The sequence below is a fragment of the Pantoea sp. sgz302252 genome, from assembly GCF_042610525.1.
Taxonomy (GTDB): Bacteria; Pseudomonadota; Gammaproteobacteria; order Enterobacterales; family Enterobacteriaceae; genus Erwinia.
Window position 1 is genome coordinate 58,461 of sequence record NZ_JBHDVM010000007.1, and the last position, 230,686, is coordinate 289,146.

The 230,686-nt window shown below is 54.6% G+C and carries 189 protein-coding genes (2 of these 189 only partly in view); 88 read left to right on the forward strand and 101 right to left on the reverse strand.

Translation table 11 applies throughout. From position 1 onward, the window contains the following. The 3 genes from ACETPC_RS14280 to ACETPC_RS14290 form a co-directional block, all read left to right on the forward strand. Positions 1-152 carry the final stretch of an SgcJ/EcaC family oxidoreductase gene (locus ACETPC_RS14280; RefSeq protein WP_380182334.1) on the forward strand. Its footprint begins 304 nt before the window's first position, so only the last 152 of its 456 coding nucleotides appear in the window; the start codon falls outside the window, past its left edge; its stop codon occupies positions 150-152. Positions 153-452: 300 nt separating this feature from the next. Further along, a complete protein-coding gene (locus ACETPC_RS14285; protein ID WP_380182336.1) occupies positions 453-1,304 on the forward strand; it encodes an alpha/beta hydrolase in 852 nt (283 codons plus the stop codon). Positions 1,305-1,431: 127 nt separating this feature from the next. After that, entirely contained in the window at positions 1,432-1,773 is a 342-nt protein-coding gene (locus tag ACETPC_RS14290) for a hypothetical protein (protein ID WP_380182338.1), read from the forward strand. Positions 1,774-2,032: 259 nt separating this feature from the next. Here ACETPC_RS14290 and azuC read toward each other — a convergent pair whose 3' ends face one another. After that, entirely contained in the window at positions 2,033-2,110 is a 78-nt protein-coding gene (azuC, locus tag ACETPC_RS14295; RefSeq protein ID WP_380182686.1) for a stress response protein AzuC, read from the reverse strand. A 163-nt stretch (positions 2,111-2,273) separates the two neighbouring features. Further along, positions 2,274-2,840 (reverse strand): manganese efflux pump MntP, encoded by a 567-nt coding sequence (gene mntP, locus ACETPC_RS14300; RefSeq protein ID WP_380182340.1) that lies wholly within the window; start codon positions 2,838-2,840, stop codon positions 2,274-2,276. A gap of 431 nt (positions 2,841-3,271) precedes the next feature. Between mntP and ACETPC_RS14305 the strand changes: the two genes are divergently transcribed. Continuing rightward, positions 3,272-3,514: a DUF1158 family protein gene (locus ACETPC_RS14305; RefSeq protein WP_380182342.1), complete on the forward strand. Its 243-nt coding sequence runs from the start codon at positions 3,272-3,274 to the stop codon at positions 3,512-3,514. Between the two features lie 155 nt (positions 3,515-3,669). Here the strand turns inward: ACETPC_RS14305 and mgtA are convergent, their stop codons facing one another. Then, on the reverse strand, positions 3,670-6,342 hold the full coding sequence (gene mgtA / locus ACETPC_RS14310; protein WP_380182344.1) for a magnesium-translocating P-type ATPase: 2,673 nt from the start codon (positions 6,340-6,342) through the stop codon (positions 3,670-3,672). Between the two features lie 574 nt (positions 6,343-6,916). Here mgtA and ACETPC_RS14315 point away from each other — a divergent pair. Then, on the forward strand, positions 6,917-8,365 hold the full coding sequence (locus ACETPC_RS14315) for an alpha/beta hydrolase (RefSeq protein ID WP_380182346.1): 1,449 nt from the start codon (positions 6,917-6,919) through the stop codon (positions 8,363-8,365). Here the strand turns inward: ACETPC_RS14315 and ACETPC_RS14320 are convergent. Both ACETPC_RS14320 and ACETPC_RS14325 read right to left on the reverse strand, forming a co-directional pair. After that, entirely contained in the window at positions 8,346-8,987 is a 642-nt protein-coding gene (locus ACETPC_RS14320; protein ID WP_380182348.1) for an efflux RND transporter permease subunit, read from the reverse strand. The genes ACETPC_RS14315 and ACETPC_RS14320 overlap by 20 nt on opposite strands. Further along, positions 8,981-9,151, reverse strand: a complete 171-nt coding sequence (locus ACETPC_RS14325; RefSeq protein ID WP_380182350.1) for a hypothetical protein — start codon at positions 9,149-9,151, stop codon at positions 8,981-8,983. Before ACETPC_RS14325 ends, ACETPC_RS14320 begins: the two co-directional genes overlap by 7 nt. A gap of 517 nt (positions 9,152-9,668) precedes the next feature. Between ACETPC_RS14325 and ACETPC_RS14330 the strand changes: the two genes are divergently transcribed. Continuing rightward, positions 9,669-10,997 carry an MFS transporter gene (locus ACETPC_RS14330; protein WP_380182352.1) on the forward strand — a complete coding sequence of 443 codons (1,329 nt, stop codon included), beginning with the start codon at positions 9,669-9,671 and terminating at the stop codon, positions 10,995-10,997. A gap of 117 nt (positions 10,998-11,114) precedes the next feature. On the opposite strand, the gene ACETPC_RS14335 is transcribed toward ACETPC_RS14330, so the two are convergent. Beyond that, complete coding sequence (locus tag ACETPC_RS14335) at positions 11,115-13,178, reverse strand: AsmA family protein (RefSeq protein ID WP_380182354.1); 2,064 nt, start codon at positions 13,176-13,178, stop codon at positions 11,115-11,117. 60 nt (positions 13,179-13,238) lie between these two features. Next, positions 13,239-14,012, reverse strand: a complete 774-nt coding sequence (gene pdeH, locus ACETPC_RS14340) for a cyclic-guanylate-specific phosphodiesterase (protein WP_380182356.1) — start codon at positions 14,010-14,012, stop codon at positions 13,239-13,241. 193 nt (positions 14,013-14,205) lie between these two features. Between pdeH and ACETPC_RS14345 the strand changes: the two genes are divergently transcribed. After that, positions 14,206-15,132 (forward strand): sugar kinase, encoded by a 927-nt coding sequence (locus ACETPC_RS14345; protein ID WP_380182358.1) that lies wholly within the window; start codon positions 14,206-14,208, stop codon positions 15,130-15,132. A gap of 76 nt (positions 15,133-15,208) precedes the next feature. Here ACETPC_RS14345 and ACETPC_RS14350 read toward each other — a convergent pair whose 3' ends face one another. Together ACETPC_RS14350 and ACETPC_RS14355 are read right to left on the reverse strand one after the other, a co-directional pair. After that, on the reverse strand, positions 15,209-15,418 hold the full coding sequence (locus tag ACETPC_RS14350; protein ID WP_380182360.1) for a hypothetical protein: 210 nt from the start codon (positions 15,416-15,418) through the stop codon (positions 15,209-15,211). 44 nt (positions 15,419-15,462) lie between these two features. After that, positions 15,463-16,431, reverse strand: coding sequence for an Rpn family recombination-promoting nuclease/putative transposase (locus ACETPC_RS14355; RefSeq protein WP_380182362.1), 969 nt, complete (start codon positions 16,429-16,431; stop codon positions 15,463-15,465). A 575-nt stretch (positions 16,432-17,006) separates the two neighbouring features. Here ACETPC_RS14355 and ACETPC_RS14360 point away from each other — a divergent pair. Continuing rightward, on the forward strand, positions 17,007-17,882 hold the full coding sequence (locus ACETPC_RS14360; RefSeq protein ID WP_380182364.1) for an alpha/beta hydrolase: 876 nt from the start codon (positions 17,007-17,009) through the stop codon (positions 17,880-17,882). A 45-nt stretch (positions 17,883-17,927) separates the two neighbouring features. Here ACETPC_RS14360 and ACETPC_RS14365 read toward each other — a convergent pair whose 3' ends face one another. From ACETPC_RS14365 to bcsR, 10 genes are all read right to left on the reverse strand, one after another. Continuing rightward, positions 17,928-19,421, reverse strand: coding sequence for a M16 family metallopeptidase (locus ACETPC_RS14365; protein ID WP_380182366.1), 1,494 nt, complete (start codon positions 19,419-19,421; stop codon positions 17,928-17,930). A 227-nt stretch (positions 19,422-19,648) separates the two neighbouring features. Next, a complete protein-coding gene (locus ACETPC_RS14370; RefSeq protein WP_380182368.1) occupies positions 19,649-20,935 on the reverse strand; it encodes a dicarboxylate/amino acid:cation symporter in 1,287 nt (428 codons plus the stop codon). A 205-nt stretch (positions 20,936-21,140) separates the two neighbouring features. Beyond that, a complete protein-coding gene (locus ACETPC_RS14375) occupies positions 21,141-21,569 on the reverse strand; it encodes a type II toxin-antitoxin system VapC family toxin (RefSeq protein ID WP_380182370.1) in 429 nt (142 codons plus the stop codon). Then, positions 21,566-21,820 carry a type II toxin-antitoxin system Phd/YefM family antitoxin gene (locus ACETPC_RS14380; protein WP_380182372.1) on the reverse strand — a complete coding sequence of 85 codons (255 nt, stop codon included), beginning with the start codon at positions 21,818-21,820 and terminating at the stop codon, positions 21,566-21,568. The genes ACETPC_RS14375 and ACETPC_RS14380 overlap by 4 nt, the downstream gene beginning before the upstream one ends. A gap of 115 nt (positions 21,821-21,935) precedes the next feature. Beyond that, positions 21,936-23,921 carry a biofilm formation regulator HmsP gene (hmsP, locus tag ACETPC_RS14385; RefSeq protein ID WP_380182374.1) on the reverse strand — a complete coding sequence of 662 codons (1,986 nt, stop codon included), beginning with the start codon at positions 23,919-23,921 and terminating at the stop codon, positions 21,936-21,938. Between the two features lie 137 nt (positions 23,922-24,058). Next, the gene (gene bcsC / locus ACETPC_RS14390; RefSeq protein ID WP_380182688.1) at positions 24,059-27,511 is read right to left on the reverse strand and encodes a cellulose synthase complex outer membrane protein BcsC; all 3,453 of its coding nucleotides are present in this window, start codon (positions 27,509-27,511) and stop codon (positions 24,059-24,061) included. Positions 27,512-27,525: 14 nt separating this feature from the next. Beyond that, on the reverse strand, positions 27,526-29,820 hold the full coding sequence (gene bcsB, locus ACETPC_RS14395) for a cellulose biosynthesis cyclic di-GMP-binding regulatory protein BcsB (protein WP_380182376.1): 2,295 nt from the start codon (positions 29,818-29,820) through the stop codon (positions 27,526-27,528). A 21-nt stretch (positions 29,821-29,841) separates the two neighbouring features. Continuing rightward, complete coding sequence (gene bcsA / locus ACETPC_RS14400) at positions 29,842-32,436, reverse strand: UDP-forming cellulose synthase catalytic subunit (protein WP_380182378.1); 2,595 nt, start codon at positions 32,434-32,436, stop codon at positions 29,842-29,844. Further along, positions 32,433-33,161, reverse strand: coding sequence for a cellulose biosynthesis protein BcsQ (bcsQ, locus tag ACETPC_RS14405; protein WP_380182380.1), 729 nt, complete (start codon positions 33,159-33,161; stop codon positions 32,433-32,435). The genes bcsA (ACETPC_RS14400) and bcsQ (ACETPC_RS14405) overlap by 4 nt, the downstream gene beginning before the upstream one ends. Next, entirely contained in the window at positions 33,162-33,356 is a 195-nt protein-coding gene (gene bcsR, locus ACETPC_RS14410) for a cellulose biosynthesis protein BcsR (RefSeq protein WP_380182382.1), read from the reverse strand. 176 nt (positions 33,357-33,532) lie between these two features. Between bcsR and bcsE the strand changes: the two genes are divergently transcribed. From bcsE to bcsG, 3 genes are read left to right on the forward strand one after another with little or no spacing between them, the layout of a single operon-like run. Then, the gene (gene bcsE, locus ACETPC_RS14415; RefSeq protein WP_380182384.1) at positions 33,533-35,074 is read left to right on the forward strand and encodes a cellulose biosynthesis protein BcsE; all 1,542 of its coding nucleotides are present in this window, start codon (positions 33,533-33,535) and stop codon (positions 35,072-35,074) included. Then, positions 35,071-35,256, forward strand: coding sequence for a cellulose biosynthesis protein BcsF (gene bcsF / locus ACETPC_RS14420; RefSeq protein ID WP_380182386.1), 186 nt, complete (start codon positions 35,071-35,073; stop codon positions 35,254-35,256). The genes bcsE and bcsF overlap by 4 nt, the downstream gene beginning before the upstream one ends. Next, a complete protein-coding gene (gene bcsG, locus ACETPC_RS14425; protein WP_380182387.1) occupies positions 35,253-36,896 on the forward strand; it encodes a cellulose biosynthesis protein BcsG in 1,644 nt (547 codons plus the stop codon). The genes bcsF and bcsG overlap by 4 nt, the downstream gene beginning before the upstream one ends. A 61-nt stretch (positions 36,897-36,957) precedes the next feature. Here the strand turns inward: bcsG and ACETPC_RS14430 are convergent, their stop codons facing one another. From ACETPC_RS14430 to ACETPC_RS14520, 19 genes are all read right to left on the reverse strand, one after another. Further along, positions 36,958-38,448: a T6SS phospholipase effector Tle1-like catalytic domain-containing protein gene (locus tag ACETPC_RS14430; RefSeq protein ID WP_380182389.1), complete on the reverse strand. Its 1,491-nt coding sequence runs from the start codon at positions 38,446-38,448 to the stop codon at positions 36,958-36,960. Positions 38,449-38,762: 314 nt separating this feature from the next. Further along, entirely contained in the window at positions 38,763-39,761 is a 999-nt protein-coding gene (locus tag ACETPC_RS14435; RefSeq protein ID WP_380182391.1) for a glycosyl hydrolase family 8, read from the reverse strand. Between the two features lie 11 nt (positions 39,762-39,772). Continuing rightward, the gene (gene bcsD, locus ACETPC_RS14440; RefSeq protein ID WP_380182393.1) at positions 39,773-40,240 is read right to left on the reverse strand and encodes a cellulose biosynthesis protein BcsD; all 468 of its coding nucleotides are present in this window, start codon (positions 40,238-40,240) and stop codon (positions 39,773-39,775) included. Next, the gene (locus ACETPC_RS14445) at positions 40,240-44,007 is read right to left on the reverse strand and encodes a cellulose synthase subunit BcsC-related outer membrane protein (RefSeq protein WP_380182690.1); all 3,768 of its coding nucleotides are present in this window, start codon (positions 44,005-44,007) and stop codon (positions 40,240-40,242) included. Before ACETPC_RS14445 ends, bcsD begins: the two co-directional genes overlap by 1 nt. A 2-nt stretch (positions 44,008-44,009) precedes the next feature. Next, a complete protein-coding gene (gene bcsB / locus ACETPC_RS14450) occupies positions 44,010-46,346 on the reverse strand; it encodes a cellulose biosynthesis cyclic di-GMP-binding regulatory protein BcsB (protein WP_380182395.1) in 2,337 nt (778 codons plus the stop codon). Next, positions 46,343-48,439: a UDP-forming cellulose synthase catalytic subunit gene (gene bcsA / locus ACETPC_RS14455; RefSeq protein ID WP_380182397.1), complete on the reverse strand. Its 2,097-nt coding sequence runs from the start codon at positions 48,437-48,439 to the stop codon at positions 46,343-46,345. The genes bcsB (ACETPC_RS14450) and bcsA (ACETPC_RS14455) overlap by 4 nt, the downstream gene beginning before the upstream one ends. A gap of 85 nt (positions 48,440-48,524) precedes the next feature. Continuing rightward, positions 48,525-49,322 carry a cellulose biosynthesis protein BcsQ gene (gene bcsQ / locus ACETPC_RS14460; protein WP_380182399.1) on the reverse strand — a complete coding sequence of 266 codons (798 nt, stop codon included), beginning with the start codon at positions 49,320-49,322 and terminating at the stop codon, positions 48,525-48,527. After that, a complete protein-coding gene (bcsO, locus tag ACETPC_RS14465) occupies positions 49,313-50,005 on the reverse strand; it encodes a cellulose biosynthesis protein BcsO (protein WP_380182401.1) in 693 nt (230 codons plus the stop codon). The genes bcsQ (ACETPC_RS14460) and bcsO overlap by 10 nt, the downstream gene beginning before the upstream one ends. A gap of 543 nt (positions 50,006-50,548) precedes the next feature. Beyond that, complete coding sequence (locus tag ACETPC_RS14470; RefSeq protein WP_380182403.1) at positions 50,549-50,758, reverse strand: type II toxin-antitoxin system MqsA family antitoxin; 210 nt, start codon at positions 50,756-50,758, stop codon at positions 50,549-50,551. Positions 50,759-50,760: 2 nt separating this feature from the next. Continuing rightward, on the reverse strand, positions 50,761-51,057 hold the full coding sequence (locus ACETPC_RS14475) for a type II toxin-antitoxin system MqsR family toxin (protein ID WP_380182405.1): 297 nt from the start codon (positions 51,055-51,057) through the stop codon (positions 50,761-50,763). Between the two features lie 258 nt (positions 51,058-51,315). Beyond that, entirely contained in the window at positions 51,316-52,341 is a 1,026-nt protein-coding gene (gene dppF / locus ACETPC_RS14480; protein ID WP_380182407.1) for a dipeptide ABC transporter ATP-binding subunit DppF, read from the reverse strand. Then, positions 52,328-53,317: a dipeptide ABC transporter ATP-binding protein gene (gene dppD / locus ACETPC_RS14485; protein WP_380182409.1), complete on the reverse strand. Its 990-nt coding sequence runs from the start codon at positions 53,315-53,317 to the stop codon at positions 52,328-52,330. Before dppD ends, dppF begins: the two co-directional genes overlap by 14 nt. A gap of 9 nt (positions 53,318-53,326) precedes the next feature. After that, positions 53,327-54,229 carry a dipeptide ABC transporter permease DppC gene (gene dppC / locus ACETPC_RS14490; RefSeq protein ID WP_380182411.1) on the reverse strand — a complete coding sequence of 301 codons (903 nt, stop codon included), beginning with the start codon at positions 54,227-54,229 and terminating at the stop codon, positions 53,327-53,329. Positions 54,230-54,237: 8 nt separating this feature from the next. Further along, the gene (dppB, locus tag ACETPC_RS14495; RefSeq protein WP_380182413.1) at positions 54,238-55,257 is read right to left on the reverse strand and encodes a dipeptide ABC transporter permease DppB; all 1,020 of its coding nucleotides are present in this window, start codon (positions 55,255-55,257) and stop codon (positions 54,238-54,240) included. Positions 55,258-55,444: 187 nt separating this feature from the next. Further along, a complete protein-coding gene (gene dppA / locus ACETPC_RS14500) occupies positions 55,445-57,055 on the reverse strand; it encodes a dipeptide ABC transporter periplasmic-binding protein DppA (RefSeq protein WP_380182415.1) in 1,611 nt (536 codons plus the stop codon). 601 nt (positions 57,056-57,656) lie between these two features. Next, positions 57,657-57,989 carry an SMR family transporter gene (locus tag ACETPC_RS14505; protein ID WP_380182417.1) on the reverse strand — a complete coding sequence of 111 codons (333 nt, stop codon included), beginning with the start codon at positions 57,987-57,989 and terminating at the stop codon, positions 57,657-57,659. Between the two features lie 236 nt (positions 57,990-58,225). After that, on the reverse strand, positions 58,226-59,917 hold the full coding sequence (gene eptB / locus ACETPC_RS14510; protein ID WP_380182419.1) for a kdo(2)-lipid A phosphoethanolamine 7''-transferase: 1,692 nt from the start codon (positions 59,915-59,917) through the stop codon (positions 58,226-58,228). Between the two features lie 303 nt (positions 59,918-60,220). Continuing rightward, a complete protein-coding gene (locus ACETPC_RS14515; RefSeq protein WP_380182421.1) occupies positions 60,221-60,649 on the reverse strand; it encodes an organic hydroperoxide resistance protein in 429 nt (142 codons plus the stop codon). A 107-nt stretch (positions 60,650-60,756) separates the two neighbouring features. Next, positions 60,757-61,215 carry a MarR family winged helix-turn-helix transcriptional regulator gene (locus tag ACETPC_RS14520; protein ID WP_380182692.1) on the reverse strand — a complete coding sequence of 153 codons (459 nt, stop codon included), beginning with the start codon at positions 61,213-61,215 and terminating at the stop codon, positions 60,757-60,759. 64 nt (positions 61,216-61,279) lie between these two features. Here ACETPC_RS14520 and ACETPC_RS14525 point away from each other — a divergent pair, with 64 nt between their 5' ends. Together ACETPC_RS14525 and ACETPC_RS14530 are read left to right on the forward strand one after the other, a co-directional pair. Next, positions 61,280-61,870 carry an HD domain-containing protein gene (locus ACETPC_RS14525; RefSeq protein WP_380182423.1) on the forward strand — a complete coding sequence of 197 codons (591 nt, stop codon included), beginning with the start codon at positions 61,280-61,282 and terminating at the stop codon, positions 61,868-61,870. Between the two features lie 154 nt (positions 61,871-62,024). Then, positions 62,025-62,645, forward strand: coding sequence for a hypothetical protein (locus tag ACETPC_RS14530; RefSeq protein ID WP_380182425.1), 621 nt, complete (start codon positions 62,025-62,027; stop codon positions 62,643-62,645). A gap of 63 nt (positions 62,646-62,708) precedes the next feature. Here ACETPC_RS14530 and ACETPC_RS14535 read toward each other — a convergent pair whose 3' ends face one another. Both ACETPC_RS14535 and ACETPC_RS14540 read right to left on the reverse strand, forming a co-directional pair. Further along, a complete protein-coding gene (locus tag ACETPC_RS14535) occupies positions 62,709-63,176 on the reverse strand; it encodes an RcnB family protein (protein WP_380182426.1) in 468 nt (155 codons plus the stop codon). A gap of 198 nt (positions 63,177-63,374) precedes the next feature. Next, positions 63,375-63,854, reverse strand: a complete 480-nt coding sequence (locus ACETPC_RS14540) for an Lrp/AsnC family transcriptional regulator (RefSeq protein WP_380182428.1) — start codon at positions 63,852-63,854, stop codon at positions 63,375-63,377. A gap of 163 nt (positions 63,855-64,017) precedes the next feature. On the opposite strand from ACETPC_RS14540, the gene ACETPC_RS14545 reads away from it, so the two are divergent. From ACETPC_RS14545 to ACETPC_RS14595, 11 genes are all read left to right on the forward strand, one after another. After that, the gene (locus tag ACETPC_RS14545) at positions 64,018-64,377 is read left to right on the forward strand and encodes a Dabb family protein (protein WP_380182429.1); all 360 of its coding nucleotides are present in this window, start codon (positions 64,018-64,020) and stop codon (positions 64,375-64,377) included. Positions 64,378-64,395: 18 nt separating this feature from the next. Next, positions 64,396-64,815: a DUF2000 domain-containing protein gene (locus ACETPC_RS14550; RefSeq protein WP_380182431.1), complete on the forward strand. Its 420-nt coding sequence runs from the start codon at positions 64,396-64,398 to the stop codon at positions 64,813-64,815. A 103-nt stretch (positions 64,816-64,918) separates the two neighbouring features. Further along, complete coding sequence (locus tag ACETPC_RS14555; protein ID WP_380182433.1) at positions 64,919-66,328, forward strand: phenylacetate--CoA ligase family protein; 1,410 nt, start codon at positions 64,919-64,921, stop codon at positions 66,326-66,328. Next, the gene (locus ACETPC_RS14560; protein WP_380182435.1) at positions 66,328-67,278 is read left to right on the forward strand and encodes a branched-chain amino acid transaminase; all 951 of its coding nucleotides are present in this window, start codon (positions 66,328-66,330) and stop codon (positions 67,276-67,278) included. The genes ACETPC_RS14555 and ACETPC_RS14560 overlap by 1 nt, the downstream gene beginning before the upstream one ends. Before the next feature lie 23 nt (positions 67,279-67,301). Next, a complete protein-coding gene (locus ACETPC_RS14565) occupies positions 67,302-67,883 on the forward strand; it encodes a bacilysin biosynthesis protein BacA (RefSeq protein ID WP_380182437.1) in 582 nt (193 codons plus the stop codon). A 10-nt stretch (positions 67,884-67,893) separates the two neighbouring features. After that, positions 67,894-68,445 (forward strand): carboxymuconolactone decarboxylase family protein, encoded by a 552-nt coding sequence (locus ACETPC_RS14570; RefSeq protein ID WP_380182439.1) that lies wholly within the window; start codon positions 67,894-67,896, stop codon positions 68,443-68,445. Continuing rightward, a complete protein-coding gene (locus ACETPC_RS14575; RefSeq protein WP_380182441.1) occupies positions 68,445-69,383 on the forward strand; it encodes an ornithine cyclodeaminase family protein in 939 nt (312 codons plus the stop codon). The genes ACETPC_RS14570 and ACETPC_RS14575 overlap by 1 nt, the downstream gene beginning before the upstream one ends. A 42-nt stretch (positions 69,384-69,425) precedes the next feature. Beyond that, a complete protein-coding gene (locus ACETPC_RS14580; RefSeq protein ID WP_380182443.1) occupies positions 69,426-70,052 on the forward strand; it encodes a LysE family translocator in 627 nt (208 codons plus the stop codon). A gap of 160 nt (positions 70,053-70,212) precedes the next feature. Continuing rightward, on the forward strand, positions 70,213-71,202 hold the full coding sequence (locus ACETPC_RS14585; RefSeq protein WP_380182445.1) for an aldo/keto reductase: 990 nt from the start codon (positions 70,213-70,215) through the stop codon (positions 71,200-71,202). 135 nt (positions 71,203-71,337) lie between these two features. Next, positions 71,338-71,880, forward strand: a complete 543-nt coding sequence (locus ACETPC_RS14590; RefSeq protein WP_380182447.1) for a cysteine hydrolase family protein — start codon at positions 71,338-71,340, stop codon at positions 71,878-71,880. Between the two features lie 40 nt (positions 71,881-71,920). Beyond that, positions 71,921-72,841, forward strand: a complete 921-nt coding sequence (locus tag ACETPC_RS14595; protein ID WP_380182449.1) for a GlxA family transcriptional regulator — start codon at positions 71,921-71,923, stop codon at positions 72,839-72,841. A 5-nt stretch (positions 72,842-72,846) separates the two neighbouring features. Here the strand turns inward: ACETPC_RS14595 and ACETPC_RS14600 are convergent, their stop codons facing one another. The 3 genes from ACETPC_RS14600 to ACETPC_RS14610 form a co-directional block, all read right to left on the reverse strand. Next, complete coding sequence (locus ACETPC_RS14600) at positions 72,847-73,842, reverse strand: acyltransferase (protein WP_380182451.1); 996 nt, start codon at positions 73,840-73,842, stop codon at positions 72,847-72,849. Between the two features lie 247 nt (positions 73,843-74,089). Next, positions 74,090-74,539 (reverse strand): CaiF/GrlA family transcriptional regulator, encoded by a 450-nt coding sequence (locus tag ACETPC_RS14605; RefSeq protein ID WP_380182453.1) that lies wholly within the window; start codon positions 74,537-74,539, stop codon positions 74,090-74,092. A 71-nt stretch (positions 74,540-74,610) separates the two neighbouring features. Next, positions 74,611-77,787, reverse strand: coding sequence for an autotransporter outer membrane beta-barrel domain-containing protein (locus ACETPC_RS14610; protein ID WP_380182454.1), 3,177 nt, complete (start codon positions 77,785-77,787; stop codon positions 74,611-74,613). 966 nt (positions 77,788-78,753) lie between these two features. On the opposite strand from ACETPC_RS14610, the gene glyQ reads away from it, so the two are divergent. Then, the gene (gene glyQ, locus ACETPC_RS14615) at positions 78,754-79,662 is read left to right on the forward strand and encodes a glycine--tRNA ligase subunit alpha (RefSeq protein WP_380182456.1); all 909 of its coding nucleotides are present in this window, start codon (positions 78,754-78,756) and stop codon (positions 79,660-79,662) included. A 9-nt stretch (positions 79,663-79,671) separates the two neighbouring features. Further along, the gene (glyS, locus tag ACETPC_RS14620) at positions 79,672-81,741 is read left to right on the forward strand and encodes a glycine--tRNA ligase subunit beta (protein WP_380182457.1); all 2,070 of its coding nucleotides are present in this window, start codon (positions 79,672-79,674) and stop codon (positions 81,739-81,741) included. Between the two features lie 72 nt (positions 81,742-81,813). Here the strand turns inward: glyS and ACETPC_RS14625 are convergent, their stop codons facing one another. Both ACETPC_RS14625 and ACETPC_RS14630 read right to left on the reverse strand, forming a co-directional pair. Beyond that, a complete protein-coding gene (locus tag ACETPC_RS14625; RefSeq protein ID WP_380182458.1) occupies positions 81,814-82,857 on the reverse strand; it encodes an NAD(P)-dependent alcohol dehydrogenase in 1,044 nt (347 codons plus the stop codon). Between the two features lie 154 nt (positions 82,858-83,011). Continuing rightward, positions 83,012-83,305 (reverse strand): HTH-type transcriptional regulator, encoded by a 294-nt coding sequence (locus ACETPC_RS14630; protein WP_380182459.1) that lies wholly within the window; start codon positions 83,303-83,305, stop codon positions 83,012-83,014. Between the two features lie 132 nt (positions 83,306-83,437). On the opposite strand from ACETPC_RS14630, the gene ACETPC_RS14635 reads away from it, so the two are divergent. The 8 genes from ACETPC_RS14635 (at position 83,438) to ACETPC_RS14670 (ending at position 91,686) form a co-directional block, all read left to right on the forward strand. Continuing rightward, positions 83,438-83,680, forward strand: coding sequence for a hypothetical protein (locus tag ACETPC_RS14635; protein WP_380182461.1), 243 nt, complete (start codon positions 83,438-83,440; stop codon positions 83,678-83,680). Between the two features lie 249 nt (positions 83,681-83,929). Then, complete coding sequence (locus tag ACETPC_RS14640) at positions 83,930-84,640, forward strand: FadR/GntR family transcriptional regulator (RefSeq protein ID WP_380182463.1); 711 nt, start codon at positions 83,930-83,932, stop codon at positions 84,638-84,640. After that, positions 84,637-85,635: an ABC transporter ATP-binding protein gene (locus tag ACETPC_RS14645; RefSeq protein WP_380182465.1), complete on the forward strand. Its 999-nt coding sequence runs from the start codon at positions 84,637-84,639 to the stop codon at positions 85,633-85,635. Before ACETPC_RS14640 ends, ACETPC_RS14645 begins: the two co-directional genes overlap by 4 nt. Continuing rightward, the gene (locus ACETPC_RS14650; protein WP_380182467.1) at positions 85,632-86,723 is read left to right on the forward strand and encodes an ABC transporter ATP-binding protein; all 1,092 of its coding nucleotides are present in this window, start codon (positions 85,632-85,634) and stop codon (positions 86,721-86,723) included. The genes ACETPC_RS14645 and ACETPC_RS14650 overlap by 4 nt, the downstream gene beginning before the upstream one ends. Next, a complete protein-coding gene (locus ACETPC_RS14655; RefSeq protein WP_380182469.1) occupies positions 86,720-88,234 on the forward strand; it encodes an ABC transporter substrate-binding protein in 1,515 nt (504 codons plus the stop codon). Before ACETPC_RS14650 ends, ACETPC_RS14655 begins: the two co-directional genes overlap by 4 nt. A gap of 15 nt (positions 88,235-88,249) precedes the next feature. Continuing rightward, complete coding sequence (locus tag ACETPC_RS14660) at positions 88,250-89,191, forward strand: ABC transporter permease (RefSeq protein WP_380182471.1); 942 nt, start codon at positions 88,250-88,252, stop codon at positions 89,189-89,191. 2 nt (positions 89,192-89,193) lie between these two features. Beyond that, complete coding sequence (locus tag ACETPC_RS14665) at positions 89,194-90,069, forward strand: ABC transporter permease (RefSeq protein WP_380182473.1); 876 nt, start codon at positions 89,194-89,196, stop codon at positions 90,067-90,069. 15 nt (positions 90,070-90,084) lie between these two features. After that, a complete protein-coding gene (locus ACETPC_RS14670) occupies positions 90,085-91,686 on the forward strand; it encodes a gamma-glutamyltransferase family protein (RefSeq protein ID WP_380182475.1) in 1,602 nt (533 codons plus the stop codon). 69 nt (positions 91,687-91,755) lie between these two features. On the opposite strand, the gene ACETPC_RS14675 is transcribed toward ACETPC_RS14670, so the two are convergent. Then, on the reverse strand, positions 91,756-93,699 hold the full coding sequence (locus tag ACETPC_RS14675; RefSeq protein WP_380182477.1) for a hypothetical protein: 1,944 nt from the start codon (positions 93,697-93,699) through the stop codon (positions 91,756-91,758). Positions 93,700-94,100: 401 nt separating this feature from the next. On the opposite strand from ACETPC_RS14675, the gene ACETPC_RS14680 reads away from it, so the two are divergent. The 6 genes from ACETPC_RS14680 to ACETPC_RS14705 all read left to right on the forward strand — a co-directional run bounded on the left by ACETPC_RS14680 (position 94,101) and on the right by ACETPC_RS14705 (position 101,398). After that, positions 94,101-94,811 carry a DUF3053 domain-containing protein gene (locus tag ACETPC_RS14680; protein WP_380182479.1) on the forward strand — a complete coding sequence of 237 codons (711 nt, stop codon included), beginning with the start codon at positions 94,101-94,103 and terminating at the stop codon, positions 94,809-94,811. 312 nt (positions 94,812-95,123) lie between these two features. Then, positions 95,124-96,785, forward strand: coding sequence for an S-type pyocin domain-containing protein (locus ACETPC_RS14685; protein WP_380182481.1), 1,662 nt, complete (start codon positions 95,124-95,126; stop codon positions 96,783-96,785). Then, positions 96,782-97,249 carry a DUF6392 family protein gene (locus tag ACETPC_RS14690; protein ID WP_380182482.1) on the forward strand — a complete coding sequence of 156 codons (468 nt, stop codon included), beginning with the start codon at positions 96,782-96,784 and terminating at the stop codon, positions 97,247-97,249. The genes ACETPC_RS14685 and ACETPC_RS14690 overlap by 4 nt, the downstream gene beginning before the upstream one ends. A gap of 372 nt (positions 97,250-97,621) precedes the next feature. Next, complete coding sequence (locus ACETPC_RS14695; RefSeq protein WP_380182484.1) at positions 97,622-99,553, forward strand: PTS mannitol transporter subunit IICBA; 1,932 nt, start codon at positions 97,622-97,624, stop codon at positions 99,551-99,553. 92 nt (positions 99,554-99,645) lie between these two features. Beyond that, entirely contained in the window at positions 99,646-100,794 is a 1,149-nt protein-coding gene (gene mtlD, locus ACETPC_RS14700) for a mannitol-1-phosphate 5-dehydrogenase (RefSeq protein ID WP_380182486.1), read from the forward strand. A gap of 64 nt (positions 100,795-100,858) precedes the next feature. Continuing rightward, on the forward strand, positions 100,859-101,398 hold the full coding sequence (locus tag ACETPC_RS14705) for an MltR family transcriptional regulator (protein ID WP_380182488.1): 540 nt from the start codon (positions 100,859-100,861) through the stop codon (positions 101,396-101,398). A gap of 51 nt (positions 101,399-101,449) precedes the next feature. Here the strand turns inward: ACETPC_RS14705 and ACETPC_RS14710 are convergent, their stop codons facing one another. Then, on the reverse strand, positions 101,450-107,506 hold the full coding sequence (locus ACETPC_RS14710) for an amino acid adenylation domain-containing protein (protein WP_380182490.1): 6,057 nt from the start codon (positions 107,504-107,506) through the stop codon (positions 101,450-101,452). Between the two features lie 153 nt (positions 107,507-107,659). Beyond that, a complete protein-coding gene (locus ACETPC_RS14715) occupies positions 107,660-108,919 on the reverse strand; it encodes an MFS transporter (protein WP_380182492.1) in 1,260 nt (419 codons plus the stop codon). Between the two features lie 483 nt (positions 108,920-109,402). Between ACETPC_RS14715 and ACETPC_RS14720 the strand changes: the two genes are divergently transcribed. Continuing rightward, on the forward strand, positions 109,403-109,765 hold the full coding sequence (locus ACETPC_RS14720; RefSeq protein ID WP_380182494.1) for a YibL family ribosome-associated protein: 363 nt from the start codon (positions 109,403-109,405) through the stop codon (positions 109,763-109,765). 31 nt (positions 109,766-109,796) lie between these two features. On the opposite strand, the gene ACETPC_RS14725 is transcribed toward ACETPC_RS14720, so the two are convergent. From ACETPC_RS14725 to sodA, 5 genes are all read right to left on the reverse strand, one after another. Then, complete coding sequence (locus tag ACETPC_RS14725; RefSeq protein ID WP_380182496.1) at positions 109,797-112,223, reverse strand: autotransporter outer membrane beta-barrel domain-containing protein; 2,427 nt, start codon at positions 112,221-112,223, stop codon at positions 109,797-109,799. Positions 112,224-112,732: 509 nt separating this feature from the next. Then, positions 112,733-113,794, reverse strand: coding sequence for a sugar ABC transporter substrate-binding protein (locus ACETPC_RS14730; protein ID WP_380182498.1), 1,062 nt, complete (start codon positions 113,792-113,794; stop codon positions 112,733-112,735). An 8-nt stretch (positions 113,795-113,802) separates the two neighbouring features. After that, entirely contained in the window at positions 113,803-114,807 is a 1,005-nt protein-coding gene (locus ACETPC_RS14735) for an ABC transporter permease (protein ID WP_380182500.1), read from the reverse strand. Beyond that, positions 114,804-116,285: a sugar ABC transporter ATP-binding protein gene (locus ACETPC_RS14740; protein WP_380182694.1), complete on the reverse strand. Its 1,482-nt coding sequence runs from the start codon at positions 116,283-116,285 to the stop codon at positions 114,804-114,806. The genes ACETPC_RS14735 and ACETPC_RS14740 overlap by 4 nt, the downstream gene beginning before the upstream one ends. Positions 116,286-117,561: 1,276 nt before the next feature. Continuing rightward, on the reverse strand, positions 117,562-118,176 hold the full coding sequence (sodA, locus tag ACETPC_RS14745) for a superoxide dismutase [Mn] (RefSeq protein ID WP_380182502.1): 615 nt from the start codon (positions 118,174-118,176) through the stop codon (positions 117,562-117,564). A gap of 269 nt (positions 118,177-118,445) precedes the next feature. Here sodA and ACETPC_RS14750 point away from each other — a divergent pair, with 269 nt between their 5' ends. Beyond that, complete coding sequence (locus tag ACETPC_RS14750) at positions 118,446-118,868, forward strand: hypothetical protein (RefSeq protein ID WP_380182504.1); 423 nt, start codon at positions 118,446-118,448, stop codon at positions 118,866-118,868. Between the two features lie 36 nt (positions 118,869-118,904). On the opposite strand, the gene ACETPC_RS14755 is transcribed toward ACETPC_RS14750, so the two are convergent. Then, the gene (locus ACETPC_RS14755; protein ID WP_380182506.1) at positions 118,905-119,930 is read right to left on the reverse strand and encodes a LacI family DNA-binding transcriptional regulator; all 1,026 of its coding nucleotides are present in this window, start codon (positions 119,928-119,930) and stop codon (positions 118,905-118,907) included. Between the two features lie 315 nt (positions 119,931-120,245). On the opposite strand from ACETPC_RS14755, the gene ACETPC_RS14760 reads away from it, so the two are divergent. The 4 genes from ACETPC_RS14760 to alsE are packed head-to-tail and all read left to right on the forward strand — an operon-like array spanning position 120,246 to position 122,967. Beyond that, positions 120,246-120,707, forward strand: coding sequence for a PTS sugar transporter subunit IIA (locus tag ACETPC_RS14760; protein WP_380182508.1), 462 nt, complete (start codon positions 120,246-120,248; stop codon positions 120,705-120,707). Continuing rightward, entirely contained in the window at positions 120,704-120,970 is a 267-nt protein-coding gene (locus tag ACETPC_RS14765; RefSeq protein ID WP_380182510.1) for a PTS sugar transporter subunit IIB, read from the forward strand. The genes ACETPC_RS14760 and ACETPC_RS14765 overlap by 4 nt, the downstream gene beginning before the upstream one ends. Before the next feature lie 31 nt (positions 120,971-121,001). Continuing rightward, the gene (locus tag ACETPC_RS14770) at positions 121,002-122,264 is read left to right on the forward strand and encodes a PTS ascorbate transporter subunit IIC (protein ID WP_380182512.1); all 1,263 of its coding nucleotides are present in this window, start codon (positions 121,002-121,004) and stop codon (positions 122,262-122,264) included. 22 nt (positions 122,265-122,286) lie between these two features. Then, positions 122,287-122,967 (forward strand): D-allulose 6-phosphate 3-epimerase, encoded by a 681-nt coding sequence (gene alsE, locus ACETPC_RS14775; protein ID WP_380182514.1) that lies wholly within the window; start codon positions 122,287-122,289, stop codon positions 122,965-122,967. Positions 122,968-122,996: 29 nt separating this feature from the next. On the opposite strand, the gene ACETPC_RS14780 is transcribed toward alsE, so the two are convergent. Then, complete coding sequence (locus ACETPC_RS14780) at positions 122,997-124,337, reverse strand: aspartate aminotransferase family protein (RefSeq protein WP_380182516.1); 1,341 nt, start codon at positions 124,335-124,337, stop codon at positions 122,997-122,999. A gap of 164 nt (positions 124,338-124,501) precedes the next feature. Between ACETPC_RS14780 and ACETPC_RS14785 the strand changes: the two genes are divergently transcribed. After that, a complete protein-coding gene (locus ACETPC_RS14785; RefSeq protein WP_380182517.1) occupies positions 124,502-125,278 on the forward strand; it encodes a DeoR/GlpR family DNA-binding transcription regulator in 777 nt (258 codons plus the stop codon). Here the strand turns inward: ACETPC_RS14785 and fdhD are convergent. After that, complete coding sequence (fdhD, locus tag ACETPC_RS14790; RefSeq protein WP_380182518.1) at positions 125,275-126,084, reverse strand: formate dehydrogenase accessory sulfurtransferase FdhD; 810 nt, start codon at positions 126,082-126,084, stop codon at positions 125,275-125,277. The genes ACETPC_RS14785 and fdhD overlap by 4 nt on opposite strands. 217 nt (positions 126,085-126,301) lie before the next feature. Between fdhD and fdnG the strand changes: the two genes are divergently transcribed. The 8 genes from fdnG (at position 126,302) to torA (ending at position 138,077) form a co-directional block, all read left to right on the forward strand. Continuing rightward, positions 126,302-129,352 carry a formate dehydrogenase-N subunit alpha gene (gene fdnG / locus ACETPC_RS14795; RefSeq protein ID WP_380182519.1) on the forward strand — a complete coding sequence of 1,017 codons (3,051 nt, stop codon included), beginning with the start codon at positions 126,302-126,304 and terminating at the stop codon, positions 129,350-129,352. 9 nt (positions 129,353-129,361) lie between these two features. Next, on the forward strand, positions 129,362-130,249 hold the full coding sequence (gene fdxH, locus ACETPC_RS14800; RefSeq protein ID WP_380182521.1) for a formate dehydrogenase subunit beta: 888 nt from the start codon (positions 129,362-129,364) through the stop codon (positions 130,247-130,249). Further along, on the forward strand, positions 130,246-130,875 hold the full coding sequence (gene fdoI, locus ACETPC_RS14805) for a formate dehydrogenase cytochrome b556 subunit (protein ID WP_380182523.1): 630 nt from the start codon (positions 130,246-130,248) through the stop codon (positions 130,873-130,875). Before fdxH ends, fdoI begins: the two co-directional genes overlap by 4 nt. A 12-nt stretch (positions 130,876-130,887) precedes the next feature. After that, entirely contained in the window at positions 130,888-131,814 is a 927-nt protein-coding gene (gene fdhE, locus ACETPC_RS14810; RefSeq protein WP_380182525.1) for a formate dehydrogenase accessory protein FdhE, read from the forward strand. A 31-nt stretch (positions 131,815-131,845) separates the two neighbouring features. Next, positions 131,846-132,457, forward strand: a complete 612-nt coding sequence (locus ACETPC_RS14815) for a glutathione S-transferase (RefSeq protein WP_380182527.1) — start codon at positions 131,846-131,848, stop codon at positions 132,455-132,457. A 57-nt stretch (positions 132,458-132,514) separates the two neighbouring features. Beyond that, positions 132,515-134,344: a selenocysteine-specific translation elongation factor gene (selB, locus tag ACETPC_RS14820; protein ID WP_380182529.1), complete on the forward strand. Its 1,830-nt coding sequence runs from the start codon at positions 132,515-132,517 to the stop codon at positions 134,342-134,344. A gap of 114 nt (positions 134,345-134,458) precedes the next feature. Beyond that, positions 134,459-135,613 carry a NapC/NirT family cytochrome c gene (locus ACETPC_RS14825; protein ID WP_380182531.1) on the forward strand — a complete coding sequence of 385 codons (1,155 nt, stop codon included), beginning with the start codon at positions 134,459-134,461 and terminating at the stop codon, positions 135,611-135,613. Next, positions 135,603-138,077, forward strand: a complete 2,475-nt coding sequence (gene torA / locus ACETPC_RS14830) for a trimethylamine-N-oxide reductase TorA (RefSeq protein ID WP_380182533.1) — start codon at positions 135,603-135,605, stop codon at positions 138,075-138,077. The genes ACETPC_RS14825 and torA overlap by 11 nt, the downstream gene beginning before the upstream one ends. Before the next feature lie 3 nt (positions 138,078-138,080). On the opposite strand, the gene ACETPC_RS14835 is transcribed toward torA, so the two are convergent. Continuing rightward, positions 138,081-140,066, reverse strand: coding sequence for an autotransporter outer membrane beta-barrel domain-containing protein (locus ACETPC_RS14835; protein WP_380182535.1), 1,986 nt, complete (start codon positions 140,064-140,066; stop codon positions 138,081-138,083). 153 nt (positions 140,067-140,219) lie between these two features. Here ACETPC_RS14835 and ACETPC_RS14840 point away from each other — a divergent pair, with 153 nt between their 5' ends. The 3 genes from ACETPC_RS14840 (at position 140,220) to ACETPC_RS14850 (ending at position 142,752) form a co-directional block, all read left to right on the forward strand. Next, entirely contained in the window at positions 140,220-140,783 is a 564-nt protein-coding gene (locus tag ACETPC_RS14840; protein ID WP_380182537.1) for a DNA-3-methyladenine glycosylase I, read from the forward strand. Between the two features lie 108 nt (positions 140,784-140,891). Beyond that, positions 140,892-141,554 carry an OmpA family lipoprotein gene (locus ACETPC_RS14845; protein WP_380182539.1) on the forward strand — a complete coding sequence of 221 codons (663 nt, stop codon included), beginning with the start codon at positions 140,892-140,894 and terminating at the stop codon, positions 141,552-141,554. Between the two features lie 175 nt (positions 141,555-141,729). Then, positions 141,730-142,752, forward strand: a complete 1,023-nt coding sequence (locus ACETPC_RS14850) for a LacI family DNA-binding transcriptional regulator (RefSeq protein WP_380182541.1) — start codon at positions 141,730-141,732, stop codon at positions 142,750-142,752. A 45-nt stretch (positions 142,753-142,797) separates the two neighbouring features. Here the strand turns inward: ACETPC_RS14850 and ACETPC_RS14855 are convergent, their stop codons facing one another. Further along, the gene (locus tag ACETPC_RS14855; protein ID WP_380182543.1) at positions 142,798-143,751 is read right to left on the reverse strand and encodes a hypothetical protein; all 954 of its coding nucleotides are present in this window, start codon (positions 143,749-143,751) and stop codon (positions 142,798-142,800) included. Positions 143,752-144,182: 431 nt separating this feature from the next. On the opposite strand from ACETPC_RS14855, the gene ACETPC_RS14860 reads away from it, so the two are divergent. The 7 genes from ACETPC_RS14860 to ACETPC_RS14890 all read left to right on the forward strand — a co-directional run bounded on the left by ACETPC_RS14860 (position 144,183) and on the right by ACETPC_RS14890 (position 156,357). Beyond that, positions 144,183-144,935: a sugar phosphate isomerase/epimerase family protein gene (locus ACETPC_RS14860; RefSeq protein WP_380182545.1), complete on the forward strand. Its 753-nt coding sequence runs from the start codon at positions 144,183-144,185 to the stop codon at positions 144,933-144,935. Then, positions 144,922-145,875 (forward strand): sugar kinase, encoded by a 954-nt coding sequence (locus ACETPC_RS14865; RefSeq protein ID WP_380182547.1) that lies wholly within the window; start codon positions 144,922-144,924, stop codon positions 145,873-145,875. Before ACETPC_RS14860 ends, ACETPC_RS14865 begins: the two co-directional genes overlap by 14 nt. 68 nt (positions 145,876-145,943) lie before the next feature. Continuing rightward, positions 145,944-147,227, forward strand: coding sequence for an MFS transporter (locus tag ACETPC_RS14870; protein WP_380182549.1), 1,284 nt, complete (start codon positions 145,944-145,946; stop codon positions 147,225-147,227). A 47-nt stretch (positions 147,228-147,274) separates the two neighbouring features. Beyond that, positions 147,275-148,249 (forward strand): glyoxylate/hydroxypyruvate reductase GhrB, encoded by a 975-nt coding sequence (gene ghrB / locus ACETPC_RS14875; RefSeq protein ID WP_380182551.1) that lies wholly within the window; start codon positions 147,275-147,277, stop codon positions 148,247-148,249. 592 nt (positions 148,250-148,841) lie between these two features. After that, on the forward strand, positions 148,842-151,394 hold the full coding sequence (locus ACETPC_RS14880; protein WP_380182553.1) for an inverse autotransporter beta domain-containing protein: 2,553 nt from the start codon (positions 148,842-148,844) through the stop codon (positions 151,392-151,394). Between the two features lie 632 nt (positions 151,395-152,026). Beyond that, the gene (locus ACETPC_RS14885; protein ID WP_380182555.1) at positions 152,027-155,215 is read left to right on the forward strand and encodes an inverse autotransporter beta domain-containing protein; all 3,189 of its coding nucleotides are present in this window, start codon (positions 152,027-152,029) and stop codon (positions 155,213-155,215) included. An 83-nt stretch (positions 155,216-155,298) separates the two neighbouring features. Then, positions 155,299-156,357 carry a hypothetical protein gene (locus ACETPC_RS14890; protein WP_380182557.1) on the forward strand — a complete coding sequence of 353 codons (1,059 nt, stop codon included), beginning with the start codon at positions 155,299-155,301 and terminating at the stop codon, positions 156,355-156,357. Between the two features lie 79 nt (positions 156,358-156,436). Here ACETPC_RS14890 and kduD read toward each other — a convergent pair whose 3' ends face one another. Then, positions 156,437-157,198 (reverse strand): 2-dehydro-3-deoxy-D-gluconate 5-dehydrogenase KduD, encoded by a 762-nt coding sequence (gene kduD, locus ACETPC_RS14895; RefSeq protein WP_380182559.1) that lies wholly within the window; start codon positions 157,196-157,198, stop codon positions 156,437-156,439. 299 nt (positions 157,199-157,497) lie between these two features. Then, entirely contained in the window at positions 157,498-158,703 is a 1,206-nt protein-coding gene (locus ACETPC_RS14900) for an aldose 1-epimerase family protein (RefSeq protein WP_380182560.1), read from the reverse strand. A gap of 315 nt (positions 158,704-159,018) precedes the next feature. Here ACETPC_RS14900 and ACETPC_RS14905 point away from each other — a divergent pair, with 315 nt between their 5' ends. Continuing rightward, positions 159,019-160,287: a valine--pyruvate transaminase gene (locus tag ACETPC_RS14905; RefSeq protein ID WP_380182561.1), complete on the forward strand. Its 1,269-nt coding sequence runs from the start codon at positions 159,019-159,021 to the stop codon at positions 160,285-160,287. A 53-nt stretch (positions 160,288-160,340) separates the two neighbouring features. Here ACETPC_RS14905 and ibpA read toward each other — a convergent pair whose 3' ends face one another. Beyond that, positions 160,341-160,757, reverse strand: coding sequence for a small heat shock chaperone IbpA (gene ibpA / locus ACETPC_RS14910; RefSeq protein ID WP_336143636.1), 417 nt, complete (start codon positions 160,755-160,757; stop codon positions 160,341-160,343). Between the two features lie 297 nt (positions 160,758-161,054). Here ibpA and ACETPC_RS14915 point away from each other — a divergent pair, with 297 nt between their 5' ends. After that, on the forward strand, positions 161,055-161,432 hold the full coding sequence (locus tag ACETPC_RS14915) for a YceK/YidQ family lipoprotein (protein ID WP_380182696.1): 378 nt from the start codon (positions 161,055-161,057) through the stop codon (positions 161,430-161,432). On the opposite strand, the gene ACETPC_RS14920 is transcribed toward ACETPC_RS14915, so the two are convergent. Together ACETPC_RS14920 and yidA are read right to left on the reverse strand one after the other, a co-directional pair. Beyond that, positions 161,404-162,678 carry a DUF3748 domain-containing protein gene (locus tag ACETPC_RS14920; RefSeq protein ID WP_380182697.1) on the reverse strand — a complete coding sequence of 425 codons (1,275 nt, stop codon included), beginning with the start codon at positions 162,676-162,678 and terminating at the stop codon, positions 161,404-161,406. The two genes, ACETPC_RS14915 and ACETPC_RS14920, sit on opposite strands and share 29 nt — an antisense overlap. A 68-nt stretch (positions 162,679-162,746) precedes the next feature. Next, positions 162,747-163,556 (reverse strand): sugar-phosphatase, encoded by an 810-nt coding sequence (gene yidA / locus ACETPC_RS14925; protein WP_380182563.1) that lies wholly within the window; start codon positions 163,554-163,556, stop codon positions 162,747-162,749. 266 nt (positions 163,557-163,822) lie between these two features. Between yidA and ACETPC_RS14930 the strand changes: the two genes are divergently transcribed. Continuing rightward, positions 163,823-164,428: a LuxR C-terminal-related transcriptional regulator gene (locus ACETPC_RS14930; RefSeq protein WP_380182565.1), complete on the forward strand. Its 606-nt coding sequence runs from the start codon at positions 163,823-163,825 to the stop codon at positions 164,426-164,428. 149 nt (positions 164,429-164,577) lie between these two features. Here ACETPC_RS14930 and gyrB read toward each other — a convergent pair whose 3' ends face one another. The 4 genes from gyrB to dnaA all read right to left on the reverse strand — a co-directional run bounded on the left by gyrB (position 164,578) and on the right by dnaA (position 170,666). Next, the gene (gene gyrB, locus ACETPC_RS14935) at positions 164,578-166,986 is read right to left on the reverse strand and encodes a DNA topoisomerase (ATP-hydrolyzing) subunit B (RefSeq protein ID WP_380182567.1); all 2,409 of its coding nucleotides are present in this window, start codon (positions 166,984-166,986) and stop codon (positions 164,578-164,580) included. A gap of 17 nt (positions 166,987-167,003) precedes the next feature. Beyond that, complete coding sequence (gene recF, locus ACETPC_RS14940) at positions 167,004-168,089, reverse strand: DNA replication/repair protein RecF (protein ID WP_380182569.1); 1,086 nt, start codon at positions 168,087-168,089, stop codon at positions 167,004-167,006. 86 nt (positions 168,090-168,175) lie between these two features. Beyond that, positions 168,176-169,276: a DNA polymerase III subunit beta gene (dnaN, locus tag ACETPC_RS14945; protein ID WP_380182571.1), complete on the reverse strand. Its 1,101-nt coding sequence runs from the start codon at positions 169,274-169,276 to the stop codon at positions 168,176-168,178. Positions 169,277-169,280: 4 nt separating this feature from the next. After that, positions 169,281-170,666, reverse strand: coding sequence for a chromosomal replication initiator protein DnaA (dnaA, locus tag ACETPC_RS14950; RefSeq protein WP_380182573.1), 1,386 nt, complete (start codon positions 170,664-170,666; stop codon positions 169,281-169,283). A 603-nt stretch (positions 170,667-171,269) separates the two neighbouring features. Here dnaA and rpmH point away from each other — a divergent pair. The 10 genes from rpmH (at position 171,270) to ACETPC_RS15000 (ending at position 181,228) form a co-directional block, all read left to right on the forward strand. Next, positions 171,270-171,410, forward strand: a complete 141-nt coding sequence (gene rpmH / locus ACETPC_RS14955; protein WP_003849659.1) for a 50S ribosomal protein L34 — start codon at positions 171,270-171,272, stop codon at positions 171,408-171,410. Between the two features lie 17 nt (positions 171,411-171,427). Further along, complete coding sequence (gene rnpA, locus ACETPC_RS14960; RefSeq protein ID WP_380182575.1) at positions 171,428-171,787, forward strand: ribonuclease P protein component; 360 nt, start codon at positions 171,428-171,430, stop codon at positions 171,785-171,787. Next, positions 171,751-171,999 (forward strand): membrane protein insertion efficiency factor YidD, encoded by a 249-nt coding sequence (gene yidD, locus ACETPC_RS14965; protein ID WP_380182577.1) that lies wholly within the window; start codon positions 171,751-171,753, stop codon positions 171,997-171,999. The genes rnpA and yidD overlap by 37 nt, the downstream gene beginning before the upstream one ends. 11 nt (positions 172,000-172,010) lie before the next feature. After that, entirely contained in the window at positions 172,011-173,654 is a 1,644-nt protein-coding gene (gene yidC, locus ACETPC_RS14970; RefSeq protein WP_380182579.1) for a membrane protein insertase YidC, read from the forward strand. 91 nt (positions 173,655-173,745) lie between these two features. Beyond that, a complete protein-coding gene (mnmE, locus tag ACETPC_RS14975) occupies positions 173,746-175,110 on the forward strand; it encodes a tRNA uridine-5-carboxymethylaminomethyl(34) synthesis GTPase MnmE (protein ID WP_380182581.1) in 1,365 nt (454 codons plus the stop codon). 482 nt (positions 175,111-175,592) lie between these two features. Then, positions 175,593-176,123 carry a fimbrial protein gene (locus ACETPC_RS14980; RefSeq protein WP_380182583.1) on the forward strand — a complete coding sequence of 177 codons (531 nt, stop codon included), beginning with the start codon at positions 175,593-175,595 and terminating at the stop codon, positions 176,121-176,123. A 118-nt stretch (positions 176,124-176,241) separates the two neighbouring features. Next, positions 176,242-176,916, forward strand: a complete 675-nt coding sequence (locus ACETPC_RS14985) for a molecular chaperone (RefSeq protein ID WP_380182585.1) — start codon at positions 176,242-176,244, stop codon at positions 176,914-176,916. Positions 176,917-176,945: 29 nt separating this feature from the next. Continuing rightward, positions 176,946-179,435, forward strand: coding sequence for a fimbria/pilus outer membrane usher protein (locus ACETPC_RS14990; RefSeq protein ID WP_380182587.1), 2,490 nt, complete (start codon positions 176,946-176,948; stop codon positions 179,433-179,435). Between the two features lie 57 nt (positions 179,436-179,492). Further along, positions 179,493-180,497 (forward strand): fimbrial protein, encoded by a 1,005-nt coding sequence (locus tag ACETPC_RS14995; protein ID WP_380182589.1) that lies wholly within the window; start codon positions 179,493-179,495, stop codon positions 180,495-180,497. Between the two features lie 86 nt (positions 180,498-180,583). After that, positions 180,584-181,228 carry a LuxR C-terminal-related transcriptional regulator gene (locus ACETPC_RS15000; protein ID WP_380182591.1) on the forward strand — a complete coding sequence of 215 codons (645 nt, stop codon included), beginning with the start codon at positions 180,584-180,586 and terminating at the stop codon, positions 181,226-181,228. Between the two features lie 158 nt (positions 181,229-181,386). Here ACETPC_RS15000 and ACETPC_RS15005 read toward each other — a convergent pair whose 3' ends face one another. Together ACETPC_RS15005 and ACETPC_RS15010 are read right to left on the reverse strand one after the other, a co-directional pair. Next, a complete protein-coding gene (locus ACETPC_RS15005) occupies positions 181,387-183,495 on the reverse strand; it encodes a peptidase domain-containing ABC transporter (RefSeq protein WP_380182593.1) in 2,109 nt (702 codons plus the stop codon). Continuing rightward, positions 183,488-184,774 (reverse strand): HlyD family secretion protein, encoded by a 1,287-nt coding sequence (locus ACETPC_RS15010; protein WP_380182595.1) that lies wholly within the window; start codon positions 184,772-184,774, stop codon positions 183,488-183,490. The genes ACETPC_RS15005 and ACETPC_RS15010 overlap by 8 nt, the downstream gene beginning before the upstream one ends. A gap of 393 nt (positions 184,775-185,167) precedes the next feature. Between ACETPC_RS15010 and ACETPC_RS15015 the strand changes: the two genes are divergently transcribed. Beyond that, positions 185,168-185,899: a 4'-phosphopantetheinyl transferase family protein gene (locus ACETPC_RS15015; RefSeq protein ID WP_380182597.1), complete on the forward strand. Its 732-nt coding sequence runs from the start codon at positions 185,168-185,170 to the stop codon at positions 185,897-185,899. A gap of 20 nt (positions 185,900-185,919) precedes the next feature. Here the strand turns inward: ACETPC_RS15015 and ACETPC_RS15020 are convergent, their stop codons facing one another. Continuing rightward, a complete protein-coding gene (locus ACETPC_RS15020; protein WP_380182599.1) occupies positions 185,920-187,233 on the reverse strand; it encodes an NCS2 family permease in 1,314 nt (437 codons plus the stop codon). Between the two features lie 205 nt (positions 187,234-187,438). On the opposite strand from ACETPC_RS15020, the gene yieH reads away from it, so the two are divergent. Then, on the forward strand, positions 187,439-188,101 hold the full coding sequence (gene yieH, locus ACETPC_RS15025; RefSeq protein ID WP_380182601.1) for a 6-phosphogluconate phosphatase: 663 nt from the start codon (positions 187,439-187,441) through the stop codon (positions 188,099-188,101). 276 nt (positions 188,102-188,377) lie between these two features. On the opposite strand, the gene ACETPC_RS15030 is transcribed toward yieH, so the two are convergent. From ACETPC_RS15030 to pstS, 7 genes are all read right to left on the reverse strand, one after another. Continuing rightward, a complete protein-coding gene (locus ACETPC_RS15030) occupies positions 188,378-189,568 on the reverse strand; it encodes an MFS transporter (protein WP_380182699.1) in 1,191 nt (396 codons plus the stop codon). A gap of 218 nt (positions 189,569-189,786) precedes the next feature. Beyond that, positions 189,787-190,170, reverse strand: coding sequence for a hypothetical protein (locus ACETPC_RS15035; protein ID WP_380182603.1), 384 nt, complete (start codon positions 190,168-190,170; stop codon positions 189,787-189,789). 206 nt (positions 190,171-190,376) lie between these two features. Next, complete coding sequence (gene phoU, locus ACETPC_RS15040) at positions 190,377-191,108, reverse strand: phosphate signaling complex protein PhoU (protein WP_380182604.1); 732 nt, start codon at positions 191,106-191,108, stop codon at positions 190,377-190,379. A 15-nt stretch (positions 191,109-191,123) separates the two neighbouring features. Next, the gene (gene pstB / locus ACETPC_RS15045; protein WP_380182606.1) at positions 191,124-191,894 is read right to left on the reverse strand and encodes a phosphate ABC transporter ATP-binding protein PstB; all 771 of its coding nucleotides are present in this window, start codon (positions 191,892-191,894) and stop codon (positions 191,124-191,126) included. A gap of 42 nt (positions 191,895-191,936) precedes the next feature. Further along, entirely contained in the window at positions 191,937-192,824 is an 888-nt protein-coding gene (gene pstA, locus ACETPC_RS15050) for a phosphate ABC transporter permease PstA (RefSeq protein ID WP_380182607.1), read from the reverse strand. After that, entirely contained in the window at positions 192,821-193,783 is a 963-nt protein-coding gene (gene pstC / locus ACETPC_RS15055) for a phosphate ABC transporter permease PstC (protein WP_380182609.1), read from the reverse strand. Before pstC ends, pstA begins: the two co-directional genes overlap by 4 nt. Before the next feature lie 68 nt (positions 193,784-193,851). Continuing rightward, positions 193,852-194,892 carry a phosphate ABC transporter substrate-binding protein PstS gene (gene pstS / locus ACETPC_RS15060; protein ID WP_380182611.1) on the reverse strand — a complete coding sequence of 347 codons (1,041 nt, stop codon included), beginning with the start codon at positions 194,890-194,892 and terminating at the stop codon, positions 193,852-193,854. 715 nt (positions 194,893-195,607) lie between these two features. Here pstS and ACETPC_RS15065 point away from each other — a divergent pair. Then, positions 195,608-196,111, forward strand: coding sequence for a hypothetical protein (locus tag ACETPC_RS15065; protein WP_380182613.1), 504 nt, complete (start codon positions 195,608-195,610; stop codon positions 196,109-196,111). Then, positions 196,112-196,633, forward strand: coding sequence for a type VI secretion system tube protein TssD (gene tssD / locus ACETPC_RS15070; RefSeq protein WP_380182615.1), 522 nt, complete (start codon positions 196,112-196,114; stop codon positions 196,631-196,633). 99 nt (positions 196,634-196,732) lie between these two features. Here the strand turns inward: tssD and glmS are convergent, their stop codons facing one another. The 5 genes from glmS to ACETPC_RS15095 all read right to left on the reverse strand — a co-directional run bounded on the left by glmS (position 196,733) and on the right by ACETPC_RS15095 (position 203,297). After that, the gene (glmS, locus tag ACETPC_RS15075) at positions 196,733-198,565 is read right to left on the reverse strand and encodes a glutamine--fructose-6-phosphate transaminase (isomerizing) (protein WP_380182617.1); all 1,833 of its coding nucleotides are present in this window, start codon (positions 198,563-198,565) and stop codon (positions 196,733-196,735) included. A 162-nt stretch (positions 198,566-198,727) separates the two neighbouring features. Beyond that, positions 198,728-200,098, reverse strand: coding sequence for a bifunctional UDP-N-acetylglucosamine diphosphorylase/glucosamine-1-phosphate N-acetyltransferase GlmU (glmU, locus tag ACETPC_RS15080; RefSeq protein WP_380182619.1), 1,371 nt, complete (start codon positions 200,096-200,098; stop codon positions 198,728-198,730). A 206-nt stretch (positions 200,099-200,304) separates the two neighbouring features. Beyond that, entirely contained in the window at positions 200,305-200,637 is a 333-nt protein-coding gene (locus ACETPC_RS15085) for a phage holin family protein (protein WP_380182621.1), read from the reverse strand. Positions 200,638-200,682: 45 nt separating this feature from the next. Next, entirely contained in the window at positions 200,683-201,150 is a 468-nt protein-coding gene (locus tag ACETPC_RS15090; protein WP_380182623.1) for a lysozyme, read from the reverse strand. Positions 201,151-201,209: 59 nt separating this feature from the next. Then, complete coding sequence (locus ACETPC_RS15095; RefSeq protein ID WP_380182625.1) at positions 201,210-203,297, reverse strand: glycosyl hydrolase family 18 protein; 2,088 nt, start codon at positions 203,295-203,297, stop codon at positions 201,210-201,212. A gap of 571 nt (positions 203,298-203,868) precedes the next feature. Between ACETPC_RS15095 and ACETPC_RS15100 the strand changes: the two genes are divergently transcribed. After that, positions 203,869-204,309 (forward strand): transcriptional regulator, encoded by a 441-nt coding sequence (locus ACETPC_RS15100; RefSeq protein WP_380182627.1) that lies wholly within the window; start codon positions 203,869-203,871, stop codon positions 204,307-204,309. A gap of 127 nt (positions 204,310-204,436) precedes the next feature. On the opposite strand, the gene ACETPC_RS15105 is transcribed toward ACETPC_RS15100, so the two are convergent. The 16 genes from ACETPC_RS15105 to ravA all read right to left on the reverse strand — a co-directional run bounded on the left by ACETPC_RS15105 (position 204,437) and on the right by ravA (position 221,706). Further along, on the reverse strand, positions 204,437-204,856 hold the full coding sequence (locus ACETPC_RS15105; RefSeq protein WP_380182629.1) for a F0F1 ATP synthase subunit epsilon: 420 nt from the start codon (positions 204,854-204,856) through the stop codon (positions 204,437-204,439). A 21-nt stretch (positions 204,857-204,877) separates the two neighbouring features. Next, positions 204,878-206,260, reverse strand: a complete 1,383-nt coding sequence (gene atpD, locus ACETPC_RS15110; RefSeq protein ID WP_125289176.1) for a F0F1 ATP synthase subunit beta — start codon at positions 206,258-206,260, stop codon at positions 204,878-204,880. Positions 206,261-206,291: 31 nt separating this feature from the next. Beyond that, entirely contained in the window at positions 206,292-207,161 is an 870-nt protein-coding gene (gene atpG / locus ACETPC_RS15115; RefSeq protein WP_380182631.1) for a F0F1 ATP synthase subunit gamma, read from the reverse strand. A 54-nt stretch (positions 207,162-207,215) separates the two neighbouring features. Further along, entirely contained in the window at positions 207,216-208,757 is a 1,542-nt protein-coding gene (gene atpA / locus ACETPC_RS15120; protein ID WP_380182633.1) for a F0F1 ATP synthase subunit alpha, read from the reverse strand. Between the two features lie 14 nt (positions 208,758-208,771). Next, positions 208,772-209,305, reverse strand: a complete 534-nt coding sequence (gene atpH / locus ACETPC_RS15125; RefSeq protein WP_380182635.1) for a F0F1 ATP synthase subunit delta — start codon at positions 209,303-209,305, stop codon at positions 208,772-208,774. A 14-nt stretch (positions 209,306-209,319) separates the two neighbouring features. Then, positions 209,320-209,790 carry a F0F1 ATP synthase subunit B gene (gene atpF / locus ACETPC_RS15130; RefSeq protein WP_147200441.1) on the reverse strand — a complete coding sequence of 157 codons (471 nt, stop codon included), beginning with the start codon at positions 209,788-209,790 and terminating at the stop codon, positions 209,320-209,322. A gap of 97 nt (positions 209,791-209,887) precedes the next feature. Beyond that, on the reverse strand, positions 209,888-210,127 hold the full coding sequence (gene atpE / locus ACETPC_RS15135) for a F0F1 ATP synthase subunit C (RefSeq protein WP_003849523.1): 240 nt from the start codon (positions 210,125-210,127) through the stop codon (positions 209,888-209,890). A gap of 50 nt (positions 210,128-210,177) precedes the next feature. Then, entirely contained in the window at positions 210,178-210,993 is an 816-nt protein-coding gene (atpB, locus tag ACETPC_RS15140; RefSeq protein WP_380182638.1) for a F0F1 ATP synthase subunit A, read from the reverse strand. An 8-nt stretch (positions 210,994-211,001) separates the two neighbouring features. Further along, the gene (atpI, locus tag ACETPC_RS15145) at positions 211,002-211,382 is read right to left on the reverse strand and encodes a F0F1 ATP synthase subunit I (RefSeq protein WP_380182640.1); all 381 of its coding nucleotides are present in this window, start codon (positions 211,380-211,382) and stop codon (positions 211,002-211,004) included. Positions 211,383-212,224: 842 nt separating this feature from the next. Beyond that, entirely contained in the window at positions 212,225-212,854 is a 630-nt protein-coding gene (gene rsmG / locus ACETPC_RS15150) for a 16S rRNA (guanine(527)-N(7))-methyltransferase RsmG (protein ID WP_380182642.1), read from the reverse strand. A gap of 48 nt (positions 212,855-212,902) precedes the next feature. Continuing rightward, positions 212,903-214,792: a tRNA uridine-5-carboxymethylaminomethyl(34) synthesis enzyme MnmG gene (mnmG, locus tag ACETPC_RS15155; RefSeq protein ID WP_380182644.1), complete on the reverse strand. Its 1,890-nt coding sequence runs from the start codon at positions 214,790-214,792 to the stop codon at positions 212,903-212,905. 460 nt (positions 214,793-215,252) lie between these two features. Beyond that, entirely contained in the window at positions 215,253-215,696 is a 444-nt protein-coding gene (gene mioC / locus ACETPC_RS15160; RefSeq protein WP_380182646.1) for an FMN-binding protein MioC, read from the reverse strand. Positions 215,697-215,954: 258 nt separating this feature from the next. Continuing rightward, the gene (asnC, locus tag ACETPC_RS15165) at positions 215,955-216,416 is read right to left on the reverse strand and encodes a transcriptional regulator AsnC (RefSeq protein ID WP_336143698.1); all 462 of its coding nucleotides are present in this window, start codon (positions 216,414-216,416) and stop codon (positions 215,955-215,957) included. A gap of 120 nt (positions 216,417-216,536) precedes the next feature. Next, positions 216,537-218,669 carry a 5-histidylcysteine sulfoxide synthase gene (gene ovoA / locus ACETPC_RS15170; protein WP_380182648.1) on the reverse strand — a complete coding sequence of 711 codons (2,133 nt, stop codon included), beginning with the start codon at positions 218,667-218,669 and terminating at the stop codon, positions 216,537-216,539. Positions 218,670-218,752: 83 nt separating this feature from the next. Further along, positions 218,753-220,213 carry an ATPase RavA stimulator ViaA gene (viaA, locus tag ACETPC_RS15175; RefSeq protein WP_380182650.1) on the reverse strand — a complete coding sequence of 487 codons (1,461 nt, stop codon included), beginning with the start codon at positions 220,211-220,213 and terminating at the stop codon, positions 218,753-218,755. After that, entirely contained in the window at positions 220,210-221,706 is a 1,497-nt protein-coding gene (ravA, locus tag ACETPC_RS15180; protein ID WP_380182701.1) for an ATPase RavA, read from the reverse strand. Before ravA ends, viaA begins: the two co-directional genes overlap by 4 nt. A gap of 254 nt (positions 221,707-221,960) precedes the next feature. Between ravA and kup the strand changes: the two genes are divergently transcribed. From kup to ACETPC_RS15195, 3 genes are all read left to right on the forward strand, one after another. Beyond that, positions 221,961-223,829 (forward strand): low affinity potassium transporter Kup, encoded by a 1,869-nt coding sequence (gene kup, locus ACETPC_RS15185; RefSeq protein WP_380182652.1) that lies wholly within the window; start codon positions 221,961-221,963, stop codon positions 223,827-223,829. 413 nt (positions 223,830-224,242) lie between these two features. Beyond that, positions 224,243-224,650 carry an SRPBCC domain-containing protein gene (locus ACETPC_RS15190; RefSeq protein ID WP_380182654.1) on the forward strand — a complete coding sequence of 136 codons (408 nt, stop codon included), beginning with the start codon at positions 224,243-224,245 and terminating at the stop codon, positions 224,648-224,650. A gap of 62 nt (positions 224,651-224,712) precedes the next feature. Beyond that, positions 224,713-226,200, forward strand: coding sequence for a UbiD family decarboxylase (locus tag ACETPC_RS15195; RefSeq protein ID WP_380182702.1), 1,488 nt, complete (start codon positions 224,713-224,715; stop codon positions 226,198-226,200). Positions 226,201-226,428: 228 nt separating this feature from the next. Here ACETPC_RS15195 and qseC read toward each other — a convergent pair whose 3' ends face one another. Then, positions 226,429-227,775 (reverse strand): quorum sensing histidine kinase QseC, encoded by a 1,347-nt coding sequence (qseC, locus tag ACETPC_RS15200; protein ID WP_380182656.1) that lies wholly within the window; start codon positions 227,773-227,775, stop codon positions 226,429-226,431. Beyond that, on the reverse strand, positions 227,775-228,434 hold the full coding sequence (gene qseB, locus ACETPC_RS15205; RefSeq protein ID WP_380182658.1) for a quorum sensing response regulator transcription factor QseB: 660 nt from the start codon (positions 228,432-228,434) through the stop codon (positions 227,775-227,777). Before qseB ends, qseC begins: the two co-directional genes overlap by 1 nt. Before the next feature lie 217 nt (positions 228,435-228,651). Here qseB and ACETPC_RS15210 point away from each other — a divergent pair, with 217 nt between their 5' ends. Then, positions 228,652-229,044 (forward strand): YgiW/YdeI family stress tolerance OB fold protein, encoded by a 393-nt coding sequence (locus ACETPC_RS15210; RefSeq protein ID WP_380182704.1) that lies wholly within the window; start codon positions 228,652-228,654, stop codon positions 229,042-229,044. 135 nt (positions 229,045-229,179) lie between these two features. On the opposite strand, the gene ACETPC_RS15215 is transcribed toward ACETPC_RS15210, so the two are convergent. Then, positions 229,180-230,055 (reverse strand): LysR family transcriptional regulator, encoded by an 876-nt coding sequence (locus tag ACETPC_RS15215; protein WP_380182660.1) that lies wholly within the window; start codon positions 230,053-230,055, stop codon positions 229,180-229,182. Between the two features lie 105 nt (positions 230,056-230,160). Between ACETPC_RS15215 and budA the strand changes: the two genes are divergently transcribed. Beyond that, a protein-coding gene (gene budA, locus ACETPC_RS15220; protein ID WP_380182662.1) for an acetolactate decarboxylase crosses the window boundary here: on the forward strand, positions 230,161-230,686 show its 5' portion. The gene runs 257 nt beyond the window's last position; the window shows 526 of its 783 coding nt (coding positions 1-526); its start codon is at positions 230,161-230,163; the stop codon falls past the right edge of the window.

A 230,686-nucleotide genomic window follows, 5' to 3' on the forward strand; every position in this document is an offset into this window, starting at 1 on the left:
TCGGCTGCAATAAAGCTATCGATACCGGCAACTACACTTTTACCTTTGGCGACGGTTCTAAAGCTGCCGCACGCTACACCTTTACCTATGCCTGGGACGGCCATAAATGGCTGATTTCAAGCCATCACTCTTCCGCCATGCCTGAAGGTTAATAACAGGCCCGGTTGAAAACTTATAAAGACTTAACAAGATCAAGCTGAAGGATAACAGCTGCCCTGGCGGCACCTCCTTTTATTTACAATACCGGGAAAAATTAAAATTAATATAATAATTTTTAATATTAATAGAAGGAATTTTGTTAATAGAATTTTATTCTCTTATTGAGAAAGACCGGATCGAAAGGAAGTTTTCGGATCCGGTTATTTTTCTTTGATTTAATCCAGCCTGCCTACAAAAAATTTTATTTAGAATCAGCCTGAACAACTCACCTACCGTAAATACAGGAAGTTTTTATGCCGTTATCTACCGTCAGGCTGACAGGCGATATTGCCGTTACCCTTCATAAGCCCGATCTTCCAGCCGGGCCTGCCGTTATTCTCTGTCATGGTTTTTGCGGCATACAGGAAATATTACTCCCTGCCTTTGTCGAAGCTTTTACAACAGCGGGTTTCATCGCCATTACTTTCGATTATCGCGGCTTTGGCGCCAGCGGCGGCGAAAGGGGGCGTCTGGTGCCAGCCATGCAGATCGACGATATTGTTACCGTTATCGACTGGGCCAGCGCGCAGCCTGCTATCACCAACATTGGGCTCTGGGGCACTTCTTTCGGTGGCTGTCATGTGTTTGGCGCCGCTGCCCTGCGACCCGCCGTTAGCTGCGTGGTCAGCCAGCTCGCCTTTGCCGACGGCGAAGCGGTAGTCACCGGCAATCTTTCAGCAGAAGAAAAAGCGGGTTTTATCGCCACGCTGGATAAAATGGCCGCGAAGCAGGCAGCCACCGGCAAGGAAACTTTTGTCGCCATAACCCGCGTGCTTAATGATGATGAATCGAAAACCTTTTTCAACAGCCATAAAGCGCAGTTTCCGGCGATGGATATAAAAATTCCCTTCCTCACCGTACGCGAGACGCTGCGCTACAAACCGGCGGCCAATGCCAGCCAGGTAACCTGTCCGACAATGGTGATGATAGCAGGCAAGGATCGGGTCAATCCTCCTGAACAGGGTATCGCGCTGTTTGAAGCCGTAGCGGCAAAAGAGAAAAAGCTACACATCGAAGCGGATGCCAGGCACTACGATATGTACAGCGGCCCGAACTTCAACAATATCGTCGGCCAGCAAATCGGCTGGTACAAAAAATGGCTCTGAATTAAAGTATTCTCTTTTAGCCCGTTGTCCCACGCCGGTACAGAGAAGCTATCCTTACCGGGCAGGACAGAAAACATTACCGCGCGGCGGTACGAACGGCTGAAATTTAATCCTTTAAGGAGCAGGTATGAAAAAAGTTATGCTGCTGTTTGCCGCTCTGGCGGCGACCAGCGCGGCTCAGGCTGCAGACTCAGACGATCCGGCCGAGGGCTATATCGCCAACCTTTGTACGCTGGTGACTCAGGAGAAGACCGCTGAGTCAGCAGACAACTACATTGCTAAGCTGAAAGCGCTAAACGTGCGCGGCCAGTCGCCTTCCGCGCAGGAAAAACCAGAGTTTGACGAGGACGAAGCCAGAACCGTAGTTGCCGCCTGGATGAACCTGAGCGAAGATCAGAAAAAGCAGGCTCGCCAGAGCACGGAAGCCTGCCAAAGCGCCACGCTGGATGAGTATCAAAGCCAGGATTAACCTGTTTTAACCGCCCTGCTAAGCCACTCGATCAGCAGCGGCGGTTCTCTTGCCCACATTCCCCACCACGGATTGACCATAGCGCGCGCAGGCGAAGCGTGCTCAAACTATTTTGTGATGGCTTAACGCAGAAATTGGGTTGGTATTGCCAATGGCGAGTCTGAAAAATTTGCCGGGGTGAAGCGCAGAGATACAGCGGAAGGTGATAACCACTGGTCTTTCCCTGACCGCGGTTATCGAGGGTTTCTGGCCGTGGCCATTAGTACATGGCGCCTGGCGGTACGTGTTTAAAAGTTTCAACATAGCTGCGGAACACGTAGTTAAAAATCTTCTTCATTTCTTGCACCTTTTTCAACTTTTATTGATATAACGCAAAAAAAGTATACAAGAAGGTCGCTTTTCAGGCAAATAAATTTGAAGTAGATCACAAATTAGGCCTGAGTATGCAAAGGGAAACCTAAACGAAAGCTAAACAAACGGGCCTTAACCCGTTGCAAAGGCTACAGCAGGCCCAGGTGCTCGACCAGAATGCTGGTGCCGATACCGATTAATACCACGCCGCCGAATATTTCAGCCCATTTGCCCATTACCGGGCCAAGAAAGCGCCCCAGCAAAATCCCTGCCGAAGCCATTATCATCGTGGAAGCGCCAATTGCCAGCGCGGTAGTCACGATATTGACCTGTAAGAAAGCCAGCCCAACGCCGACAGCCATTGCATCCAGGCTGGTCGCTACGGCAGTCATTGCCAGCAGCCAGAATCCGTGCCGCTCCGGTGCTTCGCAAACTTCATCTTTCTTGCGAAAGCCTTCCACAATCATGCGCGCGCCCAACACAAACAGCAGCGTAAAGGCAACCCAGTGATCCCAGGCCATAACGTAGCGACTGGCAGCGATACCCACGGCCCAACCGATGAGCGGCGTCAGCGCTTCGATAACGCCGAAGATTAAACCGGTACGAAGCGCTTCTTTCAGGCCTGGCCGTTGCAGGCTGGCACCTTTGCCGATCGCGGCGGCGAAAGCGTCCATAGACATGCCGAAAGCCAGAATTAGGGTTGCATATAGATTCATTGTGGTTATACCGGCCTGACGGTTATTTCACCGCCCAGACATTAAAAGCACTCTTCTTGTGGAAAAAATAAGCGTCTCAGGCTCAATGTGGCATGCATCCTATCACGCGATCCTCTTAAAAAAAAGACAATAAAATCAGGTGTTTAAGTATAGCCTTGGCTATACTTTTTAACGAATGCTAATTTAAGAAGAAAAACGGCTTTGAAAAGGCTAAAAGAATTACCGGGTTAGGTTACTCAACCCTGGCAGACCTGTGGGCATTCTGGCGACAGAATTGATGTAAATTCGCGAAATTTACTTTGCTTCTTTGGCCCAGCCTGAGCGGGTTTCTGTAGAAACAGGCCTGCTGCATCAGGATTGCGGAGATGGGAAGTTGAACCCTTAAGCTATTTGCCGGAAAATGGCCTTCACTGAATGAAACGGTAAGCGTAATGAATAACCCTTTTCTGACCTTTTTAATGCCGATGAGCACCTTGATGCTGGGCTTTCTCTCCGCGCTGCTGCTGCCTGCGCCCTGGTTCGGCATCGAGCTGACGCGTCGCCTGACTACGCTGTTCCATCTGAGCGACATTAACCAACTTTACACGCTGATATTTTGCCTCTGGTTCCTGCTGCTGGGCGCGGCGGAATATTATGTGATTCGCTTTATCTGGTTGCGTTTTATTAAGGTGTAAAAAAGGCGGACTAATGTCCGCCTGAGATTATGCGGCGAATGGCCGCTATATCTGTTCGCTGAAAATCATCAGCAGGCCGCTGGAAAGAATTACGACGGCGATAAAAAACAGTACGATAGCGGTAATGACATTGTTGTGCTTCATCGTCGCCTTCCTTAAAACCACTGGCCGAAACGGCGAATATAAAAGCGCTTCATGCCCTGCGCCACCAGGCAGTAGCCGAACAGCGTCGCCGCCAGCCACGGGAAGTAAGACCAGGGCAACGGCTGTAGCCCTACAACCTGGCCGAGCGGCGAGAAGGGAATATAAATCCCTAACGCCATCACCAATCCCGTCATCAGCATTACCGGCAACGCCGCTCGGCTTTGAATAAAGGGGATCTTATGCGTGCGTAGCATGTGTACCACCAGCGTCTGTGACAACAGCCCTTCAATAAACCAGCCGGACTGAAACAGCGCCTGGTGCTCCACGCTGTTGGCGGCAAAAACATGCCACATCAGCAGGAAAGTGGTGATATCGAACAGCGAAGAAGTTGGTCCCATCCAGAGCATAAAGCGGCCAATGTTTTTCGCATCCCACTTACGCGGCTTGCGCAGAAACTCTTTGTCCATCTTATCCCAGGGCAGCGCCAGCTGGGACAGGTCATACATCAGGTTCTGGATCAGCAGATGAATAGCCAGCATCGGCAAAAAGGGAATAAAAGCGCTGGCGATCAGCACGGAAAAGACGTTACCGAAATTAGAGCTGGCGGTCATATTCAGATATTTGATGATATTGCCGAACGTCTCGCGTCCCTTGATCACGCCCTGCTCCAGCACCATCAGGTTCTTTTCCAGCAGGATAATATCGGCGGATTCTTTGGCGATATCCGTCGCGCTATCGACGGAAATGCCTATATCCGCATCCCGCAGCGCGGGCGCATCATTAATACCATCGCCCAGAAAGCCGACCGTATGTCCGTTCTGCTGCAGCGTTTGCAACACGCGGGATTTTTGTTGCGGCGTCAGGCGGCAGAAAACCGTACGTGAAGCCGCCAGCGCGGCCAGCGCTTCGTCATCAAGCCGATCGATTTCCTGTCCGCACAGCGGTTCGCCTGGCTCCAGCCCGACATCACGGCAGATTTTGCTGGTGATAGTGGCATTGTCACCAGTCAGCACTTTTACCGTTACGCCGTGTTCATGCAGCGCGGCAATGGCTGCGCCAGCGCTCTCTTTCGGCGGATCCAGAAAGGTCAGCAGGCCGCAGAGCGTCAGTTCCCGCTCGTCATCTTTATGCAGCGGCAGCGCTAGCGGCGTTTCGCCCATGTCTCGCTCGCCGACCATCAGCACGCGGAAACCCTGTCGGTTCCACTTATCCGCCTGATCTGTCCACTGCTGACGCGCCGCCGCATCCAAAGGGCGCCGTTCGCTGCCGTCCAGCCAGTGCGTAGCAATCGCCAGCATCTCTTCTACCGCGCCTTTACAGATCAGCTTCTGCTGATTGTGCTCGTCCGCCACCACAATTGACAAACGGCGACGCTCAAAATCAAACGGCAGCTCATCGATTTTACGATAGCGCTGTAGATTGCTGAGAGCCTTGCTGCCCTGGCTAAAGCTGAGGATCGCTTTATCCATCAGGTTCTTTACGCCGGTCTGGTGACGGCTGTTCAGCCAGGCCAGTTGCAAAACCCGCTCGTTATTCTGCCCGTGTACGTCCAAATGCTGCTCCAGAATAATGCGATCCTGAGTCAGCGTGCCGGTTTTGTCGGTGCAAAGAACATCCATGGCGCCAAAGTTCTGGATAGCGTTCAGCCGCTTCACTACTACTTTGCGCCGGGACATAGCGATAGCGCCCTTTGCCAGGTTGGAGCTGACGATCATTGGCAGCATTTCCGGCGTCAGCCCCACCGCTACGGCCAGCGCGAACAGCGTTGCATCCGCCCAGTCTCCTTTAGTAAAGCCGTTGATAAACAGCACCACGGGCACCATTACCAGCATAAAGCGGATCAGCAGCCAGCTAACGCTGTTCACGCCGCGATCGAAAGCCGTCTGCGGGCGGCTGCCGACGATGGATTTCGCCAGCGAACCAAACCAGGTACGGCTGCCGGTAGCGACCACAACCGCCGTAGCAGTACCGCTGGCTACGTTTGTGCCCATCAGGCAGATACCTGGCATAGTCAATAAATCGTTTTCATTTTGCTGCGCCGCTCTCTGCTCTGCCTGATGCGACAGCACGTCATATTTTTCAATCGGCACCGCCTCACCGCTTAGCGAAGCCTGGCTGACAAACAAATCACGGGAAGAGAGCAGGCGAACGTCTGCCGGGATCATGTCGCCAGCGGAAAGGAAAATGATATCGCCCGGCACCACATCCTGCAGCGCTATCTCCATTCTTACTGGCTGAGCGTTTTCGCTGCTACGGCGAATCACTGTTGCGGTAGTGCGCACCAGCGATTTTAGCGCTTCCGCCGCTTTATTGGTGCGATATTCCTGCCAGAAACGCAGCAGGCCGCTGAGCATTACCATCATCAGCATAATGACGACGCCCGTGAGATCGGTTTCCTGACCCTGACGCAATGGCAGCAGATAGTCCGTAAAGAAGCTGATGCCAGCCAGCGCCATTAGCACCCAGATAAAAGGGTTATTGAAAGCCTGTATCAGCTGAATCAAGGCATGCGGCGCCTTTTCCGTGGCAACCTGATTTTTGCCGTATTCCAGCAGTCGTTCGCTGGCGTCGCTAGTGGTCAGTCCGCTACGTTGCGTATTCAGTCGGGCCAACGTGCTGTCCAGGCTCAGTTTAGCCTCGCGGGCAATAGCCAGATCGCGAGCATATTTAACGTTATGGTTCATTTGCCTAATCCTTTATTTTTTTCAGGCGCAGAGAAGCGATCCTGCGCGTGAGGATTTCATTTTTTGGTTTCAGGATTGGGCGAGGCGAGGAGGAAGAAGAAGGGAGGAAGATTACGGGAAGCTACTCCCCGGTCTGCCTGTTTGCCATCGCCCGTCGCTGGTCGGAGGTTCTTTCATCATCAATCCTTGCCCGGCGGCTGCGCGGGAGAAAAAGTTATAACGGGGATGTTATGTTTAAAACATTGCCCACCGGTTTTCGGCAGGCAAACGAGCCTGCCCTGTCAGGTAAAACGTAAAGGGTAACTGCGCAATTTTTAACTCCAGGGAAGAAATCGCCGCCACTATAATCTTGCCTGGTGAGGAAGTAAACCTGTACGGCGGCATGGATTTTTAGAGGAAAAAATATAAATTTAATAGACAAAATCAATAAGTTATAAAGAAAATTTCAGTAACCATTAGCTTTTGGCGCCTAAACCCTTTATCAACGATCGCTATTTATATCCACGGCAAAGTCAAACGCTACGCAACCGATATCCTCTATACTTCCTGCGAAAAATCGCCGAAGGGAAGAACTATGCTACAACGCACACGTTTCTGGATCAGACGCATCGCAGCCCTGCTGGCGCTGATGATTATTGCGTTGCTTGCGCTGCGTATCGCTATGACGGAGCAAGGGCCGGCGCTACAGCTCTGGCATACCTGGCTGCCTGCCGAACTCAGCGACAGCCAGATGGATCGCGCCGACTGGGCAGGCTATCTGGATAACGAGCGGCGAATTTTTGCGGAGATGAAGCGTAACGTCAGCGATAAACTGCCGGACAGCGAAGCGGAAACCTACAATCGCTACGCGGAAAAAAGTCCGGTTTATCCGGGGCATTTTGCTACTGACTGGAATCATTCTTACCAGCTACTGCCCGCCGGAAAACCACGCGGCGCGGTAGTGCTTTTGCATGGCCTGACTGATTCGCCCTACAGCCTGCGCCATTTTGCCGCTGACTATCAGCAGCAGGGCTATGTTGTGGTCGCTATTCGTTTGCCGGGCCACGGCACCGTGCCTGCGGCGCTCACGCAAACGGAATGGGAAGACTGGCTGGCGGCGACCCGGCTGGCGGTACGCGAGGCCCATCGACGCATTCCTGCCGGCGCGCCATTGCAGATTATGGGCTTTTCCAACGGCGGCGCGCTGGCCATGAAGTATGCACTGGATGCGCTGGAAGATCCCAACCTGCCTGCGCCGACCCGGCTGATTTTGATTTCGCCTATGATTGGCGTCAGCAGCTACGCGCGCTACGCAGGCCTGGCCGGTTTACCTTCGCTGCTGCCCGCTTTCGCCCGCTCGGCATGGCTTAGCATCCTGCCGGAATTTAATCCTTTTAAATATAATTCCTTTCCTGTTAAAGCGGCGCGGCAGTCATGGCTGTTGACCAGCGCCTTGCAAAGCCAGCTGCATCGCGATCGGGATAATCATTTGCTAAACAAGCTGCCACCGGTACTGACTTTTCAGTCGGTCGCCGACGCCACGGTCAGCACGCCTGCCGTTGTTCGCGGGCTATATAATCTGCTCCCCGCCAACGGCAGCGAATTGGTGTTGTTCGATGTAAACCGCTCGGTACGTCTTGCGCCCTTGATGCGCCCTGCGGCGCTGCATGCCGCAGATACTCTGTTGCCGCCGCCGCCGCGCAGCTATGCCGCCACGCTGATAACTAACGCGACACCCACCAGCAATGATGCCGTAGCCCTTATGACGCCCGCTGGCTCAACTGTCGTTAAGCGAATACCGCTGGGTACCAGTTATCCGCCGGATGTCTATTCGCTCTCGCACGTCGCGCTGCCTTTCCCGCTCAGCGATTCGCTCTATGGCCGTCAGCCAGATGTGCCGAACGAGTTTGGCGTTAGTTTTGGGGTACTGACACCGCGTGGCGAACGCGCCGTATTGATGGTCAGTCTTGATATGCTGATGCGCCAGGCCTCTAATCCTTTCTGGCCCTGGATGCAGCAACGCGTTAATCAGACCCTGCAATAACCTTGCCGCCGCCAGGCAACAGCGCCAGCCTGTTTCCGCCTGGCGTTTGCTCCAGCGCGATCTTCGCTCCCAGAGTTAGCGGCGCGAAGACCATGATATTGGCGGAAGGGATCGTAGCCAGCTGCTGCTGAATTTGCGGTAAAATTTGTGTTACGGGCACGCGGGCGCGCCACCCTTTTAACAACACGATGGCGAATCCACTATTAGGCGCGTTGCCGCCGCCTTCCAGGCTAAAACCGGTGATATTGATGACGTCCTCTACTGCCGGATTTTTTTTCACTACCCGGAACATCTGCCTCATCACCTGCTGCGTTTTCGGCAGCGCCGCTCCCTCCGGCAACTGAACGTTAATGAACAGATAACCGTCGTCCTCCTGCGGCATAAAACCATCGGGCAGCTGTTGGTAACTTAGCCAGGTAATAGCGACTGCTGCCAGGATTACCAGCAAGGTAGTCGCGGCATAGCGATTAATTTTTTGACCAGGCGCAGCATGGCCGCCGCGTATTCCTTCAAGAAAACGATTGAAAAGCGCCAGCGGCCCTTTCACCGGCATAACGCGCCGCCGCAGAAGAGCGCAAAATGCCACGGCAAATTCAGGCCAGCGGATAAAAAATTTCAGCATTGATTCGATTCCCTGTCGCGCTTTGCAATCACGCCCTGGGTGCGCGCCACCATGCCGACCTGTTTCAGCGTTTCAATGCTTCCGGGATAGTTGCAAGAGTCAGCAGATCGCGCGCTGGCCAGCGTAGTAACGGTAGCGGAGGCGGAAATGGGGGGCGTTACCACAGGGCCAACCAGCAACAAGGGCGGAGGTAGAGCGCGTTTTAGCACACGGGATTCAGTCAATTGCATCCGGGAAAAAACCTTGCAGATAGCGATAGGGGAAAAGTAAAAGCAGTCTATTTACCTTTCCTGACAAAGAACTGTTTTCGATCAGGAAAAGGCGGAATGGGAAAAGGAAAACCGGGGTGATTTACACTCTGTTTAGCTGGCGCCAACATAGTTTGTAACAGTGTCAGATAAAGGTTTAGCCGCATCGCTGTCAGCTTAAAATTTTGCAGGTTGAACAAATAACGTTCTGAAACAAGCATATTTAGCTGAGAGGATACTTTTTATCGCTTCTTTACTGGTGGATCTTGCCATAAAAAGGGCATTTCGCCCGGCTATCACCCAGTCACGGCGCTATCTCGCGCAGGATCCTCTTTTCCAGCGGCGGCGCGGCTTTTCAGCAACCTTTCGCCATTGAATGAACAGGATCCAGTGCGTAAGATTCCTTTTCACGTATTACAAATAAGAAACAATTATGCAAGCCTCCATTGCTCCATCGCACGACGCCGAACAGGACGCCACGCCCGTAAATTCACGCGGCAAAGTGGTGGTCGCTTCACTGGTCGGCACCGCTATCGAATTTTTTGATTTCTATATCTACGCCACTGCGGCAGTTATCGTTTTCCCGCATATTTTCTTTCCGCAGGGAGATGCTACCGTCGCTACGCTCCAGTCGCTGGCGACCTTCGCTATCGCTTTTGTTGCACGGCCTATCGGTTCCGCCTTATTCGGCCACTTCGGTGACCGTGCGGGCCGTAAAGTGACGCTGGTGGCTTCGCTACTGACCATGGGCATCTCTACCGTGCTAATCGGTCTGCTGCCGGGTTACGACACTATCGGCGTCTTTGCGCCGCTGCTGCTGGCGCTGGCACGCTTCGGCCAGGGGTTAGGTCTTGGCGGCGAATGGGGCGGCGCAGCACTGTTAGCCACGGAAAACGCGCCTGCCAAAAAGCGCGCGCTCTACGGTTCTTTTCCGCAGTTAGGTGCACCAATCGGCTTCTTTTTCGCTAACGGCACCTTTCTGCTGCTCTCCTGGCTATTGAGCGATGAGCAATTTATGCAGTGGGGCTGGCGCGTGCCTTTTATTCTTTCGGCGGTGCTGGTGCTGATTGGTCTCTATGTTCGCGTATCGCTGAACGAATCGCCGGTGTTCGCTAAGGCGAAAAAAGAGAAAAAACAGGTTAAAGTCCCGATTGGCACGCTGCTGTCAAAGCATCTGAAGGCGACCGTGCTGGGTACTTTTATCATGCTGGCGACCTATACGCTGTTTTATATTATGACCGTTTATTCCATGTCCTACGGCACAACGCCAGCGCCTGGCGGCCTTGGCTTCCCGCGTAATACCATGCTGTGGATGCTGATGCTGGCGGTTATCGGTTTCGGCGTCATGGTGCCGATTGCAGGCATGCTGGCCGACCGCTTTGGTCGCCGCAAGACAATGATTGTTATCACGCTGATGATTATTGCCTTCGCGCTGATTTTCCCTTCCATGCTGGGCTCCGGCAATCAGCTGCTGGTGATGCTTTTCCTGCTGTGCGGCCTGAGCGTAATGGGGCTGACCTTCGGCCCAATGGGCGCATTGCTGCCAGAGCTGTTTCCTACAGAGGTTCGCTATACGGGTGCGTCATTCTCCTACAATCTGTCATCGATTCTCGGCGCTTCCGTTGCACCTTATATCGCCACCTGGCTGGCGCATACTTACGGCCTGTTTTACGTGGGCGTTTATCTGGCGGCAATGGCCTGCCTGACGCTTTTTGCCCTACTTGCCAGCCGGGAAACCCGTCACGAGTCGCTGTTCGATTGATCGATACAGGGCGTGCCAGATAAGCTCTGGCGCGTTTTACCACTCTTTTCTTGCTGTAAAAAAAGCCCGGCTTCCTGGCCGGGCTTTCCACAATACCGTCAGAGTATGACGAACTGGCTATTTTTTCTTCATTTGCTGCAGAATGTTCACACACTGGTTCTGCTCATTATCGCTGGGCGAGATCAGTGCCAGCAGCGCGGCAGCTGGTGCCACTACCGCGCCCAGGGCAACGGCAGCTGCGCCGCGGGCAATCAGCGGGCCTGCTTTTACCCCAGCGTCCGGATTTTTGAAGGTGCCCTTGACGTAAAGTGGCGAACGCAGCGTAACAATGCGTACGCCCTTACTCTCTGGTTCAATTGACAGATCCATACGCTCGTTAGCAAAGTTGGTGGTGCCCTTAATGTTGATTACTGCGTTCTCCGTATCGAACACGAAGAGTTTGGTCGAGGCCAGCCCGTTTTCAACATTTAAATCCGCTGCCGCGCAGTTAATGCGGACTTCGTCATCGCCGAACAGCTTACCAACCACATAGTTGCCTACGTTAAGCCCCACGATTTCCATCAGGTTGCGGCTGATTACCCCGTCGTTCATCAACAACTTCAGACTACCGTCGCTGGTCGCCAGGATATCGGCCACGGAATTGCCCGTACCATTCAGCTTAGCGTCGCCGTTAATCTGGCCCATGCTGCTCTGCATTGATTCCACGCCGGGAAAAAGCTGTTTCAACTTCAGGTTGCGCGCATGCAGATCGGCGCGCGCGCGCATTGGCGTGCGATCGCCTTCCATACGGATTGTGGAATTCAGGTTGCCGCCCGCTACGCCAAAACGCAGCGGATCCAACAGCAGATCGCCGTTTTTCAGCACCAGGTGCGTATAAAGATCGCTAATTGGCAGCGAGTCGCTGTGCTCGATGCGCTTGCCGCTGAACTTAACGTCAGCGTCCATGACGTCCCAGCTTTTGGTATCGAACTTGTCGTGCGGCAATACGCGATCCGCAGGCTGACTGGCCGCATCGCCTCTTTTGGCCTTGGCTTTCTCTGTTTTCTCGCTGCCTTTCCCGGAGTTTACGCCGATAAGCGGCCCCAAATCGGCCATGCGCAGTTGACGCGATTCCAGCGACCCTTCCAGCTTCGGCCGTGGCTTAATCTGGCTATAGGTGAGCGAACCATGAATATCGCTGTCGCCGATGTGACCATTAAAATCGTTGTAATGAAAGACCGGCCCGCCTTTTTGCTGAAAGCGGGCAATCAGATGGCCGTCGGTTTCGTAAGGAGGCGTATCAGGCAGCAGAATGCCGGTCAGGCCATAGAGATTGGCAAGCGTATCGCCGGAGAAACGCAGGCGAATATTCAACCCGCCCAGATTCATAGGATCCTGCAGGCTGCCTGCGACCTGGACGCGCGTGGTGCCGTTGCGTACATCGGCCTGAATGGGAAAAGGATTGGTTTTACTGCGTAGCGACAGCATGCCGCCGATTTTCCCCTCGCCGGTAAGTTTTTCACTATTGTAAGTACCGGCGGCTTTCCAGCCAAAAACAAAATCCGAGGCGCCCTTCTGGCCCGCTTCATCCTTACCGCCCGCTACCTGGGCATAAGGAACAGGTTTTCCCAGCGGATTGACCGTCACCTGAACGTCGGCTTTATTAATAGCGTCGCGGTAAGCGATTTTGCCCTGGTCGAACAGGATATTATCCAGGCGGAAACCCCAGGCTGACGGCTGCCGATCGGACGTGTTGTTATCACTGTCGGCCAGATCGAAAGTCCAGTTATTCTTGCCGTCGGCGGTCTGGATCAGGCGCGCGTCGGGCTGCTCTAACTTAATCCAGGGAATAAACACTTCTTTATGCAGCAGCGCCAGCGGAGCCAGCGTCGCATCAACCCGCTGCAAATGCACCATAGTCACTTCAGCAACAGAAGGCGGGTTGCCCAGTATAATATCCTGGGCATGCAGGTGCGGCCACGGCACCCAGCTGCGCCAGCCCGGCTCGTCGCGGTTGCGCTCCCAGGCCACGCCCAGATCGCCACGAATGGCGAAAGGCCGGTTCAGTTCCGTAGAGACTTTCTGGTTGATAGTTGGCTTCAGGCGGTTCCAGTCAAATGTCGCGATAACAATTACTACTACCACAACCAACAACAAAAAAATCCCGACTATCCAGCTAATTACTTTTCCCGTGCGCGACACTGTTTATCTCCTTGCTCGCTTCGTCTTCTGTAAAGATAGACGAGCGCGGAGAAAACGGCATTACCCCAGGTGCAGCGGCAGCGTCGCCAACTGATCAAAAGGCATCGGCCGGGCAAAATAGTAGCCCTGCGCGGCGCAGGCAAAAGAGTTCTGTACCTGTTGCCACTCTTCCTGAGTCTCCACGCCTTCCACGATTACGCCTTTGCAGTAGCGATTGATCAATGCCAGCAGCATATTGAATAAACTGCGCCCTTCTTCCGATTTCCTCAGCAAGATAAACAGCTCGCGTGCCAGCTTGATATAGTCGTATTTCAGTTCGGACAGCGCGGAAAAATTCGCCATGCCCGAGCCGAAATCGTCCAGCCATAGCGGCCCCAACTCTGGCATCTGCGCCACCAGCTCTTCCTGCGGCAGCACATGGTGTTCTACCAGTTCAAAACGCACCCACGGACAGCGCGCGATAAGCTGGCGAATCAGCGGGCTATGCTGTACCGCCTGCAACGTTGGACCGTCGATATTAACGGAGGCCACCATGCCGCCTTCGATAAATTTCGTTTTCCATGTCTCCAGCAACTCCAGCTGCTCGCGAATAATCAGCATCCGCTCTGTGGTATCAAGCGCGGCGAAATAAGATTCCGGCGACAACCTTTGGCCCGGCGCGGAAGGATGAAACACCGCAGTGAGCAACTCAATTGCCATCAGGCTGCCGGTTACCCGGTAGATAGGCTGAAACGTATAGGCGCGCTGGCACTGCCGCCAGTAGAGACGCTCCTGCTGCTGCTGTTTCACGACAGTTGAGGGTGGAAGCCGGTGTCTGATGTTCTTCAGCACCATATTAAGATCCTTATGAATATTGAGGCCGTGCCGGATGAGGCTTCTGCAATAAGTATCGGCATGCGGCTGTATAACTTTATTGTGTTACTGGTTCTTGCTGGCCATAGCCAGAAAATAAAACAGCGTTTTAAAAACATTGACTGCGGCAACCGCCGCGGCGAAACTGGGCAAAAAACGTAACGAGCGGAATATCATGACCAGGAAAAATATTGCCGTTATCGGCGAATGTATGATTGAACTGTCCCGGAAAGAGAACGGCCTGAATCGGGGCTTCGGCGGCGACACGCTGAATACAGCTGTTTATCTGGCCCGCCAGAATAAAGAACTGGCCGTCCATTACGTTACTGCGTTAGGCACAGATACTTTCAGCAATGAAATGCTGGCGGCGTGGCAGCAGGAAAACGTACAAACCGGGCTTATTCAGCGTATGGAAAACAAACTGCCGGGCCTCTACGTGATCGAAACCGACGCACGCGGTGAACGCACATTTTATTACTGGCGTAACGACGCGGCGGCCCGTTACTGGCTGGAAGGCGAACAGGGGGAAGAAGTTTGCCGTCAGCTGGCGGACTTTGACTATCTCTACCTGAGCGGCATCAGCCTGGCTATTTTGACACCGACGGGGCGGGAAAAGCTGCTGGCGCTGCTGGCACGCTGCCGCAGCAACGGCGCCAAAGTTATTTTTGACAATAACTACCGGCCGCGGCTCTGGGCTTCCGTTGACGAGGCGCAGGCGGCCTACCGGGCGATGCTGGCCGTAACGGATATCGCTTTTCTGACCCTGGACGACGAGCATTTACTGTGGGGCGAAGCTGACGCGACTGAGGTAATTGCCAGAACCCATGCGGCAGGCGTTACGGAAGTGGTCATTAAGCGCGGCGCGGGATCCTGCCTGGTTTCTTTGGCAGGCGAGCCGCTGGTAGAAGTGCCTGCTCAGCCGTTACCGTCCAGCCGCATAGTCGACACCACCGCCGCTGGCGATTCCTTCAGCGCCGGCTATCTGGCCATACGCCTGAACGGCGGCAGTGTGGAAGAGGCAGCCAGGCGTGGCCATCTGACAGCCAGTACGGTGATCCAACATCGTGGGGCGATTATTCCGCTCTCCGCGATGCCAGCATAGCAGCGCAGCAGGCAGCGCCGCTCAGGGTGGCGCTGCAAGTTTTGAGGCGGTACAGGCTGCCAGCACGCCTGACGAACTACTGCTGTAGCGGAGTTAACTCGTCTGTGGAAATACCGGTTGTTTCGCTGATAAGGGTTTGGCTAACTCCCTTTTGTAGTAGCAGGCGAGCTATCTGCAGCGCCTTTTCTTTGCATCCTTGTTCAATGCCTTGTTCAATACCTTGTTGAATCCCCTGCTCCATTCCTTTTTCAAAGCCTTTCTGTTCCAGCTGCTGGGCTATGGTCATCAGTTCCTCTCCATGTTGCGGCACGTTCTCTGCCAGCTAACGAACTACTGCTGTAGCGGAGTTAACTCGTCTGTAGAAATACCGGTTGTTTCGCTGATAAGGGTTTGGCTAACTCCCTTTTGTAGCAGCAGGCGAGCTATCTGCAGCGCCTTTTCTTTGCATCCTTGTTCAATGCCTTTTTCAATGCCTTTTTCAATGCCTTGTTCAATACCTTGTTGAATCCCCTGCTCCATTCCTTTTTCAAAGCCTTTCTGTTCCAGCTGCTGGGCTATGGTCATCAGTTCCTCTCCATGTTGGGGCACTTTTTCTGCCAGCTCACGAATAAGCCTCTCGGCCTCTTCCGTCTCGCCAGCCTGAACAATGTAATTGATCAATAATTTTAACTGCTCGCTGGAAAGAAAATCCGTGAGCAGCGTCGCAGCCAGCTTATCAGAAAAGGCGGCAAGCTCCCGTTGGTGAATATGTTTTTGCAGCAGCGTCAGCGCCGCCATGCTGCGATGTTGCATAATCTCCTCGTCGGGAATAGCGGTGACGTCAACTAAAATAAAGTTGCCGCCATAAATTTTCCCCGCCAGCGTTGGATTTTCAAAATCCTCCAGCCAGTTCAGAGAATAAGGATAAGGGCTACGCTTTCCTGCATAAAATAATACGGGGATCACCAGCGGCAGGCGATCGTGTCCGGTTTTAAGATGCTGCTGCATGGCGGCAATGCTGTAGCGCATTAGCCTGAAGGCCATATGCTTGTCCGGCGTGCTTTGATGTTCAATAAGGATATGGAGATAGCCTTCGCCTTCTGTTGTTTGCAGGCTATAGAGGACATCGCTGTAATAAGGCCGTAGGTTATCTTCAATAAAGCTGCCTGGCAGCAGCCGCAGCGTGTTCAGGTTACAGATAGCCTGTAGTTCCTGCGGAAGGTGCAGTTCGATAAAATCTTTGATCGTGGCCGGATCGGCCAAAAATTGTTTAAAGATAGCATCGTGCGGCGTCTGTATGGCTGTTGTCTTTTGCATCATCCTTGCCTCGAACTGGTCTGGTCAGGTTATCACAGGCTTCACCCTGAAGCGTCGACCAGACTCTACAGCGGGCGCAGCAAAGAGAAAATGGCAAAAAAATTGTTTTGCGGAGTCTCTCGTTAAAAATAAAGGCAACGTTGTTTCATTTGCAAAAAAATGCGAGATACACAGAAAAAGTAAGCCTTACCGGTGCCACCAAAATCCTTTCCAGATAAGGATATTGGCAAAAAAATTAAAAACCCTTCAGAACTCATACCACCTGTAAACCTCCACTAACTCAAATAAATAGTTAATTATCTAATTTCTAAGATTTAAGTGCATAAATAACAACAATCACTAACCGGGAAATAGATTTTCGCAACAGACAAAATCAAACCAGCAGAATTTAAGGCTACTCTGCCGTAAAGTAAATTAAGGCACCATAGCCGGGCAAATTCTGAAATAGCCAGCTTTAAACATTGTCTGCTGGACTGAACTACCCGAAATCGGTGATGCTGAATTAATTATCAAACGTAATACTTTTATGATTTACAGGTTCGCCTATACTTTTAAAATAAGGCGAAGCCGGAGCGCATATGAAAACCGAAATAATCACTATCTGGCCACATGGCGATGCGCCTGGCGCCAGCGATTCACGAGTTAGCCCACAGATTGTTGATTTAGCCAAAGAATACGAACCTTTCGATCGCGCTGCTTCCGGCGTACGCTGTCCGGAGTTGGCTTTCTGGTATCCGGAAACCTCTAACGGCGTCACGCTGCTGGTGGCACCCGGCGGCGGTTTCGAGCGCATTATGATCGATAAAGAAGGCAGCGCGCTGGCGATGTTTTTTACCGCTATGGGCTATACGCTGGCGGTAATGACCTACCGCTTCCCTCAGGATGGGCATCATGAAGCGGCGGATGCGCCTTTAGCGGATGCTCAGCGCGCCGTTCGCGTTTTGCGTCATCGTGCGGCACGCGGACTAAATGGTAAAAAAATCGTTATGATAGGATTCTCTGCTGGCGGCTATGTGGCAGCCAGCGCAGGCACCCGCTTTGACGAAAAACTTTATCCCATTCAGGATATCGCCGATTCGCTGGCTGCCAGGCCGGATGCGCTGGTACTGCTCTATCCGGTAATCAGTATGCGCGAAGGTCTGGCCCATGCCGGTTCCCGGCTACGTTTGCTGGGCGAATATCCCACGCAGCGAGAAATCGACGCTTACTCTCTGGAAACCCGCGTAACGGCGCAAACGCCGCAGACGCTGCTGATCCACGCGGTTAACGACGAATCGGTGCCGATCAACAACAGTATGGTGATGTTTAGCGCACTACGGGAGCAGGGCGTGCCCAGCGAACTGCACTTCTACGAGAAAGGCGGTCATGGCTTCGGTATCCGCAACGTGGCGGATCTGCCGTTGGCCAGCTGGCCGATGCTGGTCAACGAATGGCTGCGGGCGCGTAAATGGTAGCAATCGCCTGAAATAGCGCGGCCCGGCATTCTGCCGGGCCGGGCATTAGTTTTGTGTAGCGGGGATATCGGAGACTTCAGGCCTGGTCTCATCCACTACCGGCGGCGCAGCTTCAACAGCGGGCTGCATAATTTTTTGCCAGCTGTCGTATAGCGTTTGTACGTTGGTCTCCGCCTCGCCCTGCGGCTGCATCAGCAGCATAGTCAGCGGCTGCGACAGCTGCTGGCGCAGCTCCTGATTCATCATAGGCAGCGTCAACCCCGCCAGGAAAGTCTGCCGCAGTTTTTGGTACTGCTCGGGCGCGATATCCACCACCGCATTCTGCTGCGAGCGCAGGCGCTGGCTCATCAGCACATCCGTATTGGTGCGCGCATAGGTGGCAAACAGCTTGTTAAGCTCGGCGGTTTTCTGCGCCATTAGCGCATCGAATTCTTCCTGCGGCAGTCCGTTGTCACGGATATTGGCCATTTCATGCGCCACCAGGTTCAGGTTAGCAGCCAGCGTGCCGTTGTCCGCATCCAGATTGATAGCGCACTGTGCCCGCTGATAAAGCACCCGGCAGTCAAAACCGACCTGCACTTTCTGCGCTTTATTGTCGCTCAGCACGCGCTGAACGTGCCAGAACAGCGCCTCGCGCGCCAGATCGCTTTGCCAGTAGCGCAATAGGTTCTGTGATTCCCTGATAGGCTGCCAGGGATTATCCCAGACCAGCGACAGGCGATCCTGATTCAGAGTGCCGTTGAATAAGCTCACCGGCTGCTGCGGCAGCGGCGAAAGCGTAGGCACTGGCGCTGGCGCTTCGCGTTTCCCCTGCAGCGGCGAGAAGGTTTTACCAATCTGCTCCACCAGGCTGCGGCTTTCAACGTTGCCGACCACGAACAGCGTCATGGCGTCCGGCGTATACCACTGCTTATAAAAAGCGTTCAGCTTTTCCATATCCACCGGCGTGCTAACTGGCGAAGCGGGATCGTGGCCCAGCAGCGTCGAGCCTTTCAGGCGATAGCGCCACCAGGGATCCTGCGGGTCGGCAGGCCAGCTGGCTATCGGGTCATCCGCGTTTAGCGCAGTATTGACCGTTTGGTCGTTAACCGTCATATCGCCGACGGTCGCGGCCAGCCAGCTCATTGCTTCTTTTAATACTTCAGGGCGATTGTTAGGCAGGCTAAGCGAATAGAGCGTGAAATCGTAAGAGGTCACCGCTGGCGGCTGGGGTCGATCCGGATTCATACTTTGCTGCCACAGCGAACGCTGTTGCGCCGTATCCAGCTTCGCGTTGTGCACCAGCGCAAGACGAGGCAGCAGATGGCTATAGCCAGCCTGCTGGGTATTCTCTACCAGCGATCCGGCATCAACCATCAGGCGAATTTCCACACGGTCGCTGGGACGCTGCGGCGTCGTCAGCACCTGCCAGCGAAAACCGTTGTCCAGCTTTCCCTGCTGCCAGGCGGGATCGGGTTGAAGAGGCTCAGCCTGCACCGAACTGCTGGCGAAAGCCAGCGCTATCCCACCCACTAAAAGACGAATTGTGGTGCCCTGCATGTGAACCCCTACTCAATCACAAACCAAAAAAATCGCGGGCGGCCTGCGGCTATCGGTGGCAAGGATAACTCAGGGAAGCCGACGAACAGCTTCTTAGACCACGCGACGGCGGGGAAATCCCGCCGCAAAGTGAAAAATAGTCAAACAATGGGGGTTATTATGCAAATGCCCGCCGTGAGGGCAAGTCACGACGGGCATTTCGGCGGGATATTTACGCCATTAGCGAATTACAGGTGGGTTTCTGACAAATTCTTCGTCTTTTTTGCGGAATTAAGCGTGGTCTTAAGCTGTTTTTCATCCAGCTGGTCAACCCATTTGGCGACCACTACGGTGGCTACGCCGTTGCCTACAAGGTTAGTCAGCGCTCGCGCCTCGGACATAAAGCGGTCGATACCCAAAATAAGCGCAAGCCCCGCAACGGGCAGATGCCCAACGGCAGAGAGCGTTGCGGCCAGCACGATAAAGCCGCTACCCGTAACGCCTGCCGCGCCTTTGGAAGAAAGCAGCAGCACCACCAGCAGCGTAATCTGATGGACGATATCCATATGCGCGTTAGTTGCCTGCGCGATAAATACGGCAGCCATTGTCAGGTAAATTGAGGTGCCGTCCAGGTTAAAAGAGTAGCCGGTCGGGATCACCAGGCCTACTACCGATTTTTTGCAGCCCAATTTTTCCATCTTATCCAGCATGCGCGGTAGCGCAGATTCTGAAGAGGAAGTCCCCAGCACGATCAGCAGTTCTTCTTTGATATAGGCGATAAATTTAAAAATATTAAAGCCGGTAACGCGGGCGATCAGTCCCAGCACTACCACGACAAACAGAATGCAGGTGATATAGAAACAGATAATCAGCTGGCCGAGCTGCACCAGCGATCCCACGCCATATTTACCGATGGTAAAGGCCATCGCGCCGAAGGCACCGATCGGGGCAAGGCGCATGATCATATTGATAATGCCAAAGATAACTTTGGCAAAGCTGTCGATAAAGTTAAAGACCAGCGTGCCCTTATCGCCCAGGCGATGCAGCGCGAAGCCGAATAAAACAGCGAACAGCAGCACCTGCAGGATATTGCCGCTGGCAAATGCGCCAATCACGCTACCGGGAATAATATCCATTAAAAAGGCGACAATGCCCTGCTGTTCCGCCTGCTGTGCGTAAACGGCAACGGCTTTGGCATCCAGCGTAGAGGGATCAACATTCATGCCTGCGCCTGGCTGCAGCACGTTGACCACGATCAGGCCGATAATCAGCGCGATAGTACTGACGATTTCAAAATAGAGTAACGCTACCGCGCCCGTGCGGCCGACGGCTTTCATGCTTTCCATACCGGCGATCCCTGTCACTACGGTACAGAAAATCACCGGCGCGATGATCATCTTAATAAGTTTAACAAAAGCATCGCCCAGCGGCTTCATTTGCGCGCCCAGCTCGGGGTAAAAATGGCCCAGCAGGACGCCGATGGCGATCGCAGTTAATACCTGAAAATAAAGGCTTTTGAACAGGGAAGTTTTCATAAAAATATCCGTTAACGGCCGGAGTGGCAGGTGACATTGCTGTAGTTATTTTGACGACAGGCCAAAAATAACACTACGTTAACCGGATTGATATAACCTGACTCGTATTGCACAGGCGGGCATCTGATTTTATGAGCTGAATCACTTCAGCAGCCTTACTGGCGGGAGGTTGTTATGGTTTAAAAAGGGATCTGGATCAATCTGGCTAACTTTGCCAGCACCAGGGGTTAAGCAGCCTGACGCCGAGCGAATCGAAATCTTTGACGTTGCGCGTGACCAGAATCATATCGTGACAGTAAGCCGTAGCGGCTATCATGGCATCGTTAACAGGGCGCCGATCGGGAACATGCAGACTGGCGCAATAGAGGGCGGCTTCGCTGTTAAAAGGCAAAATACGGTTTTTAAACTCCACCATTACCGCTGATGAAAACCATTTGCGCAGCACGTTTCCCTGCCTGGCGTCTCTGCGGATTAGGCTAAGGATGCCTTTTTCAATTTCCATTACCGTGATCGCAGAAATAAACATATCACCGGCATCGACCGTTTCCGTCCAGAGCGCGACGCCGGCATCCATCTTTGGCGTCCTTGCCTTACGAAGTTCAGAAACAACGTTGGTATCCAATAAATATCTCATGAGAAATCCACGTCCCTGAAAGTGACATTTCCACGTTCTGGTTCAAACTCGATATCCGCCGCGCCAGCCATGGCAAGCGCATCCTGAATATTTCGGCATGAACCGGTTAGCCTTTTATATTCCTCGTAGCTGAGCAGGACATGAGCCGGTTTGCCGCGATCGGTGATATAAACCGGACCGGTTTCCGCAGCCCGCCTGGCGGCAGAGACGCCCTGGTTAAAGTCGCGGCTGGACATAGTAGTAATCGCCATTTTGCCTCCGTCAGCTTTAAGAGTAGATACATAGCTACATTGTACTCTCGCTGTACAAAAAAACAACTAACCCTGCTGCCGGGCTACCGATGCTAAATTTTATTAACACTCGCGTTCAAAAATAGCGGCTCTCGAATTGCCCGATCGGCAGTGCTTCGGCGTAGAGATAACCCTGGCCAATCCGAATGCCACGCGCCAGCAGCCAGTCACGCTGCTGTTGGGTTTCCACTCCTTCGGCAATTACTTCCACCTTAATAATCTCTGCGATAGCCGCCACGATACGTACCATAGCGTCGTCTTCTGGCAGCGCACTGACGAAGCTGCGATCCATCTTCAGCTTGCTGACAGGCAGTGATTTGAACTGGCTTAGCCAGTTCAGGTTGGCATAGCCCATGCCGAAATCATCCAGCGCTACGGAAACGCCGGCTTGCTGCAGGTCGTTCAGCAACCGCAGCGCCAGTTCCGGCTCGCCGACCTGCGCCGTTTCGGTAATCTCCAGCATCAGGCCGCCTGGCCTGATCTGATACTGCTGAATCAGCCCGCGCAGGTGCGCCACTCTGTCCGGCTCGCGCAGCTGCACGGCGGAAACATTAACGCTCAGCGGCAGCGTAATGCCCCGTTTTTGCCACTCCGCCAGCACGCGGCACGCTTCTTCGAATACCCAACGGCCCAGAGCGTTGATCACGCCGGACTCTTCCGCATTGACGATCAGATCTTCCGGCAGACTCCAGCTACCGTCCGGTTGGCGCATTCGCAGCAGCGCCTCTGCGCCAACCGCCTGACCGCTACGCATATCGACCTGCGGCTGTAGAAACAGCGTGAACTGGCCATCGCTTAACCCTTGCAGAATATCGTGTTCCTGAGTCAGCCGTTTATGCGCACGCTCGGTCATCGTAGGGTCAAAAAAGAGGATCTGATTTTTGCCTTCAAGGCGCGCCGACATCATCGCCGAGGCCGCCCGGTTCAGCAGTTCCGCAGCGCACAGACGGCAATCTTCCCGCACCGCCAGGCCAATACTGATACTGGGCCGGATCTGCATCTCCTGCAGCGCGACCGGCTGCGTTAGCCGCAGCTGCAGCAGTCGCGCCATACGCATTGCGCGAACGGGCGTAGCCCGCTTCATTAATAGTATGAAATCGCTGTCGGAAAGCTGGCCGATTGAGGTTTGTCCGTCGATACAATTGCGGATTTTATCCAGTAGCGTCAGGGTCAGCGCATCACGCTGCTCATCCGTCACCACGCCATTGGCTTCCTGAAGAGTTTCAATACGCAGCACCATCAGCGTAAAGCTGTCCTGGTCCGTTATCGCGCTAATATGCTGCTCAAGCAGCGCCAGAAAAAGCGCCTGATTAGGCAAATTGGTCAGCGCGAAACGCGTGGTCAGGCGGCTCATCTCATCATGTACCGTCCCGATTATCTGCTGGTTATGGTTATAACTGCGGATCAGCATGCCCAACTCATCGTCACGATGGCGATCGGGCAGCGCCAGTTGATGGCCGATCGCCTCCTGCGGCGGCAAATCGTGCAGCTCAACGGCGATCCTGCGCAGCGGCCTGACGATCAGCTTGTTAACGCACCAGCTGATAGCGATCGAGAGGATCAGCGCCAGCAGCAGATAAGTGGTCACCATGGTAGAAAGCGCGCTGAGAATAAACTGATACACGCGCCAGGAATCAGCCTGAAGCACCAATAGCGCCAGCGGCTTAGGATTTGAAGGCTCTACGGAATAGAGCGGCACCGTGATCTGCACGGGCAGCTCAAAAATGGTGGCGATAAGCTTCGGCACCGGTTTCTCAGGTTCGAAGTCCGTGTGCAGCGTTTGCAGCCCGTTTGGCAGCACAACCTCGGCCCGTGCCAGGATCCCGGCAGGCTTCAGCGAATTCAGGATATGCTCAGCCTGGCCGATATCCGCCTTCAGCACCGACTGCGACAGCGGCTGGCGCACGGTATGCGCGACGTTTTCCATCTGCTGGGCGTAGTCAATCCTGCGCTGCTGCACAAAATGGAAAAGCTGAATGACGATAAAAATCAGGATGGTGACCACGGCGACGCCGGATACCGTCGCCATCTGTTTTATCGTTAATGAACGACTAACGCGCAAGCCTGTTCTCCACAAAGCTGGTTGCCGCCAAAACGAGCGGCAAAAACAGCCCTGAGTATATCCTATGACAGACGCTTGTTAAGTTATCCCTGTGGCTAAGTAGCCGATTAAGCGTTTTCCGATGGGCTTTTCAGCCGCTATTTAAAATCGGCGTAAGGCGTCAGCGGCTGTGGCGGCATATCAAGATCGCCTTCCCAGCCCGCCATTGAGTAGCGCAGATAGAGCATACCGTGGCTTGGCGTATAGTCTTTCGCCTGCTGAATATCCATGCCCAGGCCTAAAGTCCAGTGCGCGCTGAGCCGCCGTTCTACCACCGCCTGTAGCGTATAGCCGAAACCGCTGCTGCTGCTACTGCTGCCTCGTGGATTATCACTGGTTAGCGAACCAAAACTCAGCGGATAGCGCGACTGAGCGCTGGTACGGGAATGTGACCAGGAGACAGAACCACCAAGATCGAACGACCAGTTCTCCGTACGCTGACGGTAAGTTAAAGGCACCGACAGCGAATTATAGGTTTGCGGGCTGTAATAGCCGCCCTGCCCGAGCGAATAATCGCTTAAATCACGGGCGTAGTGCCACAGCATGCCGTTCAGCCCTATAGTCGCCCGCCGATTGTTTTCGTTTAAAATCTTATAGTAATAACCCGCCATTAGCCGCTCGCGGGAGTTGTCCTTAACGTTTTCGCCAGTGATTTGATGGGCGCTGATATCGGCCCAGACGCCGTGCGCGCCGCCCTGGTCGTAACTCAGCCCAACCGATCCGCCAGTTGCGACCACGCCGCCCCAGGTTTTGCCGCTGGCAGTATTAGGATCGCGCGCGCCAGCATAGGCCAGCAGCGAGCTGGAAATAGGACGGCGGGAAGCGGTCAGCGAGACGCCGAGATCTTTTACGCTGGTATTCCACGTGAAGCCGCCGACCCAGTTGGTAACCTCGAAGCCCAGCGGCGTGGTGCCAATATCCGCCGACCATTTGTCGCTGTTATAGCCAATGCCGACGCTGGTACCGTTCTGATGCTGGCGAAAATCACGATTACAGGTGGCATCAGCGTTGGCGCAGGTGCCGTAATTTTCATCGATATTGCCGAGACTGTTGCGCGAAAAGGTGCCTGCCGAGACATCCACGTTATCCAGCCGCAGCCAGCCTTTGCCCTGGCTAAACGGCGTTTCCGCCTGCATCATGGTGGTATGGGCAGTAAAATCGGAGACGCCGCCGGTGCCTTTGTTTCTGGCGTAATCCTCTTCCAGCGTAAGCACCGTATCCTGCTGGCGCGCCAAATCAGCCGCTTCGCTGCGTATGCCGCGTTTCAGCCAGTCGTCGCGTTCGTCGTTGCGCGTCAGCCGTGTGTATTCTTCAGTGCTTTGCGGTGGCGTGGCGGCAATGCCGCTGGCGACCATTGCCTGACGATAGTCATACTGCGCTGCATCTGGTTTGTTCTGCGCCGCTTCCAGTCGGGCTGCATCGCGGAATACCAACGCGCTGCTTTGCGAAGGCATCTCCTGCGCCGCCTTTGGTTTGAGCAGGCCATACAGCGTAGCTGCACGGGCCGTATCGCCAACGCTTTGTGCCGCATTGGCCACGCGCCGTCCGGTATTTACGCTTTCTTCCGCTACGGCTGGCGGCAGAGCCTGAAGCCGCTCTTTCGCCGCAGGCAAATCTTTCAGCGCTACCAGCGCTTCGATTTCACCCAGCCGCGCATCGTTGTTTTGCGGTTCTTTGGCACTGACGTCGCGGTAACGCGCCAGCGCCTGCTCTGCGTCGCCCCGCTCCAGCGCCCAGTCCGCTTCTGTCAGCGCAATGCGGCTGGAAGGCGGCAGCTGACCCAGCAGCGCGACGGCCTGGCTTTCCTGGCCGCTGGCGCGTAGCTGCGCCGCACGGGCAATGACCCTGTCCGTTTCCAGCCGGCTGTTAAGATCTTTGATATTTTGATCCCACTTTTCCGCGGGCAGCGTCTGGAGCTGCCGCAAAGCGTCTTCGGCTCTGTCGCTGCTTGAAAGATAAAGCGCGTAAGCGTAAATCTGCGTCGGCGCACCGGGTTGGTGCTGCGCCATCGCCACCATCTGCCGATCCGCTGCCTGAGGCTGGCCCGCCTGACGCAGCGCGCCCGCCAGCCGATAATTTAGCCAAACATCGTCCGGCGCGCCCTGCTGTGCCTGGCGGTAGAGATCCGCAGCCTGTGCCCAGCGTCCTGTAGCCGCCTGTTTGTCGCCCTCCGCGCTTAACGTGCTGCTGCGCAGGCTGGCGAGCGTAGCGCCAAGCGAACGTTTCTGTGCGGCTGGCAGGTTATTGATAAAGGCCAGCGCTTTCTCCGGCGACTGCTGCTGATAAAGGTTTACCAGCCGCTGCGTTGCCGTGGTGTTGCCCGGGTCGATCTGCCGCGCCCGACGGAACAGCGATTCTGCCGCCTGCGCATTTTTCTGCGCCAGCGCCACGTCGCCCAGCCCGATTAGCGCATAGCCATCGGTATTATCCAGGCTTTGGGCCTGTTGATAACTGCGAGTCGCGCCGCGAATGTCGCCTGCTGCCAGCGCTTTATCGCCTGCGGCGATCGCCAGCCAGTAGCGGTTAGATTTGAGCAGGCTTTGCCATTTACCGATATCCGTGCCCTGCGCATCTGCAGCCACCGCCCGCTCAAAATAGCCGTCTGCCTCTTCGCGGTTGTTAGCGCGTGACAGCGCCTGGCCCATTGCGCCCAGCAAATCGGGATCGTTCGGGCTGGCCTTCAGCGCCGCTCGCAAAGCGGGAATCGCCGTCGAGCTTTCGCCTTTATCGATCAGCGCCAGTCCGCGCAGCCGCTGTTGGTAAGCGGGATCGGCCAGCATTTTCTCCTGCCGCGCCAGCTCAAGTTGACCGTCCGCCTGCGGCTTATCGCTGGTGAAGGTTTGCAAATAGGTTTTCAGCTGCGCCACAGTTTCCGGCGTGACCGGCTGCGACTTGATATCGCTCAGCCAGAGTTCGGCAGCCTGCACGCGTCCGGCTGGTTCATTGGCTACTTCCTGCAGTTGCTTAACTGCCGCCGCACGGTTGTCCTGGCTGAGCTGCATCTGCGCAATTGCCATTTTCACATTGATGCTGCCCGGCGCGTCCCTGTCCAGCGTTTCCAGCTGCGTCAGCGCTGCCGGCTGTTGGTCAGGCAGCCGCGCTACCAGTCGCCAGTACTCCAGCGCGATATCATTGGAAGGAAAAACGCCGTGGAAAAGCTTATCCCAGGCTGCGCGCGCCTCCGGCAAATGCCCGGAAGCAGCCAGTAATCTTGCCTGTTGCAGTTGCTGACGGCCTTCATCGGAAATCAGCAGCAGGCTGGCTTCGGCCTGCCGGGTAGCCGTCGCGTCCGGCGCGAGTTTTTTCAGGTTTGCCAGCTTTTCTCGCGCCCGATCCTGTTGGCCCATTCGCAGATCCTGGCGGATCTGCGCTGCCAGCACCTGGGGATTATTGGGCGCGATTTTCTCCAGGCGATACAGCGACTGGCTGACCAGATCGAACTTGTTGGTTGCTTCGCCGACGCGCACCTGTTGCAGCAGCCAGTCTATCGGCGCAACTTCCGCTGCCTGGGCCGCCATGCAGCCCATCGGCAGCAGCAGCGCCGAAACCATCCAGCGCGAGTCCACTACAGATCGTCCTCATCGCCAAGGCGACGGCGGCTGATAGCGCGCATCAATCTCCACAGCAGCAGCGCGAACAGGACTACGACTACAGCGGCAAACAGCGCCAGTAATACCGGATGAGTCGCCAGCGCGTTCCAGACGCGTTCCCACCATGGCAGGTGGCCAACATGCCAGGTTTCGCCTACTCGCAGGCTGTTAACGCCGGATTCACGGATAATCGACGCCGAGCCAAAAATCGCCGCGCGCTTACCGCTGTCGATTAGCGCGCCGTTAAGCAATTGCCAGGCGCGCGGGCTGTCCGCCAGCAGCGCTACCACGCTACGCTGGTCGAAGAACGGAGATTTGAAGCTGACGATAGCCGCCATCGGTCCGTTTGAGCTGATAGTGGTCTGGCTTTCCGCGTGCATATCATCGGCTGCCAGCGGCCGCGTGGTAAACTCATTCTGGCGATTAGGCTTGTTGACCCAGCTTTTCGCCGCGTCCACCAGCAGATTGATTTTGCTGTCGTCCTTCAGCTCCTGCGGGATTTCACCGATCATCAGCAGATCGTCATCCTGCGCTTTCGCCTTGCTCCAGTCATCGGTCATCTGCACTTTCAACGCCGGATAGCCGGTCTGCGCCGAAACGTTGCCCAGCGCGTTTAGCAGCGCGCTGACTTTGTCCGCTTCCGGCTGCTTGTTGACCAGTACCAGCGTCTGCGCCAGGTCGGCGTTACGGCTGAACGGGAAGCCCGCGTTGGCGAAAGCGCGCAGCGAAGGCATCTCCAGATAGTGACGATAGCCGGAGAAGTCGATGGTAGAGTTCTCATCGATAACAACATGGTTAGACACAGGCGTGATGGTTTCGCAGCGCCCTTCGTTAGTGGCGTTGTTATAGGTGCCGCCGATAAAAATGCTGGCATAATCAAAATCGAAGCGTAGCTGGTTAACCACGCCCAGGCGTAGCGCCGGGATCGTCAGCTGCGTGCTGCCGTCCGTCAGGCCCTGAACCAGCGGAATACGCAGCAGCTGTTTGCCATTATCTTTCTTACCCGGCAGCGGATAGTCCTGCACAAACTGGTTGTTGAGATTCACTGCCAGCCGCGAGCCATCGTCCTGAATCGGCGTGGTATAGCGATAGTTGATATTCATATCGATGCCGCGCGCGCGTACCAGGAAAAGGTCTGGCGGCAGCTTCAGCGTCAGCGCAATCGGATTTGGCTGCATGCCGTCGCTTTGTAGCTGGTTGGCATACTGCTGTAGCTCGCCGAAAGTAGTTGGCCTGTCGGTACGTACCCAGTTCGGCGCATCATACAGTTTGCGCGGAGCCAGCTCTTTTACTTCATCTACGGTCGCGCTTTGTCCGCGCAGCAGTACATCGCCCTGAGCGATACCCTGCACCGCCTGCAACAGATCGTTGTCGTCGCGGCCCATAATCAGCAGCATTTTCTCGTAAGGGTTTTGCGGCTGGTTAACGATAGCGATCGTCGGCTTAGTTACCGGCGGCATTGCCTTCAGAAAGTCGGGACGTTGGTCGTTGGTAGCGAAAACTACCGCATGCTGCTGCTCCGGAAGCTGGTTATAAAGCACCGGAAAAGACTGGCCACGCCAGTCCGCTTTGGTGCCGAACCAGGAGGCCAGCACGGCAGCCGCTTTTTGCTGGCCCAGATCGGGCGCGCCGGCAAACACCATAGGTAAAACCAGCGGACGGCTGTCGCGCGCATCGAAAAACGGTTCCGGAAAATGTGAAAGATCGTCCTGCACCGGCAGTTTTTGCAGGCTTAGCGCCAGCGAACTCTCTTTGCCGATATCCATCCAGATAGTGCTGTTGGCCGGGTTTTCGCACAAATTAGAGTAATGACCGACCAGCTCCAGCCGCACGCGGTTAAAGTCGCCGATAAAACGCGGATCGAGCGGCAGCTGTATCTGATTGGTTTTACCCAACTGCTCCTGAGTCACTGGCACCAGGCCGATCATCTCATCGTTCAGATAGACTTTGAGATGCGAAATGTTGGGCAGCAGCGCAGGCGAAGGCCGATAGCTGAGCGTCAGTAGCGCCTTAGTCACTACCTCATCGCTGCGCACGCCGAATTCTATCTGCCCCTGCGTCCGCGTGCCGGTCAGGTTGAATACGCCTGGCGGCGGCGCTATCTGCGCAAAAGTTTGCGTTACGTCGCGCACTGGCGCTGCGGGATCAACAGCAGCGGGCGCAGGCGCATCCACACCAGCCATCGGCGGCGGCGCGGTGTCGGGCGCGGCATGACCCAGCGGCATAACGCCCATTAAAACAGCAGTGAACCAGCGTAATTTTCTCGTCATCGTTTCATCATCAACTTTGAGTCAGCGAGCGGCGGGATCGGGGCGTCCCACGCTCTTCGGGAAAAATGAAGCTACCCAGCCGATCAGGCGCGTCAGCACGGCAAAAAGGCCGCGCAGCGGCTGCGGTCCGTATTCTGCCAGGCGCAGATAGCCTTTAAAGCCGAGCACCATAATGTCGGCGAAGCTTTGCATGGGTTTATCTTCTGGAAAACTGTCCTGCCATAGCGCCCAGGTATCGGCGCGGGCGAAAGTGCACTGAATAAACTCCACGTGCTGTTCGGTGGTTAGCTCATGCAGACGAATACCGGCGCGGCGGCCAAACGTTCGCTGAACAAAGCACGGGAAGCTGAACTCCTGCTGGCCGCGCCGCAGCAGCAGCCAGACCTTGTCATTCTCTTTCAACAGGTTTTCTTCCCGCAGCTCCAGCCCTACGCCGCCATCGGAGTAGTCACGCAGCGTACACGGCAGCATATGGCCATCTTCGCGGGCCAGCGCTGCAGGCATAGCAATTTCGACCCTGTGCGCTTCGCGCAGCTGGCGCGCCTCAACAGAAACCGCGACTGCGCCGCCAAGGATAATCATGTTGTAAATCACCCAAATCACGCTGACGATCACCGTCAGGATCTCATTTGATGGGCCATAGTTCAGGCGCCAGATTGCAGCGATAATCCCGGCGACGTTGATCAGCACCAGGAACATATAGGGTCGGGTGATCACCCAGTCGAGATGCTGCTCTTCCACCAGGCCGCCTTTAGCCGTTACGTTGAACTTGCCCTTGTACGGATTGAACAGCGCCACCGTGGTGGGTCGCGCGATATACCAGGCCAGCACTGTTTCGTACACTTCGCTCCAGAACGAATGGCGCCAGCGGCCCTGAATGCGTGAGTTGGTCAGGCTGGTGTGTAACATATGCGGCAGCACGAAAATCGCGATCGCCAGCGCTGGCGCGAAAATGATATAGGCGTGACAAAGCAGGAAAGCCAGCGGTGCCAGCAGGAAGATCAGCCGCGGAATACCGGAGAGGAAGTGCAGCATCGCATTGGCATAGCAGAGCCGCTGCACCAGCTTCAGCCCTTTGCCCATCAGCGGGTTATCCAGCCGGAATATTTGCACCATGCCGCGCGCCCAGCGGATACGCTGCCCTATATGGGCGGAAAGGCTTTCGGTCGCCAGCCCGGCAGCCTGTGGAATGCGGATATAGGCTGAGGTATAACCTTTACGGTGCAGGCGCAGAGAAGTATGCGCATCCTCAGTCACGGTATCTACCGCAATGCCGCCGATCTCATCCAGCGCGGTACGCCGGATCACCGCACAGGAACCGCAGAAAAACGCCGCATCCCAGACATCGTTGCCATCCTGCACCAGCCCATAGAAGAGCGTGCCTTCGTTCGGCGTACGGCGGAATCGGCCAAGGTTGCGCTCAAAAGGATCGGGTGAAAAGAAATGGTGCGGCGTTTGCAGCATTGCCAGCTTCGGATCTTTCACAAACCAGCCCAGCGTCATTTGCAAAAATGAGCGTGTCGGCACGTGGTCGCAGTCAAAAATCGACACGAACTCGCTGCGGCAGTGGGTGCGCAGCGCATGGTTGATATTGCCCGCCTTGGCATGTTCGTGAGTCGGGCGCGCAATGTAATTCACGCCAATTTTTTCCGCAAAAGCGCGGAATTCTTCACGATTGCCATCATCCAGCACGTAGATGTTGAGCTTTTCTTTCGGCCAGTCGATGCCCAGCGCAGCGTAAAGCGTTGGTTTCACCACGCTCAGTGGCTCGTTATAGGTCGGTACCAGCAGATCGACGGTCGGCCAACTGTTGATATCTTCCGGCATGGAAACCGGTGGCCGGTTCAGCGGCCACAGCGTCTGGAAATAGCCCAGGATTAGCACGACCCAGGCGTAAGTTTCCGCCCCGATTAGCAGCACGCCAAAGGTAAGGCTCAGCGGATCGTCCCAGTTCAGCGTCGAGGTGTAGCGCCACCAGAGATAGCGGCAGGAAATCGTCAGCGACAGCACGATCAGCATCATGGTCGACAGCCGGCCAGGAATACGCCGCACCACCATCGCCACGCCCCAAAGCAGCACTACAAAGATAAATTGCGTAAAAAGATCGAACGGCTGGGAGATACAAAGGATCGCCAGCGCCGTAGCCACTACTATTGCCACGCCGAACAGCGCTTTTCGCAGCCACGAAGGCAGGCGGCGCAGCTGCCTCTCGGAACGCCTTTCCATATCGCGCGCTTCCGCTCTTTCCGGGAGTTTACCCAGCCAGTTATAGAAGCGCTGGCGCGGCGTTCGCAACGTATAATGGCCCGCACGATCGCTAAGCGAAACGCCATTGAAAGGCACTACCAGCAGCAACCACAATGTTTGCAGCAGGTAGCGTAAAATATCTGCCGGACGCGGCTTCTCCGGCGAGATATGCGGATAAAGACGGCGCCGCTGCGCGTGCACGCGCTGCCAGGCTGGCGTTTCAAAGCGTAAAAAGGTCCAGCCCAGCGTTAACCAAAAACAGTGAAGCGCGGCAGTTGCCGCCGAAGCACCTTGCTGGCGATAGCCCGAATAGCGTTGGCGCAGCGCAGCGCTGGCGGAAGGCATCAATAGCCAATGTAGCGGCCTCATGCGTTCTCCCGCAGATTAATCAACGCCCAGTTGGCGAACGTCATCATGCCTTCCGCCGCCAGCGCATGCGGCCTGTATTCGCCCAGCGGCTGCTTGTTCAGCAGCGCTTCCGCTACGGCTTCGTCACGGTGGATAGTTAAGGGAATAAAGTTTTGCAGGCTGTTGACCCAGAGCTGATGCAAATCCTGCTGCGCTTTGCTGACCGGCGTGAACTGATTAAGCAAAAACAGCGTGTTATGGGGAAACGTTTGCTGATGCAGACGACTATGCGCGTTAGCATCCGGCGTCACCACGGTAAGGACGCGGTCGGCCAGCGCCAGCACCGCCCGTGTCCAGGGCGTATCGCCAGCCGGAACATCGAGCAGGATCCAGGGGTAAAGCCGTTTTAAGGCTTCCATTTGCGCAATCCAGGCGCGGCCATATTTTTCCGGCTGGCTGATAAAAGCCATGCGCTCGTCGTCATTCAGCCTGCCGGCCGGCACAAAATCCAGCCCCGGCGCGTAGCGCAGCGCGCTCTGCTGCCAGGGCAGTTCGTCAAAAGCCGCCCGCAGCCAGCCGCGTGGCTGATTGACCGCCATATTAAAATGCATGCGCAATAAATTATCAGCGGAAAAATCGATGGCGATAACCTGCTCGCCCAGCTGATTCAACGCCCAGGCGAAAGCAGCGGTTAACGAGCTTGTGCCGGCTCCTCCTCTGACGCCCTGCAGCGCAATAACCGCCATTTACGACACCTCTGGCTGTGATTCCGCGGCCCACTCGGCCAACAGCGGCCAGCGGTTCAGGATCCCGGCCAGCCTTTCCTGGCGATCGATATCCACATAGCGCCAGTTCTGTAGCGAAAAAGCGCGTTCCAGTTGCGCAATATCGTCCTGAGATTCACGCGCCACCGGCAGCGTTTTATCCGAGAGTTGACTCATAGAGATAGCCCTAAAAGGCAGCAAAAAATCCCCCCCGAGCAAGAAAATTCCTGGGTCGGGTTCAGGTCGGTTTGCTATAAGTTGTAATGTATATTAGCCAGAATACAATGATGCTACTTCATTTTTTAACTGGACTACACTCTAGCCGTAGAATAAGACGGGTTGCGAAATATCTTATGACACCTCCATTTACGTTAGGATTTGAACAGGTCAGAGATGAGTTGATGCTGATGCAGCCGTCGGGATGTTACTGGCTGACGGTCAACCGGCAAGAAGACGCCCGTATTCTGGCGCGTCAATGCATCGCTGCCCAACGTGCCGTTACGCTTGTCGCTGCTGGCCTGGCGCCGGAAACACTGCTCTCGCCTGCGCCTGCTGGCGGGCCTGCTGCGATTCCGCTTTTCTCACTGCCGGAAACCCGGCGGGCGCTGCACGCTTTTACCGATGATTTGGCGCGCGTGCTGTCGGAAAAACCTCGACTGGTCCTGTTTTTCGCTCCCGCATCCCTGTGGGAAAAACTAAGCCAGGATGAGCTGCGGCTGTGGACAAAAAAGCTACAACACTTTCTTGCTGCTAAACCCATCACGCTGCTAATCATTAGCTTTGGTTCAGTAATCAACACGCTACGCACGCAGCTGCAAACGCTCTATCGCCATGTTGATGGACTGGCGCAGCTCGACTGGCAGCAGGACAGTTGGGACTACCGCATCAACTGGTGGGCTAACGACGGCGGCATGCTGGCGGATCGCGCCATGAGACTGGCCCTGAATATGGACCACTTTACACTGTTGGAGCAGGAGCAGAGCGCGCCGCTGACGCTGAACGACGAGATGCTCTATCTGGCGGAAAAATCGGTGCTGGAAGGCGCGCCGCCGCTATCAAGCCAGTGGACGCTGTATGATGACAATGCCGGATTACATAGCCGCGCGCAGCAGGCGAATGCGGCGACGGTTATTTTCAGTTTGCAACATAACGATCAGATCCCGCTGCTGGCAGAACAGATTCACAGTCTGCGCCGTACCCGAGGCAGCGGCCTGAAAATAGTCGTGCGCGAGATGCGAGCCTCACTGCGCTATAGCGATGAAAGGCTGCTACTGGCCTGCGGCGTCAACAGCATAGTGCCGGTCAACGCCACTATGTCGCGCTTTCTGACCATGCTGGAAGGTATTCAGGGACAGTCCTATAACCGCCATGTGCCAGCCGATTTACAGGCGCTGATGAAATCCATGCAGCCTTTGCAGGAGCGCGGCTACCTGCCGCTGGCCGAGTTTTGCCAGTCGGTAACGCTGCTGGTAAACAACACACTGCTGCCGGAAAACGGCAAAGGGTTGCTGGTGGCGCTGCGCCCCGTACCGGAACTGAAGCCGGAGCAGGCGTTAACGCTGTGTAAGCCACGCCGCTATGGCGATCTGGTTACCCTGCTGGACGACAGACTCTATCTGTTTCTTTCTTCGTGCCGCTTCAGCGATCTCAACACCGCGCTAAAGTTTATTTTCCAGCTGCCGCATGACGAGATTTTTACTAATCGTCTGGTGTGGCATGAGGATTTGCAAATCCTGTCGGAAGTTCGTCAGCTGACCAGCCAGGTGCCAACCGCCTGGCGGAATGCGCCAGCTCCCCGCACGGCTGCGCAGCCTGGCGCCGCGCCCGTGGTCAAAGAGCGCCGCCAGCCGCAAAATATTACCCTTGGCCAGGATTCACCGGACAATATGAAATGAATTTAATGGATGGAGTGCAGATCCTGATCCTGCTGGTTCTGCTGCTGCTGTTACTGAAACCCATTTACGCCCGCTGGCTGCCCAGGCAGTGGCGGGGCCTGGTGCTGCGGGTCACGCCGCCTCGCGCGCTGAAGTACGAAGGCATCTGGCGGCGTAACTCTTCTGAATCGGATAAGTCATGAGTCAACCAAAGATCCGACAACCGGCCAACTGGCGCGGCCTGGGCGGCTGGAATTTTTATTTCCTGATCAAATTTGCGCTGCTGTGGTTTGGCTATCTCAATTTCCACGCCCTTACCAACTTAGTGTTCCTGGCGTGGCTGCTGCTGCCGCTGCCCAACGAGCGGCTGCACCGCTGGCGCAACTGGGTCTCAATACCGATAGGTTTCGCGCTGTTCTGGCACGACACCTGGCTGCCCGGCCCGCAAAGCATCGCCAGCGAAGGCAGCCAGCTGGTCGGCTTCTCCGGTGCTTACCTGCTGGATTTGGTTAACCGCTTCGTTAACTGGCAGATGGTCGGCGTTGGTTTTGTCATGCTGGTGCTTTATCTGTTTATTTCGCAATGGGTGCGTGTCTCGGTATTGGTTTCGTTGATGCTGCTGTGGATCAATGTGGTGAACATGGCCGGGCCTTCCTTCGCGCTGCTGCCGACAAAGGAAGTGACGCCGCCGGTTGCGCTGAATACCGCCGCACAGCCAAATAAAGCCGCCGCCAGCGCCAACGCGATGGATCAGTCCGCGCCGCCGACCAGCGCTAACCTCACCGCTTATCTGAACAAGTTTTATGAGAGCGAGAAACAGCGCGCAACGCATTTCCCTGATTCGCTGCCTGCGGATTCCGCGCCTTTTGACATTCTGGTCATTAATATCTGTTCGCTCGCCTGGTCTGATGTTGACGTGGCGCAGCTGCGCGATCATCCGCTGTGGAAGCACTTCGATATCGTATTAAACAATTATAATTCCGCGACCGGCTACAGCGGCCCGGCGGGGATCCGTTTACTGCGTGCCAGCTGCGGCCAGACCTCGCACAGCGATCTCTATAAGCCTACCGATCAGCGCTGCTATCTGTTCGATAATCTGGCGAAGCTGGGCTTTAAAGAGCAGCTGATGATGGATCACACCGGTGTATTTGGCAATTATCTACAGGAATTGCGCGACGATGGCGATTTGCAGGCGCCGCTGATGTCGCAGGCCGGTATTAACCCTTCCTGGACTTCATTTGACAGCTCGCCAGTATTTAACGACGGTGAACTGATGCAGCGCTGGTTGGATAACCGTCAGAAAAGCGCGGACGCCCGCACAGCTACCTTCTATAACCTGATCCCGCTGCACGATGGCACGCGCGAACTGGGCAGCACCAAAACCGCCGCCTGGCAGCCGCGCGCCAAACTGCTGTTCGATCAGCTCGATGCCTTCCTGACCAATCTGGATAAGTCGGGCCGCCGCGTTATGGTGATGGTGGTGCCGGAGCATGGCGCAGCGCTACAGGGCGATAAAATGCAGATGTCTGGCCTGCGCGATATCCCCAGCCCGAGCATTACCCATGTGCCGGTTGGCATCAAGTTCGTCGGTATGAAGGCGCCACATCAGGGGCAGCCGTTAAGCGTGGAAGCGCCGACCAGCCTGCTGGCGCTCTCCGATCTGGTTTCTCGCGTGGTGGACGGCCAGGTGTTTAACGCCGCCAATGTCAATATGTCGATGTTGACCGAGAACCTGCCGCAAACGCAGGTAGTGTCGGAAAACGACAATGCGGTAGTGATGATGTACCAGGGCAAGCCCTGGATCAGGCTTAACGGCGGCGACTGGGTCGCCTATCCGCAATAACGCAGTCTGCAAGACACCGGCATCGCGCCGGTGTCTTTTTTATTGCTGCACCAGCACTGATTCAGGTTATTTTTTTACCATTAAGATCGTAAATCGTGCGCTGCCAGTTGCGGTCGGGACGATTAACAAAGGAAGCCAGCTCAAGCGCTTTCACTACTCCACTGATATTGCCGTTGGCATCCCTTTTCACCGCATTCCAGTTTGCTGAACAGTGCAGATATTTTGCCGCCAGCAGGGCTATCTCTTCTTCTGTAAAGCCTGCGGCTTGCTGACCATGACGAACGGCACGGCTCAGCGCAATCGCTTTTTCCTGCAGCGGATGCAGCTCTTCCGGCAAAGCCAGCGCCTGCTGCTGGTCAATATTATTGAAAATAATGCCTGCCGCTTCGGCGGCATCAATCATTACCCGGAGTGCCACTTTCGCCCAGTCGTTACGTACAGTGCGCCGCAGTATTACCGCCGCGCCGCTGCGCTTTTGCAGCATGCCATAGCGATCGGCCGGCATGCGATCGTCAAACCAGGTACTGATTTCTGTTTCGCCGCTGTCGAGGTAAGGCGCGATTGCCGGATAGCTTTTCATTGCCGCAAACTCTTCGCTGACCGCGCGGTAGAGTCGGGTGTCGTTATCAGAGGTAGAGAGCGGCACTGTTTCAAACTGCGGACGCGTTAAAAAACAGGCCTCCTGCTCGACGGCATGATAGCCGCCGCCGATATCCGAATGTACGCCAGGCAAAGCGACTTCCGGCCAGGCAGGCCGCACGCTATTCAGGGCGAAGTTAAAGCGGCATTCATGCTGCGCGGTAAGGTGAAAAACTTTTTCGGCTACGCCGGGGCGCAGCTCAAGGTTAACGTTACCACTATGCGCGCTATTGGGATTCATGCCATTTGCTGGCGTGGCGACGGCAGCGACGGCATCAAACAGGCCCAAAAAGCGGGTTTTCCCGGCGGCCAAACCGCGATATTCCACGCCTTCCAGACCTCTTTTAATGGCCTCAACAATGGTGCTGTCCTGATAAAAAACCCGATTAGCAAAATGTCGCGCGGCTGCTGCGCCACGGCTGAAGCCGAAGACATCAAACTGTAGCTCGTTGATAATTAACTCTGGATGCCGGACAGCATAGCCGCACAACGCTTCAGCCAGGGCAGCTACAGCTTTATCGGTTTTAGCGACTATGCCTCTTTCGCCTGTACCGAACGCCATATCCAGCATTTTGTCCGCCGCGCCCGCTTCTGTACCTATACCATCAATATAAATTTTCTGCTGAACCTGCCCGGCAAGTAGTTCAGTGGCGTAAAGCTCGTTAAGCCAGTGAATATTCGTGTAATTGCCTGTATGGCTTCCGCTGTAACGTAACCCCGGCTCCAGATTTGTAGCCTGCTCCCAGGCGACGAGCGCCTCGCTATCCTCCAGCAGAATATTGTCCGCTTCCATGCTGTTGCGAACGTTCAGCGCGTTATTTCCCGTGCCGTCGAAAAAAAGGCCGAGGGTAAAGGTGACGGCTTGTTTTTGTGCGCTCTGGCCGTCCGCAGAGGCGTGCAATAACAGGCTCATCTGGGTATCCGGTAATTTATGGGACGCCCAGTAAGCCTGTGGTTCAAAGCAGAAACAATGTTCTGCCCGCCGCATATTTTGCCGGCAAAATCGCAAAAATTAGCAATTAATTCAGTTCACTAAAATAAAAATTGGTAACGCTTTCTATTGCCTGCCATCCGTTGTCGCCCGGTTTAGTTGATCTCCTGCTGGCTGGATTTCAGCAATAAGGTGCTGGAGCCTGATTAAACGGTTGAGGCATGAAGGAGAAGGGGGATTATCAAATCAAAAAAAACGCCATGGTTTCCCATAGCGTTTTCCGTTGGCCAACCACGTTAGTGGCTTTTATAAGCCAGCCAGGTAAGCAGCTGCAGACTGGCCGAGTAGTAATCCTGGTTCTCTGTTAGCTGGTCGCTAAGGTAGCCAGTTTGATTCATGGTCAGGTCGCGTACCGCCAGCAGGCCACCCGCCATATTATAGGGCGCCTTATTGCTGTTGGTGACATCGATCCAGGCGGGCGTTTTATCGCGCGAGAAGCTCATCCAGAAGTGCTGGAAAGGCACCAGCTGCAGGCTCTGCGCATCGTACCAGTAAACGTAAAGCGGCACGCGGATGGCGTCATAGCTGAAGCGCGGCGGCCAGCCAATCGCTGGCGCAACGCTGCCGTCGGCATTCAGCGCTACCCAATCCGTTGGCAGCGAGGCATCGCCAAAACGCATTTTCGGCAGCAGATCCATACCGCTGTCGATCAGGTTCGTCCACACTTTAAGATGGCTGCGCGCGGCGAAATCCCGCCATGCGGGAAACAGGAAATAAGAAGGATTCAGCACCACGTAGCTGGTTTTGTTAAAGCCTTTATCCCCTGGCAGCAGCACAGTATGGCCCGCGTAGCTAACTACTTCTTTATCGACGATAGCGCGCTGGATACGATCGGACGCCTGCAAATAAGCGTTGTTCTGCCACTTCTGGCCCGCTTTAAGCAGCGCCCAGGCAATCAGGATATCGCCATCCGAAGCGCTGTTTTTATCCGCTACCGGATCGACCGCGCCCGGCACATACTTCCAGTAAAACAGTCCGCTTTGCGGATCTTTCAGATGCTTTTGCGTCCAGTTCCACAGGCTGTCGAAGCTGGCGCGATCGTTATTAGCAACCGCCAGCAGCATGCCGTAGCCCTGGCCTTCGGTATGGCTGATATTTTTGTTGCCGGTATCCTGAATCCGCCCTTCGCTGGTCATAAAACGGCTTTTAAAGCTGTTCCAGCCGTCGGCGGCGCTGGCCTGCGCGCAGCCCAGCATCATTGCAATCATCAATACGCTCGCCCTGAGCAGAGTCATGGTTATTTTCCTTACGGCTGATAGCGGAAAGTTAACGAAGCCGCGCCGCCGGTAGCGGAGCAGCTCAGCGACACGGCCGGACTGCCGCCCTGTTCGCCCAGCCAGCGGGCGTAGAGACCGGTCAGTACCGCGCCCAGCGCCTGACGCCATTGATTCTCGGCCATGCGGCCGTCGCCCGGCGGCAGCGCCATATGGTGAATAAGAATAGCGGTTTCATACGGCTGCACGTCGACAAATCCCCAATTAAAACGCGCCAGCACCAGGTTAATCTGCTGCTCCAGCTCGCCTACGGTACGCGCCGCGCTTAACGGATAGCGACTGGCCAGGCTGTCGCCCATCTGCTGTAGAAACGCATGGCTTTCCTGCTCGCCCGCGTTGTTCAGCATACCGTTAATCATCACGCTCAGCAGATCGAACCAGCCTGGCTGATACTGCTGCTGGCGATAGTAGCTAAGGGTACGTTGCTGTAGTTCACTCATTATTTGTCTCCGAGCATATAGCGGAAATAGAGTTGAGCCGTGCTCTCGTTGTAGTCGCCAAAGGTGTCATAACCCAGCTGACCGCCAACGGTAACGTCCTTATTAACCTTATAATCCGCGCCCGCATGCAGATTATAGCCAATGCCGTTTTTGCTGCCGCCCGCATAGTAAGCTTCAGTAGCGTAACCGGCGTCATAGTAGCTTTGCAGCTGCGCCTGCTTCGCCGGGTCAGTCGGGAAGTAAGCGCTGCGATCCTGTGAGTAAGACTGATAGCCTACCGAGCCGCCTACTTTTACTTTGAGATCGTCGTAATTTTTGCTCCAGTCCACCGGGAAGGAGACGGCGACGAAATCCTGCGGGCTGAAATAGCCGCCCTGGCCATAGCTGTAGTAGCTAAGGTTTTTCGAGTAATCCATCCAGCTCATGCTGATGCCGGTTTTCAGCTCGCTGTTGTCGTCGTGATAAGGACGAACATAGGCGCCCGCCGTGCCGTTCAGGCTCTGGTTGCTGGCGACGTTTTCGCCGATATAGCTGTAGCCGCCCGCGCCGACATAGAAACCGGCGTCGCCGTTGTCATAACTTAACAGCGCACTGCCGCCGTTTTTGGTCACTGCGCCCCATCTCTTGCCGCTCAGCTTGTCTTCGGTGCCGACATAGGAAAGTAAACTGTCGGTCACTGCACGACGTTCGCCGGTCAAAACCAGCGTCAGGTAGTCGGTCAGCTTCGGCGACCACTGGATGCCGCCCACCAGCGTGCTGAGATCCTGGCCCAGCGGCGTGGAGCCGAGATCGATTTTAAAGCTGTCGTTAGTCAGGCCCAGATTCACTTCCACGCCGGAAGCGGTCTGCGCGCCTGGCGAGTTAAGCAGTACGGTTGATGGCGTAATCTTATTCGCCTGAGCGATGCGGCCTTGTTCCAGCGCCTGCGTGCCAGCTCGGGCAATTGAGGTGCCCGCCGCGCTGCCTGCGCTGAGCGTGATCGGCGTCAGCGTAAAGTTAAAGCGCGTGTCGCCGTAAGGCACGCTTGACCAGGTCAGCCGCGCTTTAGCTTCGGTCAGCTTGCTCAGGCCCGATTCACCGTCGCGTCCACGAACCTGCACGCCGCCCTGTGCCCAGGTACCAGTGCGTTCCTGCAAATCGTCCATCATGGTATCGATCTGATGCAGCGTTTGCGCCTGATGCGATACACCTTCGGTGGCTACTGCGCTATCGCCAGCCGGAGCCTGCTGCCATGGCATCACGTTGCCGTAGGCGGAAGGCGATTTTCGCGCCACCAGCGTAGTACGGTTTACGAAAGGATTATCTGCCAGCGCCATGCCGCCAATCACCGGCGTCGATCCGCTTTCCGCGCCCTCGAGGCCAATCATTTTGCCGCGCGCGGTACGCAGATAAGCCAGCGCCTGCTGATGATCGCCATCGGCTTCGGCTACGCGAGCCATCAACAGCAGCCGCTCCGGCGTCTGTTCGCCCTGCAAGCCGCCGATTAACGCCTTAGCTTTCGGCAGATCGTGCGTTGCCAGCGCTACGTCGATAGCACCAACACGCGCATCCTGAGTTGGCGTATCGCGAGTCATCAGGTAGTCATAGACGACGCCCGCTTCTTTATTCATTTTGCCGGACTGATAGAGACGGCCCATAGCAAACATCAGATCGCTGTTCTGCGGATCGTGCTGCAGAGCGCCGATCAATTTATCGTAGGCTGCCGCATATTTGCCCTGCGTGCGCAGGCGATCGGCTTCATTGATCAGATAGCCATTCTGGATGCCAGCCAGCTGGGTCGGCGTGCTGTTAGCCTGTAGCTCAGGATTACTCAGGAAGCTCTGCGCCTCGCCGCTTAATCCGGCCTGATTCAGCACCGCGACCTGAGCCGCATAGTCGCCTGCATTGCCCTGCACGCCGCGCTGCATATTGCTACGCACCACAGCCACGGCCGCGTTGAGATCGCCCGCAGCCGCCAGCCCTTTCGCCAGAATGCCTGCATCCGCCGGATTAGTCGGCGGATTAATTGCCAGCGCTTTCAACGTATTGGCCGCCGCTGCGGGGGAACCCTGTGCCAGATATTGCTGCGCAACCGCCATTTGCAGGTTGAAATTTACACGACTTGAAAGCGCGCGCATTTCGCTGTTCTGATTGTGCAGTCGGCCAAGCAGCGTCTGCGCCTGCTGCCAGGCGCCGCTTTCGCTGGCGAACAGCGCGGCGGCATAGATTTCGCTGCTGCTGGCTGAGGAACGGAAAGCGGGCTGCATCAGGCCAGCCGCCTGTGCGGTCTCACCCTGCTGTTGATAAAGACGTGCCAGATCCAGCCGCAGCCAGGCGTCATTCGGGAATCGCTGGATACCTTGTTGCAATAGCGTGATAGCGCGTTGAGGATTGCCCGCCGCCAGTGCTTGTTTTGCCTCCCGCCGCAGCGGATCGCTGGTTGCGCCTGCGCGAGGCGCGACGCTTGCCCGTACGCTTTCCGGCAGCGAAGAGAGCAAAGCATCCGCCTCGCTGCCACGGTTTTGCTGGCGCAGCACGTAAAATAGCCCTTCCTTCGCCGAGCGGTTATCCGCGTCACCTTGCAGAATTGCGCGATAAGTTTGTTCGGCTGCCTCAGGTTGATTACTGCGGCGCAGCACGTCGGCGCGGAACAGCTTCGCCGCCACGCCTTTTTCGCCTTCCGCCTGGGTCAGCGGTTCGCTCAGGCTCAGCGCCTGCGCCGTATCGCCCGCTTTCATCGCCTGCTGTGCGGTGGCCAGCTGGCCGTAGAAACGTGCGTCGGCGGCTTGTTGTTGACGCTGCTGACTGTTGTCGCCGCCCAGCTTAGCGGCGCGCTCCAGGTAATCTGCGGCTGCCGCATAATTGCCGCTGCGCTGAGCTACATAGCCCAGGCCTGCCAGCGCGTCCGCATCTTCCGGGTTCGCCTGTAGAACACTGCCAAAAGCCTTTTGCGCGCCTGAAACATCGCCGCTGTTCAGCGCGGTAAAACCTGCACCTTTTTCCGCGCCGCCCGCGTTTTTACGGAAATAGTCCATCACCGCGTTATCCTGCGGATGGCGCTGCTGGTAAGTCTGGTAGAGCGACGCATCTTCCGGCTTTACCGCCAGCCATAGCAGCGCCTGGCGCAGCGAGCGATCGGCATCGTCGTTGCCGTCCGCCATGCTGCCTAAGATTTGCATGCCTTCGCGCCGCGTCGATTCTTCGTAAGTTAGCGCCTTGCCCAGCGCCAGCTTAGCGCCGGTATCCTGTGGATGCGCGGCGGCAAACTGCCGCAGCGCGTCGACGGCCTGCGGCAGCAAAGTACGGTCGCCTGCCATCGTCAGGTAATACTCGGCGGCCACGCTGGCTGGCGGCTCGTTGCCGCTAAAGGTGTTGCGCCAGGTTTGCAGCGAGGCGGCGATGTTGCCGCTGCGGGCCTGCTGCCGCGCCAGCGCCAACTGCGCCGTTGGAATCGACTGCAGCTGACGGGCGTTATCCAGCTCGCTGAGTTTCGCATCGTTTGGCGAAGCCTGACTGAGCCGATCGCGCCACTTAGCGGCAGTCACGCTGTCGCCGCTCTGCTGCGCCCATAGCGCCATCAGGTAAAGCGCCTGCGCATTATTACCGTCCACCATCAGCACTTTGTTTAGCGCGTCGCGCGCCAGTTCATCGTGCGCTTTCTGGTGCCAATAATTAGCCTGGTCGAACAGCGCCTGCAGCGCCGGATTCTGCGCCGCCTGCACGGGAAAAGCGCCCGCTGCCAGCGTCATACCCGGCAATCCCAGCGCGATAAGCGTTTTTAGAGTCATCTTCATTTTTTCTCGCCATGCGTCTGCCGATCGTGCTGCGGATTCAGACGCTTCCAGGCATGACGTTTCAGTAAAACAAAAGTGCTTAAACCGACAAGGGTCGAAAACAGCAGCGCCATCAGCGCCAGCACCACTGCATGCTGGTTGGCGTACCACACCACCATCATGTACCAGGGCATTTCCCCGCTCGGAAACTGCGCGCCGACGCGGAAGCTGCGAATGCCGTTTTCATCAGTGATGATGGCGGTATCGCCGCGAATACCGGCGTTAATGCGCTGAAGTTTCAGGTCGTTATGCAGACGCGATAGCTGCCCGTCATCGGTGGCAACGGTCAGCACCACTACCCGAGAGCTGTTCCACGGTGAGCGATAGCTGATAAAGCCGCGCCAGTCCTCGTTAGAAGAAAGATAGCGATCCGCATCCATGACCTGACGATTCCAGTCGCCGGAAAGCCAGCCGCGCAGGTTATCCAGCAGCGTTGGCTCTTTTACGCCCAGCGTGTGGCCGTTTACGTCGAAAGGCGAATGTTGCAGCACTGCCTGGTTAAAACCGCCCTGTGCCAGGGTAGAAACCGCCAGCACATCGCTGTCGCGCAGCAGCTTCTCGCCATCTTTTGGTACGCCGAACAGCACTTTGTTGTGACTCAGCGCTACGCCGGTTGCATTACCCGCGCGTCCGGCCATATCCAGCAACGCGCCGATTTCCGCATCGCTGGGCGCTGCGGGCAGCATCAGTACGGTCTGCGAGTAGTCGGCGAAACGCGTAAACGGGAAAGAAGCGCCGACAAAATAGGAAAGATTTGGCAGCAGTGTAAAGTGACGCGTGTGGCTTAAATCGATCCAGGAGTCGTCTTCAATACGGCTCTTAATATTGTTGTTGGTCAGCACGCTGCATGGCGCGCTGGCTTTCGGTTTGATATTGAAATAGAGCTGCAGCTGGTTATCGCCGTAAATCAAATAGGGATCGAATTTCAGCGTATATTTTTCCTGGCGCGCGTCGCCGCCCAGCCGGTGCCAGATGTTCTCCAGCAGGCCGACCTTGTTTACCGTCAGGTTGCGCAGGAAAGTGCCGTTCAGGCCGACGTTAAGGAAAGATTTATCCTCGTCGATCCAGCTTTCCGCCGGGAAGCGATAATTCAATTGCACCGGCACCGTTTCGCCATCCCACAGAAAAAGATCGGGCGCGGCGCGGAAGTTAACCTTCAGCGCATCGTGCCAGATACCGATAGTAGTCAGACTCTGATCTTTGCGCAGCAGCTCGCTCAGGCGCACCGGCCGATCTGTATTAATCCAGCGCGGCGCATCGTACGCTTTGCTCTGCGGCATGGCCTGCCGGGCAACCGCCAGCGAATCGTTATCCACACTCAGCGGCTGGGTCAACCGCCAGGCGGCCTGGCGAAGTTCCTCGTCATCTTTGCCGATAACCAGCATCAGCTTGTAAACCGGATTGATTGGGTTATCGACCAGTTCCAATGTCGGCCCGCTCACCTGCGGCACATTCAGCCCGGCGATAGTCTCGCCCGGTCTGGCGAAAACTATGCCGTTTTTCTCCGGCATTTCGTTACGCAATACCGGGAAATCAATACCGCGATAGTCGGTCTGGATGCCCAGCCAGGAAGAGACGGTAGCCGCCGCGCTGACCTTGTCCGGCGTCACTGATGCGCCAAACACCATGGCTACGCTGGATGGCGTCATACGCTGCGCATCGATAAAAGGCCGTGGGAAGTTGCGCAGCTTGTTGCCGATATTTAGCTGCTGTCCCTCCAGCGCCAGCGTAGTTTGCGGCAGGATCGTCACCTGATACTGGCTGGCGCTGTCGCGCTCGCACAGGAGCTGATCGGCATCGTTGATCTTAAAGCTGAGATTATTGCTGGAAACAACCATCGCCGCTGGAATATCCAGCTGATACTCTTCGCTGGCGCTGTCAGAGGCGCTCAGCGGCAGCGTTCCCAGCGGCTGGCCGTTCAGCATCAGCTGCATAGAGGTATTACGCGCCGCCAGCGCTTTCGACACTTTTAGCGACAGGTTTAACCGTGCATTGGTAATGACTTCGTCGGCAGGCAGCGTAAAGACGATACCGGACTGTAGCTGGCCGCCAGTCAGCAGAATGCCGCCGGGCTGGCCCATCTGCGCGACGGAAAGCGTACTGGCAAGCGGCTGATTGAGCAGCGCGGCAGGCGCAGCAGCATCGCCAATCGGCGGCAGCGGAGGCAGATCGCCGGTTCCGGCAGGCGGCGGGATCTGCGACAGAGCGCTGCTATCCTGGGTAACGCTGTCTGCGGCATAAACATTGCCCAGCACGAGCGCGCTGAGACAAAGAACAGATAAAAGCTTTTTCATGCCGCGCTATCCTCTTTGGCTTTCAGCGCCTGGCGCTTCGCGCGCCGATCTTTCCAGGTTAGCCAGAACAGTTCGAAAACGGTGCGGATAATAGTCAGCAGCGAGCGTAGCGGCCGGTCTTTCGGCCCTTCCGGCTTAATCCACGCATCGGCGCGGGAAAGCACCACGCGCACCAGCTCACGGCGGCGCGACAGTGGAATTTCCGAGAATTTCAGGCGGATTACGCCGTCATCCGCGCCAATAGTGCTCACAGGAATAGAGATAGCGCCGGAGTGCAGCATCAGATCGATTGCCTCGATCACATCCGTTTCGTGGCGGTTATCCGGCGCGGTAATCTGTACGCCACCCATTGAAAGATTTACCGTGGTGGAACGCGAAGAAATCCCGCTGGCATAATGCATAATCACCGGGATTTTCACGTCGATACGGATGGTTTTACGCGTCTGTTTGGTTTCTCGCGCTACGGCGATGGCGGCCATCAGGATAATCAGGCTGAACAGCGCCCAGCCTACGTTAAGCGCGATAACATAAGGATCGACGCCGAAATAGTCGTGTGCCGTCGCGCGGATGATGCCACTAATCACACCTGCTACCAGTAGCGCAGCACAGATAACGTGTGGACGCACAATGTTAAAGTCGAAGAAGCCGGTATTAAGCAGCCCGCCCTTGTCCGTAACGTTAAACTTGCCGTGCTTCGGCGAAATCATGGTCAGCAGCGTCGGGATCACCAGATGGAAAGCCATCACCGTTTCGTAAATCTCGCCCCAGAAAGTGGCACGGAAGCGGCCATTCATTCGCGAGTTCACGTAAAGCGACATCACCAGGTGCGGCAATACGTAGGCGAAAATCAGGCTGGCGGAAGAATGAATGATATTCAGATTAAATAACAGGTAGGCCAGCGGCGCGGTCAGAAAGACCACGCGCGGCAGCCCAAACTGGAAATGCAGCATAGCGTTCAGATAGCAGAGACGTTGCTGCCACTTAAGGCCGCGTCCCAGCAATGGGTTATCAACGCGGAAAATCTGCGTCATACCGCGCGCCCAGCGAGTACGCTGAATGATATGCAAACCCAGACGCTCGGTGGCCAGACCGGCCGCCAGCGGCAGCGCCAGGAAAGCCGACTTCCAGCCGCGACGCTGCATTTTTAGCGCGGTATGCGCATCTTCGGTCACGGTTTCGGTAGCAAAGCCGCCGATCTCTTCCAGGGCGCTGCGGCGGATAACCGCACAGGAGCCGCAGAAAAAAGTAGCGTTCCAGTTGTCGTTGCCCTGCTGAACCGGGCCGTAAAACAGCGCGCCCTCGTTCGGGATTTCACGCGCCGCTTTCAGGTTGCGCTCGAAAGGATCCGGCGAATAGAAGTAGTGCGGCGTCTGTAATAGCGCCAGCTTTGGATCTTTCAGGAAAGGTGCCACGGTGGCCTGCAGGAAAGTACGGGTCGCTACGTGGTCGCAGTCAAAGACGGTGATCAGTTCGCCTTTGGTAATGGTCATCGCGTGGTTCAGGTTGCCCGCTTTAGCATGGCGGTTGTCATCGCGCGTGATATAACCCACGCCGACATCTGCGGCGAAAACGGCAAACTCACTGCGTTTGCCATCGTCCAGCAGGTAGATTTTCAGCTTGTCGCGCGGGTAGTCAATGCACTGCGCCGCCAGTACCGTATCTCTTACTACGTCCAGGCTTTCGTTATAGCTCGGCACGTAAATATCTACGGTCGGCCACAGGCTGATGTCTTCCGGCATCGGCTCAATGGTTCTTTTTAGCGGCCACGAGGTTTGCAGGTAGCCTAAAAGTAAAATAACCCAAACGTAAACTTCAGCGATAAATAAACCGATGCCCAGAATAGCTTCGATTTCGGAATTAAAAGCCAGAGTTTCCGTGGCGCGCCAGTATATATAACGCGTTGACATTAGTGCTGAAAGGAACACCATCACCATAGATATTTTATGGCTTTTACTCAGCCCCATAACAAAAAGAATGGCGATGCCGATCAAGCCAAAAATATATTGTTTCTGGCTGTCCATTGGGGTGATAACGATCACTGCAGCCAGCGGCATTAAAATCAGCAGCTGCAGGTAGTACAGGACTTTTTTCATAAGTCATCCTGAAAACAAAACGAGGACTAACGGAGCGCAGCAGCGCTCCGGCATTTCAGTATCCCTTCCGGACGGTCTGGCAGTGCTAGCGCGAGCCCAGCGGCGCCTGCATCTCGCCGTCGCCCACTTTGATATCCAGCAGCGCGGCAACCCTTTTGCCGATCAGTTCGATATCGAAAGCGGCCGCGGAAACCGGGCTAAAGTCAAATACCGACTGCTGCGAAGCATTGGCTTCCGCCACGCTTTCATCGCGGTTGACCACGCCCAGCAGCCTGTCGCCCAGCCGCTGCTGCATAAAGGCGGTAACGTCGCGACTGATATTGCGGCGGCTGTCGCTCTGGTTGAGCACGAAAAAGTGGCCTTTACGCTGGTTCAGTGCGCCGCCGATCATTTTTTCGTTTTCAATTTGCGGCAGCAGCGACAGCGAAGCCGTATCCGCCAGCATCACCACAAGATGTAAATCGGCAAGAGCGGTCATTGCCTTTAGGGCTGGACCAGGGCCAGGGGGAAAATCCGCGACAATAATCAGGCCGGGATAGGTGAGAACGGTTTGCAGACCCCGCGCGAGAAAATTAGGATCTTTAGCAAGATTGCTTTCGAATTCAACCCGTTGTTCTTCCGTGACGTCACCATAGGGCAGCACGAAAATATTGCCGCCGGTGGTCAGGATCGACTGGCTCCAGTCCGGCGATTCTGCCGACTTAGCCACAAAGCCGCGGCCGTCGGAGAGCGGCACGCCAAAATGCAGACGCAGCGCGTTTTGCACATCGAAGTCGATCGCTAACACTTTGCTGCCGCCACGCGCCAGCGTATAGGCCAGGTTGGCAGCCAGGGTTGTTTTGCCCACGCCGCCCTTTGGAGAACAAACACAAACTAACGGCATAAGGCGATTTTCTCCAACAGGGGTTGTAGCAGTGTTTCTTTCGGTAAGGCTTTTTCTTCCGCAGCGCGCGCGCCGGAGGCGCTGAACAACTGCTTAAAGCGAACCTCCTGGCCGGCGCCAGGCTCAGGCGTATGAAAAGCGGCTGGCGAATGGGCTTGCGGCACATCAGCGACGGAGAATGTCTGTTCCGGCACTGAACGAGCGGCTTCTGGCTGCGTCATAGCCAGAGACGCCAGCAAGGGCGATTCGGCAACTTTCAGCGGCGTATGCGGCACCCGATTAACGGCTTCCGGCTCTGCGGCCACTGGCGCAGGCGCCGTTGCGGCAGGCTTAAGCGAAGCTGAAATAGCATCCAGCAGGGATCCGCCCTGAGCAGCAGGTTTAGCCGCGACAAACGCCGTTACGCTGGCGGAAACCGGCGCGGAAATTTTGGCGGCGGCTTTTACTGGCGCGGCTTCAGCAACAGCTTTGCTGAAGAGATCGGCGGCTGCTGGCTGCGGCGCAGCAATATCCGTGCGCTGGCCGTTGCCCAGAGCGGCATCCGCGCCCTTGTCCATTAGCTGCCTGATAATAGCCCAGTCGGTGCTGTCAGCATTGCGTGTCTGTTCAGACAGGTCTCTGAATTCGATATGGTTTGTTTGCGTTTTTTCTTTAAAACGCTGCAGGTCGTCATAGCTTTTCATGGAAACGATCGCGGAGAGTGAGGAAACTGGCGGCAATATATCATACAATTTTTATTTGCATCGGATAATTCTTAACGGTCATAAAAAAACCTGTCAATGATTAATTATATTAACAAACGCTTGCAAAGCGATAATTACGCAGACTATCAGTCAGCCTGGTGATTATTTGACTTAATTAAATAATTACCTGCCGTTAATTAAATCTCGTGCGGCTTTAATAACAAACAGCTTTTGAGGAGATACACAAATTATTCAGGCCAGGCAATGCGTAAGCCTTATTTAATGAAGGATCTGCTAACATTAAAGGTAATTTGACATAAAACACTTTTAACTGGCCCTGATGCCAGAAATCATCCCGGCTTTCTGCCGCATTCTGCAGCGGTGATAAAACAAGCAACCTAACGCAAATCACGGGCAACGGCCTGCTTTGGCTAATCGATTGCTTCTGGCAGCATACCGCTGCTATGGCAAACAGGCTATTTCTCCGCGCGTGATACGTCACGGCGGCTGAGGTTTTACTCCCACGCCGCCAACATGGAAAAATCACCCCATATTCAACGCCAGGGTGCTTTTAAAGGTTTTAATTTTCCCTGTGTAGGCTTCCGATTCCTGACGAGTCATTACTGTTTCGCCGCACGCCGGACAGTGCTGGCCGCGCACGTTGCGCAGCAGTGTGGTCTGCCCACGGAAGGTATAGGGAACATCCTTGCTGCCAATTTCCAGTTCTGCGCTGCCGCAAACGGGACATTTCATAGTTATTTCTCCTTGAATGAAACCACTAACAGATCTTCCATTACCGTTATCTTCAGGTACAGGCGTCGGCCAGCTAATAGCGGCCTGTAGACATCCTGCCAAATACGGTGGTCTGCATAGGTGGTCATGCTTTTGTAAAAGTCTTCTGCGGTCAGATTCAGCAAGACCAGACAAATCTGCTGAAAGCTTAATCCCAATGCTTCCGCATCTTCTACTGCCGAGCGCGTGATCCTCACGCGTCCTGACCTGATGAGCTGTTTGACCCGTGCCAGCCGGGTATGAGGGACATGCTTTTCCATAGCGCTCTTTCCTGTAGTAAGCCCGGAAAGAGTGTACAAAAAGGCACCGCCTGCATGGCGAAAATATAACCTCTTCTTGTTCGTTTATCGAGAAATACCGCAAAAAAAAGCTGGCCTGCGGTGCAATATACAGTCAGCTTGTGAGACGCTTTCCAGATATTGCCGGTCTCAATCGCCATGCTAACTGCGGCAAGCCGCCTGGTCTCCCAAACGGCTGAGGCTGGCCGACAACAGAACAGCGCTTCGGCTGGCAGAGGCTTATGGCTGTGCGGTCGCCTGTTGGCTGCCTGGCACCGGCACGCCTTCATCCTGATCCACCGCGAAGCAGGCAATTTGCTGCTCGCCGTACTGCTTCAGCTTTGGCTGAATCTGCGGACAAGGCGCGAAGCGCCGACGGCAGCGCGCATTAAAGGCACAGCCCGGCGGCGGATTAAGCGGGCTGGGCAGCTCGCCGGTTAGCTTGATGCGCTCGCGGCGCTCATCCGGGTTCAGGCGTGGCGTGGCGGAAAGCAGCGCCTGCGTATACGGATGGCGCGGATTGGCAAAAATCGCCTCTTTGCTACCCCGCTCTACGCAGCGTCCCAGATACATCACCATCACTTCATCCGCGATATGCTCGACCACCGACAGATCGTGCGAGATAAAGACATAGGAAAGGCCCAGCTCCTGCTGCAAATCCATCATCAGATTCAGCACCTGCGCACGTACGGAGACGTCCAGCGCGGAAACCGGCTCGTCGGCGATCAGCACATCAGGATCCAGCATCAGCCCGCGCGCGATGGCGATACGCTGACGCTGACCACCGGAAAACATATGCGGATAGCGATCGTAATGCTCCGTTTTCAGCCCGACTTTCGCCATCATCGCCAGCGTTTTTTCCTTACGCTCCGCCTTGCTGAGATCGGTATTAATCAGCAGCGGTTCCTCCAGAATCTGGCTAACCTTTTTGCGCGGATTTAGCGAGCCGTAAGGGTTCTGAAACACGATCTGAATTTTTTGCCGACGCAGCTTCTGTGCCGCCGGATCGTGCTTTAGCAGATCCTGTCCCTGATAGAACAGTTGCCCTTCAGTTGGCGTTTCAATCATCGTCAGCAGGCGGCCCAGCGTGGATTTGCCGCAGCCCGACTCGCCCACCACCGCCAGCGTTTTGCCTCTTTCCAGGTTAAAGGAGACGCCGTCCAGCGCTTTTACCAGCCGCTCCTGGCCAAACAGGCCCTTTTTCACCGGATAGTGCTTTTTCAGGTCTATAGCCTGCATCAGCAGGGTGGAATCAGATGGCTTCATAGGTTGGTCTCCCGGCATCATCCAGAGGGTAATGACATTTGGACTGGCGTCCCGGAATATCACGCAGTTCAGGCTCTACAACCCGACAGTGGTCGGTAGCGTACGGACAACGTGGGTTCAGCAGGCAGCCGTTTGGCCGGTCATATTTGCCCGGCACCACGCCAGGCAGCGAAGCCAGCCGCGCTTTGTCGGCCGCGAACTCCGGCAGCGCGCGCAGCAGCGCCTGAGTATAGGGATGGCGCGGCGCTTTGAAGATATCGACTGCTTTGCCGGTTTCCACCACCTGACCCGCGTACATCACGATAATATGCTGCGCCGCTTCGGCCACCAGCGCCAGATCGTGGGTGATCAGGATCAGCGCCATATTCTCCTGACGCTGAAGATCGAGCAGCAGCTCGATGATCTGCGCCTGGATTGTCACATCCAGCGCCGTAGTTGGCTCGTCCGCAATCAGCAGCTTCGGCCTGCACGCGATAGCCATCGCGATCATTACGCGCTGGCTCATGCCGCCGGAAAGCTGATGCGGATAAACATCCAGCCGCGAGGCCGGATCGGGAATGCCGACCTGCGTCAGCAGATCGATAGCCCGCTGGCGGCGCGTGCTTTTATTGCCGCCCTGATGCACCTTAATAGCTTCCATAATCTGGTAGCCCACGGTGTAGCAGGGGTTCAGGCTGGTCATCGGATCCTGGAAAATCATCGCCACTTCCGATCCCACCAGCTGGCGGCGCTCTTTTTCGGAAATGCGTTTCAGGTCGCGCTGATTAAAGGTCAGATTTTCGGCCATCACTTTGCCGGGATAATCGATCAGCCCCATAATCGCCAGCGAGCTGACCGATTTGCCGGAGCCGGATTCGCCGACGATGCCTACCACCTGGCCCTGCTCGACCTGATAGCTGATACGGTCTACCGCGCGAAACGGCGCCTTCTCGTCGCCGAAATGCACCGACAGTTTGTCTACGGTTAATAACGCCATCGCTGCCTCTTACTGCTTGAGTTTCGGATCGAGAGCGTCGCGCAAGCCGTCGCCCATCAGGTTAAACGCCAGTACGGTCAGCAGGATCGCCAGACCGGGGAAGGTCACGACCCACCAGGCGCTTTGCGCATACTGCAGCACGTCGGAGAGCATGGTGCCCCACTCCGGCGTCGGCGGCTGCGCCCCCATTCCCAGAAACCCCAGCGCGGCCATATCAAGGATGGCGTTGGAGAAGCCCAGCGAAGCCTGCACGATCAGTGGCGCGAGGCAATTGGGCAGAATATTGACGAACATCTGGCGGATTGCGCCCGCGCCCGCCACATTCGAAGCGGTTACGTAGTCGCGGCTCACTTCCACCAGCACCGCCGCGCGCGTCAGGCGGATATAGTGTGGTAGCGCCACGAAGGTCAGCGCGATAGAGGCGTTAACGATCGACGGCCCGAAAATCGCTACCAGTACCAGCGCCAGCAGCAGGCTCGGCAGCGCCAGCATAATATCCACCAGGCGCATAATGACGGCATCGGTCGCACCGCCCACGTAGCCTGCAATCAGGCCGAAAACTACGCCGAGGATCAGCGACAGCACTACAACCAGACAGCCGACCAGCAGCGACAGGCGCGCGCCATACATCAGGCGCGAAAGCACATCGCGGCCCACATCGTCGGTTCCCAGGATGTAGTGCCAGCTACCGCCTTCCTGCCAGACTGGCGGATGCAGCAGCGCATCGCGGAACTGCTCGGCAGGCGAATGCGGCGCGATAAAATTAGCGAAAATAGCGATAAGAAAAACGATAACGACGTAGGCCAGGCCAACAACGGCGCCTTTATTACGCTTAAAGTAGTGCCAGAACTCCTGCAAAGGGGTCATCGGCTTAGGTGCGGCAGGTACGCTGCCTGGATCCACTAAAGACATGCAGCCCCCTATTTCTTGTGGCGGATGCGCGGATTAACCACGCCGTAAAGCACGTCAACCAGCAGGTTGACCAGAATGATCAGGATAGCCACCATCAGCACGCCGCCCTGCACCACAGGGTAGTCGCGACGCTGGAGCGCATCGATCAGCCAGCGGCCCAGGCCGGGCCAGGAGAAAATGGTTTCGGTCAGGATCGCGCCAGCCAGCATAGTGCCAACCTGTAGCCCGATTACCGTCACCACCGGCAGCATCGCATTACGCAATGCGTGCACTACTATCACCCGCATCCTTGTCAGACCTTTGGCACGCGCGGTGCGAATATAGTCTTCTCCCAACACTTCCAGCATGGCCGAACGCGTCATACGCACGATCACCGCCAGCGGGATGGTGCCAAGCACGATAGCGGGCAGGATCATATGCATCACGGCGTCTTTAAAATCGCCCGGCTCGCCCCAAAACAGCGTGTCGATCAGCATAAAGCCGGTGAGCGGCTGGCTGTCGTCCAGAAACACCGTATCGCCAATACGACCGGCAACCGGCGTCAGGTTAAGCTGCACTGAGACCAGCATGATCAGCATCATGCCCCACCAGAAAATTGGCATAGAGTAGCCGGTCAGCGAGATGCCGACGGCGGTGTGATCGAAAATGGAACCGCGCTTTACCGCAGCCAGCACGCCGACCGGAATGCCTACCGCGACGGCGAAAATCATCGCGCAGATGCCCAGCTCCAGCGTTGCTTTAAAACGCGGAACAAACTCCTGCCACACGGGAAGACGGCTTTTCAGGGAGAGACCAAGATCGCCGTGCAGTACGTTCCAGACATAGGAAACATATTGCTGCCACAGCGGCTTATCCAGCCCCATTTGCGCTAAAAGCTGGGCGTGGCGTTCGGCGGAGATGCCGCGCTCGCCCGCCATAATCAGCACCGGGTCGCCGGGGATCATATGCACAAAAGCGAAGGTTAATAAGGTGATGCCAATAAACGTCGGGATGACAAGCCCCAGACGTCGGAGTATGAACTGCAGCATAATCCGGATTCTCTGTAAGTTCCCGCAGGCCGTAGCCTGAAGGATTATAATTGCTCACATCTCGCGGTCGGGCAGCCCGTCCGCGACGCGTTATACGCGCCTTGACCATGGTTACTTAAGTTTTGCAACAGGCCGTCGGGTCGGCCTACAGGGGTGGGAAGAACGGCCGGCGAACCAGCCGCTTTCGTTATTCCTGAATATCGACGTTCTCGAAGTGATGCTTGCCTAAAGGATCGACCACGTAGCCGGAGACTTTTTTGCTGACCGGCTCATACACGGTAGAATGTGCGATAACCAGCGCTGGCGCCTGATCGTGCATGACGACCTGAGCCTGCTTGTAGTATTCGATACGCTTATTGTGATCCGCTTCGGCGCGCGCAGGCTGAATCTGATCCTCGAACGGCTTGTAGCACCAGCGCGAGTAGTTCGAACCATCCTTCGCGGCGGCGCAGCTGAACAAGGTAGCGAAGAAGTTATCCGGATCGCCATTGTCGCCCGTCCAGCCCATCATCACCGTCTGATGCTCGCCCGCTTTGGCGCGCTTCAGGTATTCGCCCCACTCATAGGTAACGATTTTGGCTTTCACGCCGATTTTCGCCCAGTCCGCCTGGATCATCTCCGCCATGCGGCGAGCATTCGGGTTATAGGGACGCTGCACCGGCATCGCCCAGAGATCGATGCTGAAGCCGTCCGCCATGCCTGCTTCTTTCAGCAGCGCTTTGGCTTTGGCCGGATCGTAAGGGTAATCCTGCACCGTATCGTTGTAGCCCCACATGGTCGGCGGAATCAGGTTTTTTGCCGCCTGACCCGCGCCCTGGTAGACCGCATCGATAATCGCTTTTTTGTTTACCGCCATAGTCAGCGCCTGGCGCACCTTGACGTTATCCAGCGGCTTTTTCTCGACGTTAAATGAGAGATAGCCGACGTTCAGGCCCGGCATCTGCATCAGGTTGATATTTTTATCTGCCTTCATGCTGGCAATGTCGGCCGGATTCGGGTACGGCATAACCTGACACTCGCCTTTCTGCAGCTTGGCGTAGCGCACGGAAGCATCTGGCGTAATCGAGAACACCAGGCGATCGATTTTTGGTTTAGTGCCCCAGAACTGGTCAAAGGCTTTGTAGAGAATGCGGGAGTCTTTCTGGTACTGCAGCAGCTGGAACGGCCCGGTGCCGACCGGATTAAGATCGACTTTCTCTGGCGTGCCCGCTTTCAGCATGTTGTCGGCATATTCAGCAGAAAGAATGGAGGCGAAATCCATGCCCAGATCGGCAAGGAACGGCGCTTCCGGACGCGTCAGTACGAAACGCACCGTGTTGTCGTCTACTTTCTCAATTTTGCTGATAAGTTTCGGCATATCCATGCCTTCGAAATACTCGTAGCTGCCGCCGGAAACGCCGTGATATTTGTTATTTTTATCCAGCTGGCGCTCAAAAGAGAACACGACGTCATCCGCGTTAAAATCTCGAGTCGGCTTGAAATCTTTAGTACTCTGCCACTTCACGCCTTTACGCAGGTGGAAAGTGTAGGTTTTGCCATCTTCGCTGACGTCCCATTTTTCCGCCAGGCCGGGCTGGATTTCCGTGGTGCCGATTTTGAACTCTACCAGACGGTTATAAATGGGCACCGAGCTGGCGTCATAAGTGGTGCCAGAGGTAAAAAGCTGTGGGTTAAAGCCCTCAGGCGATCCTTCGGAACAATAAACGAGAGTTTTGGCCTGCACGCCAGCGGCCACGGTCATGGCGATCAGGCTCAGGCCAACCTTCAGCATCCTGTTTTTAGCCAGGGAATTACGCATGCTTCTGCTCCAGTTGTGATGGTGTGTTGTGCAATTCGCCGGGCCTTTGTTTTTTTATGTTGGCCCGGTCGTGTCGCTTTGCGACGCTAACGGAGGAAAAACCACGGCCCTGAGTACTATCAGAAAAATCCGTATCCTTTCTCTGCTAAGCGATCAATTTGTCAACAGTTGCAGAAAACGTCAATACAGTTAGTGGCTATTTACACAGACTCTGCGAGGTCACTGGCAAATATAAAAAATAAGCAAAAGCGCGCATAACCAGCGCATATAATGCGCTGTTATCACGAAATAACGCTCGAAATATCGCCTTTTTCAGCATAACCAGTAGAACGCGTTGCGAAAAAACGCCTGAAAAAATTTGCTATAGCGCCGTTTTTCTAACGATACGCTTTGCTTATATCTGCCAACTCAGGCAAAAGTTCTGCAACGGCAGGATAAAAAATGGGCTAGCGCACATTTTTCCCGCAAAGCGAAGCGCGATGCGAATTAATGCCGTTTTGCAGAGTAGAAGAGGCTTTTTTAACGGTTTATCTGGGAGAAGCACGGCAGCGCGACTTTTGCGCAAAAGCATAATCTGCTGCTGGCACCAGTAGCAGGCCAGTCAATGCGAAACGGCGCGAGAAAGCGTATTGATAATAATTACGCCTGCGACAATAAACCCCATGCCCACGATCGCAGGCAGATCCAGCCGCTGGCCCTGCCACAGCCAGGCGACCAGCGAAATTAGCACTATCCCTACGCCAGACCAGATAGCGTAGGCGATGCCGGTGGGCATATGCTGTAGCGTCAGCGAAAGACAATAGAAAGCGATGCCGTAGCAGAGCACCGTGCCCAGGCTCGGCCAAAGCCGCGTAAAACCTTCGGAGGTTTTTAAAAAGGTGGTGCCAATCACTTCCGCCACTATGGCGATAAACAGCGTCAGATACATTTGCATTGCAACCCTTCTCCTGGTTCAGTTACGGCTTTGTCGGCGGGAAAGAGGCAGTACAAAGAACTTTTTTATTGCCTTATCCACACATTCAATTATCAGCGGCCTATCTTGCAAAAATTCCTGGGACGCTTTTTGATCCCGCGCATAACTCCGCATGCCAAATTTAATCCTGCCTTAACGGCAGGCAAAAAAAATCCCCGGCCAGGACGGACGGGGATAGTGATGAAGCGGAAACGGCTCTAGATTTTGCCGCGCGGCGCTTTTGCCGGATCCGCACACCAGTTATTCGCCTGCTTGATGCCGCCATTCGGAGAAGTGTAGCCCAGACAGCCCAGCACAGAGTCGAACAGCTCGACGTGGCGATGCGTATTGCCCACTCGCTGCTGTGCCTGTAAGCGTTCAAAACGGCTCTGGTTGGCCGGATCGGCCAGATATTTATCAGAGGCCCAGACGATCATCGGCACGCGGAACTGCTCCGGCGGCGCCATATGGCGCGGCGTGCCGTGCAGATGCATGTTTTCGCTAATGGATTCACCGTGGTCAGCCGCATAGAACACAATGGCCTTCTTATCGCGCAGCTGATCGAACACGCTATCCAGCACCGTATCCGTGTAGAGCACCGAGTTATCAAAAGCATTGATCAACATCGCCTTACTGCACTTATCGTCCACGCCCATACATTCAGGTTGATAGCGGGCAAACTCGCGCGGATAGCGCTGCGAGTAAAGATAGTGCGAACCTTTGGTATGCAGCACGACCAGATGCTTGCCTTCGGGATGACGTTCCAGCGACTTTTTCAGCTCCGGCACCAGCAGCATATCGTCTACCGATTTGCCCTGGTTCTGTTGTTCAGAGCCAATCTGCTCGCGGAAGGCAAAGTTGTCCGCATCGGTATTGTTATAGAACCAGACTTCACTCTGCATGGCGAAAAGTTCAGAACTGAAGCCCAGCTCTTTCAGTACCGCAAAAATGTTTTGCTCTTTCAGCGTGCGGCCTGCCCCTTCATCCGTGCCGCCTTCGCGTACGAACATACAGCGCAGCGAAAGCTTGGTAGCGGTATCGCAGGATTCGCCGCGGAACGCCACAAGGTTTTTCTCGTGAGAAAGCTTAGGCGTGGTATCGCGGTCATAGCCCAGCAGGCCCATATGATCCCAGCGCGTGGTTTCACCAATAACAAAGACAACATAGGTGTCGTCCAGCCCGGCTGGCGCGTTATAGGTGAAATTTTTTGCCGGATCGAACAGCGCTTTGCTGTCCATAGTTTCGTCATAGCTGGTATAGGCGAACAGCCCCAGCGCCGACAGCCAGTTAGAAGGCAAATAAGAGTGCGCCACCACGCCGCCATAGCTTGGCAGATCGATATTGGTCAGCTTCTCGTTGATATTTTGCTGCTTATCGAAATAGCGGATGGGTAACCAAACCAGCGCCACGGCCAGCAGCAGCACGCCCAGCGGCTTCAGGCGCTGGCCCGGCGTTTTCAACTGTTCAATCAGCGTCAGGCGCAGTGAGTTGCGCCAGATCAGCAGCAGCGGCAGCGCGCTGACCAGCACCATCCATAACAGAAAATGGTAGCCAATGACTTCTTTCGACAGATCGGTATCCGTGGTCATCACTGAAGCGACAATGCCGTAGCCGATGACCACATTAAAGAAGCTCATATAGTAGCTGGCGGCTACCGAAATCAGCACCAGCGCGGTGGCGGTAATGCGCCAGAATATTTTGCCGCCCAGCGATAACAGGCGCATCAGGAAAAAGGTTAGCAGAACGATAGCGACCACTTCCGCAACGGCGGAAAGCCATTCAGCAACGGTGAAATGGGCCAGGAAAGGATCGAAACGGCGATAAAAAACGGGGATATTCAGAAAGATACCGATGTAAAACGCCAGCAAAAACGAGAGTTTCTGCTGCGTCAGTGTTTTTATATAATTCATGCAACCTTTATCCCGGTGTAGCTTAAGAGTAAACGTTAATCAGACCATGCCGTTTCGTTAGAGTTCGGTTAACGGCTCGATTATCACGCGGAGAAACTTTTCCTGGACGATTCTGAGGAGAACGCGCGACCGCCAGGCACAGGCGGCGTAGTTAACCACATTAACGAAGATTTATCAGGTCAATTGCGGGAATAAGCCGCTATTACGGAAGGATGAACGGTAAAGCTTTGGCCAGCAGCCGGGAAAAGTAAAAAAGGAAGAAGTATAGCCGGAGCCTGATGCCAACCCCGGCTTTAGCCATTATCAGTTAATGATATTCAGCGTCACATCAATGTTATCGCGAGTCGCGTTGGAGTAAGGGCAGACGATATGCGCGGCGTCCACCAGCTTTTTCGCTTCCGCTGCATCCATGCCTTCCAGATGGATATTCAGTTTAGCTTCAATACCAAAACCGGTTGGCAGCGGCCCTATGCCCACTTCACCTTCGATAAAGGCTTCTTTCGGCATGGCGATTTTGTCACGGTTGGCCACGAACTTCATCGCGCCCAGGAAGCAGGCCGAATAACCAGCGGCAAACAGCTGCTCAGGGTTAGTGGCTTCGCCGCCTGCGCCGCCCATCTCTTTCGGCACGCCCAGTTTTACGTCCAGCACGCCGTCTGAAGAGGTGGCGCGACCGTCACGGCCGCCGGTGGCTTTTGCTTTAGCACGGTAAACGACTTTTTCTAAAGACATCAGGCAAACTCCTTTCTTTGGGTTATATGCGCTATTAAATCGCGAGCGACTTAATGTAGCGACTGTAATCAGTATAGTCTTTCTTCAACGGACGCGGCGGCCCGCTCTTAACCGTTAAGGTTATCGCGCAGCTGTTCCAGCTCCGCTTTCAGCGCCCGCATCTTTTCTTCATCGCAGGCGGCAGCACTGCTGACGGCCTGCGGCAGATCGACCGCTTTCCGGCGCAGTTCGCGGCCCTGTTCAGTTAGCGTAACCACTACCTGGCGCTCATCTTTACGCGAGCGTTGACGATTCAGCAGGCCAGCCGCCTCTAATCTTTTCAGCAGCGGCGTCAGCGTGGCCGAATCCAGGAAAAGGCGTTCGCCGATATCAGAAACCGTGACGTCATCGCGCTCCCACAGCACCAGCATTACCAGATACTGCGGATAGGTGATATCAAGCTGCGCCAGCAGTTGCCGGTAAAGCTTGTGCAACGCCAGGTTTGCGGAGTAAAGCGCAAAGCAAAGCTGTTGATCAAGCAACAGTGGCGAGGCTTCTACTTTTTTGTCATCTTTATCTCTGATCATGGTCAAAAATATAAATAGCGCGCTACATAATTGCAAGCGAATCTTAATGCTCAGGGGGGAAAGGATGTATTCACTGGAAGAGAAGGCCCGCCGCTACGCCAGCAAAGCGCATGCGGAAACGGGCCAGCGTCGCAAATATACCGATGAGCCTTATATCGTGCATCCGGCGGCGGTAGCAGAACTGGTGCGCAGTGTTACCGACAGCGAGACAATGCTGGCAGCAGCCTGGCTGCATGATACTGTGGAAGACACTTCAAGCACCCTGGCGGATATTGAAAGCCATTTCGGCGCAGAGGTCGCCTCCCTGGTGGCGATGTTGACCGACAGCAAACAGCCGCAGGCGAAAAATCGCGCGGCGCGCAAAGTGGCGCATTTTTGTCATACCGCGCAGGCATCGGGCGATGCCCAAACCATCAAACTGGCTGACATTATCGATAATACGCGCTCAATAGTTCACTACGACCCGCATTTTGCCCGCGTCTATCTGGTGGAAAAGCGTGTGCAAATCGAATTGCTTAAGGCTGGCGACAGCGGGCTGTGGCAACAGGCTTCCACTATCATCGAAAACGGCATCGGGCAACTCAAGCTGGCGCCGCATCATGTGCCGCCCGTCTGGTTCGACCGCCAGCAGCAGAAATATCAGCTGCCGGAGTAGCGCCAGCAGCGTTCCGGCCTTTTTAAGCATCTTATTAACTCAAATCAGTGTTTTTAACCCGGTAATACCGTCAATGCCGCGTGCGGGCGGCATTATTTGGTAAGCCCTTGCTGAATCGATACCTATAATCGCCCCGACTAAAATAAGGGGCGTTATGCAATCTGATTTACTTTTTATCCGCCGCAAGGCGTTGGCTTTTCTTGGCTGCGCGCTGTTTCTCGCCACAATGATGGGAATGGTTTTTATCGATGTACGCTGGATGAACAATGGCGTCCATGAAACATCGTTTACCGAAATCGCTCAGGAGTTAATGCTGCTGACCATCGCGCTACTCTTCTTTCATGCCGCCTTCCGGCAGCCTGCCGTCAGGCCGACGCTGGTACTGATCGGCGGCTTTTTTACCTGCATGCTGATCCGCGAGCTGGACTTTTTATTTGACGAGCTGTCGCATGGTAGCTGGGTCTGGTTCGCGCTGGCGGCTACGGCAGTTTGTATCGCCATCGCTGCGCCACAGCCAAAGCGCGCCGTAGCGGGACTGGCCGATCTGCTGCGCCATCCCAGCTGGGGCATGATGTGTGCGGGCTTACTGACCATCCTGGTATTCGCCCGCCTGTTCGGCATGCGCGACCTCTGGCAGCACCTGATGCTGGACGGCTATAACCATACGGTGAAAAACATGGCGGAAGAAGGCTGTGAACTGTTGGGATACAGCCTGTGCCTGCTGGCCTCGTTAAGCTATCTGTACGGCGATCGCCCTAAAGCGAAAGCAGCGTAAAACGTTGCCCGCCGCGCCGCCGGCGGTCTGCAAGCCCGGTGTAAAAACCGGGCTTTTTTATGCCTACTGCCGATAGAAAATATCGCCGGACTCCGCTTTCAGGATGCGACCGTCCGCTTTGGAAATCAGCACGTAGTTGCCGCCCATATAGGTCCAGTTGCTGCCTTCTTCAGGTGCTGGCAGGTTGCGGGTTTTCCAGTCCACAATTTCATATTTTTTAGTGCGGTAACGATCGGGCACTACGCTGCCGATAGTAAAGCGCTGAAAATCAGCAAAGAAATACTGGATTTCGTAGGGATGCGCCGGATCGCGTTGCGGCGCGGCTTCCTCACCCGACGGCGACTGCGCCTGCGCAGGCGTTTGCGCTTCCGGCGCGACAGGGGCTTGTGGAGCCTCAGGCGCAGCTGGTGCATCCGGAGCGGCTGGCGCATCCTGTGGTGCAGCGACCGGCGCCTCCTCGGCGAAAGCTGTGGAAACTAACGGCGCAGCGGCCAAAAGGACAGACAAAAGAACGAACTTCGACTTGCTCATGAGTTTCTCCGCTGAGAAAAGGAATTATCAGTGGCACTGGTCAGCGAGGAAGCGCCACTTTGTCACGCGCACATTATCCTTTCTTTTCGGGCAAGGGAAGCGGGGAAAACGCGACCCGCCTTTTTGCCACCGCTTTATCTTTTATGCTGCCCCTTGTCGTACCGATCAAAAACCACCGACGGTACGCCATAAGGGAGTCTATTTAATCGATTTAGGATTGGCGACCGGCAGCGTCGCCAGCGGCTTGATCTCTTTCAGCACAAACATGCTCTGCATCTCTTTTATGCCGGGCAGACGGCGGATAACCGACATCGCAAAATCGGCATAAGAATCCAGATCCTGCGCCACTACCTGCAGCAGAAAATCAGCATCGCCGCCAATGCTGTAACAGGAGACGACCTCTTCCAGCGCGCTAACTTCTTCCTCGAATTTGCGGGCCTCCGCCTCGCTGTGGCTGTCGATCACCACGCGGACAAAGACCATCACGCCCAGGCCGATTTTTTTCCGATCCAGCACGGCCCGGTATCCCTGAATAATGCCATCGTCCTCCAGCCTGCGCACTTTACGCCAGCAGGGCGATGCCGACATGCCTGCTTTTTCCGCCAGCACCTGATTGGTCATGCGGGCATCATCCTGCAACAGCTGCAGGATTTTTATTTCTGTCTTATCCAGGGTCATAGCAGAACATTCCTTTCTCTTAGCCACGTTATAGCGGTCATTTTTTCCTGGCAAAACCGGTTAGGCAAGCAATATAGGTAACAATTTCCTCATTTATTCCGCCATAATACTTTTGTTTTTTTAATGAATAGTTGCAATAACCGGCAAAGATAGTGAGACAACCATGTTAATGCATATTGTATCCTTTACCTTTAAAAGCCCGTGGAGCTGGGCTTCACTACAGGCCATAGAGGCTGAGCGCGAAACCAGAGACCATCCTAATCACATCGCAGAAATTAAAGGATGGACCTGCGGCAGAAATATCGCCCGTCGGAAGATCGCGGCAGATTTCGTCGTTGCCGGTCTGTTCAATAATCGGGAAGAACTGGAAGCCTATCTGGTCCATCCCAATCATCAACAGGGCGTCGCAAAATGGCAGGCCATTGCTGACTGGGTAGTGGTGGATATCGACCTGGAAAGCGATTTCACACTTAATACGGGTCTGTTAAGCGCGCTGGGTGCCGCTGGAGCCACATACAACTAATATTTTCAAGAGGTTAAAATGAAATTCGACGCCAGCCAGCATCGCTGCACCATTATTATTGATAAAGATTTACCAGCCGGACTGGCCATGAACGCCGCCAGCGTAATTGGTATTAGTTTTGGCCGCACAACGGAGAATCTGGTCGGCCCGGATATGCAGAGCGTGGATGAAGTTAACTATCCGGGCGTAATTTATAGCCCGCTGCCGGTACTGTTGGCGCCTAGTGACTATATTCGGGAACTGCAGCGAATCGCTAAAGAAGAAGACATTTACGCTATGCCCTTCAGCGCGCTGGCGCAATCCTGCAAAACTTATGACGAATATGGTGAAAGAATTTCTTCAGTCAGCAGTGAAAATATTGAGCTGGTCGCTATAGGGCTGATTGGACCGAAGAAAAGAATCACCAGACTGACCGGTAATCTTGCGCTTTATAAATAAATAATTAAATTCTTTTTATCCCGGCCTCTGCAACGCGCACCTTATGCTCGTTGCGGATAACTATGCCGTCTGGTTGTACATCCCTTAATTTAAGGAAACCCTTATGTACGCTATATTTAAAGAAGACCTTTTCCTCAAAGCCAAAGAAATATATAGTCAGCACAGTCATTTTGAAGCGGGTGGAATTAATATTGACGAACTTTCTTCGCACCAAAATAAAGCGTTAAGAGAAATATTAAAACATGTTACTACCCATTCGCCATTCTACAGAGAAAGACTTTCTGGCCTGACCTTTAATGATATAGAAAATTTAACTACCAGCGATATAAAAAGACTCCCTTTCACCACGAAAGACGATCTTCGCTCGCAGGGCGCATCGCTGGCTTCCTCTCCTTTACATAAAAGCTGGATTTATTACGAGACTACCGGTACTACCGGCTCGCCCACGCCTTGCCCGCGTAATGAAATTGATTCTATCTACAATAATACGCCGCTGATCGTTCACTATCGGGAAATTTTCAATCAGCACGGCGAAGATCATATTGTGGGCGTGATGGGGCCAAGCGAGCTTCACTCAACTGGCGATACGTTCGAGGATGTTTTCCGCAGTTTGGGCCACAGCGTGGTAAAAATGTGGCCCCGTTCGCCGGTAGTCGGCATGAAGCGGGTCATGACGCTGATTGACGAGCTGAAAATTACCGCACTGGTTTGTACGCCAGCAGTAGCAATTGCCGTAGCGCGTTTTATGAAAGAAGCGGGTCGGGATGCTGCGGAAAGCAGCGTAAGACTAATCCTCACCGTTGGCGAACTGACTACCCCCGCGCTATTAAGGAATATCGGCGAAATCTGGGGCGCTCAGGTTTACAGCTGCATGTATGCCTCGCAGGAATCCTCCATTCTGGCCGTCTGTAGCTATGACAGCTATCTCTACACCGTACCGTTAAATAACTTTTATGAAGTGATCGATCCGGTTAGCGGAGAGAGCTTTGACATTACTCAGGGGCAGGTGACAGGTGAGCTGGTTATTACCCATCTTTATCAGGGGCAGAAGCCGCTGATCCGCTATCGCACTGGCGACCTAGTGCGTTCAACCTGGATGCCTGACGGCAGCCAGAAACTGCTGCCGCTGGGCCGCGTACGCGATGTGCTGACCCTTAACGGCAGGCCGTGGTGCGCCTGGGAGTTAGAAGCGGCGCTGTTGGATAAACTGCATGGCTGTCTGGACTACGCCATTCGTATCGATCGCCAGCAGCAAACGGACGTGCTGGATATTACCGTAGAGATGTTCGATCCGAACCAGGATGTCGGCCCACAGCTGGCGGAAGTAAAAAAATGGATAGAACAAAAGATTGAAGGCGTGCAGGTGAGGCTCACCGCCGGAGAAACCGCCGCCGTGACAGGAACTTCTGCCATGGTCAGCTGGAAAGCCGCACGCCTGCACGATCTGCGTCCGGAAGGCGACAATACGGATCGTGATGCCGCGCTGGCTTTGATTAACCGTGGGTTTAAATAATGAGCGAAGCGATGGATACCAAGCCTGCACACCATCCCTGGGTTTACCTCAACGGAGAAATGGTTGCCGCACAGCTGGCGCAGCTACCCGTTACGACTCAGGCTTTTAATTATGGAACGGGCGTTTTCGAAGGAATTCGCGGCTATGCCAGCCATGACGGCGGTAACGTTAATATTTTCCGCCTGGATGCGCACATTGCAAGACTAATCAGCTCCGCCTCGCTGCTGCTAATCAATCTGCCGACACCGGCAGAAATAGCGGCTACCGTCCGCGACCTGCTGCAACGCAATGATACGCAAGGCGATTGTTATATTCGTCCGCTCGCTTTCAAGCGGCATTTGCTACCGGGCAGCGGCTTTGGCGTCCGGCTTTCCGGCGTCAGCAGCGGCTTTTCCATCAACAGTCTGCCAATGACAACTTACGTTAAACAGGATGGCCTGCGCTGCACGATCTCAGGCTGGCGCAGAGTGTCGGATAACGCTGTGCCAGCCCGCGCTAAAATCACCGGCAGCTATGTTAACTCCGCACTGGCAATGGAAGCGGCTCAACGCGGTGGCTACGATGACGCACTGATGCTCAATAGTCACGGCAACGTAGCCGAGGCGACCACCGCCAATATTTTTGTGGTAAAAAAAGGCAAACTGATTACGCCGCCGATCTCTGCCCATATTTTAGAAGGCATTACCCGCGATAGTGTTATTACACTTGCGAAGGATTTCTTTAATATGACAGTAGAAGAAAGGGATATTTTACCTTCGGAGTTATTAACGGCTGACGAATGCTTCCTTAGCGGAACCGGACTGGAAATTGCACCGGTTAAACAGTTGGACCATCACGCTTTACAAAGTATGGCAAGCGAAAGCGTGACGCAAAAAATCAGGCAAGTCTATCAACAGGCTGTGCGTGGTGAACTCAAAGATTATCAAAGCTGGCTGACCTCGGTGTATTAATAAAAATATTCAGGCGAAAAAAAATGAACAATCATTTTATGGATATGGGTTTAGACCGCGCAATCAATTTACCTGTTTATACGCTTGGCCCGAGAGGAACAAGCAGTGAATATGCTTCACAGTTTTTTTGCAGATGGATGAATGAGCGATATGAGCAAAGTCAACACGCTCTACGGCTTAATAATACTTACGAATTAGCCAGAGATAATTTACGCAGCGCTAGCGGGTTACTTATTGTCGCTAACGCCTATCCCAGAATAAATGACTTTTATATGGATACCAGCCTGAAGCTGCTGGCGACATTTTTATTCGATACGCCGCTCTATGGTCTGGTGGCCTCTAAAGCGCTGCCCGATCGCCCGCTTTATATCGCCTCCCATCCTGCGCCTGTGCCTTTGATTCAGGAGCTGTTGCCTGCGGGATTAAAAGTCGAACGTATTGTGGAGATGCCGTCGACCAGCGCGGCGGCTCAGGCCGCAGCCTGCGGCGAAGTGGATATGGCGCTCACCACCGAGATAGCCGCCCGTCTGCATAACTTGAAATTTGTTTCCGCCGTCCGGCCTATTCATATGCTCTGGTCCGTGTTCGGCTCACAACTGCCATAAGGAATTCTCGATGAAACTGCTTACCCTGCATACCATTGACAGCGCGCCAGCCGCCAGCCGCCCGCTGCTACAAAGCTCAATTGACGGTTTCGGCTGGATCCCCTGGCAAAGCGCCTATATGGCCGAATCACCTGCTCTGCTTTCTTCTTACCAGTTCGCGCATGACGCTTTTTCGGCGTGTTCGCTGAATGAAGAAGAGCGGGCTATTGTCTGGATAACGACCGGTATGATTAACGACTGCGCCTATACCATTCAGGCACATAGCTGGATAGCGCAGCATAAAGGCGTAGCCGCCGGGACAATCAGTCAGTTGTTGACGCAGCCGGAGGCACTTCCTTCTCGACTGTCAGCGCTGCACCAGTTTACGCGCGCCGTGGCGTTGGCACAGGGCCATATTCCCGCTAACGAGGCCAGCGCGTTCCTGCAGGCTGGCTTCACTAAGGAAAATATGCTGGACGTTATCCTTGGGGTCGCGCAAAAAACGATGTCTACCTTGTTAAACAGCGTAGCCGAAACGGATATTGAGCCGCAGTTTATGACGACCAGTCAGGAAGCCAGCTAATGCGTTATTTTGACCGTGAGTTTGTCGAGCGGACATTATCTCCGGCGCTGGCGCTACAGCTTAGTCAGGAAGCTTTCGCCCTGGTCAGCCGGGGCGAGGTAGAGCAGACGCTGCGATCTGTCATCGCTTCCGGAGAGGGAAGCCTGATGGGCACCATGCCCGCTTATATCAGGAGCGGCCCTTACGCCGGTTTTGGCCTGAAAACCGTTAAGGTCGATTTCAGCCAGCCGGGGCGCGCTTCACACGAAGGCGCCATTCTGTTGTATGACGCTTTTGCCGATGGCGGTATGGCGATGGTGGATGCAGGCTCCGTGACTGAAATCCGCACCGCGGCAGCTTCGGCGCTGGCGACAAAGCTCCTGTCCCCGCCTGATGCCAGGCATCTGGCCATTCTGGGTACGGGCGTTCAGGCCAGGAAACATGTGCAGATGCTGCTGGCCGTCAGGCCGATTCGCCAGATCTCGCTCTGGGGAAGAAACTCGGAGCGCGTAGCGCAATTTGCCGAATGGTGTGGCGGCTACAACCTGCCGGTAACTATTGCCGATACGCCAGCGCAGGCCGTACAGGATGCGGACATTATCTGCACCCTGACAGCGGCAAAGAAACCTTTTTTACATCGGCGCGATTTGCCGCCGCGCTGCCACATTAATGCGGTCGGCGCTTCGGCTCGCGGTTTTCAGGAACTCGCTGCCGATGTTTATCCCGCCGTTGAGCTCTACGTGGATTCACGTGAGGCGGTCTGGCATGCATCAGATTGCCTGAATCAAGCGCGAGACCAGGGACTGATCGCTGCCGATCGGCGCGGCAAAGAAATTGGCGAACAGGATCCTTCTACAACTTTGGTTGCCAGATCGACTCTGTTTAAATCTGTCGGCGTAGCGGCGCAGGATCTGGTTTTTGCCAGGGCTCTCGTTGCTTTGGCCAGCTCCATTAAATGATGCAGGGAAAACGCATCAGAACTACTACGTAAAGGGAAACTCATGTTAGGAACCGCACAAATTCTCTCCTATATCGCCGCGCTGGGTCTGGCGGCCGCTATTCCCGGGCCGGGTATGACTGCGCTGGTTGCGCGCAGCGTCAGCAGCGGCGCCGTTACCGGTTTTACCATGCTCACTGGTTTGATCCTTGGCGATCTTATCTATCTTTCCATCGCGGTATTTGGTCTGGCCGTGATTGCGCACAGCTTTACCCCGTTGTTTACGCTGATTAACTGGGCGGCAGCGATCTACCTCTGCTGGCTTGCCTGGCAGTTCTGGAAATACAATCCACAGGCGATTGATATCGACCGGCGTGCTGACCGCAAGGAACTGTTTTCCGCCTGGTTTTCCGGTTTAACTATTACGCTGGGCAATCCAAAAACCATCGCATTTTATCTGGCCATTCTGCCGCTGGTTATGTCGCTGGATAACGTTTCGCTGCAAACCTGGGGCATGATGCTGGTGCCGCTGACGATCCTTGTGCTGCTGGCCGTTGGGGCCATTTTTATCCTGGCTGCGCTCAGGATCCGGCATTTTTTAACCAGCGCCCATGCGCAGAAAATCCTGTTCCGTTCGGCTGGCGCGATTATGCTGCTGGCCGCTGTCGGCATGGTGGCGAAAACGTTGTAATGCTTCTGCCCCGGCAGCTTACTGCCGGAGCACTCTTCTCTATTTATGAGTATCATTCATCATCGCTATCCCGGTATAGCCCATTATCCACCTGCTTCTTTTCTTCATAATGATCTTCTCTTTTGTAAAAGCTGCTTCTCAAATTAGTCAGGAGATCATCATGCAAAAACGTATCCTTGGTCAGTCAGGGCTGGAAGTGTCCGCGCTTGGGCTCGGCTGTATGGGGCTGAGCTTCGGTTACGGCCCGGCTACCGAAACCAGACAGGCCGTCGAACTGATCCGCGCCGCCGTTGAGCGCGGCGTCACCTTCTTCGACACGGCGGAAGTTTATGGCCCTTACCTGAATGAAGAAGTGGTTGGCGAAGCGCTAAAGCCGTTCCGCGATCGCGTGGTTATTGCCACCAAATTCGGCTTCACTTTTGGCGATGACAACAAGCAGCAGATTTTAAACAGCCGCCCGGAACATATTCGCAAAGCGGTTGAAGGCTCGCTGCGCAGGCTCAAAACGGACGTTATCGATCTGCTTTACCAACATCGTGTCGATCCGGAAGTGCCAATCGAAGACGTGGCGGGCGCGGTAAAAGATCTGATTGCGGAAGGTAAAGTAAAACATTTCGGCCTTTCTGAAGCTGGCGCAAACACTATTCGTCGCGCGCATGCGGTGCAGCCGGTAGCGGCGCTGCAAAGCGAATATTCGATGTGGTGGCGCGAGCCGGAACAGGAAATCATGCCGCTGCTGGAAGAGCTGGGTATCGGCTTTGTGCCTTTTAGCCCGCTGGGCAAAGGTTTCCTTACCGGCGCGATCAGAGCAGGCAAAACCTTCGGCGAAGATGATTTTCGCAGCAAGGTACCGCGCTTCGCCGCAGAAGCGCTGGAGGCCAACGAAAAGCTGATTACACTGCTGGCGGATCTGGCGGCAGAAAAAGAGGCAACTTCCGCGCAGATAGCTCTGGCCTGGCTGCTGGCGCAAAAACCCTGGATAGCGCCAATTCCCGGCACCACTAAACTACACAGGCTGGAGGAAAACCTGGCGGCGACCGACATTTCACTGAGCCAAAGCGATCTGCAAAAAATTAGCCAGGCGCTGGAAACAGTGAAAGTCGTCGGCGAGCGCTACCCGGCAGAAATCCAGGCTCGCGTGGGACGTTAATACCAGAATAAAGGCTGGCCGCGGCATAACGCCAGCCTTTGTCCTTTCCACACGCAATCCTGTCCGCTTTTGGCCTTCAGCTTGCGTCCTGCACCCGTCATGATGGGCTTCCCCTTGCTGATAACGGAGCCTGAAATGACCGCCACCCTACTTTTAGTGATTGACGCGCAGGAATCTTTTTATCACCGTGGTTATCTGGAAACAGAAGAAACGCCCGCTTTTGAGCAAAAACTCAGCCAGCTGATCGCCGGCTGTCAGGCGTGTGGCATTCCCGTTGTGGATGTGTTTCATGTAGAAAGCGAAGGGCCTTTTTCCCTCTCCTCGGGCCTGGTGAAACGCCTGCCTTTTTTGTCCCATCAGGCAATGACGACGGTACACAAAGGAGTCCATAACGCACTGACCGACTCCGGGCTGGACGAGTGGCTTCGCGAACGCCAGATTAAAAATTTGATTATCAGCGGCATTCGCACTGAACAGTGCTGTGAAACCACCGCCCGCGTGGCTTCCGATCTGGGCTATAACGTTACCTTCGTTACCGAAGCGACCTTAACTTTTCCGATTACGCATAAAAATATCAGGCTCAGCATCGCGGATTTACGTCACCGCACCGAAAGCGTATTGATCAATCGCTTTGCCACTATAGCGACCGTTGAAGAGTGTTTACAGGCGCTGGCGTAGAAGCCCAGCCGCTGCGGCTAATCCCAGGAGAGTAAAAAATATGGCCTATCCAGTCTGGTTTTTAACCTTGCCCGGCGTCATGACGCTGGATATGACCGGCCCGGCGGAAACATTGCAGTTAGCAGATGGGGCCTTTAGCCTGCACTATATTGGGCCAGAGGAGAGCGTAATGACATCAACGGGCATGGCAATCGGTCAGGTGGGGCCGCTGCCGGAGAGTTTGCCCGACGGCAGTCTGTTAGTCATCCCGGGCGTGGCGGACTCCGCCATTTCTTTCGATACGCCGCAGGCCATCGCGGCACAACACTGGCTGATGCGCCTACAGCCAGCTATCCACGCGCAGCGCATTAAGCTGGTTTGCGTCTGCTCCGGCGCTGTTCTGGCGGCCCGCAGCGGCCTGCTACATGGTGTGCGTTGTACTACTCATCACGAAGTGATCCATCGCCTGAGAAGCGCAGAACCAGCAGCGATTATCGAAGAAGAGCGCATTTTCGTGGAAGATCGCAATATCTATACCAGCGCAGGCATTACGGCGGGTATCGATCTGGCGCTGCATTTGATTCATCGGCTATGCGGTTCCCAGGCGGCTCTGGCAGTGGCGCGGGAAATGGTCGTCTGGTTCCGCCGCTCGGGCGACGATCCCCAGCTTTCACCCTGGCTGCGCCACCGCAACCATATCAATCCGGTGATCCACCGCACGCAGGATTTGCTGATAGCCGAGCCGGAAAAAACCTGGACGCTGGAGGCAATTGCCGCACGCGTTCATGTCAGCGCCCGTCATCTGAGGCGCCTGTTCAGGCTGCACCTGGGGATGAGCGTTCGGGATTATCAAGAGCAGCTAAAGCTGGCGCTTGCCCATCAACGTCTACAGCAAGGCGAAGGCGCGGAAAAGGCGGCGCTGGCGGCAGGTTTTTCTTCCTCTCGCCAGCTCAGACGTGCGCTTCAGCGCTGGCCTGATTAAACCGCTTAACTCACCAGCTGTCGCCTGTCCAGCTTCCTCAGCCCCAGCGCCAGCGCCAGACTGCCCACCAGGGTGATGGCGAAAACCAGCGGGATATCCAGCAGCGGCCGATTGGTATGATCAAAGTGATGCGTGCGCATAAAATGGATAAATAACGCATGGAAACCGTAAATGGGCAGTGAGTTACGCGAAATAACGCCCAGAACCGGCAAAATCTTTCTGTTGAGCGCGTTTTTAAACAGCACCAGCAGGCTGACAGCGGCAATAAACACAACCGGGCCGCAGTATAAATACCAGGTATCGGCAAAAGCGCCGTTGATCGCCATTTGGGTCTTCGTTCCCAGCGCAATGCCCGCCACGCAAAGCATAAAGGTAACGCCAGCCAGCCAGCTGATGCCGCGCCCGCCGGTCTCCATTGTGCCCAGCGCGCGGCCAAACAATGCGTAAAGCACGTAATAAAAACTGTCGCCGTTAATATAAAGATTTAGCGGCAACCACTGAAAATGGCCTACGGATTGATCGACAGTATTGGGATTGCCCAGCACCGCCAGCACCAGCACTACCGCCGCCAGATAACCCGGACGGACGTTTTTTACCTGGATTAGCGGCGAAAGCATATAGATAGCGATAATCGCAAAAAAGAACCACAGGTGATAAAACACGGGTTTTTGGAAAAGCAGCCGGATAGAAATGCCCTGGCTAATAGGCGTCAGCAACGTGATATAAGCCAGTGCCACCGCGCTGTAAAACAGCAGGCAAAGCACGATGCGCAGGAAATGGCGGCCTTGTGCGCTGCGCTCGCCGAAAAAGAGAAAGCCGGAAATCATAAAAAAGAGAGGCACGCAAACCCTGGAGGCGGAATTCAGCAGATTAGAAAGATCCCAGGTATGCTCTCCTACCTTTGGCGCATTGGTTATATACCAGGTGGTGGTGTGGATCATGATTACCATCAGGCAGGCCACCGCGCGCAGGTTATCTATCCAGGCGATCTTTTCTTTCATCTTTCCCTCTCCTCGCATCAATGCGTAACAGAGGGTAGCCGGGCGTGAAATGTTCAACAACCTCAGCGGCAAGAAATCAGACTCTCCCCGAAAGGCTGGTTTGCATTAAGCGGGCTGAATCTCTCCGTCCCGCTTAATTTTCCCTGGCTGGCAAAACCAGTTGTAGCGTAACAAGGTTTACAAAACGGCGTTTCTTATTTTCACGTAAAATCGCTCGTCCGGCATGGCGGAATGATGCCCTATGGGATTATTTCATCCCTGGCGCCTGCCGGGTCAAAACCCAGCGCCAGCTTTCCTGCCGTTCCGGATACACAGCGGTTTTCAGGTTACTTTGCCGGACGGCTGGCTCTGCCTTTGGGACACTTTCCTCCACGCAGACGCGCTGCACTTTCAGCTGCTGCCTGTAGCGGCCCGTTTGCTCTGTTTTTACTTTGCGGGTAAGGCACTGGATCCGCTCAGCATGGCGTAAGATATAGGATATTTGAAACGAGGCCCGCCGCTCGGTAATAGCAAAAGCGTCCGAGATTTGTTCACGATCGACCCAATCGTTCTGCTGCATGCACCACATTGCGATAAGAACATATAAAGGTTGATCGGCATATTCTTGCAGTGACGGCGGCACGTTGGCACCGTCATGGTTTCGTTGTTTTACCGCTTTGCGCAGTAAAGGTTGTTTCCCTACATGGTGTAAATTCACATCTTTCTCCTTCTATGATGTAAAAAACCCTGCCTCTAAAAATAAGTAGAGGCAGGGTGGGTGATAACCCTTTACCAGCTGTAGTTCACGCCCACAGTCGCCTGCCAGGGTCGTTCGATATCGCCGCCTTTGGTGTAATCAAACCCAGCGTAGCCGCTGATGCCATTGTTAAGTTTCAGCTCTGCTCCGGTACCAATCTGGAACGCTGCACCATCAATGCTATTGTTCAGCGTTACGTTATTGATACGGGCCTGGTTGTCATCAGCAAACTCGTTGATGGCGGCCAGATGGAGGTAAGGCTTCAGATAACCCTGACTCAGGCTGAAGGTGTAGCCCAGGTTAGCGCCCAACTCGCCCTGTACGGAGTGGTAATCGTTGCTGTTTACTACCATGCCGTTGTTCAGGGTGTACTGCGCACCGTCAAAGGTACGGCCAGTCGCCTTCACGTAAGGTTCAGCAAAGAAGCCGTCCTGCTGCCAGGTGTAGCCAATCGCCATAGCCAGACCATAGCCGTTTCCGGTGTATTCAGCATGGGCTTTGCCGCCGTCCAGCATACGCACGTCGGCGCTGTTGCTGAAGTGGTTGAACTGCGCCTGAGTATCAACGAATACGCCGTTGTCATAGCGACGTGACAGATAGAACTGCGCGCCGTAGCTGTCGATATCGCCGCTGCTGTTTTTCACGTCCAGGTCGGAACGGGAAGAGCTGAAGGCTACGCCAGCCAGCCAGTTTCCGCCTTTCGCCGCGTCAAAGCGGTTATCAACGCCCAGCATCACGCCGTTGGTTTTCAGGCTATAAGCCGCATCACCTGCAACCTTGTTCTCATTTTTACCGCCGTACCAGGCGAGCCACACGCCACCTTCATCAGCCGCGTGACGAGAAGTATTCAGGTGCTTCGTCAGGGCGTCTGCATCCAGTGAGGCCACGTTGGCCTGAGCGGCTGGCAGGCTTACCACAGTAGCGGCAGAGTTAGAGAGCTTGCCGTTGTTTTTAAAGTAAACGTTGCGCTCGCCATGCAAAGTATCGTCATACTCGTTGACCGCTACGTACTGATAAACGCCCAGCTCGGTTTCACCGTGGAAGTACGCATCGCTGCCGGCATCTTTGTAGTTAACAAAGCTGTGCGGATCGACAGTAGCACTGTCGGCCAGGTAACCGTTTTTCACGTAAGGCTCAACGCCGGAGCTGGCGATATGCAGCAGATAATTACCCGCCGCGCTGCCTTTCACCTGCATTGAACCCCAGGCATAGTCGCCGCTGAGATTCAGCAGAGGATCGACCACGCTTTTGCCAACGTTGATGGTTGAAGCGAGATATTGACCGTTGGTGTCTTTATCCTGAGAAAGATTATTGTGCACGATGACCCGCGCGGTGCTGAGGTTCTCATAGCGATTCTTATCGCCCAGCGTAGCGGTATCTTCGTTCAGGTTAACCAGATTCAGCGTTGAAGACGTCAGGTTCAGATCGTGCACGTTGCTGACTTTGACTTCACTGCCTGTAGTCAGGTTTGCGTCCGCTGCTGCATTCCAGACTGAGCCGTTCAGCGTTAGATCCGGATTCCAGGTATATACGCGCGCGCCGCTGTCATGGCTGTACTGCACAGGCGTATTCAGCGTGGTGGTGCCGGTAACGCCGCCGTTCAGCGTGCTGCTGCTGAGGTTAATCGACACTGGCGTCCATGCGTTGCTGGCATTGCCCAGCACGGTCTGGTTGATGCTGCTAATGGCGTTGTTGTAGATGGCCTGAGCAGTAGAATGGACGGTTGGCGCAATATTGACCTGCGCGTTGCTGTCAGTTACATCCACCAGCTGGATTTCATAACCTGCCACGCCAGACGCAGTGATGTCGCCGTTGATTACGCTACTGGTGACATTCAGCGTGGTACCATCCTGATTGCGTTGCAGACTGCTGGCTGAAGCTGCGCCCGTCGCGTAGTAATTACCGTTGTCATCATGTTTTACGGTTACGGTAATAACTGGCGTATAGCCATCGTGGGCAATGACAATATCGCCGTTGAGGGTGGACGCAGAAATATCCGTACGATTAGCGTGTCCGGACAAAGTCAGCGATTTTCCTGCGCCGTTCACGCCGCCGGTCAGCGTTGCTGCGTTCAGGGTGGCAAAAAGGCCAGAACCACTGATTGCCAGCGCGGTAGAGCTGGTATCGGCAGAATAGCTGTAGTTGTTCTGGTTGTTGGTATAGTGATCGTCTTCGCGGACGGCCGCCAGGTTTTGCGCGGTGATCTGTACCTTATCCAGTACGATATTGGCATTAGCCGGTACAATATTGGTGGCGGAGCTGGACTCAATCTGGTTGCCCGCGCTGTCCGTCATCCAGTTTACGCCGGTATGATTAATCGCCACGCCTACAGCATAAGGACGCTCGCTGTAAATTTGCTCTTCGCTGCTGCCTTCCAGCGCAGGATTGGTCGCATAAGAGTCTGTAGACAGGGTGTTATCAATAATGCTGTTCGTCAGGCTCAGCACATCGCGCGCATGGTTATTCCAGCTGGTTTCATAAAGAAGGCCGCTGGTATTGACGGCCGCGACTGCATCGCCGCTAAAGCTTTTAACTTTGGAATAGATAGTGGCGTCGGCCAGGCCGAAGGTACCGCCGATGGTTTCAGCCGTACGGATGTAAACATCGGAATTGCGATCCAGCTCGATGGTCTTGCTGACGGTTAGCGGGATGCGGTTACCTGCGGTATCCACCACAAAATTGCCGTCGGCATCTTTCTGGTATTCGATATTGCCGCTGGCATCGCGTTGATAAAGAGTAACGGTCTGCGTTTTGGTATAGCGGCTATCCGCCGTCCCCATCAGCAGTCCCTGTACAATGTTGGCTGGACGGGAGTAGCCGGTTTCTGAAAGGGAGCTGGCCAGGCGCTGTCCGTGTACGGAGCGCTCATAGTCTTCATCAATAAAGTAATTGACGTCATGCCCTAAAGTGGCCGCATTCGCATTCAGATAGCCTTCGTAGCCGCTGCTGCGTACTACAGCGTCGAAGCCCGCCGTCTGCGTATTGATTTTTTCCCATGAAGCGCCGCTTGTAGCCTCGTTGGTCCAGGTCAGATCGGAACCGCCGACAAACAGCGAGCCCCCGCCAGAGTAGTAACCATTGGTGTCTTTACTCAGCGCGCTAACATCGGGTACGGAAATTGATGATACATTTGCTGCTATCGCCGTTGCGCTAAGACCAAACAGGACAGATAGCGCCACAGCGCTGAGCCTGAAGCTGATTTTTTCCATCAATGCAATTCCTTTTCACATAAAAAGACGCACAAAGGTTTATAGAAATAAACCTTGTTGTATCGACAATAAATAAGCTGAAACAAGGATGCCCAAAATAATTAAAATCGATCGGACTTCTCTAACCAAAACGGTCTCTTGAGAAGAAAAGTAAAAATACAAATTTTTATATTTTCCCGGATAAATCCTTGCCCAGGTTAAATATCAAGGCGAGTTTTAAAATTGCAGGTCAGAGCTGTAAAACAAGTATTTTTTATCGTAACGATGCAGGATTTTAATGTATGAAGCAGGTTAGTTAATTATTAATAAAGTCTTATGTGATAACACCACTGAAATTAATAAAATTTCTCGAAGGATTAAAATCAAGCTATTGATTTTAATGTTTTTATTTTATTAACCCCCTTAAGGCGCGTTTTACTCCATAGCCTTAAAGGCAAAAATAAAAGAAAAATAATTGTAAAATCATTTAATTTATCTTTTCCTTATGCACTTAAGAACATTTTAAAAAACGGCAAAAAAAGAGCGCTCCCTTGCCTTAAGGGTGAAAATAAATTTCGGGAAATTTCTGGCGATAAATAAAATATAATTTCCTGCACTTACCTCTTGTGCCCTTCTATTAAAGCAGGACGAAGATGCTTACCTGAAGGCTGCCATTCACGGACTTAAATATAACAGTGTAATATCAGCCATAAAATCACCGTTTATTTCCATAAATGATTCAGTTTTAAAAAAGAGTCAGGCCATTATAAAAATTTGATCTTTGGCTATAGCAGCCTGTTTTACCACTGCCCATAAAGCAGGTCAGCGCCAACGCCCTTATAAGCGGCTACGGGCTTTACCGATGCCGGGACACCAGCTATGCCGAAAATGCCCAATAACAGCAGCCGCCAACATCGGGCTGACTAACCGACGGTCAAAGGGTATACTGACGCCCACTTTTAAAACCGTCTCGCGTGCGAAAACAACATGCAAAAGTTTGATACCAAGACATTTCAGGGTCTGATCCTGACCTTACAGGATTACTGGGCACGCCAGGGCTGCACCATCGTCCAGCCGCTGGATATGGAAGTCGGCGCGGGCACTTCTCACCCGATGACTTGCCTGCGCGCACTGGGGCCGGAGCCGATCGCTGCCGCCTATGTACAGCCTTCGCGCCGCCCCACCGATGGCCGTTACGGCGAAAACCCGAACCGCTTGCAGCATTACTATCAGTTCCAGGTGATCATTAAGCCGTCGCCGGACAATATTCAGGAGCTTTACCTCGGCTCGCTAAAAGAGCTGGGTATGGATCCGACCATCCACGATATCCGCTTTGTGGAAGATAACTGGGAAAACCCAACGCTGGGCGCATGGGGCCTGGGCTGGGAAGTCTGGCTGAACGGCATGGAAGTCACGCAGTTCACCTACTTCCAGCAGGTCGGCGGTCTTGAGTGCAAGCCGGTTACCGGCGAAATCACCTACGGTCTGGAGCGTCTGGCGATGTATATCCAGGGCGTGGACAGCGTTTACGATCTGGTCTGGAGCGACGGCCCGCTGGGTAAAACCACCTACGGCGACGTTTTCCATCAAAACGAAGTCGAGCAGTCTACCTACAACTTCGAACACGCGGACGTCGACTTCCTGTTTACCTGCTTCGAGCAGTACGAAAAAGAAGCGAAAAGCCTGCTGGAGCTGGAAAAACCGCTGCCGCTGCCGGCTTATGAGCGCATCCTGAAAGCGGGTCACACTTTTAACCTGCTGGACGCGCGCAAGGCGATTTCCGTCACCGAACGCCAGCGCTACATTTTGCGCATCCGCACCCTGACCAAAGCCGTGGCCGAAGCCTACTATGCGTCTCGCGAGGCGCTGGGCTTCCCGATGTGCAAGAAAAAATAAGAGGCAGCCATGACTGAAAAAACATTTCTGGTGGAGATTGGCACCGAAGAGCTGCCGCCAAAGGCGCTGCGCAGCCTGGCCGAGTCCTTTGCCGCTAACCTGACTGCCGAGCTGGATGGCGCTGGCCTGACGCATGGCGAAGTTAGCTGGTACGCCGCACCGCGCCGCCTGGCGGTAAAAGTTGCCGCGCTTAGCGCCGCGCAGCCGGATCGCGAAGTTGAAAAGCGCGGCCCGGCCATTGCCGCCGCGTTTGATGCCAACGGCGCTGCCACCAAAGCCGCAGAAGGCTGGGCACGCGGCTGTGGCATCACCGTGGATCAGGCCGAGCGTCTGAGCACCGATAAAGGCGAATGGCTGCTCTATCGCGCCCACGTAAAAGGCGAAAGCGCGCAGTCGCTGCTGCCTGCGATGGTGGCTACTTCGCTGGCGAAGCTGCCAATCCCGAAACTGATGCGCTGGGGCGATTCCGACGTGCAGTTCGTGCGTCCGGTGCATACCGTTACGCTGCTGCTGGGCGAAGAGAGTATTCCGGCAACTATTCTTGGTATTGCATCTGGCCGTACCATTCGTGGCCACCGCTTTATGGGCGAGGCGGAGTTCACTATTGATACTGCCGATCAGTATCCGCAAATCTTGCTGGAACGCGGCAAGGTACAGGCTGATTTCGAAGCGCGTAAGGCGCAGATCAAAGCCGATGCTGAAGCCGCCGCCCGAAAAATCGGCGGCCATGCCGATCTCAGCGAAAGTTTGCTGGAAGAGGTCGCTTCGCTGGTCGAGTGGCCAGTGGTGCTGACCGCGAAGTTCGAAGAGAAATTCCTTGCGGTGCCTGCCGAAGCCCTGGTCTATACCATGAAAGGCGACCAGAAGTATTTCCCGGTCTATGACGACGCGGGCAAGCTGCTGCCGAACTTCATCTTTGTCACCAACATTGAGTCGAAGGATCCGTCACAGATTATCGCCGGTAACGAAAAAGTGGTTCGCCCACGTCTGGCCGATGCGGAATTCTTCTTTAATACCGACCGCAAACAGCGTCTGGAAGATAATCTTCCGCGTCTGGAAACCGTGCTGTTCCAGAAAGAGCTGGGCACGCTGCGCGACAAAACCGACCGCATTCAGGCGCTGGCTGGCTGGATTGCCGGACAAATCGGCGCCGATGTGAATCACGCGACGCGCGCTGGCCTGCTCTCTAAATGCGATCTGATGACCAATATGGTGTTTGAGTTTACCGACACCCAGGGCGTGATGGGCATGCACTATGCGCGTCACGACGGCGAAGCGGAAGATGTAGCGATAGCTCTGAACGAGCAGTATCAGCCGCGCTTTGCAGGCGACGATCTGCCGTCCAATCCGGTAGCCTGTGCGCTGGCTATTGCTGACAAAATGGATACGCTGGCAGGCATTTTCGGCATCGGCCAGCATCCAAAAGGCGATAAAGACCCGTTCGCGCTGCGCCGTGCTGCGCTGGGCGTGCTGCGTATCATCGTCGAAAAAAACCTGCCGCTGGATCTGCAAACCCTGACTGAAGAAGCAGTGCGCCTCTACGGCAGCAAGCTGAGCAATGCTAAAGCGGTAGATGAAGTGATCGACTTCATGCTGGGCCGTTTCCGCACCTGGTACCAGGAAGAAGGCCACAGCGTCGATACCATCCAGGCCGTGCTGGCCCGTCGCCCTACCCGTCCGGCAGATTTCAATGCCCGTATGAAAGCCGTTTCGCACTTCCGTACGCTGGAAGAAGCAGCGGCGCTGGCAGCGGCCAACAAGCGCGTGTCCAACATCCTGGCGAAATCAAGCGAGCCGCTGAACGACAGCGTGCAGGCTTCCCTGCTGAAAGAAAACGAAGAGATCCAGCTGGCGACCTACGTTTCCGCTTTAAGCAGCAAGCTGGCGCCTTATTTTGCGGAAGGCCGCTATCAGGATGCGCTGATTGAGCTGGCGCAGCTGCGCACTGCCGTGGATAACTTCTTTGAGAAGGTAATGGTTAACGCAGAAGAGAAAGAAGTGCGGATCAACCGTCTGACGCTGCTGACCAAACTGCGCGAGCTGTTCCTGCAGGTAGCGGATATTTCGCTGCTGCAGTAGGCAGGCTGAGCATTAAAAATGGGCGGATAGTTCCGCCCATTCAATTTTGCCCTCCCTGGCAATAAAAGAGACTTAGTTCGCCTTCATATCGATCACAAAGCGATACTTCACGTCGCCTTTCAGCATGCGCTCAAACGCCGTTTCCACTTCATCCGGACGGATAACTTCCACATCGGAAACAATATTATGCTCACCGCAGAAATCCAGCATCTGCTGCGTTTCCTGAATGCTGCCAATTGAGGTACCGGAAATGCTCAGGCGCTTGAAGACTATCGGCGTCACGTTCGGTGACTTATGCGGCGCGTCCGGAATGCCTACCAGCACCAGATGGCCGTTGGTTTTCAGCGTATTCAGGTAAGGATCGAGGTCGTGCGGTGCCGCCACGCAGTCAAGAATAAAATCGAGGCTGTTAGCTTCCGCCGCCATCTGTTCTGCATCTTTAGAAACCACCACTTTACTGGCGCCCAGGCGCAGCGCATCCTCGCCTTTGGCTGGCGAAGTGGTAAACAGCACCACTTCCGCGCCCAGCGCGCTCGCCAATTTTACCGCCATATGGCCCAGGCCGCCCAGGCCGATTACGCCGACGCGCTGGCCAGGCTTAATATTCCAGTGCTTCAGCGGCGACCAGGTGGTGACGCCAGCGCACAGCAGCGGCGCCACTGCGCTCAGTTCCAGATTCTCTGGCACCTTAACCACGAACTTACTGTCCACGACGATACTGTCGGAATAGCCGCCAAAGGTTTTGCCGCCAATAACTTTCTCTTCACCGTTATAGGTGGCGGTAAAGCCCGCTTCGCAATATTGCTCTTCGCCCTGGCTGCACTGCGAGCAGTGGCCGCAGGAATCGACCATGACGCCGACGCCCACCAGATCGCCTGCTTTAAAAGCGGTAACGTCGTTACCAACGCTGATAACGCGGCCGACGATTTCATGGCCAGGTACCAGCGGAAACTCGCTGACGCCCCACTCGTTACGCGCCATATGCAAATCAGAATGGCAAACGCCGCAGTAGTGGATATCGATATGCACATCGCCAGCCTGAGGCTCGCGGCGCTGAAATTCGAAGGTTTCGAGAGAAGTATTGGCAGACATGGCTGCCAGACCTTTAACCTGCATGTGCTTGTCCCCTGTTCAGGCAAAGCGGCGTAGGGTAAAGAAATGTGAAGTTGACGGCAAGCCGGAATTGTAAAAGGAGATGCCCGAAAACATAAAACCCGCCAGGCGGCGGGTTTTCTCGGCTATCATTTTTTATGCATCCAGCTTTTATCTACTATCCCAGCAGCTCACGGCTGAGACAAGGATTTGATTGGATCAACAGCATCAGCTTCTGCGCGCTGCGGGAAGGTTTGCTGCGCTTCGCTTCCCAACTTTTAACCGAAGAAACACTCACGCCCATCGCCAGGGCAAACTCGTCTACTTCCATGCCGGTAATTTCCCGAATGCGTTTTGGTTCGGGCATCGAAACTTCGCCCTTTAATGCGGGAGCGGCCTGGATAACTTCACGCGTAAGCACGATGTGCTCAAGACTGGACAACAACTCACCCATTGGGTCTTTAACTTCCATAGAGCACTCCTCATAAAAATCACGAAATGTGAACAACCAGAGGGAGGATCCGAGGCCCGGATCCCGAATGCTGGCGGACAACAGCCTGAGGAGCTCAACGAGACAGCGCAGGAAAACGCCAGGATTTTTAGTATGGGCGCAAACGCAAATTTTTGCGCTCCATTTTTTGACTATTTTTTAAACCTGCCTGCGAGGAAATTTTACAGGGCTAATACAGACCTCAGGCCGCGGCAGACGCGGTCTGAGGTGGTAGCGATTACAACAAAATGGATGTTTCGAAAAGCGGTAAAAACGGTAAAAATTCGCCATTGTGAAAACGGCAAACAAACTGGACTTTTTACGTCGATCGCAGGTTCTTTCTTCGGCGCTTTATAGTGGTGCGCTGAAATAGTGCGTTATCAATATCTTGCTGCTCTCTAAGCCGTGCTACTTTTTTCCACACTGCGCGCCATAAATATTTTCTCCTTACCATTCATATCATTAGACATATCTCATCAGCTCTCTTCCGAACCATTTCAAAATTGGTTCGCTTTTTGCCTGTTGTCTTTACAGGTATGCGCTACAGAAGACCGATGGTCGTCACGTACTGGCGCATTTAGCGAGATATGCAGAAGCGAACCAATTATGAGTGATACGCCGCAGTCCGTCAGTTCCCATACCGCACTGGACCAGTTGCGCCAGCTGATTCAGCAACAGGCCGCACAGCAGCCGCTGCCGGGCGAGCGTGAGCTTGCAGAGCGCTTTGCCGTAGGCCGCCGGGAAATCCGTCGGGCGCTGAACGTACTGGAAGAAGAGGGCCGCATCTGGCGCAAGCAGGGCAAAGGCACCTTTGTTGGGCCTGCCGCGCCGGTGCAGCCGCTGATGCTACACGATCTGCCACAGCGCTCGAATCTGCTGGAGGTTATGGAAGCGAGGATCCAGCTTGAACCAGGGCTGGCCCGCTTAGCCGCACTGCGCGCCAGCGGCGAACAGATTGCGCTGATGAAAAGGTTGCTGGAGCGGATGCAGCTGATCGCGTTGAAAGACGGCGACCAGCATGAGCTATGGGATAGCGCCTTTCATCGCGCCATCGCCGAGGCCGCTGGTAATCGTCTGATGCTGGGCCTGTTCGACGCGGTGGACGCCGTGCGTCGCGAACCGGGCTGGCAGCATTTGCGCGAGCTGGCGCGCACCGCCGATCGTCTGCACAGCTATGACGATCACCATCGGCGGCTGGTGGAATATATCGCCAGCCGACAGCCGCAGGAAGCGGCCACGGCGATGCGCGAACACTTACTGGTACTACAGCAGACGCTAATTGAAGCCATTAACTGCGGTGAAGAGGAGCAGCTATGAACACCACTACTCCGGTGCTGGATGTACGCCAGCTTAACGTCAGGTTTAAGGGATCGCCGGTCAGCGTGCTGGATAATATTTCGCTACAGGTGCAGACAGGCGAGACGCTGGCGCTGGTCGGCGAGTCCGGCTGCGGCAAAAGCATTACCTCGCTGGCGCTGATGGGCCTGCTGCCCGACAGCGCGGAGATTCGTCAGGGCGCGATGACTTTTCTTGATCGGGATCTGCACGCCTTAAACCCGCGCGATTATGCCGATCTGCGCGGCAACCAGCTGGCGATGATTTTTCAGGAACCAATGACTTCGCTAAACCCTTCTTTTACCCTGGGCGATCAGCTAAGCGAAGCCGTAATACGCCATCATCATGTCGGCAAACGCGAGGCGATGACGACCGCGCTGGCGATTCTGGAAAAGGTGCAGATCCCGGCGGCGGAAATGCGCCTGAAGGCTTATCCGCATCAGCTTTCCGGCGGCATGCGGCAGCGCGTAATGATTGCGATGGCGCTGATCAACCGGCCAAAGCTACTGATTGCCGATGAGCCGACGACCGCGCTGGACGTCACTATCCAGGCGCAGATCCTGGCATTGCTGAATGACCTAAAAGAAGAAACCGGCACGGCGATACTGATGATCACGCATGATTTGGGCGTGGTGGCGGAAGTGGCGCAGCGCGTGGCGGTAATGTACGCCGGTCAGGTAGTGGAAACCGGCGACGTGGCGGAGATCTTCAACGATCCGCAGCATCCTTACACTATTGGCCTGATGGGGTCGATTCCCAATCCCGACGCGCGCGTGCAAACGCTGGCCACCATTCCCGGTGCCGTGCCGCTGCCTGAACAGATGCCGCCAGGCTGCCGATTCGCTACACGTTGCCCTTTCGCCCAGCTGCGCTGCCACCAGCACAAGCCCGCGCTAAAAAATATCGGCCTGCATCACCAGGTCGCCTGCTTCCGCGCGCCGCTGGAAGAGCATATTGCCTCCGGAGAATACGCATGAGTCAGCCCATTCTTGAATGCACCGATCTGAGCAAACGCTTCGCCGGGCCAACGCGCCTGTTTAAACGCAACACGCAAGTAACCGCTGTTGATCGCATCTCGCTAAAGGTTATGCCGGGCGAAACTCTGGCTATCGTCGGCGAGTCCGGCTCCGGCAAATCGACGCTGGGCCGCCTGCTGTTGCGGTTACTTAAGCCGACTCAGGGCGAGGTTTTCTATCAGGGCGAAGAGATTACCAAAGCCAGCGGCGCACGCCTGAACCAGCTACGCCGCGAGCTGCAAATTATTTTCCAGGACCCGTTCGCCTCGCTGAATCCACGTATGACCGTAGAGCGTATCGTTGGCGAGCCTCTGTGGCTGCATGAGCCGCTTTCTGGGAGCGATCGTCAGCAAAAAGTCATCGATCTGCTGCAAACCGTGGGTCTGCCCGCCGCCTGGGCGCGCCGCTATCCACACGAATTTTCTGGCGGTCAGCGCCAGCGTATCGGTATCGCCCGAGCGCTGGCTTCTGGCCCAAAGCTGCTGCTGGGCGACGAGCCGGTTTCCGCGCTGGATGTCTCGGTGCAGGCACAGGTAGTGAACCTGCTGGAAAGCCTGAAGCAACAGTTTGGCCTGACGCTGATCGTAGTGGCGCACGGCCTGGGCGTGATCCGTCATATGAGCGACCGCGTGGCGGTAATGTATCTGGGGCAAATCGTCGAGCTGGCTACGGTAGATGAAATCTTTGACGCGCCGCTGCATCCCTATACCCAGGCGCTGATCGCCTCCGCGCCGCGTTTACGGCCCGGCGTCGCCCGACAGATTCCCGTTTTGCAGGGCGATCTGCCCAATCCAGCCGCGCCGCCTTCCGGCTGCCGCTTCCACACGCGCTGCCCATACGTCAGCGACGAATGCCGATTGCTGGAACCCATTCAGCAGGTGCTTGCCGGTGGCCGCCAGGTGGCCTGTCACCGCTGGCAGGAGATTAACCGCGACCGCAGCGTGATTGCCGTAACGCCGCCTTCGAAAATTTTTTTGCGCCGTCGCGCGCTGTTCGATCAAGCGGTGGCAAGCCGCTTTTCATCCCTCTCTGGAGAAGTGACGCCATGAAGCTACGCCACAAATTATTTACCGCCTTCGGCGGCCTGATGCTGATAAGCAGCCTGCAAGCGCAGGCGGAAAGCACGCTGCGCATTGGCCTGGGCGCCGATCCCGATATGCTCGATCCGCACCTCGCCCGCACCTATTATGGCCGCTTTGTCTTTGCCGCTATGTGCGACCGCCTGGTAGATGTTGACGAAAAACTCCAGGTGGTGCCCGGCCTGGCGACTGACTGGCAATGGAGCGACGACGGCAAAACGCTGACCATGAATCTGCGCCAGGGCGTGACCTTTCAGGACGGCGAAAAATTTGACGCCGCGGCGGTAAAATTCAATATCGATCGCGCGCTGACGCTGCCGGGTTCGCTGCGCAAGAGCGAGATTTCTTCGATTGAATCGGTCGAGGTGGCTTCGCCTTCACAGGTTATCTTCCATCTGAAAAACGCTGATGCCGCGCTGCTCAGCCAGCTAACCGACCGCGCGGGCGCGATGCTGGCGCCGAAAGCCGCCGCGAAGCCCGATTTCGCCACGCATCCGGTTTGTTCCGGGCCTTACCAGTTTGAAAGCCGCGTGCAGCAGGATCGCATCGTGCTGAAACGCTTTGAAAACTACTGGAACAAGTCCGCTTATCATTTTGATAAAGTCGTTTTTCTGCCGATCCCCGATGCTTCAGTGCGCCTGGCGAACCTGCGCTCCGGCGATCTGGACCTCACGGAAGGGATCGCCGCCAGCGATGTGAAAACCGTGCAGGCCGATAGCCGTCTGAGCCTGGTTAAAGCGACCGGCCTTGGCTATCAGGGCATCACCTTTAATATCGCCAATGGCAAGGTCGCGCCCGATAATCCTTTCGTTAAAGATGCCCGTGTGCGTGAGGCTTTCTCGCTGGCTATCGATCGCGACGCGCTGAACCAGGTTGCCTTTGAAGGCCAGTACACGCCAGCTAATCAACCTTTCTCGCCCGTCAGCCCTTACCACGTCAAACTGCCGATACCCGCGCGCGATGTGGAAAAAGCTAAAGCGCTACTGGCCGCCGCTGGGGTGAAAACGCCGGTTAACGTCACGCTGCTGGTAACCAATAACCCAACTTCGCAGCAGGTCGGCCAGGTAATTCAGGCGATGGTTAGCGAGGCCGGATTCAACGTTAATCTGCAAATGAGCGAGTTCGCTACCTTACTGGATCGCCAGCAGCGCGGCGATTACCAGCTTAGCCTCTCCGGCTGGTCAGGCCGCCCCGATCCCGATGGCAGCATCTTTTCATTTATCAACAGCAAAGGCGCGCTGAATGATGGCCGCTACAGCAATCCGCAGGTCGACCAGTGGCTAACGGAAGCTCGCCGCACCAATGACCAGGCCGCACGCAAGGCGCTTTATGAAAAGGTGGTACAGCAGCTGCAAACTGATATGCCGATCGCTTACCTCTATTTTGAACCACGCATTTTTGGCATGAACAAAAAGCTACAGGGCTTTAAGGCCTGGCCGGACGGACTGGTGCGCCTGGCCAATGTGAAAATGGTGCAGTAAGAGGCGGAAACGACTATGCCGGAACTGATTTTTAAACGTTTATTGTTGGCGATACCAACGCTGTTGCTGGTCAGCATCATGGTTTTTTCGCTGCAAAAGCTGCTGCCGGGCGATCCTGTGCTGGCGATGGCGGGCGAAGAGCGCGATCCGGCGGTGATAGCCCAGCTCAGAGAGCACTATCACCTTAACGACCCGCTGCCCGTCCAGTACTTTCACTGGCTGGGCGATGCGGTGCAGGGCGATCTCGGCACCTCGCTGCGCACCCAGGAGCCGGTTACTAAGCTTATCGCCAGTAAATTGCCGGTTACGCTGGAACTGTCGCTGCTGGCGATGATAGTAGCGCTGCTGGTTGGCGTCAGCATGGGCATTGCGGCGGCGGTGCGTAAAAACAGCTGGGTCGATCACGCCACCAATTTTGTGGCGCTCTCTGGTATTTCGGTGCCGCATTTCTGGCTGGGCATTTTGCTGATCCTGCTCTTCTCCGTGCATCTGCAATGGCTGCCCGCTTCCGGCTACATCAGCCTGAGCGAAGGGCTGGCGCAGAATCTTAAAACGCTGCTGCTGCCCGCGCTGGTGCTTGGTACTGGCCTGGCCGCCACGCTGATGCGCCATACGCGCGCCTCAATGATCGCGGTGCTGAAGGCCGACTATATCCGCACCGCAAAAGCCAAAGGCCTGCTGCCGAAAAAAGTAATCCTGAAGCATGCTTTCCGTAACGCGCTGGTGCCGGTGATTACCCTGACTACGCTGCTGTTCGGCGAGCTGCTGGGCGGCGCGGTGCTGACCGAACAGGTTTTCACCCTACCCGGCTTCGGCAAGATGATCGTCGATGCGGTATTTAACCGTGACTATGCCGTGGTGCAGGGCGTGGTGCTGGTAGTCGCCATCGGCTTTCTGCTGCTGAACCTGCTGGCCGACGTGCTCTATGTGCTGATTAACCCGAAAATGCGAGGCTGACCATGAGTGAAGTTTTGACGGCAGCCAGCGCAGAGCGGCTGCAAAAACCCGTTAATCGGGTGCTCAAGAAGTTTACCGGCAATAAAAGCGCGATGATCGGCGCGGCCATCGTCGCGTTATTTGTCGCCGTCGCGTTGCTGGCGCCCTGGCTGGCACCGTTCGATCCAATCAAGGCGGATTTTTTGGCGGTGCGCAAAGCGCCTTCCGCGCTTCATTGGCTTGGAACCGACGAGCTGGGACGTGACATCCTGTCGCGGATGATCTGGGGAGCGCGTACCTCATTGCTGGCGGGATGCATTTCGGTCGCCATCGCCATGCTAATCGGCGTGCCGCTGGGGCTGATTGCCGGTTACTGGCAGGGGATCTGGGACGGCGTGATTTCACGCTTTATCGAGGCGCTGCTGGCCTGCCCGTTTTTGATCCTGGCGATTGCGCTGGGCGCTTTTCTCGGCCCGAGCCTGGGCAATGCGATGATCGCTATCGGCCTTTCCGCCATGCCAATTTTCGCCCGTCTGACGCGCGGCCAGGTTATCGCCATCCGTAACGAAGAGTATATCGACGGCGCGCGCGCTATCGGCCTGCCGGATCGCTGGATTGTGCTGCGTTACGTGTTGCCTAACGTCCTTTCACCGATTCTGGTGCAGGCCACGCTTGCCATCGCTTCAGCCATTATTACCGAAGCGAGCCTCTCGTTTTTGGGGCTGGGCCAGCAGCCGCCTAATCCCTCCTGGGGCGCGATGCTCAACACCGCCAAAGGCTTCCTGGAGCAGGCGCCCTGGATGTCGGTTTTTCCCGGCCTTGCTATTTTCCTGATTGTGCAGGGCTTTAATTTGCTGGGCGACGGACTGCGCGACGCGCTCGATCCGCGCAATGATTAATTTTAAGGAACCGCAATGAGCGAAATCAGTGATTTTAACGTGAGCTATCCTTCTTACCGCGTGCCGATGATGGGCCGTAATGCCGTGGCCGCCTCGCAGCCGCTGGCAGCCCAGGCCGGAGTTAAAATGTTACAGCTGGGCGGCAATGCGGTAGATGCGGCGATCGCCACCGCTATCGCGCTGACCGTGCTCGAGCCAACCGGCAACGGTATCGGCAGCGATGCTTTCGCCATCGTTTGGGACGGCAAAGAGCTGCATGCACTGAACGCCTCGGGCCGCGCGCCCGCAGCCTGGTCGCGTGAGACTTTCGCGCATCTTCAGGCTATGCCAGAAATCGGCTGGGATTCCGTAACCGTGCCGGGCGCGGTTTCCGCCTGGGTCGAGCTGGCTGAACGCTTCGGCACGCTGCCGCTGACCACGCTGGCGCAGCCCGCCATCGACTATGCGCGTAACGGCTTCCCGGTTTCGCCGCTGATCGGCCATTTATGGGAGCGTGGCTACCAAAAACTACGCGATCAGCCCGGCTTTTGCGCCTGTTTTGCGCCTGAAGGCCGTCCGCCGCGTGCAGGCGAGCTGTTTCGCAATCCCTGTCAGGCCGACACGCTGGAGAAGATCGCCGCCACCAACGGCGAGGCTTTCTACCACGGCGAGCTGGCGGAAAAAATCGCCGCTTTCGCCAAAGAGCATGGCGCGGCGCTGACGCTGGAAGATCTGAAAAACCATCGCGCCGACTGGGTTACTTTGCTCTCACGTCCCTTTGCTGGCGGTTCGGTGCAGGAACTGCCGCCCAACGGCCAGGGCATCGCTACGCTGATGGCGTTGGGTATTCTGGAGCAGTGGGATATCGGCCGCTTTGATCCGGACTCCGCGCAGTGGCTACATCTTTCTATTGAGGCGATGAAGCTGGCGCTGGTGGATCTGGAACGCTATATCGCCGACGAAGATCATATGGAATTTCCGGCGGAGCTACTGCTAAGTGACGATTACCTGAAGCAACGCGCCGCCCTGATCGATCCTGATAAAGCCGGTGATTTTACCTTTGGTGCGCCACAGCAGAGCGGTACGGTTTATCTCTCTACCGCCGACGCCAACGGCATGATGGTGTCCTTTATTCAGTCCAACTATATGGGCTTCGGTTCCGGCGTTGTAGTACCTGATACGGGCATCAGCTTGCAAAATCGCGGCGCAGGCTTTGTGCTGGAAGAAACGCATCCAAACGTGGTCGCGGCGAACAAGCGCGCCTTTCACACTATTATTCCGGCTTTCGCACTGGACGGCGAAGGCCAGCCGCTGATGTCTTTTGGCGTGATGGGTGGCCCGATGCAGGCACAGGGGCATTTGCAGATGGCACTGCGCATTATGCTGCACAAGCAAAATCCTCAGGCGGCTATTGATGCGCCGCGCTGGCGGGTCGTCGAAGGCCGCGAAGTAATAGTAGAACCCGCCTTCGATCGCAACACGATCGCCGCATTACGGGCGATGGGCCATAAAATTGTGGTGGAAGATCCGCTGCAAACTTATAGCTTCGGCGGCGCACAGGCTATCGTACGCGATCCGCAAGGCTTCTGGATTGCTGCGACGGAAAGCCGCAAGGATGGCCAGGCGCTGGTTTTCTGATCCTGACAATTGCGCAAGTCTGGATTAGCCGCACCGAATCTTTATCCGGTGCGGACTTTTATGCCGGAGTTACACCGCTTTATCAGACGGCGGTGCCATTTTGCCGATGCGGTCAGCCAACTGCTGCGCCAGCAGCTCATTCTGAGAGCCGGTCTGCATAGCGCTATGGCTGCTTGCCGGACGCGATGCGCTGGCGATGGAGCTTTCGCGGCTCGACGGCAGCGGCACATCCTGCCCGGTAGCTATTGACGAAGCCCGACTCGACGGCAGCGGAACATCCTGCCCGGTTATCATTGATGAAGCCCGGCTCGACGGCAGTGGCACATCCTGACCGGTAGCTATTGACGAAGCCCGACTCGACGGCAGCGGAACATCCTGCCCGGTTATCATTGATGAAGCCCGGCTCGACGGCAGTGGCACATCCTGACCGGTAGCTATTGACGAAGCCCGGCTTGACGGCAGCGGCACATCCTGCCCGGTTATCGTTGATGAAGCCCGGCTCGACGGCAGCGGCACATCCTGCCCGGTTATCGTTGATGAAGCCCGGCTCGACGGCAGCGGCACATCCTGACCGGTAGCTATTGAGGAAGCCCGACTCGACGGCAGCGGAACATCTTGCCCGGTTATCATTGAGAGATGGCTGTCACTGTCCGCGCTTGTAGCGCCCGAACCGGCTGCGCTGGCGTTATTCGCATGCGCCTGCCGCACGTTGCTATAGGCGTTCGTGGCGGCATTCAATGCAAAGCTGGCGGCGTTTTTCATGGGGGCTTTCGCGGCCGTGGATCCTACGCCTGCCAGCCCCTGCCCAAAATAGGCCAGAGCGGCGGTGGGAAGATTAGCCGCCTGGGCAGCCCCTTCCCGTAAAGCGCGAAACGCTGGATTGGTCAATAAATCCTGCGGGCTGGTGGGCGTATTGCCGATAGCGGCTTGCATAACGCCGTCGCGCGCGGCGCTCTTCGCAATATTGGTGCCGCCAAGCCCGGCACCCAGCGCCACCATTTCAGCCAGCTGATTGATGGTGATCAGGTTGGCAAGGCCAGCTCCCCATTTCTGTAGGGTTGCCGCATCTTTCGCCACGGTGGTCACCCTGTTTTTCGCTCCGCTAACCAGCTGACCAGAAACGGAAGTATCCGCCAGTGCGCTATAGCGCTCTTTCCAGTCGGTGCGGCCAAACAGGAATTCAGGGCCGTGAAGTTTATTGTATTTATTCTGCACGACGCTACTCATGGAGCCTGCCGCCACGGTCAGCACCGTACCCACAGACTGATTGGCGATGTAACCAGGTTTTGCCGCGCCGGCAAGAATACCCACAGGAGGATTAAGCGGGTCGTTCTCTTTAAGCGTCTGGGTGCCAGCAGCAAGCCCGCCGGTGATAACGTTACGGGCATCAAAGCCCAGCCCGCCCATACCCGCCTGGCCAATCCTGTGTAATGCGCCGTCCCGCTTTTTCATCACATCCTGCATAAAAGGTTCAAGCTTTTCGCCATCGGCCTGCAGCCATTTAGTGTCTTTCAGGCTGTTGGCCAGAACTTTTTCCAGCACGGCTTTCATTCCTACTGCAGTAACGCCGCCAGCCATACCCGTAGCAAAATCATGCATCGGCGTACCTGGCTGCAGGCCCAAATGCTGTGCGATGCCCTTGCCGATTAGATCTCCCGGTACGCCGGAAAGCGCGTAGCCAAGCGCATTGGCACCGCCTTCAAGCAATGAGGTGATCTTATCGAGCGTTTCGGCTTTGGCAATCGTCGCTTTGACGTCATCGACATCGTGCCCCATTTCATCATGCAGCACCGTCGCTTTCTGGTACAGATGGTTGCGGATTTCCGTGCCGCCCGGAAAATGATTCTCCAGCAGATGCGCGATACGGCTAATCTCTTCTTGCCGGGTCTCATCAGCACTGCCCACGTTCGACGTGGCGTTTGCCGCATGCGCGTTACGCTGCTGAAGTTCCATACTGTTTTGGTTATGGTTAGGGGCAACAGGATGCCCGTGACCACCTACGTGATTGACCATGTTTCTCACTCCATAGATTATTTGCTGCGAATAAGCCGACGCCACGCGCCAGCCCGCTATAACCTTGTGAAATGAGTACCGCCGCTTCTCATCGCACAACGATAGCGCTGAGTGAAAACAGCACGTTTCGGGTTTCATCATCAGAAGATAAACTTATGGTTTTGTGAGGCGCTTCATAAATATGTCATATCCCTGCGGTCATCGTTTTCAGCAGGCAGGCGTTATGCGCTTTTTAAAAGTTTCGCACAATTGAAAGAGGCCTTAGTTATTTGGCACAGCCTGATAAAATTTATTCACGTTTAAGCAACAGTTTGCCGTATTCTCATCGAACGAACTATTCTTCAGGAGCGACACAAGTCGCTCTTTGCTTGTAAGCCTTTTTATTACAGGAGTTACTTCCGATGACGACAGGAACCATTCGCAGCTGGACGCGTCTGCTGACGCCTTTTATGGCGCTGCTGCTGGTATTTCAGCTAGCAGGCTGTGGCGATAAAGAAGCGGATCAGCGCAAAGCCTTTACCGATTTTCTGCAAAATACGGCGATGCGCAGCGGCTCACATTTGCCCGCGCTGAGCGAAGATCAAAAGCAGCGTTTCGGCAATTATGCCGGCGACTACGCTATCGTTTATGGATTTTCCCAACAGCTTAATAATGCCGTGGATAACGGCCTGAAGCCGGTGGTCGATGAGCTTTCTGCTATTCGTACACCGCAGGATTATTTAACGCGCCGTGACGCTCTGCGCCAGGCCAGCGGTTCGCTGGATACGCTGACGCAACAAATTGAGACGGCAAAAAACCAGGCCGACAGCAGTAAAGCGGGTTTGAAACAGCCAGCGGAACTGAAAACGGTCTATGACAACTTTTATAGCAAAGCTGTTACGCAGCCAGCCACCTCGTTGCTGCCGCTGTTGCCGGCTCTACAGAAGCTGAGCCAGGACGCTGTGCAAACGGGTGATTTCCTGCAGCAGCAGGGATCTCAGGTTACCTTTAACGGCCAGACCGTGCAGTTCCCGACCCAGCAGCAGGCGACGCAGTACAATACGCTGATGAGCAATATCTCCGCTAATGCCCATGCGCTTGGCCAGGCGCAAAGCGCGCTGCGCGGCCAGTAATTTTTTTGTATTTCAGAGGCACGCTCCGCTTCAGATTGTTCACAAAGCCCTGGCCAAAGGCCGGGGCTTTAGCTTAGCGGACAGACTCACAATTCTGCCCTCTCCATTCTTTTCCCCAGGAAGCAGCAAGAAGCCCTGTCCCTCTCTCCGCCTTTCTGCACTAAGCTCCCACAGGCTCGTAATATTGCCTTACAGGCAACCACTTCGATACTTCCCTTACTCTTAAGTCGATCATTTTTCATCCAAATTGATTTAGCTTCAGCCATCATTTGAGTAGTATGACTGGATTATCAATAGGGTTCATGAGGGATTATGGCCAGAGCGCTGGTAAGACTGGGAGACAAGACCACTAGCGGCGGGGAGGTGATTTCCGCTTCTTCGACGATTATCGAAGGCCGGAATATCGCCCTGCATGGCGATATGGCATGGTGCCCGAAAGAAACCTGCAAGGGGCCATTTCAGATCAATGGTACTGCATATTACTTTGCAGAAAATAAACCCTGTGTTGCCACTGGCGACCGGGTGCTGTGTAACTGCAGCAACAATCAGGTGTTGGGCAGTACGACACTTTGGGTAGAAGACAGCCCAGACGATCCTTTTGCGGAGCACCGCAAGCGCGCAGCGGAATGGCCCATTACCAAAATGGCTGCCGCCACCGCTGTAGCCGCCACTCCTGTATTCGCAAAGTCTGTGCTGCGTGGGGCTGGCAATACTGACGCCGGAACGGCAGATGAGCCTCAGGAAAATATCGGCGAAATAAGCTTTTATCAGTCACAACCCACCCCGGAGCCTGAACAGCATGCTCAGGCCGCGAAGAAGAAATCACCACCGCCTCAGCCGCCAAAGAAATCACTCTTCGATAAAGCTACAGGCTTTTTCTTTGGTGAGGCGAAAGCAATGCCTCTTCCCGCGCCGCCTGTCATGGCAGGAACCGCCGAGGCCGGGATGGCTGCCTCTGCCGGAGGCGCAACCGCTAAAGCCAGTCAGGACGCAGCTACGGCATTAACTTACACCATGAAACGCCTCTCCGGCCCCGAGGTCTGGAGCGGGCGACTGGCGATGAATCTGCCGTTCGTGGTCATGGGTGCCATCATTCAGTCGAATCTAAAAGGCGAGCAGAGCGACCTGTTAACGCCGCAAAACCTGCTGGAAGCGGCTTACAGCAAGAGCACCGTGCCTTCCCGCGTCCGCTATAACTGGATCACCGATGAAGAAATGGGGAAGCTGAAAGCGGTCGGCTATCACACCAGTTCGGCCAGCGGACGCGATCGGGTGCGTGTCAGAATGCTGGAGAAGCAGATCGATGGCAGCTATGAATTCTGGGGCGATGAGCGAAGCGACAGGCCGTTAATCACCTGGACGCCAGCGAATACACCGGGTTCACAGGCGGGCTGGCACACCGGAAATAACAGTCCACAGGCTGGAACCGTCACGATACCGGGCCTTGAGCATCCCGATATTCAGAGCGTGACCATCACCACTACGCCACCGCCAGAGGAAAAGGATTTCCGGGATTACATTCTGGTATTCCCGGGCAACGTCTATCCACCTGTCTATATCTACCTCAGCAAGCCTCCGGTGGAACTGCTGGAAGTTAAGTTGTATATCGACTTCAATGGCCGATCCCGACAGGGTAAATACGAAGCTGACCACATGCCATCAAAGGCTGCAGTCAAATTGTACTTACAACAACAGTCTCCGGGTCTTGATCGCGATTTAGTTGATGCCATGGCAAACAGAGTGGCTGCCATTATCATCCCAAAAGATGTGCATCGAAAAATCAGTGAGACTTATGGCGGCCGCAATAATTTGGGGCAAATCACCCAAGACGCTTTAAATCTAAGAGACGCATTAGATCGAAACTTTGATGCAATCAAATCAATGCTGAAAGAACACGGAGTTAGCGAAGAGCAACTTGAAGCGGCCAGGTCTGAGATGCATCAATTGAACACCGGACAAGGATTATACAAATGACTGTAAATGTTGAGGAATTACTGGGAAGTCTGGGCAAAAGCTACAAAGAGATTTTTGATGCTGGATTATTGCCATATAAGACTAAACCGTCCGCGTCATCTGGCGATCCTGATTTGAGCCTGGAAATGGCAAAAGAAGGGATTCATTTGTCATTTAAACGTGAAGGGCAAATATTCCAGGAGATGACGCTACGGATTCAATATGAAAAGGTAAAAAATTGGACGTTTCCAAACGAATTGCCTACGCCGCTACAAAAAAGTATGTCACGCCATTATGTACATGAAAATTTTGGTGAGCCGGAAAACAGTATTCCCCCAAGAGTTATAATGAAACAGGAAATTGGTTGGGTTGAACGCTTCACCATTGTAGATTTTCATATCCCTGTCACGATGCAAATACGCTATGACATGGCTGAAATGGTAGCAGCAGTAACGTTCCTGCCGACCTCAGAACTCCGCTGGTAACAGCGATAACGGCTCCTGTCGGGGCCGTTTCCAGCATCCCTTGCCTCCCTTCTGCCTGCCGAACAAAAATAAATTGTGATCTTTATCACGTATCAGAAAGAAAACAGGCAAAACAAATCGTGATATCAATCACATATCGCTGCGTAACAGTGTGATTTTTCCAAAAAAATCCGGCGTTTTTTCGCTCTTTGTGTGATCGTTATCACTAAACAAGCCCCTTTCCGACACCTTATCTGGTGATGTCGATCACACTTTATCCCGTGACTACGCAGCGTCACAGACGCGTGCTAGAGTCCGCCTGCACAGGGCAACGTTTTAAACAAAAATCAGCGCGCTCTCTTGTCGGCGCGTACCAATAAGGGGTGTGCTTGTATGTCCTCATCAGATATCAAGATTAAAGTGCAAAACTTTGGTCGCTTTCTGAGCAACATGGTAATGCCAAACATCGGCGCCTTTATCGCCTGGGGTATTATCACGGCGCTGTTTATTCCAACCGGCTGGCTGCCAAACGAAACCATGGCCAAACTGGTCGGCCCAATGATTACCTATCTGCTGCCGTTGCTGATCGGTTATACCGGCGGACGTCTGGTTGGCGGCGATCGCGGCGGCGTGGTCGGCGCTATCACCACTATGGGCGTGATCGTTGGCGCGGATATGCCGATGTTCCTCGGCTCTATGATCGCTGGCCCGCTGGGCGGCTGGGCGATCAAGAAATTCGACAAGGTCGTTGACGGCAAAATCAAAAGCGGCTTTGAGATGCTGGTTAACAACTTCTCTGCCGGTATTATCGGCATGCTGCTGGCGATCCTGGCTTTCCTGGCCATTGGCCCGCTGGTGGAAGGCCTCTCGCATATTCTCGCCGCTGGCGTGAATCTGATGGTGCAAAACAACCTGCTGCCGCTGACCTCCATCTTTGTCGAACCGGCGAAAATCCTGTTCCTGAATAACGCTATTAACCACGGCATCTTCTCGCCGCTGGGTATTCAGCAGGCCAGCGAAGCCGGTAAATCCATCTTCTTCCTGATTGAGGCAAACCCAGGCCCTGGTATGGGCGTGCTAATGGCCTATATGTTCTTTGGCCGCGGCAACGCGAAACAGTCCGCTGGCGGTGCAGCTATCATCCACTTCCTGGGCGGGATCCATGAAATCTACTTCCCGTATGTGCTGATGAACCCGCGTCTGATTATCGCCGTGATCCTGGGCGGTATGACCGGCGTCTTTACGCTAACGCTGCTAAACGGCGGCCTGGTTTCTCCGGCTTCACCGGGTTCTATCCTTGCGGTGCTGGCAATGACGCCGAAGGGCGCCTACTTCGCTAATATTGCAGCGATCGTTGCGGCTTTCGCAGTCTCTTTCGTGGTTTCCGCCGTGCTGCTGAAAACCAGCAAGGCGAAGGAAGATGACGATATCGAAGCGGCCGCACGTCGCGTTAACGAGATGAAAGCGCAGTCCAAAGGCCAGACCGTAGCGGGCGCTGCGGTGACGGACGGCATGAATGGCGATCTAAGCCACGTGCGTAAAATCATCGTTGCCTGTGATGCGGGTATGGGTTCCAGCGCCATGGGCGCGGGCGTGCTGCGTAAGAAAGTAAATGATGCTGGTTTGAGCAATATTTCCGTGACTAACACCGCTATCAATAACCTGCCGGGCGATGTGGATCTGGTGATAACCCACCGCGATCTCACTGAGCGAGCAATCCGTCAGGCACCGCATGCCCAACACATCTCGTTGACTAACTTCCTGGATAGCGGCCTTTATACTGACCTGACTTCGCGTCTGGTGCAGGCGAACCGCAGCGAAGGCCACCGCGAAAAAGTTACCGCCGCGCTGAGCGACAGCTATGACGACGGCCAGCAGCATCTGTTCAAACTGGGCGCAGCCAATATCTTCCTGGGCAACCAGGCTACGGACAAAGAGCAGGCGATCCGCTTTGCGGGCGAGCAGCTGGTAAAAGGCGGCTACGTAGAGCCGGAATATGTGCAGGCGATGCTGGATCGCGAAAAGTTAACGCCAACTTATCTGGGTGAGTCCATCGCCGTGCCACACGGCACCATTGAAGCGAAAGATCGCGTGCTGAAAACGGGCATCGTCTTCTGCCAGTATCCGCAGGGCGTTCGCTTCGGCGAAGACGAAGAGGATATCGCTAAGCTGGTTATCGGCATCGCGGCGCGCAACAATGAACATATTCAGGTGATTACCAGCCTGACCAACGCGCTGGACGATGAAAGCGTCATCGCCCGCCTGGCTACTACCAATGACGTGCAGGAAGTACTGGATCTGCTGTCGGGCCCGCAATCGGCGTAAGCGTACCAACATTTAATTACCCCCAGGGCCGGGCATGCCCGGCTCTTTTTCGGGTCGGGCCTGTCCGGCCTTTCATCAATATGGGAAAAATTATGAAAGCTCTTCATTTTGGTGCCGGTAATATCGGCCGCGGTTTTATCGGCAAGCTACTGGCGGATGCTGGCGTACAGCTCACTTTCGCCGACGTCAACCAGACAGTGCTGGACGCGCTGAATGCACGTCATGAATATCCGGTGCATGTAGTCGGCGAGCAGGCGCAGGTTGAAACTGTCAAAGGCGTGAATGCGGTCAACAGTGCCAGCGACGATGTTATTCCATTGATTGCGGAAGTGGATCTGCTGACCACCGCCGTTGGCCCGCAAATCCTTGAGCGCATCGCAGGCAGCATTGCCAAAGGCCTGATACAGCGCCACGAGCGTGGCAATGAGCGTCCGCTCAATATCATTGCCTGCGAAAACATGGTGCGCGGCACTACACAGCTGAAAGGGCATGTACTGAAAGCGCTGCCAGAAGGGCAGCACGCCTGGGTCGAGGCGCATGTCGGTTTTGTTGATTCAGCCGTGGACCGTATCGTGCCGCCTTCCGCCGCGGGCTCCACGGATCCGCTGGAGGTCACGGTAGAAACCTTCAGCGAGTGGATTGTCGATAAAACCCAGTTTAAAGGCGAGCCGCCGGCGATCGCCGGTATGGAGCTGACCGATAACCTGATGGCGTTCGTTGAACGCAAGCTTTTCACGCTGAATACCGGCCACGCAATTACCGCCTATCTTGGCCAACTGGCGGGCCACGCCACTATCCGCGACGCGATTCTGGATGAGAAGGTGCGCGCAGTAGTAAAAGGCGCGATGGAAGAGAGCGGCGCGGTACTGATGAAGCGTTACGGCTTCGAAGCGGATAAACACGCGGCCTATATTCAAAAAATCCTCGGTCGTTTCGAAAACCCTTATCTGCAGGATGATGTAGAGCGCGTGGGCCGTCAGCCGCTGCGCAAACTGAGCGCGGGCGATCGCCTGATCAAACCGACGCTGGGCACGCTGGAGTATCAGCTACCGCATGCTAACCTGGTGAAGGGGATCGCCGCCGCCCTGCACTATCGCAGCGATCAGGATCCGCAGGCGCAGGAGCTGGCCGATCTGATCAACCGTCAGGGCGTACAGGCCACGCTGGCGCAGGTTTCCGGCCTTGAAGCGGAAAGCGAAGTGGTAAAAGCGGCCGTCGCGGCCTGGAACGACATGGCGTAACGCGGGTCGGGTCTCGCCCGGCCCGGCTTCGTTTGCCCATTCTGAGTACGGTTTTACGGATAAAATGATGCAGGCTCTTATGGAACAACCCCAGGCTTTTGAAAATCGGGTGCTGGAACGCCTGAACGCCGGACGCACGGCCAGAAGCTTTTTTGCCACGGCCGTCGAGCTGCTGAGCGAAGCGATCGATTTGCTGGTGGTGCAGGTGTTCCGCAAGGATGACTACGCCGTAAAGTATGCGGTAGAGCCGCTGCTGCTGGGCAACGGCCCGCTGGGCGAGCTTTCGGTCAGGCTGAAGCTGGTATATGGCCTGGGCGTGATTGGCCGGGATGAATATGAAGATGCCGAACTGCTGCTGGCGCTGCGCGAGGCATTAAACGACGATACCGCCGATTACCGCTTTACCGATGACGAACTGCTCGGCCCTTTTGGCGAGCTGCACTGCGTGGATGCGCTTCCCGCGCGTCCGGACTTTGACAGCGCCGAAGCCGACCTGCGCGCCATGCTGCAGCAGCGCTACCAGCAGGTAGTGCGCTCAACGCTGGTTCTCTCCCTGACCGCGCTGATTTCCCAAATCGGCACTCGCAAAGCTTTTAACAGATAGCCGATCCCTTCTCCTGACCGTGGAAAATCACGGCCAGGATCAACGGCATTTTTAATGCGCAGGCGTGCTGGCCAGCTCGTTAAAAAACGGCGCTTCCCGCCAGAAACGCAGACAGGTCACCAGCAACGCTTCAGCGTCAGGTGCAAGGGCCGCTTTGTCTACCCAGGCATGCTCGACAGTCAGCGATTCCCGCTCGCCAGCCTGTAGATAAAATGCCCGGAAAGGATAAAGCGCGTTGCGGCTGTCCATCGCAGGCACCCATTTTTCGGCCCACTCTTCGGGCGCAACGAACTTCAGCGGAGAGGCCAGATGCTGTGCTATACGCGTCAGCAATGTTTTCCACGGCAGCGTCGCCAGAAAGCCCAGGTTCACGATTTCAGGCTGCTTTTGCCGCCGCAGGCTGGCTTTAACCAGCAGGCTGGCCAGAAGGTCAACCGGGCTGAGATCGATCCGCCAGCTGCGCCAGTCCGGTGCCACGCCCTGTTGCAGACAGCCTTTTATCAGATTCATCAGGTGGTTATCTTCAATGTTCGAGATGCCGTTAGCTGTCGAGCCGATAATATTCCCCATGCGGAAGACGCTGCCCGACAGCCCCTGCTGGAAAGCCTGCGCCATCAAACGCTCGCATACCCATTTCGTGAGCACGTAGCCGTTGTCCGTCTCAAGCTCTTTCGCCAGGCTATTTTCCAGAACGTGTGCAGCGAGCCGGGGAGCGGTAGAAAGCGTCGAAACATAGAACATCTGTTTAGCTCTGCCCTGGCGACACAGCGCCAACAGCTCAAGCGTGCTGCCCACGTTGCTGGCGCGAAGCGCTGAATAGCTGTGCAAATGGTTTACATACGCGCCGCAGTGGTAGATGCCGTCCACGCTCTCCGCCAGCGTATGCCAGCGCTCCTCATCCATACCAAGCCGCGCGCGGCTCAAATCGCCAGGCCAGGCTTCAATTTGCGCCAGCTTTAACGAAAGCTGATAGCGAGCGGCCGCCACGCGCAGACGTTGCAGCGCGGCAGCGTCGTCGTCGGCGCGCACCAGGCAAACGATCCGGCTCTCCGGCAGCTGGCGCTGTAGTTCCGCCAGCAGATAAATTCCCAAAAAGCCGCTGGCTCCCGTCAGCAACAGCGTCTTGCCCGCCATTTTATCGGCGGTGCGAAAACGTCCCTCAGGCAGCCGGGCATCGTTTTCACACGCTATCCGCAGCCTTTCCCGGCCGTCGCCTGCTGGCTCGCCGTCCAGCGTCTGAGCCAGCGTTTTCAGGCTATCCGCCCGAAAGATCGCGGCGACTTCCAGCTTTTTATGCAGCCGCTGCGCGATAAGCCCCGCCATTTTGATCACCAGCAGCGAGTGGCCGCCAAGGTCGAAGAAGTTCTGCTCCTGGAAGACAGGCTGTTCCCTTTGCAGCAGCTGACGCCAGATCGCTTCCAGCTCCCGCTCGGTGCGGGTAAGGCAAGGCGTCAGCCCTGAAGCGGCTTCGCCCCTGGCATAGTTCGCCAGCCGTTGCCGATCGATTTTGCCGTTGGCGGTCAGCGGAAAACGTTCCAGCACGTACAGCTCGGCAGGGATCATAAAAGCGGGAAGGCGGGTACGAAACTCCTGCAAAATGTCGTGCGGCGAACGCGAAGAGACGCACCAGCCGACCAGCTGCGTTTCCCCGGCGGTTTTCTTCGCCTGCACCATAGCCTGAGTGATGCCGGTAAGACGACAGAGCTGCTGCGCCACTTCGTCCGTTTCAAGCCGAAAGCCGCGAATTTTTATCTGATTGTCAGATCTCCCCAAAAAAAGCAACGTGCCGTCTTCCTGCCAGCGTACGCAGTCGCCGGTTTTATACATGACCTCGCTGGCCGAGTGCTGGCCGCAGGTTTGTTGATAAAAGGGATTGGGCAAAAAGGCGGCTCGGGTTTTCTGCAGATTATTCAGATAGCCTGCGGCTACGCCATCGCCGCTGACGTACAGCTCTCCCGACACGCCAGCAGGCTGAAGCTGCCCCGAGGCGCTCAACACATAGCAGCTGCCTCCGGCGATAGGCCGTCCGATCGGCACGACACCGCTTTCGCAATCGGCCAGGCTGACAGCGTGCATGCTAGTGGTGACGCTGTTTTCAGTTGGCCCATAAGCATTCCAGATTTGTCCCGGCGGCGTCGCCGTTGTTAATACTTTGCCGATTAGCTGCGCGTTCAGCGCGTCGCCGCCGATGATCAAATTACGCAGGCCGCTAAAAGCCTGTGGATTTTCTTCGGCCAGCTGGTTAAACAGCGCGACGCAAAAAGCGGCGTCGGTAATGCCATACCTTCGCAAAGAGTCGCCAAGAGCCTGGCTGTCTATAACCGTTTCGTAGGGCATAATCACCATGCAGGCACCGTTGAGCAGCGCGCCCCAGATTTCGTGAGAAGAAGCGTCAAAGGCGATATTTCCCACCTGCGCTATCACGGTGTCGGGCGTAATCTGCCAGTGCGAAGCGTCGATAACCAGGCGGACTATGCCTTTGTGTTTTACCCGTACGCCTTTTGGCTCGCCCGTGGAACCGGAGGTATAAATCACGTTAAGGATATCTTCTCCGGTCTGCTTCGGCGCCGGAAAAGGTTCAGCCTCCTGCTGCAAAATTTCCGGCGTCAATACCAGTTCACGGCAAATCTGCTGGCGACCGGCGCAGGCTGGCGACACCAGTGCGCCGCGCGCGCCGCTGTCTTTAAGAATGTGCCTGAAGCGTTCGTCGGGATGGGAAGGATCGAAAGGCACATAGGCGGCCCCGGTTTTTACTATGGCCAGCATCGCTACCGGCATAAACAGGCCGCGCTCCATAGCCAGCACGACCCGCTCTCCCCTTAGCTCGCCACAATGCTGGCGCAGCTGCCACGCCAGCGAATCCGACAGGCTATCAAGCTGCCGCCAGCAAAGCGCGGAATCGAGATAGCGCACGGCGACGGCCTCCGCCCGCCGCGCCGCCTGGCGGCGAAAATAGAATAAAACGTCATTTGGCGTCATAGCTTTCTTCAACGGATTAAGAGCCAGCAGCCTGGCGGCTTCTTCAGGCAGCAAGGTGGGGATATCGCACAACCTGCCGTTTTGCGTGCAAAGCGCTTCAAGCAGCTGGCGATAGTGGCCAGGCAGGCCCTGCGCCAGCGAGTCAGGCAACAGTCCCTGGCAAACGGTGATCTCTATGGTCAGCTCGCCGTTCTGCTCAGGGAAAACATTAAATAACATCGCGCACTTCGCTGGCTCCGGTGGCAGAGGCAAGGGCGTAATTTCGCATGCGGGCAGATGCAGACAGCGGCCGTTCCCGCCGCCAGTGTTTTGCAGCACCAGCGTGACAAGGCAGAGTGGCGGCACATTACCGGTACGAGGTAACGGATGGGCGGCCAGCACATCATGCAGCGGCGCGGCGCCGTGTTCAAAATCCGCCATTAGCTGCTGATGATGCTGCGCCAGAAACTGCGCGACGGTTTGCTGTTCATCAATGTGGGTATAAAGAATCAGCGTGTTGGCAAAGAAGCCGATCTGCTCTTCCAGCTCGGCCAGCGGTCGGTTAGCCCAGACGCCAGCAAGCGGAACGCCTGGCTGATTGCAATAGCGCGACAGCAGCAGCGTTAACGCCGAATAAAGCAGGTTATAAAGTCCGGTTTGCCGCTCTTCCGCCCGGCGCAGCAAACGCTGATGCCAGTCTGCCGGAAAAACGATGCGTTGAGTCAGCGTCGCCGCCAGGTCGAGATTCCCTTTTGGCAGATTGAGCGGCTCGACGCCGTCCAGCCGCTTGCGCCAGTAAGCCAAATCTCGCTGCGCCGACTGCTGCGAGCGCCATAAGGCATAGTCGGTGAACTGTATGGGCAAAAGCGGCAGCGCCGCCTCGCTGCGGTAAAGAAGCGCCAGCTCGCGGTAAAAGTTACCCATCGACCAGCCATCAATAATGATATGGTGGGCGACCAGCGCCAGCGCCCATTCCTGCTCGCCGCATTGATAAAGACGAATACGCAGCAACGGCTCATGGGCGAAATTAAATGGACGGCTGGTCAGGCTGGCGATCGCTCGCTGCAGCTCTTCCTCTTTCGCTATTTGCTTGATTAGAAGAGAAAAAGGCTCGCCGCAAACCAGTTGATAAGGTACCCCGGAACGTTCGCGTATCCGCAGCCGCAAACTGTGATGGCGCTCCTGCAGCAGCCGCAAAGCCTTGTCGAGGCGCTGCGGCAAAAAAGAGCCGCTGATGCGCCAGACGGCGCAAAAATGGTGCTTCGCCGAGGCCGCGTCGCTCTGGTTGTCCAGCCAGAGGCAGTACTGCTCCGGCGTCAAAGGCACTGCCTGTCCGGGTTTAGTCTGCCGCAGCAGCCTGTTTTCATCCTGATCCGGCAGCGACGCCACCAACCCGGTCAGCGCCGCCAGGCCGGAAAACTGAAAAAGCTGCTTCAGGCTGACCGCCTTACGCAGGCGTTGACGGATCTGCTGCTGCACCCGAACCGCCAGCAAAGAGTGGCCGCCAAGCAGGAAAAAATCGTCCTCGCGCGACGGTAATCCTCCCAGCTTCAGGATCTCCTGCCAGATGCAGGCGATGACACGCTCTGTCTCGTTGTCGAAATGCGCGTTTTTTTCACCCCAGGTGATGGCGGGCAAGCGTCGTTTATCCACTTTGCCATTAGCGGTCAAAGGCAGGCGAGGAAGCGTCTGCAGGGCGGAAGGCAGCATCCAGCCAGGCAAAAGCTCAGACAAAGCTTTCAAGATTTCGCGGGAAGGCCGGTCGGATACGCACCAGGCGGCCAGCTGTTTCTGCCCGTGCTGCTCTGTAACCTGAACCACGGCCTGCGCGACGCCCGCCAGTCGACAGAGCGCCTGCTCGACTTCGCCAATTTCCAGACGGTAGCCGCGAATTTTCACCTGATTGTCCGCGCGGCCGATGAACTCCAGCGCACCGTCCGGGCGCTCCCGCACAAGATCGCCGGTTTTATAAATAGTTTTACTGGCAAAACAGGCGCTATCCTGCAATTCCTGCTCATAGAAAGGATTAGCGGGAAAAGCTTCCGCGGTTTTATCCGGCTTGTTCAGATAGCCTTCCGCCAGACCTGCGCCGCTGGCGTACAACTCGCCTTTCTCACCCGGCTTTACTTTTCTAAGTTTTTTATCAAGGACATAACACTGCGTGCCGGCAATAGCCTTGCCGATTGGTACAGAAGCCAGCTCGCAATCCTCCGGCGCGATTCGGTGCAGAGTGGTGAAAACAGTGTTTTCGGTCGGGCCGTAGCCGTTCCAGATAGCGCCGGGAGGCGTCGCCGACATCATTACGGATTTAATGATACCGGGATTCAGAGCATCGCCGCCAACCAGGACATTGCGCAGCGTGCCGAACATCCCCGCGTCGTCAGTGGCCAGCTGGTTAAAAAGCGCTACCGTAAACCAGGCGTCGGTTACGCCCTGCGCCTTGATTTCTACGGCCAGCCGGGCGCTGTTAATCACCTGTTCGTAAGGGATTACCGCCAGCGTGGCGCCATTCAGCAATGCCCCCCAAATCTCGAGCGTGGAAGCATCAAAAGCCAGATTTCCGCACTGGGCGACTACGGCATCGGCGCCGATCTGGTAAGGCTCAGCCGCCGTCACCAGCCGTAAAATACCGCGTTGGGTAATTCGCACGCCTTTTGGCTCGCCGGTAGACCCGGAGGTATACATGATACAGGCGCCGGGATTATATTCCGCTGCCACAATCCGTTCTGCCGGCGGCGTCCTGTCAATATCTTCCAGAAAAATCGTCTGGCCGCTTCGCGCGCGCCGCTTGTTTTCACGTAAGGTTAGTATCAGTACGGCTTCGGCATCTTTTAACATATAATTTAAGCGCGTTTCGGGCTGGGAAGCGTCGAGCGGAAGATAAACGGCCCCCGTTTTCAGCGCCGCTAAAAAAGCAACGACTGGCCAGATGCCGCGCGGCAACTCTACCGCCAGCGTTTTTCCATAAAGCGGCGTCGGCGACGATTTCGCGATGGCCGCCGCCAGCGCGTCAGAATAGTTATCCAGTTGCCGGTAGGTTAATACCTCGTTTCGATATTTTATTGCTGCTTTGTCAGGGGTACGTTCAACCCAATCTGCAAAAAAAGATAGGATGCTTCTTTCTTGCCATGCAAAAATAGTTCTTGCCATTTTTTATTCCCTTACTAAATGCCAGCCAGCCTTTTTTATTTTCTTAAGGCCGAAATAATCCAGGCGCAGTTCACCATTAATAGAACACCGTTGCACAAGGAGATTTATTGCCAATAAATTAAATAATCCAATATGGCTTGCCTTTATAATTCATCAGCAGTCCGCAGCCGAACTTTCCGCCGTCCCAACATAGTTTTTAAAGAAATAGCCCAGCGGAATAATTGCCAGCATGGCGCACAGCGCAAGGTCTGCGCTAAAACGCGTTATTGCGGTGGCGGCATCGCATCGGGTTAATATCGCAATCCCCACTACAATGACTGCGGTTGAGAGCATGCCGAGCATAGCCGCGGCATAACCCCGGCCAGAGCGCACGGAAAAAAGAGTCAGTCGATAAAGAATTGAACTGCCGAAACCCAAGCCCATGGCATACAGGGCTAACAGCAAGATCATCCAGGGCAAAGTGATGGCGAAACAGGAAAACAGCCCCAGTCCCACCGCGCCTGCGCCGGAGGGAACCAGCGCTATAAAGAACAATCTGCGCAGGCTATAGCGGCTGGCCAGCGCGTTTAGTAGCAGCGTACCGGCAATCACGCCGCCAAAGACGGGAAACTGCAGCAGCGCGTAGGTCGTCTGGCTATAGCCAAGCGTCGCCATCAATAACAAGGGCGACATGCCCACCCAGGCTACCAGAGGAAGCGAGAACAACCCCAGCGCCACGGTGCCGCTGATAAAGCGATATTCGCGCCAGAGGCTGATATAAAGCCCAACGGTTTTTCCTACGCGCAGAGGAACCGCATCTACCACCGCGCCATCTTTTCTGACTACGCCAAGGGTTTCAGGCATCCAGCGCCACAGTCCCGCCAGCACTGCCAGCGCGATCAGACCGATACCCAAAAATAGCACGCGCCAGGAGAACCACTGCAGCAGCAGGCTTCCGGCTAAAGGGCCGAGCAAAGGCGACAGCAGAGCGATATTCGACATCAGCGCCATCAGGCGCACGGCGTCGTCTTCGGCGAACATTTCCTGAATAATCGGATAAACGACAACCAGCACAAAACCTATCGCCGTACCCTGAATAAATCGCAGCAGGTTAAATCCCTCAATCTGCTGGCTAAAACAGGCGGCGATAAAAGTCAGAGCGAAGAGTAGCAGGCCTGACAGCAGCAGCGGACGCCGCCCGAAATAATCAGCCAGCGAACCAATTAGCCACTGAAAGGCAATACCGCCCAGCAGATAAAGATTGAAAGCATTAGCGACATGACGGCCATCCGCATGCATCTCCTGAACGACGGAGAGCATAGCTGGCAAAATAACATCCGAACCAGCGTAAACCAGTAAAACAAAGCCGGTAGTCAGCAACAAAAAAAAAGAGACATGCTTGTCAGAAAAGTCGTAAAGGCACTTAACATTCATTTTCCATATTTCCAAAATAAAAGCCTGGCAGCCATCAGAGAACATAACAAGCCGACAAAATAAATTAATAAGATGATTAAAATAAAAGACAAAGAAAGTTAACTGGCGGCAAGTCGCGAAATAACCCAGTTAAAAAATATAATCCCCAGAAAATTCAGCATCGCGATAAAAACCAAAATGCGCGATCGGTTTTTATTTTCGCTGCTTCTTCTATCATATCATTTATTTCCTTTATCAAATCTGAAATTGTTTTAATTTCCTTCGGTTAACTTAAGTAATTACTTCAGGATAATAGAATTCAGAGATTTCATGCTGCGGGCAAACATAAGCACAGCATAAATTAAGGTCTTCCCGCCCCCGGAATTTTCGTTGGCTTGATGGTGCGCGCCGTACTGTCCCCCCTGAAAAAGTAGCCTGGCTTTCCTGCTCTTCCCGCCGCTTTCGTGTATCCTTGCCCCATGAATCACTCAACGGTTAATCACAATGAAAGAACAAATTCAGGCAGAAATTAAAACGCTCAGCGATAAGCTGGATGCCCTGACGCGCAAAGAGCCGCTGCTGCTGGAATCCGGCGACGCCGAGAAGCTGGGCGAGCTGTTGAAAGAAAAAGAGAAGCTGGTTATCGAGCTGGAACGCCTGCGCAGCGTGCGCGAAGAGAAACTGAGCAAAGAGGCGCAGAAGCTGAAAAAGCTGCCTTTTAACCGCGCTATTACCAAAAAGGAGCAGGCCAATATGGGCGCGCTGAAGAAAAGCGTGCGCGGCCTGATCGTGGTGCATCCGATGACCGCGCTGGGACGTGAAATGGGCCTGAAAGAAGTGACCGGATTCGCTCCAGCCGCTTTTTAAGCCTTGTACGGGCGCAGTTGCGCCCGTTTGTTTAAAACCGCCAGTTAACGCCTGCCGTCGCGCTCCAGGGCGATTCAATATGCCTTCCCTGCATGTAGCCCGCACCCACATGTACGGCAAAAGTCGGTGACAGTTCCGCCCGGATACCCGCCTGATAAACGCCGTGGTTACCGCTCAAATCGTTTTTAAACCTGTCGCTGTTAATACGTACGCGATTGCTTTTTACCGTTTCTTTTTCCACGCTAACGCTGGCCCAGGGATAAAGCTCAGCCTGGGCGATATCTACCTTATACTCCACCTTCAAACCTGCGGCGGACGTTAAAGATCGCTGCGGCCCGATACGCGCTTTCATGCCGTTATTCAACGATAAATTACTGCTTTTACCCGTAAAGCCGGTAACGGCAAGCCAGGGCGTAAGCGTTGCCGCCTCAATATGGAAATTTTTGCCCGCCTTGAGCGTTGCGCCAATCCCGGTAGTATGAAAATCGCCGTTGGCCGCGCCGCCGCCGCTCATTCGCGCTTTTACCTCATGCGAGAAGCGGCTAACTTTTAGCGCGCCATCCAGCCAGTAATCAGCGTCATGCAGCCAGCTGCCGTAAACGCCGCCCGACCAGCTATCGATATCCGCCTTGCCGATCCCCTTGCCGCGAAAACGCATATCGCTATGGCTATAGCTAAAAAATAGCCCTTGCAGCGCTACGCTGTTGTCGTTGCGCCAGGCGCGGTCGGCACCGATAGCCAGCGCATTAATGCCCAGGCGATAATCTGCGCCCGTTTCGTTGCTGATGTTCAGCCGGCTGTTGCGAATGGTGCTCCATACGCTGTTGTCGTGCGCAAGCGCGCCTGTGCTGCTCAGGCGATGATTAAGCGTTTCGAGTTCCTGACGAAAGATCAGAGGATCGACAGTGGCTATTGAGAGAACGGCGGAAGCGGAAGGCGTAATAACATAGTTGCCGGATGGCCCCGACGCAGGCGTGACCTCGCCAGAAGTCTCCGTCTCATTGTTCTGCTCATCTTCTGAGTTTTCCGAAGATTCACCTTGCTGCGTGTCATCTGTCAGCTCGGGGACGGGCACAACTTCTATCTCTTCCTCGTTGCTGTCATCCGTTGCTTCTTCGGGTTCCTCCTCGGTTTCCTGATCCTCATCCGCAATGTTTTTTGGCGTTAACGCCCAGCCGCCCTGGCCGTCGGCTACCAGATGATATTGCCAGGTCCCCACATCCACCACGTTACCGCTGTTAGCCAGCGTAAAAGCCGCGTCGCCTGCGCCAATTTGCACAATTTGCAGGCTGTCGCTGTTCTCGGGATCTTGCCCGCTATCGGTTACATAAATAGCAAAGTTGCCGGTCGCGCTCCCTGTAACTTCAAGAAAATCCCCTTTTAAGGCAGCAAGATCGGTATTCATCCTGAACGTACCGCTACCGGATAGCGAGCTTAAAGTCAGCACCGAGTAGCCTGGCGTGCCGTATAAAATAGTACCGCCTGTCAGCGCAACGTTGCCGAGCGCAAATTCAAATTCGCTAACGCCTGGCTCGTTAGGATTAGGCAAAAGCTCGATTTGGCCGGAACCAGACACGTTATAAATTGCGCCGCCAGTATCTGAACCGTTTTCGATCCGTAGCAGCCCACCGTCATTGATAGCTATTTCGCCTTTTAACGAGGATAAAACTTCAGGTTTTCCATTAATATCGGCAGGCGTAACGACCAGCGCGCCGGTAATCGTGGCGTTGGTGATCGTACCTGAATTAAGGTAACCCCAGGCGCCACTATTGATTGTTAAATTTTCCGACCAGGCTTGCTTTGTGCCGCCTAAAGTGTATGCGCCGCCTTCAATGACTGTATCGATATCGGTGCCGCTTACGTTAGCAAAGTGGCCGCTGTACAACGTGGTATTTACGGTTTCTCCTGCATAAATATTGAGTCGCCCCGAGTTAATGACTGTATTTTTCATCAACGAACTGGCGCCTTTTAAATCGATTTCATCCCCTCTGCCGCCATTAATAATCCAGTTATCTGTCTCTGCGTAATCCTTGAAGATAACGCTTGCGCCGCTGCCAATTATCGCGTCCCTGGAAATAGCATAGCTCCCGGCCTGGCCTGACAGAGTAAAAGTCCCGCCATCATTTACAAGGGTAGCATTATCTTCGCCGCCTTTATTTATAAGCGTACCGCCGCTATTGATAGTTGTGCCTTCGACCAGACCTCCCGGGTTAATTATCTGTTCACCGCGATTGTTAAGTACGGTATTGATGGCCGTGCCATATACCTGTTGCGTGGCCTTGCTGCTTTGATTATTACCCTGCTCGTCGCTGTCGTCATCAATATATTCAATCACTTCGTCGCTTATCTGTATGCCAGCGGCAACATTTTCCGTGAAGGCGACAGCAATATCGGGCAGCATAAAGGGGATGAGCGAAGCCACGACGCCTGATAGCGTCGATCTTGTCGATTTCATCATGGGTTATTTCCGTCAGAAAAATAAATGAATAGAACAACAGGCAACAGAGGTAAAAACCCTGTCGCTAACTATTCCGTTATGCACGGCCTGTCTGTTTTATTCGTTTTTTTACAGCCTTTTTAAGGCTGAACTACGGGGAAATTTCCATATCCATTCCTTATATAGAATAAATAGATCCTGTAATTACCAAATAATGCCAATATAACCATCAATTAATAAACACAAATGCAATAAATTTCCTGCAACAGGCTTATTTTATTTTAACAGAATAGCGGCATCATAAAAAAATTGCCGCCAGCAGGGAAGGTATTTTTACTAATACGTGTAAAAAATGGAAGTCTTGCGGGAAAAATAAAAGAAACTATTGGCGGATCCGCAGCGGCTTTAAGTCAAAAAAGCCCGTATAAACGGGCTCAGACCTTTATAAAAGCGCAGGCTTTCGCAAAATGCGGAGGAGCATGGCCTGTGATGCGTTGCTCCGGGTTCATCGCATCAGGCTGGTCGTACCCTTACTTTTTGGCCTGTTGTGCTGCCAGCGTGGAGAACCAGGGCGCTACAAAGTCCTGGGATTCGCCCCAGCCTGGGATAATCTTATTCAGCGTGGCAACGTTAACCGCATGGCCGGCCAGCTGCTCTTGCGAGATAGCGGCGGCTTTAAACTGGTAAGCGGCTGGTGTAGCTGTACCGGCAATCTTGTTAGCGACCAGCCGCATATTTACGGCGCCAATTAGCTTGCTGTCCACCGCCACGGTCTGCTTCCACGGGCTGGATTTGTTCTCCATCAGCTGCAAATCCTGATTAGAAACGTCGATGCTGTAGAGTTTGATCTCGGTACGGCCATTTTCCTGCAAAGCTTTGTATGCGCCCTGGGCGAAAGCGTCCCAGGAAGCCCAGATCGCATCGATTTTACCTTTTGGATATTTGGCAAGTATGGCGCCTATTTTATTGGCGGTATCACCCTGCACATCGGAAGAGACGGCGCCGATAGATTCCAGTTGATGAATACCCGGATTCGCTTTCAGCGTCTTTTCATATACCACCTGGCGCCGTTCCATTGCCGGGAAACCCGCAACCCACAGCTTAACGATATTGGCTTTGCCGCCGCTGTCTTTAATCAGGCGATCGAGAGAAAGCTGCGCCAGCGACGCGTCATCCTGAGCGGTCACGGTAACGCCCTCTACCGGCTGGTTAACCGGCGTATCGAATACCGAGACTTTAATCCCCGCATCGGCAATGCGTTTCACCAGCGCCGTGGAATAGGGATCTTTACCGTGCGACAAAATGATGCCGTCGTACTTCTGGCTGATGGCCTGGTTAACGAAATCCTGAAAACGGGCATCGTCGCCGTTGCTTAAAAAGGCGCTAACTTTGAAACCCAGCTGGCGGCCCTGCTGGATGGCCCCGGCTACAAACTGGGTGGTATTGTCATCCGAACCCAGGTTGCGGATAACGGCGACGCGGATCGGGCCATCATGGCTGGCAATAGCAGCCGGAACGGCCGCCTCGTCGGCAAAGGCGGCAGCGCTGCCCAGCAGGCTAATGGCGAGCAGTGACAAAGAGAGCTTTTTCATGTTTTTCCCTACGCCTGGCGGCGCTGAATATAAGTAATTGCCAGCGCAACCGCCAGCACCAAACCTTTGATAATATCCATGGCGTAGTAAGGCACCGAAAGCATTACCAGACCATTTTGCAGCACGCCGAGGATCACCGCACCAAGCAGCGTACCCAGCGCATTTGGCTTCCCGGAACCAGCCAGCGACAAGCCGATCCACGCCGCCGCAACGGCATCCATCAGGTAGCCGCTGCCAGCGTTAACCTGTGATGAACCAATACGCGAAGCCAGCAGAATACCGCCGAGCCCGGCCAGCAGCGAGGCGAGCACGTAAGCCAGCACGCGGTAACGATTGGTGCGAATGCCGGAAAGACGAGCGGCTTCCGGATTGCCGCCAATGGCGTACATGCGTCGGCCATGCTTCGTCAGCGACAGGCCAAGCTGTGCCGCCACGGTCACCGCCAGCATAATAATCACGATGGTCGGCACCTGGCCCAGCAGAGAAAAACCGGCCGGAATCGTACCTTCGGCCATATCGCCGCTCGGCATCACCATATTTTCTGTGATGGAGCCGCCGAAACTGTAAGTCATCGCCACGCCCTGCACGATAAACAGGCTCGCCAGCGTAGCCAGCATATCGGGAATTTTCAGCACTACGATCAGAAAGGCATTGAACAGACCAACCAGCGTGCAGAGCAGCAGCGTGAGGGCTATCGCCTCAGCCGAACCAAAGCCGTACCAGACAAACAGCGAGATCACCAGCGAGTTCGCCAGCGAAGCCGTGGAGCCAACGGAGAGATCGAAACCCCCAATGGTTAACGAGATCGAGACGCCTACGGCAATCACCGTAACGATCGCGATGGCGCGCAGGATGTTGATAATATTATTAGGATCGAGAAAGCTATCCGAAGCCAGACCGAAAGCGGCGATTAGCGCCGCCACCGTCAGCAACATTCCCCATTTATAGAGAAATTCAAACAGCTGGTGACGCCGCGATGGCATCGCCTTCAGGGAAAGTTCTTTGCTGCTCACGCAGGGGTTCCTCCGGTGGAATAGAGTAAAAGCGTTTCTTCATCGGCCTGGCTGGCTGGCATTTCCGCCACGATTTTGCCGTCCCACAGCACGCAGATGCGGTCGCACAAGCCCACCAGTTCAGCAAATTCGCCCGAGGCGTAAATTACCCCTTTTCCCTGGCGAGCCAGAGTATCAATCAGCGTGAAGAGATCGGTTTTGGCTTTGATATCGACGCCTTTGGTCGGCTCATCGAAAATCAGGACATCGGCATCGTTACGCAGCCATTTGCCGATGGCCACTTTCTGCTGATTACCGCCGGAAAGGCGGCGTAAGCTTTGTTGCGGGCCAGTTGTGCGCACACCCAACCTGCGGATAACTTCCTCAGCCCATCGCCAGCACTGACGATGGCCGAAAATTCCCCAGCGGGAAAAACTGCTGTCCGCGCTGATACTAAGGTTCATCGCTACCGATTCATCGATAAAGATGCCCTCTTTGCGACGTTCTTCCGGGATCAGCGCCATGCCGTTTGCTACCGCAGCAGAGGGAGAAGAAGGTTTCCAGGGCTTGCCGTGCAGCTCGCCACGAGTAATACGGCTGTTGTTGGCGCCGAATAGCGCCTTACATAGCTCTGTTTTTCCCGCACCAGCCAGCCCAGCGATGCCCAGGATCTCGCCTTTGCGCAGCGTTAAAGAGATATCACGCAGCAGCACATCATCGTGTAACGCCTCAACTTTCAGCACCGTTTCGCTGTGGCCGGCCGGACGGCGCGGCGGATAAATATCCGTCAGCTGATGGCCCAGCATTTTTTCGACAATCTGCTCGCCGCTCAGCTTATCCATCGGCACGGTTTCTATCAGCTGGCCGTCACGCAGCACCGTCAGCTGGTCGCAAATAGCCCGCAGCTCATGAATTCGATGGGAAATAAACACTACGCCAATACCGCTTTGTTGCAGGCGGCGAACCACCGCGAAAAGGCGTTCGCTTTCATGCCGATCCAGCGGCGCCGTCGGTTCGTCCAGGATCAGAAAGCGGCAGTGGTGGGAAAGCGCGCGGGCCAGCAGGATCTGCTGTTTTTCCGCCAGCGTGCACTGGTCGATACGCCGCCGGACATCCAGAGAAACTTCCAGCTGCGCCAATAGCGCCCGCGCCTGACGGCGGATCTCCCGCCAGTTATAGAGCTGGCCGCCTTCGGCCAGCCTGTCCAGCATAATGTTTTCCGCTATGCTCAGCGTCGGCACCAGCGCCACATCGACTTCCTGCTGTACAAGATGGATGCCCAACCGTTTCGCATCGCGCGGCGAACGAATAGTTACCGGTTTCCCGTCCAGCAGGATTTCGCCGCTATAGTGCGAGTACGCGCCGGACAGCACTGCCATCAATGTAGATTTTCCGGCGCCGTTAGCGCCCGTCAGCGCATGAACGCTATGACCGTCAAGGCGAAAATCGACGCCGTTGAGCGCGGTAAAGCCGCCAAAAGCGATGGCGATCTGCCGCATTTCAAGATGATTCACTACGGTCACTCCCGGCTCAGGATGCTGCCTTATTTTTTAATGGTTTAGCACGGCAGGCAACGAACGAAAGCGCATAAGCTAACACAAAATATTATTAGCCATCCAGACGCCCAGACATTTAAGCGGTTAAAACCAGCGACTTGTTGTTACGCAGCACAAAGAAAGGTAATCATAAGGTTAAATAGCATTTCACTCGGTTGGGATAACAGAAAGGCGGGAAATAGCGGATAAAAGAAGGAGAAGAAAAACGGCAAAAACAAAAAAACCGCCGAACTGGCGGTTCTTTTGTGCTGCTCCGGTTAGCGGCCTTTGCAGCCAGGTATTATTGTGCAAATAACAAGCACGCCCCCGCGGCGAAATAATCACCGATAACCCTGGTGATGTCAAGGTTTAAGGATGAAATTGTGGCTATTCTTTCAGCGGCCCTTTCCGCCGTCTTAGCAAACGGGCGCCGGTTTCAGGAAAGGATGTCCAACGGCCGTAAGCTCAAGCGCGCCCCCGCGCTTGTTTTCATGGCGATATCATCGGCGGTGGCGCCGTGAAGCGGTCCTGTGCAGGGATCGCACAATGAAACGGTACATTTGTATTGTGCTCATTGTTACCGGCACGCTATGGTCATTTGGCAAAGGAAGCTGGCAAATATCCGGCAACTCTATTGCGGTAACCATCAGCGTAACGGGAAAGTAAGCTAACCGCCCTTCGGGGCGGTTTTTCCTGTGGGCAGGCGGAAGAACACGGAAACAAAAAAACCGCCGAACTGGCGGTTTTTTTGTGCTGCTCCGGTTAGCGGCCTTTGCAGCCAGGTCTTGTTAGCAAGGTAACAAGCACTCTCCCGTGGCGAAATAATCACCGATACCCATGATAATGTCAAGGTTTAAGAATGAACCTGTGGCTATTCTTTCAGCGGCCCTTTCCGCCGTCTTAGCAAACGGGCGCCGGTTTCAGGAGAGGATGTCCCATAGTCGTAACGGCAGGCACTCTCCCGTGCTTGTTTTCGCGGCGGTATCACCGGCGGTGGCGTCGTGAAGCGATTCTGTGCAGGGATCGCACAATGAAACGGTACATTTGTATTGTGCTCATTGTTACCGGCACGCTGTGGTCAACCGGGAACGGCAGCTGGACTATTTCCGGCAATTCGCTCGCGATAACCATTAACGTAACGGTCAAGTAGCTAACCGCCCTTCGGGGCGGTTTTCCCTTTAACAGGCGAAAAAAAACCGACGGCGTAAAGGCCGTCGGTCTGATTCAAAAGCGGTAAGGCTTATGCCGCAGCGAAGTTTTCTGCCGCCACATCCCAGTTAACCACTTCCCAGAACGCTTTGATGTAGTCAGGGCGTTTGTTCTGGTATTTCAGGTAGTAAGCGTGTTCCCACACGTCCAGGCCAATGATTGGCGTGCCGGAGGCGCCGGAGATCGCTTCGCCCATCAGCGGGCTATCCTGGTTAGCGGTAGAAACCACAGCCAGCTTGCCGTCTTTCTTCACCAGCCACGCCCAGCCGGAACCGAAACGAGTAGCAGCTGCTTTTTCAAAAGTTTCTTTGAACGCTTCAACGCTGCCGAAATCTTTTTCGATCGCCGCTTTCAGATCGCCGCCCAGCGTAGTGCCGGTTTTCAGGCCTTTCCAGAAGAAGCTGTGGTTAGCGTGGCCGCCTGCGTTATTGCGCAGCACGGTTTTTTTGTCGGCTGGTACCTGATCCAGTTTGGTGATCAGCTCTTCAACCGGCAGGTTCGCGAACTCGCTGCCTTCCAGAGCGGCGTTTGCATTGTTCACGTAGGTCTGGTGATGTTTAGTATGATGGATCTCCATCGTCTGCTTGTCGAAATGCGGTTCCAGTGCGTCGTATGCGTAAGGCAGGGATGGCAGTGAATAACTCATGTTCATCATCTCCATTGGTTTTTTGGGCAGCACGTCCCGATGGAGTGCCGCGTAAGCAGTCGGATCATTATAGTTAAATTAATGATCTAAAAAAGGGTTATCAATGCCCCGCTAATTATAGGGTTATATCCGGCAACCTGCCTGAGGCGCGCCTCAGAACTTTACGGCTGGCTGGCGAAGCAAAACGGTATAAGGCGCTCCGGGGTTTGCTTCGTTGCGGACGATACCGGAAAATAACAGCCGAACCCGGATGAGAAAGAAAAACAGGGATGCAAAGAAAAAACTACTTTAGCTGGTTCGGCATTGCTTTCGGCGCTATTGGGCTGCTGCTGGTCGTGGTCAACTTTATGGCCGGGCCTTTTTCTCCTCATGCTACGCTGGAAGGCATGATCGCCATGAAAGCCGTGGCGATTAAGCAGACAACAATCGCCGCGCTAACGGGCAAAAACCTGGCATCGGCTCTGCCCGTTTGGGATATAGATCGACTCATCGCAACCATTATCGCCGTAATGGCTACCGCCGCCATTGTTGCTGGCGTGATTGGCGGCGTGCTAAGGGAAAACCGGGAGGCGGCCATAGCCGCTGTGTTATTTGGCGTCAGCGTCATCGCCTTCCAGCTTGCCCTGACAATCATCGCCGGGCTGCTGTTGATCATGCTGCTCGTCGGCCTTGTTCACAGCTTTTTTTCCTGACCCCGGTTTTCCGACCCTTAGTGCTAAATCCAGTCGCTATCTTTTCCCCGTACTGGCACGCAGCTTCAGCTCGACGGGCAATTCGTTCCACACCGGCGGTTCTTCGCCCTGAAGCGCTGCCAGCAGCCGCTTGCCCGCCAGCTTGCCCATCTCGTCATAGGGCAAAGCCACCGTGGTTAGCGGCGGCGAGCAGACGGCGGAAAGCTGGCCGCTGCCGATACCTGCAACGGCAAGCTGGCTGGGCACCGCGATGCCTGCCGCATGACAGGCCATAATCGCGCCGCAGGCCACCTCTTCCGTGGTGCAGATCAGCACGTCGATTTCCGGCCAGGTTAAACGGATATCCGGCAGCAGCGCATGGCCAGCCGCGAAACCGGGCGGCAAAGGCGATGTGACTACCCGATGCGGCGACAAATTATGCGCCAGCATGCCGCTATGCCAGCCGCTCAGCAGCTGCCTGAACAAGGTATTACTGGTCTGTGTGCAAAGCAGGCCGGGATGACGAAACCCTTTTTCCACCAGCGTCTGCACCAGCAACCGCATCGCTTTAGCATAATCAACGCCTACGCTAATGCCTGCCGAATCGTGATGCACGCCGCCGATATCGATCACCGGCAGGCCTGAGTTGCCAAGCAGCCGATGTGCCGCCTCTGCGTTGTCGAAGCTAAAGTGCACCATGGCGGCGGGATTATAGGAGAGCAGCATTTCAATCAGCTCGTTCTCGCCAGCGGCGGAATGGTTCGCTTCCGCCAGCATTACATTGTATCCCTGTGGCCGCAGTATCGCCTGCAACGCTTCCGAAACCGCCGCACAGCCTGGCGTAACGAAAGAGGGAACCACCATAGTAATAAGCTTTGAAGATGCCGATGCCAGGTTGCGCGCCTGCACATTGGGCACATAGCCCAGTTCGGCTATCGCCGCGTCGATTTTTTCACGAATATCGGAAGAGACTTTTTCCGGCATCCGCAGCGCGCGTGATGCGGTCATGGTACTGACGCCGACCAGACGGGCGACATCCGCCAGCGTACTTTTCCCGGTACTGCGCCGCCGTTTTTCTGTCATGCATGCTCCTGCAGCCAGCTGTTTTTAACTGGACGCAGCTTAAAACCAAATCTCCTGTCGCGCCACGTTAAAAGCGATCCTTTGCCGTGTTCTGCGAAGGCGCGCAGAAAGCTGCTGAACAGGGCTTCCTGATTTTTTTACCCGTGCTTACCAGCGCATGAGACCCCTTTTCGCTCTGCCGTGGCGCTAAAAATGTTAGCGATAACACAGTTTTTAACATTATTAATGTTAGCGCTAACTTTTGCGACAACAATCACGGAAACGTGCGCGGAAAAACGCCTAAAGTGCAACCCAGACAATGACGGGAGGATCACTATGCTGTCGAACTGGCTTCAACCTGAAACTATTCAGCTAACCGAAAGCGTCAGCAACTGGCAAGAGGCGATTCGCCAGGCCGCCGCGCCGCTGCTGGCCCGACAGGCAATCACGCCGGACTACCTGGAGGCAATCTTCCGTTCTCACGCTCAGCTCGGCCCCTATTATGTGCTGGCGCCTGGCCTTGCCATGCCTCACGCGCGCCCGGAAGAAGGCGCACTGAAAAACGGGCTGTCGCTGCTGCGCGTTAATCAGGGCGTCAGCTTCGCCAGTGAAGAGAACGACCCCGTTTATGTGGTGATCTTGCTCAGTGCCGTTTCTGGCGAAGAGCATATCAAGATGATTAGCGAGCTGGCCGAACTGTTCAGCGACGATGTACGCCTACAGCAGCTACTGTCGGCAACTACCCTGCCCGCCCTTGAAGCGGCTATCAATGATCCCAGCCTGGAGAAAAACCTGTGAAAAAAGTTCTGATTGTTTGCGGCAACGGCTTAGGCAGCAGCTTTATCGTTGAGATGAATGTGAAAAAAATCCTCGCCGAGTTAGGTAAAACGGCAGAGGTTGGCCATACAGATTTAACTACGGCACGGTCGGAATCAGCGGATTTGATCCTTAGCGCGCAGGATATTGCCGACCACCTTGCTGGTCACGAAGCGCAGGTCTTTGGCCTGAGCAATCTGCTGGATAACGCCAGAATTAAAGAGTTCCTGGCCGAGCATTTATAAAACGCGGCACTTTGAACGCACGGAGTCGTTTATGCTTCAGTTTATTATTAAGGACGTTCTTGGAACGCCTGCGATTTTGGTCGGCCTTTTTTCTTTGGTCGGCTTACTGTTACAGAAAAAATCGTTTTCAGAAGTGATTTCCGGCACGCTGAAAACGATTATGGGATTTTTGATCCTGATCGCGGGCGCAAATTTAATTGCGGCGACGCTGACCATATTCAGCCAGCTGTTCGAGCACTCTTTTAATATTCAGGGCGTGGTCCCTAATACCGATGCGATGGCGGCACTGGCGCAGAAAAATTATGGTACGGCCACCGCGATGATTATGGTGTTCGGCATGCTGATTAACATCGTGCTGGCACGAATCACCCCGCTGAAATATATCTTTCTGACCGGCCACCATACGCTCTATATGTCCGCCATGCTGGCAGTGATCCTCTCCGTGGGTGGCTTTAGCGGTTTCTGGCTGGTGGCGACCGGCTCGCTGATTTTGGGCGCCATGATGGTAATAAGTCCGGCTATCCTGCAGCCTTTTACCCGTAAAATTACCCGTTCCGACGATCTGGCGCTGGGCCATTTCGGCTCTACCGGCTATCTGCTGGCCGCGCTGGTCGGCAAAGTTGTTGGCAAAGGCAGCCCTTCGACGGAAGAACTGAAGGTGCCAAAAACGCTGAATTTTCTGCGCGATTCTTCCGTAGCCATCTCACTGACTATGATGATTTTATTCGTCGCGCTGGTGCTGATTGCCGGTAAAGAATTTACCGAAAGCCAGGTCAGCGGCGGCCAGAACTTTATTGTTTTTGCCATTATTCAGTCCATTACCTTCGCTGCTGGCGTTTATATCATCCTGGCAGGCGTACGCATGGTCATCGCGGAAATCGTTCCCGCATTTAAAGGCATTGCCGACAAGCTGGTTAAAGACGCCAAACCGGCGCTCGACTGCCCGACGGTTTTCCCCTTTGCGCCTAACGCAGTCATCATCGGCTTTCTGTGCAGTTTCGCTGCGGGCCTGATCAGCATGTTCCTTTGCCCGCTGTTCGGTCTGAGCGTGATTGTGCCGGGCCTGGTGCCGCACTTCTTCTGTGGTGCCACGGCTGGCGTCTACGGCAACATTACCGGCGGCAGGCGCGGCGCGATAATTGGTGCTTTTGTCCACGGCCTGCTGATCTCCTTCCTGCCCGCTATTTTGCTGCCGCTGATGGGCGATCTCGGCTTCGCCTCTACCACCTTCGGCGACGCGGACTTTGGCGTAATGGGCATTATCCTCGGCAAGCTCATTGCCCTCTTTCATTAAAGCCTGACCACGGGAAATGAATATGAACGCGAAATTTTCACCTTCACTGATGTGTATGGATTTAACCCGCTTTCGTGAGCAGATCGAGGCGATGAATGATAAAGCCGCTTTTTATCATGTCGATATAATGGATGGCAGCTATGTGAAAAATATTACGCTGTCGCCCTTCTTTATTGAAAATCTGCGCAAAATAACCGATGTGCCTATTGATGTTCATCTGATGGTTAACCATCCGGAAGATATTATCCCGATGTGTCTGGAGGCGGGCGCGGATATTATCAGTTTTCATCCCGAAACGGCGAATAACAAGATTTTCCGTCTGCTGATGCAAATTAAAGACGCAGGCAAACGCTGCGGCGTAGTGCTTAATCCGGCTACGCCTGCGGAAGCCATCATGGAATACGCGCATCTGTTGGATAAGGTCACGGTGATGTCGGTAGATCCGGGCTTTGCCGGACAAAAATTTATCCCGCAGACGCTGGATAAAATTCGCCAGCTGATTCAGATGCGCGAGCAGCATGGCTGGTGCTATCTGACGGAGATTGACGGCTCCTGCAATGCGGACACCTTTAAACAAATTGCGGCTTCCGGCGTGGATGTGTTTATCGTCGGCACCTCCGGGCTTTTCAGTCTTGCAGAAGATATGAATGAAGCCTGGGCGAGGATGGAAGCCAGTTTTTCTCGGGAAACCGCAGCGGCATAAAGACTTATCGCGCGCTGCGGATCCTGTTCTTAACGCAGCGCGGCGCTAAGAGATTTATCCAGTGCGCCAACCAGCCAGTCGATATCACTTTGCTGGAAAGCCAACGGCGGGCGCAATTTCAGCACGTTGCCGTAAGGCCCGGCTACCGAGGTCAGCACACGGTTTTCGCGCAGCTTTTCGGTAACGTCCAATGCCAGCTGCTTGTCCGGCGTTTTGCTTTCCTTGTCTTTTACCAGCTCAAAGCCGATAAACAACCCCGCGCCGCGTACATCGCCTACGCATTCATATTTATCTTTCAGCGTTAGCAGCTCTTGCAATAATTTTCCGCCCACTACGCGGCTGTGCTCCTGCAACTGCTCTTCTTTAATCACTTTCAGTACCGCCTGAGCCGCCGCCATCGCCACCGGGTTGCCGCCGAAGGTATTGAAGTAAGGAATATCATCGCTAAAAGCGGCCAGCACATCGCTTTTCGCCAGCAGCGCGGAAACCGGAATACCGTTGCCCATCGGCTTGCCGGTAGTGACGATATCCGGCACCACGTCATGGCGCGCAAAGCCCCAGAACGCCTCGCCGGTGCGGGCAAAGCCGGGCTGCACCTCATCGGCGATAAAAATGCCGCCGTTTTTATGCACTACCTCAATCGCTTTTTGCAGGAAGCCTTTCGGGCCAGGCAGAACGCCGTCGGAAGAGAAAATGGAATCAGCGAGGAAACCAGCGAACTTAATGCCATGTGCGGCCATATCATCAATCTGCCGCTGAATTTCTCCGGCGAACCAGTCGCCCAGATCTGGCGCGGTCACGCGATAGCGATCGGGCGGCGCAACCAAACGTGTAGTGGCTGCCAGCGGCTGGCCAGATCCCAAAGCAGGCGACACGCCGGAAGTCAGGTCGCTGGTACCGTGATAGGCTTCCTGGCTAACGATAATCCCCGTGCCGCCGCTGAACGCCCGCGCCACGCGGATAGCCAGATCGTTCGCTTCCGAACCAGTACACATATACATTGCCCGATCGATCTCACCAGGCATAGTCGCCAGCAAATCTTCTGAATAATCGAGAATGCGCTCATGCAGGTAACGGGTATGAGTATTAAGCTGCTGCATTTGCTGGTACACCGCATCGATTACCGCCGGATGGCAGTGTCCGATACTGGCAACATTGTTGTAGGCATCGAGATATTTTTCTCCGGCTGCATCCCACAGATATTGCCCTTCGCCCCGCACCAGATGCACCGGCTTGCGGTAAAACAGCCGGTAGGATTCACCCAGCACTTTGCTGCGTTTATCGGTAAGCTGTCGCACATCGGCATCCAGGCTGGCGGCGTGCTCTGCGCGAAAACTGTTGGTATCCATAATGGTCGAACGTGTAGCCATGATAACTCCCGTTGCGAAAGGATGGAGGGCGTGCGGCCCGTCTCTGTTCATCATGGCGACTTTTATAAAAAATGCAACCAAATACACAAATACAATAAAATACATATGCAGAGCGGCCCGTTGTCGGTTAGGCTGGTCTACCTGTTCGGTTAAGGAAATCCATAATGCTTCAGGAAACGCGCCTGCATCGTATTCGCGCGCTGCTCGCCACGCTGGGTCACGTCAGCACCGAGCGTATTATCAATGAGTTAGGCGTTTCACGCGAAACAGCCAGAAGAGACATTATTGAACTGGAAGCGCTGGGCGCGGCTCGCCGCGTACACGGTGGCCTAATGGCGCTTGAGGCTGAACCAGAGCCGCCGCTTAGCGTACGCAGCGAAGCGCGCGCCAGGGAAAAACGCGCTATCGCCCGTGCCGCCGTAGGCCTGTTGAAACCGGGGCAAACGCTGTTTATCGACGCGGGCAGTACCACAACCATGCTGGCGGAAGAGCTGCGCACTATGTCCGGCCTGACTATTATCACCAACAGCCTGCAAGCCGCGCTGAAACTTTCCGCCGCAGAAGAAGGCGGGCAGCTTCAAAACGCTATTATCCTGCTGGGCGGCAATATACAGGCTGGCGCGCAGGAAACGCGCGGTGAACTAACCGTAGAGGAAATCCACCGTTACCGGGCAGACGTAGCCATGCTGTCACCGACAGGCATTGACGCCAGAGACGGCGCCAGCAGCTTCCATCCTTATGAAGCGGCCATCGCCCGCGCTATGGTTCGCCAGGCCAGCCAGACAATACTACTGGCCGACCACGGCAAACTGGGCCACGGTAGCCGGATGCAGTACGCCAGCATTACGCAGATAGCTATGTTAGTGACCGATAGCGGCGCTAAAGGCACGCAGGCTTTTGCCGGGCTGGAAAAGGTGCTGCCGAAAGTGGTAGTGGCTTAAACCAGCCTCTGCGGATGCGTATAAACGGTCGCGCGACCCGGCTTGCTGAAGCCAACCAGCGTCAGGTTACTGCGCTGTGCTACCTCGACCGCCAGTTTAGTGGCGGCAGACACGGCAAACAGGATTTCCACGCCGCACATTGCCGATTTCTGCACCATCTCGTAGCTGGCTCGGCTGGAAACCAGCACCGCGCCCTGTTGCCAGTTATCTTCACGGCTACGCAAACCCAGCAGCTTATCCAGGGCAACATGACGGCCTACGTCTTCGCAGCCGCCCGCCAGATTGCCGTCTGGCTGTATCCAGGCAGCCGCATGCGTACAGCCGGTAAGCTGGCCGACTGGCTGGCAGCTTTTCAGCTGCGCCAGCGCCGTATCCAGCCGATCCAGCGCAAAAGTCTGGGTAAAAGGCAGCGGCGTTATCGGCTTGCCGATTTCCGCCAGCTGTTCCACGCCGCAAACGCCGCAGCCGGTACGACCCGCCATTGCGCGCCGCTGCTCTTTTAAGCCCATAAAGCGGCGGCTGGAAATCTCTATCTGTACCTCCAATCCGCCGCATGAAGGCTGGATGTCGATGCCGTAGATATCGCCGGGCGCGCCGATAATGCCTTCAGAAAGCGAAAAACCGAGGGCGAAAGCCTCCAGATCTTTTGGCGTAGCCATCATCACCACGTGAGAAATGCCGTTGTAAACCAGCGCCACCGGCACTTCGTCCGCCAGCCAGTCCTCTTTTGCCGCCTCCAGCGCGCCGCGCTGCCACACCGCTACCTGGCTGACGCCTGTTTTAACCTGCTCATCTGACTGACTCATTTCGCCCACCTGTCTTTCTGCTGTCCGGCACCGGGCCGTCGCTATTTTCCGCCTGCAATTTTGAACCTGCAGGCTGCCGACCGCAAAACATTAATCAGCGCAAGATTCTTTTCCTGCGCTAAAAAGCACAAAAAGCAACCTGTTTGATCCACATCAATTTTTGCCTTTTGCATGCTGCTATTTTGCCCGCTTACGGAATAAAACGCAGGCTAAGGATATGCAGGTAAACAGACGAGGCTTTTTCAAAATTTGCGCGGGCGGCATGGCAGGAACGTCACTGGCCCTGCTCGGCTTTACGCCGCTGCCCGCCGCAGGCGCGATCCGCAACTATAAACTTCTCCGCAGCCGGGAAACCCGCAATAACTGTACTTACTGTTCTGTAGGCTGCGGCATGCTGATTTACAGCCTTGGCGACGGCGCCAAAAATGCCGTTTCTTCTATTTATCATATCGAAGGCGACCCCGATCATCCGGTCAGCCGTGGCTCGCTCTGCCCCAAAGGCGCTGGCGTGCTGGACTATATCCACAGCGAGCAGCGCTTAAAATATCCGGAATACCGCGCGCCCGGTTCCGACCGCTGGCAGCGCATTAGCTGGGAAGAAGCTTTCGATCGCATTGCCCGGTTAATGAAAGCCGATCGTGATGCCAACTTTCAAACAAAAAATGCCAAAGGCGTCACCGTCAATCGCTGGCTGACTACCGGCATGCTCTGCTCTTCGGCAGCCAGCAACGAAACCGGACTGCTCGATCAAAAATTCGCCCGCGCGCTGGGCCTGCTGGCGATCGATAACCAGGCACGACTTTGCCATGGCTCCACGGTTTCAGCACTGGCGCCGACTTTTGGCCGCGGTGCTATGACTAATAACTGGAACGATATTAAAAACGCCAATCTTATTCTGATTATGGGCGGCAATCCGGCGGAGGCGCATCCGGTCGGCTTCAAGTGGGTAACAGAGGCAAAAATCCGCAACGGCGCGAAAGTTATTGTGGTCGATCCGCGCTTTAACCGCTCGGCAGCCGTGGCTGATATCTACGCGCCTATCCGCGCCGGGAGCGACGCCGCTTTCTTAATGGGCGTGGTAAATTATCTGCTGACGCACGAGCGCATCCAGCGAGAATATGTCACGCATTTTACTAATGCGACGCTCATCGTCAGCGAAAACTACAGTTTTAACGAAGGCCTGTTCAGCGGCTACGACACCGAAAAACGTCAGTACGACAAAACGGGCTGGCAATACGAGCGGGATGAACAGGGCTATGCCAGGCGCGACGACTCGCTGAGCCATCCGCGCTGCGTCCTGAACTTATTAAAAGCGCACGCCAGCCGCTATACGCCAGAGCTGGTTCATCGTGTTTGCGGCACGCCACAGGATGATTTTCTGGCCATTTGTCATCACCTTGCCGAAACCAGCGCCGTCGACCGCACCGCCAGCATTCTCTACGCGCTGGGCTGGACGCACCATTCCAACGGCTCGCAGATTATCCGCGCGGCGGCGATAGTGCAGCTGCTGCTGGGCAATATCGGCATGATGGGCGGCGGCATCAACGCGCTGCGCGGCCACTCCAATGTACAAGGTTTTACCGATCTTGGCCTGCTTTCGCAAAGCCTGCCGGGCTATTTAACATTGCCTTCCGAAAAGCAGACCACGCTGGAAAGCTATTTGCAGCAGGCTACGCCAGGCAACATTCTGCCGGATCAGGTCAACTACTGGCAAAACACCGCTAAATTCTTTGTCAGCCTGATGAAAAGCTTTTACGGCGAGCGGGCGCAAAAAGAGAACAGTTGGGGTTTCGACTGGCTGCCGAAGTGGGATAAAAGCTATGACTGCCTGACTCAGGCCGAAATGATGACCCAGGGGAAATTCAACGGCTATCTGATCCAGGGCTTTAACCCGCTGGCCGCTTTCCCCGATAAAAACAAAGCTATCCGCGCTTTCTCCACCCTGAAATATATGGTGGTGATCGATCCGCTCAGCACGGAAACTGCCAGCTTCTGGCAACATCACGGCGAGTTTAACGATGTGGATCCCGCTGCCATTCAAACGGAAGTCTTTCGCCTGCCTTCTTCCTGTTTTGCCGAAGAGGAAGGCGCTGTCGCCAACTCTTCCCGCTGCTTACAGTGGCACTGGGCCGCCGCTGAACCGCCTGGCGAAGCGCTGCATGACGGCCGGATTTTAGGCAATATTTTCCTGCGCCTGCGTGAGCTTTACCGCCGCGAAGGCGGTACGGCACCGGAACCCTTGTTGGCGATGAGCTGGGACTATAGCGATCCCTGGTCGCCCGCGCCGGAAGAGGTAGCCCGCGAGAACAACGGCAAAGCGCTGGCGGATATTTTAGATGGCGAAGGCCGGTTGATGCTGAAAAAAGGCCAGCAGCTTAACTCGTTCGCCGAACTGCGGGATGATGGCAGCACCGCCTGCGCCTGCTGGATCTATGCAGGAAGCTGGACGGAAAGCGGCAACCAGATGGCGCGACGTGATAACGCCGATCCTTCCGGTTTGGGCGCCGTCAACGGCTGGGCCTGGGCCTGGCCGCTGAATCGCCGTATTCTCTACAACCGCGCCTCGGCCGACGCGCAGGGCAAAGCCTGGGATCCCCGGCGGCCGCTGCTGGAATGGAATGGTCAGCGCTGGCAGGGCCTGGACGTGCCGGATTATCCTGTCGCCACGCCGCCGCAGCAGAAAGTTGGGCCTTTTATCATGCTGCCGGACGGCATGGGCCATCTGTTCGCGCTCGACAAGCTCAGCGACGGCCCTTTCCCCGAACACTATGAACCGCTGGAAAGCCCTACGGGTACTCATCCCCTACATCCTGCCGTGGTTTACAGTCCTGTCGCACGGCTGTTTAAAGCAGATGCCGCCGCGCTGGGCCGCGCTGAGCAATTTCCCTGCGTTGCCACTACCTACTCCATCACCGAGCTTTTCCGCCACTGGACAAAGCACGCGCTGTTAAACGCTATAGCGCAGCCAGAGCAGTTTGTTGAAATCGGCGCGGAGCTGGCAGAGGAAAAAGGTATTCGGGCGGGCGACTGGGTCAGGGTCAGCTCACAGCGTGGCTATATCAAAGCCAGAGCCGTGGTCACTAAGCGCCTGCGGCGGCTGCCTATTGACGGTAAAACCGTCGATACCATTGGCATTCCCTGCCACTGGGGCTTTGAAGGCAGCGCCCAAAAAGGGTTTCTTGCCAATACCCTGACGCCTTCGGTTGGCGATGCCAACTCGCAAACGCCGGAATATAAAGCCTTTCTTGTTAACGTCGAGAGAATCTAAGGAGAGCCTGTGTCACTGCAAACGCAAAATATTCTCCGCCGTTCCGCCACCAGCGCCGCCACGCCGCCGCCGCGGGCAAGAGATCATCAGCAGGAGGTGGCGAAGCTAATCGACGTTACCACCTGCATCGGCTGCAAAGCCTGCCAGGTAGCCTGTTCCGAATGGAACGACATCCGCGCGGAAGTTGGCATCAACCAGGGCGTTTACGATAATCCCATGGATTTAAGCGCCAAAGCCTGGACGGTCATGCGTTTTTCAGAAACGGAAGCGCACGGCAGGCTGGAATGGCTGATCCGTAAGGATGGCTGCATGCACTGCGCCGATCCGGGCTGCCTGAAAGCCTGCCCGGCGGAAGGCGCGATTATCCAGTACGCCAATGGCATCGTGGATTTTCAGTCGGAGCACTGCATCGGCTGCGCCTACTGTATCGCGGGCTGTCCGTTCAACGTGCCAAGACTGAATCAAGAGGACAACCGCGCCTATAAATGCACGCTGTGTGTCGATCGCGTCGCCGTAGGCCAGGAGCCTGCCTGCGTCAAAACCTGCCCGACCGGCGCGATTCATTTCGGCAGTAAAGAGGCGATGCACTATCTGGCGGCAGAACGCGTCAGCGAACTGAAAACCCGTGGTTACGCTAATGCGGGCCTGTACGATCCCGCAGGCGTCGGCGGCACCCATGTAATGTACGTACTGCATCATGCCGATGAGCCGCAGCTCTATCATGGCCTGCCGGAAAATCCCTGCATCAGCCCGGCGGTCACTTTCTGGAAAGGCATCTGGAAACCGCTGGCCGCGATCGGTTTCGCCGCCACTTTCGCTGTCAGCCTGTTTCATTATGTTGGCGTTGGCCCTAACCGGGTTGAAGAGGAAGAACAGGATAGTGAGGAACAGCCATGAAGCCCAATCGCATACAGCGCTATAGCGCGCCGGAGCGGCTTAATCACTGGGTAGTCGCGCTCTGCTTTATGTTTGCTGCCGTCAGCGGCCTGGGGTTTTTATTCCCGTCGCTAAACTGGCTAATGCACGTATTGGGCACGCCGCAGCTGGCACGTCTGCTGCATCCCTTTATCGGCGCGGTGATGTTTTTCGCCTTTATGCTGATGTTTTTCCGTTACTGGCGTCACAATCTACCGGAGCGCGAAGACCTGGTATGGGCAAAAAATATTCATAAAATTGCCCTTAACGAGGAAGTTGGCGATACCGGACGCTATAATTTTGGACAGAAGTGCGTTTTCTGGGCCGCTATCGCCAGTTTGCTGCTGCTGCTGGCCAGCGGTATCGTCATCTGGCGGCCCTATTTCGCTGACGCTTTCGCTATCCCGGTGATCCGCGTGGCGCTACTGGTGCACTCGGTTTCGGCTACGGCACTGATTGTCGTTATTCTGGTGCACGTCTACGCCGCGTTATGGGTAAAAGGTACCCTGACAGCGATGGTAGAAGGCTGGGTAACCGATCGCTGGGCGCACAAGCATCATCCGCGCTGGTATCGCATGCTCCGACAGCGACACCCTCGCCAAAAATAACAGGATATCTTAATGACTATTCGCATAATCCCGCAGGAGCAGCTGGAAAAAGGCGAAATAAAAACGGCGGAGATGATTCCGCCGTTACTTTTCCCCAGGCTGAAAAATTTATACGCCCGCCGCGCCGCAAGACTGCGTCAACTGGCGGAAAAAAACCCGCTGGGTGACTACCTGCGTTTTGCCGCCGTTATCGCCAGCGCGCAGGAGATCGTGCTTTACGATCATCCTCTGCGGCTGGATTTACAGGCGCGCCTGGCGGAAGCTGCGCGCCTCGGCAAGCCGCCGCTGGATATCGAAACCCTGCCGCGCGACCCGCACTGGCAGCGACTCCTGCACTCACTGATCGCCGAACTGAAGCCGGAGATGTCCGGCCAGGCGCTGGCGGTACTGGAAAATCTGGAAAAAGCTTCTGTTCCCGAGCTGGAAGCGATGGCATCCGCGCTGTTTGCTAATGATTTTTCGCAGATCGGCAGTGATAAATCGCCCTTTGTCTGGGCGGCGCTCTCGATTTACTGGGCGCAAATGGCAGCGCTGATCCCTGGCAAAGCGCGAGCAGAATATGGTGAGCAGCGGCAGTTCTGTCCGGTTTGCGGCAGCGTGCCGGTATCCGGCGTAGTGCATATGGATACGCAGCAGGGCGGCCTGCGCTATCTGCACTGCAATCTGTGCGAGAGCGAATGGCACGTAGCACGCGCTAAATGCAGCAATTGCGAACAGGCGCAGGATCTTCACTACTGGTCGCTGGAAAGCGAAGGCGCGTCAATCAAAGCGGAAAGCTGCGGCGACTGCGGCACCTACATGAAACTGCTTTATCAGGAGAAAGATCCGGCTGTGGAACCTGTCGCCGACGATCTCGCCTCGCTGGTGCTGGACGCCCGCATGGAACAGGAAGGCTTCTCCCGCAGTAGCCTGAATCCTTTCCTGTTTCCGGGAGAATAGACCCAACCTGTTTTAAAAGGGGAGTTGCGTTATGAAATTGATCGGCAGCTATACCAGCCCGTTTGTACGGAAAATTTCGGTCATCATGCTGGAAAAAGGCATTACCTTTGAATTTATCAATGAATCGCCCTGGACCGAAGAAAGCCACGTTCCGCACTACAATCCCCTGGGCAAAATACCTGCGCTGGTAATCGGGCCGGAAGAAGTCTGGTACGACTCGCACATTATTGCGGCTTACCTGGAGCAGCTGGATATCGCGCCTGCGCTGATGCCGCACGACCGGCTGGCGGCGCTGAAAGTGCAGCAGCTGGAGGCGCTGGCGGACGGCATCGGCGACGCGGCGGTCATTCTGCTACGCGAGCAGATGCGGCCGCCGGAGCTACAGATGGAAAGCCAGCTGCTGCGCCAGCGCGAAAAAATTCTGCGTGGTCTGGATGCGCTGGAAAAAGAAGCCGCTAAAGGTGTTACGCTGAACAGCGAAACCATTAATCTGGCAGACATCGCCGCCGCCTGCCTGATCGGCTTCCTTAACTTCCGTCGCGTAATGCCTAACTGGTGCGTAGAGCGGCCCGCGCTGGTCAAACTGGCGGAAAAAATGTTCCAGCGGGAAAGCTTTGCCCGCACGGTACCGCCGACGGCCTGAGCCAGCCATGAAAAAATTCGCTGCTGTTTCCCGGTATGCTGAGAGAACCGACCGTTAATGGTCATTATCAATGCGGGTCATCTGGAGCATGGTAAAACTACCTTGCTTCGCGCGTTGACCGGTGCCGATCTCGATCGGCTACCGGGAGAAAAAGCGGGCGACAGAACCACAGATCTTAATTATGCCTGGTGGCCGCGGCCGGATGGACGCACCCTTAGCTTCATCGATGTGCCGGGCCATCAAAAATACCTTGGCAATATGCTTAGCGGCATCGGCGGCCTGGATCATGCGCTGCTGGCCGTAGCGGCCGATGACGGTATCATGCCGCAGACCCGTGAACACCTGGCGATCCTTCGGCTGAGCGGCCAGCCGCCGCTGACTCTGGTTATCACTAAATCCGACCTGGCCGATATTTCCCACATTGACGAAACGGCGCGGCAGCTTAAAGAACTAACCGCGCTGATGGGCTGGCCGGACGTCGACCTGTTCGTTACCAGCGCGCTGAACACCGAAGGTATCAGCGCCCTGGCCGATCATATCAGCCAGTTACCCCCGCGCGTGATCGATTCCCATAAGCGGTTTCGTCTGGCAATCGATCGCGCCTTTAGCGTACCGGGCATCGGCACCGTAGTGACGGGAACCGCGCTGGGCGGCAACGTTCGCGTGGGCGACAAACTTTGGCTCACTGGCATAAACAAAAGCGTCCGCGTGCAGGGGCTACAGGCGCAAAACCAGCCTGTCAGCGTTGCGTACGGCGGCCAGCGCCTTGCGCTAAATCTTATCGGCGGCGTGGAAAAAAGCGAGCTGTCGCGCGGCGACTGGCTGCTGGAAGAACCGCCGGCCGTGCTCTCAGAGCGCGTTATCGTGGCGTTGCAGCAGCTACAGCCTCTGAAACAGGCGCAGCAACTGCATATTCATCACGCTGCCAGCCATATCACCGGGCGCGTCGTGCCGATACAGGAGAATCTGGCAGAGCTGATACTGGATAAGCCATTATGGCTGGCAGATAACGATCGGCTAATTCTACGTGATGGCGCTGCACGGCAAACTCTGGCTGGCGCACGCGTAGTGCTACTGACGCCGAAAAAGCGCGACAGGCAGCAACCGGACTGGCTGCAACGGCTGGCCGAAGCGCAAAGTGATGAGGCGGCGTTGCGGCTCCTGCTTCAGGCCCAGCCCTGGATCAAGTCACATCTGGCCTGGGCAAGGCAGCTAACCGCCGAAGGATTCGCGCGCGCGTTAAGCGCTATTAACCCTGTTGAGGCGGAAAATTATTTGCTGCTGGCGGGAACCACAGAGCAGTGGCAGCAACAGCTACTGGCGAAGCTGACCGATTATCACCGCGAGCATCAGGAGCGGCCGGGCCTGGGACGGAGCCGCCTGAGGCGCATTGCCCTGCCTGGCCTGCCGGAAGCGATCGGGCTGGCAATTATCGATCTTCTGCTTGCCAAAGGCATGCTGAACCAGCATCACGGCTGGCTGCGGCTGCCGGATTTTGCCGCTCGCTTTACGCCGCAGGAACAAAAGCTGTGGCAGCAGGCCGCCCCGCTGTTTAAGGAAGATGTTTGGTGGCTGCGGGATATAGCGGCCAGGCTGGACGCAGACGAAATCTTAACGGGTAAAATGCTGGAAAAAGTAGCCAACAGCGGGAAAATTCTCGCTATTGTTCAGGATCGTTACTACTCCCGCGAGAAAATCGAGCATTTCGCCGCTGCCATTCGCCAGCGACATCAGCAAGGATTGCCCACCAGCGCTGCGAATTTCCGCGACCTGTTCAATATGGGCCGCAAACTGGCTGTACAGATTCTGGAATTTTTTGACCGCAGCGGTTTTACCCATCGTCAGGGCAATGACCATCTTTTACGCGACGACACTATGTTCCCCTGATCCTCACCTTTTCCTTCCTGACGCTTGCCTTATTGATACGCCACAAATTTAGCCCGGTCATTTTATGGGATAAGTAACCCTGTTTTTTTATGGAGAAAAATGACAGGAGTTGATATGAGCTTTTTCAGCAAGCGCCGCTGGCGAATCGCACTGTTTATTATGCTGGTGGCCTTCGCTACGCTGCTGGTGATAGCAGGCGGCGCGGTGGCGCTGCATAAAACCAGCGATACCGCTTTCTGCGTCTCCTGCCACAGCATGCAAAGAGCGCTGGCGGAGTATCAGGGCAGCGTCCACTTCCAGAATCATGCCGGTATTCGCGCCGAATGCGCCGACTGTCATATTCCCGAACAGCCTTTAGCCTGGATGGCGACCAAGCTGGGCGCAAGCAAAGATTTGCTGGGCGAGCTGACCGGCAGGCTGGCGACGGAAGAGCAATACAATGCCCGCAAGCTGGCGATGGCGGAATCGGTCTGGCGAAAGATGAAGGCGGAAGATTCCGCAACCTGCCGCAGCTGCCATAGCTATGCCGCGATGGATATGCTGGGCCAGCGGCCTGAGGCGCGCAAGGCACATCCCGTTGCGTTGAAAGAAGGTCAAACCTGCATCGACTGCCATCGCGGCGTGGCGCATATTCTGCCAGATATGCGCGCCAGTAATGCTTCTGGCGCGGCCCAGCTCATTACGCTGGCCTCGACAGCCAAAACCGACACTCAACCGCTTTATACCATCAGCACGCAGCCTTTTACCCTAACGTCGGATAACGCTCTTGCCGCAGGTACGCTTTTTCCGGCAGCAAAACTGATGCCGCTGCGGCATGAAAACGGCCGCACCGAAGCCGAGCTTACAGGCTGGCAGCAGCAAGGTGCGCCCGGCGCAATCTACGCCGCCAAAGGCAAACGCGTTATCAGCGCCATAGTCGCCCCCGAAGCCGCTTCGCAGATAAAAATCCTCGCCACGGAGCAGGAAAATCAGACAGAAACGCGCTGGCATCGCGTTTCGCTGCGGCTACGGGTCGCCAGCGACACGCTGATCCCCGATCGGGAAAAACTCTGGCAGTACGCCGCCAGCCTGATGGCTGATAACTGTACGGGCTGCCACGGACTGACCGCGCCCGATCACTACACGGCCAATCAGTGGACAGGCGTTATCAAGGGAATGGCTTCGCGCACCTCGCTGGATACAGAGCAGCTACGCCTGCTGACGCGTTATGTGCAGCAGCACGCCAGCGATATGACAGCAGATGAACAGGGAGAAGCTCATGAAAAATAACAGGTTCAGCCTTAGCCGCCGCAGTTTTCTGGCCGCGGGCAGCACGCTGCTGGCCGCCGGCTCACTCGATTTACTCTACAGCAGGTCCGTGCTGGCGCAGGCCATCAGCCAGGCGATGCCGCTGTTTACGGCACTCAGGCCCGCCAAAAAAGGCATCCTGACCGCCGCGCACTGGGGCGCTTTCGAAGCGCTGATAGAAAACGGGAAAATGGTAGGCGTGCAGCCCATCCAGGACGATCCTTTTCCCAACGAGCTGATAGCCATGGCGCCTTATCAGGTGCACGCCGCTAATCGCATCACCGCGCCGATGGTGCGGCAAAGCTGGCTGGAAAACGGGCCGGGCGGCAAAACGGCGCTGCGCGGCCGCGATAAATGGGTCAAAGTCAGCTGGGAGAAAGCCACGGAGCTGGTTGCTGGTGAAATTCGCAGGCTACAGCAAACGTACGGCCCTTCCGCTATCTACGCCGGATCCTACGGCTGGAAAAGCACCGGCATGCTGCATAACTGCCGCGCGCTGCTGCATCGCCTGATGAACCTGGCGGGCGGATTTTTAGGCTATAGCGGCGACTACTCTACCGGCGCGGCGCAGGTCATTATGTCGCACGTCGTGGGCTCGATGGAGGTTTACGAGCAGCAAACCACCTGGCCAGTAGTGGTGGAAAACAGCGAGCTGGTGGTGCTGTGGGGCTGCAATCCGCTGGTCACGCTAAAAAACAGCTGGAACGTGCCGGATCATGTCGGGCTGGAGGGTTTTAAGGCGCTGGCCGCCAAAGGCACGCCGGTTATCTGTATCGATCCGGTCTTTAACGACAGCGCCAGAGCGCTGAACGCCGAATGGATAGCGCCAAAAGCCTATACCGACTCCGCGATGATTCTGGGCCTGGCGCACACGCTGCTGGTAGAGAAACTTCATGACGCCGCTTTTCTTGCCCGCTACACCACCGGTTTTGAGATGTTTCGCGCCTACCTGCTGGGCGAAAGCGACGGCGTAGCCAAAAGCGCGGAGTGGGCAAGCGAGATTTGCGGCGTCGCGCCAGAGCAGCTGCGGCAGCTGGCAAGGCGGATGGCAGGCCAGCGCACGATGATCATGGGCGGTTGGGGTATCCAGCGCCAGCACCGCGGCGAGCAGCCACACTGGTTGCTGGTAACGCTGGCCGCCATGCTCGGGCAGATTGGCCTGCCGGGTGGCGGCTTTGGCTTCAGCTATCACTACTCTTCCGGCGGCAGCCCGACGGCCAGAGGCGGCATTCTTTCCGGCATCAGCGCTGGTGTCGCGCCTGCCGGTTCGCCGTCGCCGATCCCGGTGGCCCGCATCGCCGACTGCCTGGCTAATCCCGGCAAAACCATCGCTTTCAACGGCAAACAAATCACCTATCCTGACGTCAAAATGGTTTACGTGGCGGGCGGCAACCCTTTCCATCACCATCAGGATACCAATAATCTGCTCCAGGCCTGGCAAAGGCCGGAAACTATCGTGGTACAGGAGCCTTACTGGACGGCCACCGCTCGCCATGCCGATATCGTACTGCCCAGCACTACCAGCTACGAGCGTAACGATATGGATATGGGCGGCGATTACTCGCAGCTTTACTTGTTCCCTATGCAGCAATGCGTACCGCCACAGCACCAGGCACGCAGCGACTTCGCTATTTTCCAGGCGATTGCGGCCAGGCTCGGCGTTGAGCAGGCTTTTACCGAAGGCCGGGACGAAATGCTGTGGCTGAAAACGCTGTATGACAACATGAAACAGCAGGCCAGAAACGCGGGCGTGCCGCTGCCGCCGTTCGATCTGTTCTGGCAGTCCAACAACTACATCCGCTTTCCCGTGCCGCAGGAGAACAAAAAATGGGTTCGTTTTGCCGATTTCCGCGCCGATCCGCTGCTTAACCCGCTCGGCACGCCCAGCGGCAAAATTGAAATTTACTCCAGAACCATCGCCGCTATGCAGTATGAAGACTGCGCGGGCCTGCCAGGCTGGCAGCCGCCGTATGAGTGGCATGGCAGCCCACAGGCGCAGCGCTATCCGCTATCGCTGAACACCGCGCATCCGACCAACCGCCTGCATTCCCAACTGGATAATACGCCGCTGCGCCAGCAACAGGCCGTCAGCGATCGCGAAGCGATCCTGATCCATCCGCGCGATGCCGCAGCCCGCAAGATCCGCTCCGGCGATCTGGTCAGAGCCTTTAACGATCGCGGACAGATCCTGGTCGGCGCGCGCGTCACTGAAGATATTCGTCCGGGCGTGGTACGCATCAGCGAAGGCGCCTGGTACGATCCGGCCGATCCCGCCGAGCCGAAAACGCTGTGCAAAAATGGCAACGTCAACTGCCTGACGTTCGATCTCGGCAGCTCGCGGCTGGCGCAGGGCAACTGCGGGCAAATGGCGCAGCTGGAAGTAGAAAAGTTCACGAGTGCACCGCCGCCGAACACGGCTCATGCGGTGCCGGAAAGCGCACGCTAGCGCTCAGAAACGTGCGCTGACGCCCAGGTTATAGATAAATTGTTCGCCAGAGCTGAGGCCGCCGGTTTGCGACACCGAGGCGAAAGCCGCCGCGCTGTCGCCCAGCGGCAGATTTGCGCCGACGGTGACTTCCGTCCAGTTACTGTCCTGGCGGGCGGTGTCGCGCACAAATGAGGTGCGGGTAGATTTTATCCCGCCGCCCGCACGCCAGACATCATCGCCGAACTGATGGTTATAGCTGACCTCGGCCCAGGGACTGATCCAGCCCAGCGTCGAATCCAGCCGCCAGCCTACGGCGCCGATCTGCGAATGATAATTCTGATCGGCGAAGCGCATCGCGGTGCTGTCTTCGCCCTTTTCGCTGTAGCCATCCACCGTGCTGTAATCCAGCGCATACTGCGCCGTCGGGCCGGTGGTAAACCGCTCGCCTAACGGAATATCCCAACCGGCAGTGATGCGCGCGCCGACCTGTTTACCCTCGGTGTCGCCCTTCTCCGTCCGCTCCGCCGGGCCAATCGAAAAGCTGCGTTCAATGTCCTGATAGTTAGCAAAGGCATAGTGCGCATCCACATTTACCCAGCCGTCCTGCAGAAAGGAAAGCTCGCTGTATGCCGAAAAGAGCCAGCCGCGCAGCTTATAATCGAAGCGTGATGAGGGATGCTGCGCATCGTCCGAACCGGAGACCAGCGCGCCGACCAGCAGATCGTCGGTCAGCTTGTAGTCCACGCCCAGCGTCAGGTTGTGGCCAGTGGCATTGCCGTCGCCTGCTGCCAGATTAGCGGCATAATCGTAATGCTGTCCGGCATAGCCGCCGAAAATACCAATCGACCCCTGCTGATTATCGCTGTGGCGCTGCTGCTGCAATCGGCTGTCCAAAGTGGCGCGCGCGCTGCGTGCAAGAGCCAGCGTCGCCTGATTCAGCGCCACGACCTGCGCAGGCGCGTCCAGCACAGACTGGATATAGTCGGCAATCAGCTGATGCGTGGAAGGGCCGGGATGCAGACGATCGGCAAACAGATAAGCCTGCTCGCTGGAAAAACCGGGCGTGTCCGTGCTGCAAACCGCCGCCGAAACGCCGGGCGGACAGGCCATGCCCGCAGTGTTGGTTAATCCATAGCGCGCCGGGTCGCTGAGGATTTCATTAAAAAGACCGTTAACATCCACCCGCACGATATTGCCGCTAAGCTGCGCCAGCCGGCTCTCTTCCTGCTGGTTGTAGCTATCGGTCAGCGCGCTGGCCTGGCCGCTGAGGCTTTGCCAGGCCTCGTAGAGCTGGCTGGCTATCGCCTGCTGTACAGCGGCCACACTGCTGGCCTGCCCAGCCGCGGCATACAGCGCCTGATAGATAGCCTGGTTGCGGCTGTTAAGATCTGGCGTTGTCTGTCCGTTCAGCGAGTCGAATGCCGTGGTCAGCGCCGCACTGGCTACAGGCGCCAGCCCAACCTGAATCACCGCTTCCAGCAGTGCTGGTGAAGCGCCAATATTGGGCACGGTTGGCACTATTACCGTTCCTGCTCCGGCTGCCAGCAATTGTTGAACCTGAGCCGAGGCGGCGAAAGCGCTACCGCTAACAATGCTTTCCGCCTGCAGCGGATTCAGCGCTGCCGCAGCCAAATCGTTGCCACCGATCCAGTGGATATAAAGCCCGTCGCCATCCGCTTCGCCGCCATTGGCCGCCAGATAAGTCGCCACCTGGCTGGCCGTATTGTTATCGGCATCAAGCAGCGGCGAAGCCACCGCGCTGCCCACGGCATAATTATTGCCGCCTGCGCTGGAAGGCTGTAACGACTGATTGATTTTTGCGGCCAGAATTTCGTCATACAGCGGATGGCGGCTGCCGTCCCAGGTAAAGCGGCCATTATTGCCGCCATCGCTCAGGCTGTCGCCAAATACATAGAGGTTGTCCCAGCCCAGCGCAGGCAAAGCCGAAACGGCATAAAACAGCAACGCGCTTCCCACAGCGCGCAGACGCAGCGATTTTTTTAACATGGTAATGACCCCAAAAGAGCCGGAAAGCGGCGATAAAACGCCGGTTATTTTGTTGCTATCATCATCAACCTGTCAGATAACTATTGCCTGTCCGGGTACTACGTCAAGTCGATAATGGCGATTTTTTAGCCTATTTTAATAAGGAGATTTTCCATGCAGCGCTGCGGCTGGGTAACACAGGATCCGCTTTATCTTGCCTATCATGATACGGAATGGGGCGTGCCGCTTACCGACAGGCAGGCGCTGTTTGAGATGCTGTGCCTGGAAGGCCAGGTTGCGGGCCTCTCCTGGCTGACCGTGCTGAAAAAGCGCGAAAATTACCGGCAGGCTTTTTACGATTTCGATCCGGAACGGGTAGCGAGGATGGAAGAAAGCGATGTGGATCGGCTGATGCTGGATAGCGGCCTGATCCGCCACCGCGGCAAGCTTACTGCTGTTATCGCCAACGCCCGCGCACTGCTGGCCATGGAGGCGCAGGGCGAAGACTTTGTCGATTTTATCTGGCGGTGCGTCGATCATCAGCCGCAAACCCATCATTACAGCCACTACCGCGAAGCGCCGACTTTTAGCGCGACCTCGGATGCCCTTTCTAAATCGCTAAAAAAGCGTGGTTTTAAATTTGTCGGCAGCACCACCTGTTACGCCTTTATGCAGGCCTGCGGGCTAATCAGTGACCACACTACAGACTGCTTTCGCCATCCGGATAATCTCAGGTAGCGACTCTTTACAATTTAGGAAGACAACACGGTTTTTTTTCCGCGCGGCATCGGCATAATCGCTTTTTTCAGGCAATTTTTGTCTGCCGCTGTTCAGGAATTTCTTTTTATGAAAAAACGTTTTGTCACCCTCGCTCTGGTTTTGAGCGGCACTATCGCCCTGTCGGGCTGTACTACTAATCCTTACACCGGCGAACGCCAGGCGGGCAAGGCCGGTATCGGTGCCGGACTGGGCGCGGCGCTGGGCGCAGGCGTCGGCGTACTCTCCTCCTCCAAAAAAGATCGTGGCAAAGGCGCGCTGATTGGCGCGGCTGCGGGCGCGGCATTAGGCGGCGGCGCGGGCTACTATATGGACGTGCAGGAAGCCAAACTGCGTGAAAAAATGCGCGGCACCGGCGTCAGCGTAACCCGCCAGGGCGATAACATTCTGCTGAACATGCCGAATAACGTCACATTCGACAGCAGCAGCAGCACGCTGAAGGCTGCTGGTGCCAATACGCTGACCGGCGTGGCCATGGTACTGAAAGAGTATCCGAAAACCGCAGTGAATATTGTCGGTTATACCGACAGCACCGGCAGCCGCCAGCTGAATATGAACCTGTCGCAGCAGCGCGCTGACAGCGTAGCCAGCTCGCTGATTACCCAGGGCGTTGCGGCCAACCGTATCCGCACCGGCGGTATGGGGCCAGATAACCCTATCGCTTCCAACAGCACGGCGGAAGGCAAAGCCCAAAACCGCCGCGTCGAGATCACGCTTAGCCCACTGCAATAACCTTCAGGCCGGACAATCTTTGTCCGGCCCTTTCGCTCTTTTCGCCTGATTGTGGGCGAGACCGCCCTTATGCTTTATCATGGCCCGATCCGCTTTCCGCCAATACCCGCTATCTTAAGAATTAAGTCCAGCGATGGCTGAAGCGATATCTTTTTTTACTTGTTCAAGGATCGCCATGAACTCCAGGGCCGCACGCGCGACAATCAGCGACGTTGCCAAAAAAGCAAATACCGGTAAAACCAGCGTTTCTCGCTATCTCAACGGCGAGCAACATCTGCTTTCCGCAGACCTGAAGCAGCGCATTGAAACCGCCATTGCGGAACTTAATTACCGACCAAGCCAGATGGCACGAGGACTTAAGCGCGGGCGCACCAGGCTGATCGGCCTGATTATCGCGGATATCACCAATCCCTACTCCGTGGATGTAATGTGCGGCATTGAAGCTGCCTGCCGCGCACAGGGGTTTACTCTGCTGATGTGTAACACCAATAACGAAGTGGATCAGGAGCAACACTATCTGAATCTGCTGAGCAGCTACCAGGTAGAAGGCATAGTGGTTAACGCCATCGGCATGCGCGAAGAAGCGCTAAGCCATCTTCAGCAGTCGCTGCTGCCGATGGTTCTGATTGATCGTAAAATCCCTGATTTCGCCTGTGACGTGGTGGGGCTTAACAATAGCGAAGCCGCCACCCAGGTGACTGAACACCTGATAGAGGAAGATTTTGCAACGGTCCTCTTTATTACTGAACCCCTGGGCACCGTTAACACGCGACATGAGCGCCTGAAAGCGTTTCATGAAACGATGGCGCAGCATCCGCAGCGGCAGGCGGAACAGGCGGAGGTCGCGCTGAGCGACAGCAAGCGGCTGGATTGGGTGTTACAAGATTTTTATCAGCGTCACCGCCATCAGCGCTGTGCCGTGCTGGCCGTTAATGGCGCGCTCACGTTACAGGTTGCGCGTAGCCTCAGGCGGCTCGGCCTGCGCTGGGGCAAAGATCTGGGTCTGCTTGGCTTTGATGAGCTGGTATGGTCGGAACTGGCTGGCGACGGCATCACCACGCTAAAGCAGCCGACCCGGCAGATCGGCTATGCCGCGCTGGAGCAGGTAATCCGCCGCATTGAGGGTGATGATACGCCGCCGTGCGAGCAGCATTTTTCCGGCGAGCTGATTATCCGCGGCTCTACCCGATTTACGTAAAATACTGCCTGCCCTTGCGCAGGCGGTATATTAATCATTTTGAATTTAATTAGCCTGCTGTGAGGGCAAATTTAACCTATCCAAGGCATCATAGGAATCATTTAAGGCGTAAATCAAATTATTTCTGGTAAGTTTCGCATCAATAATAAATTCATTCTGAGCAGAGCCAAGACTATCTATAGCAGAAAGAGTATCGTTTAATCCTTCCCCAATCTTACTCTGATACTCTTTTATGGATGCTATTTTTTCCTGTTTTTTCAGATCGGATTCTTCTTTTGGAATTCTTTTTAGTAAGTAGAGTATTGTTTCTTGATTATCGTAGATCTCATCCAAATTTCTCGTTACGTCAATTTCCTCACTTTTTTGATACTTCTTTATCATGGTATCGATTTTATCTCTCGCTTCATTAAGATGCTTAGTATATATTTTACTGAAGCCATCATTAACGACAGAGATACAGTTTTCTCCCGGTTCAGCTAAAACCTCCTTTTTAGCAGGCTCGATTCTTTGATTGTCGTTATCATAAAAATCAATACTATGAATTTCTGAGGAAGAGCCAGGAGAAATAGTCTTTTCTGAAATACGACTATTAACCTTTGAAAGCCTACTACCAGCATGAGACAATGCCACTTTCCTGGGAGCCGCTACCGGCTGAGCAATAACATTTTCTTTTTGCAAGACAGGGGGCTCAATATCTTCTTTTTTAATAGACTGTTTTAACTTTGAACTGATGATAATTTGTTTTATCAGACTTGATTTCTTTTCAAATTTTTTTGTTTTCTGATTAGCTAGTACGTTAAATAAATTTTCTTGACATGTACTCAAAAAATCGATGGGAAGCTTTAGAGGTGAATTTTCCACATCTTTAAGACATTTTTTTAGGTTTTTTGTTGATACCCTCTTTTCTTGTTCAGATTTTTCAACAAGTCTATTCAGCGCATTTTCCGCTCTGATCCGAAGCGACGAGAAAAGTTCAGGTCCTGGTTTATAGTTAATCATATTATTACCTTTAATTTTATTATTTATAAGTCATGCTAAACAGTGACTACCCTGATTAAATATTTTAACAACTAAACGGTGAGCAACCATAAAAAAACGACCATAAAAAAATTAAAAATAAGGTAATGATTCCCGTCCCCTCAAAGAATAAATATTTACGGTTAGTTTTGGCAGAATTTATAACGCATTTTAACAGCCAATCCCGCTGATAATTAACTTCTCTATAAAGCTTTACTACGCCAGCCAGGGTTCCGGTCAAACCAAACGGCAGGAGAGTGCCACATCCTGTAACATCTACGGTTTGTCCAGCTTTATGCTGCAAAATCCCGGTCAGACCGTGAGCGAGATCATAAAACCACGCCGTGCCCCTTTCTATTGGAACCGGTTCCAATTAACGTTTTTGTAACGTCGCCGTGCTGTTCGGAGGAAAAATGCAACCTGAAATTATTGTCGTTACGGCCGCCTATGGCTACGAGCGGATTGGTGAACTGGGCGGCCAGCAGGCCCTGGTGCCGATTATTGCCGCCGCGGGCGCGGATGGCGTTGAAATTCGCCGCGAACTGCTCAGCGAAGCGGAAATCGGTAACCTTGCCGCATTGGGCAAGGCTATTGCCGATGCCAGTTTGGCAGCCTTTTACTCGGTGCCGGAAGCGCTGTTCACTACGGAAGGTGAGCTAAACCCCAATCTGACCCGCCATTTTGCCGAAGCGAAGCAATTAAACGCTCGCCTGATAAAATATTCATTGGGCCATTATCAACAGGGTACGGACTGTACGCCCTTGCACGCCATGCTGAGCAATCAGCCTTTCCGCCTGGTGGTGGAAAACGACCAGACCAGCTGCGGCAGGCTGGCCGCCATCGAAGGTTATCTGACTGACAAGGAACCTGTCGGCATGACTTTTGATATGGGCAACTGGCTGTGGGTTGGTGACAATCCGACTCAGGCGGCGACAAGTCTGGCCCGCTTCGTCAGCTATATCCATGTTAAAGCCGCCGCGCCGACCGCCGACGGCTGGCGTGCTATCGAGCTGGACAAAGCCGATAGCCTGTGGCGGGAAACCCTGGCGCTGCTGCCGCCAGCGGTGCCGCGAGGCATTGAGTTCCCGCTGGAAGGCGACGACCTGACGGCCGTCACCCGTCACTATGTTGATTTGCTCAGAGGTATTAATCATGACCATGCATGAAAACGGCACGCTGGATGCGGTGACTATCGGTGAAGCGATGGCGATGTTTATTGCCAGCGATACCGGCGATCTGGCGGCGGCGGAGCATTTTACCAAACGTATTGCGGGCGCCGAATTGAACGTCGCCATCGGTCTGGCGCGGCTTGGGCTGAAAGTCGGCTGGGTAAGCCGCGTGGGCAAAGACTCCTTTGGCCGCTTTACCCGCCAACAGCTGGAAAAAGAGGGCGTCGACAGCCGCCAGGTTACCACCGACCCGCGCTACGCTACTGGCTTCCAGTTAAAATCCCGCGTGGAGGATGGCTCCGATCCGCTGGTGGAGTATTTTCGCAAAGGCTCCGCCGCCAGCCACCTCTCCGTTGAGGATTTTAATCGTGACTATTTCGGCTCGGCGCGCCATCTCCATCTGAGCGGCGTAGCGGCGGCGATCTCCGACAGTTCGCTGGCGCTTTCAAAGCATGCGGCACAGGAGATGAAGCGGATGGGCAAAACAATCTCCTTCGATCCCAATTTGCGTCCCGTGCTCTGGTCAAGCGAGCGCGAAATGGCAACCCAGCTCAACACGCTGGCGGGCTATGCCGACTGGGTCATGCCCGGCATCAGCGAAGGCAAAATCCTTACCGGCTACGCTCAGCCGGAAGCCATCGCCGATTTTTACCTGGCGATGGGCGTCAAAGCGGTGATTATCAAAACCGGTTGTGAAGGCGCCTGGTATAAAACCGCTGAAGGCGAAAAAGGCCAGGTCGAAGCAATTAAAACAGCCAACGTTGTAGATACGGTCGGCGCAGGCGACGGCTTTGCTGTCGGCGTGATCAGCGCGCTGCTGGAAGGCAAAACGCTGCCGCAGGCGATTAAGCGCGGCAACCGCATCGGCTCGCTGGCGATCCAGGTCAGTGGCGACAGCGAAGGACTGCCTACGCGCGCAGCCCTTGGCGATTTCTAGTTTACTACAACCATAATGAGCCGCGGCGCAAGGCAGAGCGCGGCCACCTCCAACAGAGGAAGCAGACGATGAACAAGCAGACAATCGCGCCTAAACGCTGGTGGTATATCATGCCCATCGTGTTTATCACCTACAGCCTGGCCTACCTGGACAGAGCTAACTTCAGCTTTGCCTCGGCCGCCGGCATTAACGAAGATTTGGGCATCACCCACGGCATGTCGTCGTTGCTGGGCGCCCTGTTCTTTCTGGGTTACTTCTTTTTTCAAATCCCCGGCGCGGTTTACGCCGAGCGCCGCAGCGTCAAGAAGCTGGTCTTTGTCTGCCTGGTGCTGTGGGGCATTTGCGCCTCGTTGACAGGCGTTGTTAGCAACATTCCGATGCTGGCTGTAATCCGTTTTGTGCTGGGCGTGGTGGAAGCGGCGGTGATGCCCGCCATGCTGATTTACATCAGCAACTGGTTTACTAAATCGGAACGCTCTCGCGCCAACACCTTTCTGATCCTGGGGAATCCGGTAACGGTACTGTGGATGTCCGTCGTTTCCGGCTACCTGATCAACGCTTTCGGCTGGCGCGAAATGTTTATCTTTGAGGGCATCCCGGCCGTCATCTGGGCCGTCGCCTGGTGGTTTATGGTGCAGGACAAGCCCGCCCAGGCGAAGTGGCTAAGCGACGATGAAAAAGCGGCGCTGGCGGCACAGCTGCAAAAAGAGCAGGAAAACATCAAGGCTGTGCGCAACTACAGCGAGGCTTTCCGCTCGCGTAATGTGATTATTTTATGCATCCAGTATTTTACCTGGAGCATCGGCGTTTACGGCTTTGTGCTCTGGCTGCCATCGATTCTGCGCAACGGCATGCAGATGGGCATGGTGGAGGCAGGCTGGCTCTCTGCGGTGCCCTATCTGGCCGCTACCGTGGCCATGATTCTGGCTTCATGGGCTTCCGATAAGCTGCAAAACCGCAAGCTTTTCGTCTGGCCGCTGCTGTTAATTGGCGCAATGGCGTTTTTGGGTTCATACCTTGTAGGCGCCAATAATTTCTGGCTGTCGTTTAGCCTGCTGGTAGTGGCTGGCGCAGCGATGTATGCGCCTTATGGGCCTTTCTTCGCCATTATTCCGGAAATGCTGCCGCGTAACGTAGCGGGCGGCGCGATGGCGCTGATCAACGCCATGGGTGCGCTTGGCTCTTTCCTGGGCTCCTGGGTTGTAGGCTACCTGAATGGTGCCACCGGCAGTCCTTCAGCTTCGTATATCTTTATGGGCGTATCGCTGCTTATCTCGGTCTGGCTGACGCTAATTGTAAAGCCCGCAGCCAATAAGCAGCCCCCGATGCCGCATGGCGCTAAACACGCTTAATGAAACGGGCCGGTTGGCCCGTTCCTTAACGAAACAGGGAGACACGAATGAAACCTTCTGTAGTGCTGTATAAGAAGCTGCCGCAAGATTTGCGCTCGCAGCTCGACGAGCATTTTGACGTAACCGAAATTAACGGCCTGACGCCGGAAACCCTGAGCCAGCATGCGGAGGCTTTCCAACAGGCCGAAGGCATCCTGGGCTCCGGCGGTAAAGTCGATGCGGAGTTCCTGAAAAAAGCGCCGAAGCTGCGCGCCGCCTCCTCTGTTTCCGTTGGCGTGGACAATTTTGATATTGCCGCGCTGACCGAGCGCAACGTGCTGCTGATGCATACTCCCACCGTGCTGACCGAAACCGTCGCCGATACCATGATGGCGCTGGTGCTTACCAGCGCTCGTCGCGTAGTGGAATCCGCCGAACGCGTGAAAAAAGGGGAATGGCAGGGCAGCATTGGCGCCGACTGGTTCGGCATCGACGTTCACCATAAAAAAATGGGCATTCTGGGCATGGGCCGTATCGGTCTGGCGCTGGCGCAGCGTGCGCACCTTGGTTTCGGCATGCCGATCCTTTATAACGCCCGTAAACATCATGAAGAAGCGGAGCAGCGTTTCGACGCGCAGTACTGCGATCTGGATACGCTGCTGAAAGAGTCAGATTTCCTCTGCATCAGCCTGCCGCTGACTGACCAGACGCACCATCTGATTGGCCGTGAACAGCTGGCGAAAATGAAAAAAACCGCCGTGCTGATTAACGCAGGTCGCGGCCCGGTCATTGATGAGGAAGCGCTGATCGCCGCGCTGAAAGAGGGCACTATCCACGCCGCCGGTCTGGACGTGTTCGAAAAAGAGCCGCTGCCGAAAGATTCTCCACTGCTCTCTATGCCGAACGTTGTAGCGCTGCCGCATATCGGCTCCGCAACCCATGAAACGCGCTACGGCATGGCAAGAGACGCGGTAGAAAACCTGATTGCTGCCCTGAGCGGCAAAGTAGAAAAGAACTGCGTTAATCCGGAAGTTGCCCAATAAGTTTTCTGGCCCGATAAGCTTTATGCCTCGGGCCAGTTTTTTTCCCCTCCTGACCTTTATTCCCGGTAAAAATTCCCTTCTTAGCCTAAACAGGCGCTAAACAAATAAGCTATTGCTGAGAAATTGCGCTAAGGCGCATTGTTATTTGTTTGTTTCCCTTAGGTAAAAATAAGCCAATTTTTTATTTAAATATTCCTTAAAGAAAACGGATGCCGCTGCGCTTGTTTGTTAAATATATAACCACACTGTAAAAGGATGGTTTAAATTAAAAACACTAAAAGAAACGTAAAGATCCTCTGCGGTTATTTACTGCCATCTCAGTCCCTTTGGCCGTTAATTGTTTCCAATTAATATTGTGATATAACTAAGCCCGCTCTTAACCTTGCTACTCAGCGTTAATATCGCTGACGGCACCCTTTTACCTTAAATATTATAACCCATTAAAAGAGGAGGCTTTATATCTAAAAGGAAATGCAGTTTTGCCTATGTCGCCAGCTAATTCGAGTGTCAATTTTATTATTCATGGTTTTACCTGAAATAAGAAAGCACGCTCATGCTGGCTTAATTTTCAATCTCCAAAAATCCGAAAATCATGAATAATAAACCTGAAGTAAATAAAGAAGAAAATAAAACAAATAAGCCGCTATGGCTACAACGTCTAACCTGGTTGACCATCGCTGTTCAGGGCGCCTTCCCGGTAGCCTGTGCGATTACGCCAACGCTTGCCGCCGCTCAGCAGCATTTTCTCACCCGTCCGGCTGAGCACGACAGCGACGCAGGTGAAGCAAAAGCAGCCAGCCTTGCCGCACAGGCAGGCGCTTCACTCGACAGCCGCTACGGCAACGGCGCCACCGCCGCCGCCGCCAATATGGCCGCAGGCGAAGCGGGTACAGTAGCGCAGCAATGGCTAAGCCGTTTCGGCACCGCGCGCGTGCAGCTGGATGCGGATAAAAATTTCTCGCTGAAGAATTCTCAGTTTGATCTGCTGTTGCCTTTAAGCGATCGCGCCGACCGACTGATTTTCACGCAGGGAAGTTTCCACCGTACCGACGATCGCAACCAGGCAAATCTTGGCCTGGGTATTCGTCATTTCGGTCAGGGTTTTATGACCGGCGCCAACACCTTCCTTGATTACGATCTTTCCCGCGACCACGCCCGTTCCGGCCTGGGCGTGGAATACTGGCGCGACTTCGTTAAGGTTTCCGCCAATGGCTATGTCCACCTGACCAGCTGGAAAGATTCGAAAGATTTCGCCGATTATCAGGAACGTCCGGCCAACGGCTGGGATATCCGTACTGAGGCCTATCTGCCTGCATGGCCGCAGCTTGGCGCGAAGCTTAACTACGAACAGTATTACGGTAATCAAGTTGCGCTGTTTGGCAATGATAACCGCCAGAAAAACCCTCATGCTATTACTGCTGGCGTCACCTACACGCCTTTCCCACTGCTGACGCTGGAAGCAGAGCAGCGCGCAGGTAAAGGCGGCGAAAACGATACCCGCTTTGGGCTGGAGTTGAACTACCAGATCGGCGCATCCTGGCAGCAGCAGCTTAGCGGCGATGCCGTCAGCAGCCTGCGCAGCCTGAAAGGCAATCGCTACGATTTAGTTAACCGTAACAACAATATCGTGCTGGATTACCGTAAAAATGAAGTGATCAGGCTCAGCACCGCCAGTCTGGTCACCGGGCATACCGGCGAGCAGAAATCACTGAACGTCTCCGTTAACAGCAAATATAGCCTGGCGCATATTGACTGGTCTGCCGCCGATTTGATCGCCAACGGCGGTAAAATTGTGGCTGACGGCCCTGCCAGCTATAGCGTGGTGCTGCCAGCCTGGCATAACGGCAGCAACACCTATACCATCAGCGCCGTTGCCGTGGACAGCAAGGGCAACAGCTCAAACAGAGCCGAAACGCAGGTCACAGTGAGCGAAGCGGAAATCAGCGTGAACAAAAGTTCTCTGACGCCAGCAAATAGCATCCTGCCAGCAGACGGCCATTCTCAACAAACTTTGACCCTGGCCGTGAAAGACGCAATGGGCAATCCTGTTGATATCAATGAAAAAGAAATTAGCATTGTTAAAAACAGTCAACCCAATGGCGCGACAATCACTTCCTTTACTCGCCAAAGTGCTGGTCAGTACACTGCCGTCGTCACCGCAGGCACCCAGCCGGAAACCTTTACCGTTACTCCACAGGCGAGAAATATCGCTTTCCCTTCGGCAACGGTGACTGTCACGGCGGATAATGCGAGCGCGCGGCTCTCCAGCCTGACCGTGATAAAAAATAATGCCGTTGCGGATGGTCACGATCAGGATCAGCTAAAAGCCATTGTTACCGATGCCCAGGGCAATCGTCTGGCAGGAGAAACGGTTAGCTTTACCGCCGATCACGACGCCGCTATAGCGCAGTCGGCAACAACTAATGCTCAGGGTGAGCTCACTGTCTCCGTCAGCGATACAAAATCCGGGCTGAGCAATGTTAGCGCGCGCGTAGGCGGTGATACCAAAGAAGCAAGCGTAAACTTTGTTGCTGGCGAAGCCGCACAGTTTGATATGGTCGCAGTGACCAGAAAAACAAGCGTTACCTCCGGGGATCCGTTGATCGTACGTGTAAGCGCGAAAGATGCCAATGGCAATCCCGTTGCTAACCAGCGGGTGACCATAAAATCCGACAGAACCGAGCTGCAGTTACCTTCATCAGTCATGCTTCAGGAAGATGGCACGGCGCTGTTCAATGCCAGAACCACTTATTCTGCTCCTTATTTTGTAACAGGTTCGCTTAACGGCCAAAGCAAAACGGTAGAGCTGGATTTCACCCCAGGTCAGGGCGTTGCCAGCCATTCGCCTTTCATTGCCGATAAGAAGAGCGTGCCTGCTGACGGCGTCAGCGAAATTAAGCTGGTCTTTACCCCTAGCGATATTTATAACAATACGCTTAGCAGCTCTAACTATATGGATCATTCTAAAGACATTCATTTCGACCTTAGCGGCCTGCCCGGCAGCAAAATCGTCAGATATGCCTACTACAATGGTACCTATACCTTTAAAATAGTATCAACTCGGGCGGGTGCCGGTACTATTAAAGCGCAGTACGAAAACACCGATGTTATTAAATCTTTGAACCTGAACTTCACTAACCCATAAAAGATAAAATTAACAGGCACGGATTCGCCTTTCTCCTGCCAGATGCCTGACATCTGGCAGGTTCCCTTCTGAGAAACCCTGTTACCAGGCCGCCTTTTTATAAAATCCAGTTTTTATTATCTTCCTCTGTAATAGTAAAAGCTAAACATACTCCGTCTGGCAGCAATTCTATTTCTAATATTAACTAACACAACCAATAAAACAATTAACTTAATTTAACAGAACATTCATAGCAAAAGTCAATAAAACAAAAACAGAGAGAAATGGAGTAACCGAAAACTAACCAATCTCGTTCTTTTCAGAAAATCACTATTTTTACGAAAATAATTAGCGTATTATCTCCAGTATAACCCAATAAAAAATACAGCTACCGGGAGAGCAAGACACTGCCTTTCCTTACATTTCCCTAAAAACATTATATTAACTCTTTAAACAAAGAGGCATAAACATTGTCCGCATCTAAAAGAAAAAATAAAAAATGGCTAACAAAGGTAACCTGGTTAAATATAGCCATACAGATTACCTTTCCATTAATATGTTCGATAACACCTTCTCTTGCCAATGCGCATCAACACAACCGCTTATTAACAAAATCAGCAGAAATAAATAAAACAGCCACAAAACCCTATACTTTGCAGCAGTCGGAAACGGTGAAATCCGTAGCGCAAAAATACAATATAAGTCTGGAGACGCTGCGCAAGCTCAATCAGTTCAGAACTTTTGCGCGCGGCTTCGATCATCTCCAGCCAGGGGATGAACTTGACGTACCTCGCACACCGCTTCCAGCCGTTAAATGGCATGACGAAGCGCCAGCCGAAGCCGATAACACCGGTGAGAGAAAAGCCGCCAGCCTGGCCGCCAGCAGTGGCGCATTTCTGGCTTCCCGGCCCAATAAAGAGGCGGCCGCTTCACTGGCCCGGGGCATGGCGACCGGCGCAGCCAATGCTGAAATCCAGCAGTGGCTGGGCCGCTTTGGCACGGCCAGCGTGCAGCTGGATGCCGATAAAAATCTTTCACTTAAAAATTCCCGGCTGGATTTACTGCTGCCGTTAAGCGACCAACAGCATCGGTTATTCTTTACTCAGGGCAGCGTTCACCGTACCGATGATCGGGCTCAGGCTAATTTAGGCCTGGGTCTCCGTCATTTTGCTGAAGAATTTATGGCTGGCGTCAACGCTTTCCTTGATTACGATCTTTCGCGCAATCATGCCCGCTCCGGTTTTGGCCTGGAGTACTGGCGGGATTTTATTAAGCTTGGCGTTAATGGCTATATGGGCCTGACGAACTGGAAAAACTCGCCTGATTTTGCGGATTATCAGGAGCGTCCGGCTAACGGCTGGGATATTCGTACAGAGGCCTATCTGCCCGCAATCCCCCATCTTGGCGCTAAACTGAATTATGAAAAATATTATGGTAAAGAGGTCGCGCTTTTCGGCAAGGATAACCGGCAGAAAAATCCTCAGGCTTTAACCGCAGGCGTTACCCTCACGCCTTTCCCACTGTTGACGTTAAGCGCGGAACGGCAACAGGGTAAAGATAATCAGGTCAGTCATCAGATTGGAGCCCAGCTTAACTATCAACTGGGCGTACCCTGGCATAAACAAACGGATAGCAGCGAAGTTGCGGCCATGCGCAGCCTGGCAGGCAGCCGTTACGATCTGGTCGATCGCAATAATAATATTGTGCTGCAATACCGTAAAAATGAAGTGATTAAACTAAAGGCGGCCAGCCTGATTAAAGGCTATGCCGGGGAGCAGAAATCGTTAAACGTCTCGGTTAACAGTAAATATGCGCTCTCCCATATCGACTGGTCTGCGGCCAATTTGATCGCTAACGGCGGAAAGGTTATCGCTAACGGCCCTGCGGATTTCAGTGTTGTGCTGCCTGATTACCAGTACGGCGAAGCGGCGGTAAATAACTATGTTATCAGCGGTGTGGCCGTGGACGAAAAAGGGAACGTCTCGCGTAAAGCAGAGGTTCAGATCACAGTAACCGAAGCGGCGATCAGCCAGGCGACCAGTACTTTAACACCGACTGAAAGCCAGCTGCCTGCCGATGGCAAAGCGCAACAGACGCTGACGCTGGAGGTAAAAGACAGCCAGGGCAAGCCTGTGGATATAAAAGAAGAAGAGATCGCCATTAAAGAAGCCGCGCAAATTAAAGGTTTTGGCGCCGACATTTCCGCATTTAAACGCCAGGCTATCGGTCAATATACCGCCGTGCTTACGGCAGGCGTTCATCCGCAGAACATTACCGTCACGCCAGCCGCGCGCGATGTGGCTTTTTCTGCGGCGTCCGTAAAGCTAATCGCAAATAGCGCAACCGCACAGATCGACAGTCTTACCGTGGTTAATGACAATGCGATAGCTAATGGCCAGGCGCAAAATCTGGTTAAAGTCGTGGTCAAAGACAAAGAAGGTAATCCGGTTCCTCAGCAGCCAGTGGCGTTAACTGCCGATAATGAAGCTTCTGTTATCCAGGCTGCTGTCACCGATGAAAAAGGTGAGGTAATCGTCGCCGTCAGCAGCCTTAAAGCCGGTGTAAGCAAAATAAGCGTTAGCACAGCGGATAAGCCGGCGAAAAGTATCGATACCAACTTTATTGCCGATGTGGCCACAGCATCGCTCGACGCGCTGGAAATCATCGAAAATGGCGCCATTGCCGATGGCAAAGCAGTTAACAAAATCAAAGTCAGCATGCATGACGCCAGCGGCAATCCGGTGCCGAACCAGAGCCTCTCTTTTAGCGTCGACAATAGCGCTTCTGTTGTTGCCTCGGCGGCAACCGATAAACAAGGCGAGGTGGTGGTTCCTGTCAGCAGCCTTAAAGCGGGAGAAGTCACCTTTACCGCGCATGCAGACGATAATCAAACCCGCAGCGTTAAGATTATTTTTGTCGCTGATGCTGCCTCGGCGTTGATAGGCAAACTGGAGATTATCGAAAACAATGCCGCCGCTAACGGCCAAAAGGAAAACCGGGTCAGGGTCACTATTACCGACAGCAATGGCAATCCGGTGCCTGAACAAACCGTTAACTTTACAGCTGATAATAGCGCCTCTGTCACGCCGTCTTTAACAACAGACAACAGTGGCGAAGCCGAGGCCGTCGTTACCAGCCTGAAAGCCGGTTTGAGTAATATTACGGCACTCATGAACGACAATATTGCTAAAAGCGTTAGCGTACTTTTTGTTGCCGATGACGTTACCGCCTCACTCAGCAAGTTCGAAGTAGTAACTAATAATGCGGTCGCCGACGGAACAGCTGAAAACAAACTCCAGCTATTGGTAACTGATGCCAACGGCAATCCGGTTGCCAATCGCCAGGTTAAGTTAACAGCAGACAGCAATGTGCAGCTATCCGCCGTTAACGTTACAACTAATAAGGAGGGCACGGCAACTGTGTCAGCCGCCAGCGTGGCCAGCGGTCGCTACAGCATTACCGCCGATCTTGACGGCAGTTCTCTTACCTCCACCGTTGACTTTATTCCCGGCGAAGTGGATGCCACTCATTCAGCTTTCACAATCGATAAAAATATTATCGCTGCCGATGGAGCTGACGCTATCAGGCTCTCTTTTACTGCCAGAGATAAGAACAATAATCTGATTAAAGATGCGAAAGTTACTTTTGTCACAACTGGGCTTAGCCAGATTCAGCTCGGAAATGTTAGCGAAGAAAAGGAAGCCTACACTGCCTTATTAACGGCCTCAGGGGCCGGGATCGGCCAGGTTACGGTCTTACTTGATGGTAAAGAAATATCGGGTCTGAAAGCTCAGGATATCGGTGTTTACCAGCACACCCTTAGCATTGCTATCAAATATTAAGGGATAAATCTCCCAACCGATATGCCATGAATCTAATTTAAGAAAAAAAGCGCTACATTGACAATATAGCGCTCAGCAACAAGATGAGAGAAATCATGCTAAAGAAATACAGGTCCGCCTTAATTTTTATTGCTTTCGCCTTAACCTGGTGTTTTTCTGCCACAAACGCCTTTGCCTTAGTATGCTATATAGGTTCAGACACCGAGGCTACGAAGGATACAGATGTATTAAATGCAGCAGCTTATCTTGGCAATAAAGGTAACGGTACAAGGGTATGGACCTCACGTGTTTTCACAAGAAACGTGACCTGCCGCTCTGAATTAATCAACGGCGGCTCAGAAAATGTATATGTTTATCCTTATCCGAAAAGGGATTCGCAGCAATTTCCAAGCAATATACAAATTGGCCTTATTTTTAACGGCGAGGATTTAGGAACTTTTGATACCAGTGGTAGTGTGTCCTCCAGTAAAGTGGATACAGGATGGGTAGTGAAAAACGCAGCTGAATCACGCGTGATGACTTTCCAAATCTATATGGTAAAAACGGGGACAATAAGCACTACTGGCGTGAACGAAGTTACTGTTTTTCAACTTGATGGCCTGGGAGGGTTAAATGCTACAGACGGTTCAAATTATAATATAACCGTCTCTGGATGGGATAATATAGGCAGCGTTAACTGTACGGGCTCACAAAGCGCTAACAATACAACGTTATCCGGTTTCAGAACCCAGGATATTCTTACTGGTTCGACAACCCAGACAGCTTCCTCTGGTATAAAAATGTCGAATATTATATGTAGTGGTTCGAGCGCTACCGTCATCAATAGTATCAAATCTTTGGTAACTGTCGTGAATTTTTCAGGAGCCCCTTTTACTGGCAATAGTGACTATTTTGCCACCGATAAAACAGAACTGGGACTGGCTATTAAGGCAGAAGGGAAAAACATTATCCCGGGAAAGGGAGCTGAATTTGAAGTCCCTTTAACGGCAGGACAAGGGAGTAAATCCATCCCGCTCGAAATCACACCTCATTTAACCTCACTTAAATTCAATCAGCCTGAATGGCTTTTTTCGGAAAAGCCGGCCTCTGTTTCCAGTTCGTTAAACTATTCATACAGTATTACTGATGTCCACCTTAACTAACTAAGATAAAAGAATGGCTATCCTCAATATCTTTTTAGCGGATAGCCATTATTTATTATTACAGTTAAGACTAAGGTGATTAACGAGCCAGCCAGCCGCCGTCCACGGCAAGGGTGTAGCCGTTGATATAATCAGAAGCTGCCGAAGCCAGGAATACCGCTGGCCCCATCAGATCTGATGGCAGACCCCAACGACCTGCGGGAATACGCTCCAGAATATCGGCGTTACGCTTTTCGTCTGCACGCAGCTGCGCGGTATTGTTGGTCGCCATATAGCCCGGCGCAATAGCGTTAACGTTGATGCCGTGCTTAGCCCATTCGTTAGCCAGCAGCCGGGTTACGCCCATCACCGCGCTTTTCGAAGCAGTATAGGAAGGCACACGGATGCCGCCCTGGAAAGAGAGCATCGAAGCGATATTAATAATCTTGCCGCCTTTGCCCTGTTTAATAAACTGACGCGCTACCGCCTGCGACATAAAGAACACGGACTTGATATTGAGGTTCATCACGTCATCCCAGTCTTTTTCTGAGAAATCGATCGCGTCCTCACGGCGAATAATCCCGGCGTTGTTGACCAGGATATCAATCTTGCCGTATTCCGCCACGGCCTGCTCTACGATGCCTTCAATGCAGGATGTTTTGCCGAGATCGGCGGTCAGGCTGAAGAAGCGGCGACCCAGCGCGGTCACGCGTTCAATGGTCTCTTTCGGCTCAACGATATTAACGCCGACGATATCGCAGCCAGCTTCCGCCAGCCCCAGCGCCATGCCCTGACCCAGGCCGGTATCACAGCCTGTTACCATCGCCACACGGCCTTTTAAATCAAATGAATCCAAAATCATAACTGCTCCTGTAAGCCAGTGGGCGGACTGCGCGTCAGCAAGCTCTGCAACAGAAAGAGCAGCCCTGCCCGGTTTCCGAGCGCACACTATAGCGAAGGAGCAAGGTAAAGCGCTGTGATCGAAATCAGGAAATGCAGATTAATGAAACATCAAACTATAAAAAATGAAACACTATTTCATTTAATGACAGGCAGCTGGCTCAATGTGAAACTGGCACAGAAAATTTCTCTGTGCCATTTCATAGTGGCCGCGCGATTTTTTGCGGTCAACCTGAGCAGACGGCGCCCGCTCTGGCTGGCTTATTCAACCGCAATCGGCTTTTGCTCCACGTTGATTTTAGTCTCGCCCTGAAGGGTTTTAACTCGCTGCTCGACCTGCTGTACGGCACTGGCATCCTTCAGCAGCGAGTAAGTCAGCGTAAACTCCGCGCTCTGGCCAGGCTGTAGCTGTTTCACCCGGCCCTGCTCTTTTTCAATCGTGACCGGGTAGGCGTAGTTAGTGCCTGGTTCGATCCCCGTTACGTAGCCCTGCTTCAGGGTATCGGTGTTTTTCCACATCGTCAGCACCGGTAGCTGCCGCGTATCAAACTCTATCGCCGCGCCTTTGTCACCTTTGCTGTTAACGACTGCCGCCACGGTTTTGCCGCTGCTGTCGGCAATAGGCTGCAAATTAAAGACCATTTCATCAAAATCTTTGGTCGGCGCGCCGTAAGTTTGCCAGCTATCCAGCCCTTTTTTCGCATAGTCGTTAAACGGCGAGACGGATTTTACCGGCGCCAGGAAACGGGCATTTTCTTCCAGAATCGGCGTGCTGAAGTTGCTGTGATAGATGATTTCGTAATCCTGAGGATAGTCGCCCTGATTAGTCAGCACATCGTGAACAGTAAAGGAATCCTCGCCCGGAACGTAACGCAGCTCGGTCCAGGTTTGCAGATGCGCCTTTTTAAAAGTGTTTTCTTTCAGCAGACCGCGAATACGGATTTCATGTGGTGCTTTGTCGTCCACAATCACTTCCACTTTCGACGCTGGCGTATTGCCCGCTTTGCCGTGCAGCGTATAGATGCGGCCATCTTTAGTTACCGGATGCCCCGTCCACTCAAACCCACAGCGCACCATCATCTCGTTAAAGCCTTCCAGCCAGCCCAGACCGTTGCGGCTTTCCAGATTGATATAGGCAGGATTGACGACCTCGTCCACTGGCGAATCCCAGCCCAGACGTACGCCATGACCCTTCACATGCAGCAGATCCATGCCGCGCGTAGGGCTTAGCGCGATGGTCAGCCCGTTTTTGCTGGTCAGCGTCAGCACTTTCGAGCCTTCCTGTTTGCCGCCGTGCAGCACTTGCTGCTGAATACTAAAGGCCTCGCCGCCGAGCTTCAGTTGCTCACTGCTGACCTGCCAGTTGCCTTTTTCGGTGCCCTGCGTATCGGTCAGCACCCAGCTTTGCGCTGCCGCCTGTCCGCTGATCATCGCCACTACCGCGCCTGCCAGAAGAGTCTTATGCATTTTCTTTATCCTTGCTGAAATGATTAAGCTAAAGAGCATCAGCCTACAAAGCGCACGACGGCAGGACTGTGACTAACGTCACCGCACGGATTTTTAAGAAATTTTTATCAACAGGACGTGCTATTCATCACAAAATATTAACCAAAACGGCCAGTTGAGATACAGAAAACGGCACGTCTTCGTCAGCCCCGCCCGGGAAAACCTGAAACGATTCAATTTTAAGCTTGTCATGCTGCCGGTGGCACAACGTTGCATCACGCCTGGCCTGGCGTTAAGGTTAGCCTTCACTTGCCTATGATAAGCAGTTAACACGTTATGAGCTTTTCCGCTTTCGGTAACAAATTTACGCGCGCATCAGGGATTACCCGCCTGATGGAAGATATGGGCGAAGGCTTGCGCACGCCCGGTTCGGTGATGTTGGGCGGCGGTAATCCGGCCCAGATCCCGGCGATGAATGACTATTTTCAGCAGCTGCTGCAGGAGATGCACGACGACGGCAAGCTGGCCGATGCGCTCTGCAACTATGATGGCCCAAGAGGCAAGAGCACGCTGCTGGAATCGCTCTCCACATTGCTGCGCGATGAGCTGGGCTGGCAGGTCGGGCCGCAAAACATCGCGCTGACTAACGGCAGTCAAAGCGCTTTCTTTTATCTGTTCAATCTTTATGCCGGCCGACGCGAAGACGGCCGCAAAAAGCGCGTGCTGTTTCCGCTCGCGCCTGAATACCTGGGCTACGCCGACGCAGGCCTGGACGAAGAGCTGTTTGTTTCCGCCCGTCCCGATATCGAAATGCTGCCTGAAGGGCAGTTCAAATATCACGTTAATTTCGAGCAGCTGCACATCACGGAAGATACCGGTCTGATTTGCGTTTCCCGGCCAACTAATCCAACCGGCAACGTAATCACCGACGAAGAGCTGCTGAAGCTGGATGCGCTGGCGCAACAGCATGAAGTGCCTTTGCTGATAGATAATGCCTACGGCGTGCCTTTTCCCGGCATTATCTTTAGCGAGGTGCGCCCGCTGTGGAACCCGAATATTATTCTGTGCATGAGCCTTTCCAAGCTGGGCCTGCCGGGTTCGCGCTGCGGCATTATTATTGCTGACGAAAAAGTGATTTCCGCCATCGGCAATATGAACGGCATTATCAGCCTGGCGCCCGGCAGCATCGGCCCGGCTATCGCTAACGAGATGATCCAGCGTGGCGATCTGTTACGCCTTTCGGAAGAGGTAATCAAACCCTTCTACCAGGAGCGCGTTAAACAAACGATCGCGGTTATTCGCCGTTATTTACCGGAAGATCGCTGCCTGATCCACAAACCGGAAGGCGCGATTTTCCTCTGGCTATGGTTTAAGGATCTGCCTGTAACCACGGAAGTGCTTTATCAGCGCCTGAAAGCTCGCGGCGTGCTGATGGTGCCGGGCCACTTTTTCTTCCCTGGACTGGAGCATGAATGGCCACATACCCATCAGTGCATGCGGATGAACTATGTGCCGGACAGCGAAAAAATTGAGAAAGGGATTGCCATTCTGGCGGAAGAGATAGAGCGGGCGCACCGCGAATCGGGCGGCCAGACTATCGCCTGAGGGCACCTAATAAAAAAGGCCGCATCTGTGCGGCCTTCTCTTTTTGCCCGGGCTTATTTCAGAATTTCGATGCGGCGCGGTTTGTTCGCTTCCGGTACGACTCGCTCCAGGTCAATATAAAGCAGGCCGTTCTCCAGCCGCGCGTCGCGCACGTTGACGTGCTCGGCCAGCTGGAATTTACGCTCGAAGTTACGCTCGGCAATGCCCTGATAGAGATAGGTTTTTTCCTGCTGCTCTTCGGGATGAGCGCCGCGAACGGTCAGCATGTTGTCGTGGGCGGTGATTTCCAGTTCGCTTTGCGCGAAGCCAGCCACGGCAATAGTAATTCGGTAATGGTTTTCCGCCACCAGCTCTACGTTATAAGGAGGATAGCCGCCGTTGCTCTGGCCCTGATTGGACTCCAGCAGATTGATCAGACGGTCAAAACCAATAGAAGAACGGTACAGCGGGGCGAGATCGAAGTTACGCATGGTATAGCTCCTGATTATCAGCGAGTTGTTTGTGCCGACCCTCCACAATGGACAGGTCGCCGGGTCAGAATCGGCACCCTGTCGGCGTACGTTTTCTGACCCTGAACATAAAATGGTGGTGTTAACCGCGCTTTCAAGGGCTTGTTAAGGAAATTTTTTAACCGTTCTGGTGTGAATGTCATACACTCAGGGAAGAATTTGTCGACACGCATCAGCTGGCGCAGGACGGCCGGGCTTTTGCCGGATGGCGACAATCATCATCAGAACGGCCTGGCCGTCACTGAAGGGACACTCAACATGATAATACTAAAGAAAAGTCGTTTTGCTGGTTTGCTGGCCTGCCTTTCCCTGGCAGGTACCGGCGGCTGTTCCAGCTTTATGGCGCATTCCGGGCCGGATCAGGGATATTATCCCGGCACGCGCGCCAGCGCTAAAATCGTTGCCGACAGCGACAGCGGCTGGGTCATGCGCCCGCTTGCCGCTATCGACCTGCCTTTTTCCGCCGTCATGGATACACTGCTGCTGCCGCTGGACTACTATCGCTCGGGCCGGGATAAGGCTGGCGATTCACCGCGTGAACGCGTACTGCGTAGCGAGCAGCTAAACCATACCGGCGAGAGCCTTTCTCAGGCCGCGCCACTGGTTATCAATACGCCGCAGCAACGTCAGCAATAAATATCTGCTGAAATCCATCGATCTTACGCATATAGGCCACGTGCTGCCCGTCTGGCGAGCAGACTACCGCTTCCGGCAGAGGCGCCTCGGCGGTTCGGGCTGTCAGGCGCTGCATTTTCCCGCTGCCGGTATCGCAAAGCACCACGCTGTTATCATTGACAAAAGCGACCGATTTGCCGTCCGGATGCCAGCTAAAAGCGGACTGAATGTCGCTGGCGGCATGCGTAATCTGGTGAGGCTTGCCGCCGACGGGTGCGACTGTCCAGAGCTGAACGGTGCCGCCATCGTCCTTCATCAAAAAAGCGATAGCGCGGCCGTCCGGCGAGCTGCGCAGCCAGTGGCGCGGCGTAGTTGCCAAACCGGGAAAAGGCCGATGCTGAGTAAAAGTCAGACGGCGCTGCCTGACGCCCAGCGGTGGAGCCGGTAAAGTTGCTGCGGTGCCAGCCAGTGGCGCATCGCCTTCCAGCGCGTAATCAGCCATGTTTTCCGGCAGATCGACAATAAACACTTCCGGCACTTTTTCGCCTGTTGCGCTCAGCGTGTCGCCGATAAACGCTAATGCCCAACGCTGACGATGGCCGTCGCTTTTCAGGTAGCCCTCTTCGCCAACCCAGCCCTCTTCATAAGCCCGGTTGATATCGTCGCTGCCCGGCTGCGGCGCGGAGGTAGTGGCGCTGACCAGCACGCAAAAATGGCTTCCTGCATATTCACGCGGATGCTGCAAAGGCGGGCAAACCGGATGCAAAGGCACGGCGACGCCGACATTGCGTAAATCTTCTTTGACGTCCAGCTCGTGCATAACGTGGTCGTTATAGGTAAAACTCAGTCTGGTGCCGTCAGGGCTAAAAACATGCACATGCGAGCCGCCGCGCAGCGCGCCAGGCGTAAAAGGCGGCGTAATATCGCAGGCGTCCATATTTTCCAGCAGCCCGTTTTGAATAATTACGCCGCGACGATGATGGAAATCGTAGCGCCACTGGCTATCGGGATGTTCCGGGCCGTGAATACAGACGTAGCGCGGCGGCAGATCGGGGCTGGCAGTGATCACGCCGACGTGCGCGCCCTCTTTAGCCTGATAAAGAATTTCTGTCTGGCCGCTGAGATTGACGCGTTCGACAGTCAGGCTGTTAAAAGTGGCCGCGCTGCTACGTACGTCATACACCAGCCAATGGCTGTCCGCCGTCCAGATATTGATATTGGTCAGCTGGTGGTTGCGCTGAGCAAAAGTGAGCTGTTTTTCCGTCATCATGCTTACCCTTAGCGAGGTTAGTAGCTAAGGGTAATGCATCAGGCGTTTTTTCGGTACTGCCGGACTCAGAGCGCGAATTTCTCAATAGCGTGCGCCACGCCGTCTTCCATATTGGTTTTGGTAACGAACTGCGCGATTTCTTTTACCTTGTCGATGCCGTTACCCATTGCTACGCCGGTACCGGCGAATTCCAGCATCGCCAGATCGTTTTCCTGATCGCCAATCGCCATTACCTCGTCGCGGGAAAGCCCCAGACGTTCGGCTAACGCTTTGACGCCCGCGCCCTTATCAACTTTTTTATTCAGGACTTCCAGGAAAAAAGGCGAGCTCTTCATAATGGTATAGCGATCGTAAGCTTCCTGCGGAATACGGGTAATGGCTTCGTCCAGTTTTTCCGGCTGATCGATCATCATCACTTTCGGGAAAGTGGCGGACTTATCCATCTCTTCCACCGCGCGGTAGCGCAGCGGCATGCCGGTCAACGAAGCCTCATGTACCGTATATTCGCTAATATCTTTATTTGGCGTAAACAGCAGCGATTTTGTCAGTGCCTGGAAGTGTACGCCCAGCTCGCGCGCCAGTTTTTCTACATAGAGATAGTCATCAAAGTTCAGCGTCACTTCCGCCACGCAGTCGCCCGATTCCGCCTTTTGCACCAGCGCGCCGTTATTGGTGATGCAATATTGTCCCTCCCGTTGCAGATCGAGCTGCATCAGGTAGCGTTCCACGCCGATAAAAGGCCGACCGCTCGCCAGCACGATAGCAACGCCTTTATCGCGAGCCGCCGCGATGGCTTGCTTAACGGCAGGTGTGACCTCGTGCTGTGGATTAAGCAAGGTGCCGTCTATGTCAATCGCAATCAATTTTATCGCCATAACTTCCTCTTAAGCTTCACTGTTTCCCTCATGCTAGCGCGATTCAGCCAGCCATGACCAGACGGATTGTGCCCGGTAATTTTAAGCGGCATACCGGCGTTTTTCCTGAAATATTGAAACGCCTCACGTTCTTTGGGCAATAAAAACTGGAAACATTCAGTCGGTTAAGAGCTTAAAAAAAGTATTAAGCACAAAAAATCCTATAGCGCGTGTGGTTTAAAAATAATCGTGTCAAACTTGTCGTACATCACTCATGGAGGAAAGCGATGAATATCATGCTGATCAGCAGGGATAATTTTTTTGTTACCGGCGCTATTGCGCTAATCAGCCAGGTCTGGCGGCCCGACTTTAAAACCCATCCGGTTTTTGTCGTAGCGGAAAGAAACAACCCGCTGCTATTGCCGGATGTCGTTATCACCGATATGACGGATATCCGGCAGTCCGATCTAGCCAGCGGCATACGCAGCGCGCGTAAAGGCTGCGTCGTCGATATCTTTCTGGCTACGCAGTCCCGTCAGGGCAAACTGGCACGCAGTACGGAATACCATATTTTTCTCGACAAAAAAGAGGCGGCGCAGCAGCTTGTCGGCCTTTTCGGCACGCAAACTTCGGCGCTTTTCTGGCCTTCCCCCCTCTCATCCAAAGCGCGAAGCAGCCTGCATCAGTCTCCCGGCCCGTTGAGCAAGCAGCAGGCGATGGTGCTGAGCTATACTCGCCAGGGGCTTTCCCTGACCGATATTTCTCGCGTAACCCGGCTAAGTATTAAAACCATCAGCACCCATAAGCGCGCGATAATGCGCAAGCTGGGGATAAAAAATAACGGCGAGTTTTATCAGTACGCGTTTAGCGAAGGCGTAGCCCAGGAAGCCTGAAAGGAAGAAAGGCAGATCGGAAGATCTGCCTCTGCTGCTCTGTCACAGATTTAAACGCGATCGGGGGCTTGTCATCAACCCCGGCAGATCTGCCTTTAAGGTATGAACGCATCAAAACCGGGGCAGTTTGCCCCGGTTTTTGCGCTTTATCAGATATCGATATTGGCGGCTTTCAGCGCGTTTTCTTCGATAAAGGCGCGGCGCGGCTCAACCGCATCACCCATCAGCGTGGTAAACAGCTGGTCGGCGGCAATCGCGTCCTTCACCGTTACGCGCATCATGCGGCGGCTGTCCGGATCCATAGTGGTTTCCCACAGCTGTTCCGGGTTCATCTCGCCCAGACCTTTATAGCGCTGTACCGACAGGCCGCGGCGCGACTCTTTCACCAGCCAGTCCATCGCCTGCTCGAAGTTGGCGATTGGCTGACGGCGCTCGCCGCGTTCGATAAAGGCGTCTTCTTCGATCAGGCCGCGCAGCTTCTCGCCCAGCGCGCAGATCTTGCGGTATTCGCCACCCGAAATGAACTCGCTGTCCAGCGGATAGTCGGTATCCACGCCGTGAGTACGGATGCGCACCACAGGTTCGAAGATATGCAGCTCGCGGTTCTCGCGCACGACGCCAGCATAGGTACTGCCGTGCTGTTCGTTTTCGTTCAGACGCGCCACCAGCTCGTCAATCCACTGCTGCACCGGCTCTTGCGCAGAGATATCGCTCAGCGTCGGGTGATAGATCAGGGAATTCAGCAGCGCCAGCGGATAGCGGCGCTCCATACGTTTGATCATCTTACGGGTGCTGTTGAACTCAGCGACCAGATTCTCCAGCGGCTCGCCGCCCAGCGCAGGCGCATCGGCGTTAGCATGCAGCGTGGCGCCGTCCAGCGCGATAGCGATCTGATACTGATCCATCGCCTCGTCATCCTTGATGTACTGCTCCTGCTTGCCTTTTTTCACTTTGTACAGCGGCGGCTGCGCGATATAAACGTGGCCGCGCTCGATGATTTCCGGCATCTGGCGATAGAAGAAGGTCAGCAGCAGGGTACGGATATGCGAGCCATCTACGTCCGCATCGGTCATGATGATGATGCTGTGATAGCGCAGCTTGTCCGGGTTGTACTCATCACGGCCGATGCCGCAGCCCAGCGCGGTGATCAGCGTGGCGACTTCCTGTGAAGCGAGCATTTTGTCAAAGCGCGCTTTCTCAACGTTAAGGATTTTACCTTTCAGCGGCAGAATCGCCTGGTTTTTACGGTTACGGCCCTGCTTGGCGGAGCCGCCCGCAGAATCCCCTTCCACCAGGTAGATTTCAGAAAGCGCCGGATCGCGCTCCTGGCAATCCGCCAGCTTGCCCGGCAGGCCAGCCAAATCCAGCGCGCCTTTACGACGAGTCATCTCACGTGCGCGGCGCGCCGCTTCACGAGCACGGGCCGCATCGATGATTTTACCCACCACGATTTTGGCATCGCCCGGATTTTCCAGCAGGTACTCCGCCAGCAGCTCGTTCATCTGCTGCTCAACGGCCGATTTCACCTCTGAGGAAACCAGCTTGTCTTTAGTCTGTGAAGAGAACTTAGGATCCGGCACCTTCACGGAAACCACGGCAATCAGGCCTTCGCGCGCGTCATCGCCGGTGGCGCTGACTTTCGCTTTCTTGCTATAGCCTTCTTTATCCATATAGGCGTTCAGGGTACGCGTCATCGCCGCGCGGAAACCGGCCAGGTGCGTACCGCCATCGCGCTGTGGGATGTTGTTGGTAAAGCAGTAGATGTTTTCCTGGAAACCATCGTTCCACTGCAGCGCCACTTCTACGCCAATGCCGTCTTTCTCGGTAGAGAAATAGAACACATTAGGATGGATAGGCGTTTTATTGCGGTTCAGGTATTCCACAAAGGCTTTGATGCCGCCTTCATAGTGATAGTGATCGTTCTTGCCATCGCGCTTGTCTTCCAGCTTGATAGAAACGCCGGAGTTCAGGAACGACAGCTCGCGCAGGCGCTTCGCCAGGATTTCATATTCAAAATCGGTAACGTTGGTGAAAGTTTCGTGACTTGGCCAGAAACGCACACGCGTCCCGGTAAGATCGGTTTCGCCCGTTACATTCAGCGGTGCCTGAGGCACGCCGTGCACATAAATTTGCTGATGAACTTTGCCTTCGCGGCGGATAGTCAGCTCCAGCTTTTCGGAAAGCGCGTTAACTACCGATACGCCCACGCCGTGCAGGCCGCCGGAAACTTTATAGGAGTTGTCATCGAATTTACCGCCTGCGTGCAGCACGGTCATAATGACTTCCGCAGCCGAAACGCCTTCTTCTTCGTGAATGCCGGTTGGGATGCCGCGACCGTCATCCTGCACGGAGACAGAGTTGTCCGCGTGGATGGTGACAAGGATATCTTTACAGTGTCCTGCGAGGGCTTCGTCGATGGCGTTGTCCACAACCTCGAATACCATATGGTGCAGACCGGTGCCGTCATCCGTATCGCCGATATACATACCCGGGCGCTTGCGTACCGCATCCAGCCCTTTCAGAACTTTGATACTTGAGGAGTCATAAGAATTCGACATCAACGTTTCTCGCTCGTTTAATCTTCAGGTTGAACCGCTATTTTACCCTGTTCCACGTGGAACATCTTGCCCTTTTCGTCAGCCATATCGAACACGTGATCGGCGCTGATGGCGCTGACAAAAACCTGGGCATGCGTGGCTTTTAAGCGCGAAGCCAGCAGGTGGCGCCGCGTCTCGTCCAGCTCGGAGGCAAAATCATCTATCAGATACAGGCAGCGTCGCCCGTTCTGTCGGGTGAGAAACTCACCCTGCGCCAGCCTCAGGGCGCACATCAGCAGCTTTAACTGGCCGCGTGACAGTAAATCTTCCACCGGCGTGCCGTCGGCGCGAATGCGAAAGTCCGCCTTGTGCGGGCCGCTGGCGGTATAGGTTAAGGCGCGATCGCGCTCGAACTGACGCTCCAGCAGATCGCGGTAGTCGGTCTCTTTATCCCAGCCGCGCTGGAAAGAGAAGTTCAGCGCGAACTCCGGCAGAAACTGCGCGCAGGTGGCGGTGATATCCTCGGCAATGGCTTCGCTATAGGCGGCGCGCCATGCACTTATCTGCTCTGCCAGCGGCGCGAGCTCCTGATCCCAGGCGCGGATCTGCTGATAGCGCGTTACCTGGCGCAGCGCCGCATTGCGCTGTTTGAGCAGGCGACGCAGGTTGCTCCAGGCGGTGAAAAAGCCAGGTTCATTATGGAAACAGCCCCAGTCGATATAGGCGCGCCGGTATTTTGGGCCGCCATTAAGCAGCGTGAAACCTTCCGGCGTGATCAGCTGCATTGGCAGCATTTGCGCCAGCTCGGCGACTTTATGCCCGTCCGTGCCGTCAACGCGCACCTTGCTGTCGCCCGCGCGATTTTTGGTCAGGCCGACAGTAGTTTCTCGCTCGGCTCCTTCAATGCGGCCATGCAGCACAAAGGCATCCTGCTCGTGACGGATCACCCTGCCAGCCTGCAGGCTGCGAAAAGCGCGGCCATGGCCCAGCGTATAGATCGCTTCCAGCACGCTGGTTTTGCCGCTGCCGTTGGCACCGACCAGAAAGTTAAAGCCGGGCGCCAGCGCCAGATCGGCATTTTCGATATTGCGAAAATCTTTGATAAGCAGGCGGGTTAAAGCCATTCAGACCACATCCGGGGCGTTACGGAGAAAAAAACATAAAAACGCGACGGCCCCACGGATAGTCTATATGGGGCCGAATTGCGCCGTTACAAGCGCATTGGCATTACAACATAGGCCGCGCTCTGGCTGGCCGCATCTTCAATCTGCACGCTGGAAACCGAGTCGGTCAGCAGCAGGCGCACGTTCTCGCACTTCAGCGCGTTCAGCACATCCAGCACGTAGCTGACGTTGAAGCCGATCTCCAGATCGGTGCCGCCGTAGGTCACGTCCAGAATTTCTTCCGCCTCTTCCTGCTCCGGGTTATTGGCAGTGATTTTCAGCTGATTTTCGCTGATATAGAGGCGAACGCCGCGGAACTTCTCGTTAGAGAGAATAGCCGCGCGGGAAAATGCCTGCTTCAGCAGATCGCAGCCTGCATCCAGCGTTTTATCCGGGTTTTTCGGCAGCACGCGGCGATAGTCCGGGAAGCGGCCATCCACCAGCTTGGAGGTAAAGATAAAGTCGCCAACGTGCGCGCGAATATTGTTGCTGCCGATTTGCACCTGCAGCGGCGTCTCGCCGCCGTCCAGCAGCCGCACCAGCTCAATCACGCCCTTGCGCGGCACGATCACGGAATGGTTCGGCAACGACTGGCCGATCGGCATAGAGCAAACCGCCAGACGATGGCCATCAGTAGCCACGGTGCGCAGCTCTTCACCTTCTGTTTCAAACAGCATGCCGTTCAGATAATAGCGTACGTCCTGATGGGCCATAGAGAACTGCGTGGCTTCGATCAGGCGCTTCATGGTCGCCTGCGGCAGGGTAAACTCGACCTCGCTCTGCCAGTCATCCAGGTTCGGGAAGTCGCTGGCGGGCAGCGTGGAGAGCGAGAAGCGGCTGCGGCCGGAGCGCACCAGCATTCTTTCGCCTTCCAGTATTACCGTAATCTCCGCGCCTTCGGGCAGGCCACGGCAGATATCGAAAAACTTACGCGCGGGCACCGTAGTCGCGCCCGGCTCGTGATCCTGCGTCAGCGCGACGCGGGCCACCATTTCCATTTCTAAATCGGTGCCGGTCAGCAGCAGGCTGCCGTCGTTAACCTGTAACAGTAAATTGCCGAGGATCGGCAGCGTCGGCCGGCCGCCCAGCGGGCTGCTGACCTGTTGTAAGGGTTTGAGTAAATGCTCACGTTCAACAATAAATTTCATAGCGTCAGGAAGATAATGTTCTGATTAGATTTGAGAAATCTTCTTTAATATCGTGACTCTCTTCGCGCAGCTGCTCGATCTTACGACAGGCATGCAGCACCGTTGTATGGTCACGACCCCCGAATGCGTCGCCGATTTCCGGCAAACTGTGGTTGGTCAGCTCTTTCGCCATCGCCATCGCCATCTGGCGAGGACGCGCGACGGAGCGTGAACGCCGCTTGGAAAGCAGATCGGCCACTTTAATCTTGTAATACTCCGCCACCGTTTTCTGGATATTGTCGATGGTGACCAGCTTCTCCTGCAGCGCCAGCAAATCGCGCAGCGCCTCGCGCACGAAATCGATGGTGATGGCGCGGCCGGTAAAGTTAGCGTTGGCGATCACGCGGTTCAGCGCCCCTTCCAGCTCGCGCACGTTGGAGCGTAGCCGCTTGGCGATAAAGAAAGCGACCTCGCCCGGCAGGCGAATATCGTTCTCGTCCGCTTTTTTCATCAGGATCGCCACGCGGGTTTCCAGCTCTGGCGGCTCGATCGCCACCGTCAGGCCCCAGCCGAAGCGGGATTTCAGACGATCCTCGACGCCGTTAATCTCTTTAGGATAGCGGTCCGACGTCAGGATGATCTGCTGATTGCCTTCCAGCAGCGCGTTGAAGGTGTGGAAAAACTCCTCCTGCGAGCGCTCCTTGTTAGCGAAAAACTGAATATCATCGATCAGCAGCGCGTCTACCGAACGGTAGTAGCGCTTGAATTCTTCGATGGCATTATTTTGCAGCGCCTTCACCATATCCTGCACGAAACGCTCTGAGTGCATATAGACCACTTTGGCGTTGGGTTTGCGCGCCATAATGCCGTTACCCACAGCATGCAACAGGTGAGTTTTCCCCAGGCCGGTGCCGCCATACAGAAACAGCGGGTTATAGGCGCCGCCGGGATTATCCGCCACCTGACGAGCGGCCGCGCGGGCCAGCTGGTTCGATTTACCCTCGACAAAGTTATCGAAGTTATGTCGGGTATTGACGTTCGAGCGATAGGAGAGCTCTGCTGGCGCAGGCATGCTGTCCCAGCTTGGCCGCACCGGCGCCGGACGATGGGTCATTGGCGGCGCACTGGCGCTGCTCATCACCGGCTGGCTGACCGGCTGCGCGGCCGGCTTGCTGCCGACTTCGAAACGCAGCAGCGGCGCGTCTGCACCGCAAAAATCATTGAGCAATCCGTTGATATTGTTCAGGTATTTATCACGAACCCAATCGAGCACAAAGCGATTTGGTGCATACAAGGCCAGCGTGTTGTCGTTTAACTCAGCCTGCAGCGGACGTATCCACATGCTGAATTCGGTGGCAGGTAGTTCATCCTGCAAACGGGCAAGACACTGTTGCCAAAGCGTAAGTGACACGGCGGACTCCACTCGAAAATATTCGATAAGAAAAAAGGCGCTGAAGCGATAAATTCATCATTGTTGACGCATGCAGATGACGCACATACGAACCGCTATCCGCGGTTTCTCCGCCGCTGACTGACCAGAAGGATCGCTAACGGAAGGGCGGATCATAGCGCAAAGCGCGCCAGAGATCTTCACTTTCTACACAGTTTTGTTCCAATTTATCCACAGGGCTGCGCACGCAGGGACAAGTTTACTCGCTCGCGCTCAAAAGACACCCAGGATCCTGCGCATTAGCTTAAAATTTAAGGCGCCGTCACGTTATCAGTGAAATAACCTTGCAATAAGATCGGCAGAAGATCCTGAACGATCCTTGCGCTTTGGCGCGGAGGCCGTATAATTCCTGCCCCGGCGTGTTGCGCTCTGGCCCGTACCGGCTGGTTTTGCGGTCGAACGGGATAGCCAGACGCGCCTTTAAAAGCGAAGTAAATTGACTCCGGACTGTACAATTATTACAATCCCGCCTCTTTATTAAAGATACACTGAGGCGTCGGTCGGTTTTCGAACCTTTCAAGCGCGTCAATAAGTGAAATTTTCCAAGTTTAGGTAGAAATCGCCATGAAACGCACTTTTCAACCGTCCGTACTGAAGCGCAACCGTTCACATGGTTTCCGTGCTCGTATGGCAACAAAAAATGGTCGTCAGGTTCTGGCACGTCGTCGTGCTAAAGGCCGTTCACGTCTGACCGTTTCTAAGTAATAAAAGCTAACCGCTGAGTGGTTAAGCTCGCATTTCCCAGGGAGTTACGTTTGTTAACTCCCACTCATTTCACCTTCGTCTTCCAGCAGCCACAAAGAGCCGGTACGCCGCAAATCACCATCCTCGGCCGCCTGAACTCGCTGGGGCATCCCCGCATCGGTCTTACGGTCGCCAAAAAACACGTTAAGCGCGCGCATGAACGCAACCGGATCAAGCGATTGACCCGCGAAAGCTTTCGCCTGCGTCAGCACGACCTGCCCGCTATGGATTTTGTAGTGGTGGCGAAAAAAGGCGTGGCCGATCTGGATAACCGTGCGCTGTCGGAAGCGTTGGAGAAGATGTGGCGTCGTCACTGTCGCCTGGCTCGCGGCTCCTGATCGCGCTGATTCGCGTTTATCAGCGCGTAATCAGCCCGCTCTTGGGACCCCACTGTCGTTTCCATCCAACCTGTTCGCAATACGGTATTGAGGCATTGCGCAGGTTTGGACTGGTAAAAGGCAGTTGGTTGACGACGAAACGCGTATTAAAATGCCACCCTTTGAACCCGGGTGGCGACGATCCGGTGCCGCCAAAAACCGACGATAACTGAGAACATTAACGATGGATTCGCAACGCAATCTTTTTCTCATCGCTTTTCTGTTCGTGTCTTTTATGATCTGGCAAACCTGGCAAACGGACCACGCTCCGCAGCCGCAGCAGACCCAGACCACGCAAAACACGACAGCAGCCGGTGATGCCGCAAATCAGGGTGTACCCGCCAGCGGCCAGGGCAAAACGATCACCGTTAAGACTGACGTCCTGTCTTTACAGATCAATACTCGCGGTGGCGATATTGAGCAGGCGCAGCTGCTGACTTACCCGGACAAACTGGGTTCCACCCAGCCTTTCCAGCTGCTGGAAACCTCGCCAGGCTTCCTTTATCAGGCGCAGAGCGGCCTGACCGGACGCAACGGCCCGGATAACCCGGCCAACGGCGCACGTCCGCTGTACACAACCACTCAGGACACCTTCGAGCTGGCCGATGGCGCAAGCGAGCTGCGTATCCCGCTGACCTTTACGGCGGAAAACGGCGCGACCTATACCAAAACTTTCGTGCTGAAACGTGGCGAATTCGCTATCGACGTGGATTACCAGATCAACAACACCACCCAGCAGCCGCTGGAAGTGGCGATGTTCGGTCAGCTGAAGCAGACCATCGATCTGCCTAAGCACCGCGATACCGGCAGCAATAACTTTGCGTTGCACACCTTCCGTGGCGCGGCTTACTCCAGCAGCGAGTCCAACTACGAGAAGTACAAGTTTGACAAAATCAGCGATAACGAAAACCTCAACGTTAGCACCAACAACGGTTGGGTGGCGATGCTGCAGCAGTACTTCGCAACGGCCTGGGTACCGCGTACCAACGGCGCTAACATGCTCTATACCAGCAATCTGGGCAATGGCGTAGCCGCAGTAGGCTATAAGTCTTCTCCGGTTGCCGTGGCGCCGGGCGCTCAGCAGAACCTCAACGCCACGCTGTGGGTTGGCCCGGAAATTCAGGATAAAATGGCCGCTATCGCGCCGCACCTGGATCTGACCGTGGACTACGGCTGGCTGTGGTTTATCTCTCAGCCGCTGTTCAAACTGCTGAAGTTCCTGCACAGCTTTATCGGTAACTGGGGCTTCTCCATTATCGTGATTACCTTTATCGTGCGCGGCATCATGTACCCGCTGACCAAAGCGCAGTACACCTCAATGGCGAAAATGCGCATGCTGCAGCCGAAGATTCAGGCGATGCGCGAGCGTTTAGGCGACGACAAGCAGCGCATGAGCCAGGAGATGATGGCGCTGTATAAAGCCGAGAAGGTGAATCCGCTGGGTGGCTGTCTGCCGCTGGTTATCCAGATGCCGATCTTCCTGGCGCTGTACTATATGCTGATGGGCTCCATTGAGCTGCGCCATGCGCCGTTCGCACTGTGGATCCACGACCTGTCTGCGCAAGACCCGTACTACATCCTGCCGATCCTGATGGGCGCGACCATGTTCTTTATCCAGAAGATGTCGCCAACCACAGTGACCGACCCGATGCAGCAGAAGATCATGACCTTTATGCCGGTCATCTTCACGGTGTTCTTCCTGTGGTTCCCGTCTGGTCTGGTGCTGTACTACATCGTCAGCAACCTGGTGACCATTCTGCAGCAGCAGCTGATCTACCGCGGGCTGGAAAAGCGCGGTCTGCACAGCCGCGACAAGAAAAAAGCTTAACGGGCGTCGCGTCGCCAACGGCGCGCATAATCGTTATCATAAGGCGGTCAACTGACCGCCTTATTTTTTTGCCTTAAAAAGAGAGTCGAACATGAGTCATAGCGACACTATCGTCGCCCAGGCGACGCCGCCGGGCCGCGGCGGCGTGGGCATTCTGCGCGTTTCCGGCCCCAAATCAGCCGAGGTGGCCCAGGCATTGCTGGGTAAGCTGCCGAAACCCCGCTACGCCGACTATCTGCCCTTCCGCGATGCCGACAATACCGCGTTGGATCAGGGCATTGCGCTCTGGTTCCCCGGCCCGAACTCCTTTACCGGCGAAGACGTGCTGGAGCTGCAGGGCCACGGCGGCCCGGTTATTCTGGATCTGCTGCTGAAGCGTATCGTGGCGATCCCCGGCGTGCGTATCGCTCGTCCGGGCGAATTCTCCGAGCGTGCCTTCCTTAACGATAAGCTGGATCTGGCGCAGGCAGAAGCTATTGCCGATCTGATTGACGCCAGCTCAGAGCAGGCTGCCCGCTCGGCGCTGAACTCGTTGCAGGGCGCATTTTCACTGCGCGTGAATAATCTTGTGGAAGCACTTACTCACCTGCGAATCTACGTGGAAGCGGCAATCGACTTCCCGGATGAAGAGATCGACTTTCTGTCGGACGGCAAAATAGAAGCCCAGCTCAACCAGGTGATTGCCGATCTGGACGGCGTGCGCGCCGAGGCGCGTCAGGGCAGCCTGCTGCGCGAAGGTATGAAGGTGGTGATCGCCGGACGCCCTAACGCCGGGAAATCCAGCCTGCTGAACGCACTGGCGGGTCGGGAAGCGGCCATCGTAACTGATATAGCTGGCACAACGCGCGACGTGCTGCGCGAGCATATTCATATCGACGGCATGCCGCTGCATATCATCGACACCGCTGGACTACGTGAAGCCATTGATGAAGTAGAACGCATCGGTATTGAGCGCGCCTGGCAGGAGATCGAGCAAGCTGACCGCGTGCTGTTTATGGTGGACGGCACCACTACGGGCGCGACCGAGCCAGCGGAAATCTGGCCGGACTTTATCGCCCGGCTGCCGGCCAGTTTGCCGATTACCGTGGTGCGCAATAAGGCGGATGTTACTGGCGAAGCGCTGGGCATGACGGAAGTAAACAATCACTCACTTATTCGTCTCTCCGCGCGTACCGGCGAAGGTATAGAGGTGCTGCGCGACCATCTGAAAGCGGCAATGGGCTTTGCCGGCAATACCGAAGGCGGCTTCCTGGCCCGCCGCCGCCACCTTCAGGCGCTGGAGCTGGCGGCCACTCACTTACTTCTGGGCAAAGATCAGCTGCTGGGCGCAAAGGCGGGCGAGCTGCTGGCCGAAGAGCTTCGGGTTGCTCAGCAGGCCCTGAGCGAGATCACCGGCGAGTTTACCTCTGACGATCTGCTTGGCCGCATCTTCTCCAGTTTTTGTATCGGTAAATAGCTATAGCGCAACGGCGCTCTTCGCTAGCGAGCGCCGTTACTTTTCCTTTTCTCTCTGCGTTTACTCTCCACGCAGCCTCTTTTCGCCTTATTCCTTAGCCACTTCCTCTTTCGTTAAATTTGCAAGTAAAAATAGCTCGGAATATTACTAAAATTTTATTTTATTTAGCGCGCCGGGTTAAATAATGGATTATTTACGATTTAAATGCTGCGTAACTAAATGTAACTTTACCTTATTATTAAAAATGAGTGTAACGGAATTCAGAAATACTACAACCACAAAAGAAAAGCGCATTTGGTAAAAAAAGAGTTATTCCTGAAATATTATAAGAAACTGCGACAAATAATATCAGACAATTTATCGCTAATGTTTTCTTTATTTCAGGAAGATAACAAGAAGCCTATTTTATGTCGTTGGGTTTTATTAACAGGCTAACGCCCTCTATCGCGTTATTTTCTATTTTTAACAGCAAAGGATGATATATGAAAAAGCTAGCGATCTCTACTCTCTCTGCCGTCGCCGTACTGGCGGCTTTAAACACCAATGCCCTGGCCGCTGATACCGGTATTGTTAACTTTACCGGAGATATTATCAGTCCAACTTGCGCAGTTGTGCCTGCCGATGGGACTTACAACGTACCGTTACCTGCCGTTTCAGTTGCTCTGCTGTCTAGTGCTGGTGATACTACAGACAATATTGGTTTTACTATCAGCCTGACCGAGTGTAACACTGCAACGAACAACGTTTATGCTTTTTTTGAGGCGGGTCCTAATGTAAACGCTGATGGCAAGTTAACCAACAATGGCTCGGCAGGTAATGTCGCCGTAGAATTAGTGGATGCTAATGGAAATGTTATTAATGTTGGTAGTGAGGAACAGGCTGCTAATCCCGCTACAGTGGCTGTATCAGATGGAAGTGCCAGCCTGAGTTATAGCGCCCGCTATATCGCAACAGGGGCTGCGACTGCTGGTTCAATTGACACTTCTGTAACCTATTCTATTGCTTATCTCTGATAATCAGAAAAAATGGGGAGTTTTACTCCCCATTTTTACGGAATTTTTTATGCTTCCTTATATTAATAAACGAATAAAAACCTGTGCAAGCTGTTTTTTTATAACGCTACTATTTGCCATGCCCGCTGCAGCCAGCGTCGTTATTCTGGGCACGCGCATTATTTATCCGGCCAGCGTCAAAGAGGTAACCGTCCGGCTGCAAAATAAAGGCAACAACCCCGAGCTGGTGCAAAGCTGGATTGACAGCGGCGATGCAAACCAGCCGTTGGATGAAATAGAGGTGCCCTTTATCCTGATGCCGCCGGTCACCAGAATCGAGCCTGACAGCGGGCAGACGCTGCGTCTGCTCTTTACCGGCGGAAACCTACCGGCCGATAAAGAATCCGTTTTTTGGCTTAACGTGCTGGCTATTCCGCCTGACGATGAAAAACTGGCCGATAAAAACAAGCTACAGATGGCCGTCCGCAACCGGATTAAAATTTTTTATCGCCCGGCCGGACTAAGCAGAGACGGCGCGGAGCTTGCCGCTAAACAGATTGTCTGGCGACAAACCGGCAATGCGCTCTCGGGTTATAACAATTCGCCCTATCACGTGAATATCCCCTCGGTTACCGTTGCCGACGCGGCCGGAAAAAAATACAGCAGCGTAAAAGGGTTGATGATCTCTCCCGGCGGCACCCAGGCATTTACGCTGGCCAATGCCAAAAATATCCAGGCCCGGGGCGCGGTTAATTACACCTACATTGACGACTACGGCAGCGCCAGAAAGGTAGAGACCATGCTTTCTCACTGACAGAAGAAGCCTTTGTTAAGGATAACAAAATGATCAGCTTCTTGAGAAAACAGCAGGCCGCCGCCTGCCTGGCGTTTTTTGTCTCGCTTTTTCCGCCGCGGATTTATGCTGACGGCACTGGCAAAGTAAAGTTTAACGCCACCTTTCTGAAAAATGTGACCGGCCTGAATACCGACGTGACCCGCTTTTCCACCGGGAATCCTGTCGAACCGGGAAAGTACCTGCTGGATACTTACCTTAACGGCGAAAGCATCGGCACGGAAGAAATCAGGGCAATCCAGACTGGCGATGGCGTTAAAACCTGCTTTCCCTGGCGCCTGCTAAAAAAGATCCCGCTAAAAAAAGAGCGGCTTGCCGCCGAAAAACGGCAGCTAATTCAGCAAGAGCAGAGCTGCGTCTCTTTTGCGGAGCTGTTCGACCATGGGGAAGCCCGACTAAATACCGCTGATTTGCGGCTGGATATTACCTTGCCGCAGGCCGATCTTATTCGCCAGGCCCGGGGCTACGTTGACCCTGAGACATGGGAAAAAGGCGCCAACGCGTTAAATTTCAACTACAGCCTGAACGCTTACCGCTCCGTTACCCGCTTTCAGCAATATGATTCCGTCTATGCCCGGTCGCTGCTGGGCCTTAATGTTAACGGCTGGATGCTGCGCCACGACGGCTCTTTCAACTGGCAAAAGCAAAGCGACAATAATAGCTATTACGAAAATATCGCCACCTACGTACAAAAAGATGTTCTGCCGCTGAAATCCCGCCTGCTGCTTGGCGAAGGCAATACCTCAGGCGAGCTGTTTGATACGCTCTCGTTTCGCGGCGTGCAGCTCGCAAGCGTTGATTTGATGTTGCCTGACTCTTTGCGCGGCTATGCGCCGCAGATTCGTGGAGTGGCGGACACCACCGCCCAGGTGACCGTCAGGCAAAATGGAACGAAAATCTATGAAACAACCGTATCGCCGGGCGCCTTCCAGATCGACGATCTTTATCCTGCGGGCTATGGCGGCGATCTCGCCGTAACGATCAAAGAAGCGGACGGCAGCGAAAAACACTTTTCCGTTCCTTATACCGCCGTGGCCAGGCTTAAAAGGCCAGGCATGACCTCATACAGGGTAACCGCTGGCGTTTCGCGCATTGATAACCTGGTTTACAGACCTAAGATTTTTCAGGCTACCGTGCAGCACGGCATTAATAACACTTTTTCGGGTTATGCTGGCGTTCAGGGCACCGATAATGCGACCTCGCTGCTGCTTGGCACCGCAATCGGTCTGCCGATCGGTGCCTTATCCGCTGACGTTACCAGCGCGCGTGTCGAATATGGCGACCAAAAAAAGCAGGGACTGAAGCTACGCGCTACCTACAGCAAAAGAATAATCGCTACCGACACCAGCATTACTCTTACCGCCTCCCGCTCTTCTGCTGACTACCTGAGCTATAGCGATGCCGTCTATCTCAATAACAGTGAGAAAAAAGGCGGCGAAAGCCGTACTCTTTCCCGCGTCAAAGAGCGCCTGTCGCTGAGTGCCGTACAACGGTTAGGTGCCCGCTACGGCAGCATATACGCTTCAGGCTATCGTCAGAATTACTGGGACAAAAGCGGCGCCAACACCCAATTTCAGCTGGGCTACAGCGGTAATATCGGCAAGTTGACCTACAGCCTCTCCGCCAATCGGCTGTTCTATGCTGGCAGCCCGGCAGAGACGGCATTTACGCTCAATCTCTCGCTGCCGCTGGGCAATGGGACAAACGGCCATCATCAATATTTTACCGCTTCCGCAACCCGCTCCCGGGAAAGCGTGACGGCCCAAAGCGCACTTAGCGGCACCCTGGACCGGTATTCATACAATGTCAGCGTAAGCGGAGACAACGCCAGCCAATATGCGGGCAGCCTTAGCGGACAGTACAAAAGCCCGTGGACATCGCTACAGATGGGCTATACCAAAGGCGACAGCTACTACTCTGCGTCCGGCGGTCTCAGCGGCTCAATGATTCTGCTGCCGGGCAGCCTGACATTAAGCCCTTATAAAACCAACACGCTGGCTCTGGTCAGCGCGGAAAATGCCAAAGGCGCCAGCATTTTCGGCTACCCCGATATCATTCTGGACGGTAGCGGCCACGCCATCGTTCCGAATCTCTCACCGTACAAAATAAACGAGCTGAGCCTTGATCCCAGCGGTCTGCCCGTTGATGTGGAACTCACGCAGACCAGCCAGCGCGTCGTCCCCATTGAAGGCGCAATCATGAAGGTCGATTATAAATCGGTATCCGGCCAGCCTGTATTACTTCGGGCCACGCTCGCCGACGGCACGCCTTTGCCTTTTGGCGCCAGAGTGAGCGACGAAAACGGCAATACGTTAACCACCGTGATGCAGGCAGGCCAGATTTATCTGCGGCTGAAGCAGGATAAGGCCAGACTCAGGGTCTTTTGGGAAGATAACAGCTGCGAGATTATTCCTGACGCCGATAAGTTAAAAAAATCAGCAAACGGCGGCCTGACACAACTTAATACGAAGTGCACTTAAGCGACGATGCAGCACGCTCGCGCACCGGTTTGATTAAAGAAATTCAGGGAGAAAATTATGTTAGTCAAAGCATTCTTTCAGGGAGCATTAACGCTGTTTTTTTGCCTGGGCGCCGCCGTTGCGCAGGCCGCTGGCGATGTTACGCTGGACTGTAAAAAAGCCGATACGGATACGGCGCTCGATTTCAGCTCGCTTAATCTGTATATCTCTGCGGATATACCGCCAGGCACAGTGCTTTACAGCGGCAAGATGAATATAGCCTTGCTGTGCGCGCTGAATAACTCGCAAAATAATGACCAGGTTGAACTCTATTTTAAGCGTAAACATATTGAAGATAACGTGCCGGGCTACGGGCTGCGGCTTTATACCGGCTATGGTGGAACCCTGGGGACCGAAGTTGAAAATATTGCTACGGGAAAAATGGTCAGGGCCTGCGATGCTGAACCTTTCTGCAATACGATAACGCTGGCAATCCCTTTCCAGATTGTTAAAACATCCGCTGAGATGACCGCGCCAGTGTCGTCGACAGACAAGGTTAATATATTTGACCTGGGAGCAGAAACGGCCGGTACAGACCTGAAGTTTTATGCCACTAATATTCACTCCGGCATCACCGTCAGGGACGAAACCTGCTCAACCATGGGCATAAATAATCTCACGGTCGCACTGGGGAGCTGGTCGCTGGATAAGAACGGCCTGGGCTCAGGGCCGGGTGCCACAAGCGCAGCGACAGCTTTCAGCCTGACGCTCAACTGCGAGGCCTTACTCTCTGGCGCTTTCGACGTTATGATGCAGTTTAACGGTTCGGCGGTCTCTGGCTTAGAAGATAAGGGCGTCGTGGCGCTGACGGCAGCCAGCAATGCGGCGAAAAACGTCGGTATTCAGCTTTTAAATAGCGAGAAACAACCCGTTGCGCTGAACAAGCCTTTTAGCGTTGCTTCCTGGCCGCTCTCCTCATCAACCATAAAAGTGCCGTTTTATGCCCGTTATTATCAAACAGGCCAAAAGATAACGGCCGGGAAAGCGAACGGCCTGGTAACCTATACCCTCAGTTACCAATAGCAAACCACAGGGATCTTATAAATTTTTGAGATATCAGCTGCAATCACCCAATGATATTTCAAACTTGCTAATTAAAGGGATATAAAATGGAAGAATACAAAATAGCCTTATCGGATGAAAGTCCTTTTATAATGAGATCCGCAAGAGATTATCTTGCCTGTTTAACGGCGAAAACCAAAATAGTTATTTTCCCGGCTGAAGGAAAGCTGCTTATCCAGCATTTGAACGCTACACCTGTAGATATGCTGATCACTGAATTTTCTTCAAACTACCGCGACGCTTCTTTAGATGGCATTGAGAAAATAAAAAAGATTACCCAGGACTTTCCTCAACTCAAGTTAGTTATATTAACGGCGCAACGTAACACAGCGATAATACAGGGGATTTTAAAATATCCGCTAGCTGGCCTGGTCAGTAAATATGATGAAGGTGAAGAGCTAACCAATGCGCTGACGCACCTGCTTGCGGATGGCAGGCAGCCCTGGCTCTCTTCCGGTATACGCCGATTGCTTGCCGAGGCAAAGCAAAGAAATGTTAAGAACAGGCTGACGTTGTCAGAAATGGAGGTGATACGTAGAATTGCGCAGGGATACAGCCTTAGCGATATTGCCAGGTTGCGCAAACGTAGCATCAGCACCATTTCCACCCAAAAATATAATGCTATGCGTAAGCTGTTCCTGCATTCCACCAGCGATTTAATAAAATATGCTTTTTCGGAAAAATTGATTTAGCTATTGCTATCACCTCAGGAAAGCGCCAATTGCTAAATCAACAGAACGGCTGGCAGAGTCCGACGGAACACGGACAAGCCGTAGACCTGTCCGTGGAGGTTCGTTTCGCGCATCCATGCGCGAGAACGGTCCGCCTGCCCGCCAGGCGTTTTCTGCTATCAGGCTGGCGCGTTAAGCTCAATAACCCTGTCGGCGCTTTCAATGGTCGAAGGCCGGTGAGCGATAAAGATACGAGTAATTTTCAGCGCCGCTATGGCGGCATTGATATGCGCTTCGTTCGCTAAATCAAGGTGGCTGGTCGCTTCGTCCAGGAACAGAATGTTAGGCCGCCGGTACAGGGCGCGGGCAATCAGCAGACGCTGTTTCTGGCCGCCGGAAAGACTGCCGCCCAGCTCGCTGATTAGCGTTTCGTAGCCCATCGGCATAGCGACGATCTCCTCATGAATATTACAGTCCATTGCGCAGCGGATAATCCGTTCCATCTCCTTTTCGCCGTCAAAGCTGGCAATATTTTCGGCGATAGAACCGGCAAAGAGCTTATCCTCCTGCAGCACGCAGGCGATACATTCCCGATAATTGTTCAGCCCGATATTCGCAATATTCAAACCGTTTATCAGGATTTCGCCTTCGACTGGCGCCAGCAGTCCGGCCATTACCTTCATTAGCGTGGTTTTGCCGATCCCGGAAGGCCCCACTATCGCTACGCTTTCGCCAGCGGCGACGTTGATATGCAGATCGCTAAAAATAGGTTTCGATAGCTTGTCGTACTGATAGGTGACGCCCCGCGCCTCAAAGCTGGCTGGCTCATCCGCCTTCACCAGCGTGCGGCCTGGCTGGCTCTCTTCCGCGTCGGTAAAGACGATATCCGCCACCCTGTCGCTGTGCAGCGCCAGCATTTTTAGCTGCAGCACCATATTGATCAGGCTGGCCGCCCGGTCGGAAAACTGGCCGCGATAGGCGTTAAAAGCGACATACATCCCCAGCGTCATTTGCCCGTCGATAACCATTGAGGCGCCCAGCCACAGGATCACCACCTGATCGATAGTACTGATAAAGGTATTCACGCCGCCAAACAACAGATCGAGCTTGGTCAGGCGGATATTGGCATTGGTGGTATCAATATTGAGGTTAAGCCAGAACTGCGCGCGTTTAGCAGTAATGCCCAGCGCTTTTAGCGTGCCTATGCCATAGAGGCTTTCCATAAAGTGCGAGCTGGCGCGCGCGCCCTTCACAATTTGCTCCTCTTGCGCCTGCCGGTAGCGCTGATAGGTCGCCAGGCGCAGCGTCATATAAATCAGCGTAAAGCCCAGTACCACCCAGACCAGCCAGCCACCATAGAGAAACATCATAATAAACACGCCGATCGACATCAGCGAGTCGATAATGCCGTTGACGATACTGCTGGTCAGCGTCGTGCGAATGGTATCAAGCGAACCGAAGCGGGACTGGATATCACCCAGCTTGCGCTTCTCAAAATAGTTCAGCGGCAGGTTCAGCAGGTGATCGAACATGCCTGCTTTCCACTGCACGTCAATCAGCGATCCCATTACCAGCGACGTCCACGCGCGCAGCATACTGACAAAAGCGCGAAACAGGATAAAGCCCAGCAGCCCGAGGCAAATTAACGCCAGCAAATTGTGGTCTTCCGAGATAATCACGTGATCCATTACCAGCTGCGTGCCGACAGGCATCAGCAGGTTAACCGCCTCAATCACCAGCGACAGGCAGAAGATTTTCGTCAAAAAACCCGGCAGCCCGCTGACGTTTTTCATCATCGCCCTGAAACTCAGGCTGCTGCGCTGCTTAACGCGGGAAAACTCGCTGTCGGGCCACAGCTCCAGCGCCACGCCGGAAAAATGCTGCGACATCTCTGCCAGGCCGACGACGCGACGGCCAAAAGCCGGATCGTGCAGGATAATGCGCGAGCCTCTTACCGCCACCAGCACCACGAAATGGCTCATATCCCAGTGCAGCAGGCAGGGCGTTTTCAACTGCTTCAGCTCGTCAAGATCCAGCGCCAGCGGCCGCGTTTTCAACTTAAGCTGCCTGCCGATATCTATCAGGACGGCCAGCGTTGCGCCATGCGACGAAACGCCGAACCGGCTGCGCAAATTAAATAGATCGATATCCATACCGTGATAGCGGCAGGCCATTACCAGACAGGCCAGCCCGCACTCCGCCGCTTCGGTTTGCAGCACCACGGGCACCTTGCGCCGAAAACTGAAGTTCAGACGCCGCAGGATGTCTTTATACAGAGAATCATTCATTTACAGGCCCGCTAATGCTTTTTTTGAGGTCATAGTAAGGCGACAGCATCCACTGCCAGAGAGGTCGTTTTTCCAGAAACAGCGTGGCCTGGGCCTTCATCCCGCTGGCCAGCGTCAGCGGCTTGCCCTGATAGCTGAAACGGCTCTTTTCCAGCGACACAATCACTTTGTAGTAGGGTTCAATAACGCCGTCGGTACGTGGCAGCGTGTTGTACTTGCCCATTTCCTGATAAGAGGCAGGCACTTTGGAAATCGACAGGATGCGGCCGGGAAACTGGCCATATTTCTCGAAGGGGAAAGCTTCATAGCGTAAATTGATGGCGTCGCCAGGATGCACATAGGGCACGCTGGTATCAGGCAACCACAGCATCAGAAAATAGCGGTTGCTGCTGGCTGGCGTTAGCTGCGCCAGACTATCGCCCACGCTCACCATTTGCCCTTCCGTCACGCTCATGCTTTCGATTTTACCGTCGCTGGGCGCGGTGATAAACAATGTGCCGCTGGCGTCCACCTCTGCCAGCTGGCGCATCAGATCGCTGCGCTGCGCCTCGTACTGAGAGATTTGGTTGTCATACTCAATGCCCTTTGTCAGCAGGTCGCTTTCCAGCGTGCTAATTTGCAGGGATTCCTGAATAACCTGAGTGTTGAGGCTCTGCCAGGCATTTTGCTGCTGGTGGAAAAGATAGCGTTGGTTAAAAAACTGCTCTTTATTAATCAGCCCTTTGCGCAAATATTCACCGTAGCTGGTCATGCTTTTACGCATCTCGCCCAGCCCGCCGGCGGCTTCCGACACCAGCTTTTCCGATTTCAGATGCGCCGCCCGATACTGCTCCAGCTGATGCTGCAAGTTCTTCAGCGTGGCCGCTTTGTTTTTCTGCAGCCGGGCGATGATTGTTTCCGTCAGCGCGATTTGCTGATTAATCGCATCGACCGAACGCACGCTGACGTTACCGGTAGAGGTGATCCTGCTGACGTCAATTTGATAGAGGCGGTCGCCTTTTTTCACGCTTTCGCCCGCTTCCGCCCAGGACCTGGTGATAAAGCCCTGCTGCGGCGCGAATACGGTAATAGCGTGAGGCAGCGAGATAATTTCACCGTTTACGTTAATCCGCCGGGTGAACGTGCCGTAAATGATAAAAGTGAGCAGCAGAATGAAAAACAGCACCGAAGTCACGGCAACCGTCCAGGCAGGATAACCTGAGGTCAACAGTGCCTTTCCGAGCCATTTCGTTTTCAGATACTGCACGGCTTCCATGCGAAATAAAGGTCTTTTTTCCATAATTTTCTTAAACTTTGCTTAATAAGAGGGATTATTCAGAACAAGCTAAGCGTGAATAAAATAACCCCCGGCTTTCCGTGCCAGCGGAAAAAATACACTACCTTTAATATATTTATCAACTTCAATTTATAAAATTGACACAGGAAAGTTCTCTGGCGCTTCATTTAAAAAGAATAAAATTAATTTACGTAGAGAATATTAATATATTATTGGAGTTTTTTTTCAAATATCGTCAATATCGGCATAACCAGTAGCGGTAACAAAGCAGATGGCGGGCAGGCTCAGAATTAATATTAATCCTAATTCGCTCGAAGAAAGAGAATATCATGTGAAACTACCTAAGAAAATTCTTACAATAAGCCGAGGATTTCTCCCATTTTCACGGAGCGACAGATGGCCAGTCATTTTGCACGTTGGATCCTGACGGATACCTGCGTCCCGGTGCACCGACTTTCTCAACAGATAACAGAAACGGCCAGAAACCTGCCGGAAAGGCGGCGAAAGCGTTTTCTGGCCGCGCGTATGCTGCTGGCGGAAATGATGCTGCGTCTTTACGGTATCCCGCAGCTTCCTGAAATTATCTTTTCGCCGCTCGGACGGCCCCGCTTTGCCAATCCACAGCTGCCTGATTTCAGTATCGCCTGCGCAGGCAATATCGTCGGCGTGCTGCTGGCGGAAGAGGATGGCCGCGTCGGGCTGGATATGGAAATAGTTCGCGCCCACAGCCGTCAAACGCTGGAACAGTTTGCGCGTGAAGTCTCGTCACTGGAAAAAGCGTGGATCAAAGCGCAATCCGATCCCAACGAGGCCGCAACCCAGCTCTGGACGCTGCGCCAAAGCGTACTCAAGCTGACGGATAGCCAGGAAAAAGCGTCGCTGCAGCTGCATCCCGCCTCCGGCAGGCTACGCTCGCTGTCGCTGCCGCAAATAGAAGCCGTTTCTGATGTCGAGCCGCTGATCATCTGGTCATGCGCCCATGCGCCGGGCTGTGAACGGCTTTTGCTGTGGGAAATGGACGATACGGGTTGGAAAAGCTTACGGGCTGTATCAGGCCAGTCGCAGGAGATGGGATCGCGCGCGCTGCGCCTGACCAGCCTGCCAGCAGAGAGAATGGGCCAGCTGTAAGCCAGCCCAAATCAGGGCAATCAGTGCGCGTCGATAAATACGATTTTCAGCACAAACAAAATAGCCACGACGATGACGCATGGTGACAGCTCGCGCCAGCGTCCTGTGCCCAGCTTCATCACACAGTAAGAGATGAAACCCAGCGCAATCCCCTCGGTAATGGAGAAGCTGAACGGCATCATAACGGTGGTGACGAATGCCGGTACCGCTTCGGTCAGATCGTCCCACTTCACGCGCGCCAGGCTGGAGGTCATCAGCACGCCAACGTAGATCAGCGCACCCGCCGCAGCATAGGCCGGGACCATACCCGCCAGCGGCGACAGGAACATCACCAGCAGGAACAGGACACCCGTCACTACCGCTACCAGGCCGGTACGACCGCCGATAGAGACGCCGGAAGAGCTCTCGATATAGGCAGTTACGGAAGAAGTGCCGATATAGGCGCCAGCCACTGAGCTGATACTGTCAACGTAAAGCGCCTGTTTCATACGGGGAAAAGTGCCTTTTTCGTCGGTCAGGCCTGCTTTATCCGTCACGCCGATTAGCGTGCCGGAAGAGTCAAACAGGTTTACCAGCATAAAGGAGAAAATGATCCCGGCCATGCCGATATTCAGCGACCCCTTCAGATCGACTTCGCCCAGGATAGAAGTGACGCCCGTCGGCATAGAGAACACGCCGCCATACTTAACGTCACCCAGCGCCAGGCCAATCAGCGTAGTCACCACAATCGATACCAGCACCGCAATGTGAATATTGCGCGAGGCCAGGATGGCGATAATAAAGAAGCCCAGCGCGCCCAGCAGCACGCTGTGCGAGGTCAGATCGCCCACGGCCACCAGCGTTTCTTTGTTGGGCACTACGATACCGGCGTTTTTCAGGCCGATCATCGCGATAAACAGGCCGATACCGGCGGTAATGCCGACACGCAGGCTGACCGGGATATTGGAAATCATCCAGTAGCGCACGCGGAAAATAGTCAACAGCAGCAGGCCTACGGCGCCCCAGAAGATCGCGCCCATGCCCGTTTGCCATGAGACGCCCATTGCGCCGACCACGACAAAAGCAAAAAAGGCGTTCAGGCCCATTGCAGGCGCCAGCGCCACCGGCAGGTTAGCCACCAGCCCCATCAGGATGCTGCCACCGGCCGCAATCAGACAGGTGGTGACAAATACCGCCTGGGTATCCATGCCCGCTACGCCAAGGATCTGCGGGTTCACGAAGACGATATAGACCATGGTCAGGAAAGTGGTAAAACCGGCAATCACTTCCGTTCGCACCGTCGTGCCGTGTTCCTGTAATTTGAAGATCCGCTGCAGTAGACCTGAGTTGTTCATATAAGATTCCAAAACGGAGAAAAGTTTCGTCGGCTATCCTAACCGATAAATTTTAATTTGCCAGATGGCGCCAGCCTTTTTTCGCAACCGATTGCGCCTCGTTTGCCTGAATTTCACTACCGTTAACAGAAATTCTATTTTTTGGTCGCTTTTCAATCACTGCAAGGTAAAGTAGCGGAAAGCCTTTTAATTTAAGGATGAATCGATGTCTGTGAGCTGTATCTTTTTCGACTGCGACGGCACGCTGGTGGATAGCGAGCTGCTTTGCACCCAAGCCTATGTCAATACTTTCGCCCGCTACGGCGTGGAGCTTTCGCTACGGGAAATGTTTGAAAAATATAAGGGCGTAAAGCTTTATGACATTATCGCCGACGTGACTGCTGAGCATCATCTCCGCGCCAGCGTTGAGGAGCTGGAACCGGCTTATCGCCAGGAAGTAGCGAGGCTGTTTGACGAACAGCTACAGCCGATTGCGGGCGCCAAAGCGCTATTGGCGCAGGTTAGCGTGCCGATGTGCGTGGTCTCGAACGGCACAGTGCCTAAAATGCAGCACTCTTTGGGGCTAACCGGTATGCTCGGCCATTTTGATGACCGGTTGTACAGCGGTTATACGATTTCAAGCTGGAAGCCCGATCCGGCGCTGATGCTGTACGCAGCGGAGCAGATGGCGGTACCGATCGAACAATGCATTTTGGTAGATGACTCAGAGGCAGGCGCGAAAGCGGGGATCGCTGCCGGTATTCCGGTGTTCTATTACTGTGCGGATGCCCACAATAAACCGCTGGATCATCCGCTGGTAACGCCTTTTACCGACATGGCGCAGCTGCCGGAGCTGTGGCGGCAAAGAGGCTGGCAGCTTACGCGCTAGCAGCAACCGCGCCGCTATAGCGGCGCGTGAAGTTAATGACAAACCCAGGTCGCGTTTAAATCAGTGACAGAGCAGCAGAGGCAGATCGGAACACGGACACGCCGTAGACCCGTCCATGGGGGCTCGTTTCGCGCGTCCATGCGCGAAAACGGTCCGCTTATCCGCTCAACCTCTACCGCTATCAAGCTGCCGTATTGCTGTAGAAAAAAACCAAAATCCAGAAACGGTTTAGGTTTGTCAGCAGTCTGCCGCGCCGCTATAGCGGCGCGTTTTATTTTAACCAATAGCGCCCAGCGTATCTTCATTCCCCTGCTTTTTCGGCAGCAGGAACAGGGTGGCGAAGATATCCAGCAGATAGATCAGCGCCAGCAGCGTAATGGCTGCGGTAAAAGAGAACTGCATCGCCAATAGCCCAATAACCAGCGGGCCAAAGCCACCGACGCCACGGCCAAGGTTAAACAACACGTTTTGCGCCGTCGCCCTGACCTGCACAGGATAGGTATCGGAGATTAGCGCGCCGTAACCGCCGATCATGCCGTTAACGAACATGCCCATAATTGCGCCCGCGAACAGCATTATCATGGGATCGCGCAGCTGGGCATACAGAATAACCATTACCACCGCGCCAGTCTGATAGATCAGGAAAATCTTCCAGCGCGCGAAGCGATCCGCCAGCATGCCGAACAGCCAGATACCGAACGTCATGCCTATTACCGTCACCGCCGTCCACAGCCCTGATTTAGTCAGCGAAAAACCAAAGCGCGCGGACAGATAGCCCGGCATCCAGATCATCAGGCCGTAATAGCCAAAATTCTGCACCGAACAAAGGATAAGGATGCCCAGGCTGGCTTTGGTCGTGGCGGCATCCTTAAACAGCAACTTGAGGCGCGCGGCGAAAGAAAGGCCCTGATGCACATCGACATGGCGTGTAAACCCTTCCGGCTCGCCTAGTCCACGACGAATAAAAAAGGAAACCACCGCAGGCAAGAGTCCTACAAGGAACATGCCGCGCCAGCCGATCAGATTCAGCAGCGGCGGCGTGATAAAAGCCGCCAGCAGCACGCCCAACTGCCAGCCGATGCCAACCCAGGCAGAAGCGCGGTTACGTTTGTTGGCGGGCCAGGCTTCCGCAATTAGCGCCATGCCGATGCCGAACTCGCCGCCCAGGCCAACGCCCGCCAGCGTGCGGTACGCCAGCAGATCCCAGTAGCCCTGGGCGAAAGCACACAGGCCGGTAAAAACGGAAAACATCAGGATAGTAAAGGTTAAAACGCGAATGCGCCCCAGCCGATCGCTAAGGTGGCCGAACAGCACGCCGCCGATCACGGCACCGATCAGTGTCCACGTCACCAGCGAACCGGCCTGTGAAGTATCCAACGCCAGCGAAACGCTGATGGCGGGCAGCATAAAGCCCAGGATCAGCAGATCGAAGCCGTCCATGGCATAACCGCTGATTGCCGCCAGCATCGCTTTGCCGGGCGTGGCGCTGCTTTTTATCTTTTGAGTCACGGGAGTTCCTTGCCGGTATAAAGTGCGGCAAGTATAAATTATGGTCGCTGGCAGACCAACTAAAGTCAAACGGCAACTGCTCGCGAACCTGAGTCGAAGAAGCAGGAAACGCTTTTGCAGCTTTTTCTGCCAAAAGCCGCCGGAAAAATGCGCTGGCGGCCGTCCGGCTATAGCGCTTAGATAAGCTTTTCGTTTACCCCAGCGATCGTGGGGTTAATAACTTCCGCGAAGGTTAGATCTCTTTTGAGGGCTGGCGTTGTTTGATCTCTTTTGAGGGCTAGCGTTACCAGATTGTTAGCTTCAAAAGCCGTATATTTCTCTGTCTCCTCCATCAGAGATATATTGGTCAACATTTTTTCAAAGTTATTTATTTTACTCATGGTTTCTTCGAATTGATGCGGCGAATCAACTTCTTTAAGAAGCTTTAAATGCGCATTTGTGTTTTTAGCAGAAATAATTTTTTGGGCAATCGGACGATATTGCGAGTCCGCTTTTGCCAGATTAAAAGCCATCTGACTGCTTTTAAATAGATTCACCCGAATTTTGTTGATTATTTGCACTTTCAAACACTCCTTTATGCTAAAATTTATTACATCTCATATAGTTCTTGTGATTAATTTTGATAATAACGAGATAAAACTCATGGGGAAGTCTGAGGTATAGGAAAAGAAGAAACTATCAAAAAGCGACTAATTAAAGATTAGCAAAACGGACGGGGAGTGGCGCTTGCAGGCATTATGGCGGCCAGAGCCGCCAGTAACGTTAATCAAACCGGCTTGTCGTCGCTTTCGCCGGTCAGCAGTTCATCCAGCTTGTCGCCGCCAACGTGGCGGAAATCCTGGCCTTTAACGAAGTAAAAGATGATTTCGCAAATATTCTGGCAGCGGTCGCCGATACGCTCGATGGCGCGGGCGCAGAACAGCGCGGTCAATACGCTGGGAATAGTACGCGGATCTTCCATCATATAGGTCATTAACTGGCGCACTATGCCTTCATATTCCTGATCGACCTTCTTATCTTCCCGATAAATTTCGATAGCGGCGTTCAGATCCATGCGCGCGAAGGCATCCAGCACATCATGCAGCATCTGAATCGTGTGATAGCCCAGCGACTCCAGACTCACCAGCAGCGACTGGTGCTGCTGGCCGAATTTTTCCAGCGCCGTGCGGCTGATTTTCTCCGCCACGTCGCCAATGCGCTCCAGCTCGGAGATGGTTTTGATAATCGCCATCACCAGCCTCAGATCGCTGGCGGTCGGCTGACGCTTGGCGATGATGCGTACGCACGCCTCGTCAATCGACACCTCCATCATATTGACTTTCTGGTCGCCGTCGATAACCTGCTGCGCCAGCTCGGCATCCTGGTTATGCATGGCGACGATAGCATCCGTCAGCTGTTTTTCCACCATACCGCCCATGGTCAACACCTGGGTGCGGATGTGCTCCAGCTCGGCGTTAAACTGCCCGGAGATATGTTTGTTCAGGTTCAGGTTATCCATGCTGTTCTCCAGTCATTAACCATAGCGGCCAGTGATGTAGTCTTCGGTTTGTTTTTGGTGTGGTTTGGTAAATAGCGTATCCGTATCGCTGAATTCAATCAGTTCACCCAGATACATAAAGGCCGTATGATCGGAACAACGTGCCGCCTGCTGCATATTATGGGTAACTATTACAACGGTATAGTCCTGCTTCAGCTCGGTGATCAGCTCTTCGATACGGCCGGTAGAAATAGGATCCAGCGCGGAACAAGGCTCATCCAACAGCAGCACCTCTGGCCGGATCGCAATACCGCGCGCGATGCAAAGGCGCTGCTGCTGGCCGCCGGAAAGGCTGTAGCCGCTCTGGTGCAGCTTGTCTTTGGTTTCCGTCCACAGCGCCGCTTTGGTCAGCGCCCATTGTACGCGCTCGTCCATCTCGGCGCGGGGAAGTTTTTCAAACAGGCGTACACCGAAGGCTATGTTATCGTAAATCGACATCGGGAACGGCGTCGGCTTCTGGAACACCATGCCGACGCGCGCGCGCAGTAGGGCAATGTCCTGGCTGGCGGTCAGAATGTTTTCGCCATCCAGCAGGATCTCGCCTTCCGCCCGCTGCTCAGGGTAGAGCGAAAACATCTTATTAAAGGTGCGCAGCAGCGTTGACTTACCGCAGCCGGACGGCCCGATAAAAGCGGTCACCTGGTTTTTAGCAATATCCAGGTTGATATTCTTCAGCGCGTGAAATTTGCCGTAATAGAAATTTAAATCACGAACCTGGATCATATTGCCGGAAGTATTGTCAGCCATTCTCTTTCTCGCTTGTGCGCGCCGCCGCAGCCGCGCGTTTTATCAATGTTTGCTTTTGGCAAAAATCACGCGCGCCAGGATATTCAGGATCAGCACGCAGAGGGTAATCAGCAGCACGCCCGCCCAGGCCAGACTTTGCCACTCGGCAAACGGGCTCATAGCGAATTTAAAGATTGTCACCGGCAGGTTCGCCAGCGGCTGCAGCATATCTGTGCTCCAAAACTGGTTAGAGAGCGAGGTAAACAACAGCGGCGCCGTTTCCCCGGCAATACGCGCAATAGCCAGCAGCACGCCGGTCAGAATGCCGGATACCGAGGCCTTCAGCGTGATAGCGGAAATCATCTTCCATTTCGGCGTGCCCAGCGCATAGGCCGCTTCGCGCAGGCTATCCGGCACCAGCTTCAGCATATTTTCCGTGGTGCGGATAACGATCGGGATTTGCAGCAGCGCCAGCGCCACCGCGCCCGCCAGGCCGGAGAAGTGCTGCATTTGCGCTACCACCAGCGTATACACGAACAGGCCGACCACGATAGAAGGCGCGGAAAGCAGGATATCGTTAATAAAGCGGATGGTTTCCGCCAGCCAGCCTTTGCGGCCATATTCCGCCAGATAGATGCCCGCCAGAATGCCTAACGGCGTGCCGACAATCGTCGACCAGAAGATCAGCAGGCCGCTGCCCATAATGGCATTGGCCAGACCGCCGCCGGTGGTATTTGGTGGCGGCGTGTTTTCTGTAAACAGCGCCAGCGTCATGCCGTCGATGCCGCGCGTAATGGTTGCCCACAGGATCCAGATCAGCCAGAACAGACCAAAGGCCATCGTCAGCAGGGAAAGCGCCAGCGCAATGCGGTTTTTCATCCGCCGCCACGCCTGCATTTTACGGCGTGAGGCTTCCAGCTCCGCGCGGGACTGCATCGCCATCATGCTCATGAGCGCGCTCCTTCACTTTTCGCCAGCCGCAGGATCATCAACTTTGAACAGGCCAACACGATAAAGGTAATCACAAACAGGATCAGGCCCAGCTCCATCAGCGCGGCGGTATGCACGCCTGATTCTGCTTCAGCAAACTCGTTCGCCAGCGCCGAGGTGATACTGTTGCCCGGCATAAACAGCGAGGCACTGTCCAGCTGGTAGGTATTGCCGATAATAAAGGTGACCGCCATGGTTTCGCCCAGCGCGCGGCCCAGACCCAGCATAATGCCGCCGATGACGCCGTTTTTGGTGAACGGCAGCACGATGCGCCAGATCACTTCCCAGGTGGTACAGCCGATGCCGTAGGCGGACTCTTTCATCATTACCGGTGTTTGCTCGAACACGTCGCGCATAACGGAAGCGATATAGGGAATAATCATAATCGCCAGGATAATCCCGGCAGCCAGAATGCCGATGCCGAAAGCCGGGCCGGAAAACAGCGTGCCGACAATCGGCACCGAAGACATCAGCTCGCCCAGCGGCGCCTGGAAATAAGTAGCGAACAGCGGAGCAAAGATAAACAGCCCCCACATGCCGTAAACGATGCTGGGAATAGCGGCCAGCAGCTCAATCGCCATACCTAAAGGACGACGCAGCCAATTCGGCGCGAGTTCGGTAAGAAACAGTGCGATGCCGAAGCTTACCGGCACGGCGATAATCAGGGCGATAACAGAAGTGACCAGCGTGCCGTAAATCGGCACCAACGCGCCGAACTGTTCATTAGGCGCATCCCAGGTTTTCGTCCACAGGAAAGAGAGGCCGAACTTCTGAATGCTGGGCCAGGAAGAGAAGATAAGCGAGACGATAATGCCGCCAAGCAGCAACAGCACAATCAGCGCGGCCAGTTTGACCAGCGCGCCGAAAATAATGTCGCCCTGCTTGCCCGGCGCGCTGAATGTCGGCCTGGTTGTAGCCATAAAATTCCCGATAGTAAAAGTGTTGGGCGGCACGACGGCCGCCCGGGACCCGCAGCTGATAAATCAGCTTAGTACAGCGCTTTGCCTGAGCTGTCTTTGATATTGGTTTTCCAGGCGGCGCGAATTTGCTCGACCACGGAATCCGGCAGCGCCGCATAGTCTAGGCTGGTAGTGGTGGCATTGCCGTTTTTATAGGCCCAGTCGAAGAACTTCAGCACCGCCGCGCCTTTCTCCGCATTGGCCTGCTCTTTGTGCAGCAAAATAAAGGTAGTGGACGTGATCGGCCAGGCGTCGTCGCCTTTCTGGTAAGTCAGATCCTGGGCAAAGGACTTGCTCCAGTCAGCGCCTTTCGCCGCATTGCTGAAGCTTTGTTCGCCTGGCGCGACGGCTTTGCCGTCGGCATCTACTAGTTTGGTGTAGGCCAGATTATTTTGTTTGGCGTAGGCGTACTCAACGTAGCCGATAGAGCCAGGCAGACGCTGCACGAAAGCGGCCACGCCGTCATTACCCTTACCGCCCAGACCGGTTGGCCAGTTTACGGTATTGCCCTTGCCAATTTTGCTGTTCCAGTCGCTGTTCACTTTCGCCAGATAGCTGGTAAATACGAAGGAAGTGCCTGAACCATCGGCGCGACGCACCACGTTGATGTTGGCATCAGGCAGCTTGATGCCCGGGTTCAGTTTGGTGATGGCCGGATCGTTCCACTTTTTCACATTGCCCAGATAGATGTCGCCAACGGTCTTGCCGTCCAGCGTCAGCTCGCCCGACGTCACGCCCGGAATATTCACCGCCAGCACCACGCCGCCAATCACGGTGGGAAACTGGAACAGGCCGTTTTTCTGCAGATCTTCCTCTTTCATCGGCGCATCGGAAGCGCCAAAGTCGACGGTTTTCGCAATAATCTGTTTTACGCCGCCGGAGGAACCAATGCCCTGATAATTAATCTGCGCGCCTGTTGCTTTGTTGTACTCGGCTGCCCACTTGTTATAAACCGGTGCCGGGAACGTGCCGCCAGCGCCCGTCAGATTGTCGGCGGCGAAAGCAGAAACCGCGCTCAGCGACAGCGTGATAGCCACACAGCGAGCCAGATTTTTTTGCATCAGTGTCATATTCCCTCCAGGGGATTAAAGTCAGTCTTTATACTGTTTTAGTATGAATAATGATTGCTGCTGGAGGCAAAATAGGACAGTTTAGTGACAGTAAAATGTCCGTTATATGACAGTTTTGTGACGACTATCTTTTAGTCAGCCGATGCTGAAAAAGCTGGTCTGAAGCTCGGCGCCCTTCGCTTTGAGCGCGCCTCTTCTGAATAAACATACTGAATTGCCAGTCACCATAAAACGCGACATGGCTTGCACCGAGTCGCTGTTGCGCGTGAAATTAATGAAACAAACCGGCAGCCAGTTTTACCTGAATACGGCAGCCGACAAGAAAAAGAGGCTTCATTGCATAAAGGGACGTTATCAGAGGGATCCCTCGTAAGGGGTTACCCGGCAGTCAAAAGATCTGCAAGACGGTGCGGTTAAAAATGAATTTATCTTTTCTCTAAGAGTTGATACCGTCCAATATACCCACTTTTTTTAAATGGGTAAGATGAGGACAGTTCTACGACAAGGAGAAGAACATATTATGACCTGGGAATATTCACAACGGACGGGTGTTCTCACCCACAATGGGCAGTTTTTTGCGCAGGGATAACTTCCGCATACATGGAGGAAGTCGAAGCGGAGCGCATACGGCTTCTCAGGGATGCATCATTATTGACGGCATATCCAGAAGACAGCAGATCGTAGAGAGTGGCGATTCAATTCTGGTGGTGCGGCAATGAAAATTATCTTCGCTGTGCTGTTATTTTTATTATTACCCCTCTCTGTTTCTGCTTCTCCCCCTGTTACGGCCGAAAAGCTGGCGAAAGATATTGAAAAGCAAGGGCCAGAAAAAGTTATTTCAGAATTATATACTCATGAAGAAAAAGACTGGCGGTATGTAACGGAACAGATAGCAAAAGGCGATGACAACTGGCTTCACATCGCTGCACTTCTGGCACCTGGTGCTGATGCTGACTCCGCTGAGACACTAAGCGTTGCAGTAGGGCTGGCTATCCCTCATAACCCTTCCGGTGTTTTGCATATACTAACAAACCGCTATATATCCCTTAGCCCAGGAGAGATATGCGGGCTCCCTTTTTACAATATGACTGAAGCTCAGTTTAACCAGTACGTGCTTGACTCCATTCGGGCTCTTTACAAGGTTCCTTCCAGTAAGGCCTGCATAGATATCATGGTAAATATTATTGGTCAGTCTGATAAATTCAGGGAGGATATTTAAATGGCAATACCGGTTTACATGTTTATGACTGATGATGCTGGAAATAAAATCAAAGGCTCCGTAGACGTAAAGGGCCGTGAACACAGTGCTGAAGTCCTGGGGTTACATCATGCAGTGTCGCTCCCTGTTGACAATGCGTCAGGAAAGATAACAGGGAAACACAGACACCTTGCCTATCTTATAGAGAAAGAAACTGACGCCTCAACACCTTATCCGTATCAGGCATTATCGAAAGGTAAAACGCTCAAATCCGCAGAGTTGAAATTCTATCGTATAAACCATGCCGGGCAGGAAGAAGAATATTTCAACACGTTACTTGAAGATGTTAAGGTCGTGACAATCCTTCCCATAATGCATGATATTAAGGACAGGACAAAGGAAAATTTTAATCATATGGAAGCAATAGAATTGAGATATAAGAAAATTACCTGGCGTTATCTGGATGGAAACGTAATTCATACCGATAGCTGGAACGATCGTAAAACCGCCACGACAGAATTTAATAATCCTATAAATTTATAAAGATCAGGATTAAGGAACTGCAACATGCAAACGAATTATCAGCCATGAGTCTGAATAAAATAACGCGCTAACCCCTCACAGGATTAGCGCGTTGGTCGGTTACTCTACCGTGACCGATTTCGCCAGGTTGCGCGGCTGATCGACATCGGTGCCTTTAATCAGCGCAACGTGATAAGAGAGCAGCTGTAGCGGCACGGTGTAGAAGATTGGCGCAATAACCTCTTCCACATGCGGCAGCGGGATAATGCGCATGCCTTCGCTATCCGCAAAACCCGCATCCCGGTCGGCGAACACGTACAGCAGGCCGCCGCGCGCGCGCACCTCTTCAATATTCGACTTCAGCTTCTCCAGCAGCTCGTTATTCGGCGCTACCACGATAACCGGCATATCGGCATCGATCAGCGCCAGCGGGCCATGTTTCAGCTCGCCAGCCGCGTAGGCTTCCGCATGAATATAGGAGATTTCCTTCAGCTTCAGCGCGCCTTCCATCGCAATCGGATACTGGTCGCCACGGCCCAGGAACAGCGCGTGGTGCTTGTCGGAGAACTCTTCCGCCAGCGCTTCAATCATTTTGTCCTGCGACAGCATTTGCTCAATACGGCTTGGCAGAGCCTGTAGACCATGGACGATATCGTGCTCGATCTGCTCATCCATGCCTTTCAGGCGGCCGATTTTCGCCACCAGCATCAGCAAAACGGTTAGCTGAGTAGTAAAGGCTTTGGTGGAGGCTACGCCGATTTCCGTGCCGGCTTTAGTCATCAAAGCCAGATTGGATTCGCGCACCAGCGAAGAGCCAGCCACGTTGCAGATCGCCAGCGAACCAAGATAGCCCAGCTCTTTTGACAGGCGCAGCGCCGCCAGGGTATCCGCCGTTTCACCAGACTGCGACAGCGTGATCATCAGGCTATTCTTGCGCACGGCTGATTTGCGATAGCGGAATTCGGAGGCAATCTCTACATCGCACGGCACGTTGGCCAGCGCCTCAAACCAGTAACGGGAAACCATGCCGGAGTTATAAGAAGTGCCGCAGGCAACGATCTGGATATGCTCTACCTGCGACAGCAGCTCATTGGCGTGCGGGCCAAGCTCCGAGAGATCCACCTCGCCATGGCTGAAACGCCCGCTCAGGGTGTTTTTGATCGCCATCGGCTGTTCGTAGATCTCTTTCTGCATGTAATGGCGGTAAAGCCCTTTATCACCGGCATCGTACTGCACGTTAGATTCGATTTCGCTACGCTGCACGCGCTCGCCCAGGCGATCGAAAATCATGACATCGCGGCGGCTGACTTCCGCAATATCGCCCTCTTCCAGATAGATAAAGCGGCGAGTAACCGGCAGGAGCGCCAGCTGGTCGGAGGCGATAAAGTTCTCGCCCATGCCACGGCCGACAACCAGCGGGCTACCAGAACGAGCTGCCACCAGGACGGACGGATCGCGGCTGTCCATGATAACCATGCCGTATGCGCCGCGCAGCTGCGGGATCACGCGCTGCACAACCTCGCGCAACGAGCCACCAGCCTCTTTCTGCTCCCAGTGCACCAGATGCGCTACTACTTCGGTATCCGTCTCGGATGCAAAATGGTAACCCAGCGCCTTTAGCCGCTCGCGCAGCGGTTCGTGGTTTTCGATAATGCCGTTATGCACGATAACGATATGTTCTGAGATATGAGGGTGCGCATTGGCTTCGGAAGGTTCGCCATGCGTTGCCCAGCGCGTGTGCGCAATACCCGTGCCGCCGTGCAGCGGCGTGGTTTCTGCCGCTTCCGCCAGCTTTTGTACCTTGCCCAGGCGACGCAGGCGGGTAATTTCGCCCGCCGCCGTTACTACGGCCAGACCAGCGGAGTCGTAACCCCGGTATTCCAGACGACGTAAGCCTTCCAGCAGGATTTCTGCGATATCACGCTGCGCTACTGCACCTACAATTCCACACATAGTAAATTTCCTGACGTTATGGCGTTTGCCATTAACTTTGTCTTCTGCCTGTTTGTTCCGGTCTTTGCCGGTTCCCCGAGCCTTGTAGAGAGTGGGGATTATTTTTATGTGGGACGTTTTACGTCCCTTAACGCTCTCGGGCGATCTTCGCCGCCCGTAAAATTATTTTTTCTTTACTGGCCGCTGCCAGCTGGTTTTCAAATTCTGCTCTTTACGATTGTAGGCCAGACCAGCGGCGGGGATATCTTTCATTACCGTGGTGCCTGCGGCGATTGTCGTGCCAGCCGCTACCGAAACTGGCGCCACCAGCTGAGTATCAGAGCCGACAAAGACATCATTGCCAATGATCGTTAGCGACTTATTAACACCGTCATAGTTGCAGGTAATGGTACCCGCGCCGATGTTCACGTTGTCGCCAATCTGCGCATCGCCGAGGTAGCTTAAATGGCCCGCCTTGGAGCCTTTGCCCAGCGAGGCTTTTTTCATTTCGACAAAGTTGCCGACGTGCGCGCCAGCCGCCAGCGAACTGCCTGGACGAAGACGGGCAAAGGGGCCAACGGTGCAGGCGGCGGCCAGCTCGGCATTTTCCAGCACGCTGTAAGGACTGATTTCGCAGTCGTCGCCAATCACGCAGTTTTTCAGCACGCAGCCGCTGCCGATTTTTACGCGGTCGCCAAGCTGTACATGGCCTTCAATAATGACATTGGTATCGATCTCCACATCGCGGCCATGCTTAAGCTCGCCACGAAGATCGAAACGCGCGGGATCTCTTAGCATCACGCCTGCCAGCAGCAATTTTTCCGCCTGCTGCGCCTGATAAACGCGTTCCAGCGTCGCCAGCTGTAGCCGGTTATTGACGCCATCCGTTTCCGAGCTGCGTTCAGGATGCACCGTTTCTGTAGTACGCCCTTCCTGATGCGCCAGTGCGATAATGTCCGTGATGTAATATTCGCCCTGGGCATTGTTGTTGGTCAGCTTGCTTAGCCAACGCTTCAGATCGCCGCCGTTGGCCAGCAGGATGCCGGTATTGATCTCACGAATAGTTAACTGTTCCGGCGTGGCGTCCTTTTGCTCAACGATGCCCACTACGGCGCCCTGCTCGCGCAGAATACGGCCGTAGCCAGTCGGGTTATCCAGAATAACCGTTAACAGTGCAATGCCGCCCTGCGGCTTCGCCTGGCGCAAGCGCTGCAGCGTTTCCGTAGAGATTAACGGCACATCGCCATACAGCATCAGAATATCTTCGTCGTCAGCAAAGCAGGGCGCGGCCTGCTGCATGGCATGGCCAGTACCCAGCTGCTCGGCCTGTAATACCCAGTTCAGCGCGGGATCCGTCAGAGTAGACTTTAAAAGCTCACCGCCGTGGCCGTAGACCAGATGGACTTTGTCCGCGCCTACGCTACTGGCTGCGTCAATGACGTGTTGAACCATCGGCTTGCCAGCCAGAAGATGAAGAACTTTAGGGAGATCGGAGTACATACGGGTTCCCTTGCCTGCGGCAAGGATCACCACACTCATCGCGCTGTTTGACATAGACATCCTGCTTGGTGACTGAAAATCGCTTTCCTGGCGAAAAGTAAATCGGGTTTGCAGCAAAAATGCTACTTTTTTTACCTTTCGAAAATACTTCCCGCCGGGCCGAAAAAGGGCGTCATTCCTGAAAAACAGGCGATTTTCCCTTAACCCTCGCATGATATCATTAAATCTCAACCGCCCATTATTTTCCGTGGCTGGCCTAATCAGAGATTTTTATTTTTTAGCCACTCCGAGACTTTTTGCTGGAGGACAACGATAATTTCACTACCGCTAGTGCCTGCAATAGCGGCGAAAAGCAGCGTTTGCGTGGTGGAGGCATTAAAGTCTACACAAAGCAAACCGACAACAAAGCCGGTGAACATTGAGATGAAGATATGCTTCATGAAATGAGCAAGCTTGCCTTTATTTTCTTTTACCAGCTCGCCATGAATAAAGTAATTAACAACACCTCCTGCACAAGCAACTATCATAGCATCCAGCAGGTGATGTTCCGTCAGAAACTTCACCAGCAGCATAGTTTCACTATTATTTATCACAGTATTACCTTTGGAATATAAACGGCCTGTCTTTAAAGACTCAGACTATTTTTTGCGAAGAAAAAGATTCTTTTCGCGTTCCCTGCGGTAAATTAGCTCCTTCACCACGCCGTTACCGGCATAAATCCACGAGCCGAATTGTTCGGCTGCGGCGGCATAGCAGCCCTGGTTCAAAAACATCAGCAGCGTTGACGGCTGCCCGCTCTTCAGCGCTATCAGTCCGGCTTTTACGCCGCGTTGCCCGGTGCCGACGCTGAACAGGATTGAACAAAGCGCATCGAACTGATTTTGGGTAACGGGTACGGCAAGCGCCTGATGTAACCGGGCCTCGCATTGCTTCAGGTCACTTCTGAGCAACGCTTCTGCCAGTTCCGGCGTGAGACTATCCCCTTCGTGAACACCTTCAGTATGGCCATAGCCGATTGTCCAGATGCCCGCATAATTTTGCTCTGCGTTTAAACGAAGTTTTTCCTGAGCCTTGATAAAATCAATACCCTTATCTGAAATATTCATTTTTCACTCTGATACACGGAAAATAATGCTCCCGAAGGAGCATTATTTATTAGTGGCAATTAACGCAGGTAATCCCATGGTTTACCGTACTGACCGGTTGTTTCTTCCAGACCAGGTTCAGAACCCTGTGACCAGAATTTACCGATATAGTTAACGCCTTTATGCGTCACCTTGCTGCCTTCTACATAGGTAGCGGTAGCGCTCCATTGCGGATAGTCAGAAGGCGCATCAGGGTTAACCGGATCGACTGGCTCAACCGGGTCAACTGGATCGACCGGATCAACAGGCGCGGAAGAGGCAGGCGCGATAACAACTTTATAAGAAGCCATATCGGTTTTCTTATTGGCCGCGGTAACGGTCAGCAGCACTTCCACTACGGTTTCAGCGGTCACGACAGGCAGCACAACGTTAGTTTCGCTCGCCTGAGGAGATACGATCTGCACGTTGCCTGAGTTTGACCATTTGTAGCTGGCCGCTTTAGAAGATTTATCCGCCGAGAATACCAGCGTGCTGCCACCCTGCGCTTTCATGGTAATAACAGCAGTCGGTGCAGTTTCGTCTTCTGGTTCAACCGGGTCAACCGGGTCAACCGGCTCGACAGGATCTACCGGCTGTTCGCCTTCAATATTGATGCCTTTGAAGTAGAAAGGAGACATATCAATATTCTGCTGCACAATCGGGCAGCCCATGCCTTCGCGACCGGCGTTAACCAGCAGGCCATTATCGTTGTCGATAGTCCAGGTGAACAGGCCGCCCAGACCTTTTTCAATAACATAACGCGCTTTTTCGCGAACGGTGCGCGGCGTATCAATAGAGTGGAATACTTTAGACGTTGGGCTGTACAGATAGTCTGCGCAAGCTTCATCATCGGTATAAACGTTGTAGCCGTTACGGCCAGATTTGTTTTCCAGATCCAGATAGTTGTTGATGATGTCATACCATTCAACGCAGCCGGATTCGAAAGTACCCACGGTAGTACCGTTGCCGTCGTAAGAGCCTTTCAGCGGAGAGAAAGAAGAAATTTCGCCGCCTTTAGCGCTACGTGAATAGCCTGCATAGCCGATGTTGATCGCTTCAGGATCCACGCCCAGGTTCAGCAGATACTCCACCGCTTCTTCCAGGCTGTAAGTAGTATTTTCAGTTTTGTACAGGTTAGCGTGATGGCCCAGACCATCAGCCCACGGCGTCCCGAAGAAGTCATAAGTCATCAGGTTGATGCCATACAGACCGACTTCCAGCAGACCTTTGATATTGGAATGCTGCAGCACTTCCACGTTGGCGGAAGAAGCGATACTGATTTTCACGTGGCTCAGGCCATTTGCCTTCAGCGCTTTGTTCAGCGTGTCGATCAGGACAGCGTAGTTTTCGCCGTCTTCCGGGCCATGTGGGTTGCCTGCGCCTGGCGCATTTGGGTATTCCCAGTCGATATCAATTTCAGAGAACATGGGGAAACGTTTAAAGAAATCGATGATGCTGGCCACCAGCGTATCAATCGCGCTCTGGCTTTTTGCCAGCTCATGGAAAGCGTCGCTCATGGTCCAGCCACCGAGGCTGAAAGAGAGCGCCAGATCGTGACCCTGCGCCTTAGCTTTTTTCTGCAGGTCGCGCATTGCGCCCAGCACGCCCTGAAGATTAGGGTGATCCTGATAGAAACAATCTTCTTCCGTATCTGAACCTACGCTGCCTGGGCCAAAGCCGAAAGCTTTCCAGCCGCTAAAGCCGCAGTTGATATAAGACTGGCAATCGCCCCATGGATCCAGGATGGTCATCTCATTGGTTTTTTTCAGCGTCTGGCGAGCGGCCTGCTCGATTTTCGCTTTGTTGTCGCCCTGATCGCCAACGATGCCGGTAAAACCAAAAATGATTTTATCGTAAGCAGTTGGGTCTAATTTAGTGATATCGATACCACGACCACGGTTAGCTTTAAGGATATTGCCGTTGTTATCTATCTGACGCTGATCGTAGTGCGCCCAGTCAGTATAGTAACCAAACAATTTAGGCTTATTGGCAGTATTATATTTATTGTAAACACGCTGCGCTACGCGACCGGAAGTGTAGCTATACTCAGAGGTATTGGTCGCCGGGTTAAAACCGTCTGCGGCATACGACTGTTCTGTATAGATATCCTTCTGAATTAACTTACTCATGGTGGATCCTTATCTGGTAAAAGTTAATATGATTTGTGCCGACGATTAAACGTGGCCAGCTAACTTTCACCTGGCGCGACCTATGCTTGCCAGTTACAAATAAAGAATAATCATCAGGGAAAGATTACTGCCTTTGAAATACTATTAATAAGCAAACGCTACATCAACAAGGGAAATCGCGCAGTTTTTATATCAACGGTAGCTCAACAAAGGTTACGGTAAACAATAAGACAGGATTTTATTCATCAATAGCAGATAAACAATAATTAGAACCTCACGCAACATCCGCCTGAAGAAAAGTGCGAAAAGGCCCGTCCGGCTGCGGGTTTGCGCCGTGTAGCCCGCACTTTTTAGCGATCGCCTGCCAATAATTACAACACCAGATTATCCTTTCCGCTGATATATTCCTGCCACGAACAGAGTGAAGCGAAAGGCAGTAGAAAGCTGCCAATAAAAATAAGAACAAATTTTCATTTTAAATTAATAATAAGGTACTGACGCTGGCCAGGATTTTCACACCGCCGTATTTTATTCATCCATTACAGATTAATTAACTTAACAGGTTATAGTCATGAGCGAAGAAATTTATCTCGGTAATAATATCTATCTTTCAGAAGAAAGAAACCATCTCATCAATGGTAATATTACTTTAACCATCAGTGAGAAAGAAAAGCGGCTCCTCAGCTATTTTCTTCATCATCCTGAAACCGAGCTGACAAAAAGCAACCTAATCTCCGCAATCTGGGAAAGTCGTGCGGCAACCATCGATGACGCCAACCTTACCCAGCTGGTTTATAAAATACGTCGGGATCTGGCTGCGGTGAACCTCAGAAACTGTATCAAAACCATTCCGGGCAAAGGCTATATCTATATTCCTGAGAAAGATAAAAAAAGCGAAGCACCGGTGAAGGCGGCCAGCAATAAAACGGAGTGCGTGGTCTGCTCGATTTTGACCGTAACGGCGGGTTTGATGGCAATTTGTACACTTTTTTTCTTCCTGATGTACGGTTAACGGCAGTTTAATTACAACATTAAAAAGAAGTTTATGCCTGATGGGTGAGACAGGATTGGCCAGTGAGTCTGTAGCCATAAAAAAATGCCAGGCAGTTTCCTGTCTGGCATTCTTGCTTAAACCTGAATTACATCGCTTTTTTGGTTAACTCGATCACGCGCAGTTTGGCGATCGCTTTAGCCAGTTCAGCCGACGCGGCAGCAAAGTCCACATCGCCATGCGAGCCGCTCATGTGCTCTTCGGCTTTGCGTTTTGCTTCCATGGCGCGGGCTTCGTCGAGGTCAGCGCCGCGGATCGCCGTATCAGCCAGCACGGTAGTCGCGCCTGGCTGTACTTCGAGCATGCCGCCGGAGAGATAAATATACTCTTCGTCGCCCTGCTCTTTCACGATGCGGATCATACCAGGTTTAATGGCGGTCAGCAGCGGCGCGTGGCCTGAGTGAATACCCAGCTCGCCTTCGCTACCTGACACCTGGATGCGCTGCACCGTGCCGGAGAACATCTGCTGCTCCGCACTGACAACGTCCAGGTGAAAAGTCATAGCCATAATTAACCTCCCGGGAAACCGTTACAGTTTCTTCGCTTTTTCCACGGCTTCTTCGATGGAACCTACCATGTAGAAAGCCTGCTCTGGCAGATGGTCGAATTCGCCGTCCATGATGCCTTTAAAGCCACGGATGGTATCTTTCAGCGACACGTACTTGCCCGGAGAACCGGTGAAGACTTCTGCCACGAAGAACGGCTGGGACAGGAAGCGCTGCATCTTACGAGAGCGAGCAACCACCAGCTTGTCGTCTTCAGACAGCTCGTCCATCCCGAGGATAGCGATGATGTCTTTCAGTTCCTGGTAACGCTGCAGCAGGGACTGCACGCCACGAGCCACGTCGTAGTGTTCCTGACCAACAACCAGCGGATCCAGCTGACGGCTGGTGGAATCCAGTGGATCAACCGCCGGGTAGATACCCAGAGACGCGATCTGACGGCTCAGTACCACAGTTGCGTCTAAGTGCGCAAAGGTAGTCGCTGGCGATGGGTCAGTCAGGTCATCCGCAGGGACGTAAACGGCCTGTACGGAGGTGATAGAACCGGTTTTGGTTGAGGTGATACGCTCCTGCAGAACGCCCATCTCTTCCGCCAGCGTTGGCTGGTAGCCTACCGCTGATGGCATACGACCCAGCAGCGCGGATACTTCGGTACCGGCCAGGGTGTAACGGTAGATGTTATCGATGAACAGCAGAACGTCGCGACCTTCATCACGGAATTTCTCCGCCATGGTCAGGCCGGTCAGCGCTACGCGCAGACGGTTTCCTGGTGGCTCGTTCATCTGGCCGTAGACCAGGGATACTTTGTCGATAACGTTGGAGTCGGTCATCTCGTGATAGAAGTCGTTACCTTCACGAGTACGCTCGCCCACGCCGGCAAATACGGAGAAACCTGAGTGCTCAGCCGCGATGTTACGGATCAGCTCCATCATGTTTACGGTTTTACCTACGCCCGCGCCGCCGAACAGGCCGACTTTACCGCCCTTGGCGAACGGACACATCAGGTCGATTACCTTGATACCGGTTTCCAGCAGCTCCTGAGAGTTGGACTGGTCTTCGTATGAAGGTGCGGAACGGTGGATAGCCCAACGCTCTTCTTCGCCGATGTCGCCTTTCATATCGATTGGCTCGCCCAGCACGTTCATGATACGGCCAAGCGTTGCGGTACCTACCGGTACTTCGATTGGGTGCGCAAGGTCAGCTACTTCCAGACCGCGCTTCAGGCCGTCGGAAGAACCCATTGCGATGGCGCGAACCACGCCGCCACCCAGCTGTTGCTGCACTTCCAGCACCAGACGGGCATCACCATTTTTAGTCTCAAGCGCGCTGTACACCTGTGGTACTGCGTCCTGAGGAAACTCGACGTCAACAACGGCGCCGATTACCTGGACAATTTTTCCAGTAGCCATTCTGAATCCTCTACCTAATTCGTTAACCTGGTTAAACCGCGGAGGCCCCCGAGACGATCTCGGTAAGTTCCTGGGTGATGCTGGCCTGACGAGCCTTGTTGTATACCAACTGCAGCTCTTTGATCAGGTTTCCGCCGTTGTCGGTCGCAGCCTTCATCGCCACCATACGCGCGGCCTGCTCGCTGGCCAGGTTTTCTACAACACCCTGGTAAACCTGAGACTCGACGTAGCGGCGCAGCAACGTGTCCAGCAGCGCTTTCGGATCCGGTTCATACAGGTAATCCCAGGTGCTTTTCTTCACCACGCCTTCAGTTTCTTCTGCTGGCGGTAACGGCAGCAGCTGGCTGATTTGCGGTGACTGGGACATAGTGTTGATAAATTTGTTGCTGACCACATAGAGCTTGTCGATGCGACCTTCGTCGTAAGCCTGCAGCATCACTTTCACCGGGCCGATCAGATCGGACAGGGAAGGCTTGTCGCCCATACCCGTGACCTGAGCCACCACGTTGCCGCCGACAGCGCCGAAAAATGAAAGACCTTTGGAGCCGATAATCGCCAGATCGCTCTCGACGCCTTTATCTGCCCAGCCTTTCATATCAGCCAGCACTTTTTTGAACAGGTTAATGTTCAAACCACCACAAAGCCCGCGGTCGGTAGACACGACCAGGTAGCCGACGCGCTTAACGTCGCGCTCCTCCAGGTAAGGGTGCTTGTATTCCAGATTGCCTAACGCAATGTGACCAATCACTTTGCGCATGGTCTCTGCATAAGGACGGCTGGCCGCCATGCGTTCCTGCGATTTACGCATTTTGGAGGCGGCGACCATTTCCATCGCTTTGGTGATCTTCTGCGTGTTCTGCACGCTGCCGATCTTACTACGTATCTCTTTTGCGCCGGCCATAAGCTTCTCCTCAAAGCCTTGCGGCCTGCCCCGCGAGGGACAAGCCGCCAGACATTACCAGGACTGGGTTTTCTTAAACGTCTCGAGCAGGCCTTTCAGCTTCGCTTCGATATCGTTGTTGTAGTTGCCAGACTGGTTGATTTCGGCCATCAGCTCGCTGTGGTCGCGATCGGCATAGGCCAGAAGCGCTGCTTCGAAGCTGCCGATTTTCGCCAGCTCGACGTCGTTCAGGAAGCCGCGCTCGGCTGCAAACAGCACCAGACCCTGCTGCGCTACGGACATCGGCGCATACTGTTTCTGTTTCAGCAGCTCGGTCACTTTCTGACCGTGGCTCAGCTGTTTACGGGTCGCTTCGTCCAGATCGGACGCGAACTGCGAGAATGCTGCCAGTTCACGATACTGTGCCAGCGCGGTACGGATACCACCGGACAGTTTCTTGATGATCTTGGTCTGAGCTGCGCCACCAACACGGGATACGGAGATCCCCGGGTTAACCGCCGGACGAATACCGGAGTTAAACAGGTTGGTTTCCAGGAAGATCTGACCATCGGTAATCGAGATTACGTTGGTCGGAACGAACGCGGAAACGTCGCCAGCCTGGGTTTCGATGATCGGCAGCGCGGTCAGGGAACCGGTTTTACCTTTCACTTCGCCGTTGGTAAAACGCTCGACGTAGTCGGCGCTCACGCGGGAAGCACGCTCCAGCAGACGGGAGTGGAGGTAGAACACGTCGCCAGGGAAAGCTTCACGGCCTGGCGGACGGCGCAGCAGCAGGGAAACCTGACGGTAAGCAACAGCCTGCTTGGACAGGTCATCGTATACGATCAGCGCGTCTTCGCCGCGGTCGCGGAAGTATTCGCCCATGGCGCAGCCAGCATACGGAGCCAGGTACTGCAGAGCAGCAGACTCGGAAGCGGTTGCCACAACCACGATGGTGTTAGCCAGCGCGTTGTGTTCTTCCAGCTTACGCACCACGTTAGCGATGGTAGAAGCTTTCTGGCCGATAGCCACGTACACACACTTGATGCCGGAATCACGCTGGTTGATGATCGCATCGATCGCCATTGCGGTTTTACCGGTCTGACGGTCGCCGATGATCAGCTCACGCTGGCCACGGCCGATTGGAATCATCGCATCCACAGACTTATAGCCGGTCTGTACAGGCTGGTCTACGGACTGACGGTCGATAACGCCTGGCGCGATAACTTCGATTGGCGAGAAGCCGTCGTTGTCGATAGCACCTTTGCCGTCGATTGGCGCACCCAGGGTGTTCACCACGCGACCCAGCAGGCCACGGCCTACCGGAACTTCCAGGATACGGCCGGTGCACTTAACCTTCATGCCTTCGGCGAGGTCAGCGTATGGGCCCATCACTACGGCACCAACGGAGTCGCGCTCCAGGTTCAGTGCGATAGCGTAACGGTTGCCAGGCAGCGCGATCATCTCACCCTGCATAACATCGGCTAGGCCGTTTACGCGGATGATGCCGTCGCTGACGGAAACAATAGTACCTTCGTTGTGAGCTTCACTCACGACATTGAACTGAGCAATGCGCTGCTTGATCAGTTCGCTGATTTCGGTGGAATTCAGTTGCATATGCTCCAGTCCCCTTAAGACTGCAAGTCGTCTGCAAGGCGCTCAAGACGGCCGCGTACGCTGCCATCAATGACCATATCACCCGCACGGATGATTACGCCCGCCATTACAGACTTATCAATTTTGCAATTCAGCTTAACTTTGCGTGACAGACGTTTTTCCATAGCGGCGCTGATTTTGGTCAGCTGTTCGTCACTCAGTGTAGTGGAAGAGATTACCTCAACGTCCGCAGTCGCATCGTGTGCGGCGCGAAGCTGGATAAACTGAGCCAGTACATCGGGAAGCGCTGGTAAACGTTTGTTTTCGGCCATGACCTTAATCAGGTTCTGACCGGCTTCATCGAGTTGATCACCACAAATAGCGATGAACCGCGCAGACAACGCTTCCGGCGCTAATGCGCCGGAAAGGAGTTCTGCCACTTGTTCATTGCTGGCCACTTCGGTAGCGAACGCCAGCATCTGCTGCCAGCGATCGACACTCTGATGCTCAACAGCAAAGTCAAAAGCTGCTTTGGCGTAGGGGCGAGCTACGGTAGTAAATTCAGACATCAGCCCCTCCCTCCTTACAGTTCAGCGACCAGTTTATCAACGATGTCGCTGTTAGCAGCTTCATCCACGGAACGTTCAATGATTTTCTCGGCGCCGGCCACAGCCAGCATCGCGACCTGCTTGCGCAACTCTTCACGTGCACGTTTGCGTTCGGCGTCGATTTCAGCCTGCGCCTGGGTGACGATCTTGTTACGTTCCTGCTCAGCTTCAGCTTTGGCTTCGTCCAGGATCTGCGAACGGCGCTTGTTGGCCTGTTCGATGATAACCTGGGCTTCTTCTTTCGCTTTTTTCAGCTGGTCGGTCGCATTAGCCTGCGCGAGATCCAAATCTTTTTTGGCACGTTCTGCGGAAGCAAGGCCGTCGGCAACTTCTTTCTGGCGCTTTTCGATAGCGGCCATCAGCGGCGGCCATACGTACTTCATGCAGAACACTACAAACAGGATGAACGCGATGGCCTGGCCGAGGATTGTTGCGTTTAAGTTCACTGCACAATGCCTCTTGTTAAGTTAACTTTTTTCTCCGGTCGGCTGACCGGAAGAAGCCGTTCATCGTCGAACCAAAGCCCAACGATGAACATCAGGGTTACGCGACGGCGAACATCACGTACAGGCCCAGACCAACAGCGATCATTGGGATTGCATCCACCAGACCCATTACAACAAAGAACTGCGTACGCAGCAGAGGGATCAGATCCGGTTGACGCGCGGCGCCTTCCAGGAATTTACCTCCGAGGATGCCGATACCGATCGCAGCACCGATTGCCGCTAAGCCCATCATCACAGCGGCAGCCATGTACAGCAGATCCATATTCAGGTTTTCCATGACAGTCTCCAGTTTGTTTCAGTTAAAACGCAGTAGTGTTGATAAAAAAATCAGTGTTCTTCAGATGCCATCGACAGATAGACAATCGTCAGTACCATGAAAATGAAAGCCTGCAACGAAATGATCAGGATGTGGAAAATGGCCCATGGCACACTCAGAACCCACTGTGACCACCACGGCAACAGGCCGGCAATCAGGATAAAAATCAATTCACCCGCATACATGTTGCCGAACAGTCGCAGACCGAGAGAAACCGGTTTGGACAGCAGGCTCACGCCTTCAAGGATCAGGTTGATCGGAATGAAGATTGGGTGATTGAAAGGTTGCAATGTCAGCTCTTTAGTAAAGCCCCCAATGCCTTTCATCTTGACGCTGTAGAACAGAATCAAAATAAATACGCCCAGCGCCATCGACAGCGTGATATTCACGTCGGCTGAAGGCACTACACGCAACGCTGGCAAACCCAGAACGTGCTCGCCGATGTACGGCAGCAGATCGATAGGCAGCAGATCCATGAAGTTCATCAGGAAGACCCAGACGAAAATCGTCAGAGCCAGCGGTGCGATTACTTTGCTTTTACCGTGGTACATGTCGCGGACGTTGTTGTCGACGAAGCCAACAACCAGTTCAATCGCCGCCTGCAGTTTTCCCGGAACGCCGCTGGTGGCTGATTTCGCAACTTTGCGAAACAGCACCAGGAATACCAGTCCCAGCACCACAGAGAAAAACATGGAGTCAATATTCAATACCCAGAACGACGGAGCGTCGTGCGGATTCACCAGCTCGAAGGTACGCAGGTCCAGCTGAAGGTTATTCAGATGGTGACCTATGTATTCCTGCGGCGTAGAGATTTCTCCTGCAGCCATGATGCCTCTTACCCTTTGTTGTTAATTACAGCCGGTGCGACGATTTGCACAATCACCACCGATAACCAGGTCAGTCCGAGCGGCGTAAATGCCGCCCCAAACACCGCCAGCGCCACGACAAGCAGAAGAATGGTCGCCAGAACCTTCAGCACTTCGCCCAGAGCGAAGCTCCAGGCCACGCGTCCTTTAACCGGGTCTCCTGCCTGATGACGCCAGGCAAAAATCATAAACAATACGTTCGGCAGCCAGGCCGCCAGTCCGCCCGCTATCGCGGACAGGCCCCAGGTTAGCTCTTTCAGGGCAAACAGCGCGCCGATTATGACAAAAATCATCAGCTGAAGAAGCAGCACGGTTCGGGCAAATTTTACTCTGTAAAGGGACACTGACATGACGCTGAAACTCTCCTGCCCCGCCGGGGGTATGTCGCGTGTCGTATAAAACTGCCTTTGCCGCTTTGAGTCAAGCAGCAAAAAACGAGCAAATTATACGGGGCGGTCCTGCGATTTCAATGGATAAGTAGCGAAATGGTGAACAATTATTTAAATTTCTTTCTCGGGCCCACTTTTTCAAAACTGTGTGGAACAGCAAACACAGCGAAAATGAGGGCACAGAACCGGGAATATCGCTCACAAAGCGTGCGGAAGATCACATTTCAGTAATATTTTATCTAACAAGCTTTAAAGAATATTCTGCGCACCGCGAAAGAAAATATAATTATATCAATAACATTCAACCACTTACTGTTTTTTAGCCGCTAATCAGCCCGCCAGGCCGATTTAAACTGTTAATTGACATTCATTGCGGGCAAATTTTCAGGCTATTCCGCCTGGCACAGCAGATAAATATCGTCCGGCTGATTTACGTCCATCCGGGAAAAAGCACCTGGCGGCCACAATGAGGTAATACTCTTGATAATAATTTGTGAAATTAACGTTAAATGTAACCGAGTGTGACAACTAATTTCTCTGCGTCATTTTAACCTTGCTGAAACATTATCCGCCGCAGAAAAAAAGATCTGCCGCCGCCCGAAAGGCTAAAAAACCGCCCGGCATTTTACCTGCAGGCAGTGCAACTGGCATCTTCTCCCCTGCCCTGCCGCCCATACTTAACTAAAATTGAGTAATTTAAAACGCTTACTCACGTAATACCTGCTGAATAATTCAGCGATAATACGGTAAAATTTTGCGCATTCCAGCATTATTTATCTTTTGCGGGGCACCAGGTCGCTGCTTTAGCCACCCGATTTAGCGGGTTTAACCACCACTAAATGCCGCTCGCCTTCCAGCTCAGGTACGGCAAGCTTCACCGTTTGCTGATGAATAAACCCTTCCGGTAGCGCAGCAAGCTCGTCCTGGGGTACCACACCTTTCAGCGCGTAAAAACGCCCGTTTTCGCCTGGCAAGTGATGGCACCAGCTCAGCATATCGTTCAGCGAAGCGAAAGCGCGGCTGATAACGCCGTCAAAAGGCGGCTCGGCAGGAAACTCCTCTACCCTACTTTGCACGGGCGCAATATTTTCCAGCTTCAGTTCATGCTGTACCTGCTTAAGAAAGCGCACGCGCTTGCCCAGGCTGTCCAACAGCGTGAAATGCGCTTCTGGTCGCACGATGGCCAGCGGTACGCCAGGCAGGCCCGGCCCGGTACCCACATCGATAAAGCAATTGCCCTGTAAATGCGGCTCAACCACGATGCTGTCCATGATGTGGCGAACCAGCATCTGCTGCGGATCGCGCACGGAAGTCAGGTTGTAAGCTTTGTTCCACTTGTGCAGCAGCCCGACGTAGCCAACCAGCTGCTCTTTTTGCAGATCGGTCAGGGAAATATTGGCGGCTTTAAGCAGCGCGGAGAGTTTATTAATCACGGTAACGTCCAAATCAGTAAAAAGGCGGCCGGAGCCGCCCAAAGAGCATCAGGCGCTTTTACGCAGCAGTCCCTGCTTTTTCAGGTAAATCAGAAGAATGGAGATAGCAGCAGGCGTAATGCCTGAAATACGCGAGGCCTGGCCGATAGAACCCGGCTTATGGTCATTCAGCTTGGCGATCGCTTCGTTGGAAAGACCGCTGACCTGGCGATAGTCCAGATCCGCTGGCAGCAGCGTATTCTCGTTGCGCAGCTGACGATCGATCTCTTCCTGCTGGCGAGCGATATAGCCTTCGTATTTCACCTGAATCTCGACCTGCTCAGCGGCCTGAGGATCGCTCAGGGCTGGCGCAAAGGTGCTCAGCGTCATTAGCTGCTCATAGGTCATTTCAGGACGGCGCAGCAGATCTTCGCCGTTGGCTTCTTTGGTCAGCGCGGCGCTCAGCACGCCGTTCACTTCGTCTACGGCTTCTGATTTCGGGTGTACCCAGATATCGCGCAGACGCTGGCGTTCCTGCTCAATGCTTTCCAGCTTCTCGTTGAAGCGTGCCCAGCGAGCATCGTCAACCAGCCCCAGCTCACGGCCTTCGGCAGTCAGACGCAGATCGGCATTGTCTTCACGCAGCATCAGACGGTATTCCGCCCTTGAGGTAAACATACGGTACGGCTCTTTGGTACCCAGGGTGCAGAGATCGTCGACCAGTACGCCCAGATAAGCCTGATCGCGGCGTGGCGCCCAGGTTTCTTTATCGGCAGAGAGACGACCCGCATTGAGACCTGCTAACAGCCCTTGCGCAGCAGCTTCTTCATAGCCGGTGGTGCCGTTGATCTGACCCGCAAAGAACAAGCCTTCGATAAACTTGCTTTCCAGCGTAGGTTTCAGATCGCGCGGATCGAAGAAGTCATATTCGATGGCGTAGCCCGGACGAACGATCTTCGCGTTCTCCATGCCCTGCATGGAATGAACGATTTGCAGCTGAACGTCAAACGGCAGGCTGGTGGAGATGCCGTTTGGATAGATTTCGTTGCTGGTCAGCCCTTCCGGCTCCAGGAAGATCTGGTGTGCGTTACGATCGGCAAAACGCATCACTTTGTCTTCGATGGAAGGACAGTAGCGTGGGCCGACGCCTTCAATCACGCCAGCGTACATCGGGCTGCGATCCAGATTGCTGCGAATGACGTCGTGCGTTTTCTCGTTGGTATAGGTGATATAGCAAGGCACCTGCTGCGGATGCTGCGCCGCATTGCCCATGAACGAGAAGACCGGTAGCGGCGTATCGCCGTGCTGCGGAGCCAGCACGCTAAAATCGATAGTGCGGGCGTCAATACGCGGCGGCGTGCCGGTTTTCAGTCGGCTGACACGCAATGGCAGCTCGCGGAGTCGGCGAGCCAATGGGATCGAAGGTGGATCGCCAGCACGGCCACCGCTGTAGTTATCCAGCCCGATATGGATCTTGCCATCCAGGAAGGTGCCTACGGTCAGTACAACCGCTTTGGCACGGAATTTCAGCCCCATTTGGGTAACGGCACCCACCACACGATCGTTTTCCACAATCAGATCGTCTACCGCCTGTTGGAAGATCATCAGGTTCGGCTGGTTCTCTAACGCGGTGCGTACAGCCTGCCGATAGAGCACGCGATCCGCCTGAGCACGGGTAGCGCGAACCGCCGGCCCCTTGCTTGCGTTTAGTATCCTGAACTGAATGCCCGCCTGGTCGATAGCGTGCGCCATCAGGCCGCCCAGCGCGTCCACTTCTTTAACCAGATGTCCTTTTCCGATGCCACCGATCGCCGGATTACAGGACATTTGTCCAAGCGTATCAATGTTATGCGTTAAAAGCAGGGTTTGCTGACCCATTCGGGCTGCCGCCATAGCGGCTTCCGTGCCCGCATGACCACCACCGATCACGATGACGTCAAAAGGATCTGGATAAAACATGGTACTGAACCTCGCGGTTGTGCGATTAAGAGAGTGGGGGTTGCCCGGGGCGTGAATTCTACTCAACTTTGGCCGAAGGTGAAAGCGCAGTGCCTGGAGCGTATTAAAAAGAAGATCTTTTTTATTTAAAGATCTCTTTACTGGATCTTCTATTAGGATCGTCGATCGCTGTGGATAAGCCTTTTTTCCTTACCAGGATCATCGGCTTATCAGGGATCGATTGCTGTGAAAGATCGGTGATCCTGCGCCGTATAAGCTGGGATCAAAAAGGCATGTTATACACAGCCACCAGCGGACGGTCAGGTTGTTCTTTGGATAAACACCGGTTATTACCGCTGGATCCTTATAGTTATCCACAGTTGACCGCTAAATAAATCAGCAGATCCGGGAAAAATTTACAAAACCTGGGCTGTTTTTTCAGCACTGAACCCCCTTATCAGGCGATCCGGCAACAGGATCTTCAGCCGATCAGCGTTTTCCAGTGCTCAACCCAGACCTCTGCGGGATCCTCAGGAATTTCATGTTCAAGCACATCGATATCCAGACGATCGCCGATCCGTTGAGCGCCACAGGCTGTCAGTAACTTGTCCATTTTGTCGATCGCACCGCAGAAAAGATCGTATTCGCGGTTGCCAATGCCCACGGCGCCATAGCGAAGCTGGCTCAGATCCGGTTTCTTCTCTTCTATTTCATCAAACAGCGGCTGCAGGTTGTCCGGCAGATCGCCAGCTCCGTGCGTAGAAGTCACCACCAGCCAGATTCCCGATAAAGGAAGTGCCTCCAGTTCCGGGCCGTGCAGCAGCTCGGTAGAGAAGCTGGCTTCTTCCAGTTTCTCGGCCAGAAGTTCAGCCACATATTCTGCGCTGCCTAAGGTGCTGCCGCTGATTAAGGTTACGTCCGCCATGTGAGATCCCTGTTTGCTAAAGGCGGGTATTGTACGTTGTGATCACGCTGGGATCTACCTGTGGAAGAATAGGGTTTTTATTTGGGGCGCCTGGCTTACTTGCCATTTTCAATTCGGGCAGTGCTCGCGGTCCTTACGTACTTAAGTACGCTGCGGGCGCTGTGCGCTGGCCGAATCGAAACTGACTGCGCCGCCGACGGCGCATCCATCTGTCCAGGAAAAGAGGGAAAAATTTCTGTGGATAATTTTGTGCACAGATCAGGGCTTGATCGTGCGCATGATCGGGTTTTGCAGAGAGATTAATGTCTCCGTGGACTGGATCTCATCAATGGTCTGGATCTTGTTGATCAACACCTGCTGCAGGGCGTCTATCGATCGGCACATCACCTTAATAAAGATGCTGTAATGCCCCGTGGTGTACCAGGCCTCGACTACTTCATCCAGCGCGTCAAGCTTCGCCAGCGCGGAGGGATAGTCTCTGGCGCTTTTGAGGATGATGCCGATAAAGCAGCAAACGTCGTAGCCAAGCTGCCGGGGATCTATCTCTACCCGCGTTCCTTTGATAATGCCCGCCTGCTTCATCTTTTCTACGCGCACATGGATAGTGCCTGGGCTAACGTTGAACTGTTTGGCCAGCTCGGCATAAGCGGTACGCGCATTGGCCAGCAGCGCATTAAGAATGCCGCGATCGAGATCGTCGGGTTGCATATTGTCCGCCATAAGGGTTCCTGGATTGAGGATTTTTCAGTATATGACGGGATAATGTGCAGGAAAGGGAAAAAACAGGCAATAAAATAGCGGATAGTTTGCGCTATCCGCTCAGATAAAAGATAGCGGCGCCTAACGCTTACGCCACACCGTCAGCTGCGCTACGGTATGCTGATATTTGCGGGCCGTCTCACGGATCACAAAGGGCACATCCTGCGGCGCGGCAATCTCTTCAAAATCAGCCGTCAGCAGCCGTTGCAAAGCCTGGTAAGTGGTCAGCGCCTCGCCGTTCTCGCGGATGCCGCCCAGCCAGTTCTCTTTTGGGGTGTACTCTTCCAGCCAGGTGTAAGGCGAGGAGAGCAGCAGCATGCCGCCAGGGTTAATCATTTTGGCGATATCCTGTAAAAAACGTTTCGGCTGACGCAGACGATCGATCAGGTTGGAGGCCAGGACCAGATCGTAACCCGCCTTTTGCGGCTTCAGGTTACAGGCATCGCCCTGGACAAACTGAATGCGTTCAGCCTGCTCTTTGCCCAGCCCGAAATCTTTCAGCCGTACCTGGCGATACTCCACCAAATCGCCTTCTTCCTGGGTTACGTAGCGAAAATCCTCTCCGCTGGTCAGCTGTAGCGCCACATCGATAAAACGAGCAGAGTAATCCATGCCGACAACTTCATCGAAATAGCGTGCCAGCTCGAAGCTGGCGCGTCCGGTGGCGCAGCCAATATCCAGCGCGCGGCCGCGTTTTTCCGTCATAGTGCAGGCGATATCCACCAGCGCTTTGGCATAGTTCTCCGTCCCGAAATAGTTCGGGCCGTACTGGAAATCGAGATACTGCGATACCATACTGTCGGTTTCGTAAGGATTCAGCGTCATCTTTTCCTGATGCGAAGAAACCACATAGCGGAATCCAGCATGCTGGAAGAAATGGCGGCGGAAAGCGTAGCGCGAAGATTTAAGCACTTCGTTGCCGGTGGAAATCCAGCTACCGCCTTTAATCAGCGCGTGCTTGCCGTCAAAGGTCGGCGTGGAAAAATCATCGTAAAGCGGATGCACTTTAAAGCCTTCCAGCCCGTTGATCGGCGTCGTCGTCCATTGCCAGACATTGCCTATCAGATCGTAAAATTCGCCCTGGGCAAAGCGATCCACCGGACAGGAAGAAGCCCACCACGCCAGATTCAGGTTGCCAGGCGCTTCCAGCCAGCGATCGCCCTCAACCTGTTCACGCAGCAACAGCCATTCGGCTTCGCTGGGAAGCTGAACCGATTTGCCGGTTTCATCAGCTTTCCAGCGGCAAAAAGCGGCGGCCTCCAGTTGATTAACCTCAACCGGCCAGTCCCAGGGCATGGCGACCTCGGTGGTCAACAGGCGCAGGCGTAAATTATCCGGTGCGTCTGGCGAACCTATCCAGAAAGTCGGCATAGCGGCCTGAGTAAAGTTACGCCAGCCCAGCCCTTCCTCGTCCCACCAGCGATCGTCCTGATAGCCGCCTGCCGCAACGAATTCAAAAAACTCCGCGTTGCTCGCCAGCATCTGGCTGGCTTTAAAAGGTTTAACCTCTGTGGTTAGCGTGCCGTATTCGTTATCCCAACCGTAGGTATCGTCGGTTTTGCCTTGGGTAATACGCGCACCTTCAACAGCGATAAGCTTGTTTTCAGGCACGGCCTGGCGATCGTGGCGCGCAGTCGGACAGGCTGGCCAATGCGGTTGGGGTTTTACCCATTCAATTGGCAACTGGCGAATCAGCACGCTGGAGGTTTCCAGATGGATACGCTCATGCTCAATGCCCATCAGGATTACCCAGGCAGGGCTTTCCCAGCCAATCGGCAGCGCCAGCGGCATCGTTTTGATGAAGTTCTCTACCAGCGAACGTACTTTGCCGCGATAGTCGCGCAGCTCGGCAAGCGTTGGCCATTGGTAGTTAGTGGCATCCAGGTCGTCCCAGCTCATTTCGTCCACGCCGATCGCCATCATTGCTTCGATATGATCGTCAATGCGGTTTTCGATCAGGCCTGCTGCCATCAGCTTATTGATATAGAAAGTAGCGGTATGGCCGAAGTAGAACACCAGCGGATGACGCAGCGAAATAGCTTTGCTGTAATAAGCCTGCTCGTCGGCAAGGCAATCGAAAAGGCTCTCATAAAGCGTCCAGGTTTGCTGGAAATAGTCGAGAAGCTCCTGGCGTTTTTGTTCTGTATCGCTGCCGCTAAGCAGCAGCGTGCGGGTTGGTGCTGGTAAGGTTGAAGCCTGGTGATGTTGTGCCACGTAATACTCCTGAGAACCGTAGGCAAAAAAGCGTACATATGACTATAGCAGGTGAGTATTGCCGGATAGTGGCAGAAGAAAATTTAGCGTCGCCAGCGGCGCAGCAGGCGGTTTTTCAGTCCGGTATCAAAACGCCAGATATGGTCGAAGATACGCATAATACCGGGTTTTCCATGATCGGACAGCGCAACGGCATGGAAGCGCTGCTGCTGCATCAGCTGATGTTTTTTGACGGTTTTTGTCAGATCTTCCGGCAGCCGCTGCGCGATAAAATCGGAGATAATCACCGCATCGGCATCGTTCCACTGCGGCGTGGCGAGCCTGCTGAGCACAGCCTGTAAACAGGCCGCCAGATCGGTGCCGCCGCGAAAGCGCTGGCTGAGAAAGCGTATCGCCTGGCTAATGCCATCATCTGCGGTTAGCTCGTAGCCCACCACTTCATGCGCGAACAGCATAACGTAGCAGCGACGGTTATCCGCCAGCGCCACTTTCAGCAGCGCCAGGCAAAAGGCTTTAGCGCAGCGCTCGTTGAAGCCGCCCATTGAACCGGAGGTATCCACGCAGACGATAAAAGGCCCGCGCGGTTGCTCATCGTGATGCTGGTGGCTGACTGGCCGCAGCGAAACTTTATCGTGCCAGGCCTCGCCCTGAAGGCGATAGGTCAGTAGCCGTTTTTCTACCAGACGGCGGTAAAACTCCAGCTCCAGCTCGCTGATACCCAGCGCCGCCAGCTCCGGCGGCAGCAGACGCAGCACATCGTCGCTCTGATGGATGCCGCTGACCTCTTCCGGCACGCTTTCCGGCTCTCTGACCAGCTGGTGGAAAGTCTCCAGCGGCGCCTCCTCGCTCAGTACCGCTTTGGCCTCGCGGCTGCGGCCCAGCTGCTCCGCCAGCTTTTGCAGCAGCGGCTGCTGCGCCAGAAAATCGCCGTAATCGACGATCAGCTGATAGTCGCCGCGCTGGAGCGGGCATTTGCTTAAATCCCACAGGCGGCCAGCGGCAGCTTCGCTGTCATCGGACAACACCGGTGCCAGCTGGCCGCTCATCGCCAGCCTTTGCTGTAGCTCTGCCAGCAGCTTTTCCCGCTCGCTGTCGAGCAGCTGCTGGTTCAGCGACAGGGTTTGCAGCGTCAGGCTAAGCCGCCAGCGCTGCAAAAAGAGCGTCTGCTGCGGCTCGCTCATTTGTCCGGCTTCGGTATGATCGGTCAGCGCCCGGGCTTTCTCCGCAAAAGGCGAACTGTGGGTTTCCAGCCAGCTCAGAACCTCAGGCAGCTTCAGGCAGAACGCCCGGTTACCGAGCGGCTGGCATTGCTGAAAAAGCGCGAATTCTCCGGCAAGATCTTCCGGAACCTGCGTCTGTTTCAACTGCGCCAGCAGCTCTGACTTCCAGCGCGGCAGATCCTGCAGCAGTGCTTTTTTCATGCCGGGAAATTTTTCAAAAAAAACGGCAAGCTGCGGGCTGGCGAGCAGCGCCACCACCAGTTCTTCAATCAGCTCGCCTTCGCTGACCGCCAGAAACGCGCTAAGCGTATCCAGCGATATCAACGGCGTACCTGTTTTAGCTGGTCGGCAACCTGTTGCAGGCTCTCTTCAATTTTCGCCAGCCAGTCGTCGCTGATAAACAGACAGCGGTGATGCTGGCTGAACAGCGTGCGCTGGGCGTGAAGCTGCGCCTCTACCTCATCCAGCGCTTCGACGATCTCCTGCGGCAGTCCGCTTGCCAGCGGCTGACCCGGCAGCATCAGTCTTGAAGGTTGCAGGCTGACATCGCGCAAGGTCAAACAGTCATTGCCATCCACATGCAGATCAAGCGTCTGGGCAAAGCCGATGCCGTTAAGCTTGCCACGTACCTCGCCGCCTTTTTGCAGCCAGTGATGCAGCGCATCGCGCCCGATTGCGATATGGCTGACCTGCATATCGTGTAGCGTCAGCGGCTTTTGCAGCATCAGCGTCAGCGTCTCCGCCGAGAGTTCCGCTGGCAGCTCGTAGTGCGGTTTGCGCACGAACAGGCCGCCGTGCTTTGCGAGCCGGATTGCCTGCTCCACGCTTTTTTCCTGTTGCAGGCTCAGGCGACGGGCGGCAATTTGTTGCAGTTTGATCAGCATCGACTGCTGCTGCCAGGCCTGCTGGGTAATCAGATTATCAATCTCTCTGTCCAGCAGCTTCATTGAAGCCACGTCGTGCCACAGACAATCCTTTAGCAGGATCAGATCCACAGGCGCAATCGCTTTGCGGCCGCTATAGAAAGCACAGGCCTGCAGCAAATGAATCGCTTTTTTCCAGCGGCGATCGGAAATATAGGGCGCCTCGGGCTGGCTCTCCAGCTGCTGGCGCAGCTGAAAAATCAGTTCAAAAACCTCGTCCGGCAGCGCAACCTGGGCGATACCTTTTTGCCATTCGCTATACTCTTCATCGGTGATGCAGAGCGAATCCGCGACCGGGTTACTGTTTTCGTCCTGCTGGTGGGTCAGCATGCTGCGGAAATTCTGCTTCTCATGCACATTATCGAGCCACAGCCGGATCAGCATGCGGTCATAGAGCGCCTCCAGCCCGCTATCCGCTTCGGGCAGCTCGTTGGAGGCGGTGACCAGCAGCCGCATCGGGATCTGCTCTTCGCAGTCGCCATTGCGAAAGCGGCGCTCGTTGATGGCGGTCAGCAGCGTATTAAGAATGGCCGGGCCGGCCTTCCAGATCTCATCCAGAAACACGATTTCGGCGTCGGGCAGATAACCTTTGGTGAGTCGCTGATAGCGGCCTTCGTCCTTCAGCGCCTGGATGGAAAGCGGGCCGAAAACTTCTTCCGGGGTGGAAAAGCGCGTCATTAAATATTCAAAAGCGCGGGCGTGCTGAAAGGCGTACTTAAGGCGGCGGGCGATCAGGCTTTTGGCAATGCCAGGCGGCCCCAGCAGAAATACGCTTTCGCCGCTCAGCGCCGCTAACAGACAAAGGCGAATGGCGTGGTGCCTTTCGTAAAGCCCCTTTTCCAGGGCGTTGCTGAGGCGTGCGATTCTTTCCGCCAGGCGGTGAGGCTGAGACATCATCAAACATTCATCCTTTCTACGTTCTGGCCATTTTGGGAACTGGCGAGCGCAAACACTACTGGCTATGATGCTTGAAAGAGTTGATACGCGTCAGCTTTTTTCTTGTCAAAGGGTGACACAGGCCATTGAAGTCGCTTTCTTCCTCTTAATTAAGGATAGGCATTCAGAATGATTCGTGCATACTGTGCGTTTTTTGATGGCTTGATAAGCCTGGCGCGATTCAGCGTCCGGCCCCAACAAAAGATCCTTCTATGAGTTCTGACAAAAAGCAGTCCCTTGGCGCCGTGACCCTGGCTGCAATAGGCGTCGTCTACGGTGATATCGGCACCAGCCCACTTTATACCCTGCGGGAATGTCTCTCCGGCCAGTTCGGATTCGGCGTGGAGCGCGATGCGGTATTCGGTTTCCTCTCCCTGATTTTCTGGCTGCTGGTGCTGGTTGTCTCGTTAAAATACATCAGCTATGTGATGCGGGCCGACAACGCTGGCGAAGGCGGCATCCTGACGCTGATGTCTCTGGCTGGCCGCAATACCGGCGCGAAAGCCACGGCGATTCTGGTTATTATGGGGCTGATTGGCGGCAGCTTCTTTTACGGCGAAGTCGTTATCACGCCAGCCGTTTCGGTGCTTTCTGCTATCGAAGGGCTGGAGATCGCCGCACCCAACCTTGATGCCTATATAGTTCCACTAGCGATTACCGTGCTGACGCTGCTGTTTATTATTCAAAAACATGGAACCGGCATCGTCGGGAAACTTTTCGCGCCGGTGATGCTGCTGTGGTTTATTATCCTGGCCGTATTGGGCGCGCGCGGCATTATCGCTAATCCGGATGTGCTGCATGCGCTGAACCCTTATTGGGCAATGCACTTCTTTTTTGAATACAAAACCGTCTCTTTCTTCGCGCTGGGCGCCGTTGTTCTGGCTATTACTGGCGTAGAGGCGCTTTATGCGGATATGGGGCATTTTGGCAAGCTGCCGATTCGGCTGGCCTGGTTTCTGGCGGTGCTGCCGTCGCTGGTGCTGAACTACTTTGGCCAGGGTGCGCTGCTGCTGAAACATCCGAAAGCGATTAAAAACCCCTTCTTCCTGCTGGCGCCGGACTGGGCGCTGATCCCGATGCTGATCCTGGCGACGCTGGCGACGGTAATCGCTTCTCAGGCGGTGATTTCCGGCGTCTTCTCGCTGACCCGCCAGGCGGTTCGTCTGGGCTATCTGCCGCCGATGCGTATCGTACATACCTCTGAAGAGGAATCGGGACAGATTTATATTCCGGTCATCAACTGGATACTCTTTTTCTCCGTAGTGATTGTGATTGTCGGCTTTAAGCATTCCAGCAATCTGGCGGCGGCCTACGGCATCGCAGTGACCGGCACCATGGTGCTGACCTCTATCCTCTGTACGACGGTTGCGATAAAAAACTGGCACTGGAACCGCTATCTGGTGCTGTTTATCCTGCTTTGCATGCTGTGCATTGACGTTTCGCTGTTCTCGGCCAACCTGGTGAAAATCTTCTCCGGCGGCTGGCTGCCTCTGAGCCTGGCGCTGGTAATGTTTGTGATCATGACTACCTGGAAAAGCGAGCGCTTCCGTCTGCTGCGTCGCATGCACGAGCATGGAAATTCGCTGGAGGCGATGATCGCTTCTTTAGAAAAGTCGCCGCCGGTGCGCGTACCGGGCACCGCGGTTTATATGTCGCGCGCCCTGAATGTTATCCCTTTCGCTATGCTACATAACCTTAAGCATAACAAGGTATTACATGAGCGAGTGGTGCTGCTGACGCTGCGTACGGAAGATGCGCCCTATGTGCACAACGTGCGTAGAGTCACTATCGAGCAGCTTTCGCCAACCTTCTGGCGCGTAGTGGCCAGCTACGGCTGGCGAGAAACGCCTAATATGGAAGAGATTTTCCATCGCTGCGGGCTGGAAGGCCTCAACTGCCGGATGATGGAAACCTCGTTCTTTATGTCGCACGAGTCGTTGATTATTGGCAAACGGCCGTGGTATTTGCGGCTGCGCGGCAAGCTGTTTATGACGCTGCAGCGTAATGCACTCCGCGCGCCCGATCAGTTTGAGATCCCGCCTAACCGGGTTATCGAGCTGGGCACCCAGGTCGAGATTTGACGCACAAAGGCCGACGCAAGTCGGCCTGAGATTGATGACAAACCCTTGGTCGCGTTTAAATCTGTGACAGAGCAGCAGAGGCAGAGCGGAACACGGACACGCCGTAAATACTTCCATGTAGGCTCGGTTGGCGCGTCCATGCGCCAAACGGTCCGCTTATCCGCTCAGCCTCTGCCACTATTAAGCTGCCGTATTGCTGCAAAAAACAGAGGCTCGCCTGAGCTTTTTTAACTTTGTCAGCAGTCTGAAAGGCCGACGCAAGTCGGCCTTTCTCTTTCCTTTCCCCAAAAATATCAGCTTACATTCCCATACTTTCTCCTGAAAGCAGAGACGGCGCTTTGTGCTATTGCTTAAAAGCTGTACATGGCACGCAGCCTTTGGCTGTGTGGAACAGACTAAAAGGGAGAAACAGAATGAGGCTACACCATGCGATAGAAGTAAACGCGCCGCGCGAAAAGGTTTACCAGGTGCTGACCGATATTCAGCAAATGGCGGTCTGGCATAAAGGCAGCGTCAGCGGCGAAATTGCGCCAGGCGCCGAATTTCATCTGCAAACGGAAAACGGCCTGGATTTCGGCTGGCGCACTGAACATCTGATCGCTAACCGCGAGCTGCGGCAGCTTTGCGTCAACGGGCCAGGCAGTTCGGCAGGAAAAAGGTTACTGATTTCACTTGAGGATAAAGACAACGGCACGCTGATCGCTTTAAGCGACGGCGAGTGGCGCGAGGACGATCCGCATCTGCCGCTTTGCAATACGCACTGGGCTGGCGTGCTGCATAACCTGAAAACCGTGATTGAAAACAGGGAGGTAACAGAGTGAAAAAGAACCACCCACACTACGAGGTCGTTAAACCAGGCGAGCCGCATCCGTTAGGCTGGAAAGTGCCGCCGGTGGACGATCTGCGTTCAGCCATTGAACTGTTGAAGAAAATCCCGGGACAGTATCTGGAAACCGATCGCGAAGTCGATCCCAACGCCGAGCTGGCTGGCGTTTATCGCCATATCGGCGCGGGCGGCACGGTAATGCGCCCGACCCGTATCGGCCCGGCGATGACTTTTAATAACATCAAAGGCTTCCCCGGTTCGCGGGTGCTGGTAGGCCTGCTGGCCAGCCGAGATCGGGTCAGTGATCTGCTGGGCGCGCCGAAGCGCGAGCTAAGCATGCAGATGGGCCAGGCGAGGATGGCCGTTATTCCTCCGGTAGATATTGGTGATAAGCCTGCGCCCTGCCAGGAAGTGGTTTACCGCGCGGAAGAGGAAGGTTTCGATTTACGCAAGCTGCTGCCTGCGCCTACCAATACGCCGGAGGATGCCGGGCCTTATTTCTGTATGGGACTGGCGCTGGGCAGCGATCCGGATGACCGGGAAAATGTCGATGTGACCATCCATCGCCTGTGCGTACAGAGTAAAGATGAGCTGTCGATCTTTTTTGCGCCCGGAAGACATATCGATGCCTTTCGCCGTAAAGCCGAAGCGCGTGGCGAGCCGCTGGCTATCTCCATCAATATGGGACTGGATCCCGCCATCTATATTGGCGCGGAGTTCGAAGCGCCTACCACGCCTTTTGGGTTCGACGAGCTTTGCGTGGCGGGCGGGCTGCGCGGCAAGCCGGTTGAGCTGGTGGAATGCCTGACCGTGCCGCAAAAAGCTATCGCTAAAGCGGAAATTGTCATTGAGGGTGTCATCCTGCCTGAGGTTAGAGTTGCGGAGGATCAGAACAGCGGCACGGGCAAGGCCATGCCGGAGTTTCCCGGCTACACCGGCGAGGCAAATCCCTCTTTGCCGGTAATTAAGGTTAAAGCCGTTACCACACGCAAAAACCCCATTTTGCAAACGCTGGTTGGGCCGGGCGAAGAGCATGTCAGCCTGGCCGGGATCCCTACCGAAGCCAGTATCCATAACGCGATGGAAGACGCGCTGCCCGGCCTGCTAAAAAACGTCTATGCACACAGCGCTGGCGGCGGCAAGTTTCTGGCTATCCTGCAACTGGCGAAACGCAGCGCCGCCGATGACGGTAATGCGCGCCAGGCCGCACTGATTGCGCTGGCGGTCTATCGTGAATTAAAAAACGTCATTCTGGTGGATGAAGATGTTGATCTCTTCGACAGCGACGACGTGCTGTGGGCGATGCAAACCCGCTATCAGGGCGATATGGATACGGTGTTTGTTCCCGGCGTGACGGGGCACGTGTTGGATCCGTCGCAAACGCCACAGTACAACCCGAGGCTGGCGGATAAAGGCACTACCTGTAAAACCATTTTCGACTGCACGGTGCCGTACCCTCTGAAAGAGCAATTTGTTCGCGCGCAGTTTAAAGAGGTTGATCCCAGCCTGTGGGCGCCATCGCTTTTTAACCAATCAGCCGATTAAGCTGCCGCTTTTTGGCGAAGCCGCGCCAGCTGAACAAGCCTGCGCCATATCAGGCCTGGCCCGTACGCCGGGCTTGTTATCTTTGCGCGATACGCTATTTTCCGCTGCCGCTGCCGCTGCCGCTGCCGCTGCCGCTGCCGCTGCCGTCGAAGAGACTCTATCTTGCGCCTCTTCGCCGCTGTCTTTATCGCCATTGCCGCCGCATTAAACCAGCCGCTTATCCACCTGTTAAGTACGTAGCCTCACCGCAAAACCGCCGCCGTTGAGATTGCCGCACTGCATCTGCATGCCGTGCAGTCGCGCAATGCGGCTGACGATAGAAAGCCCCAGCCCGCTACCCGATTTTTCCTGGCCTGGCGGACGATAAAAACGCTGGCCAAGCCGCTGTAGCGCCTCTTCGCTGACGCCCGGGCCGTTATCCAGTACGGCAAGCTCGTCTTCAGTAAGGCGCAGCCGCACTTTGCCGCCGGGTTGACCATAACGCAGCGCGTTCTCCAGCAAATTTCGCACCATCAACGACAGCAGCAGCGCGTTGCCTTCGCGTATCACCGGTTTATCTTCCGCCTCCAGAACGATTTCCGTTCCGGCCGCCTGCGCCTGGGCATAGTGATCGATCACCGTCTGCTGTAGCAGCTGGCGCAGATCGACTTTCTCAGTTGCCAGATCTTCCTCGCTGTCCAGTCTTGAGAGCGTAAGCAGTTGATCCACCAGGCGAGCAGCGCGATCGATGCCGATATCCAGGTTTTTCAGCGCGTGGCTGCGAGCCACCTCGTCGTCATGCGCCAGCTGCGCCACCTCTGCCTGTACCTTGAGCGCGGCCAGCGGGCTTCTTAGCTCATGAGCGGCGTCAGAGGTAAAGCGCCGTTCGCGCAGCAGCATTTCGCTAACCCGTAAAAACAGCGCGTTCAGCTCCGTCAGCAGCGGTTTCACCTCGTTCGGCACGCGATTTTCCACCAGCGGCGAGCCATCTTCAGGCGCGCGGTTATGCAGCTGGCGGACGATTCGTTTTAAAGGTGCCAGTTCATGCGATACCAGCCACAGCAGCAGCAGCAGCATAATCGGCAAGGCAATTAGCCAGGGGATTAGATTGGTCTGGACAATATCGCGCGTCATATCTTCGCGGTATTCCCATTCCTGGCCCACCACGACCACATATTTCTTATCCGGCGTGGGTAACCACACCATGCGCCATAAATCATCGTCATCTTTCAGCTTGCCGTCGGTAAACCCAGCGCGCCTGTAGCTAAAGAGGAAATCTTTGCCGTTGTCGCCATCGTTCAGCACCATATGACCTTCGCGGGTGAATACGGCGAAGGCCAGCGCGTCGTCTTCCTGCTCGCCGCGATGCCGCTTCAGCAGCTTTTTGGTTTTTGGCAGCGTCACCGGCTCGCGGCTTAGCTGCTCAGGGTTCATGGTCGCCAGCCGCTTGGCAAACAGCATCTGCTGCGTGTCGAACAGCTGATTGATGTTGTGGCGTGTCTGCCACCATGAGCCAAGGCTGGCCGCTCCCCAGCAGATTAGCGTCAGCAGGAGGAAGCCCAGCATCAGGCGCAGACGTAAACTCAGGCGGTGCATTAAGGATCTCCCAGCGTATAGCCCACGCCATGCACGGTGCGAATAAAGTGGCTGCCCAGCTTTTTGCGTAAGTGATGGATATGCACTTCGACGGCGTTGCTGGAGACATCTTCATCCCAACTGTAGAGCTTTTCTTCGAGCTGCGCGCGGGTCAGAACCCGGCCTGCGTTAAGCAAAAACAGCTCCAACAGCGCCAGCTCACGCGACTTGAGCACCAGCGGTTCGCCGTTCAGCGTTGCGGTATGCGAGCCGGACTCCATCGCCACCGCGCCATGAGACAAAACGGGCTGTAGCTGGCCGTGACGGCGACGGATCAGCGCTTGTAGACGGGCGGCCACTTCGGCGAGCGCGAAAGGCTTGCAAAGATAGTCGTCGGCACCCTGCTGCAGCCCGGCGACACGCTGTTCCAACGCATCCCGCGCGGTCAGGATCAGTACGGGTTCGTTCCGCCCCTGTTTCCGCCAGCCGCGCAGGATCTCAAGGCCATCAATACCGGGCAGGCTTAGATCCAGCACCACCGCATCGTAAGCAACGGCATAAAGCGCCGCCTCGCCCTCTTTGCCCTCGGTGAACCAGTCAACGCTGAAACCCAGCTTGCCCAGCCCCGCTTTAATGCCGTCGCCAATCAGGCGATCGTCTTCAATGACTAAAATTTTCATGACGGCTTCCTCTGTAGTAACGGCTTTATACGAAAGGCAGTTAGCGCTGTACAGGCAAATAACAACGCAGTTCGTTGTTTTTCGGCACGGCTCGCAAACCAGGCAATTTAACCTCAGCCCTTAAGATCCTGTTAAGAACTCTTTGTTTAACTAAGCACTGAACAGAACGAACCGCGCAGCAAAAGCTGCATTACTCCACGGAATAAAGGTGACTATGATGAAAAAATCTGCTGCTTTATTAGCTATCGCCGCTCTGGTTTCTGCCCCTGCGTTCGCTGCTCAGACCGGCGGTTTCAGCGACCCGGCCGCGCCAGCAGCTAAAACCCAGCAGGGCGGTTTCAGCGGGCAGGAAACTGTGGTCACGGTCAAACAGGCGCAGGATATGCAGGACGATGCCTGGGTCACGATGCGCGGCAGCATCGAGAAGCGCATTAGCGAAGATGACTACATCTTCCGCGACGAAACCGGCACTATCAAAGTAGATATCGACCATAAACGTTGGGAAGGCCAGACCGTCACGCCAAAAGACAAGGTTGAAATCCAGGGTGAGCTGGATAAGGACTTTAACTCGGTTGAAGTAGATGTAAAAAAAGTCCGCAAGCTAAACTAACGTGCTGGCCTGCGTCGGCGTAAACCGCCTCAAAAGTTTACTCTGTTAGCCTTACAGCAGCCCTGATTGGGGCAGCGGATTCGGCTCGCTGGCGGCAACCTGTTCGCCAGCGCAAGAAATCTCCAGGCTTGCTGGCTATCCTGGCATCATCGAAAGATGCATCACCGCAGGCGAACGGTCAAAGCGCCGCCAGGCCAGCGCGATATCCGTATTCAGCGCCGCATCGTCAATGGGCCGGAATACCACGCCGGGATGAGCGATACAGCACAGTGATTCCGGCACTATGGCGAAGCCGAAACCTGCGGCCACCATGCCTATAGAAGAAGAAATCTGCGGCGACTGTTGGCCGGTATGCGGTTGAAAACCAGCACGCAGACAGGCGCTGATCACTACCTCATACAAACTTGGCGCGACCTCGCGCGGGAACATAATCAGCGTATCTTCGGCCAGCTGCGACAGAGAAATCTGCGGCTGCGTGCCCAGCGCATGGTCAGCAGGCAAGGCAACCCGCATCTTTTCGCTGGCTATCACCTTCAGATTAAAGGCTTTGCTGCTTTCGCACGGCAGGCGCACAAAAGCCGCATCCAGCAAACCTTCCTGTAAGTCATGCATCAGCGAAGCCATATTTTGCTCGCGCGTCAGCAGCTTCATCGCCGGATAGCGCGACTGGAAATCCTTCATCAAAGAAAAGATAGCCGGATGAAAAGCTACCGAACTGGCGACGCCCAGCGAAAGCTTGCCCGTCACGCCACGAGCTATACCTTTGGCTTTCTCCAGCGCGTGACCGGTCAGCTCCAGTATCTGGCAGGCGTCCTGGTAAAACGCCTCGCCTGCCTCCGTAAGCTCTACGCCGCGCGTCAGTCTTTTTAGCAGCGGCGTACCTATTTCCCGCTCCAGCCGCAGGATTTGCTGGCTGAGCGGCGGCTGTGAGATCCCCAGCATTTCTGCGGCGCGCGTAAAGTGATGCGTTTGCGCGACCGCGACAAAATAACGCAGATGGCGGAGTTCCATATCAAATACGTCTCAAAGTGATGGGCTTTCTATATTGGAATCCAGGACTGAATCGAGTCAACATTCAATCAGTAATCCTGAACTGTTTTAGCATAGAGGCATCTCATGAAACATTCTGTAACCGACTGTTTATGTGAGCAACAGCTGGTTTCCACCGTCAGCGCGCTCCGTCAGCACAGACCAGAAAGCGTTATCTATCAGACCTCTTTGATGAGCGCGCTGCTTAGCGGCGTGTACGAAGGCAACGTCACCGTGGCCGATTTGCTGAAGAAAGGCGATTTTGGCCTGGGAACCTTTAACCAGCTGGATGGAGAACTGATTGCTTTCGATAGCGAGGTCTATCAGCTGCGCTCCGATGGCAGCGCCCGGGAAGCCGATCCCCGGCAAAAAACGCCTTTCGCCGTGATGACCTTCTTTCAGCCGCAGTACCGGCATCGCTTTTCGGGGCCAGCCAGCCGCCAGCAGATCCACGATCTGATCGACAGCCAGGTGACTTCTGATAACCAATTTTGCGCGCTGCGCATCAACGGCCATTTTTCAGCAGCTTCTACCCGCACCGTGCCTTGCCAACACCGGCCTTATCGCTCTATGCCGGAAGTGCTTGGGCATCAGCCTACTTTCCAGTTCAGCC

Coding starts and splice junctions, on each gene's coding strand:
- recF (WP_380182569.1), bottom strand. CDS start 168,089: ATGGCTTTAACCCGCCTGCTTATCAAAGATTTTCGCAATATCGAAAAT.
- ACETPC_RS14590 (WP_380182447.1), top strand. CDS start 71,338: ATGACCGCCACCCTACTTTTAGTGATTGACGCGCAGGAATCTTTTTAT.
- rpmH (WP_003849659.1), top strand. CDS start 171,270: ATGAAACGCACTTTTCAACCGTCCGTACTGAAGCGCAACCGTTCACAT.
- ACETPC_RS15100 (WP_380182627.1), top strand. CDS start 203,869: ATGAGCGAAGAAATTTATCTCGGTAATAATATCTATCTTTCAGAAGAA.
- ACETPC_RS14695 (WP_380182484.1), top strand. CDS start 97,622: ATGTCCTCATCAGATATCAAGATTAAAGTGCAAAACTTTGGTCGCTTT.
- ACETPC_RS14870 (WP_380182549.1), top strand. CDS start 145,944: ATGAACAAGCAGACAATCGCGCCTAAACGCTGGTGGTATATCATGCCC.
- bcsG (WP_380182387.1), top strand. CDS start 35,253: ATGAGTCAACCAAAGATCCGACAACCGGCCAACTGGCGCGGCCTGGGC.
- ACETPC_RS14650 (WP_380182467.1), top strand. CDS start 85,632: ATGAGTCAGCCCATTCTTGAATGCACCGATCTGAGCAAACGCTTCGCC.
- ACETPC_RS14505 (WP_380182417.1), bottom strand. CDS start 57,989: ATGCAAATGTATCTGACGCTGTTTATCGCCATAGTGGCGGAAGTGATT.
- ACETPC_RS14445 (WP_380182690.1), bottom strand. CDS start 44,007: ATGACTCTAAAAACGCTTATCGCGCTGGGATTGCCGGGTATGACGCTG.
- ACETPC_RS14520 (WP_380182692.1), bottom strand. CDS start 61,215: ATGATCAGAGATAAAGATGACAAAAAAGTAGAAGCCTCGCCACTGTTG.
- ACETPC_RS14905 (WP_380182561.1), top strand. CDS start 159,019: ATGAGCTTTTCCGCTTTCGGTAACAAATTTACGCGCGCATCAGGGATT.
- bcsA (WP_380182378.1), bottom strand. CDS start 32,436: ATGAGGCCGCTACATTGGCTATTGATGCCTTCCGCCAGCGCTGCGCTG.
- ACETPC_RS14655 (WP_380182469.1), top strand. CDS start 86,720: ATGAAGCTACGCCACAAATTATTTACCGCCTTCGGCGGCCTGATGCTG.
- ACETPC_RS14375 (WP_380182370.1), bottom strand. CDS start 21,569: ATGAGATATTTATTGGATACCAACGTTGTTTCTGAACTTCGTAAGGCA.
- phoU (WP_380182604.1), bottom strand. CDS start 191,108: ATGGATAACCTGAACCTGAACAAACATATCTCCGGGCAGTTTAACGCC.
- yieH (WP_380182601.1), top strand. CDS start 187,439: ATGTCTGTGAGCTGTATCTTTTTCGACTGCGACGGCACGCTGGTGGAT.
- ACETPC_RS14435 (WP_380182391.1), bottom strand. CDS start 39,761: ATGACTCTGCTCAGGGCGAGCGTATTGATGATTGCAATGATGCTGGGC.
- mgtA (WP_380182344.1), bottom strand. CDS start 6,342: ATGAACCATAACGTTAAATATGCTCGCGATCTGGCTATTGCCCGCGAG.
- ACETPC_RS14370 (WP_380182368.1), bottom strand. CDS start 20,935: ATGAAAACTTCCCTGTTCAAAAGCCTTTATTTTCAGGTATTAACTGCG.
- ACETPC_RS14815 (WP_380182527.1), top strand. CDS start 131,846: ATGAAATTGATCGGCAGCTATACCAGCCCGTTTGTACGGAAAATTTCG.
- ACETPC_RS14760 (WP_380182508.1), top strand. CDS start 120,246: ATGCTGTCGAACTGGCTTCAACCTGAAACTATTCAGCTAACCGAAAGC.
- ACETPC_RS14835 (WP_380182535.1), bottom strand. CDS start 140,066: ATGTTAAAAAAATCGCTGCGTCTGCGCGCTGTGGGAAGCGCGTTGCTG.
- dppA (WP_380182415.1), bottom strand. CDS start 57,055: ATGCGTAATTCCCTGGCTAAAAACAGGATGCTGAAGGTTGGCCTGAGC.
- ACETPC_RS14845 (WP_380182539.1), top strand. CDS start 140,892: ATGAAAAAACGTTTTGTCACCCTCGCTCTGGTTTTGAGCGGCACTATC.
- ACETPC_RS14825 (WP_380182531.1), top strand. CDS start 134,459: ATGAGCTTTTTCAGCAAGCGCCGCTGGCGAATCGCACTGTTTATTATG.
- ACETPC_RS14850 (WP_380182541.1), top strand. CDS start 141,730: ATGAACTCCAGGGCCGCACGCGCGACAATCAGCGACGTTGCCAAAAAA.
- ACETPC_RS14565 (WP_380182437.1), top strand. CDS start 67,302: ATGAACAATCATTTTATGGATATGGGTTTAGACCGCGCAATCAATTTA.
- atpI (WP_380182640.1), bottom strand. CDS start 211,382: ATGTCAGTGTCCCTTTACAGAGTAAAATTTGCCCGAACCGTGCTGCTT.
- ACETPC_RS14540 (WP_380182428.1), bottom strand. CDS start 63,854: ATGACCCTGGATAAGACAGAAATAAAAATCCTGCAGCTGTTGCAGGAT.
- bcsQ (WP_380182399.1), bottom strand. CDS start 49,322: ATGCCGTTAGTTTGTGTTTGTTCTCCAAAGGGCGGCGTGGGCAAAACA.
- ACETPC_RS14770 (WP_380182512.1), top strand. CDS start 121,002: ATGCTTCAGTTTATTATTAAGGACGTTCTTGGAACGCCTGCGATTTTG.
- ACETPC_RS15210 (WP_380182704.1), top strand. CDS start 228,652: ATGAAAAAATCTGCTGCTTTATTAGCTATCGCCGCTCTGGTTTCTGCC.
- fdoI (WP_380182523.1), top strand. CDS start 130,246: ATGAAGCCCAATCGCATACAGCGCTATAGCGCGCCGGAGCGGCTTAAT.
- ACETPC_RS14990 (WP_380182587.1), top strand. CDS start 176,946: ATGATCAGCTTCTTGAGAAAACAGCAGGCCGCCGCCTGCCTGGCGTTT.
- ACETPC_RS14930 (WP_380182565.1), top strand. CDS start 163,823: ATGAATATCATGCTGATCAGCAGGGATAATTTTTTTGTTACCGGCGCT.
- ACETPC_RS14545 (WP_380182429.1), top strand. CDS start 64,018: ATGTTAATGCATATTGTATCCTTTACCTTTAAAAGCCCGTGGAGCTGG.
- pstB (WP_380182606.1), bottom strand. CDS start 191,894: ATGGCTGACAATACTTCCGGCAATATGATCCAGGTTCGTGATTTAAAT.
- ACETPC_RS14585 (WP_380182445.1), top strand. CDS start 70,213: ATGCAAAAACGTATCCTTGGTCAGTCAGGGCTGGAAGTGTCCGCGCTT.
- ACETPC_RS14355 (WP_380182362.1), bottom strand. CDS start 16,431: ATGATGCAAAAGACAACAGCCATACAGACGCCGCACGATGCTATCTTT.
- ACETPC_RS14380 (WP_380182372.1), bottom strand. CDS start 21,820: ATGGCGATTACTACTATGTCCAGCCGCGACTTTAACCAGGGCGTCTCT.
- dppF (WP_380182407.1), bottom strand. CDS start 52,341: ATGAAGCCATCTGATTCCACCCTGCTGATGCAGGCTATAGACCTGAAA.
- fdnG (WP_380182519.1), top strand. CDS start 126,302: ATGCAGGTAAACAGACGAGGCTTTTTCAAAATTTGCGCGGGCGGCATG.
- ACETPC_RS15010 (WP_380182595.1), bottom strand. CDS start 184,774: ATGGAAAAAAGACCTTTATTTCGCATGGAAGCCGTGCAGTATCTGAAA.
- ACETPC_RS15030 (WP_380182699.1), bottom strand. CDS start 189,568: ATGCTGGCGGCAATCAGCGGTTATGCCATGGACGGCTTCGATCTGCTG.
- bcsO (WP_380182401.1), bottom strand. CDS start 50,005: ATGAAAAGCTATGACGACCTGCAGCGTTTTAAAGAAAAAACGCAAACA.
- torA (WP_380182533.1), top strand. CDS start 135,603: ATGAAAAATAACAGGTTCAGCCTTAGCCGCCGCAGTTTTCTGGCCGCG.
- ACETPC_RS14690 (WP_380182482.1), top strand. CDS start 96,782: ATGACTGTAAATGTTGAGGAATTACTGGGAAGTCTGGGCAAAAGCTAC.
- bcsA (WP_380182397.1), bottom strand. CDS start 48,439: ATGAAAAAAGTCCTGTACTACCTGCAGCTGCTGATTTTAATGCCGCTG.
- ACETPC_RS14515 (WP_380182421.1), bottom strand. CDS start 60,649: ATGTCTTTAGAAAAAGTCGTTTACCGTGCTAAAGCAAAAGCCACCGGC.
- ACETPC_RS14350 (WP_380182360.1), bottom strand. CDS start 15,418: ATGACCATAGCCCAGCAGCTGGAACAGAAAGGCTTTGAAAAAGGAATG.
- ACETPC_RS14635 (WP_380182461.1), top strand. CDS start 83,438: ATGGGCGCAAACGCAAATTTTTGCGCTCCATTTTTTGACTATTTTTTA.
- pstS (WP_380182611.1), bottom strand. CDS start 194,892: ATGACACTGATGCAAAAAAATCTGGCTCGCTGTGTGGCTATCACGCTG.
- yidC (WP_380182579.1), top strand. CDS start 172,011: ATGGATTCGCAACGCAATCTTTTTCTCATCGCTTTTCTGTTCGTGTCT.
- ACETPC_RS14750 (WP_380182504.1), top strand. CDS start 118,446: ATGCAAAGAAAAAACTACTTTAGCTGGTTCGGCATTGCTTTCGGCGCT.
- ACETPC_RS15215 (WP_380182660.1), bottom strand. CDS start 230,055: ATGGAACTCCGCCATCTGCGTTATTTTGTCGCGGTCGCGCAAACGCAT.
- pstA (WP_380182607.1), bottom strand. CDS start 192,824: ATGAGCATGATGGCGATGCAGTCCCGCGCGGAGCTGGAAGCCTCACGC.
- sodA (WP_380182502.1), bottom strand. CDS start 118,176: ATGAGTTATTCACTGCCATCCCTGCCTTACGCATACGACGCACTGGAA.
- ACETPC_RS14755 (WP_380182506.1), bottom strand. CDS start 119,930: ATGACAGAAAAACGGCGGCGCAGTACCGGGAAAAGTACGCTGGCGGAT.
- ACETPC_RS14915 (WP_380182696.1), top strand. CDS start 161,055: ATGATAATACTAAAGAAAAGTCGTTTTGCTGGTTTGCTGGCCTGCCTT.
- mntP (WP_380182340.1), bottom strand. CDS start 2,840: ATGAATCTATATGCAACCCTAATTCTGGCTTTCGGCATGTCTATGGAC.
- ACETPC_RS14560 (WP_380182435.1), top strand. CDS start 66,328: ATGAGCGAAGCGATGGATACCAAGCCTGCACACCATCCCTGGGTTTAC.
- ACETPC_RS15065 (WP_380182613.1), top strand. CDS start 195,608: ATGAAAATTATCTTCGCTGTGCTGTTATTTTTATTATTACCCCTCTCT.
- ACETPC_RS14625 (WP_380182458.1), bottom strand. CDS start 82,857: ATGCAGGTTAAAGGTCTGGCAGCCATGTCTGCCAATACTTCTCTCGAA.
- ACETPC_RS14285 (WP_380182336.1), top strand. CDS start 453: ATGCCGTTATCTACCGTCAGGCTGACAGGCGATATTGCCGTTACCCTT.
- ACETPC_RS14860 (WP_380182545.1), top strand. CDS start 144,183: ATGCAACCTGAAATTATTGTCGTTACGGCCGCCTATGGCTACGAGCGG.
- ACETPC_RS15015 (WP_380182597.1), top strand. CDS start 185,168: ATGGCCAGTCATTTTGCACGTTGGATCCTGACGGATACCTGCGTCCCG.
- ravA (WP_380182701.1), bottom strand. CDS start 221,706: ATGTCTCAGCCTCACCGCCTGGCGGAAAGAATCGCACGCCTCAGCAAC.
- ibpA (WP_336143636.1), bottom strand. CDS start 160,757: ATGCGTAACTTCGATCTCGCCCCGCTGTACCGTTCTTCTATTGGTTTT.
- dppD (WP_380182409.1), bottom strand. CDS start 53,317: ATGGCGTTATTAACCGTAGACAAACTGTCGGTGCATTTCGGCGACGAG.
- dnaN (WP_380182571.1), bottom strand. CDS start 169,276: ATGAAATTTATTGTTGAACGTGAGCATTTACTCAAACCCTTACAACAG.
- ACETPC_RS15090 (WP_380182623.1), bottom strand. CDS start 201,150: ATGAATATTTCAGATAAGGGTATTGATTTTATCAAGGCTCAGGAAAAA.
- glmU (WP_380182619.1), bottom strand. CDS start 200,098: ATGTCAAACAGCGCGATGAGTGTGGTGATCCTTGCCGCAGGCAAGGGA.
- ACETPC_RS15095 (WP_380182625.1), bottom strand. CDS start 203,297: ATGAGTAAGTTAATTCAGAAGGATATCTATACAGAACAGTCGTATGCC.
- ACETPC_RS14900 (WP_380182560.1), bottom strand. CDS start 158,703: ATGCATAAGACTCTTCTGGCAGGCGCGGTAGTGGCGATGATCAGCGGA.
- ACETPC_RS14365 (WP_380182366.1), bottom strand. CDS start 19,421: ATGCAGGGCACCACAATTCGTCTTTTAGTGGGTGGGATAGCGCTGGCT.
- ACETPC_RS14360 (WP_380182364.1), top strand. CDS start 17,007: ATGAAAACCGAAATAATCACTATCTGGCCACATGGCGATGCGCCTGGC.
- ACETPC_RS14730 (WP_380182498.1), bottom strand. CDS start 113,794: ATGAAAAAGCTCTCTTTGTCACTGCTCGCCATTAGCCTGCTGGGCAGC.
- azuC (WP_380182686.1), bottom strand. CDS start 2,110: ATGAAGAAGATTTTTAACTACGTGTTCCGCAGCTATGTTGAAACTTTT.
- ACETPC_RS14740 (WP_380182694.1), bottom strand. CDS start 116,285: ATGCGGCAGATCGCCATCGCTTTTGGCGGCTTTACCGCGCTCAACGGC.
- ACETPC_RS15000 (WP_380182591.1), top strand. CDS start 180,584: ATGGAAGAATACAAAATAGCCTTATCGGATGAAAGTCCTTTTATAATG.
- mnmE (WP_380182581.1), top strand. CDS start 173,746: ATGAGTCATAGCGACACTATCGTCGCCCAGGCGACGCCGCCGGGCCGC.
- pdeH (WP_380182356.1), bottom strand. CDS start 14,012: ATGGTGCTGAAGAACATCAGACACCGGCTTCCACCCTCAACTGTCGTG.
- gyrB (WP_380182567.1), bottom strand. CDS start 166,986: ATGTCGAATTCTTATGACTCCTCAAGTATCAAAGTTCTGAAAGGGCTG.
- ACETPC_RS14610 (WP_380182454.1), bottom strand. CDS start 77,787: ATGGAAAAAATCAGCTTCAGGCTCAGCGCTGTGGCGCTATCTGTCCTG.
- ACETPC_RS14660 (WP_380182471.1), top strand. CDS start 88,250: ATGCCGGAACTGATTTTTAAACGTTTATTGTTGGCGATACCAACGCTG.
- ACETPC_RS14570 (WP_380182439.1), top strand. CDS start 67,894: ATGAAACTGCTTACCCTGCATACCATTGACAGCGCGCCAGCCGCCAGC.
- ACETPC_RS14840 (WP_380182537.1), top strand. CDS start 140,220: ATGCAGCGCTGCGGCTGGGTAACACAGGATCCGCTTTATCTTGCCTAT.
- atpE (WP_003849523.1), bottom strand. CDS start 210,127: ATGGAAAACCTGAATATGGATCTGCTGTACATGGCTGCCGCTGTGATG.
- ACETPC_RS14720 (WP_380182494.1), top strand. CDS start 109,403: ATGAAAGAACAAATTCAGGCAGAAATTAAAACGCTCAGCGATAAGCTG.
- bcsQ (WP_380182380.1), bottom strand. CDS start 33,161: ATGGCGGTTATTGCGCTGCAGGGCGTCAGAGGAGGAGCCGGCACAAGC.
- atpD (WP_125289176.1), bottom strand. CDS start 206,260: ATGGCTACTGGAAAAATTGTCCAGGTAATCGGCGCCGTTGTTGACGTC.
- ACETPC_RS14315 (WP_380182346.1), top strand. CDS start 6,917: ATGCTACAACGCACACGTTTCTGGATCAGACGCATCGCAGCCCTGCTG.
- fdhE (WP_380182525.1), top strand. CDS start 130,888: ATGACTATTCGCATAATCCCGCAGGAGCAGCTGGAAAAAGGCGAAATA.
- mnmG (WP_380182644.1), bottom strand. CDS start 214,792: ATGTTTTATCCAGATCCTTTTGACGTCATCGTGATCGGTGGTGGTCAT.
- dppB (WP_380182413.1), bottom strand. CDS start 55,257: ATGCTGCAGTTCATACTCCGACGTCTGGGGCTTGTCATCCCGACGTTT.
- ACETPC_RS14890 (WP_380182557.1), top strand. CDS start 155,299: ATGAGAGAAATCATGCTAAAGAAATACAGGTCCGCCTTAATTTTTATT.
- atpA (WP_380182633.1), bottom strand. CDS start 208,757: ATGCAACTGAATTCCACCGAAATCAGCGAACTGATCAAGCAGCGCATT.
- glyQ (WP_380182456.1), top strand. CDS start 78,754: ATGCAAAAGTTTGATACCAAGACATTTCAGGGTCTGATCCTGACCTTA.
- bcsB (WP_380182395.1), bottom strand. CDS start 46,346: ATGAAAAAGCTTTTATCTGTTCTTTGTCTCAGCGCGCTCGTGCTGGGC.
- ACETPC_RS14685 (WP_380182481.1), top strand. CDS start 95,124: ATGGCCAGAGCGCTGGTAAGACTGGGAGACAAGACCACTAGCGGCGGG.
- qseB (WP_380182658.1), bottom strand. CDS start 228,434: ATGAAAATTTTAGTCATTGAAGACGATCGCCTGATTGGCGACGGCATT.
- ACETPC_RS14865 (WP_380182547.1), top strand. CDS start 144,922: ATGACCATGCATGAAAACGGCACGCTGGATGCGGTGACTATCGGTGAA.
- atpB (WP_380182638.1), bottom strand. CDS start 210,993: ATGGCTGCAGGAGAAATCTCTACGCCGCAGGAATACATAGGTCACCAT.
- ACETPC_RS14705 (WP_380182488.1), top strand. CDS start 100,859: ATGATGCAGGCTCTTATGGAACAACCCCAGGCTTTTGAAAATCGGGTG.
- kup (WP_380182652.1), top strand. CDS start 221,961: ATGAGTTCTGACAAAAAGCAGTCCCTTGGCGCCGTGACCCTGGCTGCA.
- ACETPC_RS14725 (WP_380182496.1), bottom strand. CDS start 112,223: ATGATGAAATCGACAAGATCGACGCTATCAGGCGTCGTGGCTTCGCTC.
- ACETPC_RS14995 (WP_380182589.1), top strand. CDS start 179,493: ATGTTAGTCAAAGCATTCTTTCAGGGAGCATTAACGCTGTTTTTTTGC.
- glyS (WP_380182457.1), top strand. CDS start 79,672: ATGACTGAAAAAACATTTCTGGTGGAGATTGGCACCGAAGAGCTGCCG.
- kduD (WP_380182559.1), bottom strand. CDS start 157,198: ATGATTTTGGATTCATTTGATTTAAAAGGCCGTGTGGCGATGGTAACA.
- ACETPC_RS14985 (WP_380182585.1), top strand. CDS start 176,242: ATGCCCGCTGCAGCCAGCGTCGTTATTCTGGGCACGCGCATTATTTAT.
- atpH (WP_380182635.1), bottom strand. CDS start 209,305: ATGTCTGAATTTACTACCGTAGCTCGCCCCTACGCCAAAGCAGCTTTT.
- ACETPC_RS14710 (WP_380182490.1), bottom strand. CDS start 107,506: ATGGCAAGAACTATTTTTGCATGGCAAGAAAGAAGCATCCTATCTTTT.
- bcsB (WP_380182376.1), bottom strand. CDS start 29,820: ATGACGAGAAAATTACGCTGGTTCACTGCTGTTTTAATGGGCGTTATG.
- ACETPC_RS14535 (WP_380182426.1), bottom strand. CDS start 63,176: ATGAGCAAGTCGAAGTTCGTTCTTTTGTCTGTCCTTTTGGCCGCTGCG.
- ACETPC_RS14320 (WP_380182348.1), bottom strand. CDS start 8,987: ATGCTGAAATTTTTTATCCGCTGGCCTGAATTTGCCGTGGCATTTTGC.
- bcsF (WP_380182386.1), top strand. CDS start 35,071: ATGAATTTAATGGATGGAGTGCAGATCCTGATCCTGCTGGTTCTGCTG.
- ACETPC_RS15005 (WP_380182593.1), bottom strand. CDS start 183,495: ATGAATGATTCTCTGTATAAAGACATCCTGCGGCGTCTGAACTTCAGT.
- ACETPC_RS14675 (WP_380182477.1), bottom strand. CDS start 93,699: ATGGTCAATCACGTAGGTGGTCACGGGCATCCTGTTGCCCCTAACCAT.
- ACETPC_RS14595 (WP_380182449.1), top strand. CDS start 71,921: ATGGCCTATCCAGTCTGGTTTTTAACCTTGCCCGGCGTCATGACGCTG.
- ACETPC_RS14330 (WP_380182352.1), top strand. CDS start 9,669: ATGCAAGCCTCCATTGCTCCATCGCACGACGCCGAACAGGACGCCACG.
- ACETPC_RS14640 (WP_380182463.1), top strand. CDS start 83,930: ATGAGTGATACGCCGCAGTCCGTCAGTTCCCATACCGCACTGGACCAG.
- mtlD (WP_380182486.1), top strand. CDS start 99,646: ATGAAAGCTCTTCATTTTGGTGCCGGTAATATCGGCCGCGGTTTTATC.
- yidA (WP_380182563.1), bottom strand. CDS start 163,556: ATGGCGATAAAATTGATTGCGATTGACATAGACGGCACCTTGCTTAAT.
- mioC (WP_380182646.1), bottom strand. CDS start 215,696: ATGGCGGACGTAACCTTAATCAGCGGCAGCACCTTAGGCAGCGCAGAA.
- ACETPC_RS14555 (WP_380182433.1), top strand. CDS start 64,919: ATGTACGCTATATTTAAAGAAGACCTTTTCCTCAAAGCCAAAGAAATA.
- ACETPC_RS14305 (WP_380182342.1), top strand. CDS start 3,272: ATGAATAACCCTTTTCTGACCTTTTTAATGCCGATGAGCACCTTGATG.
- ACETPC_RS14550 (WP_380182431.1), top strand. CDS start 64,396: ATGAAATTCGACGCCAGCCAGCATCGCTGCACCATTATTATTGATAAA.
- ACETPC_RS14665 (WP_380182473.1), top strand. CDS start 89,194: ATGAGTGAAGTTTTGACGGCAGCCAGCGCAGAGCGGCTGCAAAAACCC.
- ACETPC_RS15020 (WP_380182599.1), bottom strand. CDS start 187,233: ATGAACAACTCAGGTCTACTGCAGCGGATCTTCAAATTACAGGAACAC.
- selB (WP_380182529.1), top strand. CDS start 132,515: ATGGTCATTATCAATGCGGGTCATCTGGAGCATGGTAAAACTACCTTG.
- ACETPC_RS14680 (WP_380182479.1), top strand. CDS start 94,101: ATGACGACAGGAACCATTCGCAGCTGGACGCGTCTGCTGACGCCTTTT.
- ACETPC_RS14525 (WP_380182423.1), top strand. CDS start 61,280: ATGTATTCACTGGAAGAGAAGGCCCGCCGCTACGCCAGCAAAGCGCAT.
- ACETPC_RS14290 (WP_380182338.1), top strand. CDS start 1,432: ATGAAAAAAGTTATGCTGCTGTTTGCCGCTCTGGCGGCGACCAGCGCG.
- bcsE (WP_380182384.1), top strand. CDS start 33,533: ATGACACCTCCATTTACGTTAGGATTTGAACAGGTCAGAGATGAGTTG.
- bcsD (WP_380182393.1), bottom strand. CDS start 40,240: ATGAGTGAACTACAGCAACGTACCCTTAGCTACTATCGCCAGCAGCAG.
- ACETPC_RS14715 (WP_380182492.1), bottom strand. CDS start 108,919: ATGAATGTTAAGTGCCTTTACGACTTTTCTGACAAGCATGTCTCTTTT.
- ACETPC_RS14600 (WP_380182451.1), bottom strand. CDS start 73,842: ATGAAAGAAAAGATCGCCTGGATAGATAACCTGCGCGCGGTGGCCTGC.
- ACETPC_RS14920 (WP_380182697.1), bottom strand. CDS start 162,678: ATGACGGAAAAACAGCTCACTTTTGCTCAGCGCAACCACCAGCTGACC.
- ACETPC_RS14880 (WP_380182553.1), top strand. CDS start 148,842: ATGAATAATAAACCTGAAGTAAATAAAGAAGAAAATAAAACAAATAAG.
- dppC (WP_380182411.1), bottom strand. CDS start 54,229: ATGTCTTTAGTGGATCCAGGCAGCGTACCTGCCGCACCTAAGCCGATG.
- ACETPC_RS14575 (WP_380182441.1), top strand. CDS start 68,445: ATGCGTTATTTTGACCGTGAGTTTGTCGAGCGGACATTATCTCCGGCG.
- ACETPC_RS14430 (WP_380182389.1), bottom strand. CDS start 38,448: ATGAGCCTGTTATTGCACGCCTCTGCGGACGGCCAGAGCGCACAAAAA.
- fdhD (WP_380182518.1), bottom strand. CDS start 126,084: ATGAGTCAGTCAGATGAGCAGGTTAAAACAGGCGTCAGCCAGGTAGCG.
- bcsR (WP_380182382.1), bottom strand. CDS start 33,356: ATGAGTCAACTCTCGGATAAAACGCTGCCGGTGGCGCGTGAATCTCAG.
- bcsC (WP_380182688.1), bottom strand. CDS start 27,511: ATGGTTTCGGCGCTGCTGCTGCCGATGGGCTGCATGGCGGCCCAGGCA.
- asnC (WP_336143698.1), bottom strand. CDS start 216,416: ATGGCGGACAATATGCAACCCGACGATCTCGATCGCGGCATTCTTAAT.
- ACETPC_RS14980 (WP_380182583.1), top strand. CDS start 175,593: ATGAAAAAGCTAGCGATCTCTACTCTCTCTGCCGTCGCCGTACTGGCG.
- ACETPC_RS14645 (WP_380182465.1), top strand. CDS start 84,637: ATGAACACCACTACTCCGGTGCTGGATGTACGCCAGCTTAACGTCAGG.
- ACETPC_RS14345 (WP_380182358.1), top strand. CDS start 14,206: ATGACCAGGAAAAATATTGCCGTTATCGGCGAATGTATGATTGAACTG.
- ACETPC_RS14785 (WP_380182517.1), top strand. CDS start 124,502: ATGCTTCAGGAAACGCGCCTGCATCGTATTCGCGCGCTGCTCGCCACG.
- ACETPC_RS14580 (WP_380182443.1), top strand. CDS start 69,426: ATGTTAGGAACCGCACAAATTCTCTCCTATATCGCCGCGCTGGGTCTG.
- tssD (WP_380182615.1), top strand. CDS start 196,112: ATGGCAATACCGGTTTACATGTTTATGACTGATGATGCTGGAAATAAA.
- ACETPC_RS14855 (WP_380182543.1), bottom strand. CDS start 143,751: ATGATTAACTATAAACCAGGACCTGAACTTTTCTCGTCGCTTCGGATC.
- qseC (WP_380182656.1), bottom strand. CDS start 227,775: ATGCACCGCCTGAGTTTACGTCTGCGCCTGATGCTGGGCTTCCTCCTG.
- ghrB (WP_380182551.1), top strand. CDS start 147,275: ATGAAACCTTCTGTAGTGCTGTATAAGAAGCTGCCGCAAGATTTGCGC.
- eptB (WP_380182419.1), bottom strand. CDS start 59,917: ATGAATTATATAAAAACACTGACGCAGCAGAAACTCTCGTTTTTGCTG.
- ACETPC_RS15190 (WP_380182654.1), top strand. CDS start 224,243: ATGAGGCTACACCATGCGATAGAAGTAAACGCGCCGCGCGAAAAGGTT.
- ACETPC_RS14530 (WP_380182425.1), top strand. CDS start 62,025: ATGCAATCTGATTTACTTTTTATCCGCCGCAAGGCGTTGGCTTTTCTT.
- ACETPC_RS14630 (WP_380182459.1), bottom strand. CDS start 83,305: ATGGAAGTTAAAGACCCAATGGGTGAGTTGTTGTCCAGTCTTGAGCAC.
- ACETPC_RS14670 (WP_380182475.1), top strand. CDS start 90,085: ATGAGCGAAATCAGTGATTTTAACGTGAGCTATCCTTCTTACCGCGTG.
- glmS (WP_380182617.1), bottom strand. CDS start 198,565: ATGTGTGGAATTGTAGGTGCAGTAGCGCAGCGTGATATCGCAGAAATC.
- ACETPC_RS14470 (WP_380182403.1), bottom strand. CDS start 50,758: ATGAAATGTCCCGTTTGCGGCAGCGCAGAACTGGAAATTGGCAGCAAG.
- pstC (WP_380182609.1), bottom strand. CDS start 193,783: ATGGCTACAACCAGGCCGACATTCAGCGCGCCGGGCAAGCAGGGCGAC.
- ACETPC_RS14780 (WP_380182516.1), bottom strand. CDS start 124,337: ATGGCTACACGTTCGACCATTATGGATACCAACAGTTTTCGCGCAGAG.
- alsE (WP_380182514.1), top strand. CDS start 122,287: ATGAACGCGAAATTTTCACCTTCACTGATGTGTATGGATTTAACCCGC.
- ACETPC_RS14475 (WP_380182405.1), bottom strand. CDS start 51,057: ATGGAAAAGCATGTCCCTCATACCCGGCTGGCACGGGTCAAACAGCTC.
- atpG (WP_380182631.1), bottom strand. CDS start 207,161: ATGGCCGGCGCAAAAGAGATACGTAGTAAGATCGGCAGCGTGCAGAAC.
- ACETPC_RS15105 (WP_380182629.1), bottom strand. CDS start 204,856: ATGGCTATGACTTTTCACCTGGACGTTGTCAGTGCGGAGCAGCAGATG.